214 protein-coding genes, 2 tRNA genes and 3 pseudogenes are annotated in these 204466 nt (G+C 63.2%); 90 read left to right on the top strand and 129 right to left on the bottom strand.

Features of this window, described 5'->3' with window-relative positions:
- Together VF194_RS19885 and VF194_RS17825 are read left to right on the top strand one after the other, a co-directional pair.
- On the top strand, positions 1-179 hold a 179-nt coding region (locus VF194_RS19885), incomplete at its 5' end, for an NADH dehydrogenase ubiquinone Fe-S protein 4 (RefSeq protein ID WP_414656122.1).
- Positions 170-246: transfer RNA gene (locus VF194_RS17825), tRNA-Arg, on the top strand. The genes VF194_RS19885 and VF194_RS17825, both read left to right, overlap by 10 nt.
- A 47-nt stretch (positions 247-293) precedes the next feature.
- Here VF194_RS17825 and VF194_RS17820 read toward each other — a convergent pair.
- Positions 294-2075, bottom strand: coding sequence for an ABC transporter ATP-binding protein (locus tag VF194_RS17820; RefSeq protein WP_330892542.1), 1782 nt, complete (start codon positions 2073-2075; stop codon positions 294-296).
- Positions 2076-2234: 159 nt separating this feature from the next.
- Between VF194_RS17820 and VF194_RS17815 the strand changes: the two genes are divergently transcribed.
- Positions 2235-3293, top strand: coding sequence for a glycosyltransferase family 4 protein (locus VF194_RS17815; protein WP_330892541.1), 1059 nt, complete (start codon positions 2235-2237; stop codon positions 3291-3293).
- 129 nt (positions 3294-3422) lie between these two features.
- Positions 3423-4178, top strand: coding sequence for an SDR family oxidoreductase (locus tag VF194_RS17810; RefSeq protein WP_330892540.1), 756 nt, complete (start codon positions 3423-3425; stop codon positions 4176-4178).
- Between the two features lie 5 nt (positions 4179-4183).
- On the opposite strand, the gene speB is transcribed toward VF194_RS17810, so the two are convergent.
- Entirely contained in the window at positions 4184-5224 is a 1041-nt protein-coding gene (speB, locus tag VF194_RS17805) for an agmatinase (protein ID WP_330892539.1), read from the bottom strand.
- 128 nt (positions 5225-5352) lie between these two features.
- Between speB and VF194_RS17800 the strand changes: the two genes are divergently transcribed.
- A complete protein-coding gene (locus VF194_RS17800) occupies positions 5353-5676 on the top strand; it encodes a hypothetical protein (RefSeq protein WP_330892538.1) in 324 nt (107 codons plus the stop codon).
- Between the two features lie 47 nt (positions 5677-5723).
- Entirely contained in the window at positions 5724-6977 is a 1254-nt protein-coding gene (locus tag VF194_RS17795) for a pentapeptide repeat-containing protein (RefSeq protein WP_330892537.1), read from the top strand.
- Positions 6978-6996: 19 nt separating this feature from the next.
- Here VF194_RS17795 and VF194_RS17790 read toward each other — a convergent pair whose 3' ends face one another.
- A complete protein-coding gene (locus VF194_RS17790; RefSeq protein WP_330892536.1) occupies positions 6997-8187 on the bottom strand; it encodes a hypothetical protein in 1191 nt (396 codons plus the stop codon).
- Positions 8188-8295: 108 nt separating this feature from the next.
- Positions 8296-8724 (bottom strand): hypothetical protein, encoded by a 429-nt coding sequence (locus tag VF194_RS17785; RefSeq protein ID WP_330892535.1) that lies wholly within the window; start codon positions 8722-8724, stop codon positions 8296-8298.
- Positions 8725-9119: 395 nt separating this feature from the next.
- On the opposite strand from VF194_RS17785, the gene VF194_RS17780 reads away from it, so the two are divergent.
- Complete coding sequence (locus VF194_RS17780) at positions 9120-9710, top strand: TRAP transporter small permease subunit (RefSeq protein ID WP_330892534.1); 591 nt, start codon at positions 9120-9122, stop codon at positions 9708-9710.
- A gap of 7 nt (positions 9711-9717) precedes the next feature.
- Complete coding sequence (locus VF194_RS17775) at positions 9718-11340, top strand: TRAP transporter large permease subunit (protein ID WP_330892533.1); 1623 nt, start codon at positions 9718-9720, stop codon at positions 11338-11340.
- A gap of 133 nt (positions 11341-11473) precedes the next feature.
- On the opposite strand, the gene VF194_RS17770 is transcribed toward VF194_RS17775, so the two are convergent.
- The 8 genes from VF194_RS17770 to VF194_RS17735 form a co-directional block, all read right to left on the bottom strand.
- The gene (locus tag VF194_RS17770; RefSeq protein WP_330892532.1) at positions 11474-12607 is read right to left on the bottom strand and encodes a TRAP transporter substrate-binding protein; all 1134 of its coding nucleotides are present in this window, start codon (positions 12605-12607) and stop codon (positions 11474-11476) included.
- Between the two features lie 201 nt (positions 12608-12808).
- A complete protein-coding gene (locus VF194_RS17765) occupies positions 12809-13936 on the bottom strand; it encodes a TRAP transporter substrate-binding protein (protein ID WP_330892531.1) in 1128 nt (375 codons plus the stop codon).
- Between the two features lie 171 nt (positions 13937-14107).
- Positions 14108-14857, bottom strand: a complete 750-nt coding sequence (locus tag VF194_RS17760) for an arginyltransferase (RefSeq protein WP_330892530.1) — start codon at positions 14855-14857, stop codon at positions 14108-14110.
- Positions 14858-14931: 74 nt separating this feature from the next.
- Positions 14932-15432, bottom strand: coding sequence for an RDD family protein (locus VF194_RS17755; RefSeq protein ID WP_330892529.1), 501 nt, complete (start codon positions 15430-15432; stop codon positions 14932-14934).
- A 20-nt stretch (positions 15433-15452) separates the two neighbouring features.
- The gene (locus VF194_RS17750) at positions 15453-16598 is read right to left on the bottom strand and encodes a flagellar motor protein MotB (protein ID WP_330892528.1); all 1146 of its coding nucleotides are present in this window, start codon (positions 16596-16598) and stop codon (positions 15453-15455) included.
- A 20-nt stretch (positions 16599-16618) separates the two neighbouring features.
- Positions 16619-17479, bottom strand: a complete 861-nt coding sequence (gene motA, locus VF194_RS17745) for a flagellar motor stator protein MotA (protein WP_330892527.1) — start codon at positions 17477-17479, stop codon at positions 16619-16621.
- A gap of 111 nt (positions 17480-17590) precedes the next feature.
- Positions 17591-20008 carry a penicillin acylase family protein gene (locus VF194_RS17740; protein WP_330892526.1) on the bottom strand — a complete coding sequence of 806 codons (2418 nt, stop codon included), beginning with the start codon at positions 20006-20008 and terminating at the stop codon, positions 17591-17593.
- Between the two features lie 109 nt (positions 20009-20117).
- Positions 20118-20753 (bottom strand): hypothetical protein, encoded by a 636-nt coding sequence (locus VF194_RS17735; RefSeq protein WP_330892525.1) that lies wholly within the window; start codon positions 20751-20753, stop codon positions 20118-20120.
- A 214-nt stretch (positions 20754-20967) separates the two neighbouring features.
- On the opposite strand from VF194_RS17735, the gene VF194_RS17730 reads away from it, so the two are divergent.
- Entirely contained in the window at positions 20968-21849 is an 882-nt protein-coding gene (locus VF194_RS17730) for an NAD(P)-dependent oxidoreductase (RefSeq protein WP_330892524.1), read from the top strand.
- Positions 21850-21881: 32 nt separating this feature from the next.
- On the opposite strand, the gene hemB is transcribed toward VF194_RS17730, so the two are convergent.
- Together hemB and recG are read right to left on the bottom strand one after the other, a co-directional pair.
- Positions 21882-22904, bottom strand: coding sequence for a porphobilinogen synthase (gene hemB / locus VF194_RS17725; protein ID WP_330892523.1), 1023 nt, complete (start codon positions 22902-22904; stop codon positions 21882-21884).
- A gap of 255 nt (positions 22905-23159) precedes the next feature.
- Positions 23160-25268, bottom strand: a complete 2109-nt coding sequence (recG, locus tag VF194_RS17720; protein ID WP_330892522.1) for an ATP-dependent DNA helicase RecG — start codon at positions 25266-25268, stop codon at positions 23160-23162.
- An 81-nt stretch (positions 25269-25349) separates the two neighbouring features.
- On the opposite strand from recG, the gene VF194_RS17715 reads away from it, so the two are divergent.
- Complete coding sequence (locus VF194_RS17715) at positions 25350-25628, top strand: succinate dehydrogenase assembly factor 2 (RefSeq protein ID WP_330892521.1); 279 nt, start codon at positions 25350-25352, stop codon at positions 25626-25628.
- A 5-nt stretch (positions 25629-25633) separates the two neighbouring features.
- Positions 25634-29173, top strand: coding sequence for a transcription-repair coupling factor (gene mfd / locus VF194_RS17710; RefSeq protein WP_330892520.1), 3540 nt, complete (start codon positions 25634-25636; stop codon positions 29171-29173).
- Here mfd and VF194_RS17705 read toward each other — a convergent pair.
- Complete coding sequence (locus VF194_RS17705) at positions 29170-29949, bottom strand: DsbA family oxidoreductase (RefSeq protein WP_330892519.1); 780 nt, start codon at positions 29947-29949, stop codon at positions 29170-29172. The genes mfd and VF194_RS17705 overlap by 4 nt on opposite strands.
- Here VF194_RS17705 and VF194_RS17700 point away from each other — a divergent pair.
- Genes VF194_RS17700 through kefC form a run of 3 tightly spaced genes read left to right on the top strand, consistent with a single transcriptional unit; the run spans position 29909 to position 33107 of the window.
- Positions 29909-30670 (top strand): SDR family oxidoreductase, encoded by a 762-nt coding sequence (locus tag VF194_RS17700; RefSeq protein WP_330892518.1) that lies wholly within the window; start codon positions 29909-29911, stop codon positions 30668-30670. The two genes, VF194_RS17705 and VF194_RS17700, sit on opposite strands and share 41 nt — an antisense overlap.
- A gap of 16 nt (positions 30671-30686) precedes the next feature.
- Positions 30687-31289, top strand: coding sequence for an NAD(P)H-dependent oxidoreductase (locus VF194_RS17695; protein ID WP_330892517.1), 603 nt, complete (start codon positions 30687-30689; stop codon positions 31287-31289).
- Positions 31290-31298: 9 nt separating this feature from the next.
- Positions 31299-33107 carry a glutathione-regulated potassium-efflux system protein KefC gene (kefC, locus tag VF194_RS17690; protein WP_330892516.1) on the top strand — a complete coding sequence of 603 codons (1809 nt, stop codon included), beginning with the start codon at positions 31299-31301 and terminating at the stop codon, positions 33105-33107.
- A gap of 18 nt (positions 33108-33125) precedes the next feature.
- Here kefC and VF194_RS17685 read toward each other — a convergent pair whose 3' ends face one another.
- From VF194_RS17685 to VF194_RS17625, 13 genes are all read right to left on the bottom strand, one after another.
- Positions 33126-33803 carry a hypothetical protein gene (locus VF194_RS17685; RefSeq protein ID WP_330892515.1) on the bottom strand — a complete coding sequence of 226 codons (678 nt, stop codon included), beginning with the start codon at positions 33801-33803 and terminating at the stop codon, positions 33126-33128.
- Between the two features lie 60 nt (positions 33804-33863).
- Entirely contained in the window at positions 33864-35390 is a 1527-nt protein-coding gene (locus VF194_RS17680) for a class I adenylate-forming enzyme family protein (RefSeq protein ID WP_330892514.1), read from the bottom strand.
- Complete coding sequence (locus VF194_RS17675) at positions 35391-36623, bottom strand: MFS transporter (RefSeq protein ID WP_330892513.1); 1233 nt, start codon at positions 36621-36623, stop codon at positions 35391-35393.
- A gap of 10 nt (positions 36624-36633) precedes the next feature.
- On the bottom strand, positions 36634-37944 hold the full coding sequence (locus VF194_RS17670; protein ID WP_330892512.1) for a TRAP transporter large permease: 1311 nt from the start codon (positions 37942-37944) through the stop codon (positions 36634-36636).
- Positions 37941-38477, bottom strand: coding sequence for a TRAP transporter small permease (locus VF194_RS17665; RefSeq protein ID WP_330892511.1), 537 nt, complete (start codon positions 38475-38477; stop codon positions 37941-37943). Before VF194_RS17665 ends, VF194_RS17670 begins: the two co-directional genes overlap by 4 nt.
- Before the next feature lie 10 nt (positions 38478-38487).
- Positions 38488-39489: a TRAP transporter substrate-binding protein DctP gene (gene dctP, locus VF194_RS17660; RefSeq protein WP_330892510.1), complete on the bottom strand. Its 1002-nt coding sequence runs from the start codon at positions 39487-39489 to the stop codon at positions 38488-38490.
- Positions 39490-39591: 102 nt separating this feature from the next.
- Positions 39592-41313 (bottom strand): RimK family protein, encoded by a 1722-nt coding sequence (locus tag VF194_RS17655; RefSeq protein ID WP_330892509.1) that lies wholly within the window; start codon positions 41311-41313, stop codon positions 39592-39594.
- Positions 41314-41345: 32 nt separating this feature from the next.
- Positions 41346-41816 (bottom strand): N-acetyltransferase, encoded by a 471-nt coding sequence (locus tag VF194_RS17650; RefSeq protein WP_330892508.1) that lies wholly within the window; start codon positions 41814-41816, stop codon positions 41346-41348.
- 34 nt (positions 41817-41850) lie between these two features.
- Positions 41851-43062: a gephyrin-like molybdotransferase Glp gene (gene glp / locus VF194_RS17645; RefSeq protein WP_330892507.1), complete on the bottom strand. Its 1212-nt coding sequence runs from the start codon at positions 43060-43062 to the stop codon at positions 41851-41853.
- Positions 43059-43544: a cyclic pyranopterin monophosphate synthase MoaC gene (gene moaC / locus VF194_RS17640; RefSeq protein ID WP_330892506.1), complete on the bottom strand. Its 486-nt coding sequence runs from the start codon at positions 43542-43544 to the stop codon at positions 43059-43061. Before moaC ends, glp begins: the two co-directional genes overlap by 4 nt.
- Positions 43541-44347, bottom strand: a complete 807-nt coding sequence (trpC, locus tag VF194_RS17635) for an indole-3-glycerol phosphate synthase TrpC (RefSeq protein ID WP_330892505.1) — start codon at positions 44345-44347, stop codon at positions 43541-43543. The genes moaC and trpC overlap by 4 nt, the downstream gene beginning before the upstream one ends.
- Positions 44344-45414: an anthranilate phosphoribosyltransferase gene (gene trpD / locus VF194_RS17630; RefSeq protein ID WP_330892504.1), complete on the bottom strand. Its 1071-nt coding sequence runs from the start codon at positions 45412-45414 to the stop codon at positions 44344-44346. The genes trpC and trpD overlap by 4 nt, the downstream gene beginning before the upstream one ends.
- The gene (locus VF194_RS17625) at positions 45411-46022 is read right to left on the bottom strand and encodes an aminodeoxychorismate/anthranilate synthase component II (RefSeq protein WP_330892503.1); all 612 of its coding nucleotides are present in this window, start codon (positions 46020-46022) and stop codon (positions 45411-45413) included. The genes trpD and VF194_RS17625 overlap by 4 nt, the downstream gene beginning before the upstream one ends.
- Positions 46023-46225: 203 nt before the next feature.
- On the opposite strand from VF194_RS17625, the gene VF194_RS17620 reads away from it, so the two are divergent.
- The 4 genes from VF194_RS17620 (at position 46226) to VF194_RS17605 (ending at position 51244) form a co-directional block, all read left to right on the top strand.
- Positions 46226-48553: a methyl-accepting chemotaxis protein gene (locus VF194_RS17620; RefSeq protein WP_330892502.1), complete on the top strand. Its 2328-nt coding sequence runs from the start codon at positions 46226-46228 to the stop codon at positions 48551-48553.
- A 73-nt stretch (positions 48554-48626) separates the two neighbouring features.
- Complete coding sequence (argC, locus tag VF194_RS17615; RefSeq protein WP_330892501.1) at positions 48627-49676, top strand: N-acetyl-gamma-glutamyl-phosphate reductase; 1050 nt, start codon at positions 48627-48629, stop codon at positions 49674-49676.
- Complete coding sequence (locus VF194_RS17610) at positions 49676-50209, top strand: gamma carbonic anhydrase family protein (RefSeq protein ID WP_330892500.1); 534 nt, start codon at positions 49676-49678, stop codon at positions 50207-50209. The genes argC and VF194_RS17610 overlap by 1 nt, the downstream gene beginning before the upstream one ends.
- 57 nt (positions 50210-50266) lie before the next feature.
- Positions 50267-51244, top strand: coding sequence for a pentapeptide repeat-containing protein (locus tag VF194_RS17605; protein ID WP_330892499.1), 978 nt, complete (start codon positions 50267-50269; stop codon positions 51242-51244).
- On the opposite strand, the gene VF194_RS17600 is transcribed toward VF194_RS17605, so the two are convergent.
- A complete protein-coding gene (locus VF194_RS17600; protein WP_330892498.1) occupies positions 51241-51444 on the bottom strand; it encodes a hypothetical protein in 204 nt (67 codons plus the stop codon). The genes VF194_RS17605 and VF194_RS17600 overlap by 4 nt on opposite strands.
- A gap of 271 nt (positions 51445-51715) precedes the next feature.
- Between VF194_RS17600 and VF194_RS17595 the strand changes: the two genes are divergently transcribed.
- Positions 51716-53647 carry a methyl-accepting chemotaxis protein gene (locus tag VF194_RS17595; protein WP_330892497.1) on the top strand — a complete coding sequence of 644 codons (1932 nt, stop codon included), beginning with the start codon at positions 51716-51718 and terminating at the stop codon, positions 53645-53647.
- Positions 53648-53651: 4 nt separating this feature from the next.
- On the opposite strand, the gene pcaF is transcribed toward VF194_RS17595, so the two are convergent.
- Genes pcaF through VF194_RS17565 form a run of 6 tightly spaced genes read right to left on the bottom strand, consistent with a single transcriptional unit; the run spans position 53652 to position 61406 of the window.
- Positions 53652-54854, bottom strand: coding sequence for a 3-oxoadipyl-CoA thiolase (pcaF, locus tag VF194_RS17590; RefSeq protein ID WP_330892496.1), 1203 nt, complete (start codon positions 54852-54854; stop codon positions 53652-53654).
- 47 nt (positions 54855-54901) lie between these two features.
- Positions 54902-55909, bottom strand: a complete 1008-nt coding sequence (locus tag VF194_RS17585; RefSeq protein WP_330892495.1) for a threonine/serine dehydratase — start codon at positions 55907-55909, stop codon at positions 54902-54904.
- A gap of 3 nt (positions 55910-55912) precedes the next feature.
- Positions 55913-57646: a gamma-glutamyltransferase gene (gene ggt, locus VF194_RS17580; protein ID WP_330892494.1), complete on the bottom strand. Its 1734-nt coding sequence runs from the start codon at positions 57644-57646 to the stop codon at positions 55913-55915.
- Positions 57643-58509 (bottom strand): alpha/beta hydrolase, encoded by an 867-nt coding sequence (locus VF194_RS17575; protein ID WP_330892493.1) that lies wholly within the window; start codon positions 58507-58509, stop codon positions 57643-57645. Before VF194_RS17575 ends, ggt begins: the two co-directional genes overlap by 4 nt.
- A complete protein-coding gene (locus VF194_RS17570) occupies positions 58506-59192 on the bottom strand; it encodes a haloacid dehalogenase type II (protein WP_330892492.1) in 687 nt (228 codons plus the stop codon). The genes VF194_RS17575 and VF194_RS17570 overlap by 4 nt, the downstream gene beginning before the upstream one ends.
- Positions 59193-59216: 24 nt before the next feature.
- The gene (locus VF194_RS17565) at positions 59217-61406 is read right to left on the bottom strand and encodes a lytic transglycosylase domain-containing protein (protein WP_330892491.1); all 2190 of its coding nucleotides are present in this window, start codon (positions 61404-61406) and stop codon (positions 59217-59219) included.
- A 143-nt stretch (positions 61407-61549) separates the two neighbouring features.
- On the opposite strand from VF194_RS17565, the gene dapA reads away from it, so the two are divergent.
- The 3 genes from dapA to VF194_RS17550 are packed head-to-tail and all read left to right on the top strand — an operon-like array spanning position 61550 to position 63625.
- On the top strand, positions 61550-62461 hold the full coding sequence (gene dapA, locus VF194_RS17560; protein ID WP_330892548.1) for a 4-hydroxy-tetrahydrodipicolinate synthase: 912 nt from the start codon (positions 61550-61552) through the stop codon (positions 62459-62461).
- Between the two features lie 4 nt (positions 62462-62465).
- Positions 62466-62927, top strand: coding sequence for an SsrA-binding protein SmpB (gene smpB / locus VF194_RS17555; RefSeq protein ID WP_330892490.1), 462 nt, complete (start codon positions 62466-62468; stop codon positions 62925-62927).
- 26 nt (positions 62928-62953) lie between these two features.
- Entirely contained in the window at positions 62954-63625 is a 672-nt protein-coding gene (locus VF194_RS17550) for a sulfite oxidase-like oxidoreductase (protein WP_330892489.1), read from the top strand.
- On the opposite strand, the gene VF194_RS17545 is transcribed toward VF194_RS17550, so the two are convergent.
- Positions 63616-64275 (bottom strand): uracil-DNA glycosylase, encoded by a 660-nt coding sequence (locus VF194_RS17545; protein WP_330892488.1) that lies wholly within the window; start codon positions 64273-64275, stop codon positions 63616-63618. The genes VF194_RS17550 and VF194_RS17545 overlap by 10 nt on opposite strands.
- Before the next feature lie 13 nt (positions 64276-64288).
- Positions 64289-64960 carry an NYN domain-containing protein gene (locus tag VF194_RS17540; RefSeq protein WP_330892487.1) on the bottom strand — a complete coding sequence of 224 codons (672 nt, stop codon included), beginning with the start codon at positions 64958-64960 and terminating at the stop codon, positions 64289-64291.
- A gap of 107 nt (positions 64961-65067) precedes the next feature.
- On the opposite strand from VF194_RS17540, the gene folK reads away from it, so the two are divergent.
- From folK to era, 9 genes are all read left to right on the top strand, one after another.
- Positions 65068-65556 (top strand): 2-amino-4-hydroxy-6-hydroxymethyldihydropteridine diphosphokinase, encoded by a 489-nt coding sequence (gene folK, locus VF194_RS17535; protein WP_330892486.1) that lies wholly within the window; start codon positions 65068-65070, stop codon positions 65554-65556.
- 121 nt (positions 65557-65677) lie between these two features.
- Positions 65678-66061, top strand: a complete 384-nt coding sequence (rpoZ, locus tag VF194_RS17530; RefSeq protein ID WP_330892485.1) for a DNA-directed RNA polymerase subunit omega — start codon at positions 65678-65680, stop codon at positions 66059-66061.
- A 104-nt stretch (positions 66062-66165) separates the two neighbouring features.
- On the top strand, positions 66166-68337 hold the full coding sequence (locus VF194_RS17525; protein ID WP_330892484.1) for a bifunctional (p)ppGpp synthetase/guanosine-3',5'-bis(diphosphate) 3'-pyrophosphohydrolase: 2172 nt from the start codon (positions 66166-66168) through the stop codon (positions 68335-68337).
- A 31-nt stretch (positions 68338-68368) separates the two neighbouring features.
- Complete coding sequence (gene pyrE, locus VF194_RS17520; protein ID WP_330892483.1) at positions 68369-68956, top strand: orotate phosphoribosyltransferase; 588 nt, start codon at positions 68369-68371, stop codon at positions 68954-68956.
- Between the two features lie 3 nt (positions 68957-68959).
- Entirely contained in the window at positions 68960-69706 is a 747-nt protein-coding gene (locus VF194_RS17515) for a pyridoxine 5'-phosphate synthase (RefSeq protein ID WP_330892482.1), read from the top strand.
- Positions 69706-70140, top strand: coding sequence for a holo-ACP synthase (gene acpS / locus VF194_RS17510; protein WP_330892481.1), 435 nt, complete (start codon positions 69706-69708; stop codon positions 70138-70140). Before VF194_RS17515 ends, acpS begins: the two co-directional genes overlap by 1 nt.
- A gap of 69 nt (positions 70141-70209) precedes the next feature.
- Positions 70210-70986 (top strand): signal peptidase I, encoded by a 777-nt coding sequence (gene lepB, locus VF194_RS17505; RefSeq protein ID WP_330892480.1) that lies wholly within the window; start codon positions 70210-70212, stop codon positions 70984-70986.
- A 7-nt stretch (positions 70987-70993) separates the two neighbouring features.
- Complete coding sequence (gene rnc / locus VF194_RS17500) at positions 70994-71743, top strand: ribonuclease III (RefSeq protein WP_330892479.1); 750 nt, start codon at positions 70994-70996, stop codon at positions 71741-71743.
- 11 nt (positions 71744-71754) lie between these two features.
- Positions 71755-72666, top strand: a complete 912-nt coding sequence (era, locus tag VF194_RS17495) for a GTPase Era (RefSeq protein ID WP_330892478.1) — start codon at positions 71755-71757, stop codon at positions 72664-72666.
- A gap of 2 nt (positions 72667-72668) precedes the next feature.
- Here era and VF194_RS17490 read toward each other — a convergent pair whose 3' ends face one another.
- The gene (locus tag VF194_RS17490) at positions 72669-73589 is read right to left on the bottom strand and encodes an AEC family transporter (protein WP_330892477.1); all 921 of its coding nucleotides are present in this window, start codon (positions 73587-73589) and stop codon (positions 72669-72671) included.
- A 69-nt stretch (positions 73590-73658) separates the two neighbouring features.
- Positions 73659-74015 carry a hypothetical protein gene (locus VF194_RS17485; RefSeq protein ID WP_330892476.1) on the bottom strand — a complete coding sequence of 119 codons (357 nt, stop codon included), beginning with the start codon at positions 74013-74015 and terminating at the stop codon, positions 73659-73661.
- 54 nt (positions 74016-74069) lie between these two features.
- Here VF194_RS17485 and VF194_RS17480 point away from each other — a divergent pair, with 54 nt between their 5' ends.
- The 4 genes from VF194_RS17480 to VF194_RS17465 all read left to right on the top strand — a co-directional run bounded on the left by VF194_RS17480 (position 74070) and on the right by VF194_RS17465 (position 80410).
- Positions 74070-76127 carry an AsmA family protein gene (locus VF194_RS17480; protein WP_330892475.1) on the top strand — a complete coding sequence of 686 codons (2058 nt, stop codon included), beginning with the start codon at positions 74070-74072 and terminating at the stop codon, positions 76125-76127.
- An 11-nt stretch (positions 76128-76138) separates the two neighbouring features.
- The gene (locus tag VF194_RS17475; protein ID WP_330892474.1) at positions 76139-76999 is read left to right on the top strand and encodes a YihY/virulence factor BrkB family protein; all 861 of its coding nucleotides are present in this window, start codon (positions 76139-76141) and stop codon (positions 76997-76999) included.
- A gap of 81 nt (positions 77000-77080) precedes the next feature.
- Positions 77081-78835 carry a dihydroxy-acid dehydratase gene (gene ilvD / locus VF194_RS17470; protein ID WP_330892473.1) on the top strand — a complete coding sequence of 585 codons (1755 nt, stop codon included), beginning with the start codon at positions 77081-77083 and terminating at the stop codon, positions 78833-78835.
- Positions 78836-78853: 18 nt separating this feature from the next.
- Positions 78854-80410: a M81 family metallopeptidase gene (locus VF194_RS17465; protein ID WP_330892472.1), complete on the top strand. Its 1557-nt coding sequence runs from the start codon at positions 78854-78856 to the stop codon at positions 80408-80410.
- Between the two features lie 560 nt (positions 80411-80970).
- On the opposite strand, the gene VF194_RS17460 is transcribed toward VF194_RS17465, so the two are convergent.
- Positions 80971-81279 (bottom strand): SemiSWEET transporter, encoded by a 309-nt coding sequence (locus tag VF194_RS17460; protein ID WP_330892471.1) that lies wholly within the window; start codon positions 81277-81279, stop codon positions 80971-80973.
- A 196-nt stretch (positions 81280-81475) separates the two neighbouring features.
- Here VF194_RS17460 and VF194_RS17455 point away from each other — a divergent pair, with 196 nt between their 5' ends.
- The 4 genes from VF194_RS17455 to VF194_RS17440 all read left to right on the top strand — a co-directional run bounded on the left by VF194_RS17455 (position 81476) and on the right by VF194_RS17440 (position 84101).
- A complete protein-coding gene (locus VF194_RS17455; RefSeq protein ID WP_330892470.1) occupies positions 81476-82456 on the top strand; it encodes a fatty acid desaturase family protein in 981 nt (326 codons plus the stop codon).
- A 48-nt stretch (positions 82457-82504) separates the two neighbouring features.
- Complete coding sequence (locus VF194_RS17450) at positions 82505-82882, top strand: metalloregulator ArsR/SmtB family transcription factor (protein ID WP_330892469.1); 378 nt, start codon at positions 82505-82507, stop codon at positions 82880-82882.
- On the top strand, positions 82875-83339 hold the full coding sequence (locus VF194_RS17445; RefSeq protein ID WP_330892468.1) for an SRPBCC family protein: 465 nt from the start codon (positions 82875-82877) through the stop codon (positions 83337-83339). The genes VF194_RS17450 and VF194_RS17445 overlap by 8 nt, the downstream gene beginning before the upstream one ends.
- A 93-nt stretch (positions 83340-83432) precedes the next feature.
- Positions 83433-84101 (top strand): glutathione S-transferase, encoded by a 669-nt coding sequence (locus tag VF194_RS17440; protein ID WP_330892467.1) that lies wholly within the window; start codon positions 83433-83435, stop codon positions 84099-84101.
- On the opposite strand, the gene VF194_RS17435 is transcribed toward VF194_RS17440, so the two are convergent.
- On the bottom strand, positions 84083-84913 hold the full coding sequence (locus VF194_RS17435) for an AraC family transcriptional regulator (protein WP_330892466.1): 831 nt from the start codon (positions 84911-84913) through the stop codon (positions 84083-84085). The two genes, VF194_RS17440 and VF194_RS17435, sit on opposite strands and share 19 nt — an antisense overlap.
- Positions 84914-85015: 102 nt before the next feature.
- Between VF194_RS17435 and VF194_RS17430 the strand changes: the two genes are divergently transcribed.
- The 3 genes from VF194_RS17430 (at position 85016) to VF194_RS17420 (ending at position 86563) form a co-directional block, all read left to right on the top strand.
- Entirely contained in the window at positions 85016-85387 is a 372-nt protein-coding gene (locus VF194_RS17430) for a VOC family protein (protein WP_330892465.1), read from the top strand.
- Positions 85388-85456: 69 nt separating this feature from the next.
- Entirely contained in the window at positions 85457-85852 is a 396-nt protein-coding gene (locus VF194_RS17425; protein WP_330892464.1) for a DUF427 domain-containing protein, read from the top strand.
- Positions 85853-85921: 69 nt separating this feature from the next.
- Positions 85922-86563: a glutathione S-transferase family protein gene (locus VF194_RS17420; RefSeq protein ID WP_330892463.1), complete on the top strand. Its 642-nt coding sequence runs from the start codon at positions 85922-85924 to the stop codon at positions 86561-86563.
- Positions 86564-86567: 4 nt separating this feature from the next.
- Here VF194_RS17420 and VF194_RS17415 read toward each other — a convergent pair whose 3' ends face one another.
- The 3 genes from VF194_RS17415 to erpA all read right to left on the bottom strand — a co-directional run bounded on the left by VF194_RS17415 (position 86568) and on the right by erpA (position 89036).
- Positions 86568-87632, bottom strand: coding sequence for an alcohol dehydrogenase (locus VF194_RS17415; RefSeq protein ID WP_330892462.1), 1065 nt, complete (start codon positions 87630-87632; stop codon positions 86568-86570).
- Positions 87633-87733: 101 nt separating this feature from the next.
- On the bottom strand, positions 87734-88507 hold the full coding sequence (locus VF194_RS17410) for an exodeoxyribonuclease III (RefSeq protein ID WP_330892461.1): 774 nt from the start codon (positions 88505-88507) through the stop codon (positions 87734-87736).
- A 145-nt stretch (positions 88508-88652) separates the two neighbouring features.
- On the bottom strand, positions 88653-89036 hold the full coding sequence (gene erpA, locus VF194_RS17405; protein ID WP_330892460.1) for an iron-sulfur cluster insertion protein ErpA: 384 nt from the start codon (positions 89034-89036) through the stop codon (positions 88653-88655).
- 170 nt (positions 89037-89206) lie between these two features.
- Here erpA and argS point away from each other — a divergent pair, with 170 nt between their 5' ends.
- The 13 genes from argS (at position 89207) to VF194_RS17340 (ending at position 101360) form a co-directional block, all read left to right on the top strand.
- Positions 89207-90958, top strand: a complete 1752-nt coding sequence (gene argS, locus VF194_RS17400) for an arginine--tRNA ligase (RefSeq protein WP_330892459.1) — start codon at positions 89207-89209, stop codon at positions 90956-90958.
- A gap of 64 nt (positions 90959-91022) precedes the next feature.
- Positions 91023-91820, top strand: a complete 798-nt coding sequence (locus VF194_RS17395) for an SPOR domain-containing protein (protein ID WP_330892458.1) — start codon at positions 91023-91025, stop codon at positions 91818-91820.
- A complete protein-coding gene (gene nagZ, locus VF194_RS17390; RefSeq protein ID WP_330892457.1) occupies positions 91810-92853 on the top strand; it encodes a beta-N-acetylhexosaminidase in 1044 nt (347 codons plus the stop codon). The genes VF194_RS17395 and nagZ overlap by 11 nt, the downstream gene beginning before the upstream one ends.
- On the top strand, positions 92850-93545 hold the full coding sequence (locus VF194_RS17385; protein WP_330892456.1) for a site-2 protease family protein: 696 nt from the start codon (positions 92850-92852) through the stop codon (positions 93543-93545). Before nagZ ends, VF194_RS17385 begins: the two co-directional genes overlap by 4 nt.
- A 27-nt stretch (positions 93546-93572) precedes the next feature.
- Positions 93573-94451 carry a ScpA family protein gene (locus VF194_RS17380; protein WP_330892455.1) on the top strand — a complete coding sequence of 293 codons (879 nt, stop codon included), beginning with the start codon at positions 93573-93575 and terminating at the stop codon, positions 94449-94451.
- A gap of 3 nt (positions 94452-94454) precedes the next feature.
- Positions 94455-95414, top strand: a complete 960-nt coding sequence (gene scpB / locus VF194_RS17375; protein ID WP_330892454.1) for an SMC-Scp complex subunit ScpB — start codon at positions 94455-94457, stop codon at positions 95412-95414.
- Positions 95415-95602: 188 nt separating this feature from the next.
- Entirely contained in the window at positions 95603-95848 is a 246-nt protein-coding gene (gene tatA / locus VF194_RS17370) for a twin-arginine translocase TatA/TatE family subunit (protein WP_330892453.1), read from the top strand.
- Positions 95849-95913: 65 nt separating this feature from the next.
- A complete protein-coding gene (gene tatB, locus VF194_RS17365; RefSeq protein WP_330892452.1) occupies positions 95914-96324 on the top strand; it encodes a Sec-independent protein translocase protein TatB in 411 nt (136 codons plus the stop codon).
- On the top strand, positions 96321-97205 hold the full coding sequence (gene tatC, locus VF194_RS17360; protein ID WP_330892451.1) for a twin-arginine translocase subunit TatC: 885 nt from the start codon (positions 96321-96323) through the stop codon (positions 97203-97205). Before tatB ends, tatC begins: the two co-directional genes overlap by 4 nt.
- 13 nt (positions 97206-97218) lie before the next feature.
- Positions 97219-98502: a serine--tRNA ligase gene (serS, locus tag VF194_RS17355; protein WP_330892450.1), complete on the top strand. Its 1284-nt coding sequence runs from the start codon at positions 97219-97221 to the stop codon at positions 98500-98502.
- A 2-nt stretch (positions 98503-98504) separates the two neighbouring features.
- Positions 98505-99260: a 5'/3'-nucleotidase SurE gene (gene surE, locus VF194_RS17350; protein WP_330892449.1), complete on the top strand. Its 756-nt coding sequence runs from the start codon at positions 98505-98507 to the stop codon at positions 99258-99260.
- A gap of 102 nt (positions 99261-99362) precedes the next feature.
- Positions 99363-100022, top strand: a complete 660-nt coding sequence (locus VF194_RS17345) for a protein-L-isoaspartate(D-aspartate) O-methyltransferase (RefSeq protein ID WP_330892448.1) — start codon at positions 99363-99365, stop codon at positions 100020-100022.
- Between the two features lie 255 nt (positions 100023-100277).
- Positions 100278-101360, top strand: a complete 1083-nt coding sequence (locus VF194_RS17340) for a LysM peptidoglycan-binding domain-containing M23 family metallopeptidase (protein WP_330892447.1) — start codon at positions 100278-100280, stop codon at positions 101358-101360.
- A gap of 15 nt (positions 101361-101375) precedes the next feature.
- Here VF194_RS17340 and VF194_RS17335 read toward each other — a convergent pair whose 3' ends face one another.
- Entirely contained in the window at positions 101376-102299 is a 924-nt protein-coding gene (locus tag VF194_RS17335) for an ATP-binding protein (protein WP_330892446.1), read from the bottom strand.
- Positions 102300-102397: 98 nt separating this feature from the next.
- On the opposite strand from VF194_RS17335, the gene VF194_RS17330 reads away from it, so the two are divergent.
- Together VF194_RS17330 and VF194_RS17325 are read left to right on the top strand one after the other, a co-directional pair.
- Positions 102398-103063, top strand: coding sequence for a 2OG-Fe(II) oxygenase (locus tag VF194_RS17330; RefSeq protein ID WP_330892445.1), 666 nt, complete (start codon positions 102398-102400; stop codon positions 103061-103063).
- 84 nt (positions 103064-103147) lie between these two features.
- Positions 103148-104581: an NAD-dependent succinate-semialdehyde dehydrogenase gene (locus tag VF194_RS17325; RefSeq protein ID WP_330892444.1), complete on the top strand. Its 1434-nt coding sequence runs from the start codon at positions 103148-103150 to the stop codon at positions 104579-104581.
- Between the two features lie 83 nt (positions 104582-104664).
- Here VF194_RS17325 and chrA read toward each other — a convergent pair whose 3' ends face one another.
- The 6 genes and pseudogenes from chrA to VF194_RS17300 form a co-directional block, all read right to left on the bottom strand.
- Positions 104665-105858, bottom strand: a complete 1194-nt coding sequence (gene chrA / locus VF194_RS17320; RefSeq protein WP_330892443.1) for a chromate efflux transporter — start codon at positions 105856-105858, stop codon at positions 104665-104667.
- Positions 105859-105900: 42 nt separating this feature from the next.
- Positions 105901-106089 (bottom strand): annotated as a pseudogene (locus VF194_RS17315) (DNA-protecting protein DprA); the annotation flags it as partial.
- On the bottom strand, positions 106058-106195 hold the full coding sequence (locus VF194_RS19880) for a hypothetical protein (protein WP_414656120.1): 138 nt from the start codon (positions 106193-106195) through the stop codon (positions 106058-106060). The gene VF194_RS19880 and the pseudogene VF194_RS17315, both read right to left, overlap by 32 nt.
- Positions 106167-106811: a glycerol-3-phosphate 1-O-acyltransferase PlsY gene (gene plsY, locus VF194_RS17310; RefSeq protein WP_330892442.1), complete on the bottom strand. Its 645-nt coding sequence runs from the start codon at positions 106809-106811 to the stop codon at positions 106167-106169. The genes VF194_RS19880 and plsY overlap by 29 nt, the downstream gene beginning before the upstream one ends.
- Before the next feature lie 2 nt (positions 106812-106813).
- On the bottom strand, positions 106814-108118 hold the full coding sequence (pyrC, locus tag VF194_RS17305) for a dihydroorotase (RefSeq protein ID WP_330892441.1): 1305 nt from the start codon (positions 108116-108118) through the stop codon (positions 106814-106816).
- A gap of 18 nt (positions 108119-108136) precedes the next feature.
- Positions 108137-109147 carry an aspartate carbamoyltransferase catalytic subunit gene (locus VF194_RS17300; RefSeq protein WP_330892440.1) on the bottom strand — a complete coding sequence of 337 codons (1011 nt, stop codon included), beginning with the start codon at positions 109145-109147 and terminating at the stop codon, positions 108137-108139.
- A gap of 73 nt (positions 109148-109220) precedes the next feature.
- On the opposite strand from VF194_RS17300, the gene VF194_RS17295 reads away from it, so the two are divergent.
- From VF194_RS17295 to VF194_RS17215, 17 genes are all read left to right on the top strand, one after another.
- Positions 109221-109769, top strand: a complete 549-nt coding sequence (locus VF194_RS17295) for a hypothetical protein (protein WP_330892439.1) — start codon at positions 109221-109223, stop codon at positions 109767-109769.
- Positions 109766-111556 (top strand): tetratricopeptide repeat protein, encoded by a 1791-nt coding sequence (locus tag VF194_RS17290; RefSeq protein ID WP_330892438.1) that lies wholly within the window; start codon positions 109766-109768, stop codon positions 111554-111556. The genes VF194_RS17295 and VF194_RS17290 overlap by 4 nt, the downstream gene beginning before the upstream one ends.
- 80 nt (positions 111557-111636) lie before the next feature.
- The gene (gene metG / locus VF194_RS17285) at positions 111637-113190 is read left to right on the top strand and encodes a methionine--tRNA ligase (protein ID WP_330892437.1); all 1554 of its coding nucleotides are present in this window, start codon (positions 111637-111639) and stop codon (positions 113188-113190) included.
- An 8-nt stretch (positions 113191-113198) separates the two neighbouring features.
- Entirely contained in the window at positions 113199-114002 is an 804-nt protein-coding gene (locus VF194_RS17280; protein WP_330892547.1) for a TatD family hydrolase, read from the top strand.
- Positions 114003-114013: 11 nt separating this feature from the next.
- Positions 114014-114769 (top strand): MBL fold metallo-hydrolase, encoded by a 756-nt coding sequence (locus VF194_RS17275; RefSeq protein ID WP_330892436.1) that lies wholly within the window; start codon positions 114014-114016, stop codon positions 114767-114769.
- Positions 114763-115737, top strand: coding sequence for a mitochondrial fission ELM1 family protein (locus VF194_RS17270; RefSeq protein ID WP_330892435.1), 975 nt, complete (start codon positions 114763-114765; stop codon positions 115735-115737). The genes VF194_RS17275 and VF194_RS17270 overlap by 7 nt, the downstream gene beginning before the upstream one ends.
- 138 nt (positions 115738-115875) lie before the next feature.
- Positions 115876-117168 (top strand): imelysin family protein, encoded by a 1293-nt coding sequence (locus tag VF194_RS17265; protein ID WP_330892434.1) that lies wholly within the window; start codon positions 115876-115878, stop codon positions 117166-117168.
- A gap of 52 nt (positions 117169-117220) precedes the next feature.
- Positions 117221-118687, top strand: coding sequence for a di-heme oxidoredictase family protein (locus tag VF194_RS17260; protein WP_330892433.1), 1467 nt, complete (start codon positions 117221-117223; stop codon positions 118685-118687).
- Between the two features lie 12 nt (positions 118688-118699).
- On the top strand, positions 118700-119773 hold the full coding sequence (locus VF194_RS17255) for an imelysin family protein (RefSeq protein ID WP_330892432.1): 1074 nt from the start codon (positions 118700-118702) through the stop codon (positions 119771-119773).
- Complete coding sequence (locus tag VF194_RS17250) at positions 119763-120878, top strand: DUF1513 domain-containing protein (RefSeq protein ID WP_330892431.1); 1116 nt, start codon at positions 119763-119765, stop codon at positions 120876-120878. Before VF194_RS17255 ends, VF194_RS17250 begins: the two co-directional genes overlap by 11 nt.
- A 116-nt stretch (positions 120879-120994) precedes the next feature.
- Positions 120995-123430, top strand: coding sequence for a glucose/quinate/shikimate family membrane-bound PQQ-dependent dehydrogenase (locus tag VF194_RS17245; protein ID WP_330892430.1), 2436 nt, complete (start codon positions 120995-120997; stop codon positions 123428-123430).
- Positions 123431-123766: 336 nt separating this feature from the next.
- Complete coding sequence (locus VF194_RS17240) at positions 123767-124168, top strand: DUF6455 family protein (RefSeq protein WP_330892429.1); 402 nt, start codon at positions 123767-123769, stop codon at positions 124166-124168.
- Positions 124165-124434: a DUF6455 family protein gene (locus VF194_RS17235; protein ID WP_330892428.1), complete on the top strand. Its 270-nt coding sequence runs from the start codon at positions 124165-124167 to the stop codon at positions 124432-124434. Before VF194_RS17240 ends, VF194_RS17235 begins: the two co-directional genes overlap by 4 nt.
- Before the next feature lie 84 nt (positions 124435-124518).
- Positions 124519-125367, top strand: coding sequence for a nucleoside triphosphate pyrophosphohydrolase (gene mazG / locus VF194_RS17230; protein ID WP_330892427.1), 849 nt, complete (start codon positions 124519-124521; stop codon positions 125365-125367).
- 201 nt (positions 125368-125568) lie between these two features.
- Entirely contained in the window at positions 125569-125820 is a 252-nt protein-coding gene (locus tag VF194_RS17225; protein WP_330892426.1) for a CsbD family protein, read from the top strand.
- 41 nt (positions 125821-125861) lie between these two features.
- Positions 125862-126155: a hypothetical protein gene (locus VF194_RS17220; protein ID WP_330892425.1), complete on the top strand. Its 294-nt coding sequence runs from the start codon at positions 125862-125864 to the stop codon at positions 126153-126155.
- Positions 126152-126553, top strand: coding sequence for a hypothetical protein (locus VF194_RS17215; RefSeq protein ID WP_330892424.1), 402 nt, complete (start codon positions 126152-126154; stop codon positions 126551-126553). The genes VF194_RS17220 and VF194_RS17215 overlap by 4 nt, the downstream gene beginning before the upstream one ends.
- On the opposite strand, the gene ssb is transcribed toward VF194_RS17215, so the two are convergent.
- Positions 126550-127041 (bottom strand): single-stranded DNA-binding protein, encoded by a 492-nt coding sequence (gene ssb / locus VF194_RS17210; RefSeq protein WP_330892423.1) that lies wholly within the window; start codon positions 127039-127041, stop codon positions 126550-126552. The two genes, VF194_RS17215 and ssb, sit on opposite strands and share 4 nt — an antisense overlap.
- A 110-nt stretch (positions 127042-127151) precedes the next feature.
- Here ssb and uvrA point away from each other — a divergent pair, with 110 nt between their 5' ends.
- The 4 genes from uvrA to VF194_RS17190 are packed head-to-tail and all read left to right on the top strand — an operon-like array spanning position 127152 to position 132851.
- Positions 127152-130046, top strand: coding sequence for an excinuclease ABC subunit UvrA (gene uvrA / locus VF194_RS17205; RefSeq protein ID WP_330892422.1), 2895 nt, complete (start codon positions 127152-127154; stop codon positions 130044-130046).
- Positions 130047-130076: 30 nt separating this feature from the next.
- Positions 130077-130652: a regulatory protein RecX gene (locus VF194_RS17200; protein ID WP_330892421.1), complete on the top strand. Its 576-nt coding sequence runs from the start codon at positions 130077-130079 to the stop codon at positions 130650-130652.
- Complete coding sequence (gene trmFO / locus VF194_RS17195; RefSeq protein WP_330892420.1) at positions 130636-132006, top strand: methylenetetrahydrofolate--tRNA-(uracil(54)-C(5))-methyltransferase (FADH(2)-oxidizing) TrmFO; 1371 nt, start codon at positions 130636-130638, stop codon at positions 132004-132006. Before VF194_RS17200 ends, trmFO begins: the two co-directional genes overlap by 17 nt.
- Positions 132003-132851 carry an SDR family oxidoreductase gene (locus VF194_RS17190; protein ID WP_330892419.1) on the top strand — a complete coding sequence of 283 codons (849 nt, stop codon included), beginning with the start codon at positions 132003-132005 and terminating at the stop codon, positions 132849-132851. Before trmFO ends, VF194_RS17190 begins: the two co-directional genes overlap by 4 nt.
- On the opposite strand, the gene VF194_RS17185 is transcribed toward VF194_RS17190, so the two are convergent.
- A complete protein-coding gene (locus tag VF194_RS17185; RefSeq protein WP_330892418.1) occupies positions 132846-133682 on the bottom strand; it encodes a phytoene/squalene synthase family protein in 837 nt (278 codons plus the stop codon). The two genes, VF194_RS17190 and VF194_RS17185, sit on opposite strands and share 6 nt — an antisense overlap.
- 139 nt (positions 133683-133821) lie before the next feature.
- Here VF194_RS17185 and VF194_RS17180 point away from each other — a divergent pair, with 139 nt between their 5' ends.
- Positions 133822-134400 carry a urate hydroxylase PuuD gene (locus VF194_RS17180; RefSeq protein ID WP_330892417.1) on the top strand — a complete coding sequence of 193 codons (579 nt, stop codon included), beginning with the start codon at positions 133822-133824 and terminating at the stop codon, positions 134398-134400.
- A 3-nt stretch (positions 134401-134403) separates the two neighbouring features.
- On the opposite strand, the gene VF194_RS17175 is transcribed toward VF194_RS17180, so the two are convergent.
- The 4 genes from VF194_RS17175 to yajC form a co-directional block, all read right to left on the bottom strand.
- The gene (locus VF194_RS17175; RefSeq protein WP_330892416.1) at positions 134404-134778 is read right to left on the bottom strand and encodes an Mth938-like domain-containing protein; all 375 of its coding nucleotides are present in this window, start codon (positions 134776-134778) and stop codon (positions 134404-134406) included.
- Positions 134779-134792: 14 nt separating this feature from the next.
- Positions 134793-135752: a protein translocase subunit SecF gene (gene secF / locus VF194_RS17170; protein WP_330892415.1), complete on the bottom strand. Its 960-nt coding sequence runs from the start codon at positions 135750-135752 to the stop codon at positions 134793-134795.
- 14 nt (positions 135753-135766) lie between these two features.
- Positions 135767-137383: a protein translocase subunit SecD gene (secD, locus tag VF194_RS17165; RefSeq protein ID WP_330892414.1), complete on the bottom strand. Its 1617-nt coding sequence runs from the start codon at positions 137381-137383 to the stop codon at positions 135767-135769.
- A 98-nt stretch (positions 137384-137481) separates the two neighbouring features.
- Positions 137482-137820, bottom strand: coding sequence for a preprotein translocase subunit YajC (yajC, locus tag VF194_RS17160; protein WP_330892413.1), 339 nt, complete (start codon positions 137818-137820; stop codon positions 137482-137484).
- Positions 137821-138039: 219 nt separating this feature from the next.
- Here yajC and VF194_RS17155 point away from each other — a divergent pair, with 219 nt between their 5' ends.
- Together VF194_RS17155 and VF194_RS17150 are read left to right on the top strand one after the other, a co-directional pair.
- Positions 138040-138252: a heavy-metal-associated domain-containing protein gene (locus VF194_RS17155; RefSeq protein ID WP_330892412.1), complete on the top strand. Its 213-nt coding sequence runs from the start codon at positions 138040-138042 to the stop codon at positions 138250-138252.
- A gap of 111 nt (positions 138253-138363) precedes the next feature.
- Positions 138364-138942 carry a hemerythrin domain-containing protein gene (locus tag VF194_RS17150; RefSeq protein WP_330892411.1) on the top strand — a complete coding sequence of 193 codons (579 nt, stop codon included), beginning with the start codon at positions 138364-138366 and terminating at the stop codon, positions 138940-138942.
- 40 nt (positions 138943-138982) lie between these two features.
- On the opposite strand, the gene VF194_RS17145 is transcribed toward VF194_RS17150, so the two are convergent.
- Entirely contained in the window at positions 138983-139633 is a 651-nt protein-coding gene (locus VF194_RS17145; RefSeq protein ID WP_330892410.1) for a TetR family transcriptional regulator, read from the bottom strand.
- A gap of 81 nt (positions 139634-139714) precedes the next feature.
- On the opposite strand from VF194_RS17145, the gene VF194_RS17140 reads away from it, so the two are divergent.
- Both VF194_RS17140 and VF194_RS17135 read left to right on the top strand, forming a co-directional pair.
- Complete coding sequence (locus VF194_RS17140) at positions 139715-140290, top strand: hydrolase (protein ID WP_330892409.1); 576 nt, start codon at positions 139715-139717, stop codon at positions 140288-140290.
- An 87-nt stretch (positions 140291-140377) separates the two neighbouring features.
- On the top strand, positions 140378-140902 hold the full coding sequence (locus tag VF194_RS17135; RefSeq protein ID WP_330892408.1) for a PAS domain-containing protein: 525 nt from the start codon (positions 140378-140380) through the stop codon (positions 140900-140902).
- A 1-nt stretch (position 140903) separates the two neighbouring features.
- Here VF194_RS17135 and VF194_RS17130 read toward each other — a convergent pair whose 3' ends face one another.
- The 11 genes from VF194_RS17130 to VF194_RS17080 form a co-directional block, all read right to left on the bottom strand.
- Positions 140904-141575 carry a flavin reductase family protein gene (locus VF194_RS17130; RefSeq protein ID WP_330892407.1) on the bottom strand — a complete coding sequence of 224 codons (672 nt, stop codon included), beginning with the start codon at positions 141573-141575 and terminating at the stop codon, positions 140904-140906.
- A gap of 94 nt (positions 141576-141669) precedes the next feature.
- A complete protein-coding gene (locus VF194_RS17125) occupies positions 141670-142638 on the bottom strand; it encodes a hypothetical protein (RefSeq protein WP_330892406.1) in 969 nt (322 codons plus the stop codon).
- Positions 142625-144073, bottom strand: a complete 1449-nt coding sequence (locus VF194_RS17120; RefSeq protein WP_330892405.1) for an MBOAT family O-acyltransferase — start codon at positions 144071-144073, stop codon at positions 142625-142627. Before VF194_RS17120 ends, VF194_RS17125 begins: the two co-directional genes overlap by 14 nt.
- Positions 144074-144523: 450 nt before the next feature.
- A tRNA-Pro gene (locus tag VF194_RS17115) sits at positions 144524-144600 on the bottom strand.
- 406 nt (positions 144601-145006) lie between these two features.
- Complete coding sequence (locus VF194_RS17110; RefSeq protein WP_330892404.1) at positions 145007-145531, bottom strand: MerR family transcriptional regulator; 525 nt, start codon at positions 145529-145531, stop codon at positions 145007-145009.
- 44 nt (positions 145532-145575) lie between these two features.
- The gene (locus VF194_RS17105) at positions 145576-145902 is read right to left on the bottom strand and encodes an integration host factor subunit alpha (RefSeq protein WP_330892403.1); all 327 of its coding nucleotides are present in this window, start codon (positions 145900-145902) and stop codon (positions 145576-145578) included.
- 154 nt (positions 145903-146056) lie between these two features.
- Complete coding sequence (locus tag VF194_RS17100; protein ID WP_330892402.1) at positions 146057-147028, bottom strand: beta-ketoacyl-ACP synthase III; 972 nt, start codon at positions 147026-147028, stop codon at positions 146057-146059.
- Positions 147025-148134 (bottom strand): phosphate acyltransferase PlsX, encoded by a 1110-nt coding sequence (gene plsX, locus VF194_RS17095; RefSeq protein ID WP_330892401.1) that lies wholly within the window; start codon positions 148132-148134, stop codon positions 147025-147027. The genes VF194_RS17100 and plsX overlap by 4 nt, the downstream gene beginning before the upstream one ends.
- A 39-nt stretch (positions 148135-148173) precedes the next feature.
- Positions 148174-148359 (bottom strand): 50S ribosomal protein L32, encoded by a 186-nt coding sequence (gene rpmF / locus VF194_RS17090; RefSeq protein ID WP_330892400.1) that lies wholly within the window; start codon positions 148357-148359, stop codon positions 148174-148176.
- A gap of 114 nt (positions 148360-148473) precedes the next feature.
- Positions 148474-149043, bottom strand: coding sequence for a DUF177 domain-containing protein (locus VF194_RS17085; protein ID WP_330892399.1), 570 nt, complete (start codon positions 149041-149043; stop codon positions 148474-148476).
- A 77-nt stretch (positions 149044-149120) separates the two neighbouring features.
- The gene (locus tag VF194_RS17080) at positions 149121-149627 is read right to left on the bottom strand and encodes a ubiquinol-cytochrome C chaperone family protein (RefSeq protein ID WP_330892398.1); all 507 of its coding nucleotides are present in this window, start codon (positions 149625-149627) and stop codon (positions 149121-149123) included.
- A 153-nt stretch (positions 149628-149780) separates the two neighbouring features.
- On the opposite strand from VF194_RS17080, the gene VF194_RS17075 reads away from it, so the two are divergent.
- The gene (locus VF194_RS17075) at positions 149781-150260 is read left to right on the top strand and encodes an outer membrane protein assembly factor BamE (RefSeq protein ID WP_330892397.1); all 480 of its coding nucleotides are present in this window, start codon (positions 149781-149783) and stop codon (positions 150258-150260) included.
- A gap of 14 nt (positions 150261-150274) precedes the next feature.
- Here VF194_RS17075 and cobT read toward each other — a convergent pair whose 3' ends face one another.
- Positions 150275-151294 carry a nicotinate-nucleotide--dimethylbenzimidazole phosphoribosyltransferase gene (gene cobT / locus VF194_RS17070; protein ID WP_330892396.1) on the bottom strand — a complete coding sequence of 340 codons (1020 nt, stop codon included), beginning with the start codon at positions 151292-151294 and terminating at the stop codon, positions 150275-150277.
- A gap of 97 nt (positions 151295-151391) precedes the next feature.
- On the opposite strand from cobT, the gene cobS reads away from it, so the two are divergent.
- Positions 151392-152240 (top strand): adenosylcobinamide-GDP ribazoletransferase, encoded by an 849-nt coding sequence (cobS, locus tag VF194_RS17065; RefSeq protein ID WP_330892395.1) that lies wholly within the window; start codon positions 151392-151394, stop codon positions 152238-152240.
- A 67-nt stretch (positions 152241-152307) separates the two neighbouring features.
- On the opposite strand, the gene VF194_RS17060 is transcribed toward cobS, so the two are convergent.
- The 18 genes from VF194_RS17060 to VF194_RS16975 all read right to left on the bottom strand — a co-directional run bounded on the left by VF194_RS17060 (position 152308) and on the right by VF194_RS16975 (position 167985).
- Positions 152308-154392, bottom strand: a complete 2085-nt coding sequence (locus VF194_RS17060; RefSeq protein ID WP_330892394.1) for a sodium-translocating pyrophosphatase — start codon at positions 154390-154392, stop codon at positions 152308-152310.
- Between the two features lie 258 nt (positions 154393-154650).
- Positions 154651-155049, bottom strand: coding sequence for a hypothetical protein (locus VF194_RS17055; RefSeq protein WP_330892393.1), 399 nt, complete (start codon positions 155047-155049; stop codon positions 154651-154653).
- A gap of 56 nt (positions 155050-155105) precedes the next feature.
- Positions 155106-156116: a thiamine-phosphate kinase gene (gene thiL, locus VF194_RS17050; RefSeq protein WP_330892392.1), complete on the bottom strand. Its 1011-nt coding sequence runs from the start codon at positions 156114-156116 to the stop codon at positions 155106-155108.
- 6 nt (positions 156117-156122) lie between these two features.
- A complete protein-coding gene (nusB, locus tag VF194_RS17045; RefSeq protein WP_330892391.1) occupies positions 156123-156620 on the bottom strand; it encodes a transcription antitermination factor NusB in 498 nt (165 codons plus the stop codon).
- Positions 156617-157153, bottom strand: a complete 537-nt coding sequence (locus VF194_RS17040; protein ID WP_330892390.1) for a 6,7-dimethyl-8-ribityllumazine synthase — start codon at positions 157151-157153, stop codon at positions 156617-156619. Before VF194_RS17040 ends, nusB begins: the two co-directional genes overlap by 4 nt.
- Before the next feature lie 2 nt (positions 157154-157155).
- Positions 157156-158301 (bottom strand): 3,4-dihydroxy-2-butanone-4-phosphate synthase, encoded by a 1146-nt coding sequence (gene ribB / locus VF194_RS17035; protein WP_330892389.1) that lies wholly within the window; start codon positions 158299-158301, stop codon positions 157156-157158.
- Positions 158283-158879: a riboflavin synthase gene (locus VF194_RS17030; RefSeq protein ID WP_330892388.1), complete on the bottom strand. Its 597-nt coding sequence runs from the start codon at positions 158877-158879 to the stop codon at positions 158283-158285. Before VF194_RS17030 ends, ribB begins: the two co-directional genes overlap by 19 nt.
- Before the next feature lie 10 nt (positions 158880-158889).
- Entirely contained in the window at positions 158890-160011 is a 1122-nt protein-coding gene (gene ribD, locus VF194_RS17025; RefSeq protein WP_330892546.1) for a bifunctional diaminohydroxyphosphoribosylaminopyrimidine deaminase/5-amino-6-(5-phosphoribosylamino)uracil reductase RibD, read from the bottom strand.
- Positions 160001-160468: a transcriptional regulator NrdR gene (gene nrdR / locus VF194_RS17020; protein WP_330892387.1), complete on the bottom strand. Its 468-nt coding sequence runs from the start codon at positions 160466-160468 to the stop codon at positions 160001-160003. Before nrdR ends, ribD begins: the two co-directional genes overlap by 11 nt.
- Before the next feature lie 34 nt (positions 160469-160502).
- On the bottom strand, positions 160503-161810 hold the full coding sequence (gene glyA, locus VF194_RS17015) for a serine hydroxymethyltransferase (RefSeq protein WP_330892386.1): 1308 nt from the start codon (positions 161808-161810) through the stop codon (positions 160503-160505).
- A 29-nt stretch (positions 161811-161839) separates the two neighbouring features.
- The gene (gene rpiB, locus VF194_RS17010; protein WP_330892385.1) at positions 161840-162283 is read right to left on the bottom strand and encodes a ribose 5-phosphate isomerase B; all 444 of its coding nucleotides are present in this window, start codon (positions 162281-162283) and stop codon (positions 161840-161842) included.
- A 184-nt stretch (positions 162284-162467) separates the two neighbouring features.
- Positions 162468-163568 carry a branched-chain amino acid ABC transporter substrate-binding protein gene (locus VF194_RS17005; RefSeq protein ID WP_330892384.1) on the bottom strand — a complete coding sequence of 367 codons (1101 nt, stop codon included), beginning with the start codon at positions 163566-163568 and terminating at the stop codon, positions 162468-162470.
- A gap of 80 nt (positions 163569-163648) precedes the next feature.
- Positions 163649-163987 carry a DUF6867 family protein gene (locus tag VF194_RS17000; protein WP_330892383.1) on the bottom strand — a complete coding sequence of 113 codons (339 nt, stop codon included), beginning with the start codon at positions 163985-163987 and terminating at the stop codon, positions 163649-163651.
- The gene (locus VF194_RS16995) at positions 163984-164697 is read right to left on the bottom strand and encodes an ABC transporter ATP-binding protein (RefSeq protein ID WP_330892382.1); all 714 of its coding nucleotides are present in this window, start codon (positions 164695-164697) and stop codon (positions 163984-163986) included. Before VF194_RS16995 ends, VF194_RS17000 begins: the two co-directional genes overlap by 4 nt.
- A complete protein-coding gene (locus tag VF194_RS16990; protein ID WP_414656121.1) occupies positions 164697-165536 on the bottom strand; it encodes an ABC transporter ATP-binding protein in 840 nt (279 codons plus the stop codon). The genes VF194_RS16995 and VF194_RS16990 overlap by 1 nt, the downstream gene beginning before the upstream one ends.
- The gene (gene livM, locus VF194_RS16985; RefSeq protein ID WP_330892380.1) at positions 165536-166843 is read right to left on the bottom strand and encodes a high-affinity branched-chain amino acid ABC transporter permease LivM; all 1308 of its coding nucleotides are present in this window, start codon (positions 166841-166843) and stop codon (positions 165536-165538) included. The genes VF194_RS16990 and livM overlap by 1 nt, the downstream gene beginning before the upstream one ends.
- A gap of 1 nt (position 166844) precedes the next feature.
- A complete protein-coding gene (livH, locus tag VF194_RS16980; protein WP_330892379.1) occupies positions 166845-167759 on the bottom strand; it encodes a high-affinity branched-chain amino acid ABC transporter permease LivH in 915 nt (304 codons plus the stop codon).
- A 19-nt stretch (positions 167760-167778) separates the two neighbouring features.
- A complete protein-coding gene (locus tag VF194_RS16975; protein ID WP_330892378.1) occupies positions 167779-167985 on the bottom strand; it encodes a DUF6898 family protein in 207 nt (68 codons plus the stop codon).
- 188 nt (positions 167986-168173) lie between these two features.
- On the opposite strand from VF194_RS16975, the gene VF194_RS16970 reads away from it, so the two are divergent.
- Positions 168174-168572, top strand: coding sequence for a RidA family protein (locus VF194_RS16970; RefSeq protein ID WP_330892377.1), 399 nt, complete (start codon positions 168174-168176; stop codon positions 168570-168572).
- A gap of 8 nt (positions 168573-168580) precedes the next feature.
- Here VF194_RS16970 and mmsB read toward each other — a convergent pair whose 3' ends face one another.
- The 4 genes from mmsB to VF194_RS16950 all read right to left on the bottom strand — a co-directional run bounded on the left by mmsB (position 168581) and on the right by VF194_RS16950 (position 172497).
- Complete coding sequence (mmsB, locus tag VF194_RS16965; RefSeq protein WP_330892376.1) at positions 168581-169474, bottom strand: 3-hydroxyisobutyrate dehydrogenase; 894 nt, start codon at positions 169472-169474, stop codon at positions 168581-168583.
- A 30-nt stretch (positions 169475-169504) separates the two neighbouring features.
- A complete protein-coding gene (locus tag VF194_RS16960; RefSeq protein WP_330892375.1) occupies positions 169505-170551 on the bottom strand; it encodes an enoyl-CoA hydratase/isomerase family protein in 1047 nt (348 codons plus the stop codon).
- A gap of 25 nt (positions 170552-170576) precedes the next feature.
- Positions 170577-171728: an isobutyryl-CoA dehydrogenase gene (locus tag VF194_RS16955; RefSeq protein ID WP_330892374.1), complete on the bottom strand. Its 1152-nt coding sequence runs from the start codon at positions 171726-171728 to the stop codon at positions 170577-170579.
- Between the two features lie 163 nt (positions 171729-171891).
- Positions 171892-172497, bottom strand: a complete 606-nt coding sequence (locus VF194_RS16950; RefSeq protein ID WP_330892373.1) for a TetR/AcrR family transcriptional regulator — start codon at positions 172495-172497, stop codon at positions 171892-171894.
- Between the two features lie 125 nt (positions 172498-172622).
- On the opposite strand from VF194_RS16950, the gene VF194_RS16945 reads away from it, so the two are divergent.
- Together VF194_RS16945 and VF194_RS16940 are read left to right on the top strand one after the other, a co-directional pair.
- On the top strand, positions 172623-173777 hold the full coding sequence (locus VF194_RS16945; protein WP_330892372.1) for an efflux RND transporter periplasmic adaptor subunit: 1155 nt from the start codon (positions 172623-172625) through the stop codon (positions 173775-173777).
- A 13-nt stretch (positions 173778-173790) separates the two neighbouring features.
- The gene (locus VF194_RS16940) at positions 173791-176949 is read left to right on the top strand and encodes a multidrug efflux RND transporter permease subunit (RefSeq protein WP_330892371.1); all 3159 of its coding nucleotides are present in this window, start codon (positions 173791-173793) and stop codon (positions 176947-176949) included.
- Positions 176950-176991: 42 nt separating this feature from the next.
- Here VF194_RS16940 and VF194_RS16935 read toward each other — a convergent pair whose 3' ends face one another.
- Both VF194_RS16935 and VF194_RS16930 read right to left on the bottom strand, forming a co-directional pair.
- Positions 176992-178980 (bottom strand): acetyl/propionyl/methylcrotonyl-CoA carboxylase subunit alpha, encoded by a 1989-nt coding sequence (locus tag VF194_RS16935; RefSeq protein WP_330892545.1) that lies wholly within the window; start codon positions 178978-178980, stop codon positions 176992-176994.
- Positions 178981-179005: 25 nt separating this feature from the next.
- The gene (locus VF194_RS16930) at positions 179006-180538 is read right to left on the bottom strand and encodes an acyl-CoA carboxylase subunit beta (protein WP_330892370.1); all 1533 of its coding nucleotides are present in this window, start codon (positions 180536-180538) and stop codon (positions 179006-179008) included.
- Between the two features lie 190 nt (positions 180539-180728).
- Here VF194_RS16930 and VF194_RS16925 point away from each other — a divergent pair, with 190 nt between their 5' ends.
- Together VF194_RS16925 and wrbA are read left to right on the top strand one after the other, a co-directional pair.
- Positions 180729-181052, top strand: coding sequence for a hypothetical protein (locus VF194_RS16925; protein WP_330892369.1), 324 nt, complete (start codon positions 180729-180731; stop codon positions 181050-181052).
- A 68-nt stretch (positions 181053-181120) separates the two neighbouring features.
- The gene (gene wrbA / locus VF194_RS16920; protein ID WP_330892368.1) at positions 181121-181723 is read left to right on the top strand and encodes an NAD(P)H:quinone oxidoreductase; all 603 of its coding nucleotides are present in this window, start codon (positions 181121-181123) and stop codon (positions 181721-181723) included.
- A 20-nt stretch (positions 181724-181743) separates the two neighbouring features.
- Here wrbA and VF194_RS16915 read toward each other — a convergent pair whose 3' ends face one another.
- The 35 genes and pseudogenes from VF194_RS16915 to tuf all read right to left on the bottom strand — a co-directional run.
- On the bottom strand, positions 181744-182484 hold the full coding sequence (locus VF194_RS16915) for an ATP12 family chaperone protein (RefSeq protein ID WP_330892367.1): 741 nt from the start codon (positions 182482-182484) through the stop codon (positions 181744-181746).
- The gene (locus VF194_RS16910; protein ID WP_330892366.1) at positions 182481-184787 is read right to left on the bottom strand and encodes an AsmA family protein; all 2307 of its coding nucleotides are present in this window, start codon (positions 184785-184787) and stop codon (positions 182481-182483) included. The genes VF194_RS16915 and VF194_RS16910 overlap by 4 nt, the downstream gene beginning before the upstream one ends.
- Positions 184778-185470: an HAD family hydrolase gene (locus VF194_RS16905; protein WP_330892365.1), complete on the bottom strand. Its 693-nt coding sequence runs from the start codon at positions 185468-185470 to the stop codon at positions 184778-184780. The genes VF194_RS16910 and VF194_RS16905 overlap by 10 nt, the downstream gene beginning before the upstream one ends.
- Before the next feature lie 39 nt (positions 185471-185509).
- A complete protein-coding gene (locus tag VF194_RS16900; protein WP_330892364.1) occupies positions 185510-186484 on the bottom strand; it encodes an RluA family pseudouridine synthase in 975 nt (324 codons plus the stop codon).
- Entirely contained in the window at positions 186484-187065 is a 582-nt protein-coding gene (gene crcB, locus VF194_RS16895; RefSeq protein WP_330892363.1) for a fluoride efflux transporter CrcB, read from the bottom strand. Before crcB ends, VF194_RS16900 begins: the two co-directional genes overlap by 1 nt.
- Before the next feature lie 112 nt (positions 187066-187177).
- Positions 187178-188515, bottom strand: coding sequence for a replication-associated recombination protein A (locus VF194_RS16890; RefSeq protein ID WP_414656119.1), 1338 nt, complete (start codon positions 188513-188515; stop codon positions 187178-187180).
- Positions 188512-189975 carry a DegQ family serine endoprotease gene (locus tag VF194_RS16885; RefSeq protein WP_330892362.1) on the bottom strand — a complete coding sequence of 488 codons (1464 nt, stop codon included), beginning with the start codon at positions 189973-189975 and terminating at the stop codon, positions 188512-188514. The genes VF194_RS16890 and VF194_RS16885 overlap by 4 nt, the downstream gene beginning before the upstream one ends.
- 135 nt (positions 189976-190110) lie before the next feature.
- Positions 190111-190551, bottom strand: a complete 441-nt coding sequence (gene rplQ / locus VF194_RS16880) for a 50S ribosomal protein L17 (RefSeq protein ID WP_330892361.1) — start codon at positions 190549-190551, stop codon at positions 190111-190113.
- 29 nt (positions 190552-190580) lie between these two features.
- Positions 190581-191603 carry a DNA-directed RNA polymerase subunit alpha gene (locus VF194_RS16875; RefSeq protein WP_330892360.1) on the bottom strand — a complete coding sequence of 341 codons (1023 nt, stop codon included), beginning with the start codon at positions 191601-191603 and terminating at the stop codon, positions 190581-190583.
- Positions 191604-191693: 90 nt separating this feature from the next.
- Positions 191694-192101 carry a 30S ribosomal protein S11 gene (rpsK, locus tag VF194_RS16870; protein WP_330892359.1) on the bottom strand — a complete coding sequence of 136 codons (408 nt, stop codon included), beginning with the start codon at positions 192099-192101 and terminating at the stop codon, positions 191694-191696.
- Between the two features lie 24 nt (positions 192102-192125).
- A complete protein-coding gene (rpsM, locus tag VF194_RS16865) occupies positions 192126-192506 on the bottom strand; it encodes a 30S ribosomal protein S13 (RefSeq protein ID WP_330892358.1) in 381 nt (126 codons plus the stop codon).
- Between the two features lie 190 nt (positions 192507-192696).
- Positions 192697-193359, bottom strand: a complete 663-nt coding sequence (locus VF194_RS16860; protein ID WP_330892357.1) for an adenylate kinase — start codon at positions 193357-193359, stop codon at positions 192697-192699.
- A gap of 32 nt (positions 193360-193391) precedes the next feature.
- Positions 193392-194732 (bottom strand): preprotein translocase subunit SecY, encoded by a 1341-nt coding sequence (gene secY / locus VF194_RS16855; RefSeq protein WP_330892356.1) that lies wholly within the window; start codon positions 194730-194732, stop codon positions 193392-193394.
- Positions 194733-194866: 134 nt separating this feature from the next.
- Positions 194867-195340, bottom strand: a pseudogene (gene rplO / locus VF194_RS16850) (50S ribosomal protein L15); the annotation flags it as partial.
- 40 nt (positions 195341-195380) lie between these two features.
- Positions 195381-195587: a 50S ribosomal protein L30 gene (gene rpmD, locus VF194_RS16845; RefSeq protein ID WP_330892354.1), complete on the bottom strand. Its 207-nt coding sequence runs from the start codon at positions 195585-195587 to the stop codon at positions 195381-195383.
- A 6-nt stretch (positions 195588-195593) separates the two neighbouring features.
- Positions 195594-196184 carry a 30S ribosomal protein S5 gene (gene rpsE, locus VF194_RS16840; RefSeq protein WP_330892353.1) on the bottom strand — a complete coding sequence of 197 codons (591 nt, stop codon included), beginning with the start codon at positions 196182-196184 and terminating at the stop codon, positions 195594-195596.
- A 38-nt stretch (positions 196185-196222) separates the two neighbouring features.
- Positions 196223-196591 (bottom strand): 50S ribosomal protein L18, encoded by a 369-nt coding sequence (gene rplR / locus VF194_RS16835; RefSeq protein ID WP_330892352.1) that lies wholly within the window; start codon positions 196589-196591, stop codon positions 196223-196225.
- Between the two features lie 2 nt (positions 196592-196593).
- Positions 196594-197130 carry a 50S ribosomal protein L6 gene (gene rplF / locus VF194_RS16830; RefSeq protein ID WP_330892351.1) on the bottom strand — a complete coding sequence of 179 codons (537 nt, stop codon included), beginning with the start codon at positions 197128-197130 and terminating at the stop codon, positions 196594-196596.
- A 17-nt stretch (positions 197131-197147) separates the two neighbouring features.
- Positions 197148-197546 carry a 30S ribosomal protein S8 gene (gene rpsH / locus VF194_RS16825; protein WP_330892350.1) on the bottom strand — a complete coding sequence of 133 codons (399 nt, stop codon included), beginning with the start codon at positions 197544-197546 and terminating at the stop codon, positions 197148-197150.
- Positions 197547-197563: 17 nt separating this feature from the next.
- Positions 197564-197869 (bottom strand): 30S ribosomal protein S14, encoded by a 306-nt coding sequence (rpsN, locus tag VF194_RS16820; RefSeq protein ID WP_330892349.1) that lies wholly within the window; start codon positions 197867-197869, stop codon positions 197564-197566.
- Between the two features lie 25 nt (positions 197870-197894).
- Positions 197895-198437 (bottom strand): 50S ribosomal protein L5, encoded by a 543-nt coding sequence (rplE, locus tag VF194_RS16815; RefSeq protein WP_330892543.1) that lies wholly within the window; start codon positions 198435-198437, stop codon positions 197895-197897.
- Positions 198438-198442: 5 nt separating this feature from the next.
- Positions 198443-198766 carry a 50S ribosomal protein L24 gene (gene rplX / locus VF194_RS16810; protein WP_330892348.1) on the bottom strand — a complete coding sequence of 108 codons (324 nt, stop codon included), beginning with the start codon at positions 198764-198766 and terminating at the stop codon, positions 198443-198445.
- Positions 198766-199134, bottom strand: coding sequence for a 50S ribosomal protein L14 (gene rplN / locus VF194_RS16805; RefSeq protein WP_330892347.1), 369 nt, complete (start codon positions 199132-199134; stop codon positions 198766-198768). The genes rplX and rplN overlap by 1 nt, the downstream gene beginning before the upstream one ends.
- Positions 199135-199165: 31 nt before the next feature.
- The gene (gene rpsQ / locus VF194_RS16800; RefSeq protein WP_330892346.1) at positions 199166-199414 is read right to left on the bottom strand and encodes a 30S ribosomal protein S17; all 249 of its coding nucleotides are present in this window, start codon (positions 199412-199414) and stop codon (positions 199166-199168) included.
- Between the two features lie 16 nt (positions 199415-199430).
- Complete coding sequence (gene rpmC, locus VF194_RS16795; protein WP_330892345.1) at positions 199431-199628, bottom strand: 50S ribosomal protein L29; 198 nt, start codon at positions 199626-199628, stop codon at positions 199431-199433.
- An 11-nt stretch (positions 199629-199639) separates the two neighbouring features.
- The gene (rplP, locus tag VF194_RS16790; protein ID WP_330892344.1) at positions 199640-200053 is read right to left on the bottom strand and encodes a 50S ribosomal protein L16; all 414 of its coding nucleotides are present in this window, start codon (positions 200051-200053) and stop codon (positions 199640-199642) included.
- Between the two features lie 24 nt (positions 200054-200077).
- Positions 200078-200755 (bottom strand): 30S ribosomal protein S3, encoded by a 678-nt coding sequence (gene rpsC / locus VF194_RS16785; protein WP_330892343.1) that lies wholly within the window; start codon positions 200753-200755, stop codon positions 200078-200080.
- On the bottom strand, positions 200755-201150 hold the full coding sequence (gene rplV, locus VF194_RS16780; RefSeq protein ID WP_330892342.1) for a 50S ribosomal protein L22: 396 nt from the start codon (positions 201148-201150) through the stop codon (positions 200755-200757). Before rplV ends, rpsC begins: the two co-directional genes overlap by 1 nt.
- Positions 201150-201434, bottom strand: a complete 285-nt coding sequence (gene rpsS, locus VF194_RS16775; protein ID WP_330892341.1) for a 30S ribosomal protein S19 — start codon at positions 201432-201434, stop codon at positions 201150-201152. The genes rplV and rpsS overlap by 1 nt, the downstream gene beginning before the upstream one ends.
- Positions 201435-201446: 12 nt before the next feature.
- Entirely contained in the window at positions 201447-202274 is an 828-nt protein-coding gene (gene rplB, locus VF194_RS16770; RefSeq protein ID WP_330892340.1) for a 50S ribosomal protein L2, read from the bottom strand.
- Positions 202275-202282: 8 nt separating this feature from the next.
- Positions 202283-202606: a 50S ribosomal protein L23 gene (locus tag VF194_RS16765; protein ID WP_330892339.1), complete on the bottom strand. Its 324-nt coding sequence runs from the start codon at positions 202604-202606 to the stop codon at positions 202283-202285.
- Positions 202603-203223 (bottom strand): 50S ribosomal protein L4, encoded by a 621-nt coding sequence (gene rplD, locus VF194_RS16760; protein ID WP_330892338.1) that lies wholly within the window; start codon positions 203221-203223, stop codon positions 202603-202605. The genes VF194_RS16765 and rplD overlap by 4 nt, the downstream gene beginning before the upstream one ends.
- 5 nt (positions 203224-203228) lie before the next feature.
- Positions 203229-203960 (bottom strand): 50S ribosomal protein L3, encoded by a 732-nt coding sequence (rplC, locus tag VF194_RS16755; RefSeq protein WP_330892337.1) that lies wholly within the window; start codon positions 203958-203960, stop codon positions 203229-203231.
- Between the two features lie 13 nt (positions 203961-203973).
- Positions 203974-204282 carry a 30S ribosomal protein S10 gene (rpsJ, locus tag VF194_RS16750; protein WP_330892336.1) on the bottom strand — a complete coding sequence of 103 codons (309 nt, stop codon included), beginning with the start codon at positions 204280-204282 and terminating at the stop codon, positions 203974-203976.
- A gap of 43 nt (positions 204283-204325) precedes the next feature.
- Positions 204326-204466 (bottom strand): annotated as a pseudogene (tuf, locus tag VF194_RS16745) (elongation factor Tu); the annotation flags it as partial.

Below are 204466 nucleotides of genomic sequence, written 5' to 3'. Positions count from 1 at the left end.
AGCAGCTCAAGCTCACCTTCGACAGCAGGGAGGCGGCGATCGCCTTCTGCGACCGACACGGCGTGCCGTACGAGGTGCGCAGCCCGCATGCGCGGCGCGTCAAGCCCAAGGCCTACGCCGACAACTTCAGCTACTATCACGTGCGCGGCCCGGGCTCCGAGCCGCTGCCGCGCCCTTAGCTCAGCCGGATAGAGCAGCCGCCTTCTAAGCGGCAGGTCGCTGGTTCGAATCCAGCAGGGCGCGCCATTTCAACGCCCTCGGCGGATTTGGGGTTTCACCAAGACGATATTGGATCACGCCACCTGCCGCTGGCCGAGCTGACGTTCGAGCAGGTCGCGATAGGGACCGGGCCTGCGGGCGAGATCCTTCGGACTGCCTTCGTCGATGATGCGCCCGCTATCGAGGACGACGATCCGGTCGAAACGCTGCAATGTCGACAGGCGATGGGCGACGGCGATGACGCTGCGGCCGCGCATCAAGCGGTCGAGCGCATTCTGGATCGCGGCTTCCGACTCGCTGTCCAGTGACGACGTGGCCTCGTCGAGCACAAGGATGGGGGCGTCCTTCAGGAAGGCGCGGGCGATCGCCAGCCTCTGCCGCTGGCCGCCGGATAGCTTGATGCCGCGCTCTCCGACAATCGTATCGAAGCCTTCCGGCATCGCCTCGATGAAACTTCGGCAGCGGGCCGCTTCCGCCGCGGCGACAATTTCGGCGTCGCTGGCATCAGGCCGGCCATAGCGGATGTTTTCGCGGATGCTGCGATGGAACAGCGAGACGTCCTGCGGCACGACGGCAATGGCGCGCCGCAAGCTGTCCTGCTTCAGCTCGCGTATGTCCTTGTTGTTGATCGCGACCCGACCGGCCTGCGCGTCATAGAAGCGTTGCAGCAGCAGCAGAACCGTCGATTTGCCCGCACCCGAGCGCCCGACCAGACCGACGCGCTCTCCCGGTTCGATGCGCAGATTGAAGTCGCTGAGCAGCGGCAGGCGCTTCGGATATGCAAAGTGCACATCGTTGAATTCTATCGTCGCGCCGCGTCCATGCGGCAAAACGAGCGGCCTGGCATTGGCTGCGTCGGACAGGGTATGCGGCACCAAAAGCGTCGCCACAGCCTCCGAGAGGCGTGCGACATGCTGGGTCAGATCGACGAGGGCAACGGCGAGATCCCGCGTGCCATGCAGAATGACGAAGCCCAAAGTGCTGACCAGGACGATATCCCCTGGACTGGCACGGCCTTCGCTCCAGAGCAGCAGGGCCCAGCCCAGCAGGGCCGCCGTGAGAACGGCGGTGACGATGCCATGGAAGATGCGAAGCAGTTCGAGGTAACGCAGGCTGCGGCCGCGCGCCGCAAGCTCGGCGTCGATCTTCGCCGAAAGGCGATTCTGCTCCAGCATGGTTGCACCGAAAAGGCGCACCGCATTCATGTTGCTGATCACGTCGACCAGTTCGCCATCCACCACGGCTGCGTTGGTGGCATATTGGCGATGCAATGGCGTGCCGCGCTTGGCCAGTTTGTAGATCGCCAGGATCAGCAGAGCGGCGACCGCGATCAGGCTTCCGGCCATGACGAGATTGACGGTGCCGAGCACGAATATGGCGCCAATCACCGCGATGCAGGGCGGCAGGACGTTCCAGGCCAGGCTGGTTTCAGTTGTGAATAACGCATTTGAAGTCGCCGATATGCGGCCGGCCAGCATGCCTGGCAGCCGGTCGGCAAAATACGCGGGCGAATGCTGGCTGACATGCCCGAAGAGATCCCGCCGCACATCGCCCGAAACGGCGACAAAAACGTGACTGGCCGCCCATCCGCCGACCCGCCATGACAAGTTGTCTGCAACGATCAGGCCGATCAGAATCACAAAGGCATGCCATAACAGTCCGGCATCGCCGCGGGAGATGATGTCGACCAGGTTTTTCAACGCATATTGCGACCCGAGTGCGCATCCCACGGCAGATAGCACGCTTGCAAGAACAATCGTATGCAGGAGGGGCCGCAGCGCGATGTAGCGCGCCATGAAGGCGATCGGCCGGTGGCTGTATGCGGTAAGGCTTTGGGTGCGGTACGGCTTGGTCACAGCAATTCCACGTTTTGCTCACAGATGAATATGGATTTCGGGATTGTGAACAGGCGTCATCGTTAAAAGTTGCAGAGCATCGCATGTCCGGCATTGAAGTCTGCCATTGCGATTTAGATGGGGGGAGGTGATTGGCAAACATTTCGATGGAGTTTTTTCATGCGCATCGCCCAGGTCGCCCCGTTATTCGAGGCCGTGCCGCCGAAGCTTTACGGCGGCACCGAACGCGTCGTCTCCTTCTTGACGGAAGAACTTGTCAGGCTCGGACATGAGGTGACGCTGTTCGCCAGCGGCGATTCAGAAACCTCCGCCCGGCTGGTGCCGCATTGGCCACGTGCAATGCGGCTCGACAACTCCGTGCGCGACTGGATCGCGCCGCATATGCACATGATGGAAATGGTGCGGCGGCGGGCGCCCGAGTTCGACGTGGTTCACAGCCACTTCGATTACTTCCCTCTGGGGCTGTTCAGCCGATGCGAGACGCCGCTGATCACGACGCTGCACGGACGGCTCGACCTTCCGGAATTGCATCCGATCTATGCGGCATTCGATCATATGCCGCTGATCTCGATCTCCGACGCCCAGCGCCGCCCCATGCCGAAAGCCGGCTGGCTTGCGACGGTTTATCACGGTCTTCCGGATGACCTTCTGGTGCCGTTACCGCTGGAGCGGCGCTATCTTGCCTTTCTGGGCCGGATCTGCCCGGAGAAGCGGGTCGACCATACGATCCGGATCGCGGAGCGCGCGGGGCTGCAGCTGAAGATTGCGGCGAAGGTCGATCAGGCGGATCGGGAATATTTCGAGGCCGAGATCCGGCCTCTGATCGATGCGAGTCCGCATGTCGAAATGATCGGCGAGATCAACGACAGCCAGAAGTCGGCATTCCTCAGCGGCGCGCTTGCATTGATTTTCTCGATCGACTGGCCGGAGCCGTTCGGCCTTGCCATGATCGAGGCGATGGCCTGCGGTACGCCGGTGATCGCCTTCAATCGCGGCTCGGTTCCTGAGATCGTCGAGCAGGGCGTTACCGGATTCATTGTCGAGAATGTCGATGAAGCCGTGGCGGCGCTGGGACAACTCGGCAAGCTGCACAGCGAGTGCATCCGCGCCGAATTCGAGCGTCGCTTCACCGCGCGCAGGATGGCGAAAGATTACGTGGCGCTCTACGAGGAGCTTTTGCCGGCCACGGTTCAACCTTTGCTCCGGGCCGGTACCTGACGAGCATGTACAATTCCCGGTGGTGCCTTGAACAGGGGTTGAACAGGGGGATGGCCCGCGATCTTCCGCTGTCCGGCGGAGACGGCTATGCTGCCGCTCCAATCAAGACGAGCGGAGGGAACCCCGGACATGGCAAGTACAAAGGTCGCATTGGTTACTGGCGCTGGCACCGGCATTGGCAAGGCGTCTGCCGTGGCGTTGGCGCGGGCCGGCTACAATGTCGTTCTGGCCGGCCGGCGGATCGAGCCCTTGGAAACGGCGGCGCAGCAGGCCGAAAAGCATGGGGTGCGGGCGCTGGCCGTATCGACCGATGTTGGCGACCCGGCGTCGGTGCGCTCCCTGTTCGCGAAAACCAAGCAGGCTTTCGGCCGGCTCGACGTGCTGTTCAACAATGCCGGCATGGGCACGCCGGTCATGCCCTTCGAGGATATCTCCTACGAGCAGTGGAAGGCGGTGGTTGACGTCAATCTCACCGGCATGTTCCTGTGCAGCCAGGAAGCCTTCCGCATTATGAAGGACCAGTCGCCGCGCGGCGGCCGCATCATCAATAACGGTTCGATCTCCGCCTATGCGCCGCGGCCCTTTTCGGCGCCTTATACGGCGACCAAGCATGCGGTCTCCGGCCTGACCAGGGCCTGCTCGCTGGATGGCCGGGCCTATGATATCGCGGTCGGACAGATCGATATCGGCAATGCCGCGACCGAGATGACGGAACGCATGGCCAAGGGCGTGCCGCAGGCCGATGGTTCGATGAAGGTCGAACCGCGCATGGACGTCGAGCACGTGGCCAACGCGGTCGTGCATATGGCCAACCTGCCGCTGGATGCCAATGTGCTGTTCATGACGGTGATGGCGACCAAGATGCCATTCGTCGGCCGCGGCTGAGGGGGTCAGCAGCGGCCGCGCCGGCGGTCGAGGGCGGCGCGGGCGAGGCAGAAGATGGTAAACAGCATCTGCGCGCCGGCCTGAGCCGTATTGGTGGTGCCATCATATTGCGGCGCCACTTCGACCACGTCGCCGCCGATCACATCGAGCCCGATCAGGCCGCGCAGGATGGCCAGGGCCTCCGCCGTGCTGAGACCGCCGACCTCCGGCGTTCCCGTGCCCGGCGCGAAGGCCGGGTCGAGACCGTCCACGTCGAACGACACATAGACCGGGCCGCCGCCGACCACGCTTCTGGCCTTGGCGATGACGGCTGGAATGCCGAGCGCCGCGACCTCCTCGGCGTGGATGACCGTCATGCCGGACTCGTAGGAGAACTCCCACAGATACTCTGCGCCGCCGCGGATGCCGATCTGGATCGTCCGTTCCGGATCGAGCACGCCGTCCAGCACGGCCATGCGGAAGGGGCCGCCATGATGGAATTTCGACCCCTCATACGGCCCTGCAGTATCGCAATGGGCATCGATATGGACCAGCCCGACCGGCTGCTGCCGGCCCAGTGCCTTGAGGATGGGGTAGGTGATGGAGTGATCCCCGCCAACCGATAAGGGGATTACGCCAGCGGCGGCGATCCGGTCATAGAAGGCCTCGATGTCCTCGTGGCAGCTTTCCAGGCTGAAGCGGCTGCGAAACGGCACGTCGCCGATATCGGCTGCCTTGCAGTCGATCATCGGCGCCATTTTCAGGGCATGCTCGTAAGGGCCGATCCGCTCGATGGCGCGGACCGCTCGCGGTCCCAACCGGGCGCCGGCCCGGTTGGTCACGCCAAGGTCCATCGGCACCCCTACCAAGGCGACGTCCAGGCCGGCGAAATCGGGCCTGTACGGGGCATCGAGGAAGGTGGCGATATCGGCAAATGGCCATTTTCGCCGATCCCCGCCGTGAAACTGCCGGTCGGCGACGGCGCGGAAAGCCGGGTCGCGGATATCGCCACCCCGGGCCGAACCATATTTTTTGCGCAAGACCTTCAATTTGCTGGGGTTTGTCATGGCAATCGCGTATCTCTCTGCTCCCGTCCGCAGCCGGCCGGTCTGCCAAATGGCTTGGCGGAGGATGGGGATAAGTCTAAGAAGATTGCTGCAATCCGCTACGTAATTCCTCATCTGCGGAGGACATTTTGACTGAAGCGATTACCCAGATGCGCGAGCAGATCCGCAAGCATCAGGAAGAAAAGACCCGTCTGGAGAGCGACATGGCCGCGTTGGCCAAGCGGCGTCCGGAACTCGATAAGGCCATTCTGGATATCCAGGCGAAACTGCGCGCCGCCAAGGGACCGTCGCCGCAATTGCAGAAGGACTTGCTGAACGCCAAGGAGGCTGCCCAGGGGGCGATGGCCGGTATGCAGAGCCTACGCAGCAAGATTGCCGAGTTGAGTGGGAAGATTGCGGAGTTGGAGAAAAACATTAAGATTGTTGAAGATTTTATGCGGCCAAAACAGTAAGTTGCGGCTGTAATAGCAAGAGGGGGCAAAGGGGCAGAATGAACCCCATGGAGGTCGAACGGATGTTGAGCCGCCATCGAGAATGGCTGCTCAAACGTCCGCGTGGTGCTCGTCTCAATCTCTCCCTGGCCGATCTGCAAGGGTATGATTTCAGCGGCGCCGATTTGCGCGCATCGAAGCTTTCAGGTGCCAATCTGGCGCGCGCCGTACTGGTCGGGACCAATCTTTCCGAGGCCGATCTGTTTGCCGCCAACCTGGAACGGGCGGATCTGTCCAAGGCGGACCTTTCGCGGGCCGACCTGCGCGGCGCTTCGATGCGTGGCGCCACCCTGGCCGGGGCGCGCCTTCTGGGGGTCGATTTCCGCGGCGGTGCGCTGATGCAGGCCTCCGATGCCGGTGTCGGCTTCGGCGGGCCCGATGCCAATGGCAAGAAGAAGGCCAATACCTCAGGCGCCGACCTGACGGAGGCCAATCTGCGCGGCTCGAACCTGACCGGATCGAACATGAACGGCGTCAATCTCGCCGGCGCCAACCTGTCCAGGGCCAATCTGACCAAAGTCAGCCTGCGCAAAGCCAACCTGGCGGGGGCCGATTTCAAGGGAGCCTGCCTTCGCGGCGTCGACCTGTCGCTGGCGCTGATCGACGGCGCCGATTTCCAGGGCGCCGATCTGAAAGGCGCCGTCCTGGAAGACGTGGACATGGATTCCGCCAACTTCACCGGCGCGGAGCTGTTCGTCGATGTCTCCAGCTTCGGCGATACGGTGGCCTCGATCCTTCAGGAACATGAAAAATGGATCAAGACCGACGGCAAGGAAGGGACTCGTGCCGACCTGGCCGGGCTCAACATGGAGCGGATAGATCTGGCCGGTAAGGACCTCAGCGGCGCCAATCTGAAAGGCGCCAAGCTTGCCGGCGCCAAGCTGCAGAATGCCACCCTGGTCATGACCGACCTGTCCGAGGCGGACCTGACCGGCGCGAACCTGATCGGGGCGCTGGCCAATGGCGTCAACCTGGCGCGGGCCGTCCTGCATAAAGCCGTATTACAGCGGGCGCAGCTCGGCCGCGTGCCGCTGCGCGGCCCGGACGGCAAGCCGATCGGCCGCTACTGGTCGGCAAGCCTGGCGGCAGCGGATGCGACGGAGGCCGATTTCTCCGATGCCCTGCTGAAAGGCGCCAACCTGATCGACGCCAAGCTCTCCAGCGCCCGTCTGGTCAACGCTGATCTCAGCGACGCCAAGATGGTCAATACCGATCTGGACGGCGCCGATTTGACCGGCGCGCAGTTGCCGCCGGCGGATTGATTACAGCCTGCTGAACTAATCAGTTATCCATGTTGCGCACGCGCTCCATGCGCATGCGGCCGGCATGGTCGATCGCCTCCTTGAAGGCCTCGGGCGCCGCGGCGAGCAGCCTGTGATTCAGATTGCGCGTGAGCTGCCACTCTTTCTTGGGCTCATGCTTGCTGAGCAGTGTCTTGGAAGAAAGATTGGAGAGGATTCGCTCCCACAGCGTCTCCTCGCAGGAGGGGAGCCGTTTCTCACCTAGCAGTCGATTGAGCTTTTCGAGAATCGGATCGGGTTTGGGGCCCAGTGTCAGTTTGCCGGACGCCAGATCCGCCAATGCGATCAGGGCATCAGAGAGGTTGGAGCGGGGGCCCAGCAGATCCTGGATCAAGGTCGTCGAATCGAGGCAGGATCCGGCAACTTCATCCAGCAGCGGCGCCGTGCCCGGATTGCTGCGCTCGACCATGTCGGTCAAGGCGATGTCGAGGCGGCCGGCATAGCTGGACATCGACTGCGTGACCTTGGTCATCTGGAAAAAGAACAGGAAACGCTTGTCGTCGTCGGAAAGATCGCGCGCGGCCAGACGTTCGTGGAGGCGGCTGAAGTCGTTGTTCTCGAAGGCCGGCAGGTTCCGCTCCGCCATGGCATCGCGTGTGCGCTGGATCAGCTTGTCGAACAGCGCTTCCAGCTTCTTGCTGCGCTCTGCCTGACTCGGCAGGCCCGGCTGGGTCTGCGCCCCGGCCAAGGCATAAAGCCCCGCACGCAGGAAATTGCTCATGTCGTTCAGCTTGCGCTGATGCTGCGGCGAATGCAGCAGCTCGATCGAGGTCGCGTTCTGTTTGTCGAGAAACTCGCGATAGACGGCGCTGAAGGCTTTCGCCGCGGGACGCCGCGCCAGATCGTAGAGCGTATTGCAGACCGGGAAAACGCCTTTGAAGGCGCGTGTCGCCATCGCCTTGGGGCGCGCGGTCGCCGTCTTGTTGAAAATTTCCGTCTGTGTCACGAAGCCGTCGGAGCGCGACCGCGAGCGTACGACCTTGACGGCGGTGTAATCGCCCATATTCAACAGCGCGTTGGCTTGTGCGACAGCAGATTTTTCCAGCTGTTCATTTGCATGCTGCGTCATGCTCGCTTCGCCTTCGAGGCGTTTGTCGAGGCGCCAGCGGCCATCGACCATGACGTAGATTTCATAAGCATAGGCTCGCGAGCCGAAGATCGACCCAAACATTCGACGCAATCCCCCCGTCGGTCCGGCTATTTTACTGCCCTGATGGCGAATGGACGATGTTCGCCTTTATCGGCTCGGTTTTGCAAGAGTAAAGGTAATGTCGTTCCTTCAGTCTGTCGCATCCCGTCGTTGCATTTCGGCGATCGCCCGCTGCTCGATCGCCTGCAGTTGTTTCGCGAACCGCTCGAATGCCTGCGAGACGGAGAGGACGAACTGGCGCTGCTGCGGCTCCGGCATTTCCAGCGCCGCTTCGGCGAAGCGGCGCGCCTGGAAACGCGCAAGTCCGGCGGCATCCCGGAAGGCATCGGCGCGCACCTGCTCGAAGGTGGAGAGGATGCAGTGACGCGTAATGCCCTCCTCGACGGTCTTGAAGGACGCCTCCTTCACCATGCCGTCCTTCAGGAGATCGAAAACCAGCAGCGTTTCTTCGGATATCTTGTTGATGATGCCGTCAACCCGCTGGCGGTCACGCGGCGTCGGCGCCAGCTCCGGCTCTGGCGCCCGCTTCGGGGCTCGTTTGACGACGCTGCGCCACATGATCGCGACGGTCCTTTCTGGCAGCCGGCGGTGTCACCCGGTCATTCGCATCGCACGAATATTCTGCGTCACAACCGGCAGATGTGCCAATAATTTCGCCCGGAATAGTTGCGCAAGGATTAAGCCAATCGCCGCCTATGCCAAGCTGCGGCAGTTAACCGCCAATCTTGGTCCATGCTTCCATAATTTTCTGATAATCCGATAAAAAATCGTGCCGACATCTCCCATGCCGGCGGCAATGCTGCTATAAGATTGCCGCCTTAACAGGGGGCTTAAAAGGGGTCAGGCCACAGCGATCGGTTGACCAGACGACGCGGCGGGAGTAACTCGCTGCGCCAGTTACGTCGTTTTTGGCACGACTCCGGCCTATCCGGAGCAGTACAGGGGGAGGTTCCGTGGGGATCCTATTGGCGATTTGCCGCCTGATCGACGCCTTGAATGAACGCGTCGGCAGGCTGGTTTACTGGCTGGTTCTGGCCGCCGTTATCATCAGCGCCGGAAATGCCACCATCCGATACACCTTCGACACCAGTTCGAATGCCTGGCTTGAATTGCAGTGGTATCTGTTCTCAGCGGTCTTTCTGCTATGCGCCGGCTACACCCTGCTGCGTAACGAGCATATCCGCATCGACATCATCTCCGGCCGCCTGTCCGAGAAGGCGCAGACCTGGATCGACATCGTCGGCGGCGTGCTGTTCCTGCTGCCGATGGCGCTGATCATCATGTGGCTGTCCTGGCCGGTCTTCATGGACGCCTATATCCACCACGAAATGTCGCAAAATGCCGGCGGCCTGGTGCGATGGCCGGTGAAGGTCCTGATGCCGATCGGCTTCTTTCTGCTGGTGCTGCAAGGCATATCCGAGGTGGTCAAGCGGATCGCCTTCCTGATGGGGCTGATCCCGAATCCGAATCCGAAGCGCGGCGGAGGCCATGGCGCCCCTCCATCCGACCCCATCGAAGCGCCAGCGGATATGGTCGGGGAGTAAGCGCATCATGATGGAGTTTCTTACCGCCAACCTGGCGCCGGTGATGTTTGCGGCGCTGGTGGTTTTCCTGCTGCTTGGTTACCCCGTCGCCTTCGCCCTGGCCGCCAACGGTTTCCTGTTCGGCCTGATCGGCATGAAACTTGGCCTGCTGACCCCGGCCATTTTCCAGGCGCTGCCGGAACGTGTCTTCGGCATCATGGGCAATGATACGCTGCTGGCGATCCCGTTTTTTACCTTCATGGGCCTGATCCTGGAACGCTCAGGCATGGCGGAAGACCTGCTGGACACGATCGGGCAGCTCTTCGGCCCGCTGCGCGGCGGCTTGGCCTATGCCGTGATTTTCGTCGGCGCTTTGCTGGCCGCGACCACCGGCGTGGTTGCCGCATCGGTCATCTCGATGGGCCTGATCTCGCTGCCGATCATGCTGCGCTACGGTTACGACCGGCGGCTGGCCAGCGGCGTCATCGCTGCCTCCGGCACGCTGGCACAGATCATCCCGCCCAGCCTGGTGCTGATCGTCATGGCCGACCAGCTCGGCCGCTCGGTCGGCGATATGTATGCCGGCGCCCTGGTTCCAGGCCTTGTCCTGTCGGCGCTGTACGGCGGCTACGTGCTCCTGGTTTCGATCATCTTCCCGAAGGCGGCACCGGCCCTGCCGCTGGAAGCCCGGTCGTTGAAGGGATTCCAGCTGCTGTACCGGGTCATTTTCTCGCTCGTGCCGCCGCTGGTGCTGATCTTCCTGGTGCTTGGCACGATCTTCATCGGTATCGCGACACCGACCGAAGGCGGCGCCATGGGCGCGTCCGGCGCCCTGATCCTGGCCCTGCTCAAGCGCAAGCTCGACTGGTCTTTGCTGAAGCAGGCGATGGACACGACGGCCAAGCTGTCGTCCTTCGTCATCTTCATCCTGATCGGCTCCACCTGCTTCGGCCTGATTTTCCGGGCGGTGAACGGCGATCTCTGGGTCGAGCACCTGCTTACCAGCGTGCCTGGCGGCGAGACGGGCTTCCTGATCGTCGTCAATATCCTGGTCTTCGTCCTGGCCTTCTTCCTCGATTTCTTCGAGCTGGCCTTCATCGTGGTGCCGTTGCTGGCGCCGGTGGCGGACAAGATGGGCATCGATCTGATCTGGTTCGGCGTGCTGCTCAGCGTCAACATGCAGACCTCTTTCATGCACCCGCCGTTCGGCTTCGCCCTGTTCTTCCTGCGCAGCGTCGCGCCGACACATGATTACGTGGATAAGATCACCGGCAAATTGACGGAAAAGATCACCACCGGCCAGATCTACTGGGGCGCAGTGCCTTTCGTGCTGATCCAGGTCATCATGGTCGCGTTGGTGATCTCGTTCCCCAGCATGGTCACCCATTTCCTCGACCGTGGCCCGAAACTCGATCCGGCGGCCGTGGAACAGCAACTGCTGATGCCCACACCTGATTACGGCGGGGACAGTATCCAAGATATGTATAATCAGGGACAGGATCAGGGATTCGATCAATCTGACGATCAGTCAGGCGATCAAAGTCTCGATCAGTCGGACGATTCCGACGGCAATGCGGCCGAGCCCGAGGACGATCAGGATGATGCCGATCAGCCCGCCGAAGAGGACGATGGCGGCGGTCAGCCGGATTAAGCCGGACAGTTAGCTTCAATCAGCGCAGAGGCGGCCTTTTGGCCGCCTCTTTGCTTTTGGTATGGGAAAGTTCGGGCATGAAAAAAAAGGCCCCGCAATGCGGGGCCTTTCGAATACTCGGTAGAGCCGAAACCTAGCCCTTCTTGCTCTTCCTCGACCTCGAATGCTGCCGCGTGGAAGAGGCGATCATGAAGTTGTCGAAGGTATTCTCGGCAACACGCCACCAGAGAAGCTCCTCGTCGCGGAACTTCACCCAGCTGTCATAGATCTTCTTGAACTTCGGGTTGGTAGCCGAGGTTTCGGCATAAAGTTCGTTGGCCGCCTTCAGCGAGGCTTCCATGATCGGACGCGAGAAGGCGCGCAGCTGAGTCCCGTTCGCGATCAGGCGGCGCAGGGCCGCCGGATTCTGGGCATCATACTTCGCCACCATCCAGGTGTTGGCTTCATGGCATGCCGCCTCGAAGACGGCCTGATAGCTCTTGGGCAGCTTGTTGAAGGCGTCGATGTTGCAAAGCGCCGAGAGCTGCGGGCCGCCTTCCCACCAGCCGGGATAGTAGTAGTACTTGGCGACCTTGTTGAAGCCGAGCTTCTCGTCGTCGTAGGGGCCGACCCATTCGGTGGCGTCGATCGTGCCCTTCTCAAGGGCCGGATAGATATCGCCGCCGCCGATCATCTGCGGCACCAGGCCCAGCTTGACCAGCACCTTGCCAGCAAAGCCGCCGATACGCATCTTGAGGCCGTTGAAATCCTCCGGAGCCTTGATCTCCTTGCGGAACCAGCCGCCCATCTGGGCGCCGGTGTTGCCGGCCAGGAAGTTGATGACGTTATAGCCCTTGAAGAACTCACGCATCAGTTCCATGCCGCCGCCGAACATCATCCAGGCATTCTGCTGGCGCCCGTTCAGACCGAACGGAATGGCGGTGTCGAAGGCAAATGTCGGGTCCTTGCCGACATAGTAGTAAGCCGCCGTATGGCCGCATTCGACGGTGCCGGCCTGGACCGCGTCCAGAACCTGCAGCGGCGGCACGATCTCGCCGCCGGCGAAGACGCGGATCTTGAACTTGCCATCGGTTGCCGCTTCGACGCGCTTGGCGATGACTTCGCCAGCCCCGAAAATGGTGTCCAGGCTCTTCGGAAAGCTGGAGGCCATGCGCCAATTGATTTCAGGCATACTCTGGGCGATGGCCGGAGCGGGGAAGCTGGCGGCAACACCCATGCTGCCAGCGCCCGCCAAGGCGGCGCCCTTCAAAAACTTGCGTCGTTGCATTGGATATCTTCTCCCTAGTTAAGACTTTGTCGGCTGACGGGCCGGGCTCTTATGGCCCGTTACCGACCGCCCCCCATTTCACCCCACGGAGGAACGATGGCAGGAGATTACGAAATTGGTTACCCAAGGGCAACGCCGAATAAAAAAGCCCCGCCGAAGCGGGGCTTTGCAGTAATTTCAAGCTGTTGAAGATTAAGGCGATCAGCCTTTCTTCTTCTTGGCCTTGGAGGTCCGACGCGTGGTCGACGCCATGTAATTGTCGAAGGTGCCTTCGGCGACTCGGAACCACAGAAGCTGCTCGTCCCGATACTTGACCCAGCTGTCGTAGATCTTCTTGAACTTCGGGTTCTTGGCCGAGATGTCGGCGTAAAGCTCGTTGGCGGCGTCGTAAGCGGCATCCATGACGGCCTTCGGAAAGGGCCGGAGCTGGGTGCCGGTGCTGATCAGCCGCTTCAGGGCCGCCGGATTCTGCGAATCGTACTTGCCCAGCATCCAAACAACGGCTTCGGAGGACGCAGTCTCAAGGGCGGCCTGGTAGGTCTTCGGCAGCTTCGCCCACTGCTCCTGGTTGATATACAGCGACACCTGCGGGCCGCCTTCCCACCAGCCGGGATAGTAGTAGTACTTGGCGACCTTGTTGAAGCCGAGCTTCTCGTCGTCGTACGGGCCGACCCACTCGGCAGCATCGATGGTGCCCTTTTCCAGAGCGGGGTAGATGTCGCCGCCGCCGATCTGCTGCGGCACCACGCCCAGCTTGGAGAGGATCTGCCCGGCAATCCCGGCGATGCGGAACTTCAGGCCGCTCAGGTCCTGGACGGTCTTGATTTCCTTGCGGAACCAGCCGCCCATCTGCGTGCCGGTATTGCCGGCCGGGAACTGGACGATGTTGTAGTCCTTGAAGAACTCGCGCATCAGCTCGAGGCCGCCGCCATTGCGCATCCACGAATTCTGCTGGCGCACGTTCAGGCCGAACGGCATGCAGGCATCGAAGGCAAAGGTCGGGTCCTTACCGACATAGTAATAGCTGACCGTATAGCCCGCCTCGACGGTGCCGTTCTGAACGGCATCGAGCACCTGCAGCGGCGGCACGATCTCGCCGCCGGCGAAGGCGCGGATCTGGAACTTATTGTCCGTCAGCTGCGCAACGCGGTTGGCAATGAATTCCGAGCCGCCATAGATGGTGTCCAGGCTCTTCGGGAAGCTGGTGGGCAGGCGCCACTTGATTTCCGGCATGCTCTGGGCAATGGCCGGGGCGGGGAAGCTGGCAGCAACGCCCACGCTGCCGGCACCGGCAAGAGCGGCGCCTTTGAGGAATTTACGGCGAAGCATTTTCTATGGGTCTCCCTAGGCTGTTTTTGTCGTCCGGATCCATGCTGGGGAGCGCCGGAGAACAACAATAGGCATACAGACCGTCTGTATGCGGCGGGGAAAATACCTCTAGTTTCATTCCCAAGCAATAAACGAGAGCAGCCCGAGGGTTAACCGCAGGCCGGCTGGGTCCTAGCTGCCGACAGGACACAGGCTCCCATTCTCGTCGATACGCCGCCAGCCTTCCGGGGTCAGGGCTTCAAGGGGCTGAAAACGGCTCTTGTAAGCCATTTTTGGGCTCTCGGCGATCCAGTAGCCGAGGTAAACGTAGGGGTGGCCGACCTCTGCTGCATGGAGGATATGCCACAGGATGATGAAGCTGCCGGGGCTGCGGCGCTCGAATTGCGGGTCGAAATAGCTGTAGACCAGCGAAACGCCGTCATGCATCTCGTCGATCAGGCAGACGCCCAGCAGGCGGCCATCGGCCTCGCGGAACTCGGTCAGGCCGCTGCGGACCGGGCTATCCTCCACCATGGCACGGTAGTCGGAGAATTCCATATCTGCCATGCCGCCCCCCTCGTGCCGTGCGGTCACGTAGCGGCGGAAAACCTGATAATGCTCGCGGGTGGCATAGGCCGGCAGCCGCCGCGTGATCACCCCGCTATTGCGGCGCCAGACACGGCGATGACTATGGTCGAGGGTGAACATATCGACCGGTACCCGCACCGGCACGCAGGCATTGCAGTTTTCGCAGGCAGGGCGATAGGCCAGATCCTGGCTGCGCCGGAAACCGGCCTGGCTCAGCGCATTATGCAAGCCATCGGGGTCATCGCCGGCAAGCAGTGTCACCACCTTCCGCTCCAGGCGACCCGGCAGATAAGGGCAGGGTGTCGGCGGAGTGGCAAAGAAATGCCGCAATGGTATCTGCAAGCGATGCTTCACGTCGCTGTCCGTCAGCGTGACTAACTCCAAAAAAGGAGCTTAGCGTAATTGGCAGGCTTGGGGAGGGGTAATCTTCACCCCGATTTTGCCTGCCGACGATGTACGATCATGCCGCACAGAATGTCGTGCAGGCAGCGTCGTCGATTATTGAACAGGGCCCAAAGCAGGATCAACCCGACCGTGAAGCCGGTCGTGACATAAAAGACCGCTGTGTGCAGAAGCGCTTGTAAATAACCCGGTTTGCCGCCATTCCACACGGAAACCTGCAAGCGAAACAGCCGCATGCCCAATGTCGCAGAGCTTGGGCCGCCGATCGTGAGGGTGTGATAGGCGATTGGAAGAGCCGCAGCGATCGCGAACAGCAGCGGCGTCACCAGGCCAAAGGTGGCGACGGTCAGAAGCGCGACGGCGATATAATAAAGCCCAAGAAGCCCGGCAATCACCACGAGATCGACCATATAGGCGAATATCCGCCGCCAGGTCACGCCCTCGAAAAGGCCGGGATCACGAAGTGGATCGAGGACGGCGTATTCCGCCGATCCTCGTTGCGTCAGTTCAGGCGGCCGGTCAGTCACGTCGTGTCCGTCTATCCGGTTCAGCGCGATGGAGCTGTACGAATAGCACCGTTGCTTGGGCCAGGTCCATCCAGGCCGGGCGGTGGCGGCGGCGGCGGCGAGGGTGCGTGCAGCGGGCCGGGGCGCGGAGCGTTTTGCGGCGCCTTGCCGCCCGGCGGAACCGTGCTGAGGAGCAGGATGGCGATGCGGCGATTGCGCGGATCGAGCGGATTGTCCTTGATCAGCGGATCCTGATCCGCATTGCCGGTCACCTGACGGATGCGTTCCGGCGCGACGCCGGACTCGATCAGGGCGCGGCGCGCTGCATTGGCGCGATCAGCCGACAATTCCCAGTTCGAATACGCGCCCTGGCCGCGGAAGGGCTGGGCATCGGTGTTGCCGCTGATGGCCAGCTTGTTGGGCAGCTTGGCGACGACCTGCGCGACCTGCTGCATCAGCCGGCGGGCTTTTTCATTCATCTGCGCCGAGCCCGACGGGAACATCGAGGATTGCTCCTGGTCGACGAGCTGGATGCGCAGTCCCTGCGGCGTCTGGTCGAAAACGACCTGCTTGGACAATTCGGCAAGCTGCGGGTTGTCCTGAATCGCTTGTCGGATCTGTTCTTCCGCCTGGCGGAAATTCTCGGCCTCGATCTGCTGCAGCCGCTCGCGGGCCGCCTCGGCGTCGATCTGCTGCAAATTGGACTGCCCGGCAGCATCCTGCCGGCCGGATGCATTCTGCTGGTTTGCGCCTTGCTGCGCTTCCGAAGGTTCGGGGAATTGCTGACCTTGCTCTCCGGGTGCCGGCGGCGGCGTGTGCACGTCTTCGTATTTCTGATCGTATTGGGGCTGGTCTGGCTGATCCGATTTTTCCGAGGAGGGGCCGACGATGACGGTAGGCAACCCGAAGCTGGAAATCTTGCCGCCATCCTCGACGATGGTGCGGCCGCCCAGCACGCCGCCGGCGCCGGACAGGCTGCGGCTGACCGAAGCCGGCGAGAAGTAATCGGCGACACCCTTCTTCTGCTCGTCGGTGGTGACGTTGAGCAGCCACAGCAGCAGAAAGAAGGCCATCATCGCGGTCACGAAGTCGGCATAGGCAACCTTCCAGGCGCCGCCATGCGCTCCGGCTTCGCCCTTCTTGACCTTCTTTACGATGATCGGGCGTTCGCCCTCATTCGCCGCCATGCCTCAGGCTTTCGCGATCGTTATACCGTTTGCACCTTGCTGGTGGCTTCCTCGACCTCGTAGAAAGTCGGGCGGACGTTGGCCATCAGCGATTTGCGTGCGAATTCGACAGAGACTGCCGGCGCATAGCCCTGCAGATGGGCGAGCAGGCCGGCCTTCATGCAAAGCATGTATTTGCTTTCATGCTCCCAGGTTGCCTTGGCGGCCGAGGCCATCGGTGAAACGAAGCCGTACGAGAGCAGAATACCGCTGAAGGTACCGACGAGCGCACCGCCGATCAGATGGCCAAGGACTTCCGGCGGCTCGCTGATCGAGCCCATGGTGTGAATGACGCCGAGCACGGCCGCGACGATGCCGAGCGCCGGGAAGCTGTCGCCGAAGGTCGTCAATGCATGACCGGCAAGATGCTCTTCCTGATGATGGACATCGAGCTCCATGTCCATCAGCGCTTCCATCTCATGCGGATTCTCGCTGCCCAGCGTCATCAGGCGCAAGTAGTCGCAGAGGAACTCCATCGAATGATGGTCGTCCATGAATTTCGGGAACTGGGTGAAGAGCTTGCTCTCTTCCGGTTTCTCGATGTGCTGCTCCAGCGCCAGCATGCCCTTGCTCTTGGCCAGCTTGAACACGCTGTAGAGCATCGACAGCAATTCGAGATAGTCGTCCTTGGTGTATTTCGGCCCCTTGAACGCCTTCTTGAAGCCGCTCATGGCATGCTTCAGCACCGGCTTGGGACAGCTGATGATGAACGCGCCGACGCCGGCTCCGAAGATGATGATGAATTCGAAGGGCTGGAAGAGAACCGCCAAATGGCCGCCGCCGGCGAGATACCCGCCCAGCACGCAGCCCAGCACCACGATCGCCCCGATAATGGTCAGCATTCAACAACGCTCCATGCCCGTGTCGCACGCCAGACAATATGCGGCACGCTCAACCCAACCCCTGTCTTATCGTATGGCCGTGGTAAACAGAACATTGAAAAACGAGAGATTTCAGCGGCCGACCAGACGCAGCAGACCGACGGCTCCCCGTTCGTAATCGGCCGGCCGCGTCGAGATCGGAATATACTGGACCGCCGCCCAGGGAGCAGCGAAATTCCGGTAAAAAGACGATAACGGATGGCCGGATTGTCCGGTCGAATCAATGAACTGCGACCGGTTCAGGTCGGCGAGATCGTAGATTGCCCGCAGCGACGGCGCATGGCGGTTGGCAAAGGGCTCTGCGTCATCTGAGATGTCGTTGCGGCCGACATCGATGGTAAACGCACCCCCAGGGGTCGGAACCCTCACCTCGAAGAGCCGGCGCAGGACCGGAACATTGCTGAACGGGCGGTGGGTGGCCTTGGCGTAATGAGCGTCCCCCCAGCGCCAGCGGGCCATATCGGAGCCATAGCGCGCTTTCAGGTCGCCCAGCGCCCGATCCAGGGCGTCGGCGATCAGCCCGGCGCAGGTTGTCGCCGCTCCTGTCGCAACATTGGCGCACCAGCGCGCCTGCCCGCCGGTATTGCTCAGGATGTTCTTGATCAGGACCGGGCGGAACCGCCATAGCCGGTGGAAACTCTCCCCCAGTTCGTCCGCCAGGATCAGGCGCGTCAATTCGCGGTACCAGGCCTCGAAGATCAGCGGCTCGGCCCGGCTGGCGGCCATCGTGCCGTCCCATCGGCCGAGCAGGGCCAGCGCCGTGGGCAGCTCCGGGTTGGCGGGCTGCGCTTTCGGCGGCGCCGCCAGCATGAGCGGCAGCAGGTCTGCCACCATCAGCGATGTGAGGTCGCCCTGGATCTGCTTGAAGCTTTCAACCGAATGCACCGGGCGCTCCCGGAGCAGTTGCTCGATGCGTTGCGCGCGATAAGGCTCGGCCCATTCCGAGGTCAGGAAATAGGGATAGCTGTCGGGAACGATCTTGTTGTTCGCGGTCACGATCATGCCATTGGCCGGGTTATAGGCCTGCGGCAGCCGGTCGAAGGGAATGAAGCCGTCCCAGTCGTAGCGGGCATCCCAGCCCGGCGCCGGCGCCAGCCCCTTCATGTCGTTTTCCGGCTTGCGGATCGGAATGAGGCCGGGCGCAAGAAAGCCGATATTGCCGGCGGTGTCGGCATAGACGATGTTCTGCTGCGGCGTGACGAAGCGGCGGAAATTGGCCACGAAGCTGTTCCAGTCGGTCATCCTGTCGAGACCGGCCAGCGCATCCGCCGTCGTGTCGTCATCGCGCAGGGCGGTCCAGGCGAAAGACAGTACATAGCCGTCATGCAGTAGGCGGCGCGCGCCGTCATGCACATCGGAGATCACCGGTCCGTGCCGGGTTTCCCGTACCGTGAGAATGACATCCGGCTCGCCGCGCACCTTGATGACTTCCTGCCGCTCGATGAAGGCCGCGCTGCCGTCCGGCGTCAGGTAGCGGGTCGGATCGTTCGGATCGATGCGCTCGATGAAAAGATCCTGCGTGTCCGGGCCGGTATTGGTGAAACCCCAGGCCACATGGCCGTTATGGCCAAGAATGATGCCGGGAATGCCGGGCAAGGTCGCGCCGACCGCATCGCCGCCGGGATAGGACATATGGGTGAAGTACCAGATCGACGGCGACGTGAGGCCGAGATGGGGATCGTTGGCCAGCAGCGGCGCTCCCGTCACCGTGCGCTTGCCATTCACCACCCAATTGTTCGAGCCCAGCCCCTCGGGCGGCGGCTCCGGCAGCGCCCGCATCAGCGCCTCGGCATCGAGCGCCCTGGCCACCTTCGCATAGAGATCGCTGTTGGCGGCCAGCGCGATCGGCGCATCGCCCGGATAGGGCGGGTAGAATTCCTCGATCTGCCGCTTGCTCAGCCGCTGCGCCAGGGCGAGCCGGGCGAGTTCCGAATACCAGTTGCCGCTGAGGTCCCACGCCATCATCTTGAGCCAGCCCAGCGAGTCAGCCGGCGTCCACGGCTCTGGTTCGACGTCGAAGATGGTGAATTCAACGGGGAGCGCGCTCGAGCGGCTTTTCAGGAAGGCGTTCACGCCATCGGCATAGGCTTGCAGATAGGCCTGCGTTTCCGGCTGCAGGGCCGAGAAGGCGGCCACCGCCTTGCGATGGATGCCCAGCGTGCGCAGGAACTTGTCGGTGTTCAGGGCCTTTTCGCCGAAGATCTCGGCCAGCCGGCCGGCGGCGATACGCCGGTTCACCTCCATCTGCCAAAGCCTGTCCTGGGCATGGGCGAAACCGAGGCCGAAAGCGGCTTCGTTGCGGTCTGCCGCGCGGATATGCGGCACCGCGTAGCGGTCGCGCAAAATCTCGACGGGCATTTGCAGGCTCCGTTCGACGGCAATCTGGCCGTCGACCTCGGGCAGGGAGGAGCGGGCGTAGAAGTAGACGACGGCTGCTGCGGCTCCGACGATGACAAGCAATATGACCAGGAGCCGCAAGAGCCAGCGCATCGTTTCCCCTCGGCGGTGACGCAGACCGCCGAGACTTAACAGATTCGCGAATGATTTGCAGTGGATAAAGGGTGGGGCGCCCGAAGGTTTTCAGCGCCGCGCAGCGCTGTCAGGCGATGGCGACCTGGCGGCCACCCGCGGCTTCGGGGATGTTGGCGGCATTGCTGGCCGCACTGCTGAAGGCGGCAATCGCGGTGCGCGTCAACGCCGGTACACTGGACGGCACTCCGGTATCGTTCGATGCATTGCCGGTGCTAGCGTCAGGCTTGTCGCCGCCGAATGTCACGATCCGCGCATCATCATGGCCACTATGGTTGCCGGGCCCAGCCGCACCGACGATGTGCGGTGCGGTCCGCGCGACGCCGCCATGGCGGTCGGCCGGACGCAGTTCCGAATCATCCGGCAGGTTCTGCTCGTATTCGCGGACAACCCGCGGGCTCGGATATTGCCGTTTGACCTCACCGGTCTGGCTGTCGCGGAATTCGACGATGGCAAGCCGCGTGCGCAGGTCGAGCCGGATAAAGGGGCTGAGATAGGCCGCGACATTGGGGGCCGGCGAGGGCAGTTGGATCACATTATCGCCGGCGACATGGGCCCCGGTATCGCCGCCACGCGCCGAAGATGCCGCAAAAGCGCCGTTGGCCGCGACGTCGGAAGAATTGCTGGTTGTTACTGCACGGGCTCCGCGGGCTGTCGCACCGCTGCTGCCCGCCACGGCGATACTGCCGATGGTTTCGAGCGGCATAATGGGCTTCTCCCATGCCAGATATAAAGCGACTTACTATCTCCTTTTATCGTTAATACGACTTTCTTGCAAGTGTTAATTGTGTGGCATCGAGATTCAATCTCGGGTTGGTATGTATACACGGGTTGCCTATCCCGCCGGCATGATGCAAACTGCCCTTCAGGGTGGCGCTTCGCCTAACCCTTTATTTCTTCTTGATCTTTTGGGGGAGACGATGGCGAAATTGGCTTTTGTCGGTTTGGGCGTCATGGGTTATCCCATGGCTGGTCATCTGGTTAAGGCGGGCCACAGCGTAACCGTCTGGAATCGCTCTACCGAGAAGGCCGATCGCTGGGTGGCAGAGCACAAGGGCAGCAAGGCCGCCACTCCCAAAGAGGCTGCCAGCGGCGCCGAATTCGTCATGGCCTGCGTCGGCAACGACGACGATCTCCGCTCGGTCGTCTATGGCGACAACGGCATCTATGCCGGTCTGGCAAAGGGCGCGGTTTTCGTCGACCACACCACCGCTTCAGCCGATGTCGCCCGTGAGCTGCACGCCAAGGCCAAGGCCTCGGGCTTCGGCTTCGTCGACGCGCCGGTCTCCGGCGGTCAGGCCGGTGCGGAGAATGGTCAGCTCACCATCATGTGCGGCGGCGATGCCGCCGATTACGACCGCGTCAAGCCCGTCATCCAGGCCTATGCCAAGATGCAGAACCTGATGGGCCCTGCCGGCAGCGGCCAGCTCACCAAGATGATGAACCAGATCTGCATCGCCGGCCTGGTGCAGGGTTTGTCGGAGGCGCTGGCCTTCGGTCGCGCCTCGGGCCTGGATCTGTTCAAGGCGGTCGAAGTGATCTCCAAGGGGGCGGCGGGCTCGTGGCAGATGGACAACCGCCACAAGACGATGATCGAGGGCAAGTTCGATTACGGCTTCGCCGTCGACTGGATGCGCAAGGACCTCGGCATCTGCCTGGCGGAAGCGCGCCGCAACGGCACCAGCCTGCCGGTCACGGCACTGGTCGATCAGTTCTATGCCGAAGTGCAGCAGATGGGCGGCAATCGCTGGGACACCTCCAGCCTGATCGTGCGGCTGGAGGCGAAGAAGACGAAGCGGTAACGCCTGTAGTAGCCGCCGCCGGCGCTTATCTCCTAAGACTGTCTGCCGTCCGCCAGCATGCGCGCGACATCGAGCGCAAAATAGGTCAGCACCCCGTCGCAGCCGGCTCGCTTGAATGCCAGCAGGCTTTCCCAGGCTACCTTGGTGCGGTCGAGCCAACCGCGTTCGGCCGCACCGGCCAGCATCGCGTACTCGCCCGAGACCTGATAGGCGAAGGTCGGCAGCCTGAAGGCCTGCTTCACGCGCCAGCAGATGTCGAGATACGGCATGCCGGGCTTGACCATCACCATATCGGCGCCTTCGGCGATATCGAGCGCGACTTCGCGCAATGCCTCGTCGCCATTCGCCGAATTCATCTGATAGGTGCGCTTGTCACCGGCGCCGAGATTGACGGAGGAGCCGACGGCGTCGCGGAACGGCCCATAGAAGGCGGAGGCATATTTCGCCGCATAGGCCATGATCTGCACATGCTGGAATCCCTCGCGGTCCAGGCCCTGGCGGATCGCCGCGACACGGCCATCCATCATGTCCGACGGCGCGATGATGTCGCAGCCGGCACGTGCCTGCACCAGCGCTTGTTCCACCAGCACCGGCACCGTCTCATCGTTGAGGATTTCTCCGTTGCGCAGAAGGCCGTCATGGCCATGGCTGGTATAAGGATCGAGCGCGACATCGCAGAGCACGCCGATATTCTTCGTCGCCGCCTTGATCGCGCGGACCGAACGGCAGATCAGGTTCTCCGGATTGGTCGCTTCCTTGCCGGTATCGGTCTTGAGCTTCGGGTCGGTTGCGGGAAACAGCGCGATCGCCGGGATCCCGAGCTGCTGGGCTTCCTTGGCCGCGGCCACGGCATGATCGATGCTCAGCCGCTCGACGCCCGGCATGGACGGGATCGGCGCGTTCTTCGTTTCGTCATGGATGAAGATCGGCCAGATCAGATCGTCGACGCCAAGACGCTGTTCGGCGACGAGGCGCCGGATCCAGTCGGCGCGGCGCAGGCGGCGCGGTCGGGAGGTCGGGAAGGCGGGTTGCTGGGGCAAGAAATCCTGGGTCATGGCGAGAGCTTTAATAACCCCCTCCGCCGGTGCAAGCCAGCGTTTAAGCCCGTTCTGGGCCTATGCGGTCATTCTGCCGCACCGCTGCCGCTGGACCTCCTGCGATCGTTCCGTATGACGCTGCCTCTGCGCTCTTTCGCCGGCGGCAATGGCGGGAAACTGGTAAAATATTGCCTTGGCAACGGGTCCGATTGGGCTGAGCTGGCTTGAACTGGATTCAATTGGCTTTATGACCTGAATCGACCGGATCTGGGGCTAGCCCGATCTCAGGTACTGGATCGCCGAATCGCGTTCGAAGAGATACAGCAGCACCCGCAGGGCGCGGCCCCGTTCGGTGGCCAGCTCCGGGTCGCGTTCCAGGATCAGGCGGGCATCGTCCCGGGCAGCCGCCAACAGCTCGCCATGGGCGGCCAGATCGGCCAGCTTGAAATCGGGCAGGCCGCTTTGGCGCGTGCCCAGCACTTCGCCGGCGCCGCGCAGCCGCAAATCCTCCTCGGCGATGCGGAAGCCGTCATCCGTCTCGCGCAAAATCTTCAGCCGCGCCTTGGCCGTCTCGCCCAGCGGTCCCGAAAAGACCAGCAGGCAGGCGCCCGGCCTGCCGCCGCGCCCGACGCGGCCGCGCAGTTGGTGTAGCTGCGCCAGGCCGAAGCGCTCGGCATGCTCGATGACGATCAGGGTGGCTTCCGGCACGTCGACGCCGACCTCGATCACCGTGGTGGCAACCAGCAGCTTGGCGCGGCCGCCGGCGAAGGCTTCCATGGCGGCATCCTTTTCGGCACTGCTCATCTGGCCATGCACCAGAGCCACGCTGCCTTCGCCGAGCTCGGGTTCGAGCGCCTGTTTCAGTGAGGAATGGCGTTCGGCCGCGGCGGCGAGGTCGCTCTGTTCGCTTTCCTCGACAAGAGGACAGACCCAGTAGACCCGCTCGCCGGACTGGATCTTGCGTTTGACCGCGCCGACCACGTCCATGAAGCGGTCGGCCGAGACGGTGCGGGTATCGACCGGCGTGCGGCCAGGCGGCTTCTCGGTCAGTTTGGAAACGTCCATGTCGCCATAGGCCGTCAGCGAGAGCGTGCGCGGGATCGGCGTCGCCGTCATCACCAGCACATCGACGCCGCCCTTGTCGCGCTGGCCCTTTGCCGCAAGGCCAAGCCGCTGGCCGACGCCGAAGCGGTGCTGCTCGTCGATCACCGCCAAGGCGAGGTCGTGGAAGACGACGTCGTCCTGGAAGAGGGCATGGGTACCAACGAGGATGTCGATCTCACCGGCAGCCAGGCGTTCGAGCAGGGCGACACGCGCCTTGCCCTTGTCGCGGCCGGTGAGCAGCGCCAGCCGCACCCCGAGCTTGTCGCAATAGGGCTTCAGCGTTTCGGCATGCTGACGCGCCAGAATCTCGGTCGGCGCCATCATCGCCGCCTGCGCGCCGGCCTCGACGGCCAGCAGCATGGCATTCAGCGCCACCATGGTCTTGCCGCTGCCCACATCGCCCTGCAGCAGCCGCAGCATCCGGTTGGCCGACGCCATGTCGCCGGCAATCTCGGCATTGGCCTGCCGCTGGGCGCCGGTCAGCGGCCAGGGCAGCAGCTTTTCCAGCGCGCCGCGCAAGCGCCCATCGCCTTTCAGCGGCCGGCCGGACAGCCGTTTCAGGCGCCGGCGTATCAGCAGCAGCGCAAGCTGGTTGGACAGCAGCTCGTCATATGCCAGGCGCTGACGCGGCAGGGAATGCTTCTCGAGATCGGCGGCATGTTCGGGCCGATGAGCCGCGAGCAGCGCCTCGCGCCAGCCCGGCCAGCGCTGCTGGCGCTGATAGGCCGGATCGAGCCATTCCGGCAGTTCCGGCGCCCTGGCGAGGGCATGGTCGATGATCTTGGCCAGGGTCCGCGGTGCAAGGCCCGCGGTCAGCGGATAGACCGGCTCGACGCTGGCAAGCTGGTCGATCTCCTCCAGCGTGGCGATGCGGTCGGGATGGGTCATTTGCGGCTGACCGTCGAACAATTCGAGCATGCCGCTGACGACGCGTTGCTCGCCCGCGGGCAGGCTGCGTTTGAGGAAATCCTCCCGGCCATTGAAAAAGACCAGCGTCAGCTTGCCGCTGCCGTCATGGCCGAGGATTTTGTATGGCAGGCGAGGCGTGCGCGGCGGCAGATGGCGGTCGATGGTCAGCGTAATCGTGGCGATGCGGCCTGGTTCGGCCTCGGCAATCCTGGGCCGGTAGCGGCGGTCGATCAAGCCGCTCGGCAGATGCCACCACAGGTCCTGCACGCGGCCGCCGGCCAGCTTCTCGACCAGCGGCGCAAGCCTGGGGCCGCAGCCTTTCAGGCTGGTGATGGGCGCAAAGGCGGGAAACAGCGATTCCGGTCGCATGATCGGCGTAAATTTCGGCGGAAACCTTGAGAATCCGAGAGTTTGGGTACTATATCCTGCCTCTGCCCCGGAGACAGCCTTATGACCGAGATTCAGCGCGAGGATATCGAGACCCGTCGCAAGCGGCTGCTGCACCGCAGCCTCTATACCGGCATGAAAGAGGTCGACATTCTGCTCGGCGGATTCGCCCGCCAGCATCTGCCGACCTTTTCGGAGCATGAACTCGATCAGTATGAAAATCTGCTGGAGAATTACGACGATCCGCAGATCTATGCCTGGGCCGTCGGCCGCGAGCCGGTGCCGGCGCATCTCGATACCGGAGTAATGAAGCTGCTCAAGGCCTACAAGCTGCCCGTCTGATTGCCATGACTTTCCAGTTGCCGGACATTTTGACCGGGCCGGGGCGTTGGGCGCTTGCCGGCACGCCGGAGGGGCAGGATGCACGCCTGCTCGCCGCGCTGTGCCAGCGGCAACGCGGGCGCGGCGTGCTGCATGTCTGCCGCGACGATGCCCGCATGGCGACCGTCGAGGCGGCGCTGAAGTTCTTCGCCCCGGAGCTGCCGGTCTTGAGCCTGCCCGCCTGGGATTGCCAGCCCTATGACCGCGTTTCGCCCAATGCCGAGATCGCGGCCAAGCGCATGGACACGCTGAACCAGCTCAGTGGCGAGCATCCCGAGGTGCCCTGGCTGCTGCTGACAACGGTGAATGCCGTCCTGCAGCGCTTGCCCGTGCCCGAGTATCTGCGCCGCACCGGTTTCAGCGCGGCCAAAGGCGCCCGCATCAAGCCCGAGACCCTGATCGAGTATCTCAATCGCAATGGCTATAGCCGGGTCTCGACGGTGATGGAGGCCGGCGAATACGCCGTGCGCGGCGGTCTGGTCGATCTCTTCCCGCCGGGCGTGGACACGCCGTACCGCTTGGATTTCTTCGGCGACGAGGTGGAAAATATCCGCCGCTTCGATCCGGCCAGCCAGCGCACCATCGACAGCGTCGAGGTCTTGTCGCTGACGGCGATGAGCGAGGTGCCGCTCGATCCCGACGCGGTCGCGCGCTTCCGCAGCGGTTATCGCGAATTGTTCGGCACCGTCACCAAGGAAGACCCGCTTTACGAGGCGGTTTCGGCTGGCCGGCGCCAGATCGGCATGGAACATTGGCTGCCGCTGTTCTTCGAGCGTATGGCAACGGTCTTCGACTATGTGCCCCAGGCCGCCGTGACGCTCGATCCCCTGTCGGACGAAGCGGTCGAGGAACGCTTCAAGGCGATTGCCGATCACTATGACGCCCGCCGGGCGGCAATGAAACGGGGGCTGCAAGAGGGCGGCGCGCCCTATAAGCCGCTGCCGCCGGACCGGCTCTATCTGACCGCGGGCGAATGGCCGCAGCGGCTGGCGAAATATCCCGTCGCCCAGCTTCACCCCTTCCATGCCGTGGGTGGCGAGGGCGTCACCGTCGTCGATCTGGGCGGCAAACCGGGCCGCGATTTCGCGCCGGAACGCGCGCAGGCCGCCAAGGCGGCGGAAAGCAAGGCGGCACCTGGTATTGGCGTCTACGAAGCTCTGGGCGGCCATCTCGCCAAGCAGGTGGAGCAGGGCAGGCGCGTACTGTTCGCGGCCTTCTCCGCCGGCGCCCGCGATCGTCTGGCGCTGGTGCTGAAGGATCACGGTCTTGGCATGCCGCAGCCGATCGAAGCGGCGGCCGAGATCGAGGCCTTGCCGAAGGCGGCTGCCGCCATTGCCGTCCTGCCGATCGAGCATGGTTTCGAGGCCGCCGATCTCTGTGTCGTCGCCGAACAGGACATTCTGGGCGACCGTCTGGTCCGGCCGCGGCAGAAGAAGCGGCGGGCGGAGAATTTCATCGCCGAGGCGAGCGCACTGCAGCCGGGCGATTACGTGGTGCATGTCGACCACGGCATCGGCCAGTACAAGGACCTGGTGACGCTCGATGTCGCGGGCGCCCCGCACGACTGCCTGCTGCTGCATTACGATGGCGGCGACCGGCTCTATCTGCCGGTCGAGAATATCGAGATGCTGTCCCGCTATGGATCGCCCGAAGCCGAGGTGAACCTCGACAAGCTCGGCGGCGTAGCCTGGCAGAACCGCAAGGCGCGCATGAAGCAGCGCCTGAAAGATATGGCGGGCGAACTGATGAAGATTGCCGCCCAGCGCGAGTTGCGCCAAGGCGAACAGGTGATGCCGCCGGAGGGCATGTACGAGGAATTCTGCGCCCGTTTTCCCTATGACGAAACGGACGATCAGGCCCGCGCCATCGAAGAGACTCTGGACGATCTTGCCAGCGGCAAGCCGATGGACCGCCTGATCTGCGGCGATGTCGGTTTCGGCAAAACTGAAGTGGCACTGCGGGCCGCCTTTACCGCCGCCATGGGCGGACAGCAGGTCGCGCTGGTCTGTCCGACGACACTGCTGGCGCGCCAACATTACCGGACCTTCGTTCAACGTTTCCAGGGATTGCCGATCCGGGTCGAGCAGCTCTCGCGCATGGTCTCCGCAAAATCAGCGACGGCAACCAAGAAGGGCCTCAAGGACGGTACGGTCGATATCGTGATCGGAACCCATGCCGTATTGAGCAAGAGCGTCGAGTTCAAGCATCTCGGCCTGTTGATCATCGACGAGGAGCAGCATTTCGGCGTCAAGCATAAGGAGCGCCTGAAACAGCTGCGGGCCGAGGTGCATGTGCTGACCATGTCGGCGACGCCGATCCCGCGCACGCTCCAGCTGGCGCTGTCCGGCGTGCGTGAGCTGAGCCTGATCGCCACGCCGCCAGTCGACCGCCTGGCGGTACGCACCTATGTGACGCCGTTCGACCCAGTGGTGATCCGCGAAGCGTTGTTGCGCGAGCATTTCCGCGGCGGCCAGAGCTTCTTTGTCTGCCCGCGGATCGAGCATCTCGAAACCGCGATGGCCTTCATCCGCGATCACGTGCCGGAACTGAAGTCGGTCATGGCGCATGGCCAGATGGCGCCGACCGAGCTCGACGACGTGATGAACGCCTTCTACGACCGCCGCTATGATGTGCTGGTGGCGACCAATATCGTCGAGAGCGGATTGGATATTCCCTCCGCCAATACGCTGGTCGTCTATCGCGCCGATCTGTTCGGTCTGGCGCAGATGTACCAGTTGCGCGGCCGGGTAGGGCGGTCGAAATTGCGCGCCTATGCCTATTTCACCTATCAGCCCGGACGGATGCTGAATACGGGTGCCGAGCAGCGCCTGCATGTGCTGCAGAGCCTCGATACACTCGGCGCGGGATTCAGCCTGGCATCACATGACCTCGATTTGCGCGGCGCAGGCAATCTGCTGGGCGAGGAACAATCCGGCCATATCAAGGAAGTCGGTTTCGAGCTGTATCAGGAAATGCTGCAGGAGGCGATTGCCGAGGCGAGGGCCACTGCACGCGGCGAAACCGGACCGGGCGGCGAGAAATGGTCGCCGCAGATTCAGATCGGTACGGCGGTCCTGATCCCCGAAGGTTATGTTGCCGATCTCAATCTCCGCATGCAGCTTTATCGACGGCTGGCCGAGCTGGAGAGCCGGGAGGATATCGATGCCTTCGCGGCGGAACTCATCGACCGGTTCGGGCCACTGCCTCAGGAAGTGCAGCACCTGCTCGACATCGTGGCGATCAAGCGCCATTGCCGCGATGCCAATATCCTGAAGATCGAAGCCGGTCCGAAAGGAGCGACGCTTGCCTTCCGCGACAACAGCTTCGCCGATCCGGCCGGACTGGTGCTGTTCATTCAATCGGAGCGCGGCAAGGCAAAACTGCGCCCCGATCACAAGGTTGTCTTCATTCAGGATTGGCCCGAGCCGGAAGACCGGCTGAAAGGCGTGATGCGGATAGCCTCGCGGCTGGGCGAGATCGCGACTAAGGCGAGGAAAGCTGCCTAGCTGGCGGGTCTGGCCATCGCTTCGGCGACCTTGTCGATCACCTCGAGCAGCACGGTTGGATCCTGCGCTCCTGGAACGCCATAGCGCCGCTCGAAAATGAAGAAGGGCACACCGGTGATGCCCAGTTCGCGCGCCATCTGGTCCTCTGACTGGATTACATCGGTATCCCGACCCTCGTCGAGCAGGGACTTCACCAATGCGCCATCCATACCTTCGGCTGCTGCGGCATCGGCCAGGATCTGATGGTCGCCGATATTCTGGCCTTCGATGAAGTAAAGCCGGAACAGCCGCTCCTTTAGCTCATTCTGCACACCGGCATTCAGTGCCCAACGCAAGACTGTATGCGCGGCCAGCGTATTCGGGGTTCGCGTGATCCCGTTGAAATCGAAGGGAATGCCTTCCTTGGCGCCTTCGGCTGTTATCCGGGCGTAAATTTCGCTGGCGCGGGCGGGACCGCCGAATTTGGCTTCCAGGTAAGCCTTCCGGTCGGCGCCCTCCTTTGGCATGTCGGGGTTGAGTTGAAACGGGCGCCAGCCGATCTGGAATTCCATGTCGGGGCGCTGAGCCATGGCCTGTTCGAGCCGGCGCTTGCCGATGAAGCACCAGGGGCAGATGACGTCGGAAACGATTTCGATACGCATATCGCAACGGTAGCGCGATATAGTCGTTCCGGCCAGCCCCTTGACCGCAATTCCGCGAGCCCCGACCATCCGGTCTGAAAATCTGGAGGATTCGATGACCCAAGGAACCAATTTGAAGGGCAAGGTTGCCGTCATTACCGGGGCCAGCAGCGGGCTCGGCGAACGTTTTGCCGAACTCCTGAGCGGGGCAGGCGCGACCGTCGCCCTGGCGGCCCGCCGGACCGACAGGCTTGCCGCACTGGCCGAGAAGGTGAATGCCGCCGGCGGCCGAGCGATCACGGTCAAACTGGATGTCAACGACTACGACAACGTTCAGGGTGCTTTCGCCGAAGTGACCGGCAAGCTGGGCGGCGTCGACATCCTGGTCAACAATTCGGGCGTCAGCCGGCAGGCCAGGATCACGGATGTGACGCCGGAGGACTACGACTTCATCATGGACACCAACACCAAGGGCGCCTTCTTCGTCGCCCAGGCCGCAGCGAAGGAGATGATCGCCAAAGGCAAGGCCGGACGCATCATCAACATCGCTTCCGTGGCAGGTCTGCGGGTGCTCAGCCAGCTCTCCGTCTATTGCATGTCAAAAGCGGCAGTGGTCCAGATGACCAAGGCGATGGCGCTGGAATGGGCACGGTACGGCATCAACACCAATGCGATCTGCCCAGGCTATATCGAGACCGAGATCAACCGCGAATACTGGTCGACGCCGGGCGGCAAGAAACTGATGGAGATGCTGCCGCGGAAGCGGGTCGGCGAGCCGAAGGATCTCGACGGGCTGCTGCTGCTGCTTGCCTCCGACGAAGCGCGTTTTCTCAATGGCGCCATCATCGCTGCGGACGATGGTCTGGCGGTTACCTAGCTGAAGGCGGATGCGCGTGACGACAGACCTTACCGACAAGCCCGCGATACTGGTGCTGTTCGCGCATCCTTACCCGCATATGTCGCGGGTGAACCGGGCCATGGTGGAGGCGGTGGCTGACCTGCCGCGCGTGACCGTTCACGATCTTTACGAGACCTATCCGGATTTTCATGTCGACATCAAACGCGAGCAGGCGGCGCTGCTGGCCCATGACGTCGTTGTCATGCAGCACCCGCTGTATTGGTATTCCTGCCCATCGCTGCTGAAGGAATGGATGGACGCTGTCCTCGAATATGGCTGGGCTTATGGCACCGGAGGTACGGCCCTGAAGGGCAAGGAGCTGGTACAGGCGATATCCACCGGCGGACCGGATACCGCCTATCGCGCGGAAGGGTACAACCGGCACTCGATCGTGGAATTGTTGCGGCCATTCGAGTTGTCCGCCCAGCTTTGCGGCATGAGCTACCGCGCGCCATTCCTGTTCCAAGGCGTGCGGCTCAAATCCGCAGCGGATGTTGCTGCGCATGCGCGCAGGTACCGGGAGTGGCTGTCGTCCTATCCGCATCCGAAGAGCCAGCCGGCTTGCGAGCAACCGGCAGTGCCGGCAACCGATCGCTAGGAGCGCGGCATGGATGGTCTGCTGCTCAATGCCGTGATCTACCTTGCCGCAGCCGTCATTGCAGTTCCCATCAGCAAGCGGCTTGGGTTCGGATCGGTGCTCGGCTACCTGATCGCGGGAATTGTGATCGGGCCCTGGGGTTTGCGCCTGATCGCCGACGTCGATGCCATCCTGCATTTCTCTGAATTTGGCGTCGTGCTGCTGCTGTTCGTCATAGGACTGGAGCTCGACCCCAAGCGGCTATGGAAGATGAGAGGCCCGATCATCGGCATGGGAACGGGGCAGGTGCTGATTTCCGCGGTTATACTTGCCGTATTGTTTGTGCTGGCGATGGAGTGGTCCTGGCAGAAGGCCCTGATTGCGGGCCTGGGGCTTTCACTGTCATCCACCGCGATTGCGCTTCAACCGTTAAACGAACGTAAGCTGCTGGGCACTCCGGGCGGGCGGGCGAGTATCTCGATCCTGCTGTTTCAGGATATGGCGGTCGTTCCCATCCTGGCGCTGCTGCCATTGCTGGCATGGGGACCCGATGCCGTTACCGCCGGCATGGATTGGCGCGACGTCCTTAAAGGCATAGCGGCAATCGCAGCCATTGTGTTCGGCGGCAGGTATCTGACCCGGCCGATATTTCGCCTAGTCGCGGAATCCGGCCTTCGTGAGGTGTTCACGGCGGTTGCCTTGCTTCTGGTGCTGAGCATCGCATTGCTGATGCAGTTCGTCGGCCTGTCCATGGCACTGGGAGCCTTTCTTGCCGGCGTGCTGCTGGCCGAGTCCGAATACCGTCACGAACTGGAAAGCGATATCGAACCGTTCAAAGGGCTCTTGCTGGGGCTGTTTTTCGTTGCCATCGGCATGTCGGTGGATTTCGGCCTGCTGATAGATAATCCGGGGCGCGTGCTCGGCCTAACGGCTGCTCTACTGGCGGTGAAAGGCGTCGTCCTTCTCCTGTTGGCGCGCGTGGCGAAAATTCCAAACAGCCAGACGGCGCTTTTCACCTTTCTCCTCGCCCAGGGCGGCGAATTCGCCTTCGTACTGTTCAATAGCGCCACGAGAATCGGCATCTTAGACAACGAGACGATGCGGCTGCTGATCGTTGCAGTCGCCATATCGATGGTGCTGTCTCCGCTATTGGTCCTGGTCAACGATCGGCTGATCGAGCCGCGATTCAGCAGGGTCGGCGAGCGGCCGCACGATCTCCCCGCCGACGATGGCAATCCCGTAATCGTTGCCGGCTTTGGAAGGTTCGGGCAGATTGTCGCCCGCCTGCTTTACGCTGATCGCATCGGCGCGACGATACTCGATCATGACCCGGAAATCGTTGATACGCTCCGTCAGTTCGGCTTCAAGGTATTCTATGGCGATGCGACCAGGCTAGACCTGCTCGAAGCTGCGGGTGCGGCAAAAGCAAAGGTTCTCGTCGTGGCCGTCGATTCGGTGGACGCGTCGCTCGACCTAATCGATCTGGCGCAGAAACATTTTCCGCACCTGCAAATCGTAGCCCGGGCCCGAGATCTGCCACACGCAATTGCGCTGATGGACCGCAAGGTTTCGGTGATCGAGCGAGAGACATTCCATTCCGCATTGCGGCTGGGCGAAGAAACCTTACGGGCTTTGGGGCAACCCGCTTATGCCGCGCGAAAGAAGGCGCTGCTGTTCAAGCAGCATAACGAGGTATTACTGGCCGAAATCCACGCCCATTGGAATGAGGATATCAACAAACGGATCACGCTGCAGCAACAGGCGCGCGCGCGCCTGCAGCAAAACCTGGAAGCCGACGAGCGCGCGCAGCAGGAGGCGCGCGGCCTGGGCTGGGACTGATATAAGTCCGGCTTCAGGTCAACCCAGCCCCATGCGCAGGACGATCTGCTGACTGGCTGGAATGGCGGTGCCCGCGCCGAATGTCATGCGCCCTTGGAACAAGCCGGCGAGCCGGTCCATCAGACCGCTATAGCGATTCCAGATCGCGGACCTGTCGACTTCCGTCTTCGCTGCCTGCCACTCCTTCACATAGGCCGCCCCCACCTGAAGCATCGCGAGATGGTCATTCTGGACCGCAATATCGCGATAGGCCTGGGCCAGATCGGGGTTCTCGGCGAAAATTTTAGAGATCGCCTCGGCATCGGGATTACTGTTGTCTACGATGACCCGGCCATCGGCACCGACGCTGAGTGCGATCGGGCTGTTGGGATCGATCCCCTGCGAGGCCAGAGTTTCACGGAAGGCCTGGGCAAATTTTGCCGAGCGCTTTTGGATTTCGGCAGTGATTTTATCCAGCCGCACGGACTTCGTCCCGGGATCATAGGCATTGCCGAACAGGCCTTTTATCAGGTCCTCGGGTTTGGGGGCAGGGTGCGACCCGGCACCGCCGGTTTTGCCAAGTTGCTGATTCTCTTCCAGATAATCCGCGAATTTTTCCGCAACCAACGTTGCTGGCGTATTGGCAGCGACCTTCTGCTGTGGGGTCAGCAAATCGCCGAATAACGCCTTCGCGGCGGCAGAGGTAGCCAGGCTCATCTTGATCTCCACGCTTGCTTTGGCAGTGAGACTGCAAGCGGGATGCCAAGCGGCGGGAGATCAGGCGACAGAGGTTTCCGGCAGTTTTTTGCGCTGCACCTTGCCATTCGCGGTGCGCGGCAGGCTCGTCACGAAGCGCCATTCGCGCGGGCATTTATAGGCGGCCAGCCGCTCATGCGCGAAGGCCTGGAGTTCTTCGCTGGAGGCGCTGTTCCCTTCACGCAGCACGACATAGGCGGCGATCACCGAAACGTCGCTGCGCACCGTCATTTCGGTGACGGCGACTTCGGCGATGGCCGGGTGTTCGGCGATGGCGGCCTCCACCTCGACCGGGGAGACGCGATAACCCATTGCGTTCATCACATCGTTGTTGCGGCCGTGATGCCAGACATAGCCATCTGCGTCGATACTGGCGAGGTCGCCGCCGCAAAACCACTCGCCGCGAAAGACCAGAGCCTCCTCGTCGGGGCGGTTCCAATAGCCCAGCATGAGGGACGGGTCCGAGCGATGCACTGCCAGCAGGCCGACCTCGCCCTGCGGCAGCGGTTCCGTACCGTCACCCTCTGGCGGAAGAATGGCAATGCGGCGTCCGGCCTGCGGCTTGCCGGGGCTGCCAGGCTTTACCTTCATGCCAGGCCCAGTCGAGATATACGTGGAAATCTCCGACATGCCCAACGCCTCGTAGAGCGGCTTTCCGGTACGCTCCTGCCACTCGGCCAGTAATGCAGGCGGCAGTGCCTCGCCTGCAGTGACGCCGTGCCGGAAAGCGGAAAGATCGACTGCCGAGAGATCACAATATTTCAGGATCTGGCGATACAATGTCGGCACCGCCGCGAATATTGTTGCCCGGTATTTTTCCAGCAGCTTCGGCCAGACCTGAATATCGCGCGGCCCGTTATACAGCACAGTCGTCGCGCCAACCGCCCAGGGATCGACAAGCCCGACGCCGAGCGTATAGGTCCAGTTGAAGGCCCCGGCATGCAGCATGACGTCGTCTTCATGGAGGCCGAGCCATCCGGCGTACATCGGCCGGCGCCCCCAGGCAGCACGCTGGGCATGAAGAACGCCCTTGGCCTTGCCGGTCGTCCCGGAGGTATAAACGAGATAGGCGGGATCATCCGCGGCCGTGTCGGCGTAATCGGCCACCGGCTCGGACTGCTTGAGCTGCGCGAGCCGGGCCGGATCGATCAGTACGACACCATCCGGCAGGCGCAGGCCCTTAGCCAGCTCGGCGCTGGCTGCGACGACCGCCGCGCCGGAATTCTCCAGAAGATACGCCGCTTCGGCGGCGGTCAGCTGAGAACTCGAAGGCAGGGCGACATACCCCGCCGCCATGGTGGCGAAATAGGTCAGCGCATAATCGGCATCGTTGGCCATGCGAATCATCACACGGCTGCCCGGGGGCAGACCGAGGCCGCGCAATCCGGCAGCCAGCCGCCGCACGGCCAGGTCCACCTCGCCGAAAGTCATGCGGAGTTCGTTATCGGCTCCCACCAGGATCATTGCGGTCTTGTCCGGGTGCCGTCTGGCATTGTCGGCCAGGCAATAGCGGGCCATGTTGAAGCGGGCAGGAACGGAATCAGTCATTTACTCGGCAATCTGATGCGGCTTGGCGTCCGGAGTGCGAAGATAGAACAATAAGGCCGTCAACAACAGAATAGCTTGCAGGCCAAAAATGATACGATACGCAAGCTCTTCGGGCACGGCTCCAGCGGGCGTTTGCCACGACATCACATAGCCTGTCACGATCTGCTGGAAGGCCGCTCCACCCATGGTGCCGACATTCAGCGTTGTGATCCCTCGGCCGGCCAGATGGGCCGGGAAAACCGAGCGGGCATGCGCGAAGATCATGACGACGCAGCCATTGGCAAGCCCCATGACCGCAAAAATCGCGGTGACAGCCGGTATGCCGAGATGCGGCATAAACACGATCACGGACAAACAGAGCAGTTGCACGCCCAGGCCTGCCGCCAGCAGCCATTTGCGCGTATTGAACACGCGATCCAGAGGCCCCCAGATGAAATAGCCGGCCGCCGCGCCGACCGCCATGAAGACCAGGACATTGCCTCGCTCCGCCGCGTCGAGGCCGTACACATCGTGCAGATAAGGTCCTGCCCATAAACCAAGAATGGTGATGAAGGTGGCGTAGGCGGTGAAAATGATGACGAAGAGGTGCGGAAAGGCGGGAAAGCGAATGACGGTTGCGATGCCGCGCAAGGTCTGACGAAACGTCTCCCTGCCGGCGGGCGGGAGTTTTCCGGCATCCGGCTGATCGTGAATGATGAGATAGGACAATCCGATCAGCGCCACGGTTATCAATGCCGTGAGATAGAAGGCGCTGCGCCAGCCAAAGGCCGCCGTGAACCATGCCAGCGGTGCGGTGGATGCGATCACGCCGACATTTCCGATCGCAATGAGAATTCCCGACATCTGCGCAAAGCGCTCCGGCGGAAACCACCGAGAAAACAATACCAAGGGGCCGGTCAGCAGTGCCGAGCAGCCAAGGCCCAGCACCACCCGCGCGGCCGTCAATTCGCTCAGGTTCCGTCCCCAGGCGAATCCTATCGCCCCCAAGAAAGCGACGAGCAGGGTGAAAAGAATGGTCCGGCGTGGCCCCCAGCGATCCAAAGCTATCCCGACGGGAACCTGGCAGAGGGAAAAGGTCAGAAAGAATGCGCCGGTCAGAATCCCGAGATCATCCGGCGACAGCTGCAGTTCCGACATCAGGTCGGGACCGATCACGGCATTGGCCGAACGATAGAATTGGCTGATCGTGTAGCTGAGACACGCGCAAATCAGGATCCGCCATGCGGCAGGCATGACGTCTCCGCTATTTGCCCATCATGGTTTCAGGCAGCCACGTCGCAATCTCTGGGAAGACGCAGAGCAGGATGATGGCGATAATCATGCAGATCATGAAGGGAAGCGCTCCCTTCAGGATCGTGGGCAGCTTCACGTCGGGCGAGATGCCGTTGATGACGTAGAGGTTGAGGCCAACCGGCGGGGTGATAAGGCCCAGTTCCATGTTGATCGTAAAGATCACGCCGAACCAGATGGGATCGAAGCCGGCATTGGTGATGATGGGAGCCAGAATAGGCGTCGTCATCAGGATGATCGCTGCGGGCGGCAGAAAGCATCCGGCCACCAGGAGCAGGATATTGATGAACAGCATCAAGATCCAGCGATTGACCTCCAGCTCCGCGATCCATTGCGCGATGGTCTGGGTCACGAACAGGCTCGACATCATGTAGCCGAACAAGATCGAGGTGGCGATGATCATCAGCAGCATGCCGCTCTCGCGCATGCCGTCGCGCAGGATCAGCCATAATTGCTGCGGCTTCCAGACTTTGTAGATCACCATCACCATGAGAAGGCAGAGCAAGGCGCCCACACCCGCCGCTTCGGATGGCGTCGCGATACCGCCATATAGAGCGTAGATGACGCCTACGATCACCAACGCGAATGGCACAACGCGGGGCAGCAGCTCGAGCCTTTCAGCCAGGGAATAGCGGCGGCTGAAATTGGTCAGCTTCTCACCGCGGTACCAGCTCAAGAGCAAAGCCCAAGCCATGAACAGACCGGTCAGCAGCAACCCCGGCAGGACGCCAGCCAGGAAAAGCTTGCCGATCGAAGTTTCCGAGGCAATGCCGTAGAGAATCATCGTCACGCTGGGCGGAATAAGGATTCCGAGCGTGCCGCCGGCGGCAATCGAACCTGTCGCCAGGTCGGCGGAATAGCCGCGCCGGCGCATTTCGGGGATGCCCATTTTGCCGATCGCGGCGCAGGTCGCCGGCGACGAGCCGGTCAAGGCGGCGAAAAGAGCGCAGGCACCGATATTCGAAATCACCAGCGAGCCGGGAATCCGGTTCAGCCAGCGATTCAGCACTTCATAGAGATCGCCACCTGCCCGGGAAGAGGCAACGGCCGCCCCCATGACGACAAACATAGGGATGGAGACCAGGGTGAAGTCGTCGAGGCCGCCAAACAAAGTGTCAGCCAGGAAATCGAGGCTGCCCCAGCCTTCCAGTATCAGCATAAAGCCCAAAGAGACGACGCCGAGACCGAAAGCGACCGGGATACCGGTGGCGAGGACGAGGATGGAAACGACGCAAATCAACGCGCCGAGATGAAGTTCGTTCACAGACCGTCCCCAGATGTCAGGCCGTCTTCAGGTTTCAGGCCGAAGGGCATGTCGCGACCCGTCGCGATCGCCCAGATGTCGACTATGTATTGCAGGCATAGGAGCCCCATTCCGAGCGGAACGGAGAAGTAGGGGATCCACAGCCGTGCGCGCCAAATCGTGCTGGTCAGACGATTTATCGAATAAGCCTCGTACCACCAGAAAATCGATTCCCAGAATACGACGGCGCAGAAGGCAAGCGCCAGACACGAGGCCAGTAAGGCGAGCGCGACGCGGCTGCGATGCCCCAGAAGAAGAGGCAATAAATCGACATTTACATGACCATGGGTCATCAGAATGTATGGGGCACCGATAAAGGTTGCCGCAATCAGGGAGAAAATGACGAATTCCGTCTGCCATATGGTGGACTGGCCGAGGACCCCCCGCTGAAAGATCATCTGGCAGACAACCAGAATGCTGATCAGGATCAGCAGGATCGCAAAGATCCCGCTGATCCGTGACAGCATTCGCACAAAAGCTGCGAAGCGTTCCATGATGGCAGATTTAACGAACCTGCAGCGCCTTGACGATCAAAGCCTTTCCGTTCGGCACCTTATCGGCAAAGGTCCGATAGGACGATTTGTTCGCGACATCGCGCCACTTATTGGCCTGCTCGTCGGTCATTTCAACGACCTTCACACCGGCCTTTTTGTACACCTCGACGAGCTTTTCATCGAGCTTCTTGGACTCGACGGCAAAGAAGTCCTCGGCCTTTTTCGAGGCATCAAGGATAACCTTCTTCTGCTTGTCGTCCAGCTTGTCGAAGCTGCGCTTGGACATCAGCACCGGCTCATACATGAACCACAGGGCATTGTCGCCCGGTGCCGTCAGGCACTTCAACTGCTCGTAGAGCCGGAAGGAGACAAAGCTGCCCGAAGAGGTGTCGGTGGCGTCGGCCACGCCGGTCTGAAGGGCGTTGTAGACCTCGTTCGAGGGAATAGACACGATCGAAGCGCCAGCCGCAGCCCACATCTCGGCGAAGGTCGCGCCGGCCGAGCGGACTTTTAAGCCCTTCGCGTCGTTCGGTTCCAGAATGCACTTATCCTTCGAGCCGAAGGCACCTGCCAGCCAAGCATCGGCCAGCACCATCGCGCCGGCATCGGTGATGACCTTTTTGATGTCCTGCATGAACGGCGACTTGTTGATGCGTTTGGCATGATCATGGTTCTTGACCAATCCCGGCATCAAGGTCGCGCCGAACTCCGGATGCTGGCCGGAGGCATAGTCGAGCGGGAAGGACGTGATGTCGATCTGTCCCTTCAGCATCGCGTCCCATTGATCCTTCGCCTTCACCAGGCTGGCGCCCGGATAGACCTTGATGTCGAGGCCGACATTGGCCTTGGCCGCCTCGCGGGCGATCATCTGCACCATTTCGTCGCGGACGTCGCCTTTACCGCCCGGGAATTGATGCGACGCCTTTAGCGTCACATTGCCGGCATGTGCAGACCCTGCAATCAGACCGGTCGCCAAAACCGCTGCAAACCCCCAGCTCACCCTTTTATCCATTTTGCTTCCTCCTCACATTATGTAGTTGGATTGCATACTATTTTATTGCCGCACGGCCAACAAGAAATTGGAAGTCCCTGAAAGCGCAATTTTTTGCCCCGGCTATTTCCGGGTCATGGGCAGGGGCAACAGCGGCTCCTCATTGATTTCCCCTCTCGGTGCGACTTGCGGGCGTGTAGCGGAGAGCACGCTTTCGAGGACGTGGCTGGAAACCTCCGCAGCGATTTTTGCCGCGACTTCGGCTGAAATCTTGGCTGCGACCTGAGCCGCAATCTGAGCCGGCGAGGGGGCAGCGGATGCTGAGGGCTGCATTCCATTCACCGAGGGCAGTGGCAATGCTGCCAGCGGCCCTGCCGCGTCATGCGTGCCGGGCCGCTCCTCCAGGCGGCGGATGAACTCCTGTATGATGCGCCGATACAGTTCGTCCTTCAGAATGGCATCTTCTTCGCCCTGATTGATCGAGGGATTGTCGTTCACCTCGATGACGACGACCCCTTTGGACGTCTCCTTCAGGTCCACGCCGTATAGCCCGTTGCCGATCAGGTTAGCGGCTTTCAGTGCCAATTCGACGACGTCCTGCGGCGCTTGCTCGATCGGCAGGGTTCTAAAGCCGCCCTCGGTAAAACGGCCGCTCTCGCTGTGTTTGACGACCTGCCAATGGCCGCGCGACATGAAGTACTGGCAGGCATAGATCGCCTGGCCGCGCAGGATGCCGATGCGCCAGTCGAAATCGGTGTACAGATATTCCTGCGCCAGAATGACATCCGACTCGCGCAGCAGGCGGGCGGCGGCCTCCGCCAGTTGCTGCCGGTTCTCCGCCTTGACGATGCCGCGTGAGAACGAGCCATCCGGAATTTTCAGAATGATCGGATAGGGGATCTCCTGCTCGATCGCCTCGATGCCGCGATTGTCCAGCACGATGGTTTTCGGGATCGGGATCTTGTTCGCCTTCAGCAGCTCGGCGAGATAGACCTTATTTGTGCAGCGAAGAATCGAGGTCGGATCGTCGATGACCGCCATACCCTCGTTTTCAGCCTTCTTTGCGAAACGATACGTGTGATGATCCAGGGCCGTGGTCTCGCGGATGAACAGGGCATCGTATTCGGCAAGCTCGGAATAGTCTTTTTTCTCGATCAGCTCGACCTCAACGCCCATCTGCTCGCCAATCCGGACGAATTTCTGCAGCGTCCGGCGATCCGAGGGCGGCAACGTTTCTGCCGGATTGTATAGAATCGCCAAGCTGTATTTCGCCGCCGGTTTTGCCTTTGGTGTACGCCAGCTCGACCGCGTATAGGATTCAAGGGCGTGCTCGAAGAATTCTTCCTGCTCGGGTTTTAAGTCGCTCAGCGTCATTGGCCGGATCGAAGCGATATGCCAGCCATCATCTGGGGAGATGCTGAGCTTCAGCATCGGGCAGCGGAATTCATCGAAAACCCGGCGCGCCAGATCGGGAAAGCGCAGATCGTCCGTGCGCCCGAAAAAGACCTGGACAGTGAATGGCGCTGTCGGGGTCATCACCAGCTTTTTGATCTGCTGGCGCAGCAGTTCATCCAGTTCCGGGAGGGCATGGCTATAGATGCTGCGCTCGCGAAGCTCGAGGATCGTCTTGACCGACGGAATGACTTTCTGGTTGCGGGCCTCGGCCAGCAGCGAGCAGTAATAGCCGTAGCCGAGATAGGAATAATCCTTGCTGAGATTGATGATCTTGGCCCTCTTGTCCTGCACCAACTCCGGTCGGGTGATGAATTCCCGATTGTTCAGGACCAGGCAGCCTGGATTGCGATATCGGAAATGGGTCTTACGCTCGACGATGATGATGTGCATGACGGCGGGAAGGGCTCCCGTTCAGGTGCGGCCTAAGATGCGCGGGTCCTGTTTCGGATCAGAGGTTTTTCCAACCGCCAAGCATCAGACCCATCCTCGTAATAGTGCGCAATGCGACCGATAAGTCCATAGCCACTTTTCCGGTACAGAGCCAGCGCCGCCCCGTTGCGGACCTTGACCTCCAGGCGCATTGCGGAGGCCCCCTGCGCCCTGGCGGCACTCTCGGCCGCCCGCAGCAGCTTGCGTCCAAGGCCATGGCCACGCATCTGGGGTGAAACGGCAATCGAGTACAGGCGCGCTGCCGGGCTGTCGGCGCGAAAGAACACGACGACGGCGCCTGCCAACGGCTCTTTCCGGCCGCCCCGAGCCAGCAGAATCAGCGCACGGGGATTCCGCAGCGCGGCAGCGTAGCTGCGGCGGGACATGCGGTTGTATCGAAAACTGCGGTTTTCCAGCGCCACCAGCGCATCCAGGTCTGTCAGCCGGGCTTTGCGGATAAGCATCGATCTGGCGTCGATTAACAGGGAGCGGAGGCGCTCAACGCAGGCGGAGAATTGGCACGCTGTCTCCCGTTCTGGCCCGTGGGGCCAAGGGGGCGCGGACGATCAGGCAATCGGCTTGACTGAGCAGGCGAAGCATGGAGCTGTCCTGTCTGTCGAATGCCGTTGCGACCGTACGACCATCGTCGTCTCGGCTCACAGTCGCTCGCAGATAATCCTCGCGCCGGTCATTCTCAGGCAGATCGGTTCCGGTGACAGCCTGTTCGAGACGCACCTCCCAGTCCAGCCCGAGCATGCCGCGCAGGGCCGGGATGAGGAAATTATAGCCACAGACAAGCGCCGAAACCGGGTTGCCCGGCAGGCCCAGCAGCGCGATCCGCCCAGTGCCGCCCAGATCGGCCGATCCGAACATCAGTGGCTTGCCGGGGCGCATGGCGATTCGCCAGAAATCGATACCGCTGCCACCGCCGCCAAGCACCTTATGGATCAAGTCGTGCTCGCCGACGCTGGCGCCTCCGAGCGTCAGCAGCAGGTCGCAGCCTGCGGCAGCAGCCGCCTTGGCCCGCAGATCGGCTTCGTTGTCCCGGGCGATCCCCAAGTCCAGGGCACAGCCGCCATTCGCCTCGATCAGGGCGCAGAGGCCGAAATTGTTCGAACTGATGATCTGGTTGGTCCCGACCGGCTCGCCCGGGCGGACCAACTCATCGCCGGTGGCCAGAACAGCAATCCGTGGCTTGCGCCGCACCGCAAGCCAGGGGATATTCATTGCCGCCGCCAGGGCGATGTCAGAAGGCGTCAATGGCCTTCCGGATTCAAGCAGCGTCTGCCCTTCGGCGAAATCCAACCCGCGGCGCCGGATCCACTGGCCCGGCCGCGGGGCTTCTCGAACCAAGACCACGCCGTCAGGGCCGAGATCAGCATCCTCCTGGATGACGATGGCATCGGCGCCCTCGGGCACCGGGGCGCCAGTGAAGATACGAACGCATTCGCCGGCCTTGACCTTGCCTTCATGGCGGCCGCCGGCTGCCGCCTGTCCGACAGGCTGCAATCTGGCCGGCAGCGCCGCCAGATCGGCATGCCGGCAAGCCCAGCCGTCCATGGCGCTGACATCGAACGGTGGCTGAGTACGGCGCGCGATCAGGTCTTCGGCCAGTATCCTGCCGGCCGCCGTGGTCAGTGATACAGTCTCCGCCGGCATGCGGGGCAGGGCGGCAACGATACGGGCGCGGGCCTCTGCAACAGGAATCATGACGCCTCGAAGGTACCCGATTTACCACCCGTCTTGTGCAGCAGTCGGACGTCGGTGATGCGCATACCGCGATCGACCGCCTTGGCCATATCGTAAATCGTCAAAGCCGCCACGCTGGCAGCCGTCAGCGCTTCCATCTCGACCCCGGTGCGCCCCCGCAGCTTGCAGGTCGCCACGATATCAATGGCGCCTTCACTCGGCTTCGGTTCCAGATCGACTGTCACTTGGCTCAAGGCCACGGGATGGCAAAGCGGGATCAATTCGTGGGTATGTTTCGCGGCCATGATGCCGGCAATCCGTGCCGTCGCCAGCACGTCGCCTTTTGCCGCCTTGCCAGACTGGATCAGCTCCAGTGTTTCCTTGCGCATCAGCACGCGGGCTCCAGCCTTTGCCACCCGCTCGGTTTCCGCCTTGGCCGAAACATCCACCATATGCGCTTCTCCGGCGGCATTGATGTGGCTGAGCCTGGGCCTATCGCTCACGCAGCCAGCTCCTTGCCAGTCAGCAGCAGCCGGGTCGCGGCCTCCACATCGGCTTGACGCATCAGGCTTTCGCCAACCAGGAAGCAACGCGCGCCGACCCGCGCCATGCGATCGAGATCGGCTTTCGTGTGTAGGCCGGATTCCGCGACCAGAAGCGCGTCGGCCGGAACCCTGGCTGCCAGCTCCTCCGTGGTCGCCAGATCGACCGTCAGGGTCTTCAGATTCCGGTTGTTGATGCCGAGGAGCCTGGATTTCAGCTTCAATGCCCGATCGAGTTCCTCGCCATCATGGACTTCGACCAGCACATCCAGCCCGTAATCCGCTGCCGCAGCTTCCAGTTCGGCGGCTTGGTCGTCGCTCAAAGCCGCCATGATCAGCAAGATGCAGTCGGCGCCGAGCGCCCGCGCCTCGATCACTTGATAAGGATCGAGCATGAAGTCCTTGCGGATGATGGGTAAATCCACGGCAGCACGGACCTGACGCAGGTAGTCGTCGCTGCCCTGGAAATAGGGCTCGTCGGTCAGAACGGACAGGCAGGTCGCGCCACCACGGGCGTAAGCGCGGGCAAGGCCGGGGGGATCGAAATCGGCGCGGATCAGTCCCTTGGAGGGCGAGGCTTTCTTGATTTCGGCAATCAAGCCGTAGCGGCCTGCTGCGACCGCTGCACGCAAGGCGTTCTGAAATCCCCGGGGAGCAGGGGTAGACTTTGCCGTATCCGCCAACGCAGCGGCCGGGATCGCTGCTTTGTGCCGGGCGATATGGTCGTATTTGTCGGCGCAGATCTTCGCAAGGACGTCACTCATTTCGGTTCGGCCTTTTCCTCTACCTCCGGCTCCGGCCGTGGCGGCTCATGGGTAATCTCGATCAGGCGAGCGAGCGCCGCCTTGGCCTTGCCACTGTCGATGGATGCCTTCGCCATCTCGGCTCCCTCGCGCAGCCCCGATGCCTTGTCAGCAACCACCAGGGCGGCCGCAGCATTCAACAGAACGATGTCGCGGAAGGCGCCAGGAGATCCGTTAAGCACCGCCCGAAGGGCGACGGCATTGGCGGTCGGCTCGTCGCCTTTGAGATCCTCCAGCCGGGCGCGCGGCAATCCGGCATCTTCCGGCGTGATCTCGAAATGACGCAGCTTTCCAGCGGCGAATTCCGAGACATAGGTGGGGCCGGTGGTGGTGATCTCGTCCAACCCGTCGGAGCCATGTACGACCCAGACCTTTTCCGCTCCCAGCTTGCCCATCACCTCCGCCAAGGGCTCTACCCACTGCCGGTCGAACACGCCGAGCAGTTCGCGCTTGACCAGGGCGGGGTTGCTGAGCGGACCCAGCAGATTGAAAATCGTGCGGGTGCCCAATTCCCCGCGCGTCGGCCCGACATGACGCATGGCGCCATGATGGCGTGGCGCCATCAGGAAGCCGACGCCGGCCTCCTGGATGGCCTTCTCGATCAGGCGAAAATCGCAGTCGAGATTAACGCCCAGCGCGGTCAGCACATCTGCCGCGCCGGTCTTGGACGACACCGCCCGGTTGCCGTGTTTGGCGACCGGTACGCCGCAACCGGCGACCACGAAGGCCGAGCAGGTCGAGACGTTCCAGGTTCCCTTCACGTCGCCGCCAGTGCCAACGATGTCGATGGCACCCGGCGGCGCAGTCACGCCATGCACCTTGGCCCGCATGGTCATGGCGCCGCCGGTGATCTCGTCGACGGTCTCGCCACGAACCCGCAATGCCATCAGGAAGGCCCCCATCTGCGAGGGGGTGGCATTGCCGGACATCATGATGTCGAAGGCGGTCTTCGCGTCGTCGATGCCCAGCCGCTTGCCATCGGCGACCAGTGCCAGCAGCCGCTTGAATTCGGTTACATCGGAACTCATGCGGCCTGCTCTTGAACGGCGGTTTCGTCGACCGGCAGGCCGCAATAACGTACGAAATTGGCGAGCATCATATAGCCGTATTGTGAAGCGATGCTTTCGGGATGGAATTGTACGCCCTGAATGGGAAGATCGCGATGCGCCAGGCCCATGATGACACCGTCCTCCGACCGCGCGGTGACGGTGAGGGTATTAGGAACCGTCGCCGGATCAACGGTCAGCGAATGATAGCGCGTGGCGAGGAAATCCTGCGGCAGGCCGGCAAAGACGCTCTCGCCGTTATGATGAATCCGGCTCAGCTTCCCATGAAGCGGCTGCGGCGCCCGGACTACTTTGCCGCCGAAAGCTTGCCCGATCGCCTGATGGCCCAGGCAGACGCCGAGTAGCGGCAGCTTCCGCTCGGCCGCCTTATCGATCATCGCCAGGCAAATGCCGGCCCGGTCGGGATCGCAGGGGCCCGGGGAGAGCACGATACCCGCCGGGTTCAGCTCGAGGATGGCTTGCGGGGTGGTCTGGTCGTTCCGGAAGACCCGGACCTCCGGACCCAGACGGCCAAAATAGTGGACCAGATTCCACGTAAAACTATCGTAATTATCGATCAAAACCAGCATTTCAGCCTACCTTGCGGCCGCAGCCTAGCACACCCTCATCCCTCTCGGACAGGCGCCGGCACAACCCTCAGAACGATAATGGCCCGACGGCTAATTCTTCCGCAAATTCATAGTATTGCGATATTTCGAAAAACAAAGAACAATCTCAACCAAGGATAGATGTTGGGGGATTCGTTATGAGAGTCAGGTGGCCGACGCTTACCTTGCGTGCCGGTATCAAACAGCGGCTGTATTTGGCAGTCGGGGCTATCGCCAGCTTTGCGCTGGTGTCCGCTGCAGCCGGATGGTTTGCCCTGACAAGGCTGGACAAGGCCATGGCTGTGGTGACCGACGAGGGGGTCACCAGCGTCATCGCCAGCCTCAACCTGGCGGCACAGGTTGCCGATATCGCCGGCTCAGCCCCTGATCTGGTCGCCGCCGAGAACATTAATGAGCTTCAGTCGGTTGCCAATAAAATCAAAGAGAAAGAGGAAAAAATTAACGCGGTGCTGAACCTGATCAGCATCTCGGCGGCGGGCGAGCGCGCGGAAGCCATCCAAAAGCAGACCAAGGCACTGCTCGCCAGGATCGGGCAATTGCGGCAGCTGGTGGATGCCCGGATCCGTACGACCCAGTTCCGCACCGATGAGACGGCAAAGCTTGCTGCAGCCCACGAGGCTTTCCTGAAGCTGGCCGGCCCCATGGTCGAGGATGCCGTCTTCGACCTGACCTCGGGCATGACATCGGTCACCTCGTCCGGCGACCTCATCAAGATCGAACAGTCACTCAGTAAACTGGCCAATACCGAGCTGTTGATGCTGCAGGGCATCAGCAGCCTTATCTCGGAGGTCAATAATACGGTCGGCCTTTTAGCGGTCGGCGCCCAGGCCGCCAATATGGATGAACTCCAGAAGATGAGCGGTCTTTACGAAGAATCGGCGGAGAAAGTCGAACGCACGTTGGCGTATATCGAAAAGATAAAACCCAACGAGCAGCTCCATGATGCGACCGTCGCCATCCTGGATTTTGGCAGTCCGGGAATTGGCGTGATCAGCCTGCGCGAGCAGGAATTGTCGGCGACCGCCCAGACACGGCGGGCGCTCGGCGTAAGCCGTCAGGCAGCGCAGGAGCTTGGCGCCCTGACCGATCAGACGGTCGGATCCGCCAATCAAGGCGTCATGGATGCCGCCAGCGAAGCACGCAAGACCAGCGCCAGCGGCAAGCTCATCCTTGCCATCGTAGCAGCGGCCAGCCTGCTGGCCGCTGTGGCGCTCGGGTGGCTCTATATCGGCCGCCGGGTGGTGGATCCACTTGTCCTGCTGACCGCCGTGATGAACAAGCTGTCCAATCGCGAGTGGGGCACGGAAGTCCCCGACCGGTCCCGTGGCGACGAGATCGGCGACATGGCCCGCGCCGTGCAGGTGTTCAAGGAAAACGGCCTGCAGAATGAAGAACTGCAGCAGCAGGTGGAGCGCAACCGTCTCGCAGCGGAGGAACAGCGGCGGGAGCAGGAAAATCTGCTGGACCGCGCCGTCGGCGAAGTGGTCGGGGCTGCCGCCGAGGGCGATTTGTCCGCCCGGATCGAAATCCAGCAACTGGACGGGACGATGCGGCGCCTGGGAGAGCGGATGAATGGCCTGCTGGCCACGCTGGAGGACGTGTTCGCCAACTTCGGCGGCGCGCTGGCGGCCATGGCCCGCGGAGATTTCACTCATCGGATCGAAGCCGAGTATTCGGGCCTCTTCGACAGCCTGAAACGCGACGCCAACCAGGCGGCACAGCAGTTGGCCGAGACGGTTGGGCGGGTGGCCGGGGCCGCGGCCACGGTCCGCGACGCCGCCGCGGAAATTTCGACCGGCAGCAACGATCTGGCAAGCCGCACCGAGCAACAGGCCGCCAGCCTCGAGGAAACCGCCGCTTCCATGCATCAGATCACCGCCACCGTGAAGCAGAATGCCGATAACGCCGAAGCGGCCAATCAGCTTGCGATGGCCGCTCGGGATACCGCCGAAAAGGGCGGACAGGTGGTTCAGGATGCCGTTTCCGCGGTCACCCGTATCGAGGACAGCGCGCGGAAAATCTCGGATATCGTCGGCCTGATCGACGAGATCGCGTTCCAGACGAACCTGCTGGCGTTGAACGCCTCGGTCGAAGCGGCCCGGGCCGGCGAAGCCGGGAAGGGCTTTGCCGTGGTCGCGCAGGAAGTGCGGGCCCTGGCCCAGCGTTCGGCCGACGCGTCCAAGGAAATCAAGACGCTGATCCAAGCCAGCACGAACGAAGTCCGTGAGGGCGCCCGGCTGGTCAATCTGACCGGTGGAAGCCTCGCCGAGATCGTCACGGCGGTGAAGAAAGTGGCCGACATCATCGGCGAGATCACCTCGGCCAGCCGGGAGCAGGCGGTCGGGCTGGAAGAGGTCAACACGGCGGTAGCCAATATGGATGAAATGACCCAGCGGAATGGTGCGCTTGTCGAACAGACGACAGCCTCGTCGCAGGCGATGGCGCGACAGGCACAGGAACTTGCGGAATTAGTGGGACAATTCCGTATCTAGGGTGACATTTTAGCATTTGACCGCTGCGGCCAGCGCGCTATACCGATCCAGCGTTTATTCTCAGGAGGACGGTATGGCCAAGGCCGATGCCATCAAGGTCGCGATTTTGGGTGCCAGCGGTTACACGGGCGCGGAGCTGCTCCGCATCCTGCTGCGTCATCCGCGCGTCCGCATCGTCGCCCTGACCGCCGACAGGAAGGCTGGGGAGGGTATCGAAACCGTTTTCCCGCAATTCATCGGCCTCGGCCTGCCCAAGCTGGTTACCATCAAGGAAGTTGATTGGTCGCAGGTCGATGCTGCCTTTTGCGCCTTGCCGCATGGCACGACCCAGGAAGTCATCGCCGGCCTGCCGCCGCATTTGAAGGTGATCGACCTGTCGGCCGACTTCCGGCTGCGGGACACCGCCGAATATGCCAAATGGTATGGCCACGAGCACCTGGCGCCGAAACTGCAGGACGAGGCGGTCTATGGACTAACCGAAATCCGGCGTTCGGAGATCGCCAATGCCCGGCTGGTGGCCAATCCCGGCTGCTATCCGACCTCGGCCCAATTGCCGCTGGTGCCGCTGATCGCGGCGGGCCTTATCGATGCGGATGACATTGTCATCGATGCCAAGTCGGGCGTATCCGGCGCCGGCCGGGGCCTGAAGGAGAGTTCGCTGTATTGCGAGGCGGCAGAGGGCACGCATGCCTATGCGGTTGCTTCGCACCGGCATGGCCCGGAAATCGAGCAGGAGCTTTCGGCGGCAGCCGGCCGGCCGATCGTGGTCAACTTCACGCCGCATCTGATGCCGATGAACCGCGGCATGCTGTCCAGCATCTATGTCCGGCTGCAGAATGGAGCGACGGCCGACGATCTTCGCGCCGCGCTGCTGCAGCGCTACGCCGTCGAACCGTTCGTACAGATTGTCCCTCAGGGCGTTTCGCCGCAGACCCGCCATGTCCGCGGCACCAATGCCTGCCATATCGGGGTTTTTGCCGACCGGGTCAAAGGACGGGCGATGCTGTTTTCCGTTATCGACAATCTGATGAAGGGGGCTAGCGGGCAGGCAGTGCAGAATTTTAACGTCATGTTCGGCTTACCGGAAACGACCGGGCTCGATCAGATCGCGCTGTTCCCGTAATGCCGGCGCTCGTTCTGCCTTTCGGGGACAAGCAGCCCGTCATTGCGCCGGACGCCTTTATTGCCCCGAATGCCACCGTCATCGGCGATGTCGAGATCGGCGCCGCCAGTTCGATCTGGTTCGGCTGCATCCTGCGCGGCGATGTGCGGGACATTCGCATCGGTAGTGAAACGAATATCCAGGATGGCAGCGTCGTCCACGTCACCCGGGCGCGCTTTTCCACGACCATCGGCTCGAACGTCACGGTAGGGCATCTTGCCCTGATCCACGGCTGCGTGCTGGAGGATCACAGCTTCGTCGGCATGCAGGCGACTGTCATGGATGGCTGCGTGATCGAGAGTGACGGCATGCTGGCAGCCGGCTCATTGCTGACGCCCGGGAAACGGATCGGCCGGGGCGAGCTCTGGGGCGGCCGTCCCGCCAGGCTGATGCGCCGCCTGGATGGCGAAGAAATCGAGCGAAACCGCCAAACATCTAGCCATTATTCAAGGTTGGCCGCGACATATCGCCAGCAGCTCGGCGCCGTCCGTTAATGAATTGTTGAAGGCGGGTTGATAGTCTCAACATCCAACTCTGCCATTTGGGCTTAAGTGGATGAAGAGACAATGACAACCGACGCTCAGCATTCATCCTGGCCTGACGATCTCTACGATCAGATCAAGTCGCATGGCGAATTCCTGTCCGGACGCCTGGGCAAGCTCAATCGTGGCAAGCAACTCACGCTGGTTGGCGCCGACCTGACCGGGATCAAGCTGGTCGGGATGAACCTGCAGCGGGCAATCTTTCGCAGTTGCCGGTTCTATTGTGCCGATTTACGGAATTCCGATTTCAGCCAGGCGGTTCTGACCGGCTGCGATTTCTCCGGCGCCGACCTGACCAATGCCCGCTTCATCTGGGCCAATTTGCGTGGCGCCGATCTGTCCCGCGCGATCCTGAAGGGCACACGGTTCGAGAATGCAGACATGCGCCCGATGACCGAGGCGCCAGTGCCGCCGCATGGCAAGGGCGGTGTGGTATCCCTAAGCGACACCACGCTGCACAACACCAACCTTAGCCAGGCCAAACTGATCGGCGCTTCGTTTGTCGGAGCGATCCTGGACGGCGCTATACTCGACAATGCCGATCTTGAGGGGGCGGATTTTTCTTATTCCACGATCAGCAACGTACAGTTCAAAAATGCCAAACTGAGGGATGCCAATTTCCGCCTGGCGGACTTTCCCGCCGAAATTATGAAGCAATTGCAGGGCACGGAAGCGAAGGTCCCGCAGGAAGTGACACCGGAGGTTATCGAGCAGGTCTTACGCGATCATCAAGCCTGGATCGATTCTGACGGCCAGGTCGGCCGGCGCGCCAACATGTCCGGCTGGTATTTGTCGCGCGCGCATTTGGCCCAGGCCAATCTCAACGGCGCCGACTTGCGGAAAGTCAATTTTTCAAACGCCAATCTGCATGGCGCCAAGTTGATCTGCTCGGATCTGCGGGAAGCGAATTTGATGTATGCCAATCTGACCGGCATCGATCTACGCGGTGCCCAGGTCGAAGGGGCGCGCGGCCTGCCTTCAGGCTAGCGCCGGGAACCAGTGGCTTTATTGGTGCCGTTCAACCCCTTGATGGCACGGTGGATGCGGCGCCAGACCAGATTGCCGGCGAAATTGCCGCTCGAAGCCATCTCGTTGACTTGCTTATTCGCATAAGCTTCTGCCCGACGCGGGCCTTGCTCGGCGATCAGATCGCGTGCCGTCCGCCAGATGTCTGCATCCGATGTCATTTCCTCAAATTCCGCGGAAATGGTTACGGAAGGGTTGGCGAAATTCCGTCAGCTGAATTCCTCGCATTGGGAGTAAATACCTAGCAGGCAATATCCTCCGACTAAAGTCGAACAGCATTATTGTGGGGCCGCTGCTGCGCACGTTACCGCCTGCGGGGGGATTTTACGCTAGACTAGTCAAAACACGGCGCAATCGAATAGAAAGTTTTCTATTCGTGTTGATGCCGAAAACGATAAGAATAATCAGGGGGAAACCCCACGGGGAGGGGTTATGCGGGCCTTGAGCAATGTTTCTGTCGGTTTGCGTGTCGGGCTGGCGGTCATCCTTTTGGCCATAGCGGCGTTCGGGTGGATTTGGACCGCACAACAGCCGACTGACCTTCCTGCTCATTGGATTTCCATCGCCGCACTGGTGCTGCTGGCAGCCGACAGCCTGCTCATTGTCTCCCTGGCCCATTCCGGCACGGGCATCATCAAGCTGCTCCAGAACTGGCCTTTCCTTGATCTCGAAACCGTGGCCGTCGCAGGACCCGCCCGCGATGCGCTGGCGAGACTGAAAGGACAGTGGAAGGCCGAACACGACAAGAGCGCCGCACTGCAGCAGCGTATTGCCGAGCTGGAGCGAGAGCTGCAGGAGGTGCGCCAGGCCGATAGCAAAGCGCTTGACGACATGATCAGGCTGTATGGAGCGATCAGCGACGGTGTTCTGCATCAACGGCTGGACGAGAAAAATGCCAAGGGAGACCGCAAGCTCGTCGAGCGTTTCAATCAGATGGCGGCGACACTGGATGGCGTGGTCGGCGATCTGAAGACTTTATTCGCCCGCATGGCCGATGGTGATTTGTCGAGCGGATTGTCAAACGACTATCGCGGAGACTTTGCCGTCATCCGCGAGGCAGCCGGACAAGCCATCGAACGGTTGGGAGATGTGATCGGAACCATCGTTCAGGCGGCCAACACGATTTCCGGCGCCACGGTCCAGTTGACCAAGGAAGCCCAGGGGCTGGCCGAAAGTGCGGCGGCGCAATCGGATCGCCTGGATCACACGGCGGCCGATGCGGCGAGCCTGAGCGACGCTGCCCGCGCCAACGAGGCGACCGCGAAACGGGCAAACCAGCAGGCAGAACAAGCCAGGGCCGCCGCCGAGAATGGCGTGCAGGTAGTGAGCCGGTCGATCGAGGCCATGAACGAGATGGCGGAGATGTCGCAGCGCATCTCGGAGATCACGTCGCTGATCAACGAAATCGCCTTCCAGACCAACCTTCTGGCCCTGAACGCGTCCGTCGAGGCAGCCCGCGCCGGTGAAGCCGGCAAGGGTTTTGCCGTGGTGGCCCAGGAGGTTCGCGCGTTGGCGCAACGCTCCGCGAACGCATCCAAGGATATCGGCAGCATCATCAAACAGTCGAACGACAAGGTTAAATCCGGCGTTGCACTGGTCCGCGAAACCGGGACCGTGCTGAGCCAGATCGTCGATGCCATCGACACCATGGGACAGCAGCTCCATGAGATCGAGCAGGCCAGCACCGATCAGTCGGGGCGGGTTGACGGCGTCAGCCACGCCATCATCGATATGAATGCAGCTACACGTGGCTATCTGTCGATGGTCCAACGCACCGGAGCAGCGATCCAGGATATCGATCAGCAGGTTGCCAATCTGGCAACGCAGATAGCCTTCGTAACGACAACCGCCGATCATCCGTGTCTCGTCGCCGCACAGAAGGCGGCGGCTCAAATCAGTACTCTGTTCGAATCTGCTTTAGATCGAGGCGAACTGAGCTTGGACGATCTCTTCGATGAAAATTATGTTCCGGTCAAAGGCAGCAATCCGCAGCAATTCATGACCCGCTTCGTCAGCTTTACCGACAAGGTCCTGCCGGATATTCAGGAGCCGCTGCTGAAATCGAACTCGGCCATTGCCTTCTGCGCCGCGGTGGACCGCAACGGATATCTGCCGACCCATAATCTGAAATACTGTCAGCCGCAGGGCGACGATCCGGTCTGGAACGCGGCCAATTCCCGCAATCGCCGGATGTTCAACGACACCGTGGGGCTGGCCTGCGGCCGCAACACCAAGCCATACCTGCTGCAATGTTATCGCCGCGACATGGGCGGCGGCGTCTTCATCCTGATGAAAGACATGTCGGCGCCGATCACCGTACGGGGCCGCCACTGGGGCGGCTTCCGCATCGGATACAAGACTTAGATCTTTAAATCCGCTCGATGATCATGGCGATACCCTGGCCGACACCGATGCACATGGTGCAAAGGCCATAGCGGCCGCCGGTACGTTCGAGCTGATTGAGCGCCGTGGTCAAAAGACGGGCACCACTCATGCCGAGCGGGTGGCCCAGGGCGATCGCCCCGCCATTCGGATTCACGTAAGTTGCGTCATCCGGGATTTTAAGTTCGCGCAAGCAGGCAAGGGATTGCGCCGCGAAAGCCTCGTTCAACTCGATGACGTCGATGTCGCGGATCGTCATCCCGGCTTTTGCCAGCACCTTTCCGGTCGCCGGCACGGGACCGATGCCCATGATCCGCGGCGGCACACCGGCCGTCGCGGTCGCGATGATCCGCCCCCGCAAAGTCAGGCCATGTTTCTTGGCCGCCGCCTCCGAAGCCAATATCAGCGCCGCAGCACCGTCATTCACCCCCGACGCGTTGCCGGCCGTGACTGTGCCGCCCTGACGGAACGGGGTCGGCAGGCGCGACAAGGCTTCGATCGAGGTTTCACGCGGGTGCTCGTCGCGATCGACGACAACCGGGTCGCCCTTGCGGCTGGGAATGGTGACCGGCGTGATCTCGGCTTCGAACAGCCCCAGTTTGATCGCATTCAAAGCCCTCTGCTGGCTGCGAAGGGCGAACGCGTCCTGATCGGCACGGCTGATGCGGAATTGCTCGGCCACGTTTTCCGCCGTTTCCGGCATCGAATCTACGCCGTATTTCTGCTTCAGCAGTTTATTGACGAAACGCCAGCCGATCGTCGTGTCGTAGATCTCGGCGGTGCGCGAAAAGGCCGCTTCGGCTTTCGCCATCACGAATGGCGCACGGCTCATGCTTTCAACGCCGCCGGCAATGACGAGGTCGGCTTCACCGGTCTTGATCGCGCGGGCCCCGGCACTGGCTGCTTCCAGGCCCGAGCCGCAGAGGCGGTTGACCGTCGCGCCGGGAACCTTGTCCGGCAAGCCAGCCAGCAATAGCGCCATGCGGGCAACATTGCGGTTGTCTTCGCCGGCCTGGTTCGCACAGCCATAGATGACGTCATCGACCGCATTCCAGTCGACGGCAGGGTTCCGCTGCATCAGCGCCTTGATCGGGATGGCGGCAAGATCGTCGGCGCGCACGGCCGACAGCGCACCGCCGTAACGGCCGACAGGTGTACGGATGGCATCGCAGATGAAAGCCTCGGTCATTTGTCTCTCCCTAGGGTCTCTCGTCGATCGGGGCTGAATGAAATCGCTTACACGGGTTTGGTACGGCCGATAATCTCCGAGAACAGGGTGGAGTCAATATTTCCGCCGGAGGCGACCGCCACCACCGTGCGCTTAGCGCACGGAATTTTGCCGTTCAGAATGCTGGCAAGCGCCACAGCTCCGCCGGGCTCTACCACCAGCTTGAAATAGTGGAAGGCCGTCGCGATGGCGATTTCAACTTCGTCGTCCGTGGCAGTGACGCCGCCGGCAAGGTTTGTCGACATCACGCCATAGGTGATGTCGCCCGGATGGGGCGCCATCAATGCGTCGCAGAAGGTTTTCCCGCTGCCATCATGGCTGCAAATCTTGCCTGCGGCCAGGGAGCGGCTGATGTCGTCGAACTTGTCCGGCTCCGCGCAATAGACAGCGCAATCAGGATGGCGATCCTTGATGGCAAGCGACACGCCGGCGATCAACCCGCCGCCCGATGCCGGAGCGACCACCACATCGGGCTTGCCGTCACGCTCGGCACACTGTACCGCAATTTCAAGGCCGATAGTGCCTTGGCCGGAGATGATGTAAGGATCATTGAAGGGGGGAACGACAGTCATGCCGCGATCGCGGGCATAGCGCTTGCCGATCTCCTCGCGATCTTCCTTGTAGCGGTCATACAGCACGACTTCTGCGCCATAGGCGCGGGTATTGGCGATCTTGATTTCGGGTGCATCGGCCGGCATCACGATCACGGCCGGTGTGCCGCAGATCTTCGCGGCATAGGCGGTGCCTTGCGCATGATTGCCGGAGGAATAAGCGACCACGCCACGCTGACGTTCAGCTGCGGACAGGCGGCTGATACGATTATAGGCGCCACGGAACTTGAAGGAGCCGGCCAATTGCAACGGCTCCGCCTTGAGCAGCAGACGCCCGCCCAGTTTTTCGTTTAGCAAGGGGTTTTCCAGAACAGGCGTGCGAACGGCAATGCCTCGTAGCTGCCTTGCCGCATCCTCGACATCGGCGATGGTCGGAAGTGAGGGAAGCTCCGTCGGTGCATTCATAAATCAATCTCCGATAGCGATGCCTTCGCGGCGTGGATCGGCCGCCCCGATCCAGCCATGCGGACCGCGGACTATACCATGCAGGCCGCTGGTAAATTCCAGCCTTCGCACCTTGTCCCCGAGCTTTTCCAGCGCCGCATCCCAGCTTGCCGGCGCATCCGTCTCGAGTTCGACCGGGCCGTTGCGGCTGCCGAAATGGGGGAGATCGAAAGCCTCCTGCAGGCCGTAGCCTTTGTCCAGCATGAGCCAGATGCTGGTAGTTACGTAATTGATGATGGAACTGCCGCCGGGTGAGCCGATGACGCCATACAGATCGTTGGTGGCATCGAACAGAATGGTTGGCGCCATGGAGCTGCGCGGCCGTTTTCCGGCTTCCACCCGATTGGCGACCGCATGGCCGTCGCGCTCCGGCAGGAAGGAAAAATCCGTGAGTTCATTGTTGAGCAGAAAGCCACTTACCATCAGTCGCGCGCCGAAGGCGCTTTCAATTGTGGTTGTCATCGACAGGGCATTGCCTGCGGCATCGATGATCGAGATATGGCTGGTGCCGGCTTCGGGCAGGCCATAGCCAAAGGGTGGGATTTCGCCGCGGCGGCCCGGCGGATCCCCGGGAGCGGCGATGCCAAGGCTATGGCCCGGCTGGATCAACCTTGCACGCTCGGCCAGATACGCCTTGTCGATCAGGCCATCGACCGGCACCGGCACGAAGTCCGGATCGGCGACATAGGCATTTCTATCGGCGAAAGCGAGCCGCGCCGCCTCCGCGTAGCGGTGGATGTCTGCCGGCGTGATATTGCCGGCTTCGGCCGGCCCAAGGGCCTCGAGGATGCCAAGGATCTGCAGCGTGGCGATTCCGCCCGAGCTCGGCGGACCGAAGCCGCACAGCGTAAACAGGCGAAAGCGGCCGCAGAGCGGCGGGCGCAGTACGGCCCGATACGAGGTCAAGTCGCTGAGCGTCATGTCGCCGGGGTTGCTCGGATGCGCACGAACGGCAGCGACAATCGCCTGAGCGATGGAGCCATGATAGAAGGCATCGGCGCCATCTGCGGCGATCCGGCGGAATGTGTCGGCGAGTGCGGGATTGCGCAGCCGGGCCCCTGTTGCGATGGCCTTGCCGTCATCGTCGTAAAACAATGCCCGCGCCTCAGGGTCACGACGCAAGGCAAAATCGGCGTCCAGCAGTTTGTGCAGGCGAGGGGAGACCAGGAACCCATCCTCAGCCATATGGATAGCCGGCTGGAACAAATCGGCCCAGGGCAGCCGCCCATGCGCCTCATGCGCCATCTCCAACGCCCGCAGCACCCCCGGTACGCCGACCGAGCGGCCGCCCACGACTGCTTCCGCGAAGGGCATGGGTTCGCCATCCGGCTTGAGAAAGCGGTTCGGCTTGGCGGCGGCAGGGGCTGCTTCCCTGCCGTCATAGCTGTACAGCAGGTTCTGCTTGGCGTCCCAATAGAGAATGAAGGCGCCGCCACCGATGCCGGAAGACTGCGGCTCGACCAGATTGAGCACCATCTGCACCGCGATCGCCGCATCCAACGCGCTGCCGCCTTTATGCAGGATATCGAGGCCGGCTTGGGCGGCCAGAGGGTTGGCCGCGACCACCATTTCCCGGCTGGCGGAGACGACTGCCTTGATTTGACGCCCCGATGCCGCTTCCGGTGCCGGCGCAGGCTGCGCCAGGGCCGAGACGGCGGACAGGCACATCGCCGCGAGGGCTAGGGCAGCGCGCTTCATAGATGGGCCAGGAAATCGTCGATCGCCGTCTGCGCCACCGGCTCGTCCAGCATCGGCGCGTGCCCGACATCGGGTACAGTCACCGGCGTCATGCCGGCATGTTCACGCTTCATGCGGACAAGGGTCTCCGCAGAAAGCAGGTCGGAAAGCGCGCCCCGCAGGGTCAGCACCGGCACATTCCTCAAGCCGCGAAACAGCGGCCAGAGATCAGGCACTGGCTCTTTCGACTGCTCGTCCATTGCCCGGGCGATCTTCGGGTCATAGTCAGGCCGTACACCGCCGCGGCGCTTATCCTCCGTAAACGTGGTCTGGGCCAGTTTCAGCCAGCCCGCGGCTTCCATTTTCGGATAGATGCCAGCCCCGCTTTTTTGCCAGGCTGCGGCGGCAGCCTGATAATCGGGGAAGTGGATGTCTGCCCCGAGATCGCTGACGATGCGCTGCTTGCCCAAGGAAGCGATTTCCGGGCCGATATCATTCAGGATGACTCCGACGAGGGATGCAGGATTCGCCGCGCCCATTGCCATCGCGACGAGACCTCCCATCGACGTTCCGAGAACTACCACGCGATGGCATTGCGTCACGACGAGAAGGTGCAGAACGTCGGAGAGATAAACCAGAACCTGATAATTCCGATAATCCGGGTCGTAATCGGAACGCCCCCGGCCACGGAAGTCGAGGGCGATGACCCGCCGGGCTTCCGCATGGCGGCAGGCGATATCGTGAAAATCCTTGCTGTTTCTTGTCAGGCCGGCAAGACAGAGCAGCGGCGGCCGCGGCGAATGGGGATTGCCGTAATCCCGATAGTAGAGCCGTAATCCATCCTGGGCGCGAAAATAGCGTTCGGCATAGTCGGCTGCCGTCATGCCACCCCCAGAATACCCGGAACCTCGGAAAGGTCGTTCAGGATGACATCCGGCGGGTTCGGCAGCCTTTCGCGCGGCTGTCCGGTGCGGTTGATCCAGATCGAGAAAAAGCCAGAACGCTTTCCCGCATGGGCATCCCAGCCGTTGCTGCTGTGGAAGGCAACGGCATCGGCCGGTATTTTCAGGCGATCGGTGACCAGCGTATAGACACGGGGATCGGGTTTGAAGACGCCAATTTCCTCCACTGAAATGACATGATCCAGCAGGTCGGCGACGCCGGCGGTATGGCAAGCAGCCTCCAGCATGGCGGGCGCCCCGTTCGAAAGGATGCCGGTTATTAGCCCGGCCGCCTTGAGTCGTTGCAGCATCGCCGGCACTTCCGGAAAGCAGGCCGCATTGAAATAGAGGTCGAGCAATCGCTGACGCAACGCCGGATCGTTGATTTTGTAATTCTCCAAAACGAAATCAAGCGCATCGGCAGTGACCTGCCAGAAGTCAACATGGGCGCCCGTCAGACTCCGCAGCCAGGAGTAATTGAGTTGCCGGGCGCGCCAAAGTTCTGCCAGGGGGAGCCATACATCACCCAGTTCGTCGCCCAGGGCTCGCGCTGCAGCATTTACGTCGAACAAAGTGCCGTAGGCGTCGAATATGCAAGCCTTGATATTGCGTGGTGCACGGTTCATCGTCGCCTCCGGAATGCGAAAAGATCAGCAGCCAACATTGCAGGCCTGCCGTGGCGCTCCCCTTAAATCGACATACAGCCGATTGATCGGAGTTGGCTCTCTGCTCAGCAGAGCGCGGTATACCTGCACGCTTTCCAGCACACGCTGGACATAGTTCCGGGTTTCGGAAAAAGGAATCAACTCGATCCAGTCGATCACATCGACGGACGGATTCCGCGGGTCGCCCCAATCCTGAATCCAGCGCCGCACCCGGTTTTCGCCAGCGTTGTAGGCAGCCAGAGCCAGTACATAATTGTTGCCCCAATCGTCCAGCAGCGCGTCGAGATAATGGGAGCCGAGCTGCACGTTGTATGCGGCGCTGCCGGTCAGCTTCGCCGGATGGAATCTGAGCTTCAGATCCTTGGACAGGCGCTTCGCCGTAGCCGGCATCAGTTGCATCAGCCCCCGTGCCCCGGCCGATGAGACGGCAAGCTGGTTGAACTCGCTTTCCTGGCGGGCGACGGAAAGCACAAGAGCGGTTTCCGGCGTATTGATGCGCAGCATCGGGTCGACCAGCGGGTAGCTCTCGCGCACCAGGATGATGTTCTGCCTGGCCGAGCGCTTGCTGGCCATCACCGACAAATCCACGCGGCGCAACTCGCGGGCAAATTGGGCGACGAGTTTATGTTCCTCAGGCGTCTTTGCTGTGTGGACCAGCCGCAGGATGAACGGCCTGAGACGATCCTCCTCATCCAGTTCCATGAGAATGCGCGCCGCCCGAACCACTTCCCGCTTCTCGAATTCATGCCGATCCCCGGCTGTGGGATGCGCTTCTGGAGGGAGCTGCAAGGGCTGAAATGGATCCAGAGCATGAGCGGCCAGCTGGCCGTAAAAGGTAGTGCTGTGCTGGGCCGCCCGCGTGTACCACAGCTTGGCGTCCTGCTCATTGCCCAACGCCGTATAGGTCCGTCCAAGCCAGTAGGCCGCACGCGCCACGCTGACGGGATAGCTGACGTTATTGGACAGATTGGTGAAGTGTTTTAAAGCCGTCTGCGGCTCCTGCAGCAGTCGTAAGGCGATCCAACCCGCCAGCCACTCTGCCTCGGCATACGCGGCCCCCCCCTTCAGACCATGTCCCGCCGCCAGCCGGTAGGCTTCCGATATCCGCCCCTCGGCCATTGCCTTGCGGGCCCGGAAACGACGCTCGACCCACCATTTCTCCGCGCGGCCGAGATCGTCGGGCGCGTTGTACAGCATGGCTTCGACGACATCGTCCATGTCATGCCGCCGCTGCCAGCGCAACCGGTCATAAGCCAGCCCGCCATCCTCGCGGAGGGCCGGCGGCAGAGCCGCCACCAGCTTGTCGGCGCCGCGTTCGTTCCTTGCCAGCGCAATCCGGGCGTTAGCGATCTTTCGTGCGTCCGGCGCAAGCCGCGGCAGCATTCGCTTTGCGGCTTCGATATTTTCGTCCCACAACAGCCGATCGACGCGGGCGGCATTGTCCGCATCCGTGAAGCGGTCGCCGAATTCGGACCACAATGCCTTCTCGTCCCGGACTGCGAGATTGCCTTCCACCCAGGCCCGGCGCAGAACGGCAAAGGCCTCGGCGTCCCGGCCTTGCCGGGCCAACGCTTCCCCATACCGCAGCATCCCAAGACCGCTCTGAGGCGGATGGTCCACGAACCAGGCAATAATGCGTTTGTCCCCAACGGAGCCGTCGATACTCTCTTCAGCCCGCCTCAGCAGGGCCTCGCGCGCCGGCCAATCCGGTTTGGCCTCGATAAAGGCGGCAATCTCATCGAAAGAAGCGCCGCTGGCAGGCGTTTGCAGCCAAAGCCAGCGAACCAATTCACTGACGAGCGGTTCCTTGGCGCGGGAGGCGATCCGCCGGGCGGCGTCAAAATGGTTGGCGGCAACCTCTCGCATCGCCTTGATGCCGATTTCGCGGTCGACACTGCTCAGCAGCCGATGCCGCACCGGAACTTCTGTCTTGTCGGGTTTGGCGGGCGGGGTGCCCCGCAGCGGCTTGGCCGCTGGAATGGGAACCGGAGACGCCACGGCGGATAATCGGGCCGCATCCCGCTTCAGGCCGGTACTGGCTTCAGGGGCCGGCTTGTCGTCCGGGACGGGGACAGCCGCCAGGGCCTGCCCCAGGCCAAAAATCAAAACAAACAGTACCCCCCGGATTGTCCGGCCGGCGGTCCTGCTAAGGGCGACAAGGCGGGCTATCGACACGACGAATCTTTCGTGATTGCAAGTAGATGATAGCAGGGCGCACACCGACGCAAAAGCATGGCTTGCTCTTGAAGGGGCAAGCGGGCGCGGGTATGTTCGCCTTCTATCCGATACGGATTTTTGCGCAAAACAAGGAATATACGATGTTCAAGGGCTCGTTCGTCGCGCTGATAACCCCGTTCAAAAAGGGGAGAGTGGACGAGAAAGCATTCGGCGAGCTGGTCGAATGGCAGATCGCCGAGGGCACGCATGGCCTTGTCCCGGTCGGCACCACAGGTGAATCCCCGACGCTCAGCCATGATGAGCATCGGCGCGTGGTTGAAATCTGCATCGAAGCGGCGCACGGGCGGGTGCCGGTCATGGCAGGCACCGGATCGAATTCGACCGACGAGGCGATCGAACTGACCCGCCATGCCCAGGAAGCCGGTGCGGATGCCGCCCTAATCGTGACGCCGTACTACAACAAACCGACCCAGGCCGGATTGTACGCCCATTACAAAGCGATCCATGACGCAACCCGGATCCCGATCTTCATCTATAATATTCCGCCGCGCTGCGTGATCGATATGTCGGTGGAAACCATGGCGGCTCTGTCAAAGCTTCCCCGCATCCGCGGCGTCAAGGACGCGACCGGCGACCTTGTGCGGCCGCTCCGTCAGCGTGCCGCCTCGGGCAGCAAGTTCTGCATGCTGGATGGCGATGACGCAACGGCGATCGCGTTCAATGCCCATGGCGGCTCCGGCTGCATATCGGTGACCGGCAATATTGCCCCCCGGCTGGTGGCGCAGATGCAGGAAGCAAGCCTGAGGGGCGATCACGCCAAGGCTCTGGCCATCCAGGAAAAGCTCATGCCATTGCATACCGCTTTGTTCATCGAGGCGAGCCCGGGACCGGTGAAATTTGCTGCAGAACTGCTCGGTATATGCAGTTCCGAAGTTCGGCTGCCCCTGGTGACACCGACCAAGGAAACCCAGGCCAAAGTGAAGGCTGCGGTCAAGGCCGCGGGCCTGAAGGGACCGAAGGACTCCAGGTCCAAGGCGAAAAAGAAGAAGTAGTTACATGGCACAACAATCGCGCACGGTGGCCGAAAACCGCCGTGCGCGTTTCGATTACCATCTGGATGAGATTTTCGAAGCCGGAGTGGTTCTGCTTGGCTCCGAGGTGAAGAGTCTGCGCGAAGGCCGCGCCAGTCTGCAGGACGCCTATGCCACCGAGCAGGGCGGAGAAATCTGGCTGATCAACTCCCATATCCCCGAGTATCATGGCGCCAACCGGTTCAATCACGAGCCGCGCCGGCAGCGCAAGCTTCTGCTCAAGCACAAGGAAATCGGTAAACTCATCGGGAGCCTGAAGCGCGGTGGGGTGACGCTGGTGCCGTTGAGCATATATTTCAACGAGCGTGGCAAGGCTAAGGTCAAGATCGCCCTGGCACGCGGCAAGAAGTTGCACGATAAGCGCGAAACCGAGAAGGCGCGCGATTGGCAGCGGGAAAAGCACCGGCTGATGCGCGAAAAAGGTTGATCGCGGCGCCGGTCGAGGAGGTTGCGATGAGCGACGACTACAAGCCTGGTCTGATCGGCCAAATCAAGGACAAGCTGATCGCCTCGAAACAGCAATGGGCCAGGGAAGGCCGCCTGCTGACCGGCGAGACAGGCTCATCGGATCGCCGTCGCCTGCCGCCCGGGCAACGTCTGGTGCGGGACTGGCCCATTCTCGATCTCGGCGTTCAGCCGAATATTCTGCTCGATCGCTGGCAACTCACCGCTGGCGGATTGGTTGAGAATCCGGTGAAGCTGACCTGGAACGATTTCCTCGATCAGCCGCAGAGCGACAGCGTTTCCGACATCCATTGCGTGACGGCATGGTCACGCTACGACAATCGCTGGAGCGGCGTGAGGGCGAAGGACTTCCTGAAACTGGTTAGGCCGAAGCCCGAGGCGAAGCATATCGTTTTCCAGTCCTACGATGGCTATGCGACCAATGTCACGCTGGAGATGTTTGCCGCCGACGATGTGCTGCTGGCGCATTCCTGGGAGGGCAATCCGCTGACGCGGGAGCATGGCGGACCGGTGCGGATCGTCATGCCGCAATTCTATTTCTGGAAATCAGCCAAATGGATCAAGCATATCGCGTTTCTTGACCGCGACGCGCCAGGCTACTGGGAGGTGCGCGGCTATCACAATACCGGCGATCCCTGGCAGGAACAGCGCTACGGCTGAGCCGCTCGCCTGGTGAAAGCGGCGATCCGATCAAAGACCGAGTGGAACATCGCCTCGGTCAATCGTCCGGTATTCGTGTTGTAACGCGAGCAATGATAGCTGGAAAATAGGGTGACGCCGCCGGGCAATGGGTTCTCGGCGCCATGTCCGAAGGCCGCCGTGCTGCGCTTGACCTTCATGGCATCCAAAACGGCGACATGGGCGATCTGCCCTAACGCCAAAATGGCCTTCAAACTGCTCAAAGCTTCGATTTCATGCCGGAGGAAATGTGTTACGCAGGTCTTCGTCTCGGCCGGCGTCGGCTTGTTCTCAGGCGGCACGCATTTGACGGCGTTGGTGATACGGCAGCGCACCAGTTGCAAGCCGTCATTCGGATCTGCCCGGAATACGCCTTTGGCAAAGCCGTACTTGATCAATGTGCTGTAGAGCAGATCGCCCGCATAATCGCCGGTGAATGGCCGGCCGGTGCGGTTTGCCCCCTTCAAACCTGGCGCCAGACCGACGACTAGCAGAACCGGATGCGTATCCCCCCAGGGCGGCACTGGCGCGTTGAAGAATGTCGGGAAAGCCGCACGATTGGCGTCGCGAAACGACGTCAGGCGCGGGCAGAGATCGCAATCGCGCCCCGGCAGGGCAGGAATAGTCGACATCTTCGATTACGGATCAGCGCAAATGACGACGCGGATCGGCCGTGTCGATCTCGTCGAAGTCTTCCATCCCCCCGGCGGGGCCGGCCGGCGGCGCCGATTGCTGTCCGGTCTTCAGCGTTGCCTGCAGCCCGGCGCTGCGCGACGCCTCCCTGGCGGCCTGATCGCGCATGATCTTCGGCATCAGATCCTGCAGTTCGATGAAGTTGTCCGCTTGCCGCCGCAGCTCGTCGGCCACCATGGGCGGTTGGGTCTTGGTGGAGCTGACGACACTGACGCGAACTCCCTTGCGCTGCACGGCGTCGACGAGGCGGCGGAAATCGCCATCGCCCGAGAACAGCACGACGTGATCGACATGGGGCGCCATCTCCATCACGTCGATGGCCAGCTCGATATCCATGTTGCCTTTGACCTTCCGGCGCCCCATGGCGTCGGTATATTCCTTCGCCGGTTTGGTCACCATGGTGAAACCGTTGTAATCCAGCCAGTCGATCAGCGGCCGCAACGGCGAATATTCCTGATCTTCGACCAAAGCCGTGTAATAGAATGCCCGCACGAGATGCGCTTCTTTGCGAAACGTCTCGAGCAATCGCCGATAATCGATTTCAAAACCCAGGGTGCGGGCGGCCGAGTAGAGATTGGCACCATCGATGAAGAGCGCAATGCGCTCCTGATTATAAAATTTCATACGGTATTCCCTATGAAGGTATGTCTTGGGTTCAATGACGCTGACGTCGTATGAAAGGATTTCTTAGACGGCGCGGCGCGTAAGGCAAGTGGAAAATGTATGCGGACATGAATGGCATCTACATTGCGTTGGGCGCAAATCTGCCCAGCGTTCATGGCGCGCCAAGAGAAACACTGGAAGCGGCTCTCGCCGCGCTTGCTAAAAGGGGAGTTGCGATCCTGCAGCGCTCGTCCTGGTGGCGCTCCGCGCCTCAGCCGGCATCTGCTCAACCAGACTTCATCAATGGCGCCGCCGAAATCGCTACCGCGCTGGCACCGCGGGATCTGCTCTCGTTGCTCCACCAGGTGGAGGCCGATTTTGGGCGCGTTCGGGGCGAGCGCTGGGCGGCGCGGGTTCTGGATATCGATTTGCTGGACTATCGCGGTATCCGGACGGACGAGGAGGGCATCTGCCTGCCGCATCCACGGCTGCAGGACCGGCTGTTCGTGCTGCTTCCTTTGCAGGAGATCGCCCCGGCCTGGCGGCACCCTGTCAGCGGAGAGACGCTCGACGATCTGCTATATCGCGCAAATCCATTAAAAATCAATAAGTTATGATATTTTCCTAGCCTTTTACACTGCCTTGTGGTGTGCTGCTGGTACTTGCAACCGGGGAAAATCGCCCTTAATAAGCCCCGATTCAGCCGTTTTATATGATTGTTCTCTCTGAGGGTAAGCCATGGCCCGCGTAACCGTTGAAGATTGCGTCCTTAAGATCCCGAACCGCTTCGAGCTGGTGTTGCTGGCGGCGCAGCGCGCCCGCGCCATCTCGTCCGGCGCCAGCCTAACGGTCGACCGGGACAACGATAAGAATCCGGTGGTGGCGTTGCGCGAAATCGCCGACGAAACCGTCGATATTGAGGGCCTGCGTCAACGCATGATCGGCGGCATGCAGAAGCATGTCGAGGTCGATGAGCCTGAGGAAGACAACATGGCGGCGCTCATGCAGTCCGGCGAATGGGCTGGCGTACAGCAGGATACCGAAGATCTTGCTGAGAACATGAGCATCGAGGAAGCCGAAGGCGAGGAAGGCGGCGAAGCAGATATCGCCGAAGAGGAGTAATTCCCGCCATCCGCGACCCCGACGGGCTTGTTCCGGCCCGCATTTCGATGAAAATTAGTGTTCAGGACCAACCGTTTGCCGGATCTGGAAAACGGAACGGAGTGATGCGCCCGCGAGTGATGCGTCAGGTCGAACTGGTTGAGAAGGTTCTCGCTTACGATCCCAATGCGGACGAGGACCTGCTGAACCGCGCCTACGTCTTCTCCATGCGGGCGCATGGTTCACAGAAGCGCGCCTCTGGCGACCCTTATTTTTCCCATCCGGTGGAAGTGGCCGGCATCCTGGCCGGGATGAAGCTGGACTCCACGGCGATCGCCACCGGACTGCTGCACGATACGCTGGAAGACACCGTCGCGACGCCGACCGAAATCGAAAAGAATTTCGGCCCGCAGGTGCTGCGCCTGGTCGACGGCGTCACCAAGCTTTCGCGGATCGAGTTGCAGTCGGACCGCACACGCCAGGCGGAGAATTTCCGCAAGCTGCTGCTGGCGATGTCCAACGACATCCGGGTACTGCTGGTCAAGCTGGCCGATCGTCTGCACAACATGCGGACCTTGCACTTCATCAAGGATGCGGAAAAGCGCCGGCGCATCGCCAAGGAAACCATGGAGATCTTCGTTCCCCTGGCCGACCGTATCGGCATGCAGGAATTGAAGGAGGAGCTGGAAGATCTCGCATTTTCGGAACTGAATACCGATGCGCGCGCCTCGATCATCGCGCGGCTCGATCAGTTGCGCTCCGAAGGCGGGCGCATGGTCGACCGCATCGTAGATCAGTTGAAGCGTACGCTGGCGGAGCAGGGGATCGACGCCTGGGTTTCGGGGCGGGAAAAGCGGCCATTCTCCATCTGGGAGAAGATGCAGCGCAAGAATATCGCCTTCGAGCAGCTGTCCGACATCATGGCTTTCCGTGTCGTCGTCCGTGATGTCGCCACCTGCTATCATGCCCTGGGCATCGTCCATCAGACCTGGCCGTCCGTACCGGGCCGCTTCAAGGACTACATTTCGACGCCGAAGCAGAATGGCTATCGCAGCCTGCATACCACGGTGATCGGCCCGGAAAACAAGCGTATCGAGATTCAGATTCGTACCCAGGAGATGCACGATATCGCCGATCTCGGCGTTGCCGCGCATTGGCAATACAAGCATACCGGCAAGGAAGCGCCGGAGGCGGAAGCGCGCCAATATCGCTGGCTGCGCGAATTGCTGGAAATCCTGGAGCAGACCTCCGATCCGGAAGAATTCCTGGAGCATACCAAGCTCAACATGTTCCAGGATCAGGTCTTCTGTTTCACTCCGAAGGGAGACCTGATCGCTCTGCCCCGGGATGCGACTGTGGTCGATTTTGCCTATGCGGTGCATTCCGATGTGGGCGACACCGCGGTCGGCGCCAAGGTGAATGGCCGCGTCGTGCCCCTGCGCACGGTTTTGCGCAACGGCGATCAGGTGGAAATACTACGTTCGAAGGTGCCGGCGCCGAATCCCACCTGGCTGAACTTTGTCAAATCCGGCCGGGCGAAATCCTGCATCAACCGCTTCATCCGCCAGCAGCAGCGCGGCCAGTATCTCGAACTCGGCAAGGCGATCCTCGCCAAGGCCTTCCGCGAGCACGATTCAGCGCTGTCGGAACGTGTGCTGGAACCTGCGATCAAGGTGCTGAAGCTGCGCGGCGCCGATGACGTGTATGTCGGCGTCGGCGAGGGCAATATCACCGCCAGGCAGGTCATCAATATCGTCTTTCCGGGGCAGAAGGAGGAAACCGCCGACAAGCTGCCGATCATGCCGAGGCTACAGAAGCAGGCGGATCATGGCAAAGGCGGCGGCATTCCGATTCGCGGCCTCATCCCCGGCATGGCCATGCACTTTGCCGGCTGCTGCCACCCCCTTCCGGGCGATCGCATCGTCGGTATCGTCACCACCGGCAAGGGCGTGACCATCCACACCATCGACTGCGACGCCCTGGAACAATTCGCCGATCAGCCGGAACGCTGGCTGGATCTGGCCTGGGATGCGCCAGCGGAAGGGGAAAAGGCGCAGGGCCATGTCGGCCGCGTCAGCCTCGTCATCAACAACGAAACCGGCGCCCTCAGCGCGGTCACAACCATCATTGCCAAACACAAGGGCAATATCACCAATCTGAAGATCACCAATCGCAGCCCGGAGTTCTTCGAGATGTTCGTCGATATCGAGGTCCGCGACGTGAAGCACCTGTCCAACATCATTGCCGCGTTGCGCGCCACGCCGGCGATCAGTTCCGTCGAGCGGGCGCGCGGCTAATTGTTTGCTGAGAGAAGAGACCGAAAACAAAATGACTCGAGACGAAGTGCTGCAACATTACCGCGAGGCCGGCGCCCTGCTGGAAGGACATTTCCTGCTGACATCCGGATTGCATAGTCCGATCTACATGCAGTCGGCCCGCGTCCTGATGTTCCCGCAACGGGCGGAAGCGCTCTGCAAAGCCCTGGCAGAAAGGCTGCGTGCGGCGCTTGGCTCCAGCCCAGTCGACCTGGTCTGCTCGCCAGCGCTCGGCGGCATCGTGGTCGGCTATGAAATGGCGCGGCAATTGGGCGTACCGGCAATCTTCACCGAACGGGTGGATGGCAAGTTTACCTTGCGCCGTGGCTTCGATATTCCGAAAGGTGCCCGGGTTCTGATGGCGGAGGATGTCGTCACGACGGGCAAATCGAGCCGCGAATGCATCGACTGCATCACCCAGAATGGCGGCAAGGTGGTGGCGGCATCCTGCATCGTCGATCGCTCCGATGGCGAGGTCGACCTCGGCGTGCCCTTGTTCAGCCTGTGCGGCTTCAAGGTGCCGGCCTATCGTGAGGACGAGCTGCCACCCGAGTTGCAGAAAATTCCTGCCGTCAAGCCCGGCTCGCGAAATCTGGCTTAGCCCATGAGCAAGCTCCGGCCGCTCCGTCTTGGTGTCAATATCGATCACGTCGCCACGATCCGGAATGCGCGCGGTGGCAAACATCCCGACCCGCTGCGGGCGGCGAAGATTGCCGCGGCGGCGGGGGCCGATGGCATCACCGCCCATCTGCGGGAAGATCGCCGGCATATCTCGGATGCCGATATCGACCGCCTGATGGCAGAGATCGATCTGCCGCTCAATTTGGAGATGGCGGCCACCGACGAGATGCTGGCCATTGCCTTGCGCCATAAGCCGCATGCCGCCTGCATCGTGCCGGAGAAGCGCGAGGAGCGTACAACGGAGGGCGGGCTTGATGCCGCCGGCCAGCGCCAGCATCTTTCGCCCATCGTGCGGCAGCTTTCGGCCGCCGGCATTCGCGTCTCGCTGTTCGTCGAACCTGCACTGGAGCAGCTCGATGCCGCCGAGGCGCTGGGCGCGCCTGTGGTCGAACTGCACACCGGCCGTTATTGCGAGACCAGCGGCGCAGAGCAAGCCGCCGAGCTGGAGCGCATTCGCAAAGCGGCGGCGCACGCCGATGCAATCGGCCTGGAATGCCATGCCGGGCACGGCTTGACCTACGAAACCGTTGCCCCGATTGCGGCGATTCCGACAATCGTTGAATTGAACATCGGACATTTCCTGATCGGCGAGGCGATCTTCGTCGGGCTTGCCGAAGCGATCCGCCAAATGCGCGAACTGATGAACAGCGCAAGGGCCGGGAATAGCTGATGATCATCGGCATCGGCTCCGACCTGATCGACATCCGCCGCATCGAGCGCACGGTTGCCCGATTTGGCGACCGGTTTCTCGATCGTATCTTCACCCCGGTCGAAAAGGCCCGTTCGGAGCGGCGCAGCCTCACGCGCATCGAATCCTACGCCAAGCGTTTCGCCGCCAAAGAGGCATGCTCCAAGGCCCTCGGAACCGGGTTCCGCAAGGGCGTGTTCTGGCGCGACATGGGCGTGGTGAACCTGACGGGCGGCAAGCCCTCCATGTCGCTCACCGGCGGCGCCCTGGCCCGGTTGCAAATGTTGCTGCCAGCAGGGTATGAGGCGCAGATCGATGTCTCACTGACCGACGAACCGCCGATTGCCCAGGCCATCGTCATAATTTCAGCACGCCCGAAAATTACACCGGCCACCGAGTTGCCGGCGGGTGCTTGACATTGCCGATTGGTTGCCGGCTTGATGCTGCCCGGCTGGGGGGAAACCAGACCTAAGGGGTTGATTTATATGGAACAGGAGCACGTGGTGGCGAAGACCAAGCAGCGCAGTGGGGATATCTGGGAAAGCCTCCGCACGCTCGTTTACGCTATTCTGATCGCACTCGGCATCCGCACCTTCGCGTACGAGCCGTTCCATATTCCATCCGAATCCATGCTGCCGACATTGCTGGTCGGCGATTATGTGTTCGTTTCCAAATTCTCCTACGGCTTCAGCCGCTACTCGCTGCTGTTCAGCCCGCCGCTGTTCCACGGCCGTATTCTCGGCTCCGAGCCCAAGCGCGGCGATGTCGTTGTCTTCCGCTGGCCGCGCGATCCGTCGATCGACTACATCAAACGCGTCGTCGGCCTGCCGGGCGATAGGCTGCAGATGCGCGACGGCGTGCTCTACATCAATGGCGAGCCGGTCAAGCGCAAGCGCATCCAGGATTTCGAGCGGCGCGACCGCTTCGGCAATGTGCAGGAACGCATAGAGCAATGGGAAGAGACGCTGCCGAATGGCGTGAGCTTCCACACGCTCAACCTGTTCAATTTCAATGCCGGCGACAATACCGGCGTCTATACGGTCCCGCCGCATCACTTCTTCATGATGGGCGACAATCGGGATAATTCGCAGGACAGCCGCGTGCCGGTCGAATTCGGCGGCGTCGGCTATGTGCCTGAGGAGAATCTCATCGGCCGCGCCGAAATCCGGTGGATTTCGATCGACCCCAGCGCATCGCTGTTCAAGCCGTGGACCTGGTTTGGCGCCTTGCGCTGGAACCGGATGTTTACCGGCATCCACTGAGGCCGGCGTGATCGCTGATATCCGCCACGCCAATCTCGACCAACTGCAGCGGGCTCTCGGCCACCGTTTCGCCGATCCCAGGCTTCTGGAGGAAGCCCTGGTGCATCCGTCGGCGAACCCGCGCCGCAGCCGATCCAAGTCGGCCCGCCAGAAGAACGCCGAGGCTGCGCCGCCGATCCGCGACTATAATCGGCTGGAATTCATCGGCGACCGGGTTTTGGGACTGGTGGTCGCCACCTTGCTGGCCGAACGTTTCCCGCAGGCCGAGGCCGGCGATCTGGCCCTGCGCTATAACGCTCTGGTGAAGCAGGAAAGCCTGGCCCGCTTTGCCCAGTCGCTCGGTCTTGGCGATTTCATCCAGCTTTCGCGCTCGGAACGGGATTCCGGCGGCGCCGGAAAGCCCGCCATTCTTGCCGATGCCTGCGAAGCCGTCGTCGCCGCCCTTTATCTCGATGGCGGCCTTAAGGTCGCCGAGAGTTTCGTGCGGCGTTATATGGAACCCCTGCTGGGCGACTTTGCCGCCGGAGCCACGAAGGACGCCAAAACGGCATTGCAGGAATGGGCTGCGGCCCGCGGTCTTGCGGCGCCCCGTTACGATGTCGTCAGCCAGGAAGGTCCGCCGCACGAGCCGCGTTTCACCGTGTCCGTGCGGCTCGGCGATGGAGAACCCGAAATCGGCCAGGGAGGCTCCAAGCGGGCCGCCGAACAGGAAGCCGCCGGCCGCTTATTGGCCAGATTGCAACGTGCTAAATCGTGATGAGTGAAACAATGAGTACCGCGGAGGCCCCGCATTGCGGCTATGTCGCTATCGTCGGCGCGCCGAATGCCGGCAAATCGACCCTACTGAACCAGCTCGTCGGCAGCAAGGTGTCTATCGTCTCGTCCAAGGTTCAGACGACACGGGCCCGCATCACCGCGATTGCCATGGAAGGGCAGACGCAGATCGTCTTTGTCGACACCCCCGGCATTTTCAAGCCAAAACGCAGGCTCGATAAGGCCATGGTGGCGGCCGCGTGGAGCGGCATTGACGAAGCGGATGCGGTGCTGCTGCTGGTCGATGCTCAGAAAGGCGTCGACGGCGAGGTGCAGGGCATCGTCGAAGCGCTGCAACAGCGGCGGCGGAAAGGCGTCCTTCTCGCGCTCAACAAGATCGACGCCGTCCCTCGGGAAAAGTTGCTGGGTTTGACGAAAACGCTGAACGAGGCGTTCCCGTTCGAGCAAGTATTCATGATCTCGGCCACGACCGGTGACGGCATCGGCGATGTACGGCGGGAATTGGCGAAGCGTATGCCGGCGGGCCCCTGGCTTTATCCCGAGGATCAGCTGGCGGACGTGCCGATGCGGTTTCTCGCCGCGGAAATCACGCGCGAGCAGATTTACCGCGCCCTGCATGACGAATTGCCTTACTCGATTACCGTCGAAACCGAGAACTGGAAGGACCAGAAAGACGGTGCGGCCCGTATCGAACAGGTCATTTTCGTCGAGCGGGACGGACAGAAGAAGATCGTCATCGGCGAAGGCGGGCAGATGATCAAACGGATCGGCGCCTATGCCCGTCAGGAGATGGAAAAGCAGTTCGAGCGGCGCGTCCACCTGTTCCTGTTCGTCAAGGTGCGAAAGGACTGGGGCGAGGATCCGGAACGCTACCAGGCCATGGGGCTGGAATTCCCGAGAGGCTGAGGCTACATCCCGAGCATCAGCAGAAAAGCCGGCATGGTGATGATGGCCAGAATCGTGCTGACCGTGATGATGGCCGCGGAAAGAGGAGCATCCCCGCCCATCTGCCGGGCCAGTATGTAGCTGCTTGAGGCTGAGGGCATGGCGCCCCAAAGCACCAGAACGCGGGTCTCCAAGGGCGGCAGATGCCAGAACCGGCTCAGGGCATACAGCACGACCGGGTAGATCAACAGCTTCAATGCGCAGGACAGCCCGACCGACCGGCCGGCATTCCGCGTCGCCTCCCACTGCAAACCGGCGCCGACAGTCAGCAGTCCCATCGGCGCTGCCATGGCGCCAAGCATCTTGAACACAGGCTCAATGCCGGGCGGCAGCGTCAAATCGAGGCCGTTCAACGCCGCGCCGGTTGCACAGGCGATGATGAGCGGATTCTTGGCCAGGAAAAGCGCCTGGCTGCGCAGGCTGGTGCCATGGCCGTGGGCGCCATAGCGCGCCAAGGTCAGGACGCACATGACGTTGATCACCGGTATCGCCAGCGAAATGGCTACCGCGAAGACGGTGATGCCCGCCTGTCCTTCCAGCGCGGCCACCGCGGCCAAGCCAACGAAGGTGTTGAAGCGTACCGCGCCCTGGAAGATGGACGTAAAGCCCGGGCCGTCCACCTTCACGACGGGCCGAAGAAGATAGACCAGCCCGGCTTGAACGAGCAGCGCAATGAACAGCGCCCCCAGCATCCCCGTCGGATCGATATCGCCGAGCTTGGCTTTGGACAAATTCTCAACCAGTAGAGCCGGGAAGAAGACGTAGTAGGTCATCTTGTCGGCAAGCGGCCAGAATTCGTCGCCGGGAAACTTGGTGCGTTTCATGACGGTCCCGATCGCGATCACCAGGAAGATCGGGACGATGGCTAGAGCGACTGCTTGCATGAGGGCTGTACGGGGACTCGGGCAGGAGGGAAGCCGGCACTCTAGCCGAAGCCGGCGGCCTTCGAAACGTCAACTCGCCAGCAGGATGAGCAGGTCGAGCGCGCGGCCAGCCAGATTGTAGCAGAGGTAGAGTGCGAAGGCCCGAAGAGCTGCGTCCCGCCAGGGGAGGCAGTGACAGGGCCGGGCAGACGCGACAGGCTGATGGAACTGGTCTGACGGCGCGGGTGTTTGTTGTGTCTCCGGCTGCTGTTCCGGGACCCAGAGTTCGGCAACCCGCGTCTGGCGAGGGCCGTAAATCCGGCGCCAGCGGAAAGCTTCGGCTTCGGCGTTTTCCGGGTCCGCATGAGACGCGCGGGGAATCCAGCTATCGGCCAGTCGGGTCAGGACGACATAGCGGGGAACGACGATTTCGGCATGGATTCCCATAACGGCTCATCGTCGCCCGACTCCGTTAAGAAACGTTAAACAGGGGTTAACTCCTTGTCCCGGGGGCTCTCTGTCATCGAACGGACACTAGCGTTGTCAGACGAACCGGTTACGGCGAGGAAACGAAGCGCTCGGTGGTGGCAATGGGCCCTCGGAGCCGTTGCCCTGTTGGCCGTTGCCGTAGGGGTATTCCTCTGGACTTTTGACTGGAATTGGTTTCGCGACCTAGCCGAGAAGAAGCTTGCCGAGCAGACCGGCCGTGACGTCGGGATCGGCCATATGCAAGGCGAGTGGTCGCTGCGGCCGCGCATAAAGATGGAGGAGATACGGCTCGGCAATGCCGACTGGGCCGAGCAACCGGACATGCTCAGTGCCGAGCGGCTCGAGGTGGTGATCGACCTGCCTGAATTGCTGCGCGGGCGGCTGGTATTGCCGGAAATCCATCTGATCACGCCGAAGCTGTTCTTGCAGCGTCGCAAGGACGGCGTGTCGAATTGGACCTTCGGTGCGGAGGAAGCGGCAAAGAAGGTGAAACCGGAAAAGCGGAGCAGCGCTCCGCTGATCGGCCTCCTGGTCATCCAGGATGGCACCTTGTCCTATCGGGACGAAAAGGCGGAACTGGACATCACATCCCAGATATCGACGGCAGTGGGCGACGGAAGCGAAGGCAAGAGCCAGCTTCGGCTCGAAGGGCGCGGCAGACTGCACCGTGAGCCTTTCGAACTGAAGGTCAGCGGCGCCTCGCTTCTCGAATTGCGGGAAAGCAAGCAGCCATACCCGCTGACCGTGGAGATGACTGCCGGGCAGACCCATATCCGCATTTCAGGAACGCTGGCAGAGCCCGTTCGTTTCGAGGGGCTTGATCTCGATGTGCATCTCAATGGGCCCAATCTCGGGCAATTGACCCGGATCACGAGCGTGCCCCTGCCGATGACGCCGGCATACGATCTCAAAGGGCGATTGCAGCGCGACGGGAGCGTCTGGTCGATCGAGAATCTGGACGGTCAGGTGGGGCGCAGCGATCTTCAGGGCGATCTGCGGATCGATACCGGCGGCGACCGCCTGCGCCTGGACGCCAATCTACGCTCGCAGACCCTGGATTATCGCGATCTCGGCCCGCTGATCGGCATCGAACCGCCCGCCAACGCCCGGAAAGACAGGCAGCAGCGCAACGAGGCCGCGAAACCCTACGAGCGCCAGTCTCGCAATCCTCCCGCTGCCAATGCCGGCCCGCCGCCACGCGTGCTCCCGGACGCAGCCCTGGCAACCGAACAGATCCGCAATACCGATGCGTCGGTCAAATTTCATGGCGACAAGGTCGTGGCGCCGAACACGCCCTTCAGCGGCGTCGACCTTGCGCTCGATTTGCACAATGGGGTGCTGCACCTGCATCCATTGAAGCTCGGCATCGCCGGAGGCTTTGTGAATACGGATATCCGCATCGACGCCAGCAAGAATCCGGTAACTACCAATTACGACCTTCGGCTCAGCAAGTTCGACCTGCAGCAGTTCCTGGAGAAGGCCGGGTTGAAAAATGCCGGCAGCGGGCAGATCGACGGCCGCATCAGGATGACGGGGCAGGGCGACACCATACGGCGATCGCTCGGCAGCGCCGGCGGCGACGTACGCCTCACGATGAATCATGGCACGCTGTCGAAGCTGGCGCTGGAACTGATCGGCCTCAATGTCGGCGAGGCTGCGGCGCTATGGGCGGGCGGCGACGCGCCGGCGCCGATCCGTTGTTTCATTGCCGATTTCACCATCACCGGCGGCGTCATGAAGCCTCGGGTGCTGGTATTGGACACGCCGGATACAACGATCACCGCGGACGGCCAGATAAGCCTCAAGGACGAGCAACTGGGCATGCGCCTGCTGGCGCATCCTAAAAAGCCGAGATTGCTCAGCGCCCGTACGCCGATCACCATCAACGGCGCCTTCAGCCGCCCCGATGTTGGCATCGCTCCGGCCCGGCTTGGCGCCAAGATCGCCGGCGCCGTCGCGCTGGGGGCGCTGCTGACGCCGATCGCTTCCATCCTTGCCTTCATCGAGCCCGGCCTCGAGCAGAACAGCGACTGCGCGGCTTTGCTTCAGGATAGCGGGAGCGCCCGCTGACGGAGGCCGGCATGATTGGCAGATACCTCCGGGCGGCATGGAAAGCGATCGACACCCTGGTGAGCGGTTTCGGCCTCGAGATTGCAGGAAACATCGCCTATACGGGTCTGCTCGCCATTTTTCCCTTCCTGGTCTTCCTGGCATCGCTGGCGGGCTTCATCGGCGGCTATGCCGACAGCTTTGCCTCGGTCCGGGCCGCGCTGGACCTGCTGCCGGCCGACATCGCCCGGACGCTGCAGCCGGTGATCCAGCAGATACTGAACTCGGCGGATGGCAGCCTGCTGACACTGGGCTTTCTCGGCGCGATATGGTTCGCCTCCAGCGGCTTCGACTCCCTGCGGGTCGCCCTCAACGCCGCCTATGACGTCGACGAGCCGCGTTCGTGGTGGGTTCGCAAATTGCGCAGCATCGGCGGCGTGGTGGTCGGCGGCATCGTCTTCCTGCTGCTTTCCGTGCTGGTGATCTTCGGCCCGCTCATCTGGAAGGCGATCCTCTGGGTCGCGCCGCTGGACGAGAGCCGCCGCTGGCCTTTCGCCCTGTTCCGCTACGGCCTGGCGACCCTGGTATTGTTCGCCGCGCTGATGGCGCTGCACCGCTGGCTGCCGGGGCGGTGCCTGACGTGGCGCACTCTGCTGCCCGGCGTCATCGCAACGACCATTCTCTGGCTTCTGGCGGCTTGGCTCTATTCGGTCTACCTCGCCACGCTGGGCAATTACGGCGCCACCTATGGCAGCCTGGGCGGCGTGATCGCCACCCTGGTGTTCTTCTACTTCTCGGCGGTGCTGTTCATCTTCGGCGCCGAATTCAACAAGGCGCTGCTGCGCCAGCACCGCACCCGGCGCGCGCCCCTCGCGGAACCCCAGGCGACCTGAGAAGGCCTCTGGCCGGCGGCCGGACGGCTGGTTATGCTCCGATGCCCGGATCCGATGGGCCCTGAGGGAGTGACCAGTGCCATGAAGGAGGCTGTCAGGAAAAAGGCCGCGATGAAAGGCGGCAGGATCGACAAGACAATGCTGCCCAGCCGCCATGTGACCGAGGGGCCGGAGCGGGCGCCGCATCGCAGCTACTACCATGCGATGGGGCTGACCGAGAAGGAAATCCACCAGGCCTTCGTCGGCGTGGTCACCACCTGGAACGAGGCCGCGCCCTGCAACATCACGCTGGCCCGCCAGGCTCAGGCGGTGAAGGCCGGGGTCAGGGGAGCCGGCGGCACGCCGCGCGAATTCACAACGATCACGGTGACCGATGGCATCGCCATGGGCCATCAGGGCATGAAATCGTCGCTGGTCAGCCGCGAGGCGATCGCGGATTCCACCGAGCTGACCGTGCGCGGCCATTGCTACGACGCCCTCGTGGGCCTCGCCGGCTGCGACAAGTCGCTGCCGGGCCTGATGATGGCGATGGTGCGGCTGAACATTCCCTCCATCTTCATGTATGGCGGCTCGATCCTGCCCGGCCGCTTCCGCGGCAGGGACGTGACCGTGGTCGATGTCTTCGAGGGCGTCGGCCAGTACGCCGCCGGCAAGATGAACGATCGCGACCTGCACGAACTGGAATGCGTCGCCTGTCCATCGGCCGGCTCCTGCGGCGGGCAGTTCACCGCGAATACCATGGCCTGCGTCTCCGAAGCCATCGGCCTGGCCCTGCCGGGCTCGGCCGGCGCGCCGGCGCCCTATGAGACGCGCGACCAGTATGCCGAAGCCTCGGGCCGCCAGGTCATGGAGCTGATCAAGCTCGGCATCCGGCCGCGCGACATCGTCACCCGCAAGGCGCTGGAGAATGCCGCCCGCGTGGTGGCGGCCACCGGCGGCTCGACCAACGCGGCGCTGCACCTGCCGGCCATCGCCCATGAGGCCGGCATCAGGTTCGACCTCGACGACGTCGCCAGGATCTTCAAATCGACGCCCTACATCGCCGACCTCAAGCCCGGCGGGCGCTATGTCGCCAAGGACCTTTACGAAGTCGGCGGCGTGCAGGTGGTGCTGAACGAACTGCTCAAGGGCGGTTACATCCACGGCGACTGCCTGACGGTGACCGGCAAGACCATCGAGCAGAACCTCAAGGGCGTGAAGTTCCCGAAGAACCAGGATGTCGTACGGCCGATCGGCAAGCCGATCACCCCGACCGGCGGCGTCGTCGGACTCAAAGGAAATCTGGCGCCGCGCGGCGCCATCGTGAAGGTGGCCGGCATGAGCCGCCTGAAGCATGTCGGCCCGGCGCGGGTGTTCGACAGCGAGGAAGAGGCCTTCGCCGCCGTGCAGGCCCGCAAGTACAAGGAAGGCGACGTCATCGTCATCCGTTACGAAGGCCCGAAGGGCGGGCCGGGCATGCGCGAGATGCTGTCCACCACCTCGGCGATCTACGGCCAGGGCATGGGCGAGAAGGTGGCGCTGATCACCGATGGGCGTTTCTCCGGCGCCACGCGCGGCTTCTGCATCGGCCATGTCGGCCCGGAAGCGGCGGTCGGCGGCCCGATCGGCCTGATCAGGAACGGCGACATCATCACCATCGACGCGGTGAAGGGCATTCTCAACGTCGGTGTGAGCGCGGCGGAATTCGCCCGGCGCCGGAAGACATGGAAGCCGCGCAGGACCGATTACCAGTCCGGCGCGCTGTGGAAATACGCGCAGACCGTGGGCGATGCCCATGACGGCGCGGTCACCCATCCCGGCGGCAAGGCGGAGACGCATTGCTACGCCGATATCTGAACCGGCTTCGGGCATCCCATGACCTTCCGCATCGCCCAGCCCAGAATCGCCCAGCCCAGAATCGCTTTGGCCGGTTTCCAGCACGAGACCAACACCTTCGCGCCGCAGAAGGCGACGCTGGACAAGTTCGTCGAAGGCGAGGGCTGGCCGGCGCTGACCGAAGGGCCGGCGATGTTCGAGACCTTCGAGCCGATGAACATTCCCATCGGCGGCTTCATCGCGAGCGCCAGGCCGAAAGGCTGGCGCCTGGAGCCGATCTGCTGGGCGGCGGCGCAGCCATCCTCCTACGTCACCGACGAGGCGTTCGACTTCGTCGCCGGGAAGATCGCCGACGGCCTGGCGGCGCTGAAAGGCCGGATCGACGCGGTCTATCTCGACCTGCATGGCGCGATGGTGGTCGAAAGCCACGAAGACGGCGAGGGCGAATTGCTGCGCCGGGTGCGCGCCGTGGTCGGGCCGGACCTGCCGGTGGTCGCCAGCCTCGACCTGCATGCCAATGTGACGCCGGAGATGCTGCGCTACAGCGACGTGCTGATCGCCTACCGCACCTATCCGCATCTCGACATGGCGGCGACCGGCGGCCGGGTGGCGCGGCATCTGGAAAAGCTGCTGAACGGCGAGCGGCCGCGCCAGGCCAAGGCGCTGCGCAAGCTGCCGTTCCTCATTCCGCTGACGGCGCAATGCAGCTTCATCGAGCCCTGCAGCAGCATCTACGAAACCTTAAGCGGGATGGAGCGCGGCGCGGTCAGCTCGCTCAGCTTCGCGCCGGGTTTTCATCCCGCCGATATCGCCGAATGCGGCCCGGCGGTGCTGGCCTATGCCGATACGCAGGACGCCGCCGACAAGGCGGCCGACGATCTGGCAAGGCATATCGCCGAGCGCGAGGCGGAGTTCAAAGCGCGGCTCCTGTCGCCGGACGAGGCCATCGAGGAGGCGCGCCGGCTGATCGTCGGCGGGGCGCGCAAGTCCATCGTGCTGGCCGATGTGCAGGACAATCCCGGCGCCGGCGCCACCAGCGACACGACGGGGCTGCTCGCCGCCCTGATCGAACATCGGGTGCCCGATGCGGCGCTGGGCCTGCTCTGCGATGCCGAAGCGGCCAGGATTGCGCATCAGGCCGGCGAGGGGGCGGAGATCGAGATCGCGGTCGGCGGCAAGACCTTCGACGGCGCCAGGCCCTACCGCAACCGCTTCAAGGTCGCCAAGCTGAATGACGGCCGGTTCCTCTGCACCGGGCCGTTCTACAAGGGCACGCGCATGGCGCTCGGGCCGATGGCGCGGCTGAGTTGCCCGACATCAAACGGAGGGGGCGTCGATCTCGTCGTCAGCTCGATCCGGGTGCAGGCGGCCGACAAGGAGATGTACCGCCATCTCGGCATCGAGCCGGGCCGGCGCCAGATCGTCGGCGTCAAAAGCACGGTGCATTTCCGCGGCGACTTCACCGATATCGCCGAAGCGATCCTGACCGTGGAAAGCCCCGGCGCCTTCATCGAGCGGGCCGAGACCTTGCCCTATCGGCGCCTGCGGCCGGGCGTGCGGCTGAGCCCGAAGGGGCGGGAGCACCGGCCGGCGTAACGGCGGCCCTCATGGCCGTAGCGGGAGGCGGCCGGGCCGCGATGCTGCGGCCTGCAACCGGCGACAGGCGGCGAAAATCGCGCGACGGGGTCGGATTCCACCGCTGCCCGGCGGGCAATCTTGGCTAACTCATTGTTTTAGCCGGGCCGGCGGCGGCCCAGAGGGTGCCAGCCGGTGCCAATCGGCGGCCGGTTGAGGCCAGTTCGAAGCCAGTGGAAGGCCAATCAGGCGCCGGTTCGGCGCCAATTGAGAGCCAATTGAGGCCCATTGAATCCCGCTCCGGCCAGGCCGGTTTGCTCGCATATTCACCCATAAGTAGCGCACTGGCCAGTCACGGCGGCCGCCGCGCAGCGCACGGTCTCAAGGGGCGGATTCACAATGGGCAATAGCGAGTGAGAACAATATCGGTACATTGCGCCGAAGGTCAAGTGGCCATGAAGATTAAGGCGCCCCCGGGTTCCCCCACGCCATGCCCGTAACCTTTCGTCACCCTCGGGCCTGGCCCGGGGCTCCATGGACGTCGCTGCCGTGCGGTGCCGCCAGGCTGAAGATCGCCGCGCTCAGTCCTGGACGGTCGGATCGACCGTATCGGCGATCTCGTGCTTCATGCGCGGCGGCGCCAGCTTCATCGCCAGGATGAAGCCCGACATCAGCAGGCACAGCCCATTGCTGGCGATCAGCGGCCATTCGCCGAGCGCGATGCCGTAGGCGAGCCAGAGCGTGAAGCCGGTCACGGTGATCAGATACATGCGCAGCGACAGGTCGGCCGTGTGGCGCGACTTGATCACCTTCCAGGCCTGCGGCGCGAAGCTGACGGTGGACGCCGTGCCGGCCAGCGCGCCGAGCAGGCTGACGAGGTCTATGGGCAAGGCTTTCCCCGGATGTTGAGCGTGGATATGCCACGCAACAACGCGGGGAAAGGGAGGGCGTTCCAGCGGGGGAGGCGATACTAGCTCGCCATTAACGGGCTTGCCCCGAGGCATTCACGTCTGCCATTTCCGCTGGCGCGCCTGCCGCCCTGCGCTACACTCCCGATGCGAACGAAACCAAGGCAGGAGGCAGCGCGTGCGGCCGGGTGAGGTGTTCAGTCAGGACGAGATCCGCGAATTGCGCCAGCGCTCGGACTGGATCGGCGGGCTGCTCGTGCTGCATGCCTGGGGCGCGATCTTCGCCGCCATGGCGCTGTTCGTGCTCTGGCCCAACCCGCTGACATTCCTCGCCGCCGCGATGCTGATCGGCGGGCGGCAGCTCGGGCTGGCCATCCTGATGCACGATGCCGCCCATGGCCTGCTGTTCAGGACGCGGCGCTTCAACGAATTCGCCGGGCAATGGCTCTGCGCCTATCCGGTCGTGACCGACCTTCGTCTGTACCGCCCGTATCACCTCAAGCATCACAGATTCACCCAGCAGGACAACGACCCCGACCTGGTGCTGTCGGCGCCGTTTCCGATCACCGGGAAAAGCCTGCGGCGCAAGGTGCTGCGCGACCTTTCCGGCCGGACCGCCTTCACCCGGCGCCGGCAGCAATTCGCCATGGCCTGGGGCGAGGGGGGCATGCCCTGGCGCGAGCGCTGGGCGCGGCTGAAGACGGGCGGCCTGATCGGCGCGGCGGCGGTCAACCTCGCGCTGCTGGCGCTGCTCGGCGCTGCCGGCTGCTGGTGGCTTTATCCCGCCCTGTGGCTGCTGCCGCTGGCGACCTGGTATCAGCTGATCAGCCGCGTGCGCAATATCGCCGAACACGCCATGGTGCCGGACAACGACGATCCGCTGCGCAATACGCGCACGACTTATGCCGGATGGATCATCCGTGCGCTGCTCGCGCCCTATTGGGTGAATTATCACCTCGAACATCATCTGCTGCTCTTCGTGCCCTGCTACCGCCTGCCGAAGGCGCATCGCCTGCTGCTGGCGAAGGGCTATGGTTCGAAGATGGAAGTGCGGAAATCCTACGCCGAGGTGCTGCGGCTGGCGGCGAGCGCGGCAAGCGAGGGCGGCGGCAGCAGTGGTTCGCCGGCGGGCGGCGGGATGAAGACGGCGCATATCTAGCGAAACCGCCCGGCTTGACAGGCAACCAAAAGGTTGCATATTAGCCGCATGGCCTTCGATGCGGTGCTGGATACGGTCCTGGACATTTCCCGCGACGCGGATCTCAACGCCGTGTTCCGCGCATTGGCCGATCCGAGCCGCCGGGCGCTGCTGGACCGGCTGTTCGCGCGGAACGGCCAGAGCCTGAACGAGCTCTGCGACGGGCTGGACATGTCGCGCCAGGCGGTGGCCAAGCATCTCGCCATCCTGGAGGAGGCAAACCTGGTCGCCGCCATCAGAAAGGGCCGCGAGAAGCTGCATTACCTCAATCCGGTGCCGATCCATGCGATCGGCGAACGCTGGATCCGCAAATTCGAGCGCGGCCGCCTGCGCGCGCTGGCCGACCTCAAGCGCCGCCTGGAAGATGATGGAGACCGGGATGACTGAATCCGCCTCGCGCTTCGCCTATGTGATCTATATCCGCACCACGCGCGACAAGCTCTGGCGCGCCTTGCTCGAGCCGGAATTCACCCGGCAATACTGGGCCGGGACCTGGCAGGAAAGCGACTGGAAGCCCGGCGCGCCCTGGCGCATCGTGATCCCCGACGGCCGCATCGCCGATAGCGGCGAGATCGTCGAGATCGATCCGCCGCGCCGGCTGGTGCTGACCTGGCGCAACGAGTTCCGGCCCGAGCTGCGCGAGGACGGCCATTCGACGCTGATCTACGAGCTGGAGCAGCAGGGCGACATGGTGAAGCTGACCCTGCTGCACGAGATCGCCAGGCCGGGCGCGAAATTCATCGAGGCCGTCTCGCAGGGCTGGCCGGCCATTCTCTCCAGCCTCAAGAGCCTGCTGGAAACCGGCGCGCCGCTGGAGGCGACGCGCAAATGGACGGTCAAGTGACGATCCTCGCTCCTGCGAAGGCCGTCACTAGGCAAAATCCGCCGCCGCCGCTATAGCCTCGCATGCGCGCTTCTGCGCTCGGGGGTATTCCTTATGCTGACGGTCCATCATCTCAACAACTCGCGCTCGCAACGCGTGCTCTGGCTGCTGGAAGAACTTGGCCTGCCGTACCAGGTCGTGCGCTATCAGCGCGGGCCGGACATGCGCGCGCCGGCCGAACTGCAGAAGGTGCATCCGCTCGGCAAGTCGCCGGTGATCGAGGATCAGGGACGGCTGCTGGCCGAAACCGGCGCCATCGTCGAATACCTGATCGAGACCTACGGCCAGGGCCGCTTGATTCCGCCCGCCGCCAGCGAGGCGCGCCGCGCCTATACCTACTGGCTGCATTACGCCGAAGGCTCGGCCATGCCGCTCCTGCTGCTCAAGCTGGTCTTCATGCGCCTGCCGACAGGCGTGCCGTTCCTGCTGCGGCCGATCATCGGCGCGGTGGCGGCGAAGGCGCAGGCGCGGCTGACCGATCCGCAGCTCGCCACGCATATGCGCTGTTGGGCCAATGCCCTGCAGGCCGGCAATGGCTGGTTCGCCGGCGGTGAGTTCTCGGCCGCCGATGTCATGATGAGCTTTCCGCTCGAAGCGGCGGCGGCGCGCATGGGGCTGCGGCCCGAGCATCAGCCGATCGCGGATTTCCTCGGCCGCATCCATGCCCGCGCGGCCTACAAGCGGGCACTGGAGCAGGGCGGGCCTTACGAACTTCTCCGGTAGCCGCCCGGCGGCGCGCCGAACACCGCCTTGAAGCGGGCATTGAAGGTCGAGAGGTCGCCGAAGCCGGCATCGTAGGCGATGGCGGCAACCGCCTCATCGGAGGCGCGCAGGCGCTGCGCCGCGCGGCGCAGGCGCAGGCCGAGCAGATACTCGTAAGGCGCGCTGCCGGTGATGCGGCGGAAGCAGCGCAGGAAATGGTACCTGCTCATGCAGGCGGCCGCGGCGAGATCGTCGAGGCCGAGCGGCTCGGCGCAGCGTTCCTCCATCAGGCGCAGCACGGCGGAAACGCGCCTGTGATCGCGCGCCGAGAGCGCCATCCTTTCCGGCGCCTTGCCGGAGGTTGCCGTCAGCACCTGTTCGGCCAGGGCGATGGCGGCCTCCTCGGCGGCCGGGCCCGGGTGCTGCGCCAGGGCTTCGAGCCTGGCGACCAGCGCCAGCGTCTCCTTACGCGCCGGCAGCATGGCATGGCTGAAGCGGAAGCGGGCGGACCCGGCGCGGCTGGCGGCGATCTCGGCGAAGAATTCGGAAGAGTAGTGGAAGGCGACGCAGCGATCGCCGCGGCTATGCTCATGCCCGCATTCGAAGCAGGCTCCCGCCTGGCCGAGCATCAGCGCGCCGGGATGCAGCAAAGCCGTGCCGGCCTCGGTGCGATAGGTGAAGCTGCCGCCGATCACGGCGGCGATGGTCACGCCATCATGGCGCTCTTCATAGGCGGCATGTTCCGGGCCGGCCGAGCAGAGGAATTCGCCCAGGGCCCAGGCGTCGCCGGCGGCAATCGGCCGGGCGGCCAAGGTCTCGGTCAGCTGCTGCATGACGGTCATGACGGCTGGAATAATAGCAATATTCCCCAAGCCCCGGAACGGCCGTTCCGGCATCCTCGCTCCGTCGACAAACACCTCAGACGGAGCATTGCCATGTTCAATCACATCTCCATCGGCGTGCGGGACATCAAACGCACCAAGGCCTTCTGCGATGCGGCGCTGAAGCCGCTCGGCTTTACCTGCCTCAGCGAGGGCGAGGGATCGCTCGGCTACGGCGCGAAAGAGGTCGGGCTGTGGATCAGCCAGACCGACAGTCCGGTCAAGGCCGATCCGAAATCCGGCCTGCATGTCTGCTTCGAGGCGCCCAGCCGCGCCGCGGTCGATGCCTTTCACGCGGCGGCGCTCAAGGCCGGCGGCAGGGATAACGGCAAGCCCGGCCTGCGCGAGGATTACGGGCCGAACTATTACGCCGCTTTCGTGATCGACCCGGACGGCTATCGGTTGGAAGCCTATTGCGGCAAATAGGACCTGAACGGGCCGGGCTTGAATGAAGCTGCCCTCGCGTTAGCTCACTCCGGCAGCAAGGAGGGAGTCATGAGCCAGTCAGCCACTCATCCGGGCCAGAAGCGCCATCTCGAGCCCGGCCCCGACCATCCGATCACCGTCAGGCCGCATGGCCGGCGCGTGCGCGTGCAGTACAAGGGCCGCGTGGTGGCCGACAGCGCCCGTGCGCTGGAGCTGAAGGAAGCCAGTTACCCGGCCGTGCTCTACATCCCGCGCGAGGATGCCGATATGGGCGCGCTGCGCCGCACCACGCATGCGACGCATTGTCCTTACAAGGGCGATGCCGCCTATTACGACGTGCTGGTGGACGGCACGACCTCGGCCAATGCGGTCTGGAGCTACGAGGCGCCGTATCCCGCCGTCGCCCAGATCAGGAATCATCTCGCCTTCTATCCCGACCGCGTCGATAAGATAGAAGAGCTGTGACCGCCGCCACAGTGCGAACGCTCAGCGCCGCCTAGGCTGCGACGGCAATCAGCGGGGGAGGAGGCGCGCATGGCGCTCATGTTCTATTACGGCTCGGGTTCACCTTACGCCTGGCGGGTCTGGCTGGCGCTGGAGCATAAGGGCATTGCCTACGAGCTGCGCGTGCTGTCTTTCGAGAAGGGCGAAACGCGCTCGCCGGACTATACCGCGATCAATCCGCGCCAGAAGGTGCCGACGATCGTGGACGGCGATTTCGTCCTGGCCGAATCCGCCGTCATCCTCGACTATCTCGACGAAGCGTACCCCGGGCCGCGGCTGTTCAGCGCCGATGTGAAGCAGCGGGCGCAGCAGCGCCGGCTGATCGTCGATTCGGACGATTACTATGCCAAGGCCTTCAACGATGTGGTGGATGTCGTCATCCGCACCAAGCCGGAGCAGCGCGATCCGGCGAAGCTCGCCGCCGCGCGCGCCGCTCTGGCCGAGGAACTTGCGGTCTGGGAAGGCCGCATGCCGGGCCAAGATTTCATGGATGGCACGACGCCGGCCGCCGTCGATTTCGTGCTATTCCCCAGACTGATCCTGATCCGCCGCTTCGCGCAGCGCATGCCGGAGATGGCCGGCGGCCTGCTCGGGCCGAAAACCGAGGCCTGGCTCGACCGCATGCAGGCGCTGGAGATCGTGCGCAAGACCTGGCCGCCGCACTGGACCTGACGCCCTACGGCGTCACCACCACGCGGCCGACCAGGCGGCCATGGCGCAAATCTTCCAGCGTGTCGGTGGCCTGGCTGAGCTGGCGGCGCGTGATCGGAATCGGCGGCACCTTGCCGGCGCGCACGAGGTCGAGCAGTTCCTTCATCTCCGGCAGGCTGCCGGTATAGCTGCCCTGAATCGTCGCCGCCTTCAGCGGGATCATCGGCAGCGGCCAGGGCGCCGAGCCGCCGAACAGGCCGACGATCAATAGCTTGCCGCCCTTGCCGAGCACGTTCAGGCCCAGCGAGGCAGTGGCCGGCGCGCCGACCAGATCGACTGCCATCCAGGCCGGTCCGCCCATGGCCTTGGCCACCTGTTCGGCGGCGTCCGGGGCCGCGCCGTCGACCGCCGCCAGGGCGCCGGCGGCAATGGCGGCGGCGCGTTTCTGCGGATCGATATCGACGGCGACGGCGCCTTTGCCGGCCATGGCTTTCAGGATGCTGATGCACATCAGCCCCAGTCCGCCGGCGCCAATCACCAGCACCGGATCGCGCTTGATGCGCTCGCCGAATTTCTTCAGCGCGGAGTAGGTGGTCAGGCCCGAGCAGGCATAGGGCGCGACGGCAACCGGATCGAGTCCGCCGAGCGGCAGCAGATACCGCGGATGCGGCACCAGCATGTAATCGGCATAGCCGCCGTGGTTGTAGACGCCGAGCGAACGTGGCGCCATGCAGAGATTCTCGGTCCCCTCGCTGCAGGCGGCACAACTGCCGCAGCCGATCCAGGGAAACACCAGACAGGCCTCGCCGATCTTGCGGCCGTCGCTGTGCTGTTCGGCCTCGGGGCCGAAGGCGACGATCTCGCCGGCATTCTCGTGCCCCATGGTCAGCGGCAGGCGGATGCCGCGATCCTTCAGTTCCAGGCGCTTGCCGGCGCCAAGATCATAGCCGCCTTCCCAGATATGCAGATCGCTGTGGCAGATGCCGGCCGCCTGCATCTTGATCAGCACCTCGGTGCCCTGCGGCTGCGGTGTCGGCTGCTCGACTTCCTTGAGCGGCTTGCCGTAATCGAAAACCTGATAACTTTTCATGGCGGCATCCTTTCCCTAGACGCCGCCAGTGTGAAGAAAGCCGCCGCCGCTGCCAAGATGGTTTGACCCGCAGCGGAATACCCGATCCGCCGCAGCGAAAATCAGGGCAGGGCAATCTCGCAGGTGACCGGCACGTGATCCGACGCTTTGTCCCTGGCGCGTGGCTTGCGGTCGATTTCGCAGCTCACCAGCCGGTCGGCAAGCTGCGGCGAGAGCAGGAAGTGATCGATGCGCAGGCCCTGGTTCTTGGGCCAGCAGCCGGCCTGATAATCCCAGAAGCTGTATTCGATCTCGCGCGGATGCAGCGCGCGCCAGGCTTCGGTGAGGCCGAGGTTGATCAGCGAACGAAAGGCGCGGCGGGTGTCCGGCCAGCATAGCGCATCCTCGGCAAAACCGGCAGGATCATAGACGTCGTGATCGGTCGGGCAGACATTGTAATCGCCCGCCATCAGGAAGGGGGTCTCGGCGCGCAGCAATGCTTCGGCGCGATGAAACAGACGCTGCATCCAGCGCAGCTTGTAGTCGTATTTCTCGCCCGGCCGCGGATTGCCGTTGGGCAGATAGAGTCCGCATATCGTCGCGCCCGCAATATCGGCCTCGATGTAGCGCGCCTGTTCGTCGCTCTCGTCGCCTTCGAGCCGCAGGCGCACGGCATCGGGCTTTTTCAGACTGAGAAGGGCGACGCCGTTATAGCTCTTTTGGCCGTGGACATGGGTCGAGTAGCCCATCGACTGGAATTCGAGCGCGGGAAAATCGGCATCTTGGCATTTGATCTCCTGCAGCAGCAGGACATCGGGTTTTTCCGCCCGCACCCAGTCCAGGACGTTGTTCAGCCGCGCCTTGATCGAATTGACGTTCCAAGTGGTGATTCGCATGCGGGGAGTATCGGGGGAAATCGCCTTGCGGCCAAATCCAAACCGTCACGGCTCGCCTCGGGCCTGCCAACCACGGGTAATCGGCGGCGGAAAAGCCCGTTGATGCCCGGGCCAAACCCGAGCACGGCGTCAAAAATTCGGGGTATCACATCGAAAACGAGTTGCCGCAGCCGCAACTCGAGGTCGCCTGGGGATTGCTGATGCGGAAATAGGCGCCGGTCAGGTCCTCGACGAAGTCGATCTGCGAACCGCGCAGGTATTCGAGCGAAACCGTATCGACCAGTACCCGGGCGCCATCGCGGGTCAGGACGATATCGTCGGCGGTTTCGGCCTCGTCCAGAGTGAAGCCATACTGGAAGCCGGAGCAGCCGCCGCCCGAAACGCTGATGCGCAAAGCCAGCGCCGGATTGCCCTCGGCGGCTGCCACCTTGCGAATCTGGCGGGCCGCCGACTCGGTCACGCGCAAAGGCTCGCCTCCGGCCTCGGTCGGGGCGGAGCTTGCGCTGGTCTGTGCTGCGGTCTCAGACATGGCCATTTACACTCGATTTACCAATAATTTGCCACATTGCGCTAGCAATTTAGGAAGCCTCGCGCGGAAGTCAATTTCACGGCCGGCCTTACCGGGGTGCGTTGCGGGTATAGGACGTAATCGCTAGTGTCCGCCCCCGATTCAGGATGTATGACGAAAAGCCTTCCGAAATGAACGTTTTTACCGAATTCCGCCGTGCCGTCATGGCCGCCGTGCATACGCTGGCCGAGCAGGGCGTGCTGGCCGGCGAGTTGCCGCTTACAGCCATTGCGGTCGAGCCGCCGCGCGATCCGGCGCATGGCGACCTCGCGACCAACGTGGCCATGGTGCTGGCCAAGCCGGCCAAACTGGCGCCGCGGGCCCTGGCCGACCAGATCAAGCCGCTGCTGGCCGCCCATCCTGCCGTGGACGCCGTCGAGATCGCCGGACCGGGTTTCATCAATCTGCGGCTGAAGGCCGATTACTGGCAGCGTCAGGTTGCCGCCATCCTCGGGGCGGGCACGGCCTACGGCAACAGCGATATCGGCCAGGGCCAGCCGATCAACGTGGAATACGTCTCGGCCAACCCGACCGGCCCCATGCATGTCGGCCATTGCCGCGGCGCCGTGTTCGGCGATGCGCTGGCGGCCCTGCTCGACAAGGCGGGCTTTCAGGTCGCCCGCGAGTATTACATCAACGATGCCGGCGCCCAGGTCGATGTGCTGGCCCGCTCGGCGCATCTGCGCTACCGCGAAGCTCTGGGCGAGACGGTTACGATCCCGGAAGGGCTTTACCCGGGCGAGTATCTGAAGCCGCTGGGCGCGGCGCTCGCGCAGAAATACGGCGAAAAATTCAAGGCGGCGCCGGAATCCGAATGGCTGGCGCTGTTCCGCAAGGAAGCCACCGACGCGATGATGGCGGTGATCCGCGACGATCTCGCGGCGCTGAACATCCACCATGCCGTCTTCACCTCCGAGAAGGCGCTGCACGACAGCGGCGCGGTGCAGCAGGCCTTCGACCGGCTGAAGCAGCGCGACCTGATCTATACCGGCGTGCTGGAGCCGCCGAAGGGCAAGGTGCCCGAGGATTACGAGCCACGCCCGCAGGAGCTGTTCAAGGCCAGCGCATTCGGCGACGACACCGATCGTCCGCTGAAGAAATCCGACGGCTCCTGGACCTATTTCGGCGCCGACATTGCCTATCACGACGACAAGTACCGGCGTGGCTTCAAGCAGATGATCGATGTCTGGGGCGCCGATCACGGCGGCTACGTGAAGCGCATGAAGGCGGCCGTGAAGGCATTGTCCGGCGGCGAAGCCGAACTCGACGTTAAGCTGGTACAGATGGTCAACCTGCTGGACGGCGGCCAGCCGGTGAAAATGTCCAAACGGGCAGGGACCTTCGTCACCCTTCGCGATGTGGTCGATGAGGTGGGCAAGGACGTCGTCCGTTTCATCATGCTGACGCGCAAGAATGACGCGCAGCTCGATTTCGACTTCCAGAAAGTGACCGAACAGTCGAAGGACAATCCGGTTTTCTATGTGCAATACGCGCATGCGCGCATCTGTTCGGTGCTGCGCAATGCCGCCAGCGAAGTGCCGCAGATCGATACCGAAGATGCCGCTCTGGCGCAGGCCGACATGACGCTGCTCAGCCATCCGGGCGAACTGGCGCTGATCAAGTTGCTGGCCGGCTGGCCGCGGCTGGTGGAATCGGCGGCCGAAGCGCATGAGCCGCATCGCGTCGCTTTCTACCTGCAGGATGTCGCCGCGGCGTTCCATGGCCTGTGGAATGTCGGCCGCGACGATACCAATGTCCGGTTTCTGCTGCCGGAGGATCTTGCGCTGACGCGGGCGCGGCTGGCGATGCTGCGCGCCGTGGCGCTGGTGATCGCGTCCGGCCTGTCGGTGATGGGCGTAACGCCGGTCGAGGAGATGAGGTGAGACGATGAGTGATTTGCGTACCGACCGAGGATCGCGTCCGGTTCCCAGCGAAGGCGAGGGATCCGTGCGCCCGCGTAAGACCATCACGGCTGTGATTGCCCTGGTCGCCGTGGCTGCCTTCGGCGTCAGTATCTGGTTCGCCTATGATCAGGGCGTCAAACGCGGCAGCAGCGGGGCTCCGCCGCTGATCCGCGCCGATCAGGGCCCGGTCAAGGTGGCGCCGGAAAATCCCGGCGGCCTGCAGGTCCCGAACCAGGACAAGGAAATCTACGAACGCATCGGGGGCAACACCGCACAATCGACGGGCGCAGCCCAGCCGGAGCGCCTGCTGCCGCCGCCGGAACAGCCGAAGGCGCCGGCGCAGCCGCAAAATACCGCCGTAGCGCCGGCCGGCTCGAATCCGTCCGCCGTGATGGTGCCGACGCGGCCGGTCAATACGGTGCCCAACCAGACCGCCGCGCCGAGCCCGACCGCGGCATCGCCGGCGCCGGCAACGGGAAAAACCGCGGAGAATCCCGCCGCGGCGGCGAAGCCCGCAGCCGACAAGCAGTCCGACAAGCAGGTTGCGGCCGCGCCCGCCGCTGCGCCCATGCCGGCCTCGGCGGCCTCTGCCGGCGGCAGCTCGAAAATCCAGCTCGCGTCGCTGAAGGATCAGGCCCAGGCGCAATCGACCTGGACGAAGCTTCACAAGAAATACGCCGATATCCTCGGCGACCTGACGCCGTCCTATGAAAAGGTGGAGATTCCGAACAAGGGCACTTTCGTTCGCCTGCAAGCCGGGCCGCTGAAGGACCGCGCCGCGGCGCAGGCGCTTTGCCAGAAGCTGGCCGCCAAGAACCAGGGCTGCATCGTTGTCCGCTGAGCGGGTCGACTGGGCGTCCTATGCGCCTGCCGTGGTCGGCTGCGCCGGGCTGCAACTCGGCGCCGAGGAGCGCGTTCTGTTTGGCGTGCGCAAGCCGCTCGGCTTGATCCTGTTCGCCCGCAATATCGACAACCCGGCGCAAGTGCGGGCGCTGATCGGCGATTTCCGCGGCGTGGTCGGTAACGAACTGGCGCCGGTGCTGATCGATCAGGAGGGCGGCCGGGTGGCGCGGCTGAAACCGCCGCATTGGCCGAAATTTCCGCCGGGTGCGGTTTTCGGCGAAATCTACGCCCGCGACCGCGCCGCCGGCAGCGAAGCGGCCTATCTCAATGCGCGCTGGATCGGCGCCGAATTGGCAGCCCTGGGGATCGATGTCGATTGCGCGCCGGTGGCGGATCTGCCCATCGAAGGGGCCCATGACGTGATCGGCGATCGCGCCTATGGCCGCGATCCCGCCACCGTCACGGCCCTGGCCGGCGAAACGATGCGCGGCCTCATGGATGCCGGCGTGCTGCCGGTGATCAAGCATGTGCCGGGGCATGGCCGCTCGCATATCGACAGCCACCTGGATTTGCCGGTGGTCGATACCGATATCCCCGCCATGGAGCAGAGCGATTTCGTTCCTTTCCGTAACCTCAATCACGCTGCCTGGGCGATGACCGCGCATATCGTCTACAGCGCGATCGATCCGCGCAATCCGGCAACCTTGTCGCCCGCGCTGATCAAGGATGTGATCCGCGGCCGCATCGGCTTCGATGGCGTGCTGATCTCCGACGATCTCACCATGAAGGCGCTGAAGGGTGGCCCGGCCGAAACCGGCACGGCGTCGCTGGCGGCCGGCTGCGATCTGGTGCTGCATTGCTCGGGCGATCTGGCCCAGATGCAGAGCCTGCTGGCGGCCCTGCCGGCAATGACGGCGCGGGCAGCCGGGCGGATCGCAGCAGCCCGCGCCCGGCTGCCGGCCAACCCGGCCGCATTCGGCGCAGCGGAACGGGCACGGTATCAGGCTCTGCTGGGACAGGGGGCCGCGTGAGTCCAAACGTCATCGGCATGATCTTCGAGGCCTCCACCTGGGTGCTGCCGGCCCTGCTGGCGATCACCCTGCACGAGGCCGCCCATGGCTGGGTCGCCTGGAAGATGGGCGACGACACGGCCAAAATGGCCGGGCGGGTGACCTTCAACCCGCTGCGGCATGTCGACCTGATGGGGACGATCCTGCTGCCGGCGCTGCTTCTGCTGCTGCGCGCGCCATTCCTGTTTGGCTGGGCCAAGCCGGTCCCGGTGAATTTCTGGAAACTGCCGTCGCCCCGGCGGGATATGGCGATCGTCGCTGCGGCCGGGCCGGCAATCAATCTCGCCCAGGCCTACCTGGCCATGCTGCTGTTCTACCTCGTACCGCTGTTCGATGGCCTGCCGGCACAGTGGATTGCGATGAATCTGCAGAATGCCATATTAATCAATCTGGTATTATGCGTTTTTAACCTGATTCCTTTACCGCCTCTGGATGGCGGTCGGGTGGCGGTCGGGCTGCTGCCGTTGTCGCTGGCGCGCCCCTTGGCCCGTCTGGAGCGCTATGGCATGGTCATTTTGCTGATTCTGCTGCTGGCCGTGCCCATGGCGGCCCGGCAGTTCGGCGCCGATTGGAACCCGCTTTTCGAGCTTCTGACGCCGATCGTCGCCGGCCTGCGGGATATCCTGCTTGTATTGTCCGGGCATAGTGGCTAACACCACCGCCCGAGCTGGATGGATGCCGTGACAGAACCTGCCGAGTCCCCCGAATCTGCCCCGGCCGCCGCCGCGACGCCGGCAGCCGGCGAATCCTTCGAGGAGGCTCAGCGCGACGGCCTGGCAGGCGGCGTGTCGCTGGGCGAACAGCTCGTTCTCAGCCTGGATGTCTTCGAAGGTCCACTCGACGTGCTGCTGAGCCTGGCGCGCGAGCAGAAGGTCGATCTGCGCAAGATCTCGATCCTGGCGCTGGCCGAGCAATACCTGGCCTTCATCGCCGAGCTGCGCAAGGTGCGCATCGAAATCGCCGCCGACTACCTCGTCATGGCGGCCTGGCTGGCCTACCTGAAATCCCGCCTGCTGGTGCCAGAGCCGGAGAAGGAGGGCGAGCCCTCGGGCGCCGACATGGCCGCCCGGCTGGCGCTGCAGTTGCAGCGGCTGGAGGCCATGCGCAAGGCGGCCCGGGACCTTATGCAGCGCGACCAGATCGGCCTGGCGATGTTCCTGCGCGGCAAGCCGGAAGGCGTGCGCATCATCCGCAAGTCGGTCTACAACGCCACGCTTTATGAGTTGCTCAAGGCCTACGCCGAGTTCCGCGCCTCCAAGGGCTCGACGGAAGCGCTGACCATGAAGATGGCGCGCCGCCGCATCGTCTCGGTCGAGGAGGCGCTGGCCCGCTTACGCAACATGATCGGCCAGATTCCCGACTGGGCGACGCTGCAGGCCTTCCTGCCGCCCGATCTGGACGATCCCTTCACCGTCAAGTCGGCGCTGGCCTCGACGTTCAACGCGACCCTGGAAATGGCCAAGCAAGGCCAGATCGAGTTGAAGCAGGTCCAGACCTTCGGTCCGATCTATATCCGCCGCCAGGCCACTGCGCAGCCGGCGGCCACCACGGAAGAGTAAGTCATGCAATCCAATGATGCGCTGCCGGCCGAGGAGCGGCTGGACGATGAGATCGAGATGACCGCCCAGGACGACGCGGGAGAAACCGCCGCCGAGGCCTCCGCGGCTGCCCCCGATGAGCCGGAAACGGAGGGTTCCGCGGCCGGCGAGGGCGAAGGTGAGGGTGAGGCGTCGGGCGACGAGGGCGAGGACGCCGACGAAGACGCGGAAGCGGCTGCCGAGCAGCAGGCCGCCGACAAGGAAGAGGCTTTCGCGGCTGCCGTACGGATGGCCGAAGCACTGCTGTTCGCCGCCGCCGAGCCGCTGGACGAGGCGACCTTGCGCAAGCGGCTGCCGCCCAAGACCCGCGTCCCCGCCGTGCTGGCGGCTTTGGAGGATCAGTACCGCAACCGCGGCGTCATCCTGAAGAAGGTGGCTGGCCGCTGGGCGTTCATGACGGCGCCCGACCTGCAGCATCTTCTGGAAGAACATCGCCAGGTGCAGCGCAAGCTGTCCCGCGCCGCGATCGAGACTCTGGCCATCATCGCCTACCACCAACCGGTGACCCGCGCCGAGATCGAGGAAATCCGCGGCGTCTCGCTGAGCAAGGGCACGCTCGATGTGCTGATGGAAGCCGAATGGGTCAAGGTGCGCGGCCGCCGCCGCGTTCCGGGCCGCCCGGTGACCTACGGCACGACGGAAGAGTTCCTGGTGCATTTCGGCCTGGAAAGCGTCGATGCGCTGCCCGGCCTGGAGGAACTGCGCGCCTCGGGTCTGCTGGAAGCCCTGCCGGCCTCCGGCGGCATCCCGATGCCGGGCGAGGCGCTGGATGCCGCGCCGGAGGACCCGCTGGGCGAAGACGACGATGGCCGCGAATTCCTCGAGCCGCTGATCATCGACGAAGAGGACGAGGCCAAGAAGGCTGCCGCCGGGGACGCCCCGGCGGCGGAAGCCCCGGCCGAAGACCACCGGCAGGAGGACTGACCGGCCGGTATTCCGGACGGTCCGGGGCTGCGGCATTGCGACACGCTAAGGCTAATTTCCGGTTCGTTTTTTCGTCCGTCAGGGGCGAAAGATTGCCTTGTCCGCACTATCTCTGTCATAGTGCGGCGCTGTTTCGGCACAAGCCCGCTGCAGTTCGGGCTTACGTCCGCGTTTGAGGAGATAAGGATATGGGTGGCTTCAGTTTTTGGCACTGGCTGATCGTTCTGCTGGTGATCCTGATCATCTTCGGTGCCGGCAAGCTGCCGAAGGTGGCCGGCGACCTCGCCGCAGGCATCAAGAACTTCAAGAAGGGGATGCAGGAGGGAGCCGAGGACAAGCCCGCCGGCAATCCGCCCGTCATCGACCAGCAGCGCCAGGCTTCCGCCGGCGCCGCGGGCACCGGTGCGCCGGCCGACAAGACCGCGCAGCACTGAGCAGATCATGCCCGGCGGTCAACAGCTTCCGCCGCGGTGCAGGAAATCGAATGGTGTAGGCGGCGATGTTCGACATTGCCTGGTCTGAACTCGGAGTCATCGCGGTCGTCGCGCTCGTCGTGATCGGCCCGAAGGATCTGCCCAAGGTGCTGCGCACGGTCGGGCAGTGGAGCGCCAAGGCACGCGCCATGGCCCGCGAATTCCAGAGCGGCATTGACGACATGATGCGCGAGGCGGAGCTGGACGAACTGCGCAAGGCGGCCAAGCAGGTCAGCAACTTCTCGCTGGAAAGCGAAGTCAAGAAGACCATCGATCCCGATGGCGGCCTGGAAAAGAGCCTGCGCGAGTCCGTGCCGGACGACCCCTTTGCCGAATCCAGGCCGGTGATGGAACCGCCCAAGGAAGAAGAGGCCCAGGTGCCGGTCGCTGAGGCCGCCCCGCAACAGACGCCCGCCAAGGACGAGACGAAATCGTGAGCGAGCCGCAAGCGCCCGAGGACGAAGTCGAAGCTTCGCGGATGCCTCTGCTCGACCATCTGATCGAGCTGCGCAACCGTTTGATGTATTCGATCGGGGCGATCTTCATCGCCTTCGTCGTCTGCTATTTCTTCGCGCCGCATATCTACAACCTGCTGATGCAGCCGCTGGTGCATGCGGTCGGCACCGAAGGCCGGCGCATGATCTTTACCGCGCCGCAGGAAGCCTTCTTCACCTATGTGCGGCTGTCCTTCTGGGCGGCGATGCTGCTCAGCTTTCCCGTGATCGCCAGCCAGGTATGGATGTTCGTCGCGCCCGGCCTGTACAAGAACGAGCGCCGCGCCTTCATGCCTTTCCTGGTCGCCACCCCGATCCTGTTCGCGATGGGCGGCGCTTTCGTCTATTTCTTCATCATGCCGCTGGCGCTGAAATTCTTCGTCGGCTTCGAAGCGCCCGGCGGTGACGGTTCCATTCCGATCCAGCTTGAAACCAAGGTCAGCGAGTATCTCTCGTTGGTGATGACGCTGATCTTCGCCTTCGGCCTGGCTTTCGAGATGCCGGTTCTGCTGACCCTGCTGGGCCGGGTCGGCCTCGCGACCTCGGCAGGGCTCGCATCCAAGCGCCGCTATGCGATCGTCGGCATCTTCATCTTCGCGGCCGTGGTCACGCCGCCGGATGTGATCAGCCAGGTCGGCCTGGCTGTGCCGCTGCTTCTGCTCTATGAAATTTCGATCTTCTCGGTGAAGATGATCGAGCGCGACCGCGCCAAGCGCGAGGCGGCGGAACGCGCTGCAGCCGAGCAAGAGGACGCCGAAGCATCGTCGGCAGAGCCCGGAGGGGAAACGGCCCAGCAGGGCGAGCCTCCGAACCCCTCTGCCTGATTGGTAGTTTGCCATGCATGACATCAAGTTCATCCGGGACAATCCGGAAGCCTTCGACAAGGCAATCGCCCGCCGCGGCCTGGCGCCGCAGGCGGCCAGCCTGATCGAGCTCGACAAGAAGCGCCGCGCGGCGCAGACGGAATTCGATCAGGTGCAGGCCAAGCGCAACGCGCTGTCGAAGGAAATCGGCGCCGCGAAAGCCCAGAAGGACGAAGCCAAGGCCCAGACCCTGATGGCCGAGGTCGGCCAGTTGAAGGATCGTCTCGCAGCCCTGGAAGCCGAGCAGAAGGAGCATGAGGCGGCGCTGAACGATGCGCTCTCGCGCATCCCGAACCTGCCGGCGGAGGATGTGCCGGACGGACTGGACGAAAAATCCAACAAGGAACTGCGCCGCATCGGCGAGCCGCGCAGCTTCGCCTTCAAGCCGAAGGAGCATTTCGATCTCGGCGAAGGGCTTGGCTATATGGATTTCGCCGCCGGCGTAAAGCTGGCTGGTGCGCGTTTCACGGTGATCAGAAGCCAGCTCGCCCGCTTGAGCCGGGCGCTCGGGCAATTCATGCTGGATCTGCACACCACCGAATTCGGCTATACCGAAATGCAGCCGCCGCTGCTGGTCAACGATGCCACCGCCTACGGCACCGGCCAGCTGCCGAAATTCGGCGACGACCTGTTCCGCACCACGGTGGGGTATTGGCTGATCCCGACGGCGGAAGTGCCGCTGACCAATCTCGCCCGCGACCTGATCATCGACGAGGCCGAGCTGCCCTGGCGCATGACGGCGCTGACGCCCTGCTTCCGCTCGGAAGCCGGCGCCGCGGGCAAGGACACGCGCGGCATGATCCGCCAACACCAGTTCGACAAGGTCGAACTGGTCAGCATCGTCACGGCGGATAAATCCGTCGAGGAGCACGAGCGGATGACGGAAGCCGCGGAAACCGTGCTGAAGCGGCTTGGCCTGCCATTCCGTACCATGCTGCTTTGCGCCGGCGACATGGGCGGTGCGGCACGCAAGACCTACGATCTCGAGGTCTGGCTGCCTGGGCAGAACCAGTATCGCGAGATTTCCTCCTGCTCGAACTGCTGGGACTGGCAGGCGCGCCGCATGAATGCGCGCAGCCGCGCCGCCGGCGAGAAGCAAACCCGCTTCGTCCATACCTTGAACGGCTCGGGCGTTGCCGTCGGCCGCGCCTTGATCGCGGTGATGGAAAACTATCAGCAAGAGGACGGCAGCATTGGCATCCCGGATGCGCTAAAACCTTACATGGGCGGGCTGACCAAAATCGAGAAGGTCCGCTGAGCATGCGCATCCTGGTATCCAACGACGACGGCATCCATGCGCCGGGACTGAAGGTCCTGGAAAGAATCGCCAAATCGCTGTCGAAGGATGTCTGGGTCGTTGCGCCGGAATTCGAACAGTCCGGCGCCTCGCATTCGCTGACGCTGACCCAACCTTTGCGCATCCGCAAGATCAACGCGCGCAAATATGCCGTGCGCGGCACGCCGACCGACTGCGTCATGATGGCGATGCACGAAATCCTCAAGGACAGCAAGCCCGACCTGCTGCTGTCCGGCGTCAACCGGGGCTCCAACCTTGGCGAGGATGTGACGTATTCCGGCACCGTAGCCGTGGCGATGGAAGGCACGCTGCTCGGCGTACCTTCGATTGCCTTGAGTCAGAAATTCGAATACGGCCATCCGGTGAAATGGGCCACCGCCGAACATCATGCGCCGAAGGTGATCAAAAAGCTGCTCCGGGCCGGCTGGCCGAAAGGCGTGCTGATCAACGTCAACTTCCCCGACGTCGTGCATGATTCCGTCACTGGCATCGAGGTGGTCAAACAGGGCCAACGCGACCTGACCGATCTGTCGCTGGACAGCCGCGTCGACGCGCGCGGCGTGCCGTATTTCTGGATCGGTTTTCGTCGCCAGAAGAACAAGTCCAAACGCCAGTCCGACCTTGGCGCCATCGACAACGGGGCGATTTCGGTGACGCCGCTGCAGCTTGATCTCACCCACGGGGCGAGCTTGAAGGCGCTGAAATCCGCCCTGTCGTAGGGATGAAAGGGGTGGGGAAGGGGTCAGGATGCATCGCTCCGGCGAGAGCGGGAGCCCAGTCTCCCCAGATGCCCGCTTTTACGGGCATGACGATGGAGAAAGTTGACCCTTAGCGCCGTGGATACCCGCATCATCCAATTGATCATGGAACTGCGGCGGCAGGGCATCGCCGATACACGCGTACTGGCAGCGATCGAGCGGGTGCCGCGTGAACACTTCGTCGCCGAGCAATTCCTGAAACACGCCTATGACAATATCGCTTTGCCGATCACGCAGGGACAGACGATCAGCCAGCCCTTCGTTGTCGCCTACATGACCGAGGCCCTGCTGGTCGGCGACCGCATGAAGGTGCTGGAAATCGGTACCGGATCGGGCTATCAGGCCGCCGTGTTGGCCAAGCTGTCGCGCCGCGTCTACACCATCGAGCGGTACAAGTCGCTGCTGCAGAGCGCCGAGCGGCGCTTCGATGATCTGAAGATCACCAATATCACGGCGATCGTCGGCGACGGCAACAAAGGCTGGCCGGAGCAGGCGCCGTTCGACCGTATCCTGGTCACGGCCGCGGCGGATAAACGGCCCGATCTGCTGATCCGCCAGTTGTCGCCCGAGGGCGGCATCATGGTGGCGCCGGTCAGCGTCACCGCGACCGACCAGGACATCGTGCGTTACACGCGCCACGGCGACGACGTGCAGGAAGAACGCCTGATGCCGGTGCGTTTCGTGCCGCTTTTGCCCGGAATCGCCCGGGAAGCAGCCGGTTAGCCGGGATTTCCCGCCCAAGATTGAGCCAAAAGCCGAAGAAGCCTAGACTTTTCGGCGATGCATCGGATTCGCTTGGTTATTCGGCGGTCGCCCCTTTTCGTTCTGATCGGTTTGCTTGCTGCCTGTGGCCAGCAGCCACCGGCCCCGGTTGTGTTCGATTACCGGCCCGTCACGCCATCCCCGGCAGGCCAGAGCGTTGCGCAGCAGCCCGCACCGCAAACGCCCCAGCAATCGGCCTATCCCATCCCAGACATTGTGGTCGCCCCTGAAACAACATCTTCCACGGTCGAGGTTCAGCCGGGCGATACGGTCTATGCCCTGTCGCGGCGCTATAACCGGCCGGTCCGCGCCATCATCGATGAGAACAACCTGCAGCCGCCCTATCTGCTGCAGCCGGGCCAGAGGATCACCATCCCCGGCGGCCGCTTCCATACCGTGCAGCCGGGCGACACGCTGTACAGCATCTCGCGCGCCTATGACGTTGATCTTTATACGATCGCCCAGGACAACAACTTGACGCCGCCCTATACGATTGCGGTGGGGCAGCGCCTGCGGATCCCCTCGACTACCGCCTACGCGGTCGCGTCGGCAACGCCGGGGCTGGGCACGGCATCGTCGGCGAATACCGCCACCGGCAGCCGGATCGGGAGCTCGCGCGGCGTCGACGTCGAAACCCTGCCGCCACCGCCATCCGCCGGCACGTCACAGCCGCCATCCTCGGCACCCGCGGTTTCGCCCAAGCCGCAACAGACGGCGCCGCAGCAGCCAGCGCCCGTACCCGAAGTGGCCGTGCCTGAAGTGACCGCGCCGTCATCGTCCGCGCCGAAGGCGGAAACGCCGCCGGCCCAGCAGGAGGCCACGGCCCCCGTGCCGATCCCGGAAGAGCGCCCAGCGCAACATCCCGCACCGCAAGCCGAGCCGCCCAGGCAGGAAGCGGCCGTAGTGCCGCCACGGGCCGGACGGACTTTTTCCTGGCCGGTGCGCGGCCGCATCCTGTCCAGTTTCGGACCGAAGGCGGATGGCCTGCATAACGATGGCATCAACATCGCCGCCCGCGCGGGCTCTCCGGTGCTGGCCGCCGAAAATGGCATCGTCGTCTACGCCGGGAACGAGCTGCGCGGTTTCGGCAACCTGCTGCTGGTCCGCCACGCCGATGGCTGGATCACGGCTTACGCCCATCTCGACAAGATGCTGGTCAAGAAGGGCCAGAAGGTCACGCGCGGACAGGCGATCGGCACGGTGGGCAGTACCGGCGGCGTCAGCCAGCCGCAACTGCATTTCGAGATCCGGAAAGGCACGCAAGCGGTTGATCCGACAAAGTTCCTGTCGGTCGCATAACGTGCCGTAAATGGTTCAGTCGGCTTTGTGGGCAGGCGCAGTCAGCCGTTTGCCCTGCCGGCCGGCGAGATCCTGGATGAATTGCCAGGCGACACGGCCGGAGCGGGAGCCGCGCGTCATGGCCCATTCGACCGCTTCGGCGCGCAGGGTTTTCTGACCGATCTTCAGCCCATAGGTCGCGCAATAGGCGTCCAGCATGGCGAAATAATCCTCCTGGCTGCAGGCATGGAAGCCGAGCCAGAGGCCGAAACGATCGGACAGGGAAACCTTTTCCTCGACAGCCTCGCCGGGATTGATCGCGGTGGAGCGCTCGTTCTCCACCATGTCGCGCGGCAGCAAATGACGCCGGTTCGAGGTGGCGTAGAAGATCACATTCTCGGGTCTACCCTCGATACCGCCTTCCAGAACCGCTTTCAGCGATTTGTAATGCTGATCCTCGGCATCGAAGGACAGGTCGTCGCAGAATAGCACGTACCGGCGCTTTGAGGCGCGCAGCAGCTTCAGCAGCTGCGGCAGGGTCGGTATGTCCTCGCGATGGATCTCGACGAGCGCGAGGACATGCGCCTTGGCGGCATTGATGGCGCCATGCACGGCCTTGACCAGCGAGGACTTGCCCATGCCGCGCGCGCCCCAGAGCAGGGCATTATTGGCCGGCAGGCCCTTCGCAAAACGCTTGGTGTTGTCGAGCAGGATATCGCGCACCCGCTCGACGCCCTGCAGCAGGCTGAGCGGCACGGCATTGACCACCGGGATCGGCTCCAGCCAGCCGGGCGCCGGCTCGGCATGCCAGATGAAGGCATCGGCCGCCTTGTCGTCGAAAGGCGGCGGGGCCGGCGGGGCGATCCGTTCGAGCGCGGCAGCGATCCGCTCCAGGCTGGCCGCATCGAAAGCGGGCTGGGAGGACGGGACGGGGGCGGCTTTGGCGGGGCGAGGCGGCATGAGCTGTTTGTCCGACGATTCCGGGGTTTATTGAGACAGATCAATACCGTGATTGAGGGACCGGGGTAAAGCCGGGGAACCGTTCCCGGGAGATCGCCATGCCCCAGCCCAGCGCCATCCGCCGCCATTTCCTCGGCAGCCTGCAGGCCGCCACGGCGCCGAAAGAGCCTTATCCGCATTGGCTGCTGGATGGCGTTCTGCCGCTGGAAACGGCGGCCGCGGTGGTCGACCTGCCCCTGACGCCGGCGCAGATCGGTGAAACCTTCGGCAAGCGCGACAGCCATAACGAAAGCCGCGCATTCTTCGCCGGCGCTCTGCTGAATGAGCAGCCGGTCTGCCGCAACCTCGCCGCCGGCTTTCAGGATCCGGAGACCGTCGCCGCACTCGAGCAGGCCACCGGCGCCGGACTGGCGGGCAACTACCTGCGCATCGAATATTGCCAGGACACGCGCGGCTTCTGGCTTGAGCCGCATACCGATATCGGCGCCAAGAAATTCACCATGCTGATCTACCTGTCGACGGCACCGGGCGCAGCGGGTTGGGGCACCGACCTCTACGATAAGGACAAGCGCCGGGTCGGCCGGGCGCCGGCGGCCTTCAACCAAGGCCTGATCTTCATCCCCGGGGACAATACCTGGCATGGCTTCGAGCCGCGACCGATCGACGGCGTGCGCCGGTCGCTCATCGTCAACTATGTCATTCCCGATTGGCGCGCCCGCCACGAGCTGGCATTCCCCGACCAGCCGGTACGCGCCGCAGGCTAGAGCGTATACCTAGCGGCAGGACAACGTTTCCGCCATAATCCGGCCTCTGCAATCCCCGCTCGCCCGGATTGGTAAGGAGGAAACATGTATCCTGAAGTCTCCCTGTATATCGATGGTGCCTGGAGCAAGGGCGCCGGCGGCAAATTCCTGCCCGTACTGAACCCCGCCACCGGCGAGGAGATCGGCAAGGTCGCCCATGCCGAAAAGGCCGACTTGGACCGGGCGCTGGCCGCCGCCGACAAGGGCTTCAAGGCCTGGAAGAAGGTCTCGGCCTTCGATCGCTACAAGGTGCTGCGCAAGGCGGCCGACATCATCCGCAGCCGCGCCGACGACATCGCCAAGATCATGACGATGGAGCAGGGCAAGCCCTTCATCGAGGCGAAGGGCGAAACCATGCTGGCCGGCGATATCATGGACTGGTTCGCCGAGGAAGCGCGCCGCACCTATGGCCGTATCGTGCCGCCGCGCGCCGAGGGCGTGTATCAGCTCGTGGTGAAGGAGCCGGTCGGTCCGGTCGCCGCCTTCACGCCCTGGAATTTCCCGATCAACCAGGCGGTCCGCAAATGCTCGGCCGCCATCGCCGCGGGCTGCTCGATCATCCTCAAGGGCCCGGAAGAGACACCGGCGAGCTGCGCCGCCCTGATCCAGGCCTATGTCGATGCCGGCGTGCCGGCGGGCGTGATCCAGCTCGTCTATGGCGTGCCGTCCGAGATCTCGGAATACCTGATCCCGCATCCGGTAATCCGCAAGATCACCTTCACCGGCTCCACCCCGGTGGGCAAGCATCTCGCCATGCTGGCCGGCAAGCATATGAAACGCATCACCATGGAACTCGGCGGCCATGCCCCGGCCATCGTCTTCGAGGATGCGGATGTCGATACCGCCGTGAAGGTTCTGAGCGCCAACAAGTACCGCAATGCCGGCCAGGTCTGCGTCTCGCCGACCCGCTTCCTGGTGCATGAATCGGTCTATGGCAAGTTCGTCGAGGGCTTCACCAACTTTGCCAAGTCTCTCAAGGTCGGCGATGGCCTCGACAAGGATACCCGCATGGGGCCGCTCGCCAATGACCGCCGCGTGCAGGCGATGGAGGCGTTCGTTGCCGATGCCGTCGCCAAGGGCGCCAAGGTCGAGACCGGCGGCAAGCGGATCGGCAACAAGGGCAACTTCTTCGAGCCGACCGTGCTGACCAACATCAACAACGATATGCGCATCATGAACGAGGAGCCGTTCGGCCCGGTCGCGCCGATCATGCCCTTCTCGAAGTTCGACGATGTGGTCGCGGAAGCCAACCGCCTGCCGTACGGCCTCGCGGCCTATGCCTATACCAAGTCGGCCAAGACCGCCGCTGCGATCGGCGCAGCTTTCGAGTCCGGCATGGTGTCGATCAACCATCACGGCCTGGCCCTGCCGGAAGTGCCCTTCGGCGGCGTGAAAGATTCGGGCTATGGCTCGGAAGGCGGTTCGGAAGCCATCGAGGCCTACCTGAACACCAAGTTCATCACCCAGGTCGGGCTGTAGGCCGCAGCCGTCAAATCGCGTGAAAGGGGTCTGCGGGCCCCTTTCTTACGCCGAGAAAAACAGGGCGGATCCGGATCGACAAATCAGAGCATCGCGGACAAGGTCCCGAATGCCGCCAGCACAAGAACGACCATCCAAGGCGCCGCCCTCCAGACTGTCAGGAGAAGAAAGCCGGTCGCAGCGGCGGCAAAGTCCTGCGGCGACAGCACGGCGCTGGTCCAGACCGGATGGTACAGCGCGGCCGCCAGAATGCCGACCACGGCGGCATTGGCGCCGCGCATCGCTGCCTGCGCCGCGGGATACGAGCGGAACCTGTCCCAGAACGGCAGCATTCCATAGGCCAGCAGCAGGCCCGGCAGGAAGATCGCAACCAGGGCGATCGCCGCGCCGAGGAGGCCATGCGGTGCCGGATCGACAATCGCCCCGAGATAAGCCGCAAATGCGAATAGCGGCCCGGGCACAGCCTGGGCCATGCCATATCCGGCCAGGAAAACCTCGCTCGTCGTCCAGCCCGGCGCGACCACTTCCGCCTGCAGCAGCGGCAGAACGACATGGCCGCCGCCGAAGACCAGGGCGCCGGAATGATAAAAGGCATCGAATAATGCGACGCCCTGATTCCCTCCCGCGCCGGCGATGATGGGCGGCAGTACGAAAAGAAACCCGAACAGGCCGAGCGCCATCATGGCCTGACGCCGCGAAACCGGGAATGCCAGATGGCCGGCGCCGGCCGGCCGGTCGCTGGGGCAGAGCCGGTATCCGGCCAGAGCGCCGAAAATAATGGCCGCGATCTGGCCCAGCGAGCCGCCGACGAATACGGCAAGGGCCACGGCGGCCAAGGCAATGCCGGCGCGCTGGCGGTCCGGCGCCAGGCTGCGGGCCATGCCCCAAATCGCCTGCGCCACAACGGCCACGGCGACAAGTTTCAGGCCGTGCAGAAAACCGTCCGCCAGCGGCCCGGTGAAGGCGGCAGCGCCAAGCGCAAAAGCGAAGAGAACGAGTGCCGACGGCGTCGTGAAGCCGAGCCAGGCGGCCAGGCCTCCCATGAGGCCGTTCCCGCGCAGAACGCCGAGCGTGAAGCCGACTTGGCTGGAGGCCGGGCCGGGCAGGAATTGGCACAATGCCACAAGGTCGGCGTAGCCTTCCTCGTCGATCCAGCGCCGGCGCAGCACCAACTCGTTACGGTAATACCCGAGATGGGCGATCGGGCCGCCGAACGAGGTCAGGCCAAGCTTCAGGAAAACACGAAAGACCTCGCCAGGAGAGCCGACAGCGCCCATTTTCGTTCCACCCCATGTTCGGCCCACAATGTTGCAAAAATTTCAGGCCGTCGAGACCTTGCCGCCGGGATGGCGGAGCAGCACGCCGCTCAGCTCCTTTTCCGTCAGGGCCATATGGACCAGCGCCGAAGGCATGCCGCTTTGGCGGATCAGTTCGTCGATCAACACTGGTGTCGGCGACAGAAGACGCTCGAGCTCGTCATGGGCGCGGCCCAGTTCGCCATCGCCGGGCGGAGAGGGGGGTGTGGAAGGTGATCGACCCTATATTCTCGCTGTGGATCAGCCGCAGCCAGTCGCGCTTCTCGGTATCACTGAGAGGTCGCGGGCTGATCTCCATCCGTCTTCTTCTTGCCGATCTTCGGTTCCTCGCCCTTGAACAGGCGTGCGATATTGGCGTGATGCCGAATGTAAACCAGCACCGACATGGCGGCTGCCAGTTCGGCAATCTGCGGCGAGACGAAATACCAGGCGAAAAACGGGGCGAGCAGGGCAGCCATCAATGCCGAAAGCGAGGAGTAGCGGCTGATCAATGCCGTTGCCAGCCAGACCAGACAGGCCAATACACCGACCGGCCAGGCGGCACCCAGCAGCACGCCAAGATAGGTCGCAACGCCCTTGCCGCCTTGGAATTTCAACCAAACCGGAAACAGATGGCCGATGAAGGCTGCAAAAGCCGCGGCCACCATCAAGTCGGGACCATACATGTTTGCCAGCAGGGCGGCGGCAGCACCCTTGCCGCCATCGAGCAGCAGCGTAAGTGCGGCGAGATCCTTGCGGCCGGTTCGCAGCACATTGGTGGCGCCGATATTGCCGGAACCGATGTTACGGATGTCGCCCAATCCGCTGAGCTTGGTCAGGACCAGACCGAAAGGGATCGAGCCCAGCACATAGCCGAGCAGGATGGCCGCCAGATAATAGGGCGCGTCGAAAGACCAGGAAATCGGATCAGGCATGGTCAGGTTTCCCGCTTGCGCTGGAAGACCGTCTCGCCGGCAACAACCGTACGCAACGCATGACCCTGTACGCGGCGGCCGTCATAGGGCGAATTTTTCGCCTTCGAACGAAACTTCTTCTCATCGACACGCCAGGGCGCGTCGGGATCGAAGATCAGCAGATCGGCCGGTGCGCCAGGCGCCAGCCGGCCGCTCTCCAGCTTGAGAAGCTTCGCCGGATTGCAGGTCAGGCATGCCAGCAGCTTCAACAGCGGTACCGAACCGTTGTGGTAAAGTTCCAAGGTCAGCGGCAGCAGCGTCTCCAGCCCGATCACGCCGAATTCCGCCTGCGCGAAAGGCAAGCGCTTGCTTTCCGGGTCCTGCGGCGAGTGGGCCGACGAAATGACGTCCACCGTGCCGTCCGCGATGGCATCGACCACGGCCTTGCGATCCTCCTCGACGCGCAGGGGCGGCTTAACCTTGGCGAAGGTGCGGTAGTCGCCGACATCCAGTTCATTGAGCGCGAAATTATGCGGTGCGACGCCGGCCGTCAGCCGTAGGCCGCGCAGCTTGGCGCGCCGCACCGCGTCGAAGGAATCACGCGTCGACAGATGCGAGGCGTGCAGCCGGCCATTGGTGATTTCGAGCAGCCGGATGTCGCGCTCGAGCATGATGGTCTCGGCAATCGCCGGAATCCCGGCAAGGCCGAGCCGGGCCGCAATTTCACCCTCGTTCATCGCGCCGTCCTTGGCCAGGGACGGTTCCTCGCTGTGCTGCATCAGCAGCAGATCGAAGGCGCTGCTGTAGGATAATGCGCGTCGCATCAGCCGAGCATTGGCGACCGGCTTTTCCCCGTCGGTGAAGGCGACGGCGCCGGCCTGAGCCAAGAGGCCCAACTCGGTCATTTCCTCGCCCTTGGTGCCGCGCGTGATGGCTGCCGCGGGCAGCACCCGCACCACGGCGCTGTCGGCCGCACGACGGGCGACGAATTCGACCAGCGCGACTTCATCGATCACGGGGTCGGTATTGGGCATGGCCACCATGGTGGTGACGCCGCCGGCGGCAGCGGCCCTTGCGCCGGTCGCAATGGTTTCCTGATGCTCGGCGCCCGGTTCGCGCAGCCAGACATGCATGTCGATCAGACCGGGGGACAGGCAGTGCCCCTGGCAATCAATCATCTCGGTGTCGCCGGCAAAGCTGCCGCTGGCGAGCTTCACGCCGAGATCGACGATGCGATCGCCTTCGGTCAGCAGGGCTCCTTTGACGTCCAGGCCGGAAGCCGGGTCGAGCAGGCGCGCGTTGGTGTAGAGCTTGCGGCGGCGAGCCATGATTGTCGTATCCCGTCCTTACATGCCGGGCGGATTGGCGCTGCGCCAGTTCGGCAGATGTTGCGCCAGCAGTTCCAGGCAGGCCATGCGGACGGCAACGCCCATTTCCACCTGCTCGTGAATCACGCTGCGATGAATGTCATCGGCGACCTCGGTGTCGATCTCGATGCCGCGGTTCATCGGCCCCGGATGCATGATCAGGGCATCCGGCTTGGCGAAACCCAATTTGTCCTGGTCCAAGCCATAGAAGTGGAAGTATTCCCGGGTCGACGGCACGAAGGAGCCATGGAAGCGCTCCATCTGCAGGCGCAGCATCATGACGATGTCGACATCCGTCAGGCCTTTGCGCATATCGTGATAGACTTCGACGCCCAGCCGCTCGGCATAGGCCGGCAACAATGTCGGCGGCGCAATCAGCCGCACTCTGGCGCCCATCGTGTTGAGCAGGTGGATGTTCGAACGGGCGACCCGGCTATGCAGGATGTCGCCGCAGATCGCCACCAACAGACCTTCCAGGCGCCCCTTGCGCCGCCGGATGGTCAATGCATCCAGCAGGGCCTGGGTCGGATGTTCATGGCTGCCATCGCCGCCGTTGATCACACCGCAGCCGACTTTCTGGGCGAGCAGGGCGACGGCACCGGAATCCTGGTGGCGGACCACCAGCAAATCCGGATGCATGGCATTCAGGGTGATCGCCGTGTCGATCAGGGTTTCCCCCTTCTTCACCGAGGAGGTGGCAACCGACATGTTGATGACATCCGCACCCAGCCGTTTTCCGGCCAACTCGAAGGAGGTCCGGGTCCGGGTCGAATTCTCGAAGAAAAGATTGATGATGGTGCGGCCGCGCAGGCTGCTCTGCTTCTTCTCAACCGCCCGATTCAGCTCGACGAAGCGGTCGGAATGATCCAGCAGAATCTGGATATCTTCGGCAGAAAGCCCTTCAGTACCAAGAAGATGGCGGTGGGGAAAGGAGGCCGGCGACCGGTGACCGGTCTGCTCGGCGGGATTGGCGGCTCGACTCGCGGACATCGACGAATCATCTTACACGGTGAGCGGGACGGCAGCAATCAAACCGTTAACATTTTCTGCTCATAATGATGCCATGAGCGAGGTGTACCGTCAGGATCGTGTCGAGCTTGCCACCGGCCAGGACCCGGTCGGCGAGGCTGTCCGCCTGCTGCAGGTGCTGAACGGCCGGGCACGTGAAGTCCAGGTCGCGACCGGCAAGATGTATGATTCGGCGACATTTCTGCCGTTTGCCGATTATGCCGACGGCTTCCGGCGGGTGCAGGAATTCCTGTCCTTCTGCGACGTCATCGAAAGCAAGCTGAACAATATCGCCGCGACGACGCGCGAGCCGATCCTGCGGGAAGTCATCGGCATCAAGATACGCGCCTATTACGCGTTGCTGCGCGGCATGGGCGCTTATCTGACAGCGCTGGATCGCCGCGGCGTCATCAACTATTTCGCCCAAGCCGTTTTTCTGATGCAACAGGACGCGCTGACCGATTTCCGCCAGCACGTGAAACAGGACATACCAAGGGATCTGATTCCCGACATGCTCGGCGCCTTGGAAGACGAGGTCCTGCAGCGACTGAAGCGGCTGCTCGACCGCTGTGTCGATGTCCCCGATTTCCGGTTCGCCCCGTGACCGCAGCCTCGACGGCGACGCTGGGCCAGCTGCAGACCGGGTTGGAGGCGCATCGGCGGGGGGAATTCGCCGAGGCGGAGCGTCAGTATCGAGCCGTGCTGGCCGCGGCACCGGAAGCCCTCGATGCCTATAACCTGCTTGGCCGGCTGCTGGTGCAGACCTCCCGCGCACACGAGGCATCGGCCCTGCTGCGCCGCGCCATCGACATGGTGCCGGACCAGCCGGCACTCTGGCTGAGCTATGCCGAAGCCTTACTCGCCGCCGGGCAAACCGAGGCTGCGACGTCTGCCGCCGACACTGTACAGCGTCTGGCGCCGAACGATCCGGATGCCCAATACATCTGGGCGGAGACGCAGCGGCTGGGGCGGAACTGGGATCTAGCGACGAAGGGCTATCGCCGGGCCATCCGGCTTCGCCCGGCCAATCCGGCGGCCTGGCTGCAACTGGCGAGCTGCCTGCGCGAGCTGGGCGAACTGGCCGAGGCGGTCAAGGCCGCGCAGGAGGCGCTGCGCCTGGCACCGCAGGCGCCGGAATGCCACAACAACCTCGCCAATCTGCTGGTTGCGACGGGCCAGCATGAGGCCGCGTTGCAGCATTTCCGGCAGGCGCTGCAATTGCGGCCACACTATCCGTCGGCGCTGATCAACATGGGGGCGGCCTTGCGGGAGCTGGGGCGGACTGCCGAAGCCATCCCGCTGCTGGAGCAGGCTTTGGTCGTCAGCCAGGGCCATCCCGAAGCCCATGCGGCGCTGGCCTTGGCGCGTCACAATCTGGGCGAGATGGCGGCGGCGATCCGCAGCTACCGCGAGGCCCTGGCGCGGCGGCCCGAGGATGCCGAGACACAGTGGAATTATGCCCTGGCAGCACTTGCGACGGGCGACTTCGCACCGGGCTGGCCGGCTTTTGCCTGGCGCTGGCGCAAGGCTGAGCCGCCCTTGCCGCGCCGGCAGTGGCCCTGGCCTGCCTGGCGGCATGCCGGCGCGCAAGACGGGCAGCGCCTGCTGTTATGGGGCGAGCAGGGGCTGGGCGATCGGCTATTGTTTTTACAGTATCTCCCGGACCTGCTGGCGCAGGGCGCCCGGGTCACGCTCGAGACCGATCCCCGCCTCATTCCGCTGCTGCGCCGCAGTTTTCCCAACATCGCCTTCGCCGAAGAGGGACGGGAACCGGCCGCATCGCTTCTGGACACGGCGTTCGATGCCCAAGCCGCGCTGGGCGATCTGCCGGATCGGCCGCCGCCCGGTCTGGCATATCTGAAAGCGGATCAGAATCGCGCCCAGGGTTTGCGGGCCCGCTATTGCGGCATGTCGAACGACCGCCTGATCGGACTGTCCTGGCGCAGCGCCAATCCGAAGCTGGGGGAGGGCAAGTCCCTGCGGCCTGCCGATCTCGCGCCATTGGCTGCCGTCGCGGATTGCCGCTTCATCTGCCTGCAATACGGCGCCACGGATGCCGAACATGCCGCTTTCCGCGCCCTGTTCGGCGAGCGTTACATCGCCGATCCGGCAATCGACGCGCAGAACGATCTCGATGCGCTGGCCGCTCAAATCGCGGCGCTCGATCTCACGCTGACGGTCTCCAATGTGACCGCGCATCTGGCGGGTGCGCAAGGCCGGCCCGTCTGGGTCTTCGCACCGGCCGGCAAGAGCCTGTTTTTCTATCTCATGGCGGAGGGCGACGGCACGCCGTGGTATCCCTCCATGCGCATCTTCCGCAGCCCGGCCGCGGGGGTTTGGGAAGTGCCGGTCCAGGCCGCCATAAAAAGGCTGGAATCGCTGGCAAAATAGCTGTCAGGGTGCTAGCTAATGCCGCGCCGGGCGGCGCAGCAGCCTAGCAAGTCCGGCCTTCCTGCCTTACGTTCAAGCCTATGACCAATAAAAGCTATTACGTCACGACGCCGATCTATTACGTCAACGACAAGCCGCATATCGGGCACGCCTATACGTCGCTTGCTTGCGATGTGCTGGCCCGTTTCAAACGGCTGGACGGCTATGACGTGATGTTCCTCACCGGGACGGACGAACACGGCCAAAAGGTCGAGAAATCGGCCGACGCGGCCGGAACCGATCCGCAAAGTTTTTGCGATCGCGTCAGCCAGACCTTCCGGGATCTGGCGAAGGCGATGAATTTCTCCAACGACGATTTCATCCGCACCACCGAGCCGCGACATGTCAAAGCCGTGCAGACGCTGTGGCAGAAGCTGGTGGCAACCGGCAATATCTATCTCGGCAAATATGCCGGCTGGTATGCCGTACGCGACGAGGCCTTCTATCAGGAGGACGAGTTGCAGGACGGCCCGAACGGCCAGAAGCTGGCGCCGTCCGGGGCGCCGGTCGAATGGGTCGAGGAGCCGTCGTACTTCTTCAAACTGTCGGCCTGGGGCGACCGGCTGCTGAAGTTCTACGATGAAAATCCCGGCTTCATTCTGCCGCCCAGCCGCCGCAACGAAGTGATCAGCTTCGTCAAAAGCGGCCTGAAAGACCTTTCGGTATCGCGCACCACCTTCAAATGGGGCATTCCGGTGCCGGGCGACGAAGCCCATGTGATGTATGTCTGGCTGGATGCGCTGACCAACTATATCACTGCGGCCGGTTATCCGGATGTCGATGGCGGCATGTACAAGCGTTATTGGCCGGCCGATCTGCATATGGTCGGCAAGGACATCCTGCGCTTCCATGCCGTCTACTGGCCGGCCTTCCTGATGGCCGCCGATCTGGCGCCGCCGAAGCGTGTCTTCGCCCATGGCTGGTGGACCAACGAAGGGCAGAAAATCTCCAAGTCGCTCGGCAACGTGATCGATCCGCTCGGCCTGATCAGCGAATACGGCCTCGATCAGACGCGTTATTTCCTCATGCGGGAAGTGCCATTCGGCAACGACGGCGATTTCCGCAAAGCCGCCATCATCGGCCGCATCAATAGCGAACTGGCGAACGGCTTCGGCAACCTGGCGCAGCGCACGCTGTCGTTCTGCGCCAAGAACACGAATGCCGCCGTGCCGACGCCCGGGCCGCTGAGCGAGGCCGACGAAACCCTGCTGGCGCAGGCCGACAGCCTTGTCGATCAGATGCGCCAGGCACTGGACGAACAGGCGATCCATGTCGCGCTGCAGGCCTGGTTCGACCTCGTCGATGCGGCGAACAAATATATCGACGTCGAAGCACCCTGGACCCTGCGCAAGACCGACCCGGCGCGGATGCAGACCGTGCTGTGGACGCTTCTGGAAGCAATCCGGCAATTGGCCATCCTGGCCCAGCCGTTCATGCCGCAATCGGCGGCAAAGATGCTGGATCAGCTCGCCGTCTCCGAACCGGCACGCAGCTTCGCCTATCTTGGCGAAAGCGGCCGCCTGCGCGCCGGAGCGCCGCTGCCGCCGCCGCAGGGCGTCTTCCCCCGTCACGTCGAGACGAAGGAGGGCAACTGACGATGGCTTTGCTGATCGACAGCCATTGTCATCTGGATTTTCCGGATTTCACCGAAGAACGCGATGCCGTCATCGCGCGCGCCCGCGATGCCGGAATCGGCCTGATGCTGACGATCTCCACGCGGCTGGACCAGTTCGACCGCGTGCTGGCCGTGGCAGAAGCCTACCCGGACGTTTACTGCACCGTCGGTGTGCATCCGCACGAGGCGGACGACCATATCGGTCTGACAACGGCCAAGCTGATCGAACTGACCAGACATCCGAAGGTGGTCGGCATCGGCGAGACGGGGCTGGATTACTTCTACGATCATAGCGACCGGGAGGCGCAGCGGCGCTGCTTCCTTGCCCATATCGCAGCGGCGCGGGAAACCGGTCTGCCGGTCGTCATCCATACCCGCGACGCCGACGCCGATACGGCGGCGATCCTGGATGCGGAAATGGCAAACGGGACCTTCAAGGGCCTGCTGCATTGCTTTTCCTCCGGCCAGGCTTTGGCTGAACTGGCCGTCAAATACGGCATGATGGTATCGTTCTCAGGCATCCTGACCTTCAACAAGGCGCGCGAGGTACAGGAAACCGCCAAGGCGTTGCCGCTGGAAAGCCTGCTGGTCGAAACCGATGCGCCCTATCTTGCGCCGGTGCCGCTGCGGGGCAAACGCAACGAGCCGTCTTTCGTAGTCCATACGGCGGCCTTCCTGGCCAAGCTGAAGAATGTCAGCGTGGCGGAGGTCACCGAACGGACGACCGCGAATTTCCTGCGTTTGTTTGACAAGGTGCCGCACAGCGCGGTGTCCGACCGCCGCGCAGCCTGAGGCCCGTGCAGATGCGCGCGATCATCCTGGGTTGTGGTGCATCACCCGGCGTCCCGAGGATCGATGGCAGTTGGGGCGACTGCGATCCGGCTGAACCGAAAAACCGGCGCAGCCGCAGTTCGATTCTGGTGGAAGGCAACGGCACGCGCGTTCTGGTCGACACCAGTCCCGATCTGCGCAACCAGTTCATCTCGAACGGCATTACCCAGATCGATGCGGTCTTATGGTCGCATGATCATGCCGACCAGACGCATGGCATCGACGACATTCGTTTTCTGGCCTATGCGGCACACAAAAGAATGCCGGCTTACGCCGATCAATTCACCCTTGACCGGCTGAAGCGGAAATTCGGCTATTGCTTCGAGAAAAGCGCGGATGGCTACCCGCCGATCATAGAAGCCCAGGTCATCGACGGTCCGTTGAATATCGGCGCACTCGGCATCATCCCGATCCGTCAGCGGCACGGCAATATCACGTCGCTCGGATTCCGCTTCGGCGATCTTGCCTATTCAAACGATGTCGTCGCCCTGGACGAGGATGCCTTTGCCGCCCTGGCCGGGGTAAAGATCTGGATCGTCGATGCGCTGCGTTACGCGCCGCATCCCTCCCATAGCCATGTCGCGCAAACACTGGACTGGATTGCGCGGTTGAAGCCGGAACGCGCGATCCTGACCAACATGAATATCGAACTGGACTATAACAAGCTGAAAGCCGAGCTGCCGCCTGGGATCGAGCCGGCCTATGACGGCATGGTGATCGAATGCTGAAAACGATCTGGGCGGTGTCGCAGAAGGGCGCCGTCGGCATGCTGAACCAGGCCCTCGGCCTGGCCGAGGCGCTGTTCGCCGGCGGCGGCTTCGGCCTGCCGCAAAGCTTCGAGGTCGAATACCGCTGGCCCTATACCTGGGCGCCGATGCACCCGGCTTTCGCCTCGCTGAAGGCGCTGAAGCCGGGCAGCGCGGCGCTGTTGCAGGAGCCCTGGCCGGATGTCCTGATCACCTGCGGCCGGAAATCGGCGCTGCTGGCCCTGGCGATCAAGCGGGCGAGCCGTGGACGCACCACGATCATCCATATCCAGGATCCGAAGGCTGCCCCGAAATACTGGGACCTGCTGATCGTGCCGGAGCATGATCGTGTCCGTGGCGACAACGTCATCGTTTCCCACGCCGCGCTGCATCGGGTGACGCGATTGAAGCTGGAAAGCGGCGCGGAAGCGATCCGCCAGGAATATGCCCGGCTGCCAAATCCGCGCGTCGCGGTCCTGATCGGCGGAAATAACCGTTACTTCGCACTCGACGAAGAATGGATGCGCGACTTCGTCTCGCAACTCCGTCACATGGCAGAGCGGTCTGGCTGCGGCTTTCTGGTCACCGCCTCGCGCCGGACCGGCGAGGCTGAGATGAACGTCCTGCGCGGCGGTCTGGCCAGCCTGCCGGCGGCGCTGTGGGACGGGAAGGGGCCCAACCCCTATTTCGGCTTTCTCGGGCTGGCCGATGCGATCATTGTGACCTGCGATTCCGTCTCCATGATTTCCGAGGCCTGCTCGACCGGAAAGCCGGTTATGGTCGTCCGCCTGCCGGGCCGCTCAAAGCGGTTCGAGCAGTTCTTCGATAGCCTGCTCAAGCGAGGCCTCATCCAGTGGTTCGACGGCCGGCTGATGCAGTGGAAGAGCGGCCGGCTCGATGACATGGACCATATCGCAGCCGAAGTGCGCCAACGGTTCGGTTGGGACTGAGCCGGCTGCGACCAAATGCGTCGCCACGCCGGCTCGATTCTCCCCAGATCCGGCTTTATTTTGCGACCGGTTCTCATTATTAATAGCATTTGCCCTAACCCGACTGCCGGGCCAGCGGCGGAAGAACGGAGCAATATCTTGCATTATAAGAAATATTTCCCTGTTTGCGCAGCGCTGACCGTTGCGGTCGGGCTGCTTTCCGGACCTGCGAGTGCCGAAACAAGCGATGCGGCCAAACAGGCTGCAATCGACACCTACGCCAATATCGCCGAAGCCGTGTATGGCGATGCCCTGCAGGGCGCACGCAAATTACAGACGGCCGTCAACGCGCTGGTCGAGCATCCCTCCGAGGCGACGATGCAAGCCGCCCGCAGCGCCTGGATCGCGGCGCGCGTGCCATATCAACAGAGTGAAGTGTTCCGCTTCGGCAACGCCATCGTCGACGACTGGGAAGGCCGCGTGAACGCCTGGCCGCTCGATGAGGGCCTCATCGATTATGTCGATACCAGCAAGTACGGCGAAGAATCCGATGAGAATCCCCTGTATACGGCTAACGTCATCGCCAACAAGCAGGTCAAGTTCGGCGGCAAGGTGATCCATGCCGAGAAGATCGACTGGAAATTGCTGCGCAAGCTGCATGAGGCGGGCGGTGTCGAAGCGAATGTCGCCACCGGCTATCACGCCATCGAATTCCTGCTCTGGGGCCAGGATCTGAACGGCACCGGCCCGGGCGCCGGCAACCGGCCATGGACCGACTACGCCAAGGACGGCTGCACCCATGGCAATTGCGACCGCCGCGCCCAGTACCTTTCGGCAGCGACGCAGCTCCTGATCGACGATCTCTCATGGATGACCAAGCAGTGGCACAAGGATGGCTCGGCGCGCAAAGCGCTGGCAGAGAAGGGGCTGGATGGCGCCATCAGCGGCATGCTGACCGGCCTCGGCAGCCTATCCTACGGCGAGTTGGCCGGCGAGCGCATGAAGCTCGGCCTGATGCTGCATGATCCGGAAGAAGAGCAGGACTGCTTCTCCGACAACACCTTCAATTCGCATTACAACGACGTGGTCGGCATGGTTGCCGTTTATACCGGTGAATACAAGCGGACCAATGGCAAGATCGTGAAAGGTCCGAGCCTGTCCGATGTCGTGCGCGGCAACTCCCCTGATCTCGATGCGGAGATGAAGGCCAAGCTGAAGGCTACACTGGATGCCATGACCGCGTTGAAGCAGCGCGGCGAAGGCAAGGAAGCCTACGATCAGATGATCGGGCCGGATAACCCGGAAGGCAACGCGGTGGTGCAAGCCGCCGTGGACCGCCTGACCGACCAGACCAAGACCCTGGAGCGCATCGTTGCCGCACTGAAACTGAATGCGGTCAGCTTCGAGGGATCGGACAGCCTCGACGCCCCCGAAAGGGTCGGCAAGAAATAGTGGATAACCCGGGCCCGCATGCCGGGCCCGGCCATCTCTTCGGTGCGGGTTGATGGCGCGTTGTTCGCCTCTTCACTGGTTGTGTTTTGCTATTGCTGCCGCCTCGCTCGCGACGGCAGCTACGACCGCATCTGCGGCCGACCAGATCCGACCGCCGGGATACGAGGCCGGCGAGGATTTGCCGGGCGGCGCCAGCACCAGCCGTCAGCCGATCGACATATCCGCCTTCAAGTATCCTTCGGCCAATATGGCCTTCGACCGTCGGCTCGATTTCCGCCTCGGCGACGCGATCTTTCGCAGACTCTGGGCTTCTGCGCCGAGTTCGACCACCTCGTCCGACGGGCTCGGGCCATTCTACAATGCGCGAAGCTGCCAATCCTGCCATATCAGGAATGGCCGCGGCCATCCGCCGGCGGCGGGGGAACAGCCTATCTCGCTGGTTTTGCGGCTGAGCGTCCCGCCGCAAAATGCTGACCAGGCAGACCTGCTGCGGCGCCTTGAAGCGGCGGTCATTCCCGAGCCGACCTATGGCATGCAGTTACAGACCTTCTCGGTGCAGGGGCTGCTGGCCGAAGGACAACTGCATATCGATTATGCCGAGATGCCGGTCTCCCTGGCTGACGGCGAGATCGTTTCGCTGCGCCGGCCGCAATATCACGTCACCGACCTGAACTACGGCGCGATGCGGCCCCACACCATGGTCTCGCCGCGCGTGGCACCGCCTATGATCGGCCTCGGCCTGCTGGAGCTGATCCCGGAGGCTGAGATTCTCAAGCTGGCCGATCCGGAGGACCTCGATGGCGACGGCATTGCAGGTAGGGCGAACAGGGTATGGAGCCGGGAGCGGGGCAAGGCGATGCTTGGACGGTTCGGCTGGAAAGCCGGCACGGCCACCATCGCCGATCAGACGGCCAGCGCCTTTGCCAAGGATCTGGGCCTGTCGACGCATTTGATCGCAGCGTCGCATGGCGACTGCACACCGGACGAACCGGCCTGCCTGTCCGCGCCGACCGGCGATGATCCATCCGAAAAGGTGGAAGTCACCAAGACGATGTTTGACCTCGTCGTTTTCTTCGCGCGCAATCTTGCCGTGCCGGCCCGGCGGCAAGCCGACGGACCGGCGGTATTGCACGGCAAACGGCTCTTTGCCGATGCGGGCTGTGCCAGCTGCCATCGGCCGTCATTTACGACCGGCGGCGATCCAGCCCTGCCGGAACAGGCGCCGCAGAAGATTCGGCCCTATACCGACCTCCTGCTGCATGATATGGGCGACGAGCTTGCCGATGGCCGACCGGAAGGGCTTGCCAATGGCCGCCAGTGGCGCACCCAGCCGCTCTGGGGCATAGGTCTGACGGAGACCGTCAGCGGCCACGACTTGCTGCTGCATGACGGCAGGGCGCGCGGGATATTGGAAGCCATCCTCTGGCATGGCGGCGAAGCCGAGACGGCCAAGCGGAAGGTGATGCATATGACAAAGCAGGACCGTGCCGATCTTCTGGCTTTCATACGGTCGTTGTAACGGGGATTTGCCATGAAAAGACTCACCTGGCTGGCGGTCTTTGCCATTCTGGCCTGCGCGGATCCGGCCCATGCCGTGCCGGACAGCGTCTATGCCGGCATCAACGAACGGGCGGTGCAGCAGCATATCCTGCCGCGCTACGGCCAGCTTGCGGTCGCCACGGGCAAACTCGATGCCGCAGCGAAGACGTTCTGCGCGGCGCCGGCAGTGGACAAATTGGATGCCGTCCGCAAGACCTATAATGAGGTGGAGGACGCCTGGCAGAACATTCAGCATGTCCGCTTCGGCCCGGCCGCCAACGCCTCCCGCGCCGACCGCTTCGCCTTCTGGCCCGATCCGCGCAATATCATCGGCAAACAGATGGCGGCCTTGCTGGCCAAGAGGGATGCTGCCGCATTGGTGCCCGAGAAGTTCGCCCATGCCAGCGTCGCGTTGCAGGGCCTGCCAGCTTTGGAGCGGCTGGTCTTCACCGATCAAGCAGAAAAATTGACGGCTAAAAGCGTAGAGGCTGTCTTCCGCTGCCAGTATCTGCAAGCGATCGCCGGGAATCTCGCCGCAATGGCGACGCAGATCGATCATGAATGGCGCGACGGAGCGTCAGCCTTTGCCACGCGGATGACGCAGCCGAATGGCACGCCCTATCGTGATCCGCGGGAAGCGAATGTCGATCTGTTCAAGAGCCTTTATTTCGCCGTCGAGCTGGCTGCCGATCATAAGCTCGCGCGGCCGCTCGGAGGTTCGGCGCAAGAGGCGCGGCCACATCTGGCCGAATCCTGGCGCAGCCTGCGTTCGCTGCGCAACCTCCAGCTCAATCTCGAAGCAGCACGGAACCTGTATCTGACTGCCTTCGCCCCCGCCATGCCCGACAAGGGGACCGCCGAGGGTATCCGCGCATCCTTCGACGAAGCGATCGCGGCGGCAAATGAAATCACATTGCCTCTCGAGAATGCGGTTCAGGACGGGAAGGCGCGTCCGGCGGTGGAAAAGCTCGCACGCTCCATCGTGGCCTTGAAAAAGATTCTGCTGCATCTCCTGCCGGCAGAGCTGGACATTCCGGTAGGATTCAATGCGCTCGATGGCGACTGACATATCGCGCCGCGCGGCGCTCGGCATTCTGGGGGGGGGCCTCCTATTGCCCCTGCTGGCCCGTGCCTCCCAGGGCAACGACCTTTTCCTCAATGCCTTTGCCGAAGACATTGATTTCGGTATCGCGGGGTTCGACAGCGCGGGGCGGGTGCATTTCAGCCTGCCGCTGCCGCAACGGGGGCATAGCTTCGCCAGGCGCGCCGACAATCGCCAAGCCGTCGCCTTCACGCGCCGGCCCGGCAGTTGCGCCCTGATCTTCGATCCGCGCAATGGCAAGCTGCAGCATCGGATCGACGCCATGGAGGATCGCAGTTTCTGCGGTCACGGTACCTATTCGGCAGATGGCAAGCGCCTATTCGCGACGGAAACCATCGGCTCGACGGGCGATGGCGTGATCGGCGTCTACGCGGCGGAGGATGGTTTCCGACGCGTCGGCGAGTGGCCGACCCGCGGCTTCGATCCGCATGAGATTCTGCTGGCTGCCGATGGGCGGCATCTGATCGTCGCCAATGGCGGCATTCTGGTTCTGGCCGATACGCCGCGCCTGAAGCTGAACATCCCCGATATGGATCCTTCCCTGGTCTATATCGACAGCCGGGATGGCCGCCTGACCGCACAAATCCGCCCGCCGCGGGAACTGCATCAGCTCAGCCTCCGTCATCTGGCCGGCGACCGGCGCGGCCGGGTCGCCATCGCGATGCAGTATGAGGGGCCGAAAGGGGACCCGGTGCCGCTCGTCGCCCTGCATGACGGACCTCAAGCTGGGCGGTCGCCCATGCGCTTTCTGTCCTTGCCAGAGCGCAAATGGACGGCGCTGCGCCAGTATTGCGGCAGCGCCGCCATGGATCGCGAAGGCAAGCTCCTCGCGGTAACCAGCCCGCGCGGCAATCAGGTCCTGGTCTGGAATCTCGATGACGAGCGCCTGCTGGCCGAGCACATGATCGATGATGTTTGCGGTGTCGCAGCGGATTGGGAAAGCGGCGGCTTCATGATGTCGAACGGACAAGGCCATATCTTCCGCGAACAAAAGCGTGAACTCACAATGCTGCCGACCGAAAACGCAAAGCGTCGGTGGGACAATCACATGATGCCGATCCGCGTCTAGATTGCGGGATTCATCGGCCGCCTCGCATCGGAATCGGGCAAAAAGGAACAGAATTCCGCCTTCGGAGCTTATGGACGTGATCGATCTCGGTTACGACCGACCGCTTCGGAGGGCTCATGCAGAATTCGACCAATCTGCGCCTGGTGATGTGGATATCGGGTGGCGTGATTCTGCTGCTGGGTCTGATTTTAGGAATTGGCGGCGTCCGCCTCATTACGCTGGGCGGATCGTGGTATTACGTGCTGACTGCACTCGGTCTGGTGCTGACCGGCATGTTGCTGATCCTGCGTCGGACACTCGCATTGTGGCTCTATGCATTGGTGGTGCTGGGCTCGATCATCTGGGCCATTGCCGAGATCGGTTTCGATTGGTGGCCCCTGGCGGCGCGCGGCGACATCATCTTCATCATCGGATTGTATCTGCTGATGCCGTGGATCACGCACGGCTTCCAGATTCGCGGGGAGAGCGGCGCGTCGCCGGCCGCATGGCGTGGCGCCGGACTGCCCCTTGCGGTCGCTCTGACCATCGCCGCCGTCGTCGGGGTTATTGCCATGGTGACGCCAAGCCATGACCGCGAGGGACAGCTTGCGATGTCCCCTGTGACAGAAACCCAGGCGAATTACGCCGGCGTCCCGGACGGCGACTGGCGGGCCTATGGCCGCTCGTCCTATGGAGACCGCTATTCGCCCTTGACGCAGATCACCCCGGGTAATGTAAACAGCCTGACGGTCGCCTGGGATTTCCATACCGGCGACATCAGGCAGCCAACCGACCCCGTCGAAACCACCTATGAGGTCACGCCGCTCAAAATCGGCGACACGCTGTATCTTTGCACGCCGCATGACTTCGTGATCGCACTCGATGCGGAAAGCGGTCAGGAGCGCTGGCGCTACGATCCCAAGCTCGACCAGTCGAGAAGCCTGCAGCATCTGACCTGCCGGGGGGTTTCCTATCATACCGCGGCGGAGCAGGGAGGCCGCTCTTCCGGCGATTGCCCGGAACGGCTTTTCCTGCCGACCGCCGATGCCAGATTGATTGCGCTCGATCCCAAAACGGGAAAGCCTTGCTCCGGCTTTGGCGATAACGGCACCGTTGACCTCTGGCCCGGCATGCCGGAGAAGCAGCCCGGCTACTATTATTCGACGTCCCCGCCGGTGGCGACGCGTGACCTCGTGATCGTCGCGGGAAATGTCAGCGACAACGTCAATGTGCGCGAACCGTCCGGGGTCATCCGTGCATATGACGTCAATACCGGCCGTCTGGTCTGGAACTGGGATTCCGGCAATCCGGAACAGACGGAGCCGATCGGCGAGGGCGAGCATTACACCTGGACCTCGCCGAATAGCTGGAGCGTCGCCAGCGCCGACGAGGCGCTGGGGCTCATCTACATTCCCATGGGCAATCAGACGCCTGACCAGTGGGGAGCCAACCGGACGGAAACCGTCGAGCGCTTTTCCAGCTCCATCGTTGCGCTCGACATCGCTACGGGAAAGCTGCGCTGGGTCTTCCAGACCGTGCATCACGATTTATGGGACATGGATATCGGCTCGCAGCCCAGCCTGGTCGACCTGAAGCGTCCTGAAGGAACCGTGCCTGCCCTGGTCGTGCCGACCAAACGCGGCGACATCTACGTACTCGACCGGCGCACTGGCAAACCGATTATCCCGGTCGAAGAACGCCCGGTGCCGCAGGGAGCCATCGAAGGGGATTGGACAGCGAAGACACAGCCATTCTCCGCGTTGACCTTCCTGCCGAAAGATCCGATCAAGGAAAGCGACATGTGGGGCATGACGATGTTCGACCAACTCGTCTGCCGCATCAAATTCCGTGCGCTGCGTTATGAGGGCATCTTCACGCCGCCTTCGATACAAGGTTCTCTGGTGTTCCCGGGCAATTTCGGAATTTTCGACTGGGGTGGCATTGCCGTCGATCCGGTGCGGCAGGTTGCTTTTGCCAATCCCGATTACATGGCATTCGTCGACCGGCTGATCTCGCGGGAGACGGCGCAGGCGAAATCGGACAGCGAAGACGTGCAGGATCCTACTGCCCACGTGCAGTCGCCGCGAGCCGCACCACCCAGCCAGGAAATCGGCAACAACCCGAATTATGGCGCGCCCTATGCCGCGGACCTTCGGCCATTCCTGTCGCCGCTCGGCCTGCCATGCCAGGCGCCGCCCTGGGGCTACGTCGCCGGCATGGACCTCAGAAAGGGGAAAATCGTCTATATGCACAAGAACGGCACGATCCGGGACAGCGCGCCGGTGCCGCTGCCGTTCAAGATGGGCGTGCCCAGCCTGGGCGGTCCGGTCATCACTGCCGGCGGCGTGGCCTTCCTGACCTCGACTTTGGATTACTATATCCGCGCCTATGACGTCGCGACCGGCCAGCAGCTCTGGCAGAGCCGTCTGCCGGCCGGCGGGCAGGCGACGCCAATGACCTACAGGTCGGAAAAGAGCGGCCGGCAGTTCGTTGTCGCGGTTGCCGGCGGCCATGGCTCGCTCGGCACCAAGGCCGGCGATGCCGTGATCGCTTACGCGCTGCCGGCGCGCTGACGCACAAGATGGCCACGAGAACGGGCAGCCGCGGCATTGCCGGCCGTCGGCCAGCCGGTAACCGGAGAAGGAAGCCTCTGACCGGATCCTGTTTAGAATTTCCCGGAAAATCCGGATAATATAATTTTCCATAATATACATTATCCAATTATTCTTGAGGCCAGAACCGGAGCCCTCTCTGGGATCAGCCGGCACATGAGAATGTTGATCCATCGCAATGACGGCCCGCATCCGCCCCCCAATGCTGGCGTTCGGACTATTCTGGGGAGCGGATCAATGTCGGCATCATCTTCACTTCGCAGATCGCACCGGATCGGATCCTTCGGCGGCCGGTATGTGAACCGGCTTGCGGCCTGGCTGCGGCCTTCTCGCCGCAAAGCCACGGTCCAGGAATGGGATAACCTTTCGGTCGAAGAAAGGTTTCGCCTTACCGCCGATATCGGCCTTAGCGAGCCGGAGATGGGCTGGGCGATCCACCACGGCGCCGGCAGCGGCGAATTGTCGGTCATCATGGCCCGGCTGGCCAAGCGCGGCGTAACCTGCTCGCTCGGCGTTTTGCGGGACATGCAGCGGGTCTGCAATCTGTGCAAGGAGCATGCGCGCTGCCGCGTCTGGCTGGCCCGCGCCGAACCGAACGCCATGTTTCCCGATTACTGCCCCAACGCCATTACCCTGGCCAGTCTGCGCCAAGGTGCCTATGGCCAGGGCGGCCAGCACGCCGGCAAGGTGAAGCAATGATGGGTCTACAGAATATCGAGCAGCGCAGCAGGCTGATGCAACAGATGCTGGAGCGGCTGGACATCGATCTGCAAGCCGCCGCCTTGGTGGCGCTGGGCACACAGCTCAGCGGTGCCGCCCGCACCTGCATGCGGTGCCGCAATGCCCATATATGCCAGCGCTGGTTCGAAGATGGCGCCCACGGCGATGCCTATCTCGAATTCTGCCCGAATGCCAACCGCTTCAGCGCCTGGCCACGGCAGACCGAGGCGATCCGGCCGACATAATCAGGTTTTCGCCGCGGCGCTTGACGGCGGCTCCTCGCTCGTTGAGGAGTCTGTCTGGTAGGTCCTCCAGACAGAACCGGCGCCATGACCAATTCTCCATCGAATACCGATCCGGCCGACAATCTCGCCGCCCTCGCCCGTCTGCTCGATATCATGGCCAGACTGCGCGATCCGCAAGGCGGCTGTCCGTGGGATCTGGAGCAGAATTTTCAGACGATTGCGCCCTATACCATCGAAGAGGCCTATGAGGTCGAAGATGCCATTGCCCGCGGCGATATCGCAGGCCTGAAAGACGAACTCGGCGATCTGCTGCTGCAGGTGGTATTCCATGCCCGCATGGCCGAGGAAACCGGGCATTTCGCATTTGCCGATGTCGCCGAGGCCATTGCCGACAAGATGATCCGCCGCCATCCGCATGTCTTCGGCGATGTTGCGGCTGAACATGCCGAAACGGTGACTGCCAACTGGGAAGCGATCAAGGCAGCGGAACGGGCGGAAAAGACATCTGCGCCGGACGGGATTTCGCCGGTTCTGGCCGGCGTCGCAGCTGGGCTGCCTGCCCTGACCCGCGCGGTGAAACTGCAGAACCGCGCGGCGCGCGTCGGCTTCGACTGGCCGGACAAGGCCCCCGTCCTGGCTAAAATAAAGGAAGAGCTGCAAGAGCTTGAGGACGAAATATCGTCTGGTTCTTCAGAAGCCGTCAAAGAGGAATTCGGCGATTTCCTTTTTGTTGTTGCCAACCTGGCCCGACACCTGAAACTCGATCCGGAAGAGGCCTTACGCGCCGCGAATCGTAAATTCGAAAAGCGCTTCAGCAGGATGGAAGCAATTCTGCAAATGGAAGGTCAGCCATTGACGGAGTGCGACCTTGCCGCCATGGACCGGGCCTGGGATCGCGCCAAAGTCGAAGAGAAAAGCCACCGCGCGCCGTAATTCCCCTCCTCGCTGCATTTCCCCCATCCCTCGCTGCGGCAACACGCGATTTCTTGCGTGACTGTTTCGGGCGCGAGGAACTTTCCTCCTTCATCCCGGTTCTTTGTAAGCAAAAAGCCGGATTTTCCGCCGTACACCGCACCGAGCCACCAAGGCTGGCGTCGGAGGTTGGGTTTTTGGTCTGTGCCGGGGTTTTCCATCATGTTCAGCGATCGCGTCGAAACTAGAGCAACTCCTCCTTCCTGGGACCGGATCGAGCGGGATTGGGAGCATTATGCCGAGAGTGTCCGCGAGCGCTGGGGCCATTTGACCGACAACGATATCGCTGTGATAGACGGCGACCGCCGCCTGCTGGTCGGCAAAATCCAGGAGCGCTATGGCATCATCACCGATCAGGCCGAGCGCCAGGTCGAAGACTGGCTGCAGGAAACCAGCAGGACCGATCACCATTAAAAAGCTCGCTTTTCCAGTCCCATCGCAAAGGAGTTTGCCCCATGGAAGCCCAGGACCGGATGAATGCCGATTTGAACGAATTGCGTGCCCAGGTGGCGGATATTGGCGCGCAATTGAACACCGTCCTCGATCGCGCCAAAAAGGAAGGCGGCTCCTTCGCGCAGGCCGAACTGGCGCAACTGCAGGAACGTGTCCAAACCCTGATGGGCGACATGAAGGATGCCGGCCGACAGGCCTATTCGCGGGCTGAGGATACCGTCCGAGAGCACCCCGCGACGAGCCTGATCACCGCCTTTGCTCTGGGCGCCCTCGTCGCGTTGATCATGCGGCGATGATCAAGGGGATAATGGGGCTTGCGCTGGGTGGCCTGCAAAGCGCCATGCTGGCGCGCAAAATCAAAAAGGCAGCCATTGCCGGCGCCATCATCGTTGTGGCGCTGACGTCGCTTGTCGCCACTTTCATTATCGGCGGCTGGGCCGTTTTCCTTGGCTTCGGAGCAATCCTGACGCCGGCCTGGGCAGCCGCAGCGGCGGCCGGCGTGCTGCTGCTGATCACCCTGGCGCTTCTGCTGATTGCCGGATGGGTATGGGGCCGGCCCCAGCCGGATCCGATCCGTGACGCCATGGCCAAGGTGGCGCCGGTCGGGCGCCAACTGACCCGGGATCACCCCGCCGGGGCGGTTCTCGGCGCCGCAGCGCTCGGCGCCATCCTGGCAATGGTCGTACGGCGTTAGAAGGGGATCTCGTCGTCGAGATCGTCGCGGCGAGGCGGCGCGCCGCCACCGGACCGGCCGCCGCCCATGCCGCCGGACGACGAACCGCCAAAGTCGTCCCCACCGCCGCCATAGGAGCCGCCACCGCCGCCTTCGCCGCGGCCATCCAGCATGACCAGCTCGCCCCGGAAGCGCTGCAGAACGACCTCAGTTGTGTATTTTTCCTGGCCGGACTGGTCGGTCCACTTGCGGGTCTGCAAGGAACCCTCGATATAAATCTTCGAGCCCTTCTTCAGATACTGTTTCGCGACCTTGACCAGATTTTCATTGAAAATCACGACCCTATGCCATTCCGTGCGTTCCCGGCGCTCGCCCGAGGCCTTGTCCCGCCAGGTATCGGAGGTCGCCACGGAAAGCTGGCAGACCTCTTCGCCCGATTGCATGCTGCGAATTTCGGGGTCGCGCCCTAGATTACCGACCAGAATAACCTTGTTGACGCTGCCAGCCATCAGTTAACCCCTATCCGTTCACGAAGTGGTCTTATATTATACGAGCCGCATATAGTGAACAACTGTCTCGTAAAGCGCAATCATCCGCCTCTCAGATCCGACGTTAATCCATGCAGAAGTTCATCTCCGTCCGCGGCGCCCGTGAGCACAATCTGAAAAATGTCGATGTCGACATCCCACGCGACAAGCTGGTCGTGCTGACCGGCCTGTCCGGCTCGGGCAAATCGTCGCTCGCCTTCGACACCATCTATGCCGAGGGCCAGCGCCGCTATGTCGAATCGCTGTCTGCCTATGCGCGGCAATTTCTCGAGTTGATGCAAAAGCCGGATGTCGATCATATCGACGGCCTCAGCCCGGCAATCTCGATCGAGCAGAAGACCACGTCGAAAAATCCACGCTCGACCGTCGGTACTGTCACGGAGATCTACGATTACCTGCGCCTGCTCTACGCCCGCATCGGCGTGCCCTATTCGCCGGCGACCGGCCTGCCGATCGAAAGCCAGACCGTCAGCCAGATGGTCGATCGCGTGCTGGCATTGCCGGAAGGGACCCGCCTCTATCTGCTGGCGCCGATCGTGCGCGGCCGCAAGGGCGAATACCGCAAGGAGCTGCAGGATCTGCAGAAGCGCGGCTTTCAGCGCGTCAAGGTCGATGGCAAGCTCTATGAGATCGCCGACGTGCCGGCGCTGAACAAGAAGCTGAAGCACGATATCGAGGTGGTGGTCGACCGCGTCGTCGTGCGGCCGGATATCAAGACCCGTTTGGCCGACTCGCTTGAAACCGCCTTGAACCTCGCCGACGGCATCGCCATCGCCGAGAATGCCGATAAGGATGAGCGCACCATCTTCTCGGCCAAGTTCGCCTGCCCGGTTTCCGGCTTCACCATCGAGGAGATCGAGCCGAGGCTGTTTTCCTTCAACTCCCCGCATGGCGCCTGCCCGACCTGCGACGGTCTGGGTTCGAAGATGTATTTCGATCCGGCCCTCGTCGTGCCGGACGAAGGCGCGACGCTGCGTGACGGCGCCATCGTGCCCTGGTCGCGCGCCGCGACGCCCTCCCCCTATTACCTGCAGACGCTCGAAGGACTCGCCAAGTTCTACAAATTCTCGCTGGCGACCAAATGGAAGGACCTGCCGGCGAAGACGCGCAATGCCATCCTGCATGGCTCGGGCGACGACATCGTGCCGATCACCTATGACGATGGCATGCGCAGCTACACGGTCAAGCGCCCCTTCGAAGGCGTGCTGCCGAACCTGGAACGGCGCTGGCGCGAAACCGAATCCGATCAGATCCGCGAGGAACTGTCGCGTTATCAGTCGCAGACCGCCTGCGAGACCTGCAACGGCCATCGTCTGAAGGCCGAAGCGCTCGCCGTGAAGGTCGGCGGCAGGCATATCGGCGAGGTCTGCGAGCTTTCGATCCTCGAATCGCGCCAGTGGTTTCTGGACCTCACCAAGAAATTGAAGGCGAAGGAAAAAGACATCGCCGCCCGCATCCTCAAGGAGATCAACGAGCGGCTTGGTTTCCTGGTCAATGTCGGCCTCGATTATCTGACGCTGTCGCGCTCGTCCGGCACGCTGTCCGGCGGCGAAAGCCAACGCATCCGCCTGGCCTCACAGATCGGCTCGGGGCTGACCGGCGTGCTCTATGTGCTCGACGAACCCTCCATCGGCCTGCATCAGCGCGACAACGCCAAACTGCTGGAAACGCTGGTTCATCTGCGCGATATCGGCAACACCGTCCTGGTGGTCGAGCATGACGAAGAGGCGATCCGCACGGCCGATCACGTCATCGATATGGGCCCGGCCGCCGGCGTGCATGGCGGCGAGATCATCGCCGAGGGCACACCGGACGACATTATGGCCAACAAGAAATCAATCACCGGCCAGTATCTGACCGGCGTCAAGTCCGTGCCGGTGCCGAAGCAGCGGCGCAAGCGCACGCCGAACAAGGTCGTGCGCGTCGTCGGTGCCAGGGCCAACAACCTGCAGAACCTCACCGTCGAATTCCCGCTGGGTATTTTCACCTGCGTAACCGGCGTCTCCGGCGGCGGCAAATCGACACTGACGATCGAGACGCTATACAAGGCGATCTCGCGCAAGCTGAACAACAGCCGCGAAATTCCAGGCGCGCACGACCGCATCGAAGGTCTGGAATGGCTCGACAAGATCGTCGATATCGATCAGTCGCCGATCGGGCGCACGCCGCGTTCCAATCCCGCCACCTATACCGGCGCTTTCGGGCCGATCCGCGACTGGTTCGCCGGCCTGCCCGAAGCCAAGGCGCGCGGCTATGCGCCGGGCCGCTTTTCGTTCAACGTCAAGGGCGGACGCTGCGAAGCCTGTCAGGGTGACGGCCTGATCAAGATCGAGATGCACTTCCTGCCGGATGTCTACGTCGTCTGCGACGTCTGCAAAGGCAAGCGCTACAATCGCGAGACGCTCGAGATCACCTATCGCGACAAGTCGATCGCCGACGTGCTCGACATGACCGTCGAAGACGGCGCCGAATTCTTCAAGGCGGTGCCGACGATCCGCGAAAAGCTGGAGACGCTCGAGAAAGTCGGCCTCGGCTACATCAAGATCGGCCAGTCGGCGACGACGCTATCCGGCGGCGAGGCGCAGCGCGTCAAGCTGGCCAAGGAGCTCTCCAAACGCGCCACCGGACGCACGCTCTATATCCTCGACGAGCCGACCACCGGGCTTCACTTCGAGGATGTGCGCAAGCTGCTCGAAGTGCTGCATACGCTCGTCGATGCCGGCAATACGATGATCGTCATCGAACACAATCTCGAAGTCATCAAAACCGCTGACTGGATCATCGATATGGGACCGGAAGGCGGCAATGGCGGCGGCCGGGTGGTCGCGCAGGGCACTCCGGAGGAGGTCGCCAAGGTCGCGGGCAGCTATACCGGCCAGTATCTGAAGGAATATCTCAAGCCGCCGGCGCAGCGCAGCGAGGTCGCCTTGAAGAAGGCGCCGAAGCGCCGCGACGCGGCGGAGTAGCGCCCGGAAGAGATCGTCAGGGGAGACGCCATGCCGCGCAGCCGGCCAAAAAAGGTGACTCCGGATTACCTGGAGCGGGCCGCCCTCTTCTATCTCGAGCGTTACAGCAGCTCGGCGGAAAATCTGCGCCGGGTGCTGGACCGCAAGCTGCGGCGCTCGATCCAGGAACATGGTGTCCCCGATGCCGCCGAAGGCGCCGCCTGGATTGCCGCCTTGCTGGCCAGGCTGCAGCACAACAACCTGCTGAACGACCGGGCTTTTGCGGAAAGCCGTGTCCGGCGCCTGTACGCCGAGGGCAAAGCGCTGGGCCGTATCAGGCAGACATTGGCGGCCAAGGGCGTCGCCAAGGTGGATATCGAGGCAGCGCTGGAGCGGTTGCAGGACGAGGCACAAACGCCTATTTCGGACCTGCCGGCGGCGGCGACTTTTGCCCGCAAACGCAAGCTCGGCCCCTACCGGTCAGACCCGGCGGAACGGGCGGCGATGCGGCAGAAGGATCTGGGCGCGCTGGCGCGGCGGGGCTTCAGCCAGGCCGTGGCGATGAAGGTCCTGAATGCCGAGAGCGTCGCCGGCCTTGAGGAGTTGTTGCATGACGAAGACGCGTAAGCCCATCCATGTCGTCGGCGGCGGCCTGGCCGGTTCCGAAGCCGCCTGGCAGATCGCCCGCGCCGGCGTGCCGGTGGCGCTGCATGAAATGCGCCCGGTGCGCAGGACCGATGCGCATCAGGGCGACGGCCTGGCGGAGCTGGTTTGTTCGAATTCTTTCCGCTCCGACGATGCCGACAACAACGCTGTCGGCCTGCTGCATGAGGAACTGCGCCGCTGCAATTCGCTGATCATGCGCGCCGCCGACATCGCCAAGGTGCCGGCCGGCGGAGCCCTGGCCGTCGACCGCCATGTCTTCTCCGCGGAAGTGCAGAAGGCGATCGAGGCAGAACCGCTGATCGAGATTCGCCGCGAGGAAATATCCGCTCTTCCGCCCGAGGACTGGGACAGCGTTATTATTGCCACCGGGCCGCTCACCTCGCCTGCCTTGGCCGAGGCAATCCGCAATCTCACCGGCGAGGAAAGCCTTGCCTTTTTCGATGCGATCGCGCCGATCGTGTACAAGGACAGCATCGATATGTCGAAGGCGTGGTTCCAATCCCGCTATGACAAGGTCGGCCCGGGCGGAAACAATGAGGCTGCGGAGGGCGACTACATCAACTGCCCGTTCGAGAAGCCGAATTATCTCGAATTCCACGCCGCGCTGCTGGCGGCCGAGAAAACCGAGTTCAAGGATTGGGAAAAAAGCACGCCCTATTTCGAAGGCTGCCTGCCGATCGAGGTGATGGCAGAGCGCGGCCCGCGCACACTGACCTTCGGGCCGATGAAGCCGGTCGGCCTGATCGATCCGCGCACCGGCCGCAAGCCCTATGCCGTGGTGCAGCTCCGTCAGGACAACAAGCTTGGCACGCTCTATAACATGGTCGGCTTCCAGACCAAGATGAAGCATGCCGAACAGGTCCGCATTTTCCGCATGATACCCGGTCTGGAGAATGCCCAGTTCGCCCGCCTGGGCGGCATCCACCGCAATACATTCCTCAACAGCCCCAAGCTGCTCGATCAGCAGCTTCGCCTGAAGGCAATGCCGCGCCTGCGCTTCGCCGGCCAGGTGACCGGTGTGGAAGGCTACGTCGAAAGCACGGCCATTGGCCTGCTCGCCGGCCGCATGGCTGCGGCCGAACGGCTGGGCTCCGAGCAGGTTCCGCCGCCGCCGACCACGGCCTTGGGCGCCCTGCACAACCACATCACCGGCGGCGCCGATGCCAAGACCTTCCAGCCGATGAATGTCAATTTCGGGCTGTTTCCGCCGCCGCCCGAGGATGTGCGCAAGGATGAGCGCAAGCGTAGCTTGAGCCGCCGGGCGCGTGCCGATCTCGGTGCCTGGCTGGAGACGCAAAAGGCTGCCGCGGCATGACGATGCCGCCGATTGGGCTGGTCGGCGCCACGGGCAAACTTGGCCGCCATGTCGCCCGGCGCCTGCTGGCGCGCGGCGCAGCCATCATCCCCATCGTGCGCAGCCCGGAAAAGCTGCCCGCCGAATTGCGGACATCGGCACGCCGCATCGATCTGGAGCAGCCGGAAACGATCGGTCCTGCCCTGGCCGATATCCGCGTTCTGGTTTCCTGCGTGCATGGCCGCTACGGCGCGGCATTGCTCGCCGCCTTGCCGCCCGATGCGCAACGGATCGTATTGATGGGATCGACCCGCATTTTCAGCCAGGTCTACGATCCCAACATCGCCAGGCTGAAGGCAACGGTGGCGGCCTTACAGGCAAGCGGCATCCCCGGCGTCATGCTACATGCCACGATGATCTACGGCGCCGATGGCGAGAATAATCTGCAGCGGGTTGCGGCCTATATCAAAAAGCTCGGCGTCATCCCGCTGCCCGATGGCGGGCGGTCGCTGATCCAGCCGATCCATGTCGACGACGTCGCCGCCTGCTTGGAGGCGGCGGTGTTCCGTGATGAGGCCATCGGCGATCCGATCGTCATCGCCGGGCCAGCTGCCATGCCCTATCGCGACCTGATCCTCGCGGTCGGCGATGCCATCGGAAAGCGGCCGCTCATCCTGCCGGTCCCCGGCGCGCTGCTTGAAATGGCGGCATTGGCGACGGGTCTGCTGCCCTTCCTGCCGCGTATCAAACGCGCCGAGATTCGCCGGCTTGCCGAGGACAAGGCCTTTCCGATCGATGAGATGACCCGCCGCCTGGGCGTGCGTCCGATGTCCCTGACCGAAGGCCTGCGCAAAACTTTTTCATAAACGCCTGCGCCATGCCGCGGTTAGAAGCGCCATGTGCTGGCGCGTTGCCGACGCTGAGGCTTCGGGTTTGCGCGGATCGAAACCGGCTTTGGCCAGGCAGCGCAAATGCACACGCGCCAGGGCTGCGGGCAGCAAGGCGGGCATTGCTGTTTTGTCGATGCGCCTGTCCCAAAGCTGCGACAGCAGCCCTTCGGCCGCGTCGGCAACCTCGGCAGCCGCGGTGAACACTGCCGCGCCGAGTTCCTTCTGATACAGCGCCTCGGGTTCCGTTCCCGCCGCCCTTAAACGATCTGCCGGCAGATAGATGCGCTGCTGTGCCGCCAGGAACGGCACCGCCCGCAGAAGTCCCACAAGGGAATAGATCGTGCCGGCCAGCCGGATCGCCTCGCATAGATTGTTATCCAGTTCCGCGCCCAGCGCCTGGGCAGCGAGCCGCATCAGCGGCGCCGAACTGGCCTCGGCATAGCCGAGCAGTTCCGCCAGGTTTGCCATCGGTGCCGCATCCATGTCGCGCTCGCGCGCGTCGATCAGTGTCATGGCATCGGCAATGTCGAGGTTACGGCAATGAGCATAGAGAGCCTGCACGACGGGTTGCTGCCGCGGCTTGCCCTCCTTGACGCCTTCCCAGGCTTCCCGCCACCATTGCAGGCGGATCTGCCCGATCATCGGCTGGGTAACGGCTTCCCGGGCACGGGCGATTTCGCTGTTGAAGGCATAGAGTGCCAGCAGCGCCGGGCGCCTGGCATCAGGAGCAAACAGGGTAGTCAGCCAGCGATCGGGATCGAGGCGCCGGACTTCCTGGGCGCAGTATTCTTCAGCCGATTGTGCCATGCCGGAATTACCCCTTAGCGTCGTGGCAGATAGTCGCTACCATGTTTTGTGATAGCCTGATAGCCGCGAATCACGGTTGTCGCACGCAGACATCACGGGGCATTCGTTAATCGCAATCTCCGGCGAGGATACGGCAATCATGGCGAAGCTATTCGAGAATACATACAGAGCGATCGGTGCCGGTGTCGTGCTGGCGCTGATCCTGTTCCTGATCGGCGACCGCGATCTCGATCACGTCTTCTGGGCCTTCTTGTTCCGCTGGCTGCATGTCATCTCCGGCATCCTGTGGGTCGGCCTGCTCTGGTATTTCAATCTGGTGCAAATCCCGATCATGTCGAAAATTCCGGCCGAACTGAAACCCGCGGTCGGGAGGTATATAGCGCCGGAAGCGCTGTTCTGGTTCCGCTGGGCTGCGGTATCGACCATGGTTACCGGCCTCATCCTGTCGGCTCTGAACGGCTATGGCCATCAGGCGATGATGCTGCAGGAAGGCGTCCGCATGATCGGCATCGGGATGTGGCTCGGGCTGATCATGGCCTTCAATGTCTGGTTCGTCATCTGGCCGAACCAGAAGAAGGTGCTGGGCCTCGTCCCCGCAGACGATGCCGCGAAGGCCAAGGCGGCCCGCATCGCCATGCTGACCTCGCGAGCGAACTTCGCGCTGTCCTTCCCGCTGCTCTACTGCATGGTGGCGCAGCAGAATGGCATTACGCTCTAGCCGCTAAACCGGGATGAGGGCGGCGGCAACCCGCCGCCCCTCTCCCATCAGAAGGTTATAGGTCCGGCAGGCGGCGCCGGTATCCAGCGCCTCGATCACCACGCCCCGCTCGCGGACAGCGGCCCGCAGCGGCTTCGGAACGAAGGCGATGCTCGGCCCGCAACCGAGCAGCAGAAGCTCCACAGCCGGCTCAGCCGAGAAGATCGGCGTCAGCGATTCAAAACTGATCTCTGCAAACGAGGAAACGCCCCAGCCGATCGTCTGGCCAGGGAAGACCAGCACCGCTTCCTCCCAGCGCTTGCCGGTGATGCGAAATCCGCCGTCGCCGTAGGCGTTGATCACCTGCCGGTCAGCGGGGATGCGCGGCAGCAGATCCATGGCAGCAATCCCGCCTACGGCCGTTGCGCTGCGGCCGTCCCCTTGGGTTCGACAGCGGGGGCTTTGTTGCGCCGCAGCCATTTCTCGCCGCTCAGCAGCACCAGCGGAGCGGCGATGAAGATGGACGACGACGTGCCGACGACGATGCCGAACAGCATGCCGATGGCGAAGACCTCGACCGCCTCGCCGCCCATGAAGGCGAGCGGGACCATGGCAAGAAAGGTGGTCGCCGAGGTGAAGATCGTGCGCGACAGCGTCTCGTTGATGCTGAGGTCGATCAGCTCCCGCAAGGGCATCGTCTTGTATTTGCGCAGGTTTTCACGCATGCGATCGTAGACGACGACCTTGTCGTTGATCGAATAGCCGATGATGGTGAGGATCGCCGCCACCGCGGTCAGGCCGAAAGGCAACTGGGTCACGGCGAAGAAGCCGATCATCTTGGTGATGTCGAGCAGCAGCGTGATCAGCGCAGCCGCGGCAAACATCCATTCGAACCGGAACCAGATATAGACGGCAATGGCCAGGAGCGAGAGGCCAACGGCGAGCAGGCCGGTTTCGAACAGCTCGGCGCTGATCTTGCCGCCGACCACCTCGACGCGGCGAATCTCGGTGCCCGGATAGGTATTGGTCAGCGCGCTGCGGACCGAATCGGCCGCCACATTCTGCGCTTCGTCAGGACCTTCCTGCTTTTCCAGACGGATCAGCACATCGCGTGGCGAGCCGAATTCCTGCAGCGCCACCTCGCCCAGATTCAAGCCGCCCAACAGGCTGCGCAGCGCCGGGAAATTGGCGCTGTCCTGCATGCGCACTTCCATCAGCACGCCGCCCTTGAAATCGATGCCGTAATTCAGGCCGGGGTAGAAGAACAGGATGATCGAGGATATCGACAGGAAGGCCGATACGGCCAGGCCGGCAAAGCGGCCCTTCATGAACTTGATGTTGGTCTTTTCCGGTATCAGGCGCAGGCGGAACATGGTCTGGCGCTCCTTTACACGGCCAGAGTCTTCGGACGGGCCGATTTCAGCCACATCACCATCATCAGGCGCACGACGGTGATCGCCGTGAACATCGAGGTGACGATGCCGATCGAAATGGTGACGGCAAAGCCGCGCACCGGACCCGAGCCGACGGCAAACAGGATGGCCATCGCAATGAGCGTGGTCAGGTTGGAGTCCAGAATCGTCGAGAAAGCGCGGTTGAAACCGGCATCAAGAGAGGCGACCACCGATTTCCCCAACCGATACTCTTCGCGGATGCGTTCGTTGATCAGAACGTTGGCATCCACCGCCATGCCGATGGTCAGCAGGATGCCGGCGATACCCGGCAGCGACAGGGTGGCTTGCATCACCGAGAGGGCGCCAAGGATCAGGATCAGGTTCAGCGTGACCGCCACGACCGCAAACGCGCCGAACAGACCGTAGATCGCAACCATGAAGATGTTGACCAGCACGAAGCCGATAATGACGGCGATCACACCGGCGCGGATGGCGTCGGCGCCGAGATCCGGGCCGACCACCCGCTCCTCGATCACTTTCAGCGGCGCGGGCAAGGCGCCAGCGCGCAGCAGCACGGCGAGATCATTGGCTTCAGCCACGGTAAAATTGCCGCTGATCTGGCCCGAGCCGCCCAGGATCGGCTCTCGGATCACCGGCGCACTCAGCACCTTGTTGTCGAGTACGATGGCAAAGGGTTGGCCGACAGCCTGCTGGGTGATCTCCGCGAACTGCTTGGCGCCCTTGGTATTGAAACGGAAGGAGACGATCGGCTCGCCGTTGCGCTGGTCATACCCGGCCTGAGCGTCGACCAGATCCTCGCCCGCAACCTCGACCTTGCGCTTGACGACATAGCGCTCGACCAGTGCGCCCTGCACGCGCGGCTTGTCGCCCTCGAGGATTTCCGTGCCGGGCGGCGGCGGGGCATTCGGATTGGCCGTGGTATCGACCATGTGGAAGCTGAGCTTGGCCGTCGTGCCAAGCAGGCGCTTGATGCGCTGCGGATCGTCAATACCCGGAAGCTGTACCAGAATGCGGTCGTTGCCCTGCACCTGGATCGTCGGCTCATTGACGCCTGTCTGGTCGATGCGGCGACGGACGATCTCGATCGACTGGGTGACCGCCGAACGGGCGCGCTCGCGGACGGCCACTTCCGATAGCGTCATGCGGACCGCACCATCGGCACTGATATCGACCTGCAGGTCGGACGGCGAAGCGCCCAGGTTGAACGCCCCGCCCTGCAACGGCTGGCCCAGCTTGTTGAGTAATTCGCGGGCTCGGTCGGCCTGGGAGGGATCGCGCAGGCGCAGACCCACGGCATTCGTGCCGGAAATGCCCAGATTGGTATAGCCGATCCGCTCCTTGCGCAGCTCCTCGCGGGCGCCTTCGACGATGGCCTCCAACCGATCCCGCAGCACGGCAGAGGTATCCACCTCGAGCAGCAGATGCGAACCGCCACGCAGATCGAGGCCGAGATTGACCTGCGGCAGTTGCATCCACGACGGCAGCGCTTCCAGCTGCTGCTTGGTCAACAGATTCGGCGCCGCGGTAATCAGACCAGCCAACGCCACCAGCACCACCAGGGCAGTTTTCCACGGCGCGTAATACAGCATCGTAATCTCTCTCCGGCCTGCTCTCTCCGGTCTGACCCGTCAGCGCCTCACTGAAACAGTGGTAAACGGGCACCGATAGACGGCACCCGCCCCTCAGGTCACGCCTTCTCGGCGGCCTCGGCCTCGCTGCCCTTGGCGCGGACCTCGGTGATCGTGCCCTTGACGACCTTTACCTTGACGCCCTCAGCGATCTCGACCTGCACAACGCCGTCTTCCTGCACCTTCACCACCTTGCCGATGATGCCCCCAGAGGTAGTCACGGTATCGCCCCGGCGCACCGCCTCGATCATGGCCTTATGCTCTTTCATTTTCTTCTGCTGCGGACGGATCAGCAGGAAATAAAAGACCACGAAGATCAGGACCAGGGGCAGCAGCGAGGTCAACATATCGGTGGCGCCACCGCCTGCTGCTTGCGCATAGGCCTCGGAAATCAGCATGAAAGCACTCCCTGTGCGTCGTTGAAGCCGGGACCCCGGCGCGAGAGGGGGACTATAGCGACAGGCGGTCGGATTGCAAGCATTCGGGCCGACCGGCCGCCATCTTTCAAGATGAAATATACATTGCGAATCAATGGGCTGCGGCGCAAAGCCGCGGTGGCGGATATAGCCCGAGACCGGCATCGGGCTTATAGTGGCCCATTGAGTTGGGAGCCGCGAATGCTGATTCTGAATATCGAAGGTATGACCTGCGACGCCTGTAAACGGACGATCAGCAATGCGATCAGCGCGGCTGCCCCCGGCATGGCCTTCGAGGTCGACCTTGCCCGCAAGCAGGTCCGCTTCAACGACCTGCCGCCCGATCGGCAGGCAACCGTCCGCAATGCCATCCGTGATGCGGGCTTTGGCATCCTCGATAGCGGCAAAGGCTGACGCCTGTGCTTCTTCCCGATTGCGACCTTTGTTGCGCTGGATCAAAGCCAAGGCGCGATCCCGGCGGTAACTAGCGGAATGCTTCACGATACCGCCTTGCCGGGGAGAGCCATGCACCAGGCGACCCTCACCATTCGCGGCGAACACCGCGCCTTCGGCGCCATGCTGCACGCCCTCGTCGCCATACTCGACGATCTCGCCGATCGCGGGGGGCAGCCCGATTTCGAGCTGTTGCAGGCGATGCTGGATTATGTTGACCGGTTCCCCGATCGCTATCACCACGCCAAGGAGGATGAGTATCTGTTCCGCCTGCTGGCGCCCCGTGCGCCGGATGCCAGACAATTGCTGGACGCCCTCGAAACGGAACATTTCCATAATGGCGCCCTCATGGCCGGGCTGCGGCGCAGTTTCGAACGGCTGCGGCTGAACCCCCGGGAGCGGAAGCGGCTATTGCTCTTCCGCGATCTGGCCAATCGCTACGCGCGTTTCCATTGGAATCACATGCGGCTCGAAGAGGAGCAGGTGTTGCCGCTGGCCGAGGCGCGGCTGACCGAAGAGGACTGGGCCGAGATCGACGTCGCCTTCGCCAGCAACAACGATCCCCTCATCGGTCTCGAAGCGAAAACCCACTTCGATGACCTGCGGCGGCGCATTGTCAATCTGGCCCCCGCCCCGATCGGCCTGGCATAGGAGGAGGCTTTCGGCCGGCCCGAAGGCGGCACGGACGGAATCAACGGCTTTTCCCGCCGAGCTGCGATTTCAGATAGAGCTGCAGCATCAGCCGAAGCTGATCCAAAACCGCTGTGCGCTCGGGCAACTCCGCCTCGATACGCAAAGCAGCCGCCCCTTTCAGGGTTTGCAGCACCGCAGTGGCGATGCTGGCGGCCCCCTGCTGCGACAGATGCGGCGCGTGGGCCTGCAGGATTCCAGCGATCAACTGGCGCATCCGCGCCCGCACATCGGCGGCGCGAGCCGCATCGAGACCGGCCTGGGCTTCGACCAGCGCCATGAAGCCTGGGTGCCGCTCGAGGAAGTCCAGCCAGCCTGACAGCAGGCCTTCGGCGAGCTGTTCTTCAGTCCAGGCACCGGCCTTCTCCCGCAACGCCGCTAGGTCGTCGTACAACGCGTCGCCATATTGGGCGCGGAGCGTGCCGGCAAGCAGCTCTTTGTTGGGAAAGAACTGGTACAGCGAGCCGATCGCGGCCCCGGCACGGGCGGCGATCTCAGCCATGGTCGCCGCCTCATACCCCTTTTCGGCAAAGATTGCGGCGGCGGCATCCAGCAAGGCCGCGACCCGCTGCTTGCCGCGCTCGCGCTGCGGTGTGCGCGCCTCGTCCTGGGTGGCCCGGGGCACGGCCTTAGGGGCAGCCTTGCGGCGCATGCTTGCCTTTTGTGAGGATCGCCTCATATAACGGCCGTATGTGAGTTTGTCCTCACATTTTCTAGCCGTAAAGGAACCATCATGCAAAGCCTGGATCCCCGCAGCACCGCGCTTGTCCTGATTGACCTGCAGAAAGGCATCCTGCGCCTGCCGATCGCGCCGCATCCGCCCGAGCAGGTCGTGCAGAATGCCACCCAGCTCGCCAAGGCCTTCCGCAAGGCAATGGCCCCTGTCGTCCTCGTCCATGTCGGCTGGTCGGAGGGATTTTCCGACACGTTGAAACAGCCGGTCGATCAGCCCTTTCCCTATCCGCCGGGCGGCTTTCCGCCCGACTGGATGGAGTTTGCCGCGGAGCTGGAGGTTTCGCCGGACGACATCATCATCACCAAGCGGCAGTGGAACGCCTTCTACGGTACGGAACTGGATCTGCAATTGCGGCGGCGCGGCATCCAGACCATCGTGCTGGCCGGCATCGCCACCAATATCGGCGTCGAATCCACCGCCCGTGCCGCCTGGGAACAGAACTATGCCCAGGTCTTCGCCGAGGACGCCATGAGCAGCTTCGGCGAGGACATGCATAGCTTCGCCATGGCCAAGATTTTCCCTCGTCTTGGCCGGATCACCAGGACAGCCGAGGTCGCTGCCGCGATTTCTTGACCTTTCCGCCGGTTATATACTTGTATGCAATCGATGGGCCGCAGATCGCCTGCGGCCCATCCCATACCTGTTATTGCAGGGTTTCCAATGTTCAGGCCGCCGCCCCCGCTCACCGCGACCGCCAATCCGAAGGCGGATGCGTCCTGGAATCTGGCACCGCAAACCGCAGCCGGCCTTGCCGCCTGGTCATACTGGCACGGCAAAACCGCACCGGATGGCAAATTGCCTTGCCGCGACGCTCTCGATCCCGTGGAGATGCGCAGCTTCCTGCCGACCGTCTTTCTTGCCGACGTGGTGCGCGGCGCCACGCGCCTGCGCTTCCGCTATCGTCTGGCGGGGACGCTGGTCACCAACCTGGCCGGCCGGGAAATCACCGGCCGTATGCTGGACGAATTGTTCGAACCGCCCGTCGCCGACCTGGTCGGGCGTGCCTATGCCGCCGTGGCCAAGCACCGGCGGCCGCTGCAGATCAACGCGGTCACGTTCTGGAACGAGGAACGCGTTACGGTCGGCGTCGAGACCCTGCTGTTTCCGCTGTCGCGCGACGGCGAAACCGTCGACATGCTGTTCGGCGTTTCCCAGCTAGACGAAAGCGACGCCGGGCAGCCGTGATTCAAACTGTCTCCTTGCGCCGGAATCGCGGCGCAGCTTCCAAGGCTTCCTCGGCGCTCGGGCGCCGCATGCGGAACATCGCCGCCGGCGTGATCTCGGCATAATCGGCGAGATAGCCGGCGCGCAGGATCGGATGCGCGGCTGCTGTATCGAACAGGCCATCCTTCAGATAGGCCTTGTTGATGTGCACCCCGACGACCTGGCCAATGGCAAGCCAGTGTTGCGTCGGCCGCCCTTCCGTATCCCGCAATTCGACAACCTGCAGCAGCTTGCATTCCAGCGCCGCCGGGCTCTCCGCCACGCGCGGCGCCTTCACCAATCGACAGGATGCCTGCGTCAGACCGGAAATCTCAAACTCGTTGGTCTCATGCGGCACGGGGGCACAGGTCTGGTTCATCGCCTCGGCCAGGGTCTTGGTCACCAGATTGGCGACAAACTCGCCAGTCGCTTTCACATTGGCGATGCTGTCCTTCCAGCCGCTGCTGCCGAAGGCGACCATCGGCGGCGCGTCGCAGACCGCATTGAAGTAGCTGTAGGGCGCCAGATTGACCCGTCCGGCGGTGTCGACGGAGGAGATCCAGCCGATCGGCCGCGGCCCGACAATGGCCTTGAAGGGATCATGCGCCAGGCCATGGCCCTTGGCGGTCTCGTAGTAATGGAAATCGGCAGTCATGCTGGATCCGTCGGCGGCCAGGAACGGCGCCCAATATAGGAAGAGCCTGAACCGATGTGAACCAGCCCGGGTTGCCCATGTAAAACGGGACTGGTCAAAGGGCTCCGTTCGCGGAGGCCGCGACGCGGTCGCGCAGGTATGGTTTCAGGGCCGTTACCAGGTCTTCGGTCCGCAGCTTTGTGGCCTCGCGCGAGGGATGCAGCGGAGAATCGCAGAAGTCGCTGCGCTTGCTGCGCAGGATGCGCGACGGTTCCGCAGCCAGGACTGGAATGGCCGGCTCGTACTGGCGGATGAACTGGTCGCGGAAGTGCATCCAGCGCTCGCGGTCATGCTCGGATATGAAAAGCCATGGCATATGGACCAGCAACTGCACGCCCTTCTGCCGCAACCGGGCGGCAGCGTCGAGCAGCGCCTTGGCCAGCTTCGCATTTGGCAGGTCCCCCTCGAAACGCTGCGGCGACAATACGGGCGGCGGAACGCAACCGGTGAAATCGCCATGATCATCGGTATCGACAATCCAGGAGCGGCCCTTCTCTGCTTTCAGAACATCCACGATCGACAGCAGCAGCGAATTCCGGTGCGGCAAAGCCTGCCAATGCAGGATGTCGCCTTTGAACTGGCGGTCGTAATCCGGGTAGTCGATCTTCACCAGGTAGGAATCGAAGCCGATGGCGCGTCGCCGGACGCCGATTTCGCCCTGCCAGAAATTGGCCGAGGCATAGACGATCGTATCCCCTGCCCGCACCAGTTCACTCAGGAGGTCGAGGTTGATGCGATAATGATGCGCGCCAAACGGCAGCGCCACGTTGACGGTCGGAACGCCGAGTCGACGTTCGAGCTGCCTCGCATCGATCCCGTAATACGCATTCGATCCGCCGGCAATGACGATACGGGGGCTTGGGGTGCTTTTAGCCAGTTCGCCCTTATAGGCGGCCAAGTCTGCCAGCAGGCGATAGTCCCGTTCGTCATGCCACCGATCCAGCCGATAGAAGACATAGCCGCCAACAGCCCACAGCAAAGCCAGTGTCAGCAGCAGCAACAAACCTGGGTTAGAAGCGCGCATAGACGAATCCCACATCGGTTGCACAGGCGAGCAGCAAAGTGGCGGTTGCCAGCAGAATGGTCACCGCCGGACGCGTCAGCAGATAATATGGCTTGCCGTGATGGCGCCGCTCGTTCTGCCATTCCACCGCTATCACGCAGGCAGCGACCAGCACACCTGCAACGCCGACCTTGGTTTGCGGCATGGCGCGGACATGCTCGAGGAACCGACGAATGGATGCCAGCGAAAGATCGGCATCCCACGCGGCTGCGGAACTCAAATTGGCGAGCTTGGTCAACAATCGCGTCATGTCGTCGTCCATGAACAACAGGCGCCCCATCAGCAGAAGAAGGATGAAACCGATGACGCCGAGCGCGCGTGGCGCCCGTATGCGACACAGCAGCTTGACGAAAAGGAGATAGGCACTGGCATGGAACGTGCCCCAGAGCAGGAAATTGAACGAAGCGCCATGCCAGGACGCGGAAATGGTGAAGACTGCGACCGGCGCCAGGAAGGAAAACAGGACCGGATTTGGAATCCCTTTGCGCAGCGGCTCGTAGAGATATTCATGGAACCAGCGCCCCAGGCTGATATGCCACCGGCGCCAAAGCCTCTGCGGGTTATGGGCAAACAGCGGCTGCGCGAAATTGAGCATGACGGGAAGACCGAAGCACCACGCCGCACCATAGGCCATCAAGCTGTATCCCGCCCAATCGAAATAGACGCGCATCTCGAACATGGCGGTGATGATGACCAGGCCCAGCGGCCGTACGTAATCGATATCGACCAGCCGGCTGACGGAATCGGCAACACCGAATTTCATGAACGCGCCCAGCACCAGCCAGGGCAGGCCGGTGGCAAAATTGGCGTCGACATAACGCAGACGATAGCCGCGCACCTTGTTCAGGAAGGTCGCCTGCTCGATCGGCCCAGACAGGAATTTCGGCAGATAGAGAATATAGAAGACGTAGTCGAGCAACGGCGGCAGGCCGATTTTGCGCCGCATCACGTCGATGGCGACACCGATGATCTGCAGCGTATAAAAGCCGATACCGATCGTCACGGCCCACTGATTGCGCAACGACTCGCTGTGCGGATTGCCGGTCAGGTTGCCGACGATGCCCGCTACGTTAAGGGCCAATAGCGTGCTGAATAACCCGCTGGCGAACAGGATGGCGGCGGCAATGCGCCAGCTCTCAGTTCTGATCAACCGGTCGGCGATTGCGATGGCAAGATAGGTGCCGATCGCGACCCCCAGCAGAAACGGAACCACGGCGATATCGCCGACCAGCCAGATGATGGTGCCCAGCGACAGGCCGATAACGGCCACCTTGCTGGCGAGACTGCCTAAGCCTGGGACCGGTGCGGCAGCCGCATCGTCGATGTCGAAGCCGATGGCCGGACTGGTGATGGCGGACGTCTTGTCACTTGTGGCGACGGGCTGAAGTTCGGTCACGGGCGGCATCCTTTTGGGCCAGGGGAGTGTGTGGACCTGGTCGGTGCGAAAGAACCGCCTCAGGGCGGCGCAGTGCCCGAATCCCTCGGACCCTCTGCCTTAGAATGCACGCTGCCATGGTGATGCCGGGATTTCGGGGGATATGAATCATAGAATGCGCTGGTGATGAGGATTTTCATCAGTCGCTGCCCCACTGCTGAACGTTATCGAATTGGCCGGACTTCCCCTCGCAGTGCGTTTTCTTCGCAACCCGCAGAGCAGACGCATCCACGACGATAATGAGAGGATGAACTCGACCCTGCCAGTGACCATACCGTGGCGGCTGGTCGCTTGGCGGGCTCCGCATACCATCGCATGGTATGGGACGGGAAAGCGCCAGAGGCCACCTAAGGCCGGTCTGACCGGATGGCCTGAGCGCGTTTGGAAAAAGGACGGTGGATTCGGGATAAATGGTCGGAGCGGCGGGATTTGAACCCACGACCCCCAGTCCCCCAGACTGATGCGCTACCAGGCTGCGCTACGCTCCGACCGGGCCCGGAACCGGCGGCCGGATAAGCTGGCGGCGGGCTTCGGGCGGGGCCGCACTATAGCCACGCCGGCCGTCATTCTGCAACCAAGGCAACCTGCTGAATCGTTATTGATCTCTGCCGCACGGGCGAGCCTAGGGCGGCAATCAGCCGCTTCACGCCTGAAAACATGTTCATATATTGTTCCAACTTTCTTACCGCTCGAGCGTCGCGAATACGGCCGCGGGCAAGCCGCGAGCGCGCGGGCGGCATTTCTCGCTTGCATTGGCAGCTAACGCATTTTCATTGGCGCCATGCCGCGCCGGCTCGGACTGCGCCGCAAACGAACCGGCTTTAGCCGGCTTTCAACTGAACGCTGTTGTCGTTGAACAGGCAGGCGGAAAAGAGCCCCGGAAAGCCACCGCTTCTAGCGCATCTGACGCGCGACGATGTCGGCGTGGATCGCCTCCAGATCCTTCAGGCAATTCTTCATCGCCTGCTTCATCTGGCCCATGTCGTTGAGCAGCTCAAACGGCATGCCGATCTGGCGGGTATCGGCCGCCTTCGCTGCTGCCGGCTTTTCCATCGCGGCCTTCGGCTCGGCCTTGGCCCGTGCCTTCACCGCCTTGGCCAGACCGCCCTCGCGCAGCAGCTTCTGCACGCCGCGGATGGTGTAGCCTTGATCGTGCAGCAGGCCGCGAATCTCGACCAGCAGCGCAATATCCTCGGCGCGATAATAACGGCGTCCGCCGCTGCGTTTGACCGGACGAATCTGATGAAATTTCTTCTCCCAGAAACGCAGGACATGCTGCGGGAGATTCAGCTGCTCCGCGACCTCGCCAATGGTACGGAAGGCGGTTTCGGTCTTGGCCCGGGCGGTTTTTGCGTCCGTGCTCTTGCCGCTGGCTCTGCTGGTATTTCTCCGATTGCGTTCGGCGATTCGCTCTACCATCGCTCCTGTCATCTTCGCTCTGGCCCCATTGCTGCTGGGCCGTTTCAGCTGGCCGGCTTGCCCTGCTGAACCGCATGCATCCCGGCGTTGATCTTTTCCTTCAAGACGTGGCTGGCGCGGAATACCAGCACCTTGCGCGGATCGATCGGCACTTCCTGGCCGGTCTTGGGATTGCGGCCCATCCGCCCGCCTTTCGAGCGGACCTGGAAGGTGCCGAAGGACGAGATCTTGACCATGTGATCGGCGATCAGGCTCTCGATGATCTCGTTCAGCACAGTCTCGACCAGTTGCGCGGACTCGCTGCGCGAGAGGCCGACCTCTTGGTAGATCGCCTCGCTAAGTTGCGCCCGCGTCAAGGTGTTACCGGTCATCGCCACCACCCCCTTATGTCAAATTTTATTGGTGTGACGCTAACTTAAGCCCGGGCAAGCGTCAATACGACGTTCGCCGAATCAGCCTCTCAAATTGGGAGTTTACGGGCGGAAATTCTACCGGGAAACGAGGTTGGCGGGGCAACCAGCCGCATCACCAGCGGATGAGGGCACTGCCCCAGGTAAAACCGCCGCCCATGGCTTCGAGCAGAACCACGTCGCCCCGCTTGATCCGGCCGTCCGCGGCGGCTTCGGCCAGAGCCAGCGGCACCGAGGCCGCGGAGGTATTGCCATGGCGTTCCACCGTCAGCACCACCTGGTCGGTGCTCAAACCCAGCTTGCGGGCGGTGCCATCGATGATGCGCTTGTTGGCCTGGTGCGGCACCAGCCAGTCGATGTCGGTCGCCTGCATGCCCACGGCGGCAAGCGTCTCCTTCACCACATCGGCGAGATTGACGACAGCATGACGGAAAACCTCCCTGCCGAGCATGCGCAGGTTGCCCGTCGTCTGCGTGCTGGAGGGGCCGCCATCGACATAGAGCAGGTCATGGTAGCGGCCATCGGAATGCAGATGCGTCGTCAGCACGCCGCGGTCGTTGATGCTGCCAGCTCCCTCTTCCGCTTTCAATACCAGCGCGCCGGCGCCATCGGCAAACAGCACGCAGGTGGTGCGGTCGGTCCAGTCGATGATGCGCGAAAACGTCTCGGCGCCGATCACCAGGGCAGTTTTGGCCTGGCCGGCCTTGATGAAATTGTCGGCGGTGGCCAGGGCATAGACGAAGCCCGAACAGACGGCCTGAACGTCGAAAGCGAAGCCACGGGTCATGCCAAGTCCGGCCTGCACGCGACAAGCCGTGGCGGGAAAGGTTTCATCCGGCGTCGCGGTGGCCAGAACGATCAGATCGATCTCATCGGCCGAGAGCTTTGCATTGGCGAGCGCCGCTTTCGCGGCATGCAGCGCCAGATCGGAGGTTTGTTCGCCTTCGGCGGCGATATGACGCTGACGGATGCCCGTGCGCTCGACGATCCATTCGTCCGAGGTGTCGACCAGCTTGGCTAGATCGGCATTGGTCAGCACGCGTTCAGGCAGATAACTGCCGCAACCGACGACGACTGACCGAATCATGACATCCTCGCACTGACATTCTGTTTTTCTTCGGACTGATTGGCTTCCGGGGCCGTTTCGACGACGGCCGGGCGGGACGCCAGGGAATCGGCAAAGGCGCCTGAGAAATCCGCCTTGATGCGATCGATCAGCCGGTCCTGCGCCATGTCTATGGCCACCTCCAGCGCGGCGGCGAAACCGACATCATCGGTGCCGCCATGGCTTTTCACCGTGATGCCGTTCAGACCGAGCAGCACGCCGCCATTGTAAAAGCGCGGATCCATGCGGTCCTTCAGCATGGTCAGGCCGGCGCTGGCGAAAAGATAGCCGATCTTGGTGAAGATCGAGCGCTTGAAGGAGGCGCGCAGCAACTCGGCCATCAGCTTCGCCGTACCTTCCGCCGTCTTCAGTGCGACATTGCCGGTGAAGCCGTCGGTGACGATGACGTCGGTATCGCCCATGGTAATGTCGTTGCCTTCGACGAAGCCGACAAATTCGAAAGGCGGATTCTCGACAGACCGCAGGACCTCAGCAGCAGCCTTGACCTCGTCGTGACCCTTGACTTCTTCGACCCCGACATTGAGCAAACCGACGCGCGGGCGATGCCGGCCCAGGGCCGAATGCGCCAGGTTGGCGCCCATGACGGCGAACTGCACAAGGTTCTTGGCATCGCATTCGACATTGGCGCCGAGATCGAGCAGAACCGTCTCGCCCTTGAGCGTCGGGAAGAAGGATGCAATCGCCGGCCGCTCGATGCCCGGGAGCGTGCGCAGCACGAACTTGGCCATCGCCATAAGCGCACCGGTATTGCCGGCGGAGACAATGGCCTGCGCTTCGCCATTGACGACGGCATCGATCGCCAGGCGCATGCTCGAATTGCGGCCGCGGCGGAGCGCCTGGCTCGGCTTATCGTCGCTCAGCACCTTCTCCGCCGTGTGGCGGAGTTCGTAATGTCCGTTCAACGCGGGAGAACGCCGCAGCAAAGGCTCGATCTGCCCGGCATCGCCGAACAAAAGGAACTTCGTCTGCGGAAAACGCGGGAGTACGGCCGCGGCGCCCTTGATCACCATGTCGGGGGCATGGTCCCCGCCCATGGCATCGAGCGCGATGGTCAAGGCCGCGGTCACCCCGTTGCCCTCACCCGCTCAAACATCGCCGGAAAAGACTTAAGCAGCAGCGGACTTCGCCACCACCTCACGGCCGTCATAATGGCCGCAGGCGCCACACACATGATGCGGCCGCTTCAGCTCGCCGCAATTGGAGCATTCCACATAGGCGCTGCCCTTCAGCGCCTCATGCGAGCGGCCCATATCGCGCTTGGACTTCGACTTCTTCTTCTTCGGAACAGCCATGACACATCTCTCTCACAATGCAAGCGAGGCGGTGCGCTGGACCAGGCAACCGCCTCGGCTTAGAAAGCCCCGCCTATATACTCTTGGCGCGCCCGGGGACCAAGGGCTTTCGCCTCAATCCTTTTTAATCGTCCTCAGCTTCGCCAGCGCCGCAAAAGGGCTGACCGCAGCGCCAGATTCGGCGCCAGAACGATACTGCTCCGGCAGCTCCGCCCCCGGCTTTCGCGGATAGGGATCCAAAGCCAGGGCCAAAGCCTCAGTTACCACCTCGCTGACATCGATCCCGCCGTTAACCAGCGGATCCGGCGGATCCTCCGCCTCGGGATCAAGCCATTCGGCCTCATCCCGCTCCAGTTGCGCCGGCTCGCCAATTAGCTCGGCTGGCGCGAAACGCTGCTCGACGTCCTCCCTGATCCGCTGCCGTACCGGCTCCAAGGTGATGACGCAGGTCTGCTCGACTTCTGCTTCGAACGAGCCCCGCAGCAGGTATTGCCCCTTCAGGGCCGGGTCCGGAACCACCCGGATTTGGGCCGATACCCCCAATACTGCGGGAATCTGCAGCCGCTTGGCCAGGCTCTCGCGCTCGGCAGCGCTGGCCGTCAACTGGACCAAGGTGCCTTCCGGCCCGATCCGGTCGACCTGTATCAGATGACTGAATTCGTTACCCGATGCGTCCTTCGGCATGACCAATCCTCCGGACCCCGCCGCCAAGGCGGCGGAACATAGGGGCAAGCCACCCTCCGGTCAACCGCCAGGGAAACTCAGCGGAGCAGGCTCGGAGGGGCCGGAAAAACCAGTTTTCCGGCCAAAAGATACTCGTCTTCCTGGGCTGCCAGGTTGGTATCGACCTGCCGCATATAGGTGGCCATGCCAGCCAGGGCTGGATCAGGGGGCGCAGAAGCAGTGCCGTACAGATTCCGGGCCAAGGCGCCGGTCAGCGCGGCATCCGCGGCTGGGCTGTTCAGGCCGGCCTCGTAGGCGTCGGCCCGGCCATAGAAGGCTTGAGCCATGGCCTTCACCTTTTTTCCAACGCTGAGATCGCCCACGCCGATTTCACGCAAGCTGCTGTCCATATCCGCGAAGAGCAGATCGAACAAAGTCTGGCTGAGCGCCCGTCCCTGCTCGCCGATTCGCCCCAGCCGCCGCAAGGTCAGGATCGTGTGCAGCACAATCATGTCGAAACGGCCGTCCAGGGTATCCGGCACGGCAAAGTCCCGGTAGAATTCGGGCCGGCGGGCCTGCGTAACGATGGCGCTGTAAAGCGCCACGGCCTGCTCGGAGGGCAGTTTGGGAGCGAGAAAACTGAAAACTCTTTTAAGCATTTGATTCCAAAGTGGGATGGCGAAAGTTCTTTGTGGCTGGTTTGCCCTTCGGCGGCGGAAAAGATAATATGCCGCCCCGATAACAGCGAGTCATCCGTCATGCCGACCAGCAAAACCGGGAAGGTTTTTGCCATTTTACTGCTTTCGCTAATCGCTGCCTGTGCGCCGCGCGAGGATTTTCGCGGCGTCAGCATCGATGAAGACAAGCTTAAGCAGATCGTCGTCGGTCAGACCACACAGCCTCAGGTGGCTGCGCTGCTCGGCTCTCCGTCGACCACGTCCACCTTCCCGGAATGGGGCACCACGTTCTATTACATCTCCAGCGAGACCGAGACCGTAGCATTCTTGGCGCCGGAATTGCTCGACCAGCAGGTCGTGGCGATCTCTTTCGACAAGGATGAGAAGGTCAAGGAGATCAAACGCTACGGTCTGAAGGATGGCAAGCAGGTCGCCTTCGTGGATCGTGAGACGCCGACCCGTGGCAGAGAGATGACGGTCCTCGAACAGCTCTTCGGCAATCTGGGACGCTTCAACAGCAACGCTACGGGCGCGGTTGGCAATCCCGGCGCCCCTCCCTGATCGGATTGCCCCAATTAATTACCGTTTCGGTTGCTCACGCTCGCTTCGGCGAATGTCGACATGCCGTCATGGCAGGCAACTGCCGCCTTGAGCAAGCCAAGGGCGACCGCGGCCCCGGAGCCTTCACCCAATCGCATACCGAGATCCAGCAGCGGCTGCTGGCCTAGCCGATCGAGCAGCCGGCGATGTCCCCGCTCGGCGGACACATGTCCGGTCAGGCAATGATCCAATCCTCCGGGCGCCAATCTCGCCAGTACCGCAGCGGCAGCGGCGGTGACAAAGCCATCCAGCAAAACCGAGATCGAGCGCAGGCGGGCCGCCAGAACTGCCCCGAATATGGCAGCCAGCTCCCGGCCACCCAATGCCTGCAGAATAGCCAAGGGATCGTCCAGCGCGCCGGCATGACGGGCTATACCGACCTCGACCGCAGACAGTTTGCTGGTCAGCGCAGCACCGGCAACGCCGGTTCCGGCGCCGACCCATTCAGCAACGCCACCGCCAAAGAGTGCCGCTGCGATGGCCGCCGCCACGGTGGTGTTGCCGATCCCCATCTCGCCGACGATTACGAGATCGCTCCGTTCGGGCACGGCAGCCGCACCTGCATTGATGGCGGCCAGGCATTCCTCTTCGGTCATGGCTGCTGTGAGCGTAAAGTCCCGGGTCGGCCGATCCAGATCAAGGGCGGTAACAGACAAGGCGGCGCCATGCAGCTTGGCCAACTGGTTGATCGCCGCGCCGCCACGCTCGAAATTGGCAACCATCTGCGCGGTGACCTCGGCCGGAAAAGCGGAAACGCCTCGCGCGGCGATCCCGTGATTACCGGCGAATATCAGAATATGCACCTTGTCGAGCCGCGGTTTGGGCCGGCCCTGCCAACCTGCGAGATGAAAGACACATTGCTCGAGCCGGGCCAGGGAGCCTGCCGGTTTCGTCAATTCCGCATCGCGTGCGCGGGCTGCGGCTTCGGCAAGCCGGTCGGCGGCCGGCAGGGCCTTAACCCTGGCATGAATCTCGGCATAGCTTTGAAATTCCATCCGCAATGCAGCCCCCTTCCGATGGCTATCCGCCTTGCTTCGTCCGCCGTAGAGAGCGTGCTATAAGGCAGCCCTCTTCCGACCGCAATGCATCGAAATGTCAGAACCTGAACAAGATCAAGACAATCAGCCCTCCGCGGCAGCTGCGGCCTGGCCGACTGATATTCCACGGGCTTTCCGGCTGCTGACGCGTCTTCCGCTGCCGGGCAAACCGGGCCGCCCGGAGCTTACCGGACGCGCGGTGTGGGCCTTTCCTCTGGTGGGCGTCGTGATCGGCCTCGGTAGTGGGCTCGTCTTCCTGCTCACGAACCAGCTCGGGATCGGGGTCGACAGTGCCACCCTGCTCGCCATCGTGACACAAATCGTTCTGACCGGCGGGCTGCACGAGGATGGCCTGGCCGATACCGCGGATGGCTTCGGCGGCGGCACCGATCGAGAGCGCAAATTGGCCATCATGCGAGACAGCCGCATCGGTACCTATGGCGTGCTCGCGCTCATTCTCGCGCTTGGTCTGCGGTTCACGACGATCAGCGAACTTGCCAACAGCCTGATTTCGACCTCGGACGACTACGATCAGTCCATCAGCCAGGCCAGCGCCGTCGTCATTACTCTGATTGCCGCCAGCGCACTCTCGCGCGCGGCCATGGCGATCGTCTGGTACGCCTTGCCTCCCGCACGTACCGACGGCCTTGCCGCGTCCAGCGGCAGGGTGCCACTGCCTTCCCTTGCCATTTGCATCGCGATTGCGGCGCTGGCAGCCTTCCTCCTGCTGCCTGCGCCCAACTGGATGATCAGTATCGGCTGCGTGGCCATCGCAGCGTTGCTCATGGCGGTGCTGGCCAAATGGCAGATCGGCGGCCATACCGGAGATGTCCTGGGCGCCACGCAACAGATCGTGGAAATCGCCATCTTGCTGGCAATCAGCGCCACGACAATCGCGATTTAACTGGACATTATCCGGGCATAAAAAGGGCCGGGTTTTGCCCGGCCCTTCGTTTCAAATCGCTCTCTGCTCAGTGCGACAGCACGGCCAGCAGCAGCAGCGCAACGATATTGGTGATCTTGATCAGCGGATTCACTGCCGGACCAGCAGTGTCCTTGTACGGATCACCGACCGTATCGCCAGTCACCGCTGCTTTATGGGCATCAGAGCCCTTGCCGCCGTGGTGGCCTTCCTCAATGTACTTCTTGGCGTTATCCCAGGCACCGCCGCCAGCCGTCATGGAAATGGCGACGAACAGGCCGGTGACGATAACACCGAGCAGCATGGCGCCCACTGCGGCAAAGGCAGCCGCCTGACCGGCGATGGCGGTGATGACGAAATACACCACGATCGGCGACAGCACCGGCAACAGGCTCGGCACGACCATTTCCTTGATCGCTGCCTTGGTCAGCAGGTCCACCGCCTTGGAGTAATCGGGCTTGGCCTTGCCTTCCATGATGCCGGCGATTTCCTTGAACTGGCGCCGCACTTCGACGACCACCGAGCCGGCAGCACGACCGACGGCGGTCATGCCCATCGCGCCGAAGAGGTACGGCAGCAGGCCACCGAGCAGCAGACCGACGACGACGTAAGGATTGCTCAAGGAGAAATCGATCGTGATGTCCTTGAAGAAGTACTTCAGATCCTCCGTGTAAGCGGCGAACAGCACCAGGGAACCGAAGCCCGCCGAGCCGATGGCATAACCCTTGGTGACGGCCTTCGTGGTGTTGCCGACCGCGTCAAGCGCATCGGTCGTCTTGCGGACGTCCTTCGGCAGATCGGACATTTCGGCGATACCGCCGGCGTTGTCGGTCACCGGGCCGTAAGCATCGAGCGCCACGATGATGCCGGCAAGCGCCAGCATGGTGGTGACCGCGATGGCGATCCCGAGCAGGCCGGCCAGCATGTAGGTGACCACAATGCCGGCAACGATGAACAGCGCCGGCAAGGCCGTCGCTTCCATCGAAACGGCAAGACCCTGGATCACGTTCGTGCCGTGACCCGTGGTCGAGGCCTGGGCCACGCTCTTCACCGGCCGGAAATTGGTGCCGGTGTAATACTCCGTCGCCCAGACGATGAAGGCCGTCACCAGCAGGCCGACGATGCCGCACCAGAACAGGCTCTGCGCGGTGAAGCTCTTGGCGCCAGCCGTGAACTGCGCATCCATTCCGCCCAGCACCCAGGACGTAATCGGCCAAAGGGCAACGGCGGACAGGATACCGGTAACGATCAAGCCCTTGTACAGCGCGCCCATGATGTTCTGGCTGCTGCCGAGGCGGACGAAGAAGGTACCGATCACCGAGGTGATGATGCAGGTGCCGGCGATGACCAGCGGGTAAGCCATGAAACGAGCCACCACGGCGGCATCGGCGGCGAAATAGATCGAGGCCAGAACCATGGTCGCCACGATCGTCACCGCATAGGTTTCGAACAAGTCGGCTGCCATACCGGCGCAGTCACCGACATTGTCGCCGACGTTGTCGGCGATCACCGCCGGATTGCGCGGATCGTCTTCCGGGATACCGGCTTCCACCTTGCCGACCAGGTCCGCGCCGACATCGGCGCCCTTGGTGAAGATGCCGCCGCCCAGACGGGCGAAAATCGAGATCAGCGAGGAGCCGAAACCGAGCGCGACCAGTGCATCGGTCAGTTCGCGGCCGCCAACGCCCATGCTGGTCAGGACGACGTAGTAGATCGCAACGCCCAGCAGCGCGAGGCCGACCACCAGAAGGCCGGTAACGGCACCCGCCTTGAACGCGATGTTCAACGCATGCTCAAGGCCCTTACGCGCGCCTTCCGCCGTCCGCACATTGGCGCGGACCGAGATGTTCATGCCGATGTAGCCCGCCGAGCCGGACAGCACGGCGCCGATCAAGAAGCCGATCGCGACCTTTAAGCCGAGCGTAACGCCAATGATGATGGCGACAACCACGCCGACCATGCCGATGGTGCGGTACTGACGGTTCAGATAAGCGGATGCGCCTTCCTGGACCGCCGCCGCGATTTCCTGCATACGCTGGTTACCGGCCGCCTCCGCGAGAACGGACCGCGAGGTCCAGAGGCCGTACAATAACGCCAACACCCCACAGGCAATGGCGAACCACAACTCAGTCATGAGCGTCTTCCCTTCAATTTAATGATCGACCGAGACTCGCCCGTTCATCACAGGACGCCGAACGGGGATACGCGACTCTTATTTCTTGGCCCAGCGATTCGCGTGGGCGACCTCGTGGGTTATGCCAGAGAACCCGGTGCGGCGCAATAAGACTTGGTTTTCCGAGGGTTATGTAGCCAAGTCAGGCGGCGCTGCCGGGTATCGGCCAGAGGGCCGTCCCGGCCGGCTCGGGCTCACCGGAGAACAGGCCAATTCTACCTAATGCAACTGTCCAACAATATTGAGAAGCAGGATTTGCGTCACGATCCCTTTGCCCAAGACCTCGTCGGTCGGTCCTTTGAGCTTCTCGCGGATGAAATAGAGATCCTTCGCCGTGAAGCGCGCCGGCACCGGGTAAGGATCCTCCTTCAGCAGCTCGCGAATGTAGCGGTCTCGTAGAAGGTGCAGTTTCGCATTGACCTGCGGGACATTGTCCGGCGGCACCTCGAGATTGAGCACCAGCAGAATCTCGCGCGGTTTCTGCCCCTCCGGCTGGATATAGACGCTGAAGGGGTCCAGGGGGACAAAGGCAGGCCGCTTTATCGGCGTTGGCGGCGGCGGATCATCGGGATCAACCGCTCCCTGCTCCGCCTTCGGCGCGAAGACCAGGCGGTACACGGCGAACCCGCCACCTCCCAGCGTAATCAGTACCAGGAGGCCGATGACAAGGAGCCTCATTCTCCGCATGCGCCACCCCCACCAAAATGCTGAAAGCCGGCGCGACCGACAGTTATCGGGCGACCGTCAGCCGTCTCGACCAGTACGCCACTGCCCGCTTCCAGCCGCCCGATACGCGTAATCGCTACACCGGTGGCCATCGCGATCTGCCGAATGCTGGCTGCATTTCGAGGCGAGGCAGAGAACAACAGCTCATAGTCGTCGCCGCCTCCCAGCATGACGTCGAGCAGCCCCGTATCTTGAGCGACAAGCGGGCGTGCAGCATCCGAGAAAGGAACCAGCGAGGCGTCGATGACAACACGCAACCCCGAAGCGGAAGCGATATGCCCCGCATCCTGCACCAGACCGTCGGAGACATCCATCGCGGCATGCGCTGTCCCGCGAAGGGCGCGGCCAACGGCAAGGCGCGGCGTCGGCAGATGCAGCCGCGCATCGAAAGCTGCCGCCGCAGCGGCCGGAACCGGCCGGCGTTTCAGCTTTACCTCGAGGCCAAGAGCGGCATCGCCGATCGTACCGGTGACATAAAGGTCGTCACCGGCCTGGCCGCCGCTTCTTTGCAGCACGCCTCCTTTCTGGACATGCCCGAAGGCCGTCACGGCCAGCATCAGTCCCGAGGGACTACGGATCGTGTCTCCGCCGTAGAGGGGGAAAGCGAACTCCTGCTGATCCTGCGCCAATCCGGCGGCAAAATCCGCCAGCCAGGCCTCGTCCACCGGCGCCGGCAGCCCGAGCACGAGCTGGTATCCGATCGGCTCCGCGCCCTTCGCGGCGAGATCGGAAAGATTGACCCGCAAGAGCTTCCGCGCAATCCGACCGGCGCCATCTGTCTTCAGGAAATGAATGCCCTCGACCATCGCGTCGGTGGTGACGACAAGATCGCTATCCGCCGGGGCGGCGATGACCGCTGCGTCGTCCTCAAGGCCGAAGGCCCCCGGCGCATCAGCCGCCAATGGCGCCAGATACCGCGCGATGAGCTCGAACTCGCCGAGGCTGCCGCGCCCGGCCATAATGATTCAATGGGCCGTGGACGGCGGAAATTCGCCGGGACGCAGCTTGCGCGCCACGGCATCGATCACGCCGTTTGCCAGCTTTATTTCGCGCGGCCCAAAAAACGCCCGCACGATACCGACATATTCATCAATGATGGTGCCGATAGGAACGTCGACGCGGGCGATAATCTCGTAAGCGGCGCATCGCAGGATATAGCGGAGAATGGCCTCCATGCGCTCCAGCGCATCCGAGCGGGGCATCGCCGCCTTGATCGCCTCGTCGAGTTCGGCCTGCCGCTTGGCAACGCCTCTGACCACCTCGGCAAACCAATCGGTGTCGGCCTCGCGCAGTTGCGCCCCTTCCACCTCTTCATTCTGCCGGTTGGCGCGAAAATCGGCGATCACGGCATCGGCTGCCCCGCCGCCGAACTCGATCTCATACAGGGCCTGCACCGCAAACAGCCGCGCGACAGATCGGCGCCCAGCCGGCCGGAAGTTGCGGCGCTGCCCTCCTTCACTCATGCGGAAAACAACTGCTTCAGGCCGATCATCGCGACACAGGCCAGAGCCGCATTGCCGCCCTTGTCCTGACGGTCCTTGCGTGCCCGATCCCAAGCCTGCTCTTCATTCTCGACGGTGATGATGCCGTTGCCGATGGCCAACTGATGCTCAAGCGCAAGTTGCTGCAAGCCGCGCGCGCTCTCGTTTACCACGACATCATAATGCGAGGTCTCGCCGCGGATGACGCAACCCAGTGCGACATAACCATCATAGGCGCGTTCGCCTTTGCGGTTCATGGCAAACCGGATCGCCGCCGGCAGTTCAAGCGCACCGGGCACGTCGATGCGGTCGTAATCGAAATCAGATGCTTCGATCACCGCCTTGGCGCCTTCAAACAGGGCATCCGCGATATCCTCGTAGAACCTGGCTTCCACGATCAGAACTCTAGGGCGGCGCGTGTCGATAACGAGCCCCCCCTTGACCTGTGATTTCCGGGTGGAAAAGGTCTTCTTCGCCGACTTCTTGGCGGCCGGCTTCCGCGCGCGCGAAACCATGGTCAGATCTCCCTACGGACCTCGATAGGCCGGGTCTCCACCACGGTCAGGCCATAGCCTTCCAAGCCAACGATTGTACGCTGCACATTCGACAGCACGATCATATCCTTCACCCCCAGGTCGACGAGGATCTGCGCCCCGATGCCATAATCCCGGAGTTGCGCTGGATTTTCAACCGGCTCCCCGATCTTCTGCCGCACCCGGTCCGACAGGGCGGTTGCCCGTGGCTCGCGAATCAGCACCACAACCCCCCGTTCGGCCTCGCCAATCATGCGCATGGCGCCATGCAGCACGCCCGACCGGCCGCCATGGTCGCCCAAGACGTCCTCCAGCACGTTCAGGGCGTGCATGCGCACCATCACCGGCCTGCCGTCCGCCACATCGCCCTTCACCAGCGCGATATGCTCGGCATACTCGACCCGGTTGCGATAGACGATCATGCGGAATTTGCCGCCCCAGACGCTGTCGATCTCGCCCTCTACCACTCGCTGGACCAGGTTGTCGTTGCGCCGGCGATAGCCAATCAGATCGACGATGGTGCCGATCTTGAGATTGTGGAACTGGGCGAATTTCACCAGGTCCGGCAGACGGGCCATGGTGCCGTCGTCGTTCATGATCTCGCAGATCACGCCCGAGGGATTGCAACCGGCCAGCCGCGCGATATCGACCGCCGCTTCGGTATGGCCGGCGCGTACCAGCGTACCGCCATCCCTGGCCATTAGGGGAAACACATGCCCCGGCACGGCGATGTCCTGGGGGCCCTTCGTCGGATCGATCGCTACGGCAATGGTGCGGGCCCGGTCGGCGGCCGAAATGCCTGTGGTGACGCCTTCTCTCGCCTCGATGGAAACGGTAAAGGCCGTCTGGTGGCGGGACGCATTATGCTGCGCCATCAGCGGCAGCCCGAGCTGCTCGATGCGTTCGCGGGTCATCGCCAGGCAGATCAGACCCCGGCCGTATCTGGCCATGAAATTGACGGCCTCGGCACTGGCATGCTGCGCTGGGACATATAGATCGCCCTCGTTCTCGCGATCTTCTTCATCCACAAGGATGACCATCCGGCCCCGGCGGGCTTCCTCGATGATCTCTTCCGCCGACGCGATATATCGCTTGATGTCGTCCAGTGCGCTCACGCTGTCTTGCCCCATTGCTGCAGGCGGGCCACATAGCGCGCGAGCGCATCGATTTCCATATTGACCTGGGCTCCTGCCGTCAGACGGCCAAGCGTCGTTACCTGTTGGGTATGCGGGATCAGATTGACGCCGAACGTCACGTCCTGCACATCGTTGACCGTCAGCGAGACCCCGTCGATGGCAACCGAGCCTTTTTCCGCGATGAAGCCGGCCAGGGCCTTGGGGGCACGAAACCGCACGCGCAGGGAATCGCCCTCTGTCGTCACATTGACGACCTCGGCCACGCCATCGACATGACCGGAAACGATATGGCCTCCCAACTCATCACCGACCTTGAGGCTGCGCTCGAGATTGACCGGCGAGCCATCGGTCCAGTTTCCCAAAGTGGTCCGCGACAGTGTCTCGGCCGAGACATCGACGGCAAACCAGTCTTCACCCTTCTGCACCACCGTCAGGCAGACTCCGGAACAGGCGATAGAGGCGCCGATGGCGACACTGTCCATGTCATAGGCCGTGCGGATACGGAAGCGGGTGTCGCCATGCGCTTCCCGCGCGGCGACGGTTCCAATGTCGGTAATGATGCCGGTGAACATGGGTCTATTTCTAAGGGGCGCGAACGAAGGTTTCCAGCAGGTCGTCGTCCAGAATATCGCTGCGGATGCGCCGCCAACGGGGTGCTTCCGCAACGGCATCTATCCCGAAAGCGGCCACGGATGGCAGCCCGTCCCCGCCGATGACGCTGGCAGAGCGGAACCAAATCATCCGATCCACGAGGTCGGCGCGGATCAGGCTGGCCGCCAGACGGCCGCCGCCTTCGACCATTATCCGCGTAATACCGCGAACGGCCAGCTCCTCAAGGGCTAGTCGCAGATCGGGATAGCCCGCCTCATCCGGGCAGACCGCAATGACATCCACGCCGCAATCCAGGAATGCCTGCCGGCGGCGGCTATCGACATCCTCCCGGGTGATCACCCAGGTCGGTATGTTCCGCGCCGTGGCAACCACCCTGGCGGTAAGATTCAATCGCAGGCGCCCGTCCATGACGACCCGCACGGGAGGCCGCTTCGGCAGGCCGGGCAGACGGCAGGTCAGTTCCGGATCATCCTGCATCGCGGTATTGCTGCCGACCATGACGGCGTCGGTCTGCGCACGCAGCAGGTGCGCCCGCATGCGGGAGAGCGGATTGGTGATCCACTTGCTGTCGCCGCCATGTGTGCCGATCCGCCCGTCCAGGCTGACCGCCAGTTTCAGGGTGACTGCCGGGCGGCCGAGTTGCCGGTTCGTCAGAAAACCCGCATTCAGCTCGGCAGCCGCAAAATCCAGGCATCCTTCTTCGACGGCGATGCCGGCCTCGCGCAGCAGGGCCATACCCCTGCCGGACACGCGGGGGTCGGGATCCTCCAGCGCGACGACACAGCGAGCAATGCCTGCCGCCGCCAGGGCCTCAGCGCAGGGCGGGGTCCGGCCATGGTGGCTGCAGGGCTCGAGAGTGACGTATGCCGTTGCTCCACGCGCCAGCGGCCCGGCCTGTCTCAGGGCTTCGGTTTCGGCATGCGGCCGCCCGCCGATCTGCGTCCAGCCGCGCCCGACGATCCGATCCTCCTTGACGACGACGCAGCCGACGGCCGGGTTCGGCCATGTACTGCCCAGCCCGCGCGCAGCCAGCCCGAGCGCGATACGCATAAAGCGCTCATCGCGGCTGGCGAGGGCAAGGCTAGTCGTCATCCGCGCCGGCACCGCTCAAGGATCCGATGAATTCCTCGAAATCCTTGGCTTCGCGGAAATTCCGGTAGACGGAGGCGAACCTGACATAGGCAACCTTATCCAAGGCCGCCAGACCGTCCATCACCAGCTCGCCGATCATATCGGACTTGATTTCGCTTTCACCCGAGCTTTCCAGCCGCCGGACGATACCGTTGATCAGCCGCTCGATGCGTTCCGGATCGATCGGCCGCTTGCGCGTGGCGATCATGATCGAGCGCGCCAGCTTGTCCCGGTCGAACGGCACCTTCAAGCCGTTCTTCTTCACCACGGTCAGCTCGCGCAATTGAATCCGCTCGAACGTCGTGAAACGCGCGCCGCAATTCGGACAGTAGCGCCGCCGCCGGATGGCCGAGTTGTCCTCGGTCGGCCGTGAATCCTTGACCTGTGTGTCGTCATTGCCGCAGAACGGACAACGCATCGCTCAGTTTCCCCCGCCTAGAGTCTTGTCGCGGTCAAGCGCGCGGGTAGATGGGAAAGCGGCGGCACAATGCGCTCACCTTCTCCGCTACCGCCCGTTCGACATCGGAATTGTCGTTGGTCTTCTTGGCCAGGCCATCCAGCACATCGGCGATCAAACCGCCGATCTGGTTGAATTCGGCGACACCGAAGCCGCGCGTCGTACCCGCCGGGCTTCCCAGCCGGACACCAGAGGTAACGGTTGGCTTCTCCGTGTCGAAGGGAACGCCATTCTTGTTGGTCGTGATCCGGGCCCGCTCCAGGCTCTCGACGCAGACATTGCCTTTCAGGCCCTTCGAACGCAGATCGACGAGCATGAGGTGATTGTCGGTGCCGCCGGATACCAGATCATAGCCCCGCTCCTGCAATGCCGCGGCCATGGCTTTGGCATTGTCGACGATCGCCTGGGCGTAGGAGCGGAATTCCGGCGTCAAAGCCTCGCCGAAAGCGACCGCCTTGCCGGCGATGACATGCATCAGCGGCCCGCCCTGCAGGCCCGGAAAGACCGCGGAGTTGATCTTCTTGGCCAGCGCTTCGTCATTGGTCAGCACCATGCCGCCACGCGGACCGCGCAAGGTCTTGTGCGTCGTCGTGGTCGCCACATGGGCATGCGGGAACGGGCTGGGATGCGTGCCGCCAGCGACGAGCCCGGCGAAATGGGCCATATCGACCATGAAAATGGCACCGACGCTGTCGGCGATCTCGCGGAATCTGGCAAAATCCCAGAAACGCGGATAGGCCGATCCGCCGGCGATGATCAGCTTCGGCTTATGCTGCTCTGCCAGCTTGGCGACCTGATCCATATCGATGCGGTGATCGTCCTTCCGCACCGTGTATGGCACGACATTGAACCACTTGCCCGACTGGTTGGCAGGCGAGCCGTGAGTGAGATGGCCGCCGGCAGCAAGGTCTAGCCCCATGAATGTATCGCCGGGCTTCAGCACCGCCATGAAGACCGCCTGATTTGCCTGCGCACCGGAATGCGGCTGCACATTGGCAAAACCGCAGGAAAACAATTTCTTGGCGCGCTCAATCGCCAGGGTCTCGGCGACATCGACGAATTCGCAGCCGTTATAGTAGCGCTTGCCGGGATAACCTTCGGCATACTTGTTGGTCAGCACCGAGCCCTGCGCCTCCAGCACGGCGCGGCTAACGATGTTCTCCGACGCAATCAGTTCGATCTGATTCTGCTGACGGTCCAACTCACTGGTGACGGCAGCATAGATTTCCGGGTCCGCCTCGGCCAGGCTGCGCTCGAAGAACCCGGAATGGGTGACGGTGGGCTTTGCTGCTGTACTGGACATCGCGATCACTCCGAGCTGGGCGTCAGGGGTTACGCCGGGGCGCCAAGCTTGGCGACACGGCGGGCATGGCGGCCGCCCTCAAAGGCGGTCTCCAAAAAGGTCTTGAGGCAGTCCTTGGCGGTTTCCACCCCCGTGGTTCGGGCGCCGAGGGCGAGAACGTTGGCGTCGTTATGCTGACGCGCGAGACGGGCTGTGGTGGTATCGTGGCAAAGTGCGGCACGGCAGCCAGGAACGCGGTTGGCGGCGATCGAAATGCCAATGCCCGTCCCGCAGACGACCACTCCAAGGGCTGCTTCGCCGTTCGCTACGGCCTCGGCGAGCTTGCGGCCGAAATCGGGGTAATCCACGCTTTGTGAACTGTTGGTCCCCAGGTCAAGGATGGGATATCCCGCCGATTTCAGTTCATCGCGCAGCAGGTCTTTCAACTCGAAACCCGCATGATCGGCGGCAAGGGCGACCGTGGGCTTGGTCATCGGTAAATACCTCGGGGAAGATCGCGCGGACCCTACAATATCCGGTGCCTGGTGCCAACCCTAGCAACAAGCAAAAGCATGAGGGGCAACTGCAGCCGGCAGGAACAAATAAGGCACGCCGATCAAAAGAAAAGGCCCGGCGGTTATTCCGCCGGGCCTCCCAAATCAGCCGGTCAGCGGCCGATCAGTTCAGATAATCGTAGGAGCCGTCCTTCCAGACATAGATGACATAGCCCGGGGCCGTCACGTCCCCCTTCTTGTCAAAGGAGATCTCCTTCATGACCGTCTGGAACTTGCCTTCATGCAGGGCCTTCTCGACGGCCGAGGTCTTGAACGACTTAGCCTGCGTGGCAGCCTGCGCCCAAGCCTGGACGGCGGCATAGGTGTACAGCGTATAGCCTTCCGGCTCGAAGCCCTGCGCCTTGAACTTGGCAACAACCGGCTTGGCGACATCGTTCTTGCGCGGATCCGGCGAGAAGGTCATCAGGGTGCCGTTGCCAGCCGGACCGGCGATCGACCAGAATTCCTGCGTCACATAGGCGTCGCCACCCATCATCTTGGCCATCAGACCCTGTTCGCGGGCCTGGCGGATGATCAGGCCGGCTTCGGTGTGATAGCCGCTGAAGTAGATCAGGTCGATGCCAGCCGCCTTCATCTTCGAGACCAGCGCCGAGTAATCCTTCTCACCCGGGTTGATGGCCTCGTACATGGCCTCCTTCATGCCTTTTCCGTTGATACGCTTCTTGGTCTCGTCGGCGAGGCCCTTGGCGTAAGCGCTTTTGTCGTGGACGATCGCGACCTTCTTGCCCTTGTAATGTTCAAGGATGTAATCGCCGGCAATGATGCCCTGCTGGTCGTCGCGGCCGCAGACGCGGAAGACGTTCTTGTAACCGCGATCCGTAAAGGTCGGGTTGGTCGATGCGGGCGAAATCTGGATGATGTTCTCTTCCTTGTAGACATCCGAGGCCGGGATCGAGGAGCCCGAGCAGAAGTGGCCGATGACTGCCGCCACCTTCTCCTGCGCGGCGCGGTTCGCGATCGCCACCGCCTGCTTCGGATCGCACGCATCGTCACCGACGATCAACTGAATCTTCTGGCCGTTCACACCGCCTTTGGCATTGAGATCGGCGACCGCCATTTCGGCGCCGCGCTTCATCTGCTCGCCGAAGGTGGCGTACTGGCCCGTGATCGGGCCATGGATGGCAATCTTTACGTCCGCCGAAGCCGTGCCGGCGAAGAGGCCGACGGCGGCCAATGCGGCCAATCCAGTGGTCAAGTTACGCATGGTTGCATCTCCCTGTTTGATGCGGTGGTGCAAGAGTTTAGTCACTCAACTGTCACTCGGCAACAACCTCTGGTGACACCCTATCGGTTGCGCCAGCTTAGCAGACCGGCGCGCTCATAGAGCCATGGATACTGGTGAATCATCAAATCCACCTGGGTCAGGCGGAATCCCAGGCTTGCCAGGCCCCAGACGACAAGGACGGCAATCAGATAAGGGATCAGCGCCAGCAACTTCTGCTCGAACAGAGCAAAGGCCAGGAACCGGTTCGTGGCCGCAAGCAACAGGCTGTAGGGGATCAGTTCCCAGTAGCTGCGCCAAGTGCTTGCTATGGCCTGTCCCATCATAAAGGCGCAGCCGCCGGTCAGGATAATGGTCAACCCGATGAATACACCCAGACTCTCACCGAGGATCGCCGTCATCCATGGCCTCCTTCCAGATATGCCGCCCGGATCTGTTCATTGGCGAGGAGATCGGCTCCGCTGCCCGACAGGGTAATCTGGCCATTGACCAGAACATATCCCCGGTGGGCCAGTTTCAATGCATGGTAAGCATTCTGCTCCACCAGCAGCACCGTGACGCCGTCCCGCCGGTTGATCTCTTCGATGATGGAAAAGATTTGCCGCACGACGAGCGGGGCCAGACCAAGAGACGGTTCATCGAGCAGCAGCAGACGCGGCCGGCTCATCAGCGCCCGGGCGATGGCCAGCATCTGCTGCTCGCCGCCGGACAAGGTGCCGCCGCGCTGATCGCGGCGCTCCTTCAAGCGCGGAAACAGCGAAAACACCCGTTCGAGATCGCTGTCGAAATTGGCCGGGTCCGCGACAACGGCCCCCATGCGCAGGTTTTCCAACACAGTCATGCGGGGAAATATGCGCCGGCCTTCCGGAGCATGCGCCAAACCCCGCCGAACAAGGTGGTACATCGGCACGCCGACGATGTTCTCCCCGGCGAGTGCGACACTGCCGCGGCGCGGCCGCGGATTGCCGCAGATGGTCATCAGCAAGGTGGATTTACCGGCGCCATTGGCGCCGATGAGCGCCACGATCTCGCCTTGCGCAACCTCGAGGTCCACGCCCTTCAAGGCATGAACGGCGCCATAGTATGTGTGAATCCCCGAAACGCTGAGCATCAAACCGCTCCCAATTCGTCCGCTTCGCCGTTTTCCGGCTCACCGAGATAGGCCCGGATCACGGTCGGGTCATTGCGTATCTCATCCGGGCGGCCATCGGCGATTTTCTTGCCATAGTCGAGGACGATAATATGGTCGGAAATCTGCATCACCACGCTCATATCGTGCTCGATCAGGAGCACGCCGCAATTGTGCTGATCGCGGATGAACTGCAGCAATCCATTCAGCTCGGCGGATTCTCTCGGGTTGAGGCCAGCGGCAGGCTCGTCCAGACAAAGCAATACCGGTTCGGTGCACATCGCCCGGGCGATCTCCAGTCGGCGCTGACTGCCATAAGGCAACGCGCCGGCTTGCTCGTCCGCCATGTTCGTCAGGTTGATGCGGTCAAGCCAGTACCGGGCCTTCTCCACGGCTTCCGCCTCGGCCCTGGTGTAACCCTTCCAGCCGAAAAGCCCCAGAAAGGTGTAGCCGGAGGCGCGCATCAGAGTGTTGTGCTGGGCAACGATCAAATTCTCCAGCACGGTCATCTTCGGAAACAGGCGGATATTCTGGAAGGTGCGTGCCACCCTCGCCTTTCCAGCGATTTCATTGCCGTACATGCGTTCAAGCAGGAACTGCCGTTCGCCATTCATCAGCGTCAGGCGCCCTACGGTGGGCCGGTAGAAACCGGCAATGCAATTGAACACCGTCGTCTTGCCGGCGCCGTTCGGGCCGATGATGGCGGTAATCTCCCGCGGCATAGCGTCGAATGAGACGTCATTGACGGCAATTAGGCCGCCGAAACGCATGGTCAGGTGCTCGATGCGCAACAGGGGGGTCATGTTAGCCGGGCCCGCCATCATTCGCCTCCGCTTTCCCGCGCTTTGGGGCGTGGCGGTAGACGGATAGTCGGCTCGCGGTGCGACAGCAGGCCCTGGGGACGCCAGACCATGATCAGCACCATCGCGGCGCCAAAGGCCAGCATGCGGTAGAGGGCGAATTCGCGCGCCAGTTCCGGAAGCAATGTCAGGAATGCCGCCGCCAATACAATGCCGGCCTGACTGCCCATGCCTCCCAGAACCACGATCGCCAAGATAACGGCAGACTCGATGAAGGTGAAACTCTCCGGACTGATGAAGCCTTGCCGCGTGGCGAAAAAGCTTCCCGCAAAGCCGCCGAACATCGCGCCGATGGCAAAGGCGGTCAACTTGGTGTTGGTCGGATTGATGCCCAGCGCCTTGCACGCGATTTCATCCTCGCGCAGAGCCTCCCAGGCGCGGCCGATCGGCAGGCGCCGGATCCTCATGGTGAAAAAGTTGGTAACCAGGGCGAGGACGAGGATGACGTAGTAAAGGAAAATGATGCGGTGAATCGACTCGTATTCCAGGCCGAATATCTCGTGGAAGGCGCGTTGCCCTTCCGGCGGATCCGCCGTGAACGGGATACCGAAAAATGTCGGCCGGGGAATGCCGGTGATGCCGTTTGACCCACGCGTCACATCGGTCCAGTTCAGCAGGATAATGCGGATGATCTCGCCGAAGCCCAGCGTCACGATCGCGAGATAATCGCCGCGCAGGCGCAGAACCGGGAAGCCGAGTACGATACCGAATGTCGCGGCGAGCAAGCCTGCCAGCGGCAAGCTCTGCCAGAACCCGAAGCCAAAATTCAGAGACAGCAACGCATAGGTATAGGCACCGACCGCGTAAAAGGCGACATAACCGAGATCAAGCAGTCCCGCGAGGCCGACCACAATATTCAGCCCCCAGCCCAGCATCACGTAAATCAACACCACGGTCGCAAGGTCGACCACGGTGCGGTCGGCGAACGGAAGCATGGGCAGGATCACGGCAAAAGCAATCAACGCCGGCATCAGCCACTTGTCCGCCTTGCTACCCAGCCTGGTCAGGAAATCCGTCTTGGCGGGTGCTTTCGATTCGGCCGGTTCGGGGCGTCCCTGCCGCAGGCGCCACCAGTCGAAGAAGCCCATCAGGCCCAGCCGGCCAAAGAAGACGATGACAGCAGCGTAGCCGATCCAGGAAAAGCGGGTTTCGATGCCAAGCATCGCCCCGCCCGCATCGACCGTTTCGAAACCCAGCAGCGGAAACGCAAGCGCTGAAGCGACGAAGGCCGCGAGAATCGCATCGCGTAAACGTTGAGTCAGCGTCATCTCACACCTTCTCGACTTCTGGGCGGCCGAGCAAGCCGGTGGGTCTGAAGATCAGCACGATGACGAGAATCGAAAATGCGGCAACGTCCTTGTACTCGGTGCTGAAATAAGCGGACCAGAAGGCTTCGATAAGGCCGATCAGCAATCCTCCGAGCATTGCGCCCGGCAGACTACCGATGCCGCCAAGGACCGCCGCGGTAAATGCCTTCAAGCCAGCGAGGAAGCCAATATAGAAATCGACCACGCCGTAATACAGCGTGACCATGACCCCTGCCACAGCCGCCAGTATCGCACCAAGAACAAACGTCAGCGAAATGGTGCGATCCGTGTTGACGCCGAGCAGAGCCGCCATCACGCGATCCTGTTCGCAGGCCCGCTGCGCCCGGCCGAGTGGCGTCTTGGCGATCAGCCAGGAAAAGCCGACCATCAAAGCGATGGTCAGCAGCATAATGATGATCTGGAGGTAAGAGAGCGTGACCGAGAAATTCTCTCCGGTCATCAGATCGAAACCGCCCCGGATCATTGGCGGCAATGCCTTGATCTTCGCGCCTTGTGCAATCTGCACGTAATTCTGCAGGAAGATCGACATGCCAATCGCCGAAATAAGCGGCGCCAGGCGCGACGAACCGCGCAAAGGACGGTAGGCGATGCGTTCGATGGTCCAGCCGTAAAGGCCGGTCAGCACCATGGAGACGATCAGCACGATCAGCAGTGCCAGCGGAACCCAGCTAATTCCGACGGCGCCAAGAATGGCGAAGCTGATGACGGCGATGAAGGCGCCGATCATGTAGATTTCGCCATGCGCGAAGTTGATCATACCGATGATGCCGTAGACCATCGTGTAGCCGATGGCGATCAAGGCATAGACAGCGCCAAGCGTGACGCCGTTGATGAGCTGCTGAAGAAAATACTCCATTGTCCCCCGTTGACCGCCCTCACCGTTTCCGTTGCTGCTTATCTAAGACAAATTGCAGCTTGCGGACGGCTAGGCGCATCAGTTCCTGCTGCGAAAGGTGCGGGTCCCCCACCATGGAGACTTCCGTCCCGGTTGCCGGATCGATGGCAATCACCTTCAGCGCCGCCCCGATGCGACGAAACTCGACGATTGCGTCCCGATCACCGCCCCCTGTCGCGTGTGACATGATAGGTCTGTTACCACCACTTTACGAAACGGCTCAAGTCTCATCGACGGCTCCCCGCATTTATCGAATCTTGCTGCGCGGCGTTATCTGCCCAAGAAATTTAATTTCCACGCGGAAATGAACTTGCATTTGGCAGGGATTTGTCACTTGTTTTATATCTAAAATAAGCCGATCAGCGGAGTAAATCCATGCAAATTCTCAATCCGCCAGAATGGCCTGCCCCCAAGGGCTACGCCAACGGAATCGTCGCCAAGGGGCGCATGGTCTTCGTTGCCGGCCAGATTGGCTGGAATGCCGAGGGACGGTTCGAGAGCGACGGTTTTGTCGATCAGACCCGCCAGGCGCTGCGCAACGTCGTGCGCGTTCTCGCCGAGGCCGGCGCGCGGCCAGAGCACGTCGTGCGCATGACATGGTATGTGGTCAATAAGCAGGATTACCTGGCCCATAACGGTGACCTGGGAAAAGCCTATCGCGAAATCATGGGCCGGCACTATCCCGCCATGACCCTGGTACAGGTCGCGGCGTTGCTGGAGGACCGCGCCAAAATCGAGATCGATGCAACAGCCGTCATTCCTTCGCAGGGATGAGGCTGTACCTATTCAGCCATTTTCCTGATCATCCGGATGATGCCGGAATAATCGGTCGGCCCGTTCCCTTCTTCCACATATTCGGCGAATAGCGCCGCCGCCTCCGCCCCCAATGGCGTCTGCACCTTGGCGACTCGTGCAGCCTCCTGCGACAGTTTCAGGTCCTTCAGCATTAGCTCCGCGGCAAAGCCCGGCTTGTAATCACGGTTGGCTGCCGAGGTCGGCACCGGTCCGGGTACCGGACAGTGATTGAGCAAGGCCCAGCATGAGCCGGACGAGCTCGATACGATATCGAACATCGCCTGCGCCGAAAGCCCCAGTTTCTCGGCCATGACGAAGGCTTCCGACACGGCAATCATCGAAATGCCCAGCACCATGTTGTTGCAGATCTTGGCCACCTGACCATTCCCGGGGCCGCCGGCATGAACGATCTTCTTGCCCATCGCCTCGAGGATCGGCTTGGCCTTTGCAAAGGCTGCATCACTGCCGCCGACCATGAAGGTCAATGCAGCATTCTCGGCGCCCGCCACACCTCCGGAAACCGGAGCGTCGACCATAGGCATGCCCCGCGCCTCGGCGGCCGCCAACACCTCGCGCGCCGTCTTCACATCGATGGTGGAACTGTCGATGAACAGCGTGCCGGGCTTTGCCGCGGCTAGAATGCCGCCGTCACCCTTATAGACCGAGGCGACATGCTTGCCGGCCGGCAGCATGGTCACAACGGCATCAACGTCAATCGCCGCCGCTGCGGCATTCGCCGCTTTGCTGCCGCCGGCATCGACCACCTTCTGAACCAATTCGGCCGACAGGTCGAAGGCCTTCACCGAATGGCCGGCCTTCAGCAGGTTGCGTGCCATCGGACCGCCCATATTGCCGACACCGATGAAGCCGATCGAAGCCATGTTTTCCTCCCTTGATTCTCGTTCGCCGGTTCAGTCGAACTGCAATTCGCCTTCCGGCACCGGTTCAAAATAGGTCTCGATGTCCGCCTCAGAAACCTCTTCCAAGGTCGCTGGCCGCCATTTCGGATGATGATCCTTGTCAATGATGACCGCCCGCACGCCCTCGTAAAAATCGTGGCCGCGGGCGACATGATTGCATATCCGCCATTCCAACCGCATGCAGTCACGCAGGGACAATGTTTTTCCCCGCCGTAATTGCGCAAAGGTAAGTTTCACCGAGGTCGGCGACTTGGTGCGGATGATCCTTGCCTGCTCGGTTGCGAAGTCCCCGCCATCCTCGGCCAGGGCCCGCATGACCGCAGCGACGGAGTCGCCCGCGAACAGGCGATCGATCTCCGCCCTATGCCCTGCCAGTGCCGAAGGGCCGGGATCCGTGGCAAACCGCGCAACCACCGCCTCCACCGCGGACCTGTCCCCCGGCGCAGCATCGATCAAGGCCTGCTCGAGTGCCGGAAGAGCCTCCCGTTTCACGAAATGCGTGGCGATACCGGCGGCAATCACATCGGCTCCTTTAAGGCGGGCGCCGGTCAACCCGAGATACACGCCAAGCTCGCCAGGGCAACGCGGCAGAAAGTGAGATCCGCCCACATCAGGGAACAAACCTATGCCCGTCTCCGGCATTGCAAAGGTCGCGAATTCGCTGATGATGCGATGGCTGCCATGCACGGAGAGGCCGACGCCGCCGCCCATAAAGATCCCATCGATCAAGGCGATGAAAGGTTTGGGATATTCACCGATCACCGTATTGCAGCGATATTCGTCATACCAAAAGCGTTTACGATATTCGGCACCTTCCGGGCTGCGATCCGCCAGCTTGCGGATATCTCCGCCGGCACAGAATGCCTTTTCGCCAGCCGCCTTGATGATGACCGCCTTGACCTGCGGATTCTTGGCCCAGTCCCGCAGATGGCGCTCGAGCGGGATGCACATGTCATGCGTAAGAGCATTCAAGGCCTGAGGACGGTTGAGCAGAATCGTGCCAACGCCGTTACGAACAGAAAATTCAATATCGCTCATAATACCTACCGGTTGGTCCTGCCAATCAATCAAAAGATGCTCCCGACAGGATGCGCCGGGAAATGATCACACGCATGATTTCGTTGGTGCCTTCGAGAATCTGATGCACGCGCGCATCGCGCAAGAATCGCTCCAGCGGATAATCCTTCAGATAGCCATAACCGCCATGAAGCTGCAGCGCCTCGTTGCAGATCGCAAAGCCGACATCGGTGGCAAAGCGCTTTGCCATCGCGCAGTGCATCGTGGCCTCCGGGTGTTTTTCGTCCAGCTTCGCCGCTGCATACCTGATCATCAACCGGGCGGCAGAGAGTTCAGTGGCCATGTCGGCCAGCTTGAACTGCGTCGCCTGGAATTCCGCGATAGGGGTGCCGAATTGCTTTCGCGTCGCTACATGGTCGCGGGCGGCTTGCAGGCAGGCGGTGGCGGCCCCTAGAGAGCAGGCGCCGATATTGAGCCGCCCGCCATCCAGGCCGGCCATGGCGATCTTGAAGCCGTCACCTTCGGCACCGATCCGGTTAGCCTTGGGAACCTTGCAATCTTCGAAGATGACCATCGCGGTCGGCTGACTGTTCCAGCCGAGCTTGCGTTCCTGCGCCCCGAAGGACAGTCCGGGCGTATCCTTCTCCACTACCAGACAGGAGATGCCTTTCGGGCCGGCACCGCCGGTCCTAACCATGCAGACGTAAATATCGGAGCGCCCGCCACCAGAGATAAACGCCTTTGTGCCGTTCAGAATGTAGTGGTCGCCGGCATCGACGGCTTTGGTTTGCAGTCCGGCTGCGTCAGAACCGGCATTCGGCTCCGTCAGGCAATAGGATGCAAACTTTTCCATGCTGCACAGCGCAGGCAGAAACCTCTGCCGCTGCTCGTCATTGCCGAAGCGGTCGATCATCCAGGCCGCCATATTGTGGATCGATATATAGGCGGCGGTCGAAGTGCATCCGGCCGCAAGCTCTTCGAAGATGATCGCTGCATCCAAACGGCCGAGCCCTGAGCCGCCCACATCCTCCTGAACGTAAATGCCGCCGAAGCCGAGCGCGGCAGCTTCACGCAGTTCTTCGACCGGAAAATGCTTTTCCTCGTCCCATTTCGCCGCATTGGGCTGCATCCGCTCGGCGGCAAAGCGACGGGCCGTATCCTGGATCGCCTTCTGATCGTCGGAAAGCTCGAACATCATCGCGCTTCATCTCCCCTTAAACGGGTCATACCGGCCACCCTGCTGCCCGTCAACTGCCGCTTCCGGCGGCAGAAGTCGTCGGAAGCACCGGTCTTCAGACAGGTATCTCGGGCAGGATCCGCCCCAGCCAGCAACGCCGCAATTAGGGTAAGTACGCTGGATTTTATTGCGGCCGCTTGAGCAATCCGCCCAGCACGAGTTCCTGCGCCGCCGCCGCCGTCCGAAGCGCCGAGGCCGTGGAGCCCACCAAACCGCCCCGTACCATGCCCATTATCAAGGCAGGGACAACCTCAAGGTCGACTTCCTCGAAATCGGAAGCAGCAATGCCTGCCTCCACAACCTTGCGCAGATGGCTCAGGATCGTCTCCCGCCGGCGGCGATAGGCCAGACGCCAGCGGCCCGCCAGAGCAGGGCTTTCGCCCTCAAGGTATCGCAGGGTAGCGATCTGATCGGCGAGCCCCATGACCAGAGCGTGAACCATCTCGGCGATCTGCTGGCGCGGCGGCAAAGGGGCCGTGCTGATGTCTTGCAACTTTGTATCCAGCCCGTCCAGCAGGCTGTCAAAAGCGGCCAGAAACAGTTCGGCCTTGGACGGGAAATAGCGATAGAGGGTAGGCTTGCCCATGCCGGCCAGGCGGGCGACATCGTCCATCTGCACCTGGACAAAGCCACGGCTCGCGAATAGTTCAACGGCGGCGGCCAAAATCCGACTGCGCCGGGCCTCCCGCCAGTTTTCGACCGCCCCTCCTTCCGTCTCCATCGCCTTCATGCCACCGCCCGTTTGACAATAGAACTCCAGAGTTCTATTTTTAGGTCGCCTGCGGTGAATTGTCGAGTGTCGACGAAAAGCGGTGCCACTGCAGGGGCAGTTATCTCCAGGGGCCTAAAAAAACAATGAAACGCATTCTGCTTGCTGCGATCCTGCTGGCTGGCATCGTTGCTGGTGCCTATGTGATCCATATACAACGCAGTGATGCGGAAAGCCAGGCAACTCCGCCACAGGAAGCCGTTGGCGTCGTGGTCGCCCCTGCCGCGATCAAGCCCATGCCCGTGCAAATCGAAACCATCGGCCGCGCTCAGACGATCGCAAGCGTGGCTGTGAAATCCCGAATTGACGGCGTCGTCTCCGAGGTATCGGCGCGGGATGGGCAGACCGTGCATGCCGGTGACGTTCTGTTTCGCCTGGATGACAGACAGGCCATTGCGCAGCTCCATCAAGCGCAAGCGACTCTCGGACGAGATCACGCGCAGCTGGAAAACGCCCGGCGCGACCTGGACCGATTGACCCCGCTGCAGCAAAAGGAATACGTCTCGCGCCAGAGCTACGATGCCGCCAAAACCAATGTCGCGATGCTGGAAGCGGCGGTCAAAGCCGATGAGGCGCAGGTCGAGAATCTGCAGGTCCAGTTGTCTTATACTGTCATCAAAGCACCGATCGAAGGTCGCCTAGGCACGATCAACTACAAAGTTGGCAGCAATATAAAGGCCAACGATACGACCCCGCTGGTGACGATCAACCAGGTGCGTCCGATCTATGTTTCATTTTCCCTTACCCAAGGCGATCTGAGCGAACTCCGCGCTGCAATGGCAAGGGAAAAAGTCGAGGTGAAGATCCTTAGCCAGAACAACGAATTTCCCCCACTGGCGGGTGAGGTCACCTATTTCGACAATGCCATCGATGCCACGTCGAACACCATTACGGTACGGGCGACGGTGGCAAATGATGGCGAAGTGATTTGGCCTGGCCAGTTCGTCAATGTGGTCATCACCTTGCGTGTCGATCCAAATTCACTCGTGGTTCCGCGCCAAGCCGTCCAGGCCGGTCAGAATGGCAACTACCTATTCGTGGTGGACGATCATTCGATCGCCCATGTCCGGCCGGTCGAAATTGCACGCACGATTGGAAATCAGGCCGTGATCGCCAAAGGTATTTCGCCTGGCGATGTTGTCGTCGTCTCCGGCCAGTTACGCATCCGCGACGGCGTAAAAGTTCAGCCACGTCAGCAAGCCGGCGCAGCCGACGTCGCCGACACCCGCCCCCGGGCCTGAGGCAGGAACGATCATGACTCTTCCCGAGCTTTGCATCCGCCGTCCGGTGATGACGGCGTTGCTGATGATCACTTTTGTCGTCGTCGGCATCTTCGGTTATCGGCTGCTTCCCGTTGCGGCGCTTCCCCGGGTCGACTTCCCGACCATCAATGTGTCCGCTTCACTGCCCGGCGCCAGCCCGGAAACCATGGCGTCGGCCGTCGCGACCCCGCTTGAGAAACAATTCTCCACAATCGCCGGCATCACCTCGATGACATCGGTGAACGGACTTGGCACCACTCAGATCACGCTGCAGTTCGACCTTGGCCGCAATATCGATGGCGCGGCCCTGGATGTTCAGTCGGCGATCACTGCGGCGATGCGGTTGCTGCCGGATGAGATGACGACACCGCCTAGCTTTCGCAAGGTGAACCCGGCGGATCAGCCCATCCTTTTTCTGGCGCTGAACTCAGACACCCTGCCGCTTTCCACAGTCGACGAATATGCCGAAACGGTAATTGCCCAGCGCCTGTCGACCTTGACTGGCGTTGCCCAGGTTTCCGTCTATGGCGCTCAGAAATACGCCGTCCGCGTCCAGGTCGACCCCAAAACCCTGGCAGCCGCGGGGATCAGCTTCGACGACATTGCCAATGCACTGGCGGCGGCAAATTCGAACAAGCCGGTCGGACAGATCGACGGGCCACGCCAGGCCGTCACATTGCAAGCGAGCGGACAGCTCGCGACCGCGGCCTCCTACCGGCCATTGATCATCGCCTATCGCAACGGCAACCCTGTCCGGCTCGGCGACGTGGCGCAGATCATAGACGGCGTCGAGAACAACAGGGTCGCCAGCTGGTATAATGGCAAGCGCAGCATCACGCTGGCAATACAACGCCAGCCCGACGCCAATACGGTCGAGGTCGTCGACCGCGTCAAGGCGCTTCTGCCGGAATTCCGGGCCGCCCTGCCCGCCCAGGTGAACCTCGACGTACTGCTCGACCGCTCGCAGTCGATCCGCGACTCGGTCGACGACGTGCAGTTCACGCTGGCCTTGACCGTGGCGCTCGTCGTCATGGTGATTTTCCTGTTCCTCCGCAGCCTTTCGGCGACCGTGATTCCGATGTTGGCTCTGCCGGTGTCGATCATCGGAGCCTTCGCGGGAATGTATCTGCTCGGCTTCACGATCGACAATCTGTCATTGCTGGCATTGACCCTATCGGTCGGTTTCGTGGTCGACGACGCCATCGTCATGCTGGAAAACATCGTCCGCCATGTCGAGAGCGGACTGTCGCCATTCCAAGCGGCCTTGAAAGGATCGAAAGAGATCGCTTTCACCATCATGTCGATCACCCTTTCCCTGGTCGCGGTATTCATACCGGTCCTGTTCATGGGCGGAGTGGTCGGGCGTCTGTTCAATGAATTCGCCGTCACCATCAGCCTGGCCATCCTGATCTCGGGCTTTGTGTCACTGACATTGACGCCCATGCTGTGCAGCCGTTTTCTGCGCCACGATCAGACGCATGCGGGAAAGACGAACGGCAAGAAGCGGGAGTTATTCATCCTGACCTGGTTCGAGGCCATATTCACCGCTTCGTTCAAGGGCTACGAGCGAAGCCTGCGCTTTGTCCTCGACCACCGGTTTGCCGTGCTGCTGGCCACCATCGGCACCATTCTGCTGACCGGGTATCTGTATGTCGTAGTCCCCAAGGGTTTCTTCCCCAACGAGGATACCGGCCAAATACTGGTGGTGACGGAAGCGCCGCAGGACATCTCCTTCGAAGGCATGGCGCAATTGCAGCAGGAGGCTGCCGCCATCGCCCTCGCGGATCCGGCGGTCGATGCGGTCAATTCCTCGATTGGGACCAGCGGGCTCAGCAGTTCCATGAACCAGGGGCGCATGTTCATCGGTCTGAAGCCGCTGGACGAGCGCCATGGGGAAAAATCCGACGCCATTATTCAGCGTCTGCGCAGAAAAATGGCCGGCCTGCCGGACATGAAAGTTTATCTGCAGAGTATCCAGAATATCCGCGTCGGCGGCCGGCTCAGCAAGAGCCAGTATCAGTACACCGTGCAGGGCGACGATTTCCATCAGCTGCAGGAGATCGTACCGAAGCTGGAGGCCCGGCTCCGCAATCTGCCGCAGATGCAAGACGTTTCCAGCGACCTTCAGGTCCGCAGTCCGCAAGCTCTGGTCGATATCGATCGCGAGAAGGCCGCGGCGCTCGGCGTGACCGCAGATACGATCAGGCAGACGCTATATAGCGCATTTGGCGACCGGCAGGTGTCGACGATCTATACGCCGAGCAACGAATATGCCGTGATCCTTCAGGTATCTCCTCGCTACCAGGAAAATCCTTCCTCGCTGAAGGACATCTACGTTCGTGCCGCCGACGGTCATCTCGTTCCATTGGATTCCGTGGCGCAGGTGAAATTCAATGTCGGCCCGAGTACCGTCAACCACCAGGGACAGCTTCCAGCGGTGACCATCTCGTTCAACTTGGCGCCGGGATATTCCCTTGGCCAGGCGGTCGACGCGATCCGCCAGGTCGAGCAAGAGATGAACCTGCCTGCGACCATCATCACTAGTTTCCAGGGAACTGCTCAGGTCTTCCAGGATTCGCTGAAGGGTCAGGGGTTGCTGCTGGCTGCCGCTGTCTTCGTGATCTACGTGATGCTGGGCATTCTTTATGAAAGCTTCATCCACCCGATTACGATTCTGTCGGGCCTGCCGGCCGCCAGCGTCGGCGCGCTGCTGACCCTTATCCTGTTCAAGACGGACCTCAGCGTCATTGCCATGATCGGCATCGTGATGCTGATCGGCATCGTCAAGAAAAACGCGATTATGATGATCGATGTCGCGCTGGAAAAGCGGCGCAAGGAAAAGCTGGCCCCACCGGATGCGATCCTGCAGGCCGCGCTGCTGCGCTATCGGCCTATCATGATGACCACCGTCGCCGCGATCATGGGGGCCCTGCCCATCGCCATCGGTACCGGTGCCGGCGCCGAATTGCGGCAGCCGCTGGGATTGGTGGTCGTCGGCGGGCTGCTGGTGTCTCAGGTCCTCACCCTGTACATCACACCGGTGATCTACCTCTATCTCGACAAGGTCCAGACCCGGTTGAGCCGGGGCCACCACCGGCCGATCGAGCTTGTCGATGAATCGACCGACTATCCGAAGGCGGCGGCGGAATAACGGACGAGAATTACGTGGTCCAGCTTTGCGGCGCCCCGCCTGTCAGGCGAATTCGAGGATTACCTGGTCGACGGCCAGGCTGTCGCCCTTCTTGGCCTTGATCTTCTTGACGGTCCCGTCTCGTTCCGCACGCAGCACGTTTTCCATCTTCATGGCCTCGACCACAGCCAGGGCCTGGCCGGCCTTGACCGGCTCGCCTTCCGCCACATTGATGGAAACGACAAGGCCGGGCATCGGACAAAGCAGGAATTTCGACATGTCCGGCGGCAGCTTTTCCGGCATCAGCCGCGCCAACTCGGCTGCGCGCGGCGTGCGAATGGCGATGTCGAGTTCCGCACCGCCGTGATGAAGGCGCAGGCCATCCGGCCGTGGCGATACCCGCGCCACAACGGGCCGTCCATTCACGGTGCCGCGGAAGAAGGGCTGCCCCGGCTTCCATTCGGATCGCACCTTGATCGTCTTGCCCTTCTTGATCTTGACGTCGAGCCCGCCCTCGACATCCGCAATGGTCAGCGGATACTCGGCCTTGTTGAGGGTTGCGACCCATTCAGCCGCCGGCTTCCAGTCCGGCAAGCCCAGCTTGCCGCCAAGATGGCGCGCGCGGAACTCATTACGGATATGCAGAAGGGCGCCTACCGCCAGCATCGCTGTCTGCTCTTCCTCGGGCAGGACCGTTCCGGCATAGCCTGCCGGCCATTCTTCGGCGATGAAATTGGTTGACAGATTGCCGGCGCGAAAACGCGGATGGTCCAGAACCGCGGCCAGGAAATTCACATTATGGCCAATGCCCGCGATCCATGTTTCGTCCAATGCCGCGGACAGCGTCGAGATGGCCTTTTCGCGTGTCTTTCCATAGGAGCACAGCTTGGAGATCATCGGATCGTAGAACATGCTGATCTCGCTGCCCTCGACGACACCGGTATCGTTGCGGATGGTGTCCGACTCAGGCGCCGTCCGCCAGCGCACCAGGCGACCGGTGCTCGGCAGAAAGCCGCGCAGCGGGTCTTCCGCGTAGATGCGCGCCTCCAGCGCCCATCCATTCAGCTTCACATCCTCCTGCCCGATGCCGAGCGTTTCGCCGGCAGCAACCCGGATCATCTGTTCGACCAGATCGATGCCGGTGATCAGCTCGGTCACCGGATGTTCGACCTGCAATCGCGTATTCATCTCCAGGAAATAGAAGCTGCGGTCGGGGCCAACGATGAATTCCACCGTCCCGGCGCTGTCGTACCGGACGGTTTTCGCCAAGGCGACAGCCTGCTCGCCCATCGCCCTGCGGGTTTTCTCATCCAGAAAAGGGCTCGGCGCTTCCTCGATCACCTTCTGGTGCCGGCGCTGGATCGAGCATTCACGCTCACCGAGGTAGATCACATTGCCATGCTTGTCGCCGAGCACCTGGATTTCGATGTGGCGTGGCTGTTCAATGTATTTCTCGATGAATACCCGGTCGTCACCGAATGAGCTCTTCGCCTCGTTGGTCGCCGAGGAGAAGCCCTGCGCCACTTCCTCGTCAGCCCGGGCGATGCGCATGCCCTTGCCGCCGCCGCCGGCGGAAGCTTTGATCATCACCGGATAGCCGATTTCACGCGCGATCTTCACGGCCTCCTCTGGCGAGCCGATGGCGCCGAGGAAACCCGGAACCGTCGATACGCCCGCCTGTTTGGCCAGCTTCTTGGACTCGATCTTGTCGCCCATGGCATAGATCGCATCCGGATTGGGGCCGATGAAGGCGATGCCGGCCTCTTTCAGCGCGGCGGCAAACTTGCGGTTCTCCGAGAGGAAGCCATAGCCAGGATGCACGGCCTGGGCGCCGGTCTTCCGGCAGGCGTCGACAATCTTCTCGATCACGAGATAGCTTTCAGCCGCCGGCGCTGCGCCGATATGCACCGCTTCGTCCGCCATGCGCATATGCAGCGCGCCCTCGTCGGCATCCGAATAGACAGCCACGGTTTTGATCCCGAGCTTGCGGCAGGTCTTGATGACACGGCAGGCGATCTCGCCACGGTTGGCGATCAGGATCTTGTCGAACAGTTTCTTAGCCATCGTCTGCGCCACCTTACAGCGGAATGTTGTCGTGCTTCTTCCACGGATTTTCGAGTTTCTTGTCGCGCAACATGGCGAGCGAGCGGGCGATCCGGAAACGCGTATTATGCGGCATGATCACGTCGTCGATGAAGCCGCGATGACCGGCAACGAAAGGATTGGCGAACTTCTGCCGGTATTCCTCGGTACGCGCGGCGATTTTGCTTTCGTCGCCGATCTCCGCACGGAAGATGATCTCCACCGCCCCTTTGGGTCCCATGACCGCGATCTCTGCCGAAGGCCAGGCATAATTGACGTCGCCGCGCAGATGCTTTGACGCCATGACGTCATAGGCGCCGCCATAGGCCTTGCGCGTAATCACGGTCACCTTCGGCGTCGTCGCTTCGGCATAGGCGAACAGCAGCTTGGCGCCGTGCTTGATGATGCCGCCATATTCCTGCGCCGTCCCAGGCAGGAAGCCGGGCACGTCGACGAAGGTCACGAGCGGGATGTTGAAACAGTCGCAGAAGCGCACGAAGCGTGCCGCCTTCCTCGACGAATCGATGTCGAGGCAGCCGGCCAGCACCATCGGCTGGTTGGCGACGAAGCCGACGGTCGCGCCCGCGATCCGCCCTAGACCGACGATGATGTTCTTGGCAAAGTCGGGCTGGATCTCGAAGAAGTCGCCGTCGTCGACGACTTTCAAGATCAGCTCCTTCATGTCGTAGGGCTTGTTCGGGTTGGGCGGCACCAGCGTGTCGAGCGACGGCTCGACCCGGTCGGGGCTGTCGGCGGTCGGCCGCACGGGCGGCTTTTCCCGGTTCGATGCCGGCAGGAAGTCGACGAAGCGGCGGGTCTGCAGCAAGGCCTCGACGTCGTTCTCGAAGGCGAGGTCGGCGACGCCCGAGCGCGTCGTGTGCGTGACCGCCCCGCCCAGCTCCTCGGCGGTGACGACCTCGTGCGTCACCGTCTTCACCACGTCCGGCCCGGTCACGAACATGTAGGACGAGTCCTTGACCATGAAGATGAAGTCCGTCATCGCCGGCGAATAGACCGCGCCGCCGGCGCACGGCCCCATGATCACGGAGATCTGCGGGATCACGCCCGAGGCCAGCACGTTGCGCTGGAAGACGTCGGCGTAGCCGGCGAGCGAGGCGACGCCCTCCTGGATGCGGGCCCCGCCCGAATCGTTGAGGCCGATCACCGGCGCGCCGACCTTCATCGCCTGGTCCATGATCTTGCAGATCTTCTCGGCGTGCGCCTCGGACAGCGAGCCGCCGAACACGGTGAAGTCCTGGCTGAAGACGAAGACGAGCCGCCCGTTGATGGTGCCCCAGCCGGTGACCACGCCGTCGCCGGGAATCTTCTGCTCGGCCATGCCGAACGCGGTCGCCCGGTGCTCGACGAACATGTCCCATTCCTCGAACGAGCCCTCGTCGAGCAGCACTTCGAGCCGCTCGCGTGCCGTTAGCTTGCCCTTGGCATGCTGCGCTTCGATCCGCTTCTCGCCGCCCCCCAGCCGCGCCGCCGCCCGCTTTGCCTCCAGCCGCCGAAGTATTTCCTGCATCACACCCTCTGATTTGTCCGCCCGGGCGTTCGACGCCTGCTGATAGCACCGGCGCAGACCTTCTTACCAGCATCCGGCCGAACCTGAACCAATGGACGTGTTGCGGGCTCACAGGCCGGCAGTCAAGATGTTCTTGCAATGAGGCCATGCGAAAACCGCCGGCCCGACTGGCGAACGAGCCGGCCGGAAAGTGCCGGCCGATCGGTGCGAGCAGGCCGAAGCTGTCACGGAGCTGCAGGAGAAGCATAAGGTGCAGATCCTGCACACGCCGGACGACATCCTCGTCGAGTTCCCGAGGACGCAGCACACGATCGCCGAGAACGAGGCAAAGCAGAATCCGTTCTTCGGGAAGATGCGGGATTGGTGGCGGCAACATGCGAGTCTCGTCGTTCCGGCGAAGTGCCCCATGTTCCCGCCCTACGACGTTGCCGCCGCCGACGACCGGCCGCAGAAGAGCAACCAGGAGGGAGCGGCGGCGCATCATCCCGGAACTCCCGGCATGGTATCCGGTTGAAATCACCGCTCAGGCGGCGACGCCGACGAGACCCCTGCCGAAAGGGGTGAACGACCGGGAGCAGGCGAATGGCCAAGGTCCTTGTCCTGTACTACAGCACCTACGGCCACACGGAACGGATGGCCCAGGCCGCCGCCGAGGGGACCCGCGCAGTTGCCAACACGGAAGCAACGATCAAGCGGGTTCCCGAACTGATGCCGCGCGAGATCGCCGAGAAAGCGGGAGTGAAGCTCGATCAGCCGGCGCCGATCGCCAATCCGCTCGAACTCGCGAACTACGACGCCATCATGATCGGCACGCCGACGCGCTACGGCCGCATGAGCGGACAGATGGCCAATTTCCTCGACCAGACCGGCAGCCTATGGGCGCAGGGCAAGCTCAACGGCAAGGTGGGCAGTGCGTTCACCTCGACGGCGACGCAGCATGGCGGGCAGGAGACGACGCTCTTCAGCATCATCACCACCATGCTGCACCTGGGCATGATCGTCGTCGGGTTGCCCTACAGCGCGGCCGGGCAGACGCGCCTCGACGAGATCACCGGCGGCTCGCCCTACGGCGCGACGACGATCGCAGGCGGCAAGGGCGAGCGCCTGCCGAGCGCCAACGAACTGGAGCTCATGCGCTTTCAGGGGCGCCACGTCGCCGAAATTGCGGCGCGTCTTGCGCGCTGAACCCGCCGCGGCGCGACGGGTCAGGACGGTCCCTGCGCGCCCTCCTCGCTGCCCAGAAGCGCCAGGAACCGTGCGGCAACCTCGAGATCGGCACGAACGCCCGCACGCCGGCGCGTGGCGAGCTCGTCCTCGCCCCACTGCTCGATCTGGAAGCTTGCGTCGAGCTCGGCCGCATCGAAGGCGCCGCCCGCATCAAGACGGCCCTCCGCAAGCGCAAGCCCGATCACCAGCGAACCTGCCGCGGCGACCGCGACGGACAGTGCCGCGAGGCGAAAATCGTCGAGCGCCTCGATCGCCCGCGCAAGCGCCTCGAGGCTGCGCTTCGACTGTGCGCACGGCAGCACGCCGGCGGTGACCGTCAGCGCCGCGTCGAAGCGCCAAGTGAGCCAGTCGAGCAGCGGCTGCCAGATTTCGGCCTGTCGTCTGACCAATGCCGGCGGTTCGCTCGCCCGATGGCAGACCAGCTCCGTTTCGGCGTAGGCCGCAAGCTCCGCGACGACATCGGCACGTCGCGCGGATATGCGGTCGATCGCCGTGGCCGCGATCCGCGTCAGCGGCAGCCGTTCCATGTCGGGCCGGGTCCCTTGCGCCCGCCATTCGGCGGCGATCGCCTCGGCCAGCGCCCGCGTCGGCACGACCATCGCGTTCCCGGCAGGCGTCTTGAGCGGCCGCGCATCGAGCCGCACGCCGAACCCGCCGGCATGCGGCGTCACATCGACCTCGCGGTAGGCACGCCGGGGTGCGTTGCCGGACTTGATCATCGGCCGAACAGCCCCCGGAGGCCGCGCTCGATGCCCTCGATCGGATTGGCCGGGGCCGGCTGCGCCGGTGCCTGCTGCGGCGGCGCGGTCGTACCCGGCGCCGGCTGCGCCGGCGTCCCCGTCACCGGGGCGCGCAGACCTGCCTGCGCCAAGGCGTTGGCGCAGGTGGCATCGCCGCCTTGGCCGCCGCTCACGAAGGGCACCAAAACGCCGGCGGGCCCGAGCAGCAATGCCCCCGCCACGGCACCGGCGGCGCCCTTGAGCGCCGCACCCGTATCCGGCGAGAAGCTCGGATTCGCGAGCGTGCCACGGACGCGAATCGGCACGGCGAGACTCATGAGCGATGCATCCTTGGGCCGCGGCGTAATGATGAGGTCGATCTGCTCCGTCCCGAGATTCACCGCGCCCGCGCCCCCGATCACCATCTTGCCGGTCTCCGCGAACAACACTTTCGGCGTGGCGACGCCGTCCTTGATCTCGACACGGCCGACGACGCAGTTAAGCGAGGTCTGTGACCCACTGTCCTGAAGCGGGCTCAGCACGCGAACGACGTCGGCGCCGAGCAGGTCGATATACCTGCTTTGCAACGCCCCTTCGCCCACGTGCAGCGTCGACGTGCCGTCGAGCGCGGCCATGAGGGCGCGCATCGTGCGGCCGGCGCCCCGCATCTCGAGCGCGAAATCGGTCTTGCCGCGGCGCAGCAGGTCGCTGATCCCGGTCTGCTCCAGCAGCGTGCCGAGTTCGATGCCCTTGGCGTCGACCTTGCCGGTGATCGACTGCGTGCGGGCATTGACACCGAGTTCCATCGTGAGCTTGCCGCCGCCGATGTCGGCGCTGAACGGACGCAGATTGAAGGTCCCGTTGCGCCACGCGGCGGTGAGCGCCAGTTCCCCGATCGGCGCGCCTCCGCCCACGATTCTTTCGGCACGATAGTGCACCTCGCCGTCGGTGGCGTCGATCACATCGAACGGCAGCGGCTCGTCCGCGAACACGCGGCCGTCAGCAGGAGTCGGCTGCGGGGGCGCCGCATTGCCGCCCGGGCCCCGGGGCGGCGCGGAAAGTGCCGCGAGGTCGATCTGCTTCGACGTGAAGTTCGCCGTAATGGTCGGCCGCGCGCCGCCGCGGGCGAAGGTCGCCTCGCCCGCGAGGTCGCTGTTGCCGACCACGAGCTGAAACCCGCTCAGCGCGTAGCGTTCGGGCCCGGCATCGGCGACCTTGCCGGTGAGCCGTAACGGCCCGGCAATCGGCGCCTCGACCCCGGCGCGTTCGGCAACGGCGCGAAGCTCCGGCGCCTCGGCGGCAATGTCGAGTCGAATGCCCGACAAGGCGCGCACGTCGGCGATCGAGCCGCTGACGGATGCCGTCAGCAATTGCTGCTCGCCCAGCGCAAGTTTCAGCTCCGGCACGGACAGCCGATCCCCCTCGCCGCTTGCGGCGCGGATATCGGCCCGGAACGGTCCGAGCGCGGGAAGCTGTACGCCGGCGATGCGCGCGACTTGCGCGATCTCCGGTCCCTCGGCATGAAGACTGAGGTCGTAGCTGCCCCCCGGTATCGGCGCACGGACGGTACCGTCGACCCGGAAGGTTGCCGCATCGCCGATGCGACCGTTGATGCTGACCGGAAACGGCGCGCGCGACTGCGACATCGCCTGCACCGAACCAGCATGACCACCGACATGAAACGCGATGTCGTTGTACGCACCGTCCAGCTCGATCCGCAGCGGGTCCGTGGGGCTGTCGGCGCCGAGGCGGGCCTGTTGAACGGCAAGCGTCGTCGTCTGGTTGGTGCGGCCGTCGCGGTACACGAGCCGCGCGTTCCGGATATCGATCTCGTCGATTTCCGACAGGCGCGCCAGCGCGGGTTCGTCCGAGGTGGGTGCCTGCGGTGCCGTCTCCTTGGCGGCCGTTTCGGTCGCGAACTCCCAGTTGCCGCGCCCGCGCGCATCGGTCTCCAGCAGGATATCGGCATCGACCAGCACGACGCGCTTCACGTTTACGTTGCCGAAGATGAGCGGCAGCAGCACGACCTGGGCCTCGAAGCGGCGAGCCTGTGCCATCACGGGCCGCGAGCCCCACGGCGCGTTCGCGAACGTGACGTCGTTCACCGCGATCGCGGGCGACAGCCCGAATTCGAACTTGAGATCCCCCTTGATCGCGAACTCGCGGCCCGTCGCCTGCTTCACCTGCCCGGCGATCAGGTCCCGATACTGGTTGAAATCGATCGACGAGACGATGGCCACGGCCGTCACCGACAGCGCCGCGACGAGGATGACGAGACCAAGAAGGACGGTCTTCAGGCGCATAGTGGCTCCTTGTCGTCCGCGAGCAGAATGTCGGGAATTTCGCTGAACCGTGTGACGACCGCGGCGGCGCCGGCAAGCCGAAGCTCCTCCGGCGGATGGTATCCCCATGCGACCCCGATGCCGCGAACGCCGGCATTGCGCGCCATCTCCATATCGTAACTAGTGTCGCCGATCATGACCGTGTCGGCTGCCTCCACCCCCGTCTCGGCGATCGCGCGCTGAAGCATGGCCGGGTGCGGTTTACCCGGACAGAGATCGCTCGTCTGCAACGTGACGAAACGGCGGGCGAGACCATGTCGTTCCAGCAGCGCCACGAGGCCGCGGCGCGACTTGCCGGTGGCGATCCCGAGAAGAAACCCCGCGGCGTCGAGCCGATCCAGAGTATCGATGACGCCGTCGAACAGCGGCTCGTGATGATCGGGCCGCTGACGCAGTGCGAAGAATGCCTGCTTGTAGGCCTCGGCCAGGCGGTGATGACGATCCGCAGGATGATCGGGCGACAGTCGTGCCATGCATTCGACGAGCGGCAAGCCGATGATCCGTCGAATGGCGGCCGCGTCGGGCGCCTTCAGCCCCTCTGCGGCGTAAGCCGCCGTCATGCAGGCGACGATGGCGTTCTGGCTGTCGACAAGGGTTCCGTCGCAGTCGAACACCACGAGACGCAGGCGATGGTGCCGTGTCATGCCGCTAATCTTGAGGCTTGGCCGGCGGATTGCAACCGCTCAGTCGACCCCGAACGGGTCGATCCCCGCCGACGGATCGAAGCCGAAGAATTTCCATGAGGACCGCATGTGCTCCGGCAGCGGTGCCGTCACGTCGATCGTTCCGCGCCCCGGATGCGGCAGGACGAGCCGCCGCGCATGGAGATGCAGACGCGCCGCGATGCTCTCGTTCGGCAGGATCGCTTGCGCCCCGCCGTATTTCCCGTCGCCGACGATCGGCGTGCCCAGTCCGCTCGCGCAGTGGACGCGCAGCTGATGCGTGCGCCCGGTCAACGGCATGAGCGCGAGCCACGCGGCGCGATTGCCTGCCCGATCGACGGTGGCATAGAGCGTCACTGCCTGTTTGCCTTCATCGTCCTCGGCGACGCGCTCGCCCGCCGGACCGGCCGACTTGGCGAGCGGCAGGTCGATGCGACCCTGTGCCGGCCGCGGCACGCCGACCACCAGTGCCCAGTAGATCTTGCGCGCCGACTTGTGCCGGAACGCCTCGCCCAGCGACGCCGCGGCGCGGGCCGAACGCGCCAGCAGCAGGACGCCCGAGGTGTCGCGGTCGAGCCGATGCACGAGGCGCGGCCGCTCCGGCGATTCGAAGCGGAGCGCGTCGAGCATGGCATCGAGGTGACGCGTCGTGCGCGTTCCGCCCTGGACCGCCAGGCCTGGCGGCTTGTTGAGCGCGATCACGTCGGCATCGCGGTAGATCACGAGCGAGCGGACGAAACGCGCGTCATCCTCGCTCACGGCGCGCGGTCGGGCCGGCGCGGAATTCTCTTCCGGAAGGCCGGGCGGAATCCGCACGACCTGCCCCGGCATCAGCCGCTGGTTCGACTTCGCGCGACGGCCGTCGACCCGGATCTGCCCGGTGCGGAGCAGCTTCTCGAGCCGGCCGTGCTGCAGCGCCGGATAATGGCGCCGGAACCAGCGATCGAGGCGCAGGTCGGCTTCGTCATCCGCAACGGTACGCGTTTCCACGGGCATCAGCCGAGCATCCAACGCATGAGCATGAGGCCGACGAACGCAGCGGCGACCGACAACACGACCGAGGCGAACACATAGACGAACACGGTGCCGACCGCGCCGTTCTGCGCCAGCGAAATCACGTCGAGCGAAAATGAAGAGAACGTGGTGAAGCCGCCGAGGATGCCGACGATGACGAACGCGCGGAGCTCGGGACTGACCGACCACTTGAGCGCCATCGCCTCGGCGAGGAGACCGATGACCAATCCGCCGGCGACATTCACCGTCAGCGTTCCCCAAGGAAAGGCGACGCCGAGCCAACGCGTCATCTGCGAAACGACGAGATAGCGCGCCACGGAACCGATCGCCCCACCGAGCGCAATGGCAAACAGCATCATTTTACGTTGAAAGGCGGTGTCGCATGGAATGGGGCCGTAAAGTACCCCGAAACCCGGCCGCTCGGGAATTCCCGAACAAATCGTTGACGTTTCCCGTGATCCGGCGCCAATACGGCCGGCCTGCCGTGCGCGGCGTCCGTTTCCTTGCGACAAGATTGCGGCATCGCCGTGTCGATATGTCTCGGGGCCGAAAAGCTCGCCCACCACATCGTCCGCCGGCACCGCCTTGAGGCCGCCGGGCAGGCCGCTGGCTGACCCGCATTGCGGCGGCCTGACCTCGACCCGGCTGGTCGAGCGGCCGAGCTGGCAAAGCCGATCACCCGTTGCCGCTGCGCTGTGCGCGTAGCCGCCGCCAGTACTCCAGCCGCTTGGCGATCTCGCGTTCGAAGCCCCGTTCGACCGGCTGATAAAATTCGCGGCGGGCCATGCCGTCCGGGAAATAGTTCTGGCCCGAGAAGCCTTCGGGCGTGTCGTGGTCGTATGCGTAGTCCTTGCCGTAGCCGAGATCGCGCATGAGGCGCGTCGGCGCATTGAGAATGTGCATCGGCGGCATGAGCGAGCCGGTTTCGGCCGCCGCGGCCCGCGCGGCGCCGAACGCGCGGTAGGCCGCATTGGACTTGGGCGCCGTGCCGAGATAGATCACGGCCTGCGCGAGCGCGAGCTCGCCTTCGGGCGAGCCCAGGAAATCGAAGGCATCCTTGGCGGCCAGTGCCTGCAGGACGGCGTTCGGATCGGCAAGGCCGATATCCTCGACGGCGAAGCGGACGAGACGGCGCGCGATATAGAGCGGATCCTCGCCGCCGGCGAGCATGCGCGCGAGCCAATAGAGAGCCGCATCCGTATCGGACCCGCGCAGCGACTTGTGCAGGGCGCTGATCAGGTTGTAGTGGCCTTCCTGCGCCTTGTCGTAGAGCGGCGCGCGCTTCTGCACGACGCGCGCCAGCGCCGTCGTATTCAGCAGCCGATCGATCTGGAGCGCGAACAGCTCCTCGGCCAGGTTGAGCAGATAGCGGCCGTCGCCGTCGGCCATGGCGACAAGCGCCGCGCGCGCATCCGGCTCGAGCGGCAGCGGGCGTCCCGTCGTCGCCTCGGCGCGCTGCAGCAGTATTTCGAGATCGGCGTCGGTCAGGCGCCTGAGCACCAGAACCTGGCAGCGCGACAGCAGTGCTGCGTTGAGCTCGAACGACGGATTCTCGGTCGTGGCGCCGATCAACGTCACCGTGCCGTCCTCGACGTATGGAAGGAAGGCATCCTGCTGCGAACGGTTGAAGCGGTGGATTTCGTCGACGAACAGCACCGTGCCGCGGCCGGCGGCCCGGCGCGCGGCGGCCTCGGCGAATACCTTGCGCAGATCCGCAACGCCTGAGAACACCGCCGACAGCGGCTCGAACTCGAGGTCGACGGCATCGGCGAGCAGGCGCGCGATGGTCGTCTTGCCGCAACCGGGCGGCCCCCACAGGATAATCGAGGCGATGCGGCGTGCGGCTACCATGCGGGCGATCGGCCCGTCGTCCTTGAGCAGATGATCCTGCCCGACGACGTCATCCAGCCGCCGCGGCCGCAGCCGGTCCGCGAGCGGCCGCGGCGCCGCGTCCTCGAACAGGCCGGGCCCGCCGCCCCCGGCACCCGAGCCGCGTGAGGATTTGCGGCTCACCCCGACACCGTCAGATTGAAGACCCGGTCGCCACGGCGGATCTGCAGGCGCCAGGGAAGCTCGGCCTGCGACACGGCGCGCCGGGCATCGCTCACGGTCCGCAACTCGCGATCGTTGATCCGAACGATGACATCGCCCGGCGCGATGCGGATCTGCTGGGCCGGGCTGCCGCGGCGCACCTCGAGCACGATCACGCCGCGCGGCGTGATGTCGAGCCCAAGCTCGTCGGCCAGGGCCGGTGACAGATTGGCGACGGTGGCGCCGGCAAGCGGATGATTGCCGCGCAGCAGCGTCACATCGCGCGGCGGCGTCTCCGGCGGCGCGATCAGCGCGACGTTCACGTTGCGCTCCTGCCCGTTACGCCAGACCGTCAGGCGCACCTCGGAGCCGACCGACTGCGTGGCGATGCGGAAGCGCAGGGCCTCGGCATCCTGGACCTCGCGCCCCTCGATATGGGTGATGATGTCGCCGCGCCGCAGGCCGGCATCGGCCGCCGGGCTGCCGGGAAAGACATCCTGAATGATCACGCCGAGCGGACGCGGCATGCCGAGCGAAGCGGCGATGTCGGCCGTGACCGTCTCGCCGCTCGCCCCGAACCAGGGACGGACCAGCTTCGTGCCCGACTTCACGCCGGCAATGACGGTCCGGACCATGTTGGACGGGATGGCGAAGCCGATGCCGATCGACCCGCCGCCGTCGCGGGAGAAGATCGCGGTGTTGACGCCGACCAGCCGGCCGTCCATCGACACCAGTGCGCCGCCCGAGTTTCCCGGGTTGATGGCCGCGTCGGTCTGGATGAAGAAGCGGTAGTCCGTGATCCCCACCGTCGTCCGCGCCACCGCCGAGACGATGCCGCTCGTCACCGTCTGCCCCACGCCGAACGGATTGCCGATCGCAAGGACGAGGTCGCCCACTTCGAGATCGTCGGAGTCGCGAAGCTCCAGAAACGGCAGACGCTCGTTGCCCGGCGTTATGCGCAGGACGGCGAGATCCGTGCGCTCGTCGGCGCGCAGCACCGTCGCCTCGAACTCGCGGCGATCGGCGAGGATGACGGTGATCTCGTCGGCGCCACGAATGACGTGGTTGTTGGTCACGATCAGCCCGGACGGATCGACGATGACGCCGGACCCGAGCGAGTTCTGCTGCTGCTCGGCACCCGGAAACTGATCGCCGAAGAAACGACGGAAGAACGGATCGTTGAACAGCGGCGACGGTAGCGTCCGCACGGTGCGGCGCGTGTAGATGTTGACGACGGCCGGCGCTACGCGCTTCACGAGCGGCGCGAACGAGAGCTCGATCTCGGAACGGCTGCGCGGCAGTACGCGCTCCTGGGCCGGGGCCCCGGACGGCTGCAGGCCCAGGACGACGGCGGCGAGGATGGCGAGGACGCCAAGGCGTCGGCGAAACGTTGACTTGAGCATCGTGGAGTCGCGGAAGTCTCGGGCGGTCGAGTGTACCACTCCTGCCGGCGAAGCTAAGAGGCAGGCGCGGCACCGTGCGCGCCTTCGTCGCGAGCCCGACCCCGAAAGAGATCGGGGGCGGCCCTCGAGGACCGCCCCCGCCAAATCACCCAAATCAAACGGTTGGCGACGGCGTCAGGACGCGGTCGCTTCGGCCTCCGCCTTCGCCTTCTGCTCGGCCTCGTGGCGCGCGCGATCGGCCGCGCCGCGCGCGGCCGGATCACGATCGACCAGCTCGATCACGGCCATGTCGGCGGCATCGCCGTAGCGCATGCCGGCCTTCAGCACCCGGGTATAACCGCCGTTGCGCTGCCGGTAACGCTCGGCCAGCGGGCCGAACAGCTTCGCCGTCAGCTCGGTATCGCGCAGGACGGCGAGCGCCTGACGGCGCGCGTGGAGGCCGCCGCGCTTGCCCAACGTAATGAGCTTCTCGACGAACGGCCGCAGCTCCTTCGCCTTCGGCAGCGTGGTGCGGATCTGCTCGTGTTCGATGAGCGCCATCGCCATATTGGCAAGGGTCGCCTTGCGGTGGCTGGTCGTCCGGCCAAGCTTTCGGCCGGCCACTCCGTGACGCATGACTCAAACTCCTCGTTCGTAACCGGCGCTCAGTACGGCTCTTCGAGCTTCTTGGCCAGTTCCTCGATGTTCTCGGGCGGCCAATTCGGGATCTTCATCCCCAGATGCAGGCCCATCTGGGCGAGGACTTCCTTGATCTCGTTGAGCGACTTGCGGCCGAAATTCGGCGTCCGCAGCATCTCGGCCTCGGTCTTCTGCACGAGGTCGCCGATGTAGATGATGTTGTCGTTCTTGAGGCAGTTGGCCGAACGGACCGACAGCTCGAGCTCGTCGACCTTCATCAGCAGGTTCTTGTTGAACGGCAGCTCGGCGGCGGCCTCCTCCGTCTTCTCCGCGACCGGCTCCTCGAAATTGATGAAGAGCTGCAGCTGGTCCTGGAGGATGCGCGCGGCAAGCGCCACGGCGTCCTCGGGCGTCACCGCGCCGTTGGTCTCGATCCGCATCGACAGCTTGTCGTAGTCCGTGACCTGGCCGACGCGCGTGTTCTCGACCTTGTAGGCGACCTTCTTCACCGGGCTGAACAGGGCATCGACCGGGATGAGCCCGATCGGCGCATCGGCCGGGCGGTTGGCGCTGCCGGGCACGTAGCCCTTGCCCGTCTCGACCGTCATCTCCATCGACAGCTTGGCGCCGTCGTCGAGCGTGCAGAGGACGAGATCGGGATTCATGATCTCGATGTCATGGCCCGTCTCGATCTGGCCGGCGCGCACCTCGCCGGGGCCCGTCGCGCGCAGGTGAATGCGCTTCGGTCCGTCGCCGTGCATGCGCAGCGCGATCGCTTTGACGTTCAGGACGATGTCGGTGACGTCCTCGCGCACGCCCGGAATCGACGAGAATTCATGCAGCACGCCGTCGATCTTGATCGAGGTGATCGCAGCACCCTGCAGCGACGACAGCAGAACGCGACGCAGCGCGTTGCCGAGCGTCAGGCCGAAGCCGCGCTCCAGCGGCTCGGCGACGATCGTTGCCTCGCGCTTCGGATCGTCGCCGGGCTGCACGTCGAGCTTGCCCGGCTTGATCAACTCCTTCCAGTTCTTCTGAATCTGAACCACGGGTCTATCCCTCACCACATCGCGGCGCGCCCGATATGCGGGCCGCGCGGTACAACAAGTTCGGCCGCCGGCGCGGCGGCCGCGCAAAACTCAGACGCGGCGCCGCTTCGGCGGCCGGCAGCCGTTGTGCGGAATCGGCGTGACGTCGCGGATCGACGTGATGACGAATCCGACGGCCTGCAGCGCGCGCAACGCCGACTCGCGACCCGCTCCGGGCCCCTTCACCTCGACCTCGAGGGTGCGCACGCCGTGTTCCATCGCCTTGCGGCCGGCGTCCTCGGCGGCCATCTGCGCGGCATAGGGGGTCGACTTGCGCGACCCTTTGAAGCCCTGCGTGCCGGCCGAGGACCATGCGATCGTGTTGCCTTGCGCGTCCGTGATCGTGACCATCGTGTTGTTGAAGGTCGCGTTCACGTGCGCCACCCCGGACGTGATGTTCTTGCGCTCGCGACGGCGCGGGCGGACGGTTGCTGCGGAAGCAGCCTGTGCTTTGGCCATGGCTTGAGGACCCTTCGAACTCGCTTACTTCTTGGTCGCCATCTTCTTGCCCGCGATCGGGCGGGCCTTGCCCTTGCGCGTGCGGGCGTTCGTGTGGGTACGCTGGCCGCGCACCGGCAGTCCCTTGCGGTGGCGCAGGCCACGATAGGTGCCGAGGTCCATCAGCCGCTTGATGTTCATCGCGATCGTCCGGCGCAGATCGCCTTCGACCTCGTAATCCCGGTCGATCGTCTCGCGAATGCGAAGCACCTCGTCATCCGTCAGCTGGTTGACGCGCTTCGCCTCGGGGATGCCCACCTTTTCGCAGATCTCGCGCGCCTTGGTGGGACCGATGCCATAAATGTAACGGAGCGCGATAACGACGCGCTTATTGGTGGGAATATTGACGCCAGCGATACGCGCCACGAGTTTTCTCCTTGCGACGGCTTTCGTCAGACCCTCAGGTCCGAATATTTGGGTGCATGCAAAAATACCGGAGCGCCCCGCTGTGGCTCCGGTACCACCGAGTGGGCCGGCATTATATGGGGATTCGGTCTCAAGTCAATCAACCCTCTTCGGCAAATTTGCGTGATTTTTCCTTGGGTTCACAAAGGCCTCAGGCGGACCGGGGGGCCTGCCCCAGGATGGCTTTAAGCTGGGCCGTGACCTCGTCGATCGGGGCCATCCCGTCCACCGTCTTCAGCACGCCCCTCGCCCGGTAGTAAGGCAGGATCGGCGCCGTCTGGGCGTGATAGGCGGCAAGGCGGGTCTTCATCGTCTCGGCATTGTCGTCGGCCCGGCGCGTGAACTCGGTCGAACCGCAAACGTCGCAGATCCCCGGCCGCTGGGTCGGCTTATGGCGCTCGTGATACCCGGCCCCGCACTTAGCGCAGGTGAAACGCCCCGAAATGCGGTCGATGAGGGCCAGATCGTCGACCTTCATCTCGATGACATGGTCGAGCTTCAGGCCTTTGTCGGCCAGCATGCGGTCGAGCGCCTCGGCCTGCGGGACCGTGCGCGGGAAACCGTCAAGAATGAAGCCGTTCTTCACGTCGGGCTGGCTTATACGGTCGGCAATCATGGCCACGATCAGCTCGTCGGGGACCAGCTTGCCGGCGTCCATGATCGACTTCGCCTGCTGTCCGACCGGCGTACCGGCGGCGACCGCCGCGCGCAGCATGTCGCCGGTCGAGAGCTGAACCAAGCCGTATTCATCCTGCAGGCGGCGCGCCTGCGTTCCCTTTCCCGCCCCCGGTGGGCCCAGTAGCACGATGTTCATCGCGTCTCCGCTTCATCACCGCGTTCGCCGGATCAGCCGCGGCGTCCGCGAAGCTTGGCCTTCTTGATGAGTCCCTCGTACTGGTGCGCAAGCAGATGGGAGTGGATCTGCGCAACCGTATCCATCGTCACGCTGACTACGATCAGCAGCGAGGTGCCGCCGAAATAGAACGGCACCGCATAGTGCGAGATCAGCCACTCCGGCAGGATGCAGACGACCGACAGGTAAATCGCACCAATGACCGTCAGGCGTGTGAGGACGTAATCCAGGTAATCCGCCGTGTTCTTGCCGGGCCGGATGCCCGGGATGAAGCCGCCGTACTTGCGCAGGTTGTCCGCGGTCTCGGCCGGGTTGAAGACCACGGCCGTATAGAAGAACGCGAAGAACACGATCAGCAGCACGTACAGGATCATGTAGAGCGGCTGCCCGTGCGCGAGCCGCGCCGTGATCTCGGCCAGCCATCCGCCCGCCTCGGTCGTGAAATTGGCGAAGGTGAGCGGCAGTAGCAGCAGCGAGCTTGCGAAAATCGGCGGAATGACGCCGGAGGTGTTGATCTTGAGCGGCAGGTGCGACGCCTCGCCGCCGAACATCTTGTTGCCGACCTGCCGCTTCGGATACTGCACGATGATCCGGCGCTGGGCCCGCTCAATGAACACGATGCCGGTGACCACGAGGATCGAGCCGACCAGTAGCACGATGATGAAGAAGGTCGACAGTGCGCCGGTGCGACCGAGCTCGAGCGTCGCGGCCAGCGCCGTCGGCAGGTTGGCAACGATACCGGCGAAGATGATCAGCGACGTGCCGTTGCCGATGCCGCGCGCCGTGATCTGCTCGCCGAGCCACATCAGAAAGATCGTGCCGCCGGTGAGCGTGATCACCGTCGTCAGGCGGAAGAACAGACCGGGGTCGATCACGGCGCTGCCCGTCGAGCCGCGCATCGCCTCGAGCCCCACGGCGATGCCGTAGGACTGGAACATCGCCAGGAACACGGTCAGGTAGCGCGTGTACTGATTGAGCTTCTTGCGGCCCACCTCGCCCTCTTTCTTGAGGGCCTCGAGGGTCGGCGACACGGCGGACATCAGCTGAATGATGATGGCCGCCGAGATGTACGGCATGATGTTGAGCGCGAAGATCGTCATGCGCCCGAGCGCACCGCCCGAGAACATGTCGAACATGCCCAGGATGCCGCCGCGCTGCTGGTTGAACAGCTCGGCCAGGATCGCCGGATCGATACCCGGAATCGGGATGTACGAGCCGAGCCGGTAGACGATCAGCGCGCCGAGCGTGAACCAGATTCGTTTCTTGAGTTCGGTCGCCTTCGCGAAAGCGCCGAAGTTGAGCGAAGCTGCGAGCTGCTCGGCAGCGGATGCCATCGTCGAGTCAAACCTCTATCGCGGGACAAGTCTCAGGCAGCCGGCTACTCGGCCTTCTTGCCTGTAGACTTCGCATTTTTCTCGGCACGCTTCGCCCGACGCTCCTTGCGGGCGGCAGCGGCCTTCGCCACGTTCTCGCGGACGGCCGGCAGAACGACGACCTTGCCGCCCGCCTTCTCGACCGCCTCGACCGCCGACTTGGACGCGCCGGCGACCTCGATCGTCACCTTGGCCGTGAACTTGTCCCGGCCGTCACCGAGCAGCCTGACTCCGTCCCGCGCACGACGGATAACGCCGCTCTCGACCAGGCGTTCGGCCGTGATCGTTTGATCGGCCGCAAGCTTCTTGTCGTTGATCGCGCGCTGCAGCTGATCGAGGTTAAGTTCCTGGAAATCGCGGCGGAACACGTTGTTGAAGCCGCGCTTGGGCAGGCGCCGATAAAGCGGGGTCTGGCCGCCCTCGAAGCCGTTGAGAGCCACACCCGAGCGCGCCGTCTGGCCCTTGCCGCCGCGCCCCGACGTCTTGCCGAGCCCGGAGCCGATGCCGCGGCCGACCCGCTTGCGCGCCTGGCGGGCGCCACGATTGTCGCGAATTTCGTTGAGCTTCATGATCTCAGTTCCCCGGCCGATCGCGGAAGCGGAATTCCGCTCAGCCTGCCTCTTCGACGCGCACGAGATGGCGCACCTTGTTGATCATACCACGGACTGCCGACGTGTCCTGCAGCTCGCGGGTACGATGACGCTTGTTGAGCCCGAGACCGATCAGGGTCTGGCGCTGATCCGCCTTGCGGCCGATCGGGCTTCCGATCTGCGTCACGCGGATGACCTTGCCGCCACCGGAATTCGCCTTCGCCATCGCCGATTACTCCCGCGCCGCGGCCGCTTCGCCTTCGCGCCGGCCAATGATGTCGCTGACCTTCTTGCCGCGCTTCGCCGCGACGGCACGCGGGCTCGCCATCGCCGTGAGCGCCGCGAAGGTCGCCTTGATCATGTTGTGCGGATTGCTCGACCCGACCGACTTCGCGACCACGTCCTGCAGTCCGAGCGACTCGAGAACCGCACGCATCGGGCCGCCGGCGATGATCCCCGTGCCGGGCTTCGCCGACCGCAGCACCACCTTGCCCGAGCCGAAGTGGCCATAGCCGTCATGGTGCAGCGTGCGCCCCTCGCGCAGCGGAATGCGCACCATGTTGCGCTTCGCCTGGTCGGTGGCCTTACGGATCGCTTCGGGCACCTCGCGGGCCTTGCCGGTGCCATAACCCGCACGCCCCTTGCCGTCGCCGACGACGACAATGGCCGCGAAGCCGAAACGGCGACCACCCTTCACCACCTTTGCGACCCGGTTGATGCTGACCAGCTTCTCGATCAGCTCGACTTCGCGGTCCTCGCGCCCGGCGCGGTCGCTGTCGCCCCGCCGTCCTCCGGTACGCTCCGCGGCTTGTCCACGTGCCATTGCGTGATTTCCTTGGCGTAAACTTCGATTGTTGCCGATCAGAACGACAGGCCGCCCTCGCGCGCCCCGTCGGCCAGTGCCTTGACGCGACCGTGATAGATGTAGCCGCCGCGGTCGAACACGACCTCCTTGACGCCGGCCTTCACCGCACGGTCGGCCAGAAGCCGCCCGACCTCCTTCGCGGCCGATACGTCCGCGCCGGTCTTGAGCTTGCCCTTCAGATCCGAATCCAGCGTCGATGCCGCGACGAGCGTGGTCCCCTTCGTGTCGTCGATGATCTGCGCGTAGATGTGCTTCGACGAACGGAAGACCGACAGCCGCAGCCGCCCCGCCGACTTGCGGCGGAGGCTTGCCCGTGAACGCTTCTGACGGCGCTCGAACAGCGCCTTCGACTTTTCCTTGGACATGGCTATTTCTTCTTGCCTTCCTTACGCCGGATCGTCTCGGTTTCGTACTTGATGCCCTTGCCCTTGTACGGCTCCGGCTTGCGGAACGCCCGGATCTCCGCCGCAACCTGGCCGACCAGCCGCTTGTCCATGCCCGAGACCGAAAGCGAGGCCTGCCGGTCGCCGACTTTGATCGTCACTCCTTCCGGGATCGGATAGACGACGTCGTGACTGAAACCGAGCTGCAGGTTCAGGTTCTTGCCCTGCACGGACGCGCGATAGCCCACGCCGTTGATCTCGAGATTGACGTTGAACCCCTTCGAGACGCCGGTGATCAGATTGTTGAGCAGTGCCCGATTGGTTCCCCAGAGCGCACGCGCCCGCTTCGACATCGAACGCGGGGTGAGCACGATCCGGGAGTCCTCCTTGGCGACGGCGATCTCGGGATGCACGTACAGCGACTGCTTACCGAGCTTGCCGGTCGCGGTAACCATCTGGCCGGCGATCTCGACGTTGACGCCGCTCGGGATGGCGACGGGCTGTTTGCCGATACGGGACATAATGACCTTCGCCTTGCTTAGAACACCCGGCAGAGCACTTCACCGCCGACATTGGCCGCGCGCGCCTCGCTGTCCGACATCACGCCCTGCGGCGTGGACAGAATCGAGATGCCGAGACCGCCGGCGACCTTGCCGAGGTCCTTGATCTTCGAATAGACGCGCCGCCCGGGCTTCGAAACCCGGGTGATCTCGCGGATCACCGGCGCCCCCTCGTGGTACTTGAGCTCGATCGTGAACTCCGCGACGCCGCGCCGGCGCTCCGCCCAGGAGTAACCGCGGATGTAACCCTCGCGCTGGAGGACGTCGAGCACATTCTTACGCAGCTTGGAGGCCGGGCAAACGACGGTCGACTGACCCGCCACCTGACCGTTCCGGATGCGCGTCAGCATATCGCCCAAAGGATCGCTCATCGCCATATCCAGAACTCCTTACCTCACCAGCTCGCCTTGACCATGCCCGGGATCTGGCCGGTCGAAGCCAGCTCCCGCAGCGCGATACGCGACAGCTTGAACTTGCGGTAGTTGGCGCGCGGACGGCCCGTCAGCTCGCAGCGCAGGCGTACCCGCGACGGCGCCGAATTGCGCGGCAGCTTCGCGAGCTTCAGACGCGCGGCGAACCGTTCCTCCATCGGAAGTTCGCGGTTGTTCGCGATCGCCTTCAGCTTCTCGCGCTTGGCAGCGTACTGCTTCGCGAGCCGCTCGCGGCGCTTGTTCTTTTCGATGGCACTCTTCTTGGCCATGTGATGGATCCTGCTTTCCGGAAAATTAGCTGAGGAAAGGCATGTTGAAGCCCTTGAGGAGAGCTTTCGCCTCCTCATTCGTCTTCGCAGTCGTCACGATGATGATGTCCATTCCCCGGATCGCGTCGATCTTGTCGTAGTTGATCTCGGGAAACACGATCTGTTCCTTGAGGCCGAGCGAGTAGTTGCCGCGGCCATCGAAGCTCCGGCCCGACAGCCCGCGGAAGTCGCGAACGCGCGGCAACGCGATGTTGACCAGGCGATCGAGGAACTCGTACATCCGCGCACCGCGCAGCGTCACCTTGCAGCCGATCGGCAGGCCGCGGCGCAGCTTGAAGTTGGCGATGGCCTTGCGTGCCCGCGCGATCGCCGGCTTCTGGCCGGTGATCGCCATCAGGTCGGCGACGGCGGCGTCCATCTTCTTCTGGTCGTGCGCAGCCTCGCCCACGCCCATGTTGACGACGATCTTTTCCAGCCGCGGCACCTGGAAGCGATTCTTGTACTTGAACTGCTCCATCAGCTGCGGCCGGATCTTCTGCTCGTAGTACTCTTGCAAGCGCGTCGCCATGGCTTTCACCGATCAATCAGCTCGCCGGACCGGCGTGCAAAGCGCACCTTGCGGCCATCGACGATCTTGTAGCCGACCCGGGTCGGCTTCTGGTCTTTGGGGTCGATATGCGCAACGTTCGACACGTGGATGGGAAGCTCCTTCTCCACGATGCCGCCCGGATGTCCCGGCCGCGGCCGCATGTGACGCTTCACCACGTTCACCCCCTGCACGACGACGCGGTTCTCGACGGGCATGACCTTCAGCACGGTACCGGTCTTGCCCCGGTCGCGGCCGGAGATGACGATGACGTTGTCGCCCTTCCTGATCTTCAGCTTCGGCTGCGTCATCACAACACCTCAGGCGCAAGGCTGATGATCTTCATGTAACCCTTCGAGCGCAGCTCGCGCGTGACGGGCCCGAAGATACGGGTACCGATCGGCTCGCCTTCCTTGTTGATGAGGACGGCGGCGTTGCGGTCGAACTTGACGGCCGATCCGTCCTGACGGCGGATCTCCTTCGACGTGCGGACGATCACCGCCTTGTGCACGTCCCCCTTCTTCACGCGTCCCCGCGGGATCGCCTCCTTGACGGAGACGACGATCACGTCGCCGATCGATGCGGTCTTGCGCTTCGAGCCGCCGAGAACCTTGATGCATTGGACGCGGCGCGCGCCGGAGTTGTCGGCAACGTCCAGATTGGTGCGCATCTGGATCATGGCAATATCGTCCTTCCCTTGAACCTGGCGCTCACGCCTTTGCCTCGGCGGAGTCGGTGATCACTTCCCACCGCTTCCGCTTCGATATCGGGCGGCATTCGCGGATGCGAACCTTGTCGCCCACCTTCACCTTATTGCTCTCGTCGTGCGCCAGGTACTTCTTCGAGCGCACGATGAACTTCTTGTAGATCGGGTGCATGAAGCGCCGCTCGACGAGGACCGTGACGGTCTTCTCGTTGACGTCGCTCGTAACCACTCCTTGCAGGACGCGCCTGGGCATTGTTCGTCTCTCTTCCTTACGAAGCCGCGCGCTGGCGCTCGCTGAGCACGGTCAGGATGCGCGCGATGTCACGGCGCACCTCGCGCACGCGGCTGGTGTTCTCGAGCTGTCCGCTTGCGCGCTGGAAGCGCAGGTTGAACTGCTCCTTCCGCAGGTCGGACAGCTGGCTCTTGAGCTCGTCGGTCGTCTTGGCGCGAATGTCGGAAGCCTTCATCGTAACCCTCCTCACTCGCCGATCCGGGAGACGATCCGGGTCTTGATCGGGAGCTTCGCGGCCGCCAGCGTGAACGCTTCCTCGGCGACCGCGCGCGACACGCCGTCGATCTCGAACAGGATCCGGCCCGGCTTGACGCGGCAGATCCAGTACTCCGGCGACCCCTTGCCCGATCCCATGCGAACCTCCGCCGGCTTCACCGAGACGGGCACGTCCGGGAAGATGCGGATCCAGACGCGACCCTCGCGCTTGAGATGGCGCGTGATCGTACGGCGCGCCGCCTCGATCTGGCGGGCGGTGATCCGGTCGGGCTCGAGCGCCTTGAGTCCGTAGGCCCCGAAGTTGAGCGTCGTACCGCCCTTGGCGAGGCCGTGGATCCGGCCCTTGTGGGCCTTGCGGTATTTCGTGCGCTTTGGCGAAAGCATCGTCAGTGTTCCTCGATCAAAGCGTCAGCGGGCCGGTGCCTGCTCGGCCGCGCGCTTGTCCTGCGCCATCGGGTCATGGGCCAGGATCTCGCCCTTGAACACCCAGACCTTCACGCCGCAGGTGCCATAGGTCGTCTTCGCGGTCGCGATGCCATAGTCGATATCGGCGCGCAGCGTATGCAGCGGCACACGCCCCTCGCGATACCACTCGACCCGCGCGATCTCGGCCCCGCCGAGTCGTCCGCTGCAGTTGATCCGGATGCCCTGGGCGCCAAGACGCATCGCCGACTGCACCGCCCGCTTCATGGCGCGACGGAACGCGACGCGCCGCTCGAGCTGCTGCGCGATGTTCTCGGCGATGAGCTTGGCATCGAGCTCCGGCTTGCGGATCTCGACGATGTTCAGGCTCACCTCGCCGTTCGTCATCTTGGCGAGGTCGCTCCGCAGCTTCTCGATGTCGGCGCCCTTCTTGCCGATCACCACGCCCGGGCGGGCGGTATGGATGGTAACCCGCGCCTTCTTCGCCGGCCGCTCGATGACGATCCGCGACACGCCCGCCTGGGCCAGACGCTCGCCCAGGAACTGGCGAAGCTTGATGTCCTCGTGCAGGAGCCGCGCATAATCCGCATCCGCGAACCAGCGCGAGTCCCAGGTCCGGTTGATTCCGATCCTGAGGCCGATCGGATTGACTTTCTGACCCATTACGCGGTCTCCCCGGCTTGCCGCTCCTCGCGCTCGCGCACGATCACGGTCAAATGGCTGAACGGCTTCACGATACCCGCGGCGCGGCCGCGGCCGCGCGCATGGAACCGGCGCATCTGGAACGCCTTGCCGACATGCGCCTCGGCGACGTAGAGCCGGTCGACGTCGAGCTGGTGGTTGTTCTCGGCGTTGGCGATGGCGGCCTGCAGGACCTTCTTCACGGTGCCGGCGATCCGACGCTTCGAGAAAGTGAGGTCCGCGAGCGCCTTGCTCGCATCCTTCCCGCGAATCAGTGCCGCGACGAGGTTGAGCTTGCGCGGACTGACCCGAATGGCGCGGGCAACGGCCTGCGCCTCGTTATCCTTGAGACGGCGCTCGCGCGCTTGCTTGCTCATCAGTCACCCCTCTTGGCCGTCTTGTCGGCCGCGGTGTGGCCATGGAAGGTCCGTGTCGGTGCAAACTCGCCGAATTTGTGGCCGACCATGTTCTCGGTGACGAGCACGGGCAGGAACTTGTGCCCGTTGTACACGCCGAAGGTCAGTCCGACGAATTGCGGCAGGATGGTCGAACGACGCGACCAGATCTTGATGATCTCGTTGCGGCCGCTTGCCCGCGCCTTCTCCGCCTTCTTCAACAGGTATCCGTCGACGAACGGACCCTTCCAAACCGAACGTGCCACGACAGTCTCCGTTTATTTCGCGTTCCGGCGGCGGACGATGTAGCGGTCCGTCGCCTTGTTGTGGCGTGTCTTGTAACCCTTGGTCGGCTTGCCCCACGGCGAGACCGGGTGACGGCCGCCCTTGGTGCGGCCTTCGCCGCCGCCGAGAGGATGGTCGACCGGGTTCATCGCCGTGCCGCGAACGGTGGGACGCCATCCCTTCCACCGGTTGCGGCCCGCCTTGCCCATCGACTGGTTCTGCTGGTCCGGATTCGACACGGCGCCGATCGTGGCCAGGCACTCCGCCGGAACGCGGCGAACCTCGCCCGAGGCGAGCCGCAGCAGCGCGAAACCCTGGTCCTTGCCGACCAGCTGCACGAACGTGCCGGCGGAACGCGCGAGCTGCCCGCCGCGACCCGGCTTCAGCTCCACGTTGTGGATGATCGTGCCGACCGGGATGTTGCGCATCGGCAGCGCATTGCCGGGACGGATGTCGACCCGCTCGCCGGAGACGACCTTGTCGCCCGGGGCGAGGCGCTGCGGCGCCAGGATGTAAGACTGCTCGCCGTCGCTGTAGCGCACGAGCGCGATGAACGCGGTCCGGTTGGGATCGTACTCGATCCGCTCCACCGTGCCCTCGACATCGAACTTGCGACGCTTGAAGTCGATGATCCGGTAGAGGCGCTTGTGGCCGCCACCGTGATGGCGCGTCGTGATGCGGCCGGCATTGTTGCGGCCGCCCGTCTTGGGCTTGCCTTCCGTCAGGCTCTTGACCGGCCGGCCCTTGTACAGGTCACTGCGGTCGATCAGAACGACCGAACGCAACGACGGCGTCACCGGCTTGAACTGCTTGAGTGCCATGATCCGCCTCAGATCCCCGTGGTGACGTCGATCGAATGGCCTTCGGCCAGCGACACGATCGCCTTCTTGTAATCCGACCGCTGGCCGACATGGCCGCGGAAGCGCTTGACCTTGCCGCGGACGTTGATCGTGTTCACCGCCTTGACCTTGACGTTGAACAGACCTTCGACGGCCGCCTTGATCAGCGGCTTGGTCGCGTCGGTGCGGACCTTGAAGGTCACCTGGTTGTACTGCGAACCCATCGTCGCCTTTTCCGTGATGACGGGCGACAGGATGACGTCGTAGAGCTCGTCCTTGCTCAGGTTCGGCTTCTTCGCCTTGGCCGCGCTCATTTCAGTCGCGCCTCCAGGTGCTGAACCGCCGCACGGGTCAAGACCAGCGTGTCGCGGCGGAGAATGTCGAAAACGTTGGCGCCCTGCTGCGGCAGGACGTCGACGCCGGGAATGTTACGGGCCGCTCTCGCGAACTTCTCGTCGACCGTCGGCCCGTCGATGAACAGCACCGACGACCAGCCGAGATCGGCAAAACGCTTCGCGAGCTCCTTGGTCTTCGGCGGCGCCGCGTCGACGCCGTCGAGCACGACGAGCTTGCCGTCGGCGCACTTGACCGAAAGAGCCGTCTTGAGCGCGAGCTTGCGCACCTTCTTCGGCAGGTCGAAGGCATGGCTGCGCGGCGTCGGGCCGAAGATGACCGCACCCTTGCGCCACTGCGGGCTGCGCGTCGAGCCCTGGCGGGCCCGGCCGGTGCCCTTCTGGCGCCACGGCTTGCGGCCGCCGCCGGAGATCTCGCCGATCTCCTTGGTGTCGTGCGTGCCCTGCTGGCGCTTCGCCAGCTGCCAACGCACCATGCGCGCCAGGATGTCGGGCCGCGAAGGCAGACCGAACACGTCGTCGGCGAGCTCGATCTCGCCGGCCTTCTTGTTATCGAGGGTCGTAACCGCGACTTTCATCGTCGTTATTCCTTGTTGCCCTCGGCCGCCGCCGGAGCGCCCGCCTCGGGAGCTCCCGCCTCGACCTTGCGGATCGCGGCCGGCATCGGCGCGTCCTTGGGCAGCTTGCGCTTCACCGCATCGGTGACCAGCACGTAGCCGCCCGATGCGCCGGGCACGGCGCCCTTCACCATGATGAGCCCACGCTCGACATCGGTCGCGACGACCTTCAGGTTCTGGGTCGTGACGCGCTCGGCGCCGTAATGACCGGCCATCTTCTTGTTCTTGAAGGTCCGGCCGGGATCCTGACGACCGCCGGTCGAGCCGTGCGAACGATGGCTGATCGATACGCCGTGCGAGGCTTCGAGGCCGCGGAAGTTCCACCGCTTCATCGCGCCGGCGAAGCCCTTGCCGATCGTGATGCCCGAAACATCGACGAACTGACCAGGCACGTAGTGCGCGGCCGTGATTTCCGACCCCACCTCGAGCAGCGCGTCGGGCGAAACGCGGAACTCGGCCAGCTTGCGCTTCGGCTCCACCTTCGCCTTCGCGAAGTGGCCGCGCATGGGCTTGCCGACGTTCTTCACCTTCGCCTTGCCCACGCCGAGCTGAACCGCGGTGTAGCCGTCCTTCTCGGCCGTGCGCACGGCGACGACCTGGCAGTTATCGAGCTTCAGCACGGTCACGGGCACATGCGAGCCCGCCTCGTCGAAGAGGCGGGTCATGCCCAGCTTCCGTGCGATGACTCCGGTGCGCATGACGCAACGTCCCTTAGAGCTTGATTTCCACGTCGACGCCGGCGGCGAGGTCGAGCTTCATCAGCGCGTCCACGGTCTGCGGCGTCGGGTCGACGATGTCGAGAAGGCGGCGATGAGTCCGGATCTCGAACTGCTCGCGGCTCTTCTTGTCGATGTGGGGGCTGCGGTTGACCGTGAACCGTTCGATGTTCGTCGGCAGCGGAATCGGCCCACGGACCTGGGCGCCGGTGCGCTTGGCCGTGTTGACGATTTCGCTCGTCGACTGATCGAGCACGCGATGGTCGAACGCCTTCAACCGGATGCGGATGCTCTGGTTAACCATTGTCTATCTCCGTGTTGCCGCGTCCGGCACCCCTGGTTTGCGACTACTCGATGATTTTGGCGACGACGCCGGCGCCGACGGTGCGGCCGCCCTCGCGGATGGCGAAGCGCAGGCCCTCGTCCATGGCGATGGGGGCGATCAGGTGCACCTCCATCGTCACGTTGTCGCCCGGCATCACCATCTC

Source organism: Ferrovibrio sp., assembly GCF_036381655.1.
Lineage (GTDB): Bacteria > Pseudomonadota > Alphaproteobacteria > Ferrovibrionales > Ferrovibrionaceae > Ferrovibrio.
Note: the sequence above shows the minus strand (reverse complement) of the source record. Positions and strands in the feature narration are given on the sequence as shown.

Coding starts and splice junctions, on each gene's coding strand:
- VF194_RS17815 (WP_330892541.1), top strand. CDS start 2,235: ATGCGCATCGCCCAGGTCGCCCCGTTATTCGAGGCCGTGCCGCCGAAG.
- VF194_RS17810 (WP_330892540.1), top strand. CDS start 3,423: ATGGCAAGTACAAAGGTCGCATTGGTTACTGGCGCTGGCACCGGCATT.
- speB (WP_330892539.1), bottom strand. CDS start 5,224: ATGACAAACCCCAGCAAATTGAAGGTCTTGCGCAAAAAATATGGTTCG.
- VF194_RS17795 (WP_330892537.1), top strand. CDS start 5,724: ATGGAGGTCGAACGGATGTTGAGCCGCCATCGAGAATGGCTGCTCAAA.
- VF194_RS17790 (WP_330892536.1), bottom strand. CDS start 8,187: ATGTTTGGGTCGATCTTCGGCTCGCGAGCCTATGCTTATGAAATCTAC.
- VF194_RS17785 (WP_330892535.1), bottom strand. CDS start 8,724: ATGTGGCGCAGCGTCGTCAAACGAGCCCCGAAGCGGGCGCCAGAGCCG.
- VF194_RS17775 (WP_330892533.1), top strand. CDS start 9,718: ATGATGGAGTTTCTTACCGCCAACCTGGCGCCGGTGATGTTTGCGGCG.
- VF194_RS17770 (WP_330892532.1), bottom strand. CDS start 12,607: ATGCAACGACGCAAGTTTTTGAAGGGCGCCGCCTTGGCGGGCGCTGGC.
- VF194_RS17765 (WP_330892531.1), bottom strand. CDS start 13,936: ATGCTTCGCCGTAAATTCCTCAAAGGCGCCGCTCTTGCCGGTGCCGGC.
- VF194_RS17750 (WP_330892528.1), bottom strand. CDS start 16,598: ATGGCGGCGAATGAGGGCGAACGCCCGATCATCGTAAAGAAGGTCAAG.
- motA (WP_330892527.1), bottom strand. CDS start 17,479: ATGCTGACCATTATCGGGGCGATCGTGGTGCTGGGCTGCGTGCTGGGC.
- VF194_RS17740 (WP_330892526.1), bottom strand. CDS start 20,008: ATGCGCTGGCTCTTGCGGCTCCTGGTCATATTGCTTGTCATCGTCGGA.
- VF194_RS17735 (WP_330892525.1), bottom strand. CDS start 20,753: ATGCCGCTCGAAACCATCGGCAGTATCGCCGTGGCGGGCAGCAGCGGT.
- VF194_RS17730 (WP_330892524.1), top strand. CDS start 20,968: ATGGCGAAATTGGCTTTTGTCGGTTTGGGCGTCATGGGTTATCCCATG.
- hemB (WP_330892523.1), bottom strand. CDS start 22,904: ATGACCCAGGATTTCTTGCCCCAGCAACCCGCCTTCCCGACCTCCCGA.
- recG (WP_330892522.1), bottom strand. CDS start 25,268: ATGCGACCGGAATCGCTGTTTCCCGCCTTTGCGCCCATCACCAGCCTG.
- VF194_RS17715 (WP_330892521.1), top strand. CDS start 25,350: ATGACCGAGATTCAGCGCGAGGATATCGAGACCCGTCGCAAGCGGCTG.
- mfd (WP_330892520.1), top strand. CDS start 25,634: ATGACTTTCCAGTTGCCGGACATTTTGACCGGGCCGGGGCGTTGGGCG.
- VF194_RS17700 (WP_330892518.1), top strand. CDS start 29,909: ATGACCCAAGGAACCAATTTGAAGGGCAAGGTTGCCGTCATTACCGGG.
- VF194_RS17705 (WP_330892519.1), bottom strand. CDS start 29,949: ATGACGGCAACCTTGCCCTTCAAATTGGTTCCTTGGGTCATCGAATCC.
- kefC (WP_330892516.1), top strand. CDS start 31,299: ATGGATGGTCTGCTGCTCAATGCCGTGATCTACCTTGCCGCAGCCGTC.
- VF194_RS17685 (WP_330892515.1), bottom strand. CDS start 33,803: ATGAGCCTGGCTACCTCTGCCGCCGCGAAGGCGTTATTCGGCGATTTG.
- VF194_RS17680 (WP_330892514.1), bottom strand. CDS start 35,390: ATGACTGATTCCGTTCCTGCCCGCTTCAACATGGCCCGCTATTGCCTG.
- VF194_RS17675 (WP_330892513.1), bottom strand. CDS start 36,623: ATGCCTGCCGCATGGCGGATCCTGATTTGCGCGTGTCTCAGCTACACG.
- VF194_RS17665 (WP_330892511.1), bottom strand. CDS start 38,477: ATGGAACGCTTCGCAGCTTTTGTGCGAATGCTGTCACGGATCAGCGGG.
- dctP (WP_330892510.1), bottom strand. CDS start 39,489: ATGGATAAAAGGGTGAGCTGGGGGTTTGCAGCGGTTTTGGCGACCGGT.
- VF194_RS17655 (WP_330892509.1), bottom strand. CDS start 41,313: ATGCACATCATCATCGTCGAGCGTAAGACCCATTTCCGATATCGCAAT.
- VF194_RS17650 (WP_330892508.1), bottom strand. CDS start 41,816: ATGCTTATCCGCAAAGCCCGGCTGACAGACCTGGATGCGCTGGTGGCG.
- glp (WP_330892507.1), bottom strand. CDS start 43,062: ATGATTCCTGTTGCAGAGGCCCGCGCCCGTATCGTTGCCGCCCTGCCC.
- trpC (WP_330892505.1), bottom strand. CDS start 44,347: ATGAGTGACGTCCTTGCGAAGATCTGCGCCGACAAATACGACCATATC.
- trpD (WP_330892504.1), bottom strand. CDS start 45,414: ATGAGTTCCGATGTAACCGAATTCAAGCGGCTGCTGGCACTGGTCGCC.
- VF194_RS17625 (WP_330892503.1), bottom strand. CDS start 46,022: ATGCTGGTTTTGATCGATAATTACGATAGTTTTACGTGGAATCTGGTC.
- argC (WP_330892501.1), top strand. CDS start 48,627: ATGGCCAAGGCCGATGCCATCAAGGTCGCGATTTTGGGTGCCAGCGGT.
- VF194_RS17610 (WP_330892500.1), top strand. CDS start 49,676: ATGCCGGCGCTCGTTCTGCCTTTCGGGGACAAGCAGCCCGTCATTGCG.
- VF194_RS17600 (WP_330892498.1), bottom strand. CDS start 51,444: ATGACATCGGATGCAGACATCTGGCGGACGGCACGCGATCTGATCGCC.
- VF194_RS17595 (WP_330892497.1), top strand. CDS start 51,716: ATGCGGGCCTTGAGCAATGTTTCTGTCGGTTTGCGTGTCGGGCTGGCG.
- pcaF (WP_330892496.1), bottom strand. CDS start 54,854: ATGACCGAGGCTTTCATCTGCGATGCCATCCGTACACCTGTCGGCCGT.
- VF194_RS17585 (WP_330892495.1), bottom strand. CDS start 55,909: ATGAATGCACCGACGGAGCTTCCCTCACTTCCGACCATCGCCGATGTC.
- ggt (WP_330892494.1), bottom strand. CDS start 57,646: ATGAAGCGCGCTGCCCTAGCCCTCGCGGCGATGTGCCTGTCCGCCGTC.
- VF194_RS17575 (WP_330892493.1), bottom strand. CDS start 58,509: ATGACGGCAGCCGACTATGCCGAACGCTATTTTCGCGCCCAGGATGGA.
- VF194_RS17570 (WP_330892492.1), bottom strand. CDS start 59,192: ATGAACCGTGCACCACGCAATATCAAGGCTTGCATATTCGACGCCTAC.
- dapA (WP_330892548.1), top strand. CDS start 61,550: ATGTTCAAGGGCTCGTTCGTCGCGCTGATAACCCCGTTCAAAAAGGGG.
- smpB (WP_330892490.1), top strand. CDS start 62,466: ATGGCACAACAATCGCGCACGGTGGCCGAAAACCGCCGTGCGCGTTTC.
- VF194_RS17550 (WP_330892489.1), top strand. CDS start 62,954: ATGAGCGACGACTACAAGCCTGGTCTGATCGGCCAAATCAAGGACAAG.
- VF194_RS17545 (WP_330892488.1), bottom strand. CDS start 64,275: ATGTCGACTATTCCTGCCCTGCCGGGGCGCGATTGCGATCTCTGCCCG.
- VF194_RS17540 (WP_330892487.1), bottom strand. CDS start 64,960: ATGAAATTTTATAATCAGGAGCGCATTGCGCTCTTCATCGATGGTGCC.
- folK (WP_330892486.1), top strand. CDS start 65,068: ATGAATGGCATCTACATTGCGTTGGGCGCAAATCTGCCCAGCGTTCAT.
- rpoZ (WP_330892485.1), top strand. CDS start 65,678: ATGGCCCGCGTAACCGTTGAAGATTGCGTCCTTAAGATCCCGAACCGC.
- VF194_RS17525 (WP_330892484.1), top strand. CDS start 66,166: ATGCGCCCGCGAGTGATGCGTCAGGTCGAACTGGTTGAGAAGGTTCTC.
- pyrE (WP_330892483.1), top strand. CDS start 68,369: ATGACTCGAGACGAAGTGCTGCAACATTACCGCGAGGCCGGCGCCCTG.
- VF194_RS17515 (WP_330892482.1), top strand. CDS start 68,960: ATGAGCAAGCTCCGGCCGCTCCGTCTTGGTGTCAATATCGATCACGTC.
- acpS (WP_330892481.1), top strand. CDS start 69,706: ATGATCATCGGCATCGGCTCCGACCTGATCGACATCCGCCGCATCGAG.
- lepB (WP_330892480.1), top strand. CDS start 70,210: ATGGAACAGGAGCACGTGGTGGCGAAGACCAAGCAGCGCAGTGGGGAT.
- era (WP_330892478.1), top strand. CDS start 71,755: ATGAGTACCGCGGAGGCCCCGCATTGCGGCTATGTCGCTATCGTCGGC.
- VF194_RS17490 (WP_330892477.1), bottom strand. CDS start 73,589: ATGCAAGCAGTCGCTCTAGCCATCGTCCCGATCTTCCTGGTGATCGCG.
- VF194_RS17485 (WP_330892476.1), bottom strand. CDS start 74,015: ATGGGAATCCATGCCGAAATCGTCGTTCCCCGCTATGTCGTCCTGACC.
- VF194_RS17475 (WP_330892474.1), top strand. CDS start 76,139: ATGATTGGCAGATACCTCCGGGCGGCATGGAAAGCGATCGACACCCTG.
- ilvD (WP_330892473.1), top strand. CDS start 77,081: ATGAAGGAGGCTGTCAGGAAAAAGGCCGCGATGAAAGGCGGCAGGATC.
- VF194_RS17465 (WP_330892472.1), top strand. CDS start 78,854: ATGACCTTCCGCATCGCCCAGCCCAGAATCGCCCAGCCCAGAATCGCT.
- VF194_RS17450 (WP_330892469.1), top strand. CDS start 82,505: ATGGCCTTCGATGCGGTGCTGGATACGGTCCTGGACATTTCCCGCGAC.
- VF194_RS17445 (WP_330892468.1), top strand. CDS start 82,875: ATGACTGAATCCGCCTCGCGCTTCGCCTATGTGATCTATATCCGCACC.
- VF194_RS17440 (WP_330892467.1), top strand. CDS start 83,433: ATGCTGACGGTCCATCATCTCAACAACTCGCGCTCGCAACGCGTGCTC.
- VF194_RS17435 (WP_330892466.1), bottom strand. CDS start 84,913: ATGCAGCAGCTGACCGAGACCTTGGCCGCCCGGCCGATTGCCGCCGGC.
- VF194_RS17430 (WP_330892465.1), top strand. CDS start 85,016: ATGTTCAATCACATCTCCATCGGCGTGCGGGACATCAAACGCACCAAG.
- VF194_RS17425 (WP_330892464.1), top strand. CDS start 85,457: ATGAGCCAGTCAGCCACTCATCCGGGCCAGAAGCGCCATCTCGAGCCC.
- VF194_RS17420 (WP_330892463.1), top strand. CDS start 85,922: ATGGCGCTCATGTTCTATTACGGCTCGGGTTCACCTTACGCCTGGCGG.
- VF194_RS17415 (WP_330892462.1), bottom strand. CDS start 87,632: ATGAAAAGTTATCAGGTTTTCGATTACGGCAAGCCGCTCAAGGAAGTC.
- VF194_RS17410 (WP_330892461.1), bottom strand. CDS start 88,507: ATGCGAATCACCACTTGGAACGTCAATTCGATCAAGGCGCGGCTGAAC.
- erpA (WP_330892460.1), bottom strand. CDS start 89,036: ATGTCTGAGACCGCAGCACAGACCAGCGCAAGCTCCGCCCCGACCGAG.
- argS (WP_330892459.1), top strand. CDS start 89,207: ATGAACGTTTTTACCGAATTCCGCCGTGCCGTCATGGCCGCCGTGCAT.
- scpB (WP_330892454.1), top strand. CDS start 94,455: ATGCAATCCAATGATGCGCTGCCGGCCGAGGAGCGGCTGGACGATGAG.
- tatA (WP_330892453.1), top strand. CDS start 95,603: ATGGGTGGCTTCAGTTTTTGGCACTGGCTGATCGTTCTGCTGGTGATC.
- tatB (WP_330892452.1), top strand. CDS start 95,914: ATGTTCGACATTGCCTGGTCTGAACTCGGAGTCATCGCGGTCGTCGCG.
- serS (WP_330892450.1), top strand. CDS start 97,219: ATGCATGACATCAAGTTCATCCGGGACAATCCGGAAGCCTTCGACAAG.
- surE (WP_330892449.1), top strand. CDS start 98,505: ATGCGCATCCTGGTATCCAACGACGACGGCATCCATGCGCCGGGACTG.
- VF194_RS17335 (WP_330892446.1), bottom strand. CDS start 102,299: ATGCCGCCTCGCCCCGCCAAAGCCGCCCCCGTCCCGTCCTCCCAGCCC.
- VF194_RS17330 (WP_330892445.1), top strand. CDS start 102,398: ATGCCCCAGCCCAGCGCCATCCGCCGCCATTTCCTCGGCAGCCTGCAG.
- VF194_RS17325 (WP_330892444.1), top strand. CDS start 103,148: ATGTATCCTGAAGTCTCCCTGTATATCGATGGTGCCTGGAGCAAGGGC.
- chrA (WP_330892443.1), bottom strand. CDS start 105,858: ATGGGCGCTGTCGGCTCTCCTGGCGAGGTCTTTCGTGTTTTCCTGAAG.
- VF194_RS19880 (WP_414656120.1), bottom strand. CDS start 106,195: ATGGAGATCAGCCCGCGACCTCTCAGTGATACCGAGAAGCGCGACTGG.
- plsY (WP_330892442.1), bottom strand. CDS start 106,811: ATGCCTGATCCGATTTCCTGGTCTTTCGACGCGCCCTATTATCTGGCG.
- pyrC (WP_330892441.1), bottom strand. CDS start 108,118: ATGGCTCGCCGCCGCAAGCTCTACACCAACGCGCGCCTGCTCGACCCG.
- VF194_RS17300 (WP_330892440.1), bottom strand. CDS start 109,147: ATGTCCGCGAGTCGAGCCGCCAATCCCGCCGAGCAGACCGGTCACCGG.
- VF194_RS17295 (WP_330892439.1), top strand. CDS start 109,221: ATGAGCGAGGTGTACCGTCAGGATCGTGTCGAGCTTGCCACCGGCCAG.
- metG (WP_330892437.1), top strand. CDS start 111,637: ATGACCAATAAAAGCTATTACGTCACGACGCCGATCTATTACGTCAAC.
- VF194_RS17275 (WP_330892436.1), top strand. CDS start 114,014: ATGCGCGCGATCATCCTGGGTTGTGGTGCATCACCCGGCGTCCCGAGG.
- VF194_RS17270 (WP_330892435.1), top strand. CDS start 114,763: ATGCTGAAAACGATCTGGGCGGTGTCGCAGAAGGGCGCCGTCGGCATG.
- VF194_RS17260 (WP_330892433.1), top strand. CDS start 117,221: ATGGCGCGTTGTTCGCCTCTTCACTGGTTGTGTTTTGCTATTGCTGCC.
- VF194_RS17255 (WP_330892432.1), top strand. CDS start 118,700: ATGAAAAGACTCACCTGGCTGGCGGTCTTTGCCATTCTGGCCTGCGCG.
- VF194_RS17250 (WP_330892431.1), top strand. CDS start 119,763: ATGGCGACTGACATATCGCGCCGCGCGGCGCTCGGCATTCTGGGGGGG.
- VF194_RS17245 (WP_330892430.1), top strand. CDS start 120,995: ATGCAGAATTCGACCAATCTGCGCCTGGTGATGTGGATATCGGGTGGC.
- VF194_RS17235 (WP_330892428.1), top strand. CDS start 124,165: ATGATGGGTCTACAGAATATCGAGCAGCGCAGCAGGCTGATGCAACAG.
- mazG (WP_330892427.1), top strand. CDS start 124,519: ATGACCAATTCTCCATCGAATACCGATCCGGCCGACAATCTCGCCGCC.
- VF194_RS17225 (WP_330892426.1), top strand. CDS start 125,569: ATGTTCAGCGATCGCGTCGAAACTAGAGCAACTCCTCCTTCCTGGGAC.
- VF194_RS17220 (WP_330892425.1), top strand. CDS start 125,862: ATGGAAGCCCAGGACCGGATGAATGCCGATTTGAACGAATTGCGTGCC.
- VF194_RS17215 (WP_330892424.1), top strand. CDS start 126,152: ATGATCAAGGGGATAATGGGGCTTGCGCTGGGTGGCCTGCAAAGCGCC.
- ssb (WP_330892423.1), bottom strand. CDS start 127,041: ATGGCTGGCAGCGTCAACAAGGTTATTCTGGTCGGTAATCTAGGGCGC.
- uvrA (WP_330892422.1), top strand. CDS start 127,152: ATGCAGAAGTTCATCTCCGTCCGCGGCGCCCGTGAGCACAATCTGAAA.
- VF194_RS17200 (WP_330892421.1), top strand. CDS start 130,077: ATGCCGCGCAGCCGGCCAAAAAAGGTGACTCCGGATTACCTGGAGCGG.
- trmFO (WP_330892420.1), top strand. CDS start 130,636: ATGACGAAGACGCGTAAGCCCATCCATGTCGTCGGCGGCGGCCTGGCC.
- VF194_RS17190 (WP_330892419.1), top strand. CDS start 132,003: ATGACGATGCCGCCGATTGGGCTGGTCGGCGCCACGGGCAAACTTGGC.
- VF194_RS17185 (WP_330892418.1), bottom strand. CDS start 133,682: ATGGCACAATCGGCTGAAGAATACTGCGCCCAGGAAGTCCGGCGCCTC.
- VF194_RS17180 (WP_330892417.1), top strand. CDS start 133,822: ATGGCGAAGCTATTCGAGAATACATACAGAGCGATCGGTGCCGGTGTC.
- VF194_RS17175 (WP_330892416.1), bottom strand. CDS start 134,778: ATGGATCTGCTGCCGCGCATCCCCGCTGACCGGCAGGTGATCAACGCC.
- secF (WP_330892415.1), bottom strand. CDS start 135,752: ATGTTCCGCCTGCGCCTGATACCGGAAAAGACCAACATCAAGTTCATG.
- secD (WP_330892414.1), bottom strand. CDS start 137,383: ATGCTGTATTACGCGCCGTGGAAAACTGCCCTGGTGGTGCTGGTGGCG.
- yajC (WP_330892413.1), bottom strand. CDS start 137,820: ATGCTGATTTCCGAGGCCTATGCGCAAGCAGCAGGCGGTGGCGCCACC.
- VF194_RS17155 (WP_330892412.1), top strand. CDS start 138,040: ATGCTGATTCTGAATATCGAAGGTATGACCTGCGACGCCTGTAAACGG.
- VF194_RS17150 (WP_330892411.1), top strand. CDS start 138,364: ATGCACCAGGCGACCCTCACCATTCGCGGCGAACACCGCGCCTTCGGC.
- VF194_RS17145 (WP_330892410.1), bottom strand. CDS start 139,633: ATGCGCCGCAAGGCTGCCCCTAAGGCCGTGCCCCGGGCCACCCAGGAC.
- VF194_RS17140 (WP_330892409.1), top strand. CDS start 139,715: ATGCAAAGCCTGGATCCCCGCAGCACCGCGCTTGTCCTGATTGACCTG.
- VF194_RS17135 (WP_330892408.1), top strand. CDS start 140,378: ATGTTCAGGCCGCCGCCCCCGCTCACCGCGACCGCCAATCCGAAGGCG.
- VF194_RS17130 (WP_330892407.1), bottom strand. CDS start 141,575: ATGACTGCCGATTTCCATTACTACGAGACCGCCAAGGGCCATGGCCTG.
- VF194_RS17125 (WP_330892406.1), bottom strand. CDS start 142,638: ATGCGCGCTTCTAACCCAGGTTTGTTGCTGCTGCTGACACTGGCTTTG.
- VF194_RS17110 (WP_330892404.1), bottom strand. CDS start 145,531: ATGGTAGAGCGAATCGCCGAACGCAATCGGAGAAATACCAGCAGAGCC.
- VF194_RS17105 (WP_330892403.1), bottom strand. CDS start 145,902: ATGACCGGTAACACCTTGACGCGGGCGCAACTTAGCGAGGCGATCTAC.
- VF194_RS17100 (WP_330892402.1), bottom strand. CDS start 147,028: ATGATTCGGTCAGTCGTCGTCGGTTGCGGCAGTTATCTGCCTGAACGC.
- rpmF (WP_330892400.1), bottom strand. CDS start 148,359: ATGGCTGTTCCGAAGAAGAAGAAGTCGAAGTCCAAGCGCGATATGGGC.
- VF194_RS17085 (WP_330892399.1), bottom strand. CDS start 149,043: ATGCCGAAGGACGCATCGGGTAACGAATTCAGTCATCTGATACAGGTC.
- VF194_RS17075 (WP_330892397.1), top strand. CDS start 149,781: ATGCCGACCAGCAAAACCGGGAAGGTTTTTGCCATTTTACTGCTTTCG.
- cobT (WP_330892396.1), bottom strand. CDS start 151,294: ATGGAATTTCAAAGCTATGCCGAGATTCATGCCAGGGTTAAGGCCCTG.
- cobS (WP_330892395.1), top strand. CDS start 151,392: ATGTCAGAACCTGAACAAGATCAAGACAATCAGCCCTCCGCGGCAGCT.
- VF194_RS17060 (WP_330892394.1), bottom strand. CDS start 154,392: ATGACTGAGTTGTGGTTCGCCATTGCCTGTGGGGTGTTGGCGTTATTG.
- thiL (WP_330892392.1), bottom strand. CDS start 156,116: ATGGCCGGGCGCGGCAGCCTCGGCGAGTTCGAGCTCATCGCGCGGTAT.
- nusB (WP_330892391.1), bottom strand. CDS start 156,620: ATGAGTGAAGGAGGGCAGCGCCGCAACTTCCGGCCGGCTGGGCGCCGA.
- VF194_RS17040 (WP_330892390.1), bottom strand. CDS start 157,153: ATGGTTTCGCGCGCGCGGAAGCCGGCCGCCAAGAAGTCGGCGAAGAAG.
- ribB (WP_330892389.1), bottom strand. CDS start 158,301: ATGGGGCAAGACAGCGTGAGCGCACTGGACGACATCAAGCGATATATC.
- VF194_RS17030 (WP_330892388.1), bottom strand. CDS start 158,879: ATGTTCACCGGCATCATTACCGACATTGGAACCGTCGCCGCGCGGGAA.
- ribD (WP_330892546.1), bottom strand. CDS start 160,011: ATGACGACTAGCCTTGCCCTCGCCAGCCGCGATGAGCGCTTTATGCGT.
- nrdR (WP_330892387.1), bottom strand. CDS start 160,468: ATGCGTTGTCCGTTCTGCGGCAATGACGACACACAGGTCAAGGATTCA.
- glyA (WP_330892386.1), bottom strand. CDS start 161,810: ATGTCCAGTACAGCAGCAAAGCCCACCGTCACCCATTCCGGGTTCTTC.
- rpiB (WP_330892385.1), bottom strand. CDS start 162,283: ATGACCAAGCCCACGGTCGCCCTTGCCGCCGATCATGCGGGTTTCGAG.
- VF194_RS17005 (WP_330892384.1), bottom strand. CDS start 163,568: ATGCGTAACTTGACCACTGGATTGGCCGCATTGGCCGCCGTCGGCCTC.
- VF194_RS17000 (WP_330892383.1), bottom strand. CDS start 163,987: ATGACGGCGATCCTCGGTGAGAGTCTGGGTGTATTCATCGGGTTGACC.
- VF194_RS16995 (WP_330892382.1), bottom strand. CDS start 164,697: ATGCTCAGCGTTTCGGGGATTCACACATACTATGGCGCCGTTCATGCC.
- VF194_RS16990 (WP_414656121.1), bottom strand. CDS start 165,536: ATGGCGGGCCCGGCTAACATGACCCCCCTGTTGCGCATCGAGCACCTG.
- livM (WP_330892380.1), bottom strand. CDS start 166,843: ATGACGCTGACTCAACGTTTACGCGATGCGATTCTCGCGGCCTTCGTC.
- livH (WP_330892379.1), bottom strand. CDS start 167,759: ATGGAGTATTTTCTTCAGCAGCTCATCAACGGCGTCACGCTTGGCGCT.
- VF194_RS16975 (WP_330892378.1), bottom strand. CDS start 167,985: ATGTCACACGCGACAGGGGGCGGTGATCGGGACGCAATCGTCGAGTTT.
- VF194_RS16970 (WP_330892377.1), top strand. CDS start 168,174: ATGCAAATTCTCAATCCGCCAGAATGGCCTGCCCCCAAGGGCTACGCC.
- mmsB (WP_330892376.1), bottom strand. CDS start 169,474: ATGGCTTCGATCGGCTTCATCGGTGTCGGCAATATGGGCGGTCCGATG.
- VF194_RS16960 (WP_330892375.1), bottom strand. CDS start 170,551: ATGAGCGATATTGAATTTTCTGTTCGTAACGGCGTTGGCACGATTCTG.
- VF194_RS16955 (WP_330892374.1), bottom strand. CDS start 171,728: ATGATGTTCGAGCTTTCCGACGATCAGAAGGCGATCCAGGATACGGCC.
- VF194_RS16950 (WP_330892373.1), bottom strand. CDS start 172,497: ATGAAGGCGATGGAGACGGAAGGAGGGGCGGTCGAAAACTGGCGGGAG.
- VF194_RS16945 (WP_330892372.1), top strand. CDS start 172,623: ATGAAACGCATTCTGCTTGCTGCGATCCTGCTGGCTGGCATCGTTGCT.
- VF194_RS16940 (WP_330892371.1), top strand. CDS start 173,791: ATGACTCTTCCCGAGCTTTGCATCCGCCGTCCGGTGATGACGGCGTTG.
- VF194_RS16930 (WP_330892370.1), bottom strand. CDS start 180,538: ATGCAGGAAATACTTCGGCGGCTGGAGGCAAAGCGGGCGGCGGCGCGG.
- wrbA (WP_330892368.1), top strand. CDS start 181,121: ATGGCCAAGGTCCTTGTCCTGTACTACAGCACCTACGGCCACACGGAA.
- VF194_RS16915 (WP_330892367.1), bottom strand. CDS start 182,484: ATGATCAAGTCCGGCAACGCACCCCGGCGTGCCTACCGCGAGGTCGAT.
- VF194_RS16910 (WP_330892366.1), bottom strand. CDS start 184,787: ATGCGCCTGAAGACCGTCCTTCTTGGTCTCGTCATCCTCGTCGCGGCG.
- VF194_RS16905 (WP_330892365.1), bottom strand. CDS start 185,470: ATGACACGGCACCATCGCCTGCGTCTCGTGGTGTTCGACTGCGACGGA.
- VF194_RS16900 (WP_330892364.1), bottom strand. CDS start 186,484: ATGCCCGTGGAAACGCGTACCGTTGCGGATGACGAAGCCGACCTGCGC.
- rplQ (WP_330892361.1), bottom strand. CDS start 190,551: ATGCGTCACGGAGTGGCCGGCCGAAAGCTTGGCCGGACGACCAGCCAC.
- rpsK (WP_330892359.1), bottom strand. CDS start 192,101: ATGGCCAAAGCACAGGCTGCTTCCGCAGCAACCGTCCGCCCGCGCCGT.
- VF194_RS16860 (WP_330892357.1), bottom strand. CDS start 193,359: ATGAACATCGTGCTACTGGGCCCACCGGGGGCGGGAAAGGGAACGCAG.
- secY (WP_330892356.1), bottom strand. CDS start 194,732: ATGGCATCCGCTGCCGAGCAGCTCGCAGCTTCGCTCAACTTCGGCGCT.
- rpmD (WP_330892354.1), bottom strand. CDS start 195,587: ATGGCGAAGGCGAATTCCGGTGGCGGCAAGGTCATCCGCGTGACGCAG.
- rpsE (WP_330892353.1), bottom strand. CDS start 196,184: ATGGCACGTGGACAAGCCGCGGAGCGTACCGGAGGACGGCGGGGCGAC.
- rplR (WP_330892352.1), bottom strand. CDS start 196,591: ATGTCCAAGGAAAAGTCGAAGGCGCTGTTCGAGCGCCGTCAGAAGCGT.
- rplF (WP_330892351.1), bottom strand. CDS start 197,130: ATGTCCCGTATCGGCAAACAGCCCGTCGCCATCCCGAGCGGCGTCAAC.
- rpsH (WP_330892350.1), bottom strand. CDS start 197,546: ATGGCGATGAGCGATCCTTTGGGCGATATGCTGACGCGCATCCGGAAC.
- rpsN (WP_330892349.1), bottom strand. CDS start 197,869: ATGGCCAAGAAGAGTGCCATCGAAAAGAACAAGCGCCGCGAGCGGCTC.
- rplE (WP_330892543.1), bottom strand. CDS start 198,437: ATGGCGACGCGCTTGCAAGAGTACTACGAGCAGAAGATCCGGCCGCAG.
- rplX (WP_330892348.1), bottom strand. CDS start 198,766: ATGACGCAGCCGAAGCTGAAGATCAGGAAGGGCGACAACGTCATCGTC.
- rplN (WP_330892347.1), bottom strand. CDS start 199,134: ATGATCCAGATGCGCACCAATCTGGACGTTGCCGACAACTCCGGCGCG.
- rpsQ (WP_330892346.1), bottom strand. CDS start 199,414: ATGCCCAGGCGCGTCCTGCAAGGAGTGGTTACGAGCGACGTCAACGAG.
- rpmC (WP_330892345.1), bottom strand. CDS start 199,628: ATGAAGGCTTCCGACATTCGCGCCAAGACGACCGACGAGCTCAAGAGC.
- rplP (WP_330892344.1), bottom strand. CDS start 200,053: ATGCTTTCGCCAAAGCGCACGAAATACCGCAAGGCCCACAAGGGCCGG.
- rpsC (WP_330892343.1), bottom strand. CDS start 200,755: ATGGGTCAGAAAGTCAATCCGATCGGCCTCAGGATCGGAATCAACCGG.
- rplV (WP_330892342.1), bottom strand. CDS start 201,150: ATGAGCAAGCAAGCGCGCGAGCGCCGTCTCAAGGATAACGAGGCGCAG.
- rplB (WP_330892340.1), bottom strand. CDS start 202,274: ATGGCACTCAAGCAGTTCAAGCCGGTGACGCCGTCGTTGCGTTCGGTC.
- VF194_RS16765 (WP_330892339.1), bottom strand. CDS start 202,606: ATGAGCGCGGCCAAGGCGAAGAAGCCGAACCTGAGCAAGGACGAGCTC.
- rplD (WP_330892338.1), bottom strand. CDS start 203,223: ATGAAAGTCGCGGTTACGACCCTCGATAACAAGAAGGCCGGCGAGATC.
- rplC (WP_330892337.1), bottom strand. CDS start 203,960: ATGCGCACCGGAGTCATCGCACGGAAGCTGGGCATGACCCGCCTCTTC.
- rpsJ (WP_330892336.1), bottom strand. CDS start 204,282: ATGGTTAACCAGAGCATCCGCATCCGGTTGAAGGCGTTCGACCATCGC.